The organism is Geodermatophilus sp. DSM 45219, from assembly GCF_900104025.1.
Lineage (GTDB): Bacteria > Actinomycetota > Actinomycetes > Mycobacteriales > Geodermatophilaceae > Geodermatophilus.
In genome coordinates this window covers 56214-280676 of sequence record NZ_FNIQ01000001.1, presented here as the reverse complement: position 1 = coordinate 280676, position 224463 = coordinate 56214, and the positions used below count along the sequence as shown (strand labels likewise).

Annotated in this window: 228 protein-coding genes and 1 pseudogene (2 of these 229 running past the window's edge); 107 read left to right on the top strand and 122 right to left on the bottom strand. The window is 73.8% G+C overall.

Translation table 11 applies throughout. The features are described from left to right. From BLR12_RS01400 to BLR12_RS01260, 29 genes are all read right to left on the bottom strand, one after another. On the bottom strand, positions 1-369 hold the 5' portion of the coding sequence (locus BLR12_RS01400) for a hypothetical protein (RefSeq protein WP_091372479.1). It extends 1734 nt beyond the left edge of the window; only the first 369 of its 2103 coding nucleotides appear in the window; its start codon is at positions 367-369; its stop codon lies off the left edge, out of view. After that, entirely contained in the window at positions 350-2392 is a 2043-nt protein-coding gene (gene flhA / locus BLR12_RS01395; protein WP_091372476.1) for a flagellar biosynthesis protein FlhA, read from the bottom strand. Before flhA ends, BLR12_RS01400 begins: the two co-directional genes overlap by 20 nt. 79 nt (positions 2393-2471) lie before the next feature. Beyond that, positions 2472-3605, bottom strand: coding sequence for an EscU/YscU/HrcU family type III secretion system export apparatus switch protein (locus BLR12_RS01390; protein WP_091372474.1), 1134 nt, complete (start codon positions 3603-3605; stop codon positions 2472-2474). Between the two features lie 3 nt (positions 3606-3608). Next, entirely contained in the window at positions 3609-4373 is a 765-nt protein-coding gene (fliR, locus tag BLR12_RS01385; protein ID WP_091372471.1) for a flagellar biosynthetic protein FliR, read from the bottom strand. Between the two features lie 5 nt (positions 4374-4378). Further along, entirely contained in the window at positions 4379-4654 is a 276-nt protein-coding gene (fliQ, locus tag BLR12_RS01380) for a flagellar biosynthesis protein FliQ (protein ID WP_091372469.1), read from the bottom strand. 79 nt (positions 4655-4733) lie between these two features. Further along, on the bottom strand, positions 4734-5570 hold the full coding sequence (gene fliP / locus BLR12_RS01375; protein WP_091372466.1) for a flagellar type III secretion system pore protein FliP: 837 nt from the start codon (positions 5568-5570) through the stop codon (positions 4734-4736). Further along, positions 5570-5956, bottom strand: a complete 387-nt coding sequence (fliO, locus tag BLR12_RS01370; RefSeq protein WP_091372463.1) for a flagellar biosynthetic protein FliO — start codon at positions 5954-5956, stop codon at positions 5570-5572. The genes fliP and fliO overlap by 1 nt, the downstream gene beginning before the upstream one ends. Further along, entirely contained in the window at positions 5953-6702 is a 750-nt protein-coding gene (gene fliN / locus BLR12_RS01365) for a flagellar motor switch protein FliN (protein WP_091372461.1), read from the bottom strand. Before fliN ends, fliO begins: the two co-directional genes overlap by 4 nt. Then, positions 6699-7652, bottom strand: coding sequence for a flagellar motor switch protein FliM (locus tag BLR12_RS01360; RefSeq protein WP_091372459.1), 954 nt, complete (start codon positions 7650-7652; stop codon positions 6699-6701). Before BLR12_RS01360 ends, fliN begins: the two co-directional genes overlap by 4 nt. A 120-nt stretch (positions 7653-7772) precedes the next feature. Beyond that, positions 7773-8246 (bottom strand): flagellar basal body-associated FliL family protein, encoded by a 474-nt coding sequence (fliL, locus tag BLR12_RS01355; protein ID WP_091372456.1) that lies wholly within the window; start codon positions 8244-8246, stop codon positions 7773-7775. Further along, a complete protein-coding gene (locus BLR12_RS01350) occupies positions 8239-9147 on the bottom strand; it encodes an OmpA/MotB family protein (RefSeq protein WP_091372455.1) in 909 nt (302 codons plus the stop codon). Before BLR12_RS01350 ends, fliL begins: the two co-directional genes overlap by 8 nt. Then, positions 9144-9914, bottom strand: a complete 771-nt coding sequence (locus tag BLR12_RS01345) for a motility protein A (RefSeq protein WP_091372452.1) — start codon at positions 9912-9914, stop codon at positions 9144-9146. Before BLR12_RS01345 ends, BLR12_RS01350 begins: the two co-directional genes overlap by 4 nt. Before the next feature lie 3 nt (positions 9915-9917). Next, complete coding sequence (locus BLR12_RS01340; RefSeq protein WP_091372450.1) at positions 9918-10214, bottom strand: flagellar FlbD family protein; 297 nt, start codon at positions 10212-10214, stop codon at positions 9918-9920. A gap of 282 nt (positions 10215-10496) precedes the next feature. Then, on the bottom strand, positions 10497-11711 hold the full coding sequence (locus BLR12_RS01335) for a flagellar hook protein FlgE (protein WP_091372446.1): 1215 nt from the start codon (positions 11709-11711) through the stop codon (positions 10497-10499). A gap of 92 nt (positions 11712-11803) precedes the next feature. After that, positions 11804-12226, bottom strand: coding sequence for a flagellar hook capping FlgD N-terminal domain-containing protein (locus tag BLR12_RS01330; protein ID WP_091372444.1), 423 nt, complete (start codon positions 12224-12226; stop codon positions 11804-11806). Between the two features lie 15 nt (positions 12227-12241). Then, positions 12242-13558, bottom strand: a complete 1317-nt coding sequence (locus tag BLR12_RS01325; RefSeq protein ID WP_091372441.1) for a flagellar hook-length control protein FliK — start codon at positions 13556-13558, stop codon at positions 12242-12244. Continuing rightward, complete coding sequence (locus BLR12_RS01320) at positions 13555-14517, bottom strand: transglycosylase SLT domain-containing protein (RefSeq protein ID WP_091372438.1); 963 nt, start codon at positions 14515-14517, stop codon at positions 13555-13557. The genes BLR12_RS01325 and BLR12_RS01320 overlap by 4 nt, the downstream gene beginning before the upstream one ends. Beyond that, entirely contained in the window at positions 14505-14960 is a 456-nt protein-coding gene (locus BLR12_RS01315) for a flagellar export protein FliJ (RefSeq protein ID WP_091372436.1), read from the bottom strand. The genes BLR12_RS01320 and BLR12_RS01315 overlap by 13 nt, the downstream gene beginning before the upstream one ends. Next, a complete protein-coding gene (locus BLR12_RS01310; protein ID WP_091372433.1) occupies positions 14957-16261 on the bottom strand; it encodes a FliI/YscN family ATPase in 1305 nt (434 codons plus the stop codon). Before BLR12_RS01310 ends, BLR12_RS01315 begins: the two co-directional genes overlap by 4 nt. Before the next feature lie 61 nt (positions 16262-16322). Next, on the bottom strand, positions 16323-16988 hold the full coding sequence (locus BLR12_RS01305; RefSeq protein ID WP_091372432.1) for a FliH/SctL family protein: 666 nt from the start codon (positions 16986-16988) through the stop codon (positions 16323-16325). Positions 16989-17187: 199 nt separating this feature from the next. After that, positions 17188-18273, bottom strand: a complete 1086-nt coding sequence (gene fliG / locus BLR12_RS01300; protein ID WP_091372428.1) for a flagellar motor switch protein FliG — start codon at positions 18271-18273, stop codon at positions 17188-17190. 73 nt (positions 18274-18346) lie between these two features. Then, complete coding sequence (gene fliF, locus BLR12_RS01295; protein ID WP_091372425.1) at positions 18347-19939, bottom strand: flagellar basal-body MS-ring/collar protein FliF; 1593 nt, start codon at positions 19937-19939, stop codon at positions 18347-18349. Continuing rightward, positions 19939-20268: a flagellar hook-basal body complex protein FliE gene (fliE, locus tag BLR12_RS01290; RefSeq protein WP_091372422.1), complete on the bottom strand. Its 330-nt coding sequence runs from the start codon at positions 20266-20268 to the stop codon at positions 19939-19941. Before fliE ends, fliF begins: the two co-directional genes overlap by 1 nt. A gap of 80 nt (positions 20269-20348) precedes the next feature. Beyond that, on the bottom strand, positions 20349-20753 hold the full coding sequence (locus BLR12_RS01285; RefSeq protein WP_091372420.1) for a flagellar basal body rod protein FlgC: 405 nt from the start codon (positions 20751-20753) through the stop codon (positions 20349-20351). Next, the gene (locus BLR12_RS01280; protein ID WP_091372416.1) at positions 20753-21100 is read right to left on the bottom strand and encodes a flagellar basal body rod protein FlgB; all 348 of its coding nucleotides are present in this window, start codon (positions 21098-21100) and stop codon (positions 20753-20755) included. Before BLR12_RS01280 ends, BLR12_RS01285 begins: the two co-directional genes overlap by 1 nt. Before the next feature lie 347 nt (positions 21101-21447). Next, a complete protein-coding gene (locus BLR12_RS01275) occupies positions 21448-21804 on the bottom strand; it encodes a hypothetical protein (protein WP_091372413.1) in 357 nt (118 codons plus the stop codon). Continuing rightward, positions 21801-22184 carry a flagellar export chaperone FliS gene (fliS, locus tag BLR12_RS01270; protein ID WP_091372412.1) on the bottom strand — a complete coding sequence of 128 codons (384 nt, stop codon included), beginning with the start codon at positions 22182-22184 and terminating at the stop codon, positions 21801-21803. Before fliS ends, BLR12_RS01275 begins: the two co-directional genes overlap by 4 nt. Positions 22185-22237: 53 nt before the next feature. Next, complete coding sequence (fliD, locus tag BLR12_RS01265) at positions 22238-23623, bottom strand: flagellar filament capping protein FliD (protein WP_091372409.1); 1386 nt, start codon at positions 23621-23623, stop codon at positions 22238-22240. A gap of 112 nt (positions 23624-23735) precedes the next feature. Then, positions 23736-24554, bottom strand: a complete 819-nt coding sequence (locus tag BLR12_RS01260; protein ID WP_091372407.1) for a flagellin N-terminal helical domain-containing protein — start codon at positions 24552-24554, stop codon at positions 23736-23738. Between the two features lie 364 nt (positions 24555-24918). Between BLR12_RS01260 and BLR12_RS01255 the strand changes: the two genes are divergently transcribed. The 5 genes from BLR12_RS01255 to BLR12_RS25470 are packed head-to-tail and all read left to right on the top strand — an operon-like array spanning position 24919 to position 29453. Further along, the gene (locus tag BLR12_RS01255; RefSeq protein ID WP_091372406.1) at positions 24919-25998 is read left to right on the top strand and encodes a glycosyltransferase family protein; all 1080 of its coding nucleotides are present in this window, start codon (positions 24919-24921) and stop codon (positions 25996-25998) included. Continuing rightward, positions 25995-26531 (top strand): sugar 3,4-ketoisomerase, encoded by a 537-nt coding sequence (locus BLR12_RS01250; protein WP_255363232.1) that lies wholly within the window; start codon positions 25995-25997, stop codon positions 26529-26531. Before BLR12_RS01255 ends, BLR12_RS01250 begins: the two co-directional genes overlap by 4 nt. A 26-nt stretch (positions 26532-26557) precedes the next feature. Continuing rightward, entirely contained in the window at positions 26558-27643 is a 1086-nt protein-coding gene (locus tag BLR12_RS01245) for a DegT/DnrJ/EryC1/StrS family aminotransferase (protein WP_304440637.1), read from the top strand. Beyond that, positions 27640-28971, top strand: a complete 1332-nt coding sequence (locus tag BLR12_RS01240; RefSeq protein WP_176832298.1) for a glycosyltransferase family 2 protein — start codon at positions 27640-27642, stop codon at positions 28969-28971. Before BLR12_RS01245 ends, BLR12_RS01240 begins: the two co-directional genes overlap by 4 nt. After that, positions 28968-29453 carry an acyltransferase gene (locus tag BLR12_RS25470; RefSeq protein ID WP_091372399.1) on the top strand — a complete coding sequence of 162 codons (486 nt, stop codon included), beginning with the start codon at positions 28968-28970 and terminating at the stop codon, positions 29451-29453. Before BLR12_RS01240 ends, BLR12_RS25470 begins: the two co-directional genes overlap by 4 nt. An 89-nt stretch (positions 29454-29542) precedes the next feature. On the opposite strand, the gene BLR12_RS01230 is transcribed toward BLR12_RS25470, so the two are convergent. Further along, positions 29543-30436: a sigma-70 family RNA polymerase sigma factor gene (locus BLR12_RS01230; protein WP_255363231.1), complete on the bottom strand. Its 894-nt coding sequence runs from the start codon at positions 30434-30436 to the stop codon at positions 29543-29545. 250 nt (positions 30437-30686) lie between these two features. Here BLR12_RS01230 and BLR12_RS01225 point away from each other — a divergent pair, with 250 nt between their 5' ends. The 9 genes and pseudogenes from BLR12_RS01225 to BLR12_RS01185 all read left to right on the top strand — a co-directional run bounded on the left by BLR12_RS01225 (position 30687) and on the right by BLR12_RS01185 (position 38676). Further along, the gene (locus BLR12_RS01225; RefSeq protein WP_176832297.1) at positions 30687-31172 is read left to right on the top strand and encodes a flagellar protein FlgN; all 486 of its coding nucleotides are present in this window, start codon (positions 30687-30689) and stop codon (positions 31170-31172) included. Further along, positions 31169-32599, top strand: coding sequence for a flagellar hook-associated protein FlgK (flgK, locus tag BLR12_RS01220; protein WP_091372390.1), 1431 nt, complete (start codon positions 31169-31171; stop codon positions 32597-32599). The genes BLR12_RS01225 and flgK overlap by 4 nt, the downstream gene beginning before the upstream one ends. A gap of 4 nt (positions 32600-32603) precedes the next feature. Then, positions 32604-33506, top strand: coding sequence for a flagellar hook-associated protein FlgL (gene flgL, locus BLR12_RS01215; protein WP_091372387.1), 903 nt, complete (start codon positions 32604-32606; stop codon positions 33504-33506). A gap of 11 nt (positions 33507-33517) precedes the next feature. Next, entirely contained in the window at positions 33518-33907 is a 390-nt protein-coding gene (fliW, locus tag BLR12_RS01210) for a flagellar assembly protein FliW (protein ID WP_255363230.1), read from the top strand. A 135-nt stretch (positions 33908-34042) separates the two neighbouring features. Beyond that, positions 34043-34216, top strand: a pseudogene (gene csrA, locus BLR12_RS25610) (carbon storage regulator CsrA); the annotation flags it as partial. A gap of 402 nt (positions 34217-34618) precedes the next feature. After that, a complete protein-coding gene (locus BLR12_RS01200; RefSeq protein ID WP_091372382.1) occupies positions 34619-35065 on the top strand; it encodes a hypothetical protein in 447 nt (148 codons plus the stop codon). Positions 35066-35133: 68 nt separating this feature from the next. Beyond that, positions 35134-36237, top strand: a complete 1104-nt coding sequence (locus BLR12_RS01195) for a sigma-70 family RNA polymerase sigma factor (protein WP_091372379.1) — start codon at positions 35134-35136, stop codon at positions 36235-36237. A 943-nt stretch (positions 36238-37180) separates the two neighbouring features. Further along, positions 37181-37642: an NAD(+)--rifampin ADP-ribosyltransferase gene (arr, locus tag BLR12_RS01190; RefSeq protein ID WP_091372376.1), complete on the top strand. Its 462-nt coding sequence runs from the start codon at positions 37181-37183 to the stop codon at positions 37640-37642. A gap of 692 nt (positions 37643-38334) precedes the next feature. Then, positions 38335-38676: a hypothetical protein gene (locus BLR12_RS01185; RefSeq protein ID WP_091372375.1), complete on the top strand. Its 342-nt coding sequence runs from the start codon at positions 38335-38337 to the stop codon at positions 38674-38676. A 109-nt stretch (positions 38677-38785) separates the two neighbouring features. Here the strand turns inward: BLR12_RS01185 and BLR12_RS01180 are convergent, their stop codons facing one another. Next, the gene (locus tag BLR12_RS01180; RefSeq protein WP_091372372.1) at positions 38786-39073 is read right to left on the bottom strand and encodes a hypothetical protein; all 288 of its coding nucleotides are present in this window, start codon (positions 39071-39073) and stop codon (positions 38786-38788) included. 267 nt (positions 39074-39340) lie between these two features. Between BLR12_RS01180 and BLR12_RS01175 the strand changes: the two genes are divergently transcribed. Both BLR12_RS01175 and BLR12_RS01170 read left to right on the top strand, forming a co-directional pair. Further along, positions 39341-39685, top strand: a complete 345-nt coding sequence (locus BLR12_RS01175; RefSeq protein WP_091372369.1) for a hypothetical protein — start codon at positions 39341-39343, stop codon at positions 39683-39685. After that, positions 39682-40440, top strand: a complete 759-nt coding sequence (locus tag BLR12_RS01170; RefSeq protein ID WP_091372367.1) for a hypothetical protein — start codon at positions 39682-39684, stop codon at positions 40438-40440. The genes BLR12_RS01175 and BLR12_RS01170 overlap by 4 nt, the downstream gene beginning before the upstream one ends. Before the next feature lie 88 nt (positions 40441-40528). Here BLR12_RS01170 and BLR12_RS01165 read toward each other — a convergent pair whose 3' ends face one another. From BLR12_RS01165 to BLR12_RS01150, 4 genes are all read right to left on the bottom strand, one after another. Then, complete coding sequence (locus tag BLR12_RS01165; protein WP_091372365.1) at positions 40529-42550, bottom strand: NlpC/P60 family protein; 2022 nt, start codon at positions 42548-42550, stop codon at positions 40529-40531. Between the two features lie 115 nt (positions 42551-42665). Continuing rightward, complete coding sequence (locus BLR12_RS01160) at positions 42666-42923, bottom strand: hypothetical protein (protein ID WP_091372361.1); 258 nt, start codon at positions 42921-42923, stop codon at positions 42666-42668. 226 nt (positions 42924-43149) lie between these two features. After that, positions 43150-44466 (bottom strand): citrate synthase, encoded by a 1317-nt coding sequence (locus BLR12_RS01155; protein ID WP_091372358.1) that lies wholly within the window; start codon positions 44464-44466, stop codon positions 43150-43152. Positions 44467-44558: 92 nt separating this feature from the next. Further along, entirely contained in the window at positions 44559-45968 is a 1410-nt protein-coding gene (locus BLR12_RS01150) for a class II fumarate hydratase (RefSeq protein WP_091372355.1), read from the bottom strand. A 152-nt stretch (positions 45969-46120) separates the two neighbouring features. On the opposite strand from BLR12_RS01150, the gene BLR12_RS01145 reads away from it, so the two are divergent. Further along, on the top strand, positions 46121-46618 hold the full coding sequence (locus BLR12_RS01145; protein ID WP_091372353.1) for a hypothetical protein: 498 nt from the start codon (positions 46121-46123) through the stop codon (positions 46616-46618). 88 nt (positions 46619-46706) lie between these two features. Next, complete coding sequence (locus BLR12_RS01140; RefSeq protein WP_091372350.1) at positions 46707-47360, top strand: DUF1707 SHOCT-like domain-containing protein; 654 nt, start codon at positions 46707-46709, stop codon at positions 47358-47360. 68 nt (positions 47361-47428) lie between these two features. Here the strand turns inward: BLR12_RS01140 and glpX are convergent, their stop codons facing one another. Continuing rightward, positions 47429-48481: a class II fructose-bisphosphatase gene (gene glpX, locus BLR12_RS01135; protein ID WP_255363227.1), complete on the bottom strand. Its 1053-nt coding sequence runs from the start codon at positions 48479-48481 to the stop codon at positions 47429-47431. Between the two features lie 70 nt (positions 48482-48551). On the opposite strand from glpX, the gene BLR12_RS01130 reads away from it, so the two are divergent. Further along, positions 48552-49145 carry a DUF4245 domain-containing protein gene (locus BLR12_RS01130; protein ID WP_091372347.1) on the top strand — a complete coding sequence of 198 codons (594 nt, stop codon included), beginning with the start codon at positions 48552-48554 and terminating at the stop codon, positions 49143-49145. Here the strand turns inward: BLR12_RS01130 and BLR12_RS01125 are convergent. From BLR12_RS01125 to BLR12_RS01115, 3 genes are all read right to left on the bottom strand, one after another. Beyond that, positions 49133-49351, bottom strand: coding sequence for an exodeoxyribonuclease VII small subunit (locus BLR12_RS01125; RefSeq protein WP_091372345.1), 219 nt, complete (start codon positions 49349-49351; stop codon positions 49133-49135). The two genes, BLR12_RS01130 and BLR12_RS01125, sit on opposite strands and share 13 nt — an antisense overlap. A 65-nt stretch (positions 49352-49416) precedes the next feature. Then, a complete protein-coding gene (xseA, locus tag BLR12_RS01120) occupies positions 49417-50637 on the bottom strand; it encodes an exodeoxyribonuclease VII large subunit (protein WP_091372342.1) in 1221 nt (406 codons plus the stop codon). Positions 50638-50731: 94 nt separating this feature from the next. Next, the gene (locus BLR12_RS01115; protein WP_091372340.1) at positions 50732-52228 is read right to left on the bottom strand and encodes a hypothetical protein; all 1497 of its coding nucleotides are present in this window, start codon (positions 52226-52228) and stop codon (positions 50732-50734) included. Positions 52229-52446: 218 nt separating this feature from the next. On the opposite strand from BLR12_RS01115, the gene BLR12_RS01110 reads away from it, so the two are divergent. Then, positions 52447-53409, top strand: a complete 963-nt coding sequence (locus BLR12_RS01110; protein WP_091372337.1) for a 4-hydroxy-3-methylbut-2-enyl diphosphate reductase — start codon at positions 52447-52449, stop codon at positions 53407-53409. 76 nt (positions 53410-53485) lie between these two features. On the opposite strand, the gene BLR12_RS01105 is transcribed toward BLR12_RS01110, so the two are convergent. The 15 genes from BLR12_RS01105 to BLR12_RS01035 form a co-directional block, all read right to left on the bottom strand. Further along, positions 53486-54292, bottom strand: coding sequence for a DUF6542 domain-containing protein (locus BLR12_RS01105; protein ID WP_143018666.1), 807 nt, complete (start codon positions 54290-54292; stop codon positions 53486-53488). A gap of 234 nt (positions 54293-54526) precedes the next feature. After that, the gene (locus BLR12_RS01100; protein WP_255363226.1) at positions 54527-55645 is read right to left on the bottom strand and encodes a DNA recombination protein RmuC; all 1119 of its coding nucleotides are present in this window, start codon (positions 55643-55645) and stop codon (positions 54527-54529) included. A gap of 96 nt (positions 55646-55741) precedes the next feature. Continuing rightward, entirely contained in the window at positions 55742-56263 is a 522-nt protein-coding gene (locus BLR12_RS01095; protein ID WP_091372331.1) for a methylated-DNA--[protein]-cysteine S-methyltransferase, read from the bottom strand. Continuing rightward, on the bottom strand, positions 56260-57747 hold the full coding sequence (locus BLR12_RS01090) for an AlkA N-terminal domain-containing protein (RefSeq protein WP_304440636.1): 1488 nt from the start codon (positions 57745-57747) through the stop codon (positions 56260-56262). Before BLR12_RS01090 ends, BLR12_RS01095 begins: the two co-directional genes overlap by 4 nt. 65 nt (positions 57748-57812) lie before the next feature. Further along, positions 57813-58112, bottom strand: a complete 300-nt coding sequence (locus BLR12_RS01085) for a hypothetical protein (protein ID WP_091372328.1) — start codon at positions 58110-58112, stop codon at positions 57813-57815. 82 nt (positions 58113-58194) lie between these two features. Continuing rightward, positions 58195-58974, bottom strand: coding sequence for a TetR/AcrR family transcriptional regulator (locus BLR12_RS01080; protein ID WP_091372325.1), 780 nt, complete (start codon positions 58972-58974; stop codon positions 58195-58197). A gap of 48 nt (positions 58975-59022) precedes the next feature. Continuing rightward, entirely contained in the window at positions 59023-59742 is a 720-nt protein-coding gene (locus tag BLR12_RS01075) for a PIG-L deacetylase family protein (RefSeq protein WP_255363225.1), read from the bottom strand. A 70-nt stretch (positions 59743-59812) separates the two neighbouring features. Then, the gene (locus tag BLR12_RS01070; protein ID WP_091372318.1) at positions 59813-61021 is read right to left on the bottom strand and encodes a glycosyltransferase family 4 protein; all 1209 of its coding nucleotides are present in this window, start codon (positions 61019-61021) and stop codon (positions 59813-59815) included. Beyond that, positions 61018-61845 carry a sugar phosphate isomerase/epimerase family protein gene (locus BLR12_RS01065; protein WP_091372315.1) on the bottom strand — a complete coding sequence of 276 codons (828 nt, stop codon included), beginning with the start codon at positions 61843-61845 and terminating at the stop codon, positions 61018-61020. Before BLR12_RS01065 ends, BLR12_RS01070 begins: the two co-directional genes overlap by 4 nt. Beyond that, positions 61842-63305 (bottom strand): YcaO-like family protein, encoded by a 1464-nt coding sequence (locus BLR12_RS01060; protein WP_218120493.1) that lies wholly within the window; start codon positions 63303-63305, stop codon positions 61842-61844. Before BLR12_RS01060 ends, BLR12_RS01065 begins: the two co-directional genes overlap by 4 nt. Beyond that, positions 63302-64174 carry an MBL fold metallo-hydrolase gene (locus BLR12_RS01055; protein WP_091372313.1) on the bottom strand — a complete coding sequence of 291 codons (873 nt, stop codon included), beginning with the start codon at positions 64172-64174 and terminating at the stop codon, positions 63302-63304. Before BLR12_RS01055 ends, BLR12_RS01060 begins: the two co-directional genes overlap by 4 nt. Continuing rightward, complete coding sequence (locus tag BLR12_RS01050; RefSeq protein ID WP_091372311.1) at positions 64171-65154, bottom strand: Gfo/Idh/MocA family protein; 984 nt, start codon at positions 65152-65154, stop codon at positions 64171-64173. The genes BLR12_RS01055 and BLR12_RS01050 overlap by 4 nt, the downstream gene beginning before the upstream one ends. 17 nt (positions 65155-65171) lie before the next feature. Beyond that, positions 65172-66197 carry a class I SAM-dependent methyltransferase gene (locus tag BLR12_RS01045; RefSeq protein WP_091372308.1) on the bottom strand — a complete coding sequence of 342 codons (1026 nt, stop codon included), beginning with the start codon at positions 66195-66197 and terminating at the stop codon, positions 65172-65174. Continuing rightward, complete coding sequence (locus BLR12_RS01040; protein ID WP_091372304.1) at positions 66194-67093, bottom strand: hypothetical protein; 900 nt, start codon at positions 67091-67093, stop codon at positions 66194-66196. Before BLR12_RS01040 ends, BLR12_RS01045 begins: the two co-directional genes overlap by 4 nt. Continuing rightward, a complete protein-coding gene (locus BLR12_RS01035) occupies positions 67090-68310 on the bottom strand; it encodes an inositol-3-phosphate synthase (protein ID WP_255363224.1) in 1221 nt (406 codons plus the stop codon). The genes BLR12_RS01040 and BLR12_RS01035 overlap by 4 nt, the downstream gene beginning before the upstream one ends. 211 nt (positions 68311-68521) lie before the next feature. Here BLR12_RS01035 and BLR12_RS01030 point away from each other — a divergent pair, with 211 nt between their 5' ends. From BLR12_RS01030 to BLR12_RS01015, 4 genes are read left to right on the top strand one after another with little or no spacing between them, the layout of a single operon-like run. Next, positions 68522-69427 carry an ABC transporter ATP-binding protein gene (locus BLR12_RS01030; protein ID WP_255363223.1) on the top strand — a complete coding sequence of 302 codons (906 nt, stop codon included), beginning with the start codon at positions 68522-68524 and terminating at the stop codon, positions 69425-69427. Continuing rightward, positions 69424-70245: an ABC transporter permease gene (locus BLR12_RS01025; protein ID WP_091372298.1), complete on the top strand. Its 822-nt coding sequence runs from the start codon at positions 69424-69426 to the stop codon at positions 70243-70245. The genes BLR12_RS01030 and BLR12_RS01025 overlap by 4 nt, the downstream gene beginning before the upstream one ends. Then, complete coding sequence (locus tag BLR12_RS01020) at positions 70242-71477, top strand: sensor histidine kinase (RefSeq protein WP_091374156.1); 1236 nt, start codon at positions 70242-70244, stop codon at positions 71475-71477. The genes BLR12_RS01025 and BLR12_RS01020 overlap by 4 nt, the downstream gene beginning before the upstream one ends. Beyond that, a complete protein-coding gene (locus tag BLR12_RS01015) occupies positions 71474-72106 on the top strand; it encodes a response regulator (RefSeq protein ID WP_091372296.1) in 633 nt (210 codons plus the stop codon). Before BLR12_RS01020 ends, BLR12_RS01015 begins: the two co-directional genes overlap by 4 nt. 46 nt (positions 72107-72152) lie before the next feature. Here BLR12_RS01015 and BLR12_RS01010 read toward each other — a convergent pair whose 3' ends face one another. From BLR12_RS01010 to BLR12_RS24210, 4 genes are all read right to left on the bottom strand, one after another. Then, on the bottom strand, positions 72153-72545 hold the full coding sequence (locus tag BLR12_RS01010) for a type II toxin-antitoxin system VapC family toxin (RefSeq protein WP_091372292.1): 393 nt from the start codon (positions 72543-72545) through the stop codon (positions 72153-72155). Continuing rightward, positions 72530-72778, bottom strand: coding sequence for a type II toxin-antitoxin system Phd/YefM family antitoxin (locus BLR12_RS01005; protein ID WP_091372289.1), 249 nt, complete (start codon positions 72776-72778; stop codon positions 72530-72532). Before BLR12_RS01005 ends, BLR12_RS01010 begins: the two co-directional genes overlap by 16 nt. 85 nt (positions 72779-72863) lie before the next feature. Next, on the bottom strand, positions 72864-74462 hold the full coding sequence (locus BLR12_RS01000; protein ID WP_176832296.1) for a flavin-containing monooxygenase: 1599 nt from the start codon (positions 74460-74462) through the stop codon (positions 72864-72866). Further along, a complete protein-coding gene (locus BLR12_RS24210) occupies positions 74453-75298 on the bottom strand; it encodes a helix-turn-helix domain-containing protein (protein ID WP_176832295.1) in 846 nt (281 codons plus the stop codon). The genes BLR12_RS01000 and BLR12_RS24210 overlap by 10 nt, the downstream gene beginning before the upstream one ends. Before the next feature lie 297 nt (positions 75299-75595). On the opposite strand from BLR12_RS24210, the gene ychF reads away from it, so the two are divergent. Continuing rightward, positions 75596-76669, top strand: coding sequence for a redox-regulated ATPase YchF (gene ychF / locus BLR12_RS00990; RefSeq protein ID WP_091372278.1), 1074 nt, complete (start codon positions 75596-75598; stop codon positions 76667-76669). A 19-nt stretch (positions 76670-76688) separates the two neighbouring features. On the opposite strand, the gene BLR12_RS00985 is transcribed toward ychF, so the two are convergent. Next, the gene (locus BLR12_RS00985) at positions 76689-77843 is read right to left on the bottom strand and encodes a tyrosine-type recombinase/integrase (protein WP_091372276.1); all 1155 of its coding nucleotides are present in this window, start codon (positions 77841-77843) and stop codon (positions 76689-76691) included. Between the two features lie 466 nt (positions 77844-78309). Between BLR12_RS00985 and BLR12_RS00980 the strand changes: the two genes are divergently transcribed. Next, positions 78310-79221: an IS5 family transposase gene (locus tag BLR12_RS00980; protein WP_091372273.1), complete on the top strand. Its 912-nt coding sequence runs from the start codon at positions 78310-78312 to the stop codon at positions 79219-79221. A gap of 29 nt (positions 79222-79250) precedes the next feature. Beyond that, positions 79251-79502, top strand: coding sequence for a hypothetical protein (locus tag BLR12_RS00975; protein ID WP_091372270.1), 252 nt, complete (start codon positions 79251-79253; stop codon positions 79500-79502). A gap of 84 nt (positions 79503-79586) precedes the next feature. Here BLR12_RS00975 and BLR12_RS00970 read toward each other — a convergent pair whose 3' ends face one another. Beyond that, the gene (locus BLR12_RS00970; RefSeq protein WP_255363222.1) at positions 79587-80141 is read right to left on the bottom strand and encodes a phosphoribosyltransferase family protein; all 555 of its coding nucleotides are present in this window, start codon (positions 80139-80141) and stop codon (positions 79587-79589) included. 1344 nt (positions 80142-81485) lie between these two features. On the opposite strand from BLR12_RS00970, the gene BLR12_RS23835 reads away from it, so the two are divergent. From BLR12_RS23835 to BLR12_RS00945, 6 genes are all read left to right on the top strand, one after another. Continuing rightward, entirely contained in the window at positions 81486-82259 is a 774-nt protein-coding gene (locus BLR12_RS23835; RefSeq protein ID WP_143018665.1) for a hypothetical protein, read from the top strand. 305 nt (positions 82260-82564) lie between these two features. Continuing rightward, positions 82565-82762: a hypothetical protein gene (locus BLR12_RS00965; protein ID WP_143018664.1), complete on the top strand. Its 198-nt coding sequence runs from the start codon at positions 82565-82567 to the stop codon at positions 82760-82762. Between the two features lie 101 nt (positions 82763-82863). Next, positions 82864-83724: a helix-turn-helix domain-containing protein gene (locus BLR12_RS00960; RefSeq protein ID WP_143018663.1), complete on the top strand. Its 861-nt coding sequence runs from the start codon at positions 82864-82866 to the stop codon at positions 83722-83724. Beyond that, positions 83721-84878, top strand: coding sequence for a hypothetical protein (locus BLR12_RS00955; RefSeq protein ID WP_091372259.1), 1158 nt, complete (start codon positions 83721-83723; stop codon positions 84876-84878). The genes BLR12_RS00960 and BLR12_RS00955 overlap by 4 nt, the downstream gene beginning before the upstream one ends. Positions 84879-86016: 1138 nt before the next feature. Next, positions 86017-86709, top strand: a complete 693-nt coding sequence (locus BLR12_RS00950) for a DUF433 domain-containing protein (protein WP_091372256.1) — start codon at positions 86017-86019, stop codon at positions 86707-86709. Further along, positions 86693-87133, top strand: a complete 441-nt coding sequence (locus BLR12_RS00945; RefSeq protein ID WP_255363221.1) for a PIN-like domain-containing protein — start codon at positions 86693-86695, stop codon at positions 87131-87133. The genes BLR12_RS00950 and BLR12_RS00945 overlap by 17 nt, the downstream gene beginning before the upstream one ends. Before the next feature lie 31 nt (positions 87134-87164). Here the strand turns inward: BLR12_RS00945 and BLR12_RS00940 are convergent, their stop codons facing one another. Genes BLR12_RS00940 through BLR12_RS00930 form a run of 3 tightly spaced genes read right to left on the bottom strand, consistent with a single transcriptional unit; the run spans position 87165 to position 89913 of the window. Further along, complete coding sequence (locus BLR12_RS00940) at positions 87165-88109, bottom strand: PIN domain-containing protein (protein WP_143018662.1); 945 nt, start codon at positions 88107-88109, stop codon at positions 87165-87167. Between the two features lie 37 nt (positions 88110-88146). After that, positions 88147-88932, bottom strand: a complete 786-nt coding sequence (locus BLR12_RS00935) for a hypothetical protein (protein WP_091372249.1) — start codon at positions 88930-88932, stop codon at positions 88147-88149. Positions 88933-88935: 3 nt separating this feature from the next. Next, positions 88936-89913, bottom strand: coding sequence for a tyrosine-type recombinase/integrase (locus tag BLR12_RS00930; protein WP_176832294.1), 978 nt, complete (start codon positions 89911-89913; stop codon positions 88936-88938). A 289-nt stretch (positions 89914-90202) separates the two neighbouring features. Here BLR12_RS00930 and BLR12_RS00925 point away from each other — a divergent pair, with 289 nt between their 5' ends. Further along, positions 90203-90922 (top strand): pPIWI-associating nuclease domain-containing protein, encoded by a 720-nt coding sequence (locus BLR12_RS00925; protein ID WP_218120492.1) that lies wholly within the window; start codon positions 90203-90205, stop codon positions 90920-90922. A 183-nt stretch (positions 90923-91105) separates the two neighbouring features. On the opposite strand, the gene BLR12_RS24205 is transcribed toward BLR12_RS00925, so the two are convergent. The 4 genes from BLR12_RS24205 to BLR12_RS00910 form a co-directional block, all read right to left on the bottom strand. Next, positions 91106-91249 carry a hypothetical protein gene (locus BLR12_RS24205; protein ID WP_176832293.1) on the bottom strand — a complete coding sequence of 48 codons (144 nt, stop codon included), beginning with the start codon at positions 91247-91249 and terminating at the stop codon, positions 91106-91108. Positions 91250-92184: 935 nt separating this feature from the next. Further along, on the bottom strand, positions 92185-92691 hold the full coding sequence (locus tag BLR12_RS24960; RefSeq protein ID WP_255363292.1) for a class F sortase: 507 nt from the start codon (positions 92689-92691) through the stop codon (positions 92185-92187). 367 nt (positions 92692-93058) lie between these two features. Continuing rightward, positions 93059-93502 carry a hypothetical protein gene (locus tag BLR12_RS00915; RefSeq protein ID WP_091372237.1) on the bottom strand — a complete coding sequence of 148 codons (444 nt, stop codon included), beginning with the start codon at positions 93500-93502 and terminating at the stop codon, positions 93059-93061. Between the two features lie 419 nt (positions 93503-93921). Next, positions 93922-95040 (bottom strand): DUF4236 domain-containing protein, encoded by a 1119-nt coding sequence (locus BLR12_RS00910; RefSeq protein WP_143018661.1) that lies wholly within the window; start codon positions 95038-95040, stop codon positions 93922-93924. 147 nt (positions 95041-95187) lie between these two features. Between BLR12_RS00910 and BLR12_RS00905 the strand changes: the two genes are divergently transcribed. The 3 genes from BLR12_RS00905 (at position 95188) to BLR12_RS00895 (ending at position 99273) form a co-directional block, all read left to right on the top strand. After that, positions 95188-96423, top strand: a complete 1236-nt coding sequence (locus tag BLR12_RS00905; RefSeq protein WP_091372232.1) for a transposase — start codon at positions 95188-95190, stop codon at positions 96421-96423. A gap of 367 nt (positions 96424-96790) precedes the next feature. Beyond that, positions 96791-98743: a GmrSD restriction endonuclease domain-containing protein gene (locus BLR12_RS24955; protein ID WP_255363220.1), complete on the top strand. Its 1953-nt coding sequence runs from the start codon at positions 96791-96793 to the stop codon at positions 98741-98743. Between the two features lie 53 nt (positions 98744-98796). Further along, entirely contained in the window at positions 98797-99273 is a 477-nt protein-coding gene (locus tag BLR12_RS00895; protein ID WP_143018660.1) for a hypothetical protein, read from the top strand. Between the two features lie 98 nt (positions 99274-99371). Here the strand turns inward: BLR12_RS00895 and BLR12_RS00890 are convergent, their stop codons facing one another. Together BLR12_RS00890 and BLR12_RS24200 are read right to left on the bottom strand one after the other, a co-directional pair. Next, the gene (locus BLR12_RS00890; protein WP_091372223.1) at positions 99372-99704 is read right to left on the bottom strand and encodes a histone-like nucleoid-structuring protein Lsr2; all 333 of its coding nucleotides are present in this window, start codon (positions 99702-99704) and stop codon (positions 99372-99374) included. A 50-nt stretch (positions 99705-99754) separates the two neighbouring features. Next, a complete protein-coding gene (locus BLR12_RS24200) occupies positions 99755-100048 on the bottom strand; it encodes a hypothetical protein (protein ID WP_176832292.1) in 294 nt (97 codons plus the stop codon). Positions 100049-100475: 427 nt separating this feature from the next. On the opposite strand from BLR12_RS24200, the gene BLR12_RS00880 reads away from it, so the two are divergent. Next, positions 100476-101030: a hypothetical protein gene (locus BLR12_RS00880; RefSeq protein WP_091372219.1), complete on the top strand. Its 555-nt coding sequence runs from the start codon at positions 100476-100478 to the stop codon at positions 101028-101030. 471 nt (positions 101031-101501) lie between these two features. On the opposite strand, the gene BLR12_RS23830 is transcribed toward BLR12_RS00880, so the two are convergent. Both BLR12_RS23830 and BLR12_RS00870 read right to left on the bottom strand, forming a co-directional pair. After that, the gene (locus BLR12_RS23830) at positions 101502-102239 is read right to left on the bottom strand and encodes a hypothetical protein (RefSeq protein ID WP_143018659.1); all 738 of its coding nucleotides are present in this window, start codon (positions 102237-102239) and stop codon (positions 101502-101504) included. Between the two features lie 54 nt (positions 102240-102293). Continuing rightward, a complete protein-coding gene (locus tag BLR12_RS00870) occupies positions 102294-106466 on the bottom strand; it encodes a DNRLRE domain-containing protein (RefSeq protein ID WP_143018658.1) in 4173 nt (1390 codons plus the stop codon). A gap of 801 nt (positions 106467-107267) precedes the next feature. Here BLR12_RS00870 and mobF point away from each other — a divergent pair. Both mobF and BLR12_RS00860 read left to right on the top strand, forming a co-directional pair. Further along, positions 107268-110906, top strand: a complete 3639-nt coding sequence (mobF, locus tag BLR12_RS00865) for a MobF family relaxase (protein ID WP_091372212.1) — start codon at positions 107268-107270, stop codon at positions 110904-110906. A gap of 198 nt (positions 110907-111104) precedes the next feature. Then, entirely contained in the window at positions 111105-111314 is a 210-nt protein-coding gene (locus BLR12_RS00860; RefSeq protein WP_091372209.1) for a helix-turn-helix domain-containing protein, read from the top strand. A gap of 476 nt (positions 111315-111790) precedes the next feature. Here the strand turns inward: BLR12_RS00860 and BLR12_RS00855 are convergent, their stop codons facing one another. Further along, complete coding sequence (locus BLR12_RS00855) at positions 111791-112051, bottom strand: hypothetical protein (RefSeq protein ID WP_091372206.1); 261 nt, start codon at positions 112049-112051, stop codon at positions 111791-111793. 458 nt (positions 112052-112509) lie between these two features. Then, positions 112510-112701: a hypothetical protein gene (locus tag BLR12_RS24195; protein WP_176832291.1), complete on the bottom strand. Its 192-nt coding sequence runs from the start codon at positions 112699-112701 to the stop codon at positions 112510-112512. A gap of 796 nt (positions 112702-113497) precedes the next feature. Here BLR12_RS24195 and BLR12_RS24785 point away from each other — a divergent pair. The 10 genes from BLR12_RS24785 (at position 113498) to BLR12_RS00805 (ending at position 124207) form a co-directional block, all read left to right on the top strand. Continuing rightward, complete coding sequence (locus tag BLR12_RS24785; protein WP_218120491.1) at positions 113498-113872, top strand: helix-turn-helix domain-containing protein; 375 nt, start codon at positions 113498-113500, stop codon at positions 113870-113872. A 65-nt stretch (positions 113873-113937) separates the two neighbouring features. Then, entirely contained in the window at positions 113938-114909 is a 972-nt protein-coding gene (locus tag BLR12_RS00845) for a hypothetical protein (RefSeq protein WP_091372204.1), read from the top strand. Positions 114910-114931: 22 nt separating this feature from the next. Then, on the top strand, positions 114932-115546 hold the full coding sequence (locus tag BLR12_RS00840) for a hypothetical protein (protein WP_091372201.1): 615 nt from the start codon (positions 114932-114934) through the stop codon (positions 115544-115546). 36 nt (positions 115547-115582) lie between these two features. Then, entirely contained in the window at positions 115583-116905 is a 1323-nt protein-coding gene (locus tag BLR12_RS00835) for a hypothetical protein (protein WP_143018657.1), read from the top strand. A gap of 5 nt (positions 116906-116910) precedes the next feature. After that, entirely contained in the window at positions 116911-117411 is a 501-nt protein-coding gene (locus tag BLR12_RS00830) for a hypothetical protein (RefSeq protein WP_091372195.1), read from the top strand. After that, the gene (locus tag BLR12_RS00825) at positions 117408-118886 is read left to right on the top strand and encodes a hypothetical protein (RefSeq protein WP_091372192.1); all 1479 of its coding nucleotides are present in this window, start codon (positions 117408-117410) and stop codon (positions 118884-118886) included. The genes BLR12_RS00830 and BLR12_RS00825 overlap by 4 nt, the downstream gene beginning before the upstream one ends. Then, positions 118886-120034, top strand: a complete 1149-nt coding sequence (locus BLR12_RS00820) for a hypothetical protein (RefSeq protein WP_091372188.1) — start codon at positions 118886-118888, stop codon at positions 120032-120034. The genes BLR12_RS00825 and BLR12_RS00820 overlap by 1 nt, the downstream gene beginning before the upstream one ends. Before the next feature lie 402 nt (positions 120035-120436). Beyond that, on the top strand, positions 120437-121306 hold the full coding sequence (locus BLR12_RS25465) for a M15 family metallopeptidase (RefSeq protein WP_176832290.1): 870 nt from the start codon (positions 120437-120439) through the stop codon (positions 121304-121306). A 281-nt stretch (positions 121307-121587) separates the two neighbouring features. After that, positions 121588-122421, top strand: coding sequence for an alpha/beta fold hydrolase (locus BLR12_RS00810; protein ID WP_091372181.1), 834 nt, complete (start codon positions 121588-121590; stop codon positions 122419-122421). 268 nt (positions 122422-122689) lie between these two features. After that, on the top strand, positions 122690-124207 hold the full coding sequence (locus tag BLR12_RS00805; protein WP_091372178.1) for a flavin-containing monooxygenase: 1518 nt from the start codon (positions 122690-122692) through the stop codon (positions 124205-124207). 130 nt (positions 124208-124337) lie between these two features. Here BLR12_RS00805 and BLR12_RS00800 read toward each other — a convergent pair whose 3' ends face one another. From BLR12_RS00800 to BLR12_RS00785, 4 genes are all read right to left on the bottom strand, one after another. Next, on the bottom strand, positions 124338-125789 hold the full coding sequence (locus tag BLR12_RS00800) for a hypothetical protein (protein WP_091372176.1): 1452 nt from the start codon (positions 125787-125789) through the stop codon (positions 124338-124340). Positions 125790-126113: 324 nt separating this feature from the next. Next, positions 126114-126410: a hypothetical protein gene (locus BLR12_RS00795; protein WP_091372173.1), complete on the bottom strand. Its 297-nt coding sequence runs from the start codon at positions 126408-126410 to the stop codon at positions 126114-126116. A 112-nt stretch (positions 126411-126522) separates the two neighbouring features. Further along, on the bottom strand, positions 126523-127071 hold the full coding sequence (locus tag BLR12_RS00790; protein WP_091372171.1) for a Pycsar system effector family protein: 549 nt from the start codon (positions 127069-127071) through the stop codon (positions 126523-126525). A gap of 211 nt (positions 127072-127282) precedes the next feature. Further along, positions 127283-128275 carry a helix-turn-helix transcriptional regulator gene (locus tag BLR12_RS00785; RefSeq protein WP_091372168.1) on the bottom strand — a complete coding sequence of 331 codons (993 nt, stop codon included), beginning with the start codon at positions 128273-128275 and terminating at the stop codon, positions 127283-127285. Positions 128276-128337: 62 nt separating this feature from the next. On the opposite strand from BLR12_RS00785, the gene BLR12_RS00780 reads away from it, so the two are divergent. The 4 genes from BLR12_RS00780 to BLR12_RS00770 all read left to right on the top strand — a co-directional run bounded on the left by BLR12_RS00780 (position 128338) and on the right by BLR12_RS00770 (position 131123). Then, positions 128338-128757 carry a VOC family protein gene (locus BLR12_RS00780; protein ID WP_091374151.1) on the top strand — a complete coding sequence of 140 codons (420 nt, stop codon included), beginning with the start codon at positions 128338-128340 and terminating at the stop codon, positions 128755-128757. A 162-nt stretch (positions 128758-128919) separates the two neighbouring features. Further along, complete coding sequence (locus BLR12_RS00775; protein ID WP_091372165.1) at positions 128920-129750, top strand: SRPBCC family protein; 831 nt, start codon at positions 128920-128922, stop codon at positions 129748-129750. Between the two features lie 202 nt (positions 129751-129952). Next, entirely contained in the window at positions 129953-130051 is a 99-nt protein-coding gene (locus BLR12_RS25460) for an MYXO-CTERM sorting domain-containing protein (RefSeq protein ID WP_304440635.1), read from the top strand. A gap of 103 nt (positions 130052-130154) precedes the next feature. Beyond that, positions 130155-131123 (top strand): patatin-like phospholipase family protein, encoded by a 969-nt coding sequence (locus BLR12_RS00770; protein ID WP_091372162.1) that lies wholly within the window; start codon positions 130155-130157, stop codon positions 131121-131123. A gap of 8 nt (positions 131124-131131) precedes the next feature. Here BLR12_RS00770 and BLR12_RS24190 read toward each other — a convergent pair whose 3' ends face one another. Beyond that, positions 131132-131530: a DUF1761 domain-containing protein gene (locus tag BLR12_RS24190; RefSeq protein WP_176832289.1), complete on the bottom strand. Its 399-nt coding sequence runs from the start codon at positions 131528-131530 to the stop codon at positions 131132-131134. Positions 131531-131657: 127 nt separating this feature from the next. On the opposite strand from BLR12_RS24190, the gene BLR12_RS00760 reads away from it, so the two are divergent. After that, entirely contained in the window at positions 131658-132683 is a 1026-nt protein-coding gene (locus tag BLR12_RS00760; protein WP_091372160.1) for an aldo/keto reductase, read from the top strand. Positions 132684-132707: 24 nt separating this feature from the next. On the opposite strand, the gene BLR12_RS00755 is transcribed toward BLR12_RS00760, so the two are convergent. Then, on the bottom strand, positions 132708-133124 hold the full coding sequence (locus tag BLR12_RS00755) for a hypothetical protein (protein ID WP_143018655.1): 417 nt from the start codon (positions 133122-133124) through the stop codon (positions 132708-132710). A gap of 188 nt (positions 133125-133312) precedes the next feature. Here BLR12_RS00755 and BLR12_RS00750 point away from each other — a divergent pair, with 188 nt between their 5' ends. The 3 genes from BLR12_RS00750 (at position 133313) to BLR12_RS00740 (ending at position 136736) form a co-directional block, all read left to right on the top strand. Next, on the top strand, positions 133313-133624 hold the full coding sequence (locus tag BLR12_RS00750; protein WP_091372154.1) for a PspC domain-containing protein: 312 nt from the start codon (positions 133313-133315) through the stop codon (positions 133622-133624). 92 nt (positions 133625-133716) lie between these two features. Next, positions 133717-134337 carry an LURP-one-related family protein gene (locus tag BLR12_RS00745; protein ID WP_091372150.1) on the top strand — a complete coding sequence of 207 codons (621 nt, stop codon included), beginning with the start codon at positions 133717-133719 and terminating at the stop codon, positions 134335-134337. A gap of 113 nt (positions 134338-134450) precedes the next feature. After that, positions 134451-136736 (top strand): putative bifunctional diguanylate cyclase/phosphodiesterase, encoded by a 2286-nt coding sequence (locus BLR12_RS00740; RefSeq protein ID WP_091372147.1) that lies wholly within the window; start codon positions 134451-134453, stop codon positions 136734-136736. 110 nt (positions 136737-136846) lie between these two features. Here the strand turns inward: BLR12_RS00740 and BLR12_RS00735 are convergent, their stop codons facing one another. The 3 genes from BLR12_RS00735 to BLR12_RS00725 all read right to left on the bottom strand — a co-directional run bounded on the left by BLR12_RS00735 (position 136847) and on the right by BLR12_RS00725 (position 140332). Then, positions 136847-137614, bottom strand: a complete 768-nt coding sequence (locus BLR12_RS00735; RefSeq protein WP_091374145.1) for a succinate dehydrogenase/fumarate reductase iron-sulfur subunit — start codon at positions 137612-137614, stop codon at positions 136847-136849. A gap of 94 nt (positions 137615-137708) precedes the next feature. Next, a complete protein-coding gene (locus BLR12_RS00730; protein WP_091372144.1) occupies positions 137709-139655 on the bottom strand; it encodes a fumarate reductase/succinate dehydrogenase flavoprotein subunit in 1947 nt (648 codons plus the stop codon). A 14-nt stretch (positions 139656-139669) separates the two neighbouring features. Further along, positions 139670-140332, bottom strand: coding sequence for a succinate dehydrogenase cytochrome b subunit (locus tag BLR12_RS00725; protein WP_255363218.1), 663 nt, complete (start codon positions 140330-140332; stop codon positions 139670-139672). A 209-nt stretch (positions 140333-140541) separates the two neighbouring features. Between BLR12_RS00725 and BLR12_RS00720 the strand changes: the two genes are divergently transcribed. Continuing rightward, positions 140542-141150 carry a sulfite oxidase-like oxidoreductase gene (locus tag BLR12_RS00720; protein WP_091372141.1) on the top strand — a complete coding sequence of 203 codons (609 nt, stop codon included), beginning with the start codon at positions 140542-140544 and terminating at the stop codon, positions 141148-141150. A gap of 160 nt (positions 141151-141310) precedes the next feature. Beyond that, complete coding sequence (locus BLR12_RS00715) at positions 141311-141961, top strand: FAD-binding oxidoreductase (RefSeq protein ID WP_255363217.1); 651 nt, start codon at positions 141311-141313, stop codon at positions 141959-141961. Positions 141962-142041: 80 nt separating this feature from the next. Here the strand turns inward: BLR12_RS00715 and BLR12_RS00710 are convergent, their stop codons facing one another. Next, complete coding sequence (locus BLR12_RS00710) at positions 142042-143508, bottom strand: M1 family metallopeptidase (RefSeq protein WP_091372133.1); 1467 nt, start codon at positions 143506-143508, stop codon at positions 142042-142044. A 240-nt stretch (positions 143509-143748) separates the two neighbouring features. Here BLR12_RS00710 and BLR12_RS00705 point away from each other — a divergent pair, with 240 nt between their 5' ends. Continuing rightward, on the top strand, positions 143749-144243 hold the full coding sequence (locus BLR12_RS00705; protein ID WP_255363216.1) for a GNAT family N-acetyltransferase: 495 nt from the start codon (positions 143749-143751) through the stop codon (positions 144241-144243). 3 nt (positions 144244-144246) lie between these two features. Here BLR12_RS00705 and BLR12_RS00700 read toward each other — a convergent pair whose 3' ends face one another. After that, a complete protein-coding gene (locus tag BLR12_RS00700; protein WP_091372130.1) occupies positions 144247-144945 on the bottom strand; it encodes a monooxygenase in 699 nt (232 codons plus the stop codon). Positions 144946-145067: 122 nt separating this feature from the next. On the opposite strand from BLR12_RS00700, the gene BLR12_RS00695 reads away from it, so the two are divergent. The 3 genes from BLR12_RS00695 (at position 145068) to BLR12_RS00685 (ending at position 147235) form a co-directional block, all read left to right on the top strand. Further along, positions 145068-145538, top strand: coding sequence for a hypothetical protein (locus BLR12_RS00695; protein WP_091372126.1), 471 nt, complete (start codon positions 145068-145070; stop codon positions 145536-145538). Between the two features lie 147 nt (positions 145539-145685). After that, positions 145686-146498, top strand: coding sequence for a formate/nitrite transporter family protein (locus BLR12_RS00690; RefSeq protein ID WP_091372124.1), 813 nt, complete (start codon positions 145686-145688; stop codon positions 146496-146498). Between the two features lie 311 nt (positions 146499-146809). Then, positions 146810-147235, top strand: coding sequence for an anthrone oxygenase family protein (locus BLR12_RS00685; protein WP_176832288.1), 426 nt, complete (start codon positions 146810-146812; stop codon positions 147233-147235). Positions 147236-147268: 33 nt separating this feature from the next. Here BLR12_RS00685 and BLR12_RS00680 read toward each other — a convergent pair whose 3' ends face one another. Next, positions 147269-147814 (bottom strand): DUF1990 family protein, encoded by a 546-nt coding sequence (locus BLR12_RS00680; protein WP_091372118.1) that lies wholly within the window; start codon positions 147812-147814, stop codon positions 147269-147271. Positions 147815-147859: 45 nt separating this feature from the next. Between BLR12_RS00680 and BLR12_RS00675 the strand changes: the two genes are divergently transcribed. The 3 genes from BLR12_RS00675 (at position 147860) to BLR12_RS00665 (ending at position 151545) form a co-directional block, all read left to right on the top strand. Continuing rightward, on the top strand, positions 147860-148762 hold the full coding sequence (locus BLR12_RS00675) for a HipA family kinase (protein WP_091372116.1): 903 nt from the start codon (positions 147860-147862) through the stop codon (positions 148760-148762). Further along, a complete protein-coding gene (locus BLR12_RS00670; RefSeq protein WP_091372113.1) occupies positions 148759-149151 on the top strand; it encodes a DUF3037 domain-containing protein in 393 nt (130 codons plus the stop codon). The genes BLR12_RS00675 and BLR12_RS00670 overlap by 4 nt, the downstream gene beginning before the upstream one ends. A 117-nt stretch (positions 149152-149268) precedes the next feature. After that, entirely contained in the window at positions 149269-151545 is a 2277-nt protein-coding gene (locus BLR12_RS00665) for a PhoX family protein (protein WP_091372110.1), read from the top strand. Positions 151546-151681: 136 nt separating this feature from the next. On the opposite strand, the gene BLR12_RS00660 is transcribed toward BLR12_RS00665, so the two are convergent. The 6 genes from BLR12_RS00660 to BLR12_RS00635 all read right to left on the bottom strand — a co-directional run bounded on the left by BLR12_RS00660 (position 151682) and on the right by BLR12_RS00635 (position 155950). Continuing rightward, positions 151682-151984, bottom strand: a complete 303-nt coding sequence (locus BLR12_RS00660; protein WP_091372107.1) for a 4a-hydroxytetrahydrobiopterin dehydratase — start codon at positions 151982-151984, stop codon at positions 151682-151684. A 75-nt stretch (positions 151985-152059) separates the two neighbouring features. Further along, entirely contained in the window at positions 152060-152773 is a 714-nt protein-coding gene (locus BLR12_RS00655; RefSeq protein WP_091372105.1) for a phosphoadenylyl-sulfate reductase, read from the bottom strand. Further along, complete coding sequence (locus BLR12_RS00650; protein ID WP_091372102.1) at positions 152770-152952, bottom strand: hypothetical protein; 183 nt, start codon at positions 152950-152952, stop codon at positions 152770-152772. The genes BLR12_RS00655 and BLR12_RS00650 overlap by 4 nt, the downstream gene beginning before the upstream one ends. Position 152953: 1 nt before the next feature. Continuing rightward, positions 152954-154624: a nitrite/sulfite reductase gene (locus tag BLR12_RS00645; protein ID WP_091372101.1), complete on the bottom strand. Its 1671-nt coding sequence runs from the start codon at positions 154622-154624 to the stop codon at positions 152954-152956. 230 nt (positions 154625-154854) lie between these two features. Next, positions 154855-155415 (bottom strand): adenylyl-sulfate kinase, encoded by a 561-nt coding sequence (cysC, locus tag BLR12_RS00640; RefSeq protein WP_091372098.1) that lies wholly within the window; start codon positions 155413-155415, stop codon positions 154855-154857. Positions 155416-155464: 49 nt separating this feature from the next. Continuing rightward, positions 155465-155950: an RrF2 family transcriptional regulator gene (locus BLR12_RS00635; protein WP_091372095.1), complete on the bottom strand. Its 486-nt coding sequence runs from the start codon at positions 155948-155950 to the stop codon at positions 155465-155467. 35 nt (positions 155951-155985) lie between these two features. Between BLR12_RS00635 and BLR12_RS24780 the strand changes: the two genes are divergently transcribed. Further along, positions 155986-156747 carry a (deoxy)nucleoside triphosphate pyrophosphohydrolase gene (locus BLR12_RS24780; protein WP_218120489.1) on the top strand — a complete coding sequence of 254 codons (762 nt, stop codon included), beginning with the start codon at positions 155986-155988 and terminating at the stop codon, positions 156745-156747. 123 nt (positions 156748-156870) lie between these two features. Here the strand turns inward: BLR12_RS24780 and BLR12_RS00625 are convergent, their stop codons facing one another. After that, positions 156871-157041, bottom strand: a complete 171-nt coding sequence (locus BLR12_RS00625; RefSeq protein WP_218120488.1) for a CsbD family protein — start codon at positions 157039-157041, stop codon at positions 156871-156873. Positions 157042-157390: 349 nt separating this feature from the next. Between BLR12_RS00625 and BLR12_RS00620 the strand changes: the two genes are divergently transcribed. The 7 genes from BLR12_RS00620 (at position 157391) to BLR12_RS00590 (ending at position 164746) form a co-directional block, all read left to right on the top strand. After that, complete coding sequence (locus BLR12_RS00620; protein WP_218120487.1) at positions 157391-159046, top strand: peptide ABC transporter substrate-binding protein; 1656 nt, start codon at positions 157391-157393, stop codon at positions 159044-159046. A gap of 137 nt (positions 159047-159183) precedes the next feature. Then, a complete protein-coding gene (locus tag BLR12_RS00615) occupies positions 159184-160107 on the top strand; it encodes an ABC transporter permease (protein WP_091372089.1) in 924 nt (307 codons plus the stop codon). After that, complete coding sequence (locus tag BLR12_RS00610; protein WP_091372086.1) at positions 160100-161050, top strand: ABC transporter permease; 951 nt, start codon at positions 160100-160102, stop codon at positions 161048-161050. The genes BLR12_RS00615 and BLR12_RS00610 overlap by 8 nt, the downstream gene beginning before the upstream one ends. Then, on the top strand, positions 161047-162096 hold the full coding sequence (locus BLR12_RS00605; protein ID WP_091372083.1) for an ABC transporter ATP-binding protein: 1050 nt from the start codon (positions 161047-161049) through the stop codon (positions 162094-162096). The genes BLR12_RS00610 and BLR12_RS00605 overlap by 4 nt, the downstream gene beginning before the upstream one ends. 133 nt (positions 162097-162229) lie before the next feature. Further along, a complete protein-coding gene (locus BLR12_RS00600) occupies positions 162230-163222 on the top strand; it encodes an ABC transporter ATP-binding protein (RefSeq protein ID WP_369803434.1) in 993 nt (330 codons plus the stop codon). A gap of 214 nt (positions 163223-163436) precedes the next feature. Then, positions 163437-164330 carry an N-acetyl-1-D-myo-inositol-2-amino-2-deoxy-alpha-D-glucopyranoside deacetylase gene (gene mshB / locus BLR12_RS00595; RefSeq protein WP_091372078.1) on the top strand — a complete coding sequence of 298 codons (894 nt, stop codon included), beginning with the start codon at positions 163437-163439 and terminating at the stop codon, positions 164328-164330. Beyond that, entirely contained in the window at positions 164327-164746 is a 420-nt protein-coding gene (locus tag BLR12_RS00590; protein ID WP_091372075.1) for a hypothetical protein, read from the top strand. Before mshB ends, BLR12_RS00590 begins: the two co-directional genes overlap by 4 nt. On the opposite strand, the gene BLR12_RS00585 is transcribed toward BLR12_RS00590, so the two are convergent. Beyond that, the gene (locus tag BLR12_RS00585) at positions 164703-165455 is read right to left on the bottom strand and encodes a GNAT family N-acetyltransferase (protein ID WP_091372071.1); all 753 of its coding nucleotides are present in this window, start codon (positions 165453-165455) and stop codon (positions 164703-164705) included. The genes BLR12_RS00590 and BLR12_RS00585 overlap by 44 nt on opposite strands. Before the next feature lie 158 nt (positions 165456-165613). On the opposite strand from BLR12_RS00585, the gene fdxA reads away from it, so the two are divergent. Next, entirely contained in the window at positions 165614-165940 is a 327-nt protein-coding gene (fdxA, locus tag BLR12_RS00580; protein ID WP_089404596.1) for a ferredoxin, read from the top strand. Beyond that, positions 165937-167058, top strand: a complete 1122-nt coding sequence (gene dapC / locus BLR12_RS00575; protein WP_091374132.1) for a succinyldiaminopimelate transaminase — start codon at positions 165937-165939, stop codon at positions 167056-167058. The genes fdxA and dapC overlap by 4 nt, the downstream gene beginning before the upstream one ends. Positions 167059-167065: 7 nt before the next feature. On the opposite strand, the gene BLR12_RS00570 is transcribed toward dapC, so the two are convergent. After that, entirely contained in the window at positions 167066-167995 is a 930-nt protein-coding gene (locus tag BLR12_RS00570) for a hypothetical protein (RefSeq protein ID WP_091372069.1), read from the bottom strand. A gap of 63 nt (positions 167996-168058) precedes the next feature. Beyond that, positions 168059-169033: a 2,3,4,5-tetrahydropyridine-2,6-dicarboxylate N-succinyltransferase gene (gene dapD / locus BLR12_RS00565; protein WP_091374130.1), complete on the bottom strand. Its 975-nt coding sequence runs from the start codon at positions 169031-169033 to the stop codon at positions 168059-168061. Positions 169034-169160: 127 nt separating this feature from the next. On the opposite strand from dapD, the gene dapE reads away from it, so the two are divergent. From dapE to BLR12_RS23820, 5 genes are all read left to right on the top strand, one after another. Continuing rightward, positions 169161-170285: a succinyl-diaminopimelate desuccinylase gene (gene dapE, locus BLR12_RS00560; protein WP_091372066.1), complete on the top strand. Its 1125-nt coding sequence runs from the start codon at positions 169161-169163 to the stop codon at positions 170283-170285. Between the two features lie 62 nt (positions 170286-170347). Continuing rightward, positions 170348-171121, top strand: coding sequence for an LOG family protein (locus BLR12_RS00555; RefSeq protein WP_369803433.1), 774 nt, complete (start codon positions 170348-170350; stop codon positions 171119-171121). Positions 171122-171161: 40 nt separating this feature from the next. Next, on the top strand, positions 171162-171524 hold the full coding sequence (locus BLR12_RS00550; protein ID WP_091372059.1) for a DivIVA domain-containing protein: 363 nt from the start codon (positions 171162-171164) through the stop codon (positions 171522-171524). After that, the gene (locus BLR12_RS00545; protein WP_091372056.1) at positions 171517-171975 is read left to right on the top strand and encodes an SRPBCC family protein; all 459 of its coding nucleotides are present in this window, start codon (positions 171517-171519) and stop codon (positions 171973-171975) included. Before BLR12_RS00550 ends, BLR12_RS00545 begins: the two co-directional genes overlap by 8 nt. 39 nt (positions 171976-172014) lie before the next feature. After that, the gene (locus BLR12_RS23820; RefSeq protein WP_143018653.1) at positions 172015-172473 is read left to right on the top strand and encodes a GyrI-like domain-containing protein; all 459 of its coding nucleotides are present in this window, start codon (positions 172015-172017) and stop codon (positions 172471-172473) included. Here BLR12_RS23820 and BLR12_RS00540 read toward each other — a convergent pair. Genes BLR12_RS00540 through BLR12_RS00530 form a run of 3 tightly spaced genes read right to left on the bottom strand, consistent with a single transcriptional unit; the run spans position 172368 to position 173912 of the window. Continuing rightward, positions 172368-172718: a hypothetical protein gene (locus BLR12_RS00540; protein WP_091372053.1), complete on the bottom strand. Its 351-nt coding sequence runs from the start codon at positions 172716-172718 to the stop codon at positions 172368-172370. The genes BLR12_RS23820 and BLR12_RS00540 overlap by 106 nt on opposite strands. Before the next feature lie 4 nt (positions 172719-172722). Further along, positions 172723-173460, bottom strand: coding sequence for a cytochrome c oxidase assembly protein (locus BLR12_RS00535; protein ID WP_091372050.1), 738 nt, complete (start codon positions 173458-173460; stop codon positions 172723-172725). Then, complete coding sequence (locus tag BLR12_RS00530) at positions 173457-173912, bottom strand: DUF2243 domain-containing protein (RefSeq protein WP_091372048.1); 456 nt, start codon at positions 173910-173912, stop codon at positions 173457-173459. The genes BLR12_RS00535 and BLR12_RS00530 overlap by 4 nt, the downstream gene beginning before the upstream one ends. 76 nt (positions 173913-173988) lie before the next feature. Between BLR12_RS00530 and BLR12_RS00525 the strand changes: the two genes are divergently transcribed. The 6 genes from BLR12_RS00525 (at position 173989) to BLR12_RS00500 (ending at position 183166) form a co-directional block, all read left to right on the top strand. Then, positions 173989-174894, top strand: a complete 906-nt coding sequence (locus tag BLR12_RS00525; protein ID WP_091372045.1) for a DMT family transporter — start codon at positions 173989-173991, stop codon at positions 174892-174894. Positions 174895-175008: 114 nt separating this feature from the next. Further along, on the top strand, positions 175009-179091 hold the full coding sequence (locus BLR12_RS00520; RefSeq protein WP_091372042.1) for a fibronectin type III domain-containing protein: 4083 nt from the start codon (positions 175009-175011) through the stop codon (positions 179089-179091). A gap of 37 nt (positions 179092-179128) precedes the next feature. Further along, positions 179129-179677, top strand: a complete 549-nt coding sequence (locus BLR12_RS00515; protein WP_218120486.1) for a DNA-3-methyladenine glycosylase I — start codon at positions 179129-179131, stop codon at positions 179675-179677. A 275-nt stretch (positions 179678-179952) separates the two neighbouring features. Next, positions 179953-180120, top strand: a complete 168-nt coding sequence (locus BLR12_RS00510) for a DUF3117 domain-containing protein (protein WP_012947303.1) — start codon at positions 179953-179955, stop codon at positions 180118-180120. A gap of 86 nt (positions 180121-180206) precedes the next feature. Continuing rightward, the gene (locus BLR12_RS00505; RefSeq protein ID WP_091372035.1) at positions 180207-181721 is read left to right on the top strand and encodes a leucyl aminopeptidase family protein; all 1515 of its coding nucleotides are present in this window, start codon (positions 180207-180209) and stop codon (positions 181719-181721) included. Next, a complete protein-coding gene (locus BLR12_RS00500) occupies positions 181718-183166 on the top strand; it encodes a hypothetical protein (protein WP_091372032.1) in 1449 nt (482 codons plus the stop codon). The genes BLR12_RS00505 and BLR12_RS00500 overlap by 4 nt, the downstream gene beginning before the upstream one ends. Before the next feature lie 9 nt (positions 183167-183175). Here BLR12_RS00500 and BLR12_RS00495 read toward each other — a convergent pair whose 3' ends face one another. Then, the gene (locus BLR12_RS00495) at positions 183176-183553 is read right to left on the bottom strand and encodes a GntR family transcriptional regulator (protein ID WP_091372029.1); all 378 of its coding nucleotides are present in this window, start codon (positions 183551-183553) and stop codon (positions 183176-183178) included. After that, positions 183547-184272: a hypothetical protein gene (locus tag BLR12_RS00490; RefSeq protein ID WP_091372026.1), complete on the bottom strand. Its 726-nt coding sequence runs from the start codon at positions 184270-184272 to the stop codon at positions 183547-183549. Before BLR12_RS00490 ends, BLR12_RS00495 begins: the two co-directional genes overlap by 7 nt. 327 nt (positions 184273-184599) lie before the next feature. Here BLR12_RS00490 and BLR12_RS00485 point away from each other — a divergent pair, with 327 nt between their 5' ends. Next, complete coding sequence (locus BLR12_RS00485) at positions 184600-185619, top strand: SAM-dependent methyltransferase (RefSeq protein ID WP_091372023.1); 1020 nt, start codon at positions 184600-184602, stop codon at positions 185617-185619. 151 nt (positions 185620-185770) lie between these two features. After that, entirely contained in the window at positions 185771-187285 is a 1515-nt protein-coding gene (locus BLR12_RS00480; protein ID WP_255363214.1) for an HNH endonuclease signature motif containing protein, read from the top strand. A 107-nt stretch (positions 187286-187392) separates the two neighbouring features. Here the strand turns inward: BLR12_RS00480 and BLR12_RS00475 are convergent, their stop codons facing one another. Continuing rightward, positions 187393-188895 carry a phytoene desaturase family protein gene (locus BLR12_RS00475; RefSeq protein ID WP_091372020.1) on the bottom strand — a complete coding sequence of 501 codons (1503 nt, stop codon included), beginning with the start codon at positions 188893-188895 and terminating at the stop codon, positions 187393-187395. A gap of 148 nt (positions 188896-189043) precedes the next feature. Between BLR12_RS00475 and BLR12_RS00470 the strand changes: the two genes are divergently transcribed. Beyond that, positions 189044-189442: a hypothetical protein gene (locus BLR12_RS00470; protein WP_218120485.1), complete on the top strand. Its 399-nt coding sequence runs from the start codon at positions 189044-189046 to the stop codon at positions 189440-189442. 85 nt (positions 189443-189527) lie between these two features. Continuing rightward, complete coding sequence (locus tag BLR12_RS00465) at positions 189528-190214, top strand: DUF6766 family protein (protein WP_091372014.1); 687 nt, start codon at positions 189528-189530, stop codon at positions 190212-190214. 4 nt (positions 190215-190218) lie between these two features. Here the strand turns inward: BLR12_RS00465 and BLR12_RS00460 are convergent, their stop codons facing one another. The 14 genes from BLR12_RS00460 to glgA all read right to left on the bottom strand — a co-directional run bounded on the left by BLR12_RS00460 (position 190219) and on the right by glgA (position 205513). Further along, on the bottom strand, positions 190219-191892 hold the full coding sequence (locus BLR12_RS00460) for a SpoIIE family protein phosphatase (RefSeq protein WP_091372011.1): 1674 nt from the start codon (positions 191890-191892) through the stop codon (positions 190219-190221). An 89-nt stretch (positions 191893-191981) separates the two neighbouring features. After that, positions 191982-193157, bottom strand: a complete 1176-nt coding sequence (locus tag BLR12_RS00455) for a spore photoproduct lyase family protein (RefSeq protein ID WP_255363213.1) — start codon at positions 193155-193157, stop codon at positions 191982-191984. Continuing rightward, the gene (gene lepB / locus BLR12_RS00450; protein WP_218120484.1) at positions 193151-193735 is read right to left on the bottom strand and encodes a signal peptidase I; all 585 of its coding nucleotides are present in this window, start codon (positions 193733-193735) and stop codon (positions 193151-193153) included. The genes BLR12_RS00455 and lepB overlap by 7 nt, the downstream gene beginning before the upstream one ends. Then, a complete protein-coding gene (locus tag BLR12_RS00445) occupies positions 193732-194388 on the bottom strand; it encodes a hypothetical protein (protein ID WP_091372004.1) in 657 nt (218 codons plus the stop codon). The genes lepB and BLR12_RS00445 overlap by 4 nt, the downstream gene beginning before the upstream one ends. Continuing rightward, positions 194385-196361 (bottom strand): multicopper oxidase domain-containing protein, encoded by a 1977-nt coding sequence (locus BLR12_RS00440; RefSeq protein ID WP_091372002.1) that lies wholly within the window; start codon positions 196359-196361, stop codon positions 194385-194387. The genes BLR12_RS00445 and BLR12_RS00440 overlap by 4 nt, the downstream gene beginning before the upstream one ends. Positions 196362-196499: 138 nt before the next feature. Next, on the bottom strand, positions 196500-197840 hold the full coding sequence (locus tag BLR12_RS00435) for a sensor histidine kinase (protein ID WP_091371999.1): 1341 nt from the start codon (positions 197838-197840) through the stop codon (positions 196500-196502). Beyond that, positions 197830-198504, bottom strand: a complete 675-nt coding sequence (locus tag BLR12_RS00430; RefSeq protein WP_091371996.1) for a response regulator transcription factor — start codon at positions 198502-198504, stop codon at positions 197830-197832. The genes BLR12_RS00435 and BLR12_RS00430 overlap by 11 nt, the downstream gene beginning before the upstream one ends. 281 nt (positions 198505-198785) lie before the next feature. Then, positions 198786-199190: a response regulator gene (locus BLR12_RS00425; RefSeq protein ID WP_176832287.1), complete on the bottom strand. Its 405-nt coding sequence runs from the start codon at positions 199188-199190 to the stop codon at positions 198786-198788. Positions 199191-199351: 161 nt separating this feature from the next. Then, positions 199352-200098 (bottom strand): GAF domain-containing protein, encoded by a 747-nt coding sequence (locus BLR12_RS00420; RefSeq protein ID WP_255363212.1) that lies wholly within the window; start codon positions 200096-200098, stop codon positions 199352-199354. A 54-nt stretch (positions 200099-200152) separates the two neighbouring features. Then, entirely contained in the window at positions 200153-201217 is a 1065-nt protein-coding gene (locus BLR12_RS00415; protein WP_091371983.1) for a hypothetical protein, read from the bottom strand. A gap of 49 nt (positions 201218-201266) precedes the next feature. Then, positions 201267-202061: an ABC transporter ATP-binding protein gene (locus tag BLR12_RS00410; protein ID WP_091371977.1), complete on the bottom strand. Its 795-nt coding sequence runs from the start codon at positions 202059-202061 to the stop codon at positions 201267-201269. Positions 202062-202068: 7 nt separating this feature from the next. After that, the gene (locus tag BLR12_RS00405; RefSeq protein WP_255363211.1) at positions 202069-203151 is read right to left on the bottom strand and encodes a FecCD family ABC transporter permease; all 1083 of its coding nucleotides are present in this window, start codon (positions 203149-203151) and stop codon (positions 202069-202071) included. A 12-nt stretch (positions 203152-203163) separates the two neighbouring features. After that, positions 203164-204105, bottom strand: a complete 942-nt coding sequence (locus BLR12_RS00400) for an ABC transporter substrate-binding protein (RefSeq protein ID WP_091371973.1) — start codon at positions 204103-204105, stop codon at positions 203164-203166. A gap of 223 nt (positions 204106-204328) precedes the next feature. Beyond that, entirely contained in the window at positions 204329-205513 is a 1185-nt protein-coding gene (glgA, locus tag BLR12_RS00395) for a glycogen synthase (protein ID WP_091371971.1), read from the bottom strand. Between the two features lie 74 nt (positions 205514-205587). Here glgA and glgC point away from each other — a divergent pair, with 74 nt between their 5' ends. Beyond that, positions 205588-206808, top strand: coding sequence for a glucose-1-phosphate adenylyltransferase (gene glgC, locus BLR12_RS00390; protein WP_091371968.1), 1221 nt, complete (start codon positions 205588-205590; stop codon positions 206806-206808). Positions 206809-206818: 10 nt separating this feature from the next. Further along, positions 206819-207301: a 2'-5' RNA ligase family protein gene (locus BLR12_RS00385; protein ID WP_255363210.1), complete on the top strand. Its 483-nt coding sequence runs from the start codon at positions 206819-206821 to the stop codon at positions 207299-207301. A gap of 79 nt (positions 207302-207380) precedes the next feature. On the opposite strand, the gene BLR12_RS00380 is transcribed toward BLR12_RS00385, so the two are convergent. Next, entirely contained in the window at positions 207381-207650 is a 270-nt protein-coding gene (locus BLR12_RS00380) for an O-methyltransferase (RefSeq protein WP_369803423.1), read from the bottom strand. A gap of 187 nt (positions 207651-207837) precedes the next feature. Between BLR12_RS00380 and sigE the strand changes: the two genes are divergently transcribed. The 4 genes from sigE to BLR12_RS00360 all read left to right on the top strand — a co-directional run bounded on the left by sigE (position 207838) and on the right by BLR12_RS00360 (position 211092). Beyond that, positions 207838-208422 carry an RNA polymerase sigma factor SigE gene (gene sigE / locus BLR12_RS00375; protein ID WP_091371961.1) on the top strand — a complete coding sequence of 195 codons (585 nt, stop codon included), beginning with the start codon at positions 207838-207840 and terminating at the stop codon, positions 208420-208422. Further along, entirely contained in the window at positions 208419-209003 is a 585-nt protein-coding gene (locus tag BLR12_RS25455) for an anti-sigma factor family protein (protein WP_091371958.1), read from the top strand. The genes sigE and BLR12_RS25455 overlap by 4 nt, the downstream gene beginning before the upstream one ends. A 32-nt stretch (positions 209004-209035) precedes the next feature. Beyond that, complete coding sequence (locus BLR12_RS00365) at positions 209036-210580, top strand: S1C family serine protease (protein WP_255363209.1); 1545 nt, start codon at positions 209036-209038, stop codon at positions 210578-210580. A 149-nt stretch (positions 210581-210729) separates the two neighbouring features. Then, on the top strand, positions 210730-211092 hold the full coding sequence (locus BLR12_RS00360) for a twin-arginine translocase TatA/TatE family subunit (protein WP_091371955.1): 363 nt from the start codon (positions 210730-210732) through the stop codon (positions 211090-211092). 126 nt (positions 211093-211218) lie between these two features. Here the strand turns inward: BLR12_RS00360 and BLR12_RS00355 are convergent, their stop codons facing one another. Both BLR12_RS00355 and BLR12_RS00350 read right to left on the bottom strand, forming a co-directional pair. Beyond that, complete coding sequence (locus BLR12_RS00355; RefSeq protein WP_091371953.1) at positions 211219-212370, bottom strand: Mrp/NBP35 family ATP-binding protein; 1152 nt, start codon at positions 212368-212370, stop codon at positions 211219-211221. Between the two features lie 147 nt (positions 212371-212517). Further along, the gene (locus BLR12_RS00350; protein ID WP_091371948.1) at positions 212518-213657 is read right to left on the bottom strand and encodes a GGDEF domain-containing protein; all 1140 of its coding nucleotides are present in this window, start codon (positions 213655-213657) and stop codon (positions 212518-212520) included. 106 nt (positions 213658-213763) lie between these two features. On the opposite strand from BLR12_RS00350, the gene BLR12_RS00345 reads away from it, so the two are divergent. From BLR12_RS00345 to BLR12_RS00335, 3 genes are read left to right on the top strand one after another with little or no spacing between them, the layout of a single operon-like run. Next, positions 213764-214453 carry an AzlC family ABC transporter permease gene (locus BLR12_RS00345; RefSeq protein WP_091371945.1) on the top strand — a complete coding sequence of 230 codons (690 nt, stop codon included), beginning with the start codon at positions 213764-213766 and terminating at the stop codon, positions 214451-214453. Further along, positions 214450-214767 carry an AzlD domain-containing protein gene (locus tag BLR12_RS00340; protein WP_091371942.1) on the top strand — a complete coding sequence of 106 codons (318 nt, stop codon included), beginning with the start codon at positions 214450-214452 and terminating at the stop codon, positions 214765-214767. Before BLR12_RS00345 ends, BLR12_RS00340 begins: the two co-directional genes overlap by 4 nt. A gap of 50 nt (positions 214768-214817) precedes the next feature. Further along, a complete protein-coding gene (locus BLR12_RS00335) occupies positions 214818-215420 on the top strand; it encodes a DUF6518 family protein (protein WP_091371939.1) in 603 nt (200 codons plus the stop codon). A 4-nt stretch (positions 215421-215424) separates the two neighbouring features. Here the strand turns inward: BLR12_RS00335 and BLR12_RS00330 are convergent, their stop codons facing one another. Further along, a complete protein-coding gene (locus tag BLR12_RS00330; RefSeq protein WP_091371937.1) occupies positions 215425-216039 on the bottom strand; it encodes a MerR family transcriptional regulator in 615 nt (204 codons plus the stop codon). Positions 216040-216111: 72 nt separating this feature from the next. Between BLR12_RS00330 and BLR12_RS00325 the strand changes: the two genes are divergently transcribed. Further along, positions 216112-216582, top strand: coding sequence for a DUF4188 domain-containing protein (locus BLR12_RS00325; RefSeq protein ID WP_091371934.1), 471 nt, complete (start codon positions 216112-216114; stop codon positions 216580-216582). 4 nt (positions 216583-216586) lie between these two features. On the opposite strand, the gene BLR12_RS00320 is transcribed toward BLR12_RS00325, so the two are convergent. Further along, the gene (locus BLR12_RS00320; protein WP_091371931.1) at positions 216587-217120 is read right to left on the bottom strand and encodes a DUF1003 domain-containing protein; all 534 of its coding nucleotides are present in this window, start codon (positions 217118-217120) and stop codon (positions 216587-216589) included. Then, on the bottom strand, positions 217113-218351 hold the full coding sequence (locus tag BLR12_RS00315; RefSeq protein WP_091371929.1) for a magnesium transporter MgtE N-terminal domain-containing protein: 1239 nt from the start codon (positions 218349-218351) through the stop codon (positions 217113-217115). Before BLR12_RS00315 ends, BLR12_RS00320 begins: the two co-directional genes overlap by 8 nt. A gap of 101 nt (positions 218352-218452) precedes the next feature. Between BLR12_RS00315 and BLR12_RS00310 the strand changes: the two genes are divergently transcribed. From BLR12_RS00310 to BLR12_RS00300, 3 genes are all read left to right on the top strand, one after another. Beyond that, positions 218453-219325, top strand: coding sequence for a PhzF family phenazine biosynthesis protein (locus BLR12_RS00310; RefSeq protein WP_091371926.1), 873 nt, complete (start codon positions 218453-218455; stop codon positions 219323-219325). Positions 219326-219438: 113 nt separating this feature from the next. Beyond that, the gene (locus BLR12_RS00305; protein ID WP_091374119.1) at positions 219439-220299 is read left to right on the top strand and encodes a DMT family transporter; all 861 of its coding nucleotides are present in this window, start codon (positions 219439-219441) and stop codon (positions 220297-220299) included. Positions 220300-220349: 50 nt separating this feature from the next. Next, positions 220350-221303, top strand: a complete 954-nt coding sequence (locus tag BLR12_RS00300; protein ID WP_091371924.1) for an HpcH/HpaI aldolase/citrate lyase family protein — start codon at positions 220350-220352, stop codon at positions 221301-221303. Between the two features lie 70 nt (positions 221304-221373). On the opposite strand, the gene BLR12_RS25450 is transcribed toward BLR12_RS00300, so the two are convergent. Next, positions 221374-221937, bottom strand: coding sequence for a DUF4190 domain-containing protein (locus tag BLR12_RS25450; RefSeq protein ID WP_091371922.1), 564 nt, complete (start codon positions 221935-221937; stop codon positions 221374-221376). Positions 221938-222086: 149 nt separating this feature from the next. Here BLR12_RS25450 and BLR12_RS00290 point away from each other — a divergent pair, with 149 nt between their 5' ends. After that, on the top strand, positions 222087-223286 hold the full coding sequence (locus tag BLR12_RS00290) for an acyl-CoA dehydrogenase family protein (RefSeq protein WP_091371919.1): 1200 nt from the start codon (positions 222087-222089) through the stop codon (positions 223284-223286). A 260-nt stretch (positions 223287-223546) separates the two neighbouring features. Continuing rightward, a protein-coding gene (locus BLR12_RS00285) for an IS110 family RNA-guided transposase (protein WP_091371917.1) crosses the window boundary here: on the top strand, positions 223547-224463 show its 5' portion. The gene runs 136 nt beyond the window's last position; 917 of the gene's 1053 nt are visible here — the first part of the coding sequence; the start codon lies at positions 223547-223549; the stop codon falls past the right edge of the window.

Genomic DNA, 224463 nt, shown 5'->3' with positions numbered 1-224463 from the left:
CGCCGCGGCCGGGCGGGCGGTGCGCGGCGCGGACGTGCGGGAGTACAGCCCGACGGCGGGCTGGTCGGCTCGGCCACCGAGCAGGTCGGCCACCTCGTCGACCGGGTCGGGCAGCACCGGGTCCCGGCGCAGCGCGGCCTCGATGCGGGCCATCGACTCGGCCTTCGACGCGGGGCGCCGCTCGACCGCCGGCGCGGGCGCCGGGGGCTCCTCGACCTCGGCCACGAAGCGCTCGGTGGTGAAGAAGCCCATCACCCCGCCGGTGCGGACCCGGCGGATCCCCACGATGCGGACGGACGAGCCGTACTGCTCCCGCGCGGCGGCGATGGCGCCCTCGCGGCTGGCGGCCTCAACGGACGGCAACGGCACCGTTCACCACTCCCAGTGACTCGATCTGGGCCGTCCGGGAGACCTCGGTGTAGGAGATCACCGGCAGGCGGGGGAGGATCTGACGCATCAGGCGGGACAGCGCGGCCCGGACCTGCGGGGAACACACCAGCACCGGGGCCAGGCCCAGCCGCTCGGCGTCGGTCAGCAGGCCGCTGCAGCCGTTGACCAGCGCGTCGACCGTGCCGGCGTCCAGCGCGAGGACCTGACCGCCCTCGCTCTGCCGCACGGCCTCGAGCAGGCGCTGCTCGAACGCCGGGTCGAGGGTCATGACGTGCAGCCGCTCGTCGGGCGTGACGTAGGGCTGGCTGATCGCCGACCCCAGTGCCGCCCGGGCGGCCTCGATCAGGCCGTCGACGTCGGTGGAGGTCTTCGCCCGCACCGAGAGCGCCTCGAAGATGCGCACCAGGTCGCGGATGGAGACGTTCTCGGCCAGCAGCCCGTGCAGCACCCGCTGGATCTCGCCGAGCGTGAGCAGCGTCGGGGTGAGCTCCTCGACGACGATCGGGTGGGTCCGCTTGACCATCTCGACCAGCAGCCGCACGTCCTCCCGGCCGAGCAGGTCCGCGGCGTTCTGCCGGACGACCTCGGCCAGGTGCGTGGTGATGACCGAGGAGCGGTCGACGACGGTGGCGCCGGCCATCTCGGCCTGCCGCTGCAGCTCCATCGGCACCCACTTGGCGGGCAGCCCGAACACCGGCTCGCGGGTGGCCCGGCCGGGCAGCCCGTCGAGCATGTCGCCGATCGCCAGCACGGTGCCGGCCGGCGAGGTGCCCTTGGCCGCGGGGACGCCGTTGAGCCAGATGACGTACTGCGAGGCCGGCAGGTCGAGGTTGTCGCGGGTGCGCACCAGGGGGATCACCAGGCCGGTCTCCATCGCGACCTTCCGGCGCAGCGCCTTGACCCGGTCCAGCAGGTCACCGCCGCGGGAGGCGTCGACCAGGTCGACCAGGTCGTAGGCCACCTCGAGCTCGAGCGGGTCGACCCGCATCTTCTCGGCGATCGCCTCGGGGGAGTCGGGCTTGGGCTCGTCGTCCACGGCGGCCTGCGGGTCGGCGTCCTCGTCGACGTCCGTGGTCTCCTGCATGCGGGAGGCCATGAGCATGAACAGCCCCCCGATGACCAGGAACGGCAGCTTGGGCAGGCCGGGGATCAGGCACAGCGCCAGCGAGGCGCCGCCGGCGATCCGCACCGGCTGCTTGAAGCGGCCGAGCTGGGCGATCAGGTCCGTGCCCATGTCCCCGTCGGAGGCCGAGCGGGTGACGATGATGCCGGTCGCGGTCGACAGCAGCAGCGCGGGGATCTGGGAGACCAGGCCGTCGCCGACGGTCAGCAGCGAGTAGGTGGAGACGGCGTCGCCGGGGGCCATGCCCAGCTGCATGACGCCGATCGCCATGCCGCCGATCAGGTTGATCAGCGTGATGATGATGGCCGCGATGGCGTCGCCCTTGACGAACTTCGAGGCGCCGTCCATCGAGCCGTAGAAGTCGGCCTCGGCGGTGACCTCGGTGCGCCGCTTGCGCGCCTGCTTCTCGTTGATCAGGCCGGCGTTGAGGTCGGCGTCGATCGCCATCTGCTTGCCGGGCATCGCGTCGAGGGTGAAGCGGGCGCCGACCTCGGCGACCCGGCCGGCACCGTTCGTGATCACGACGAACTGGATGATCGTCAGGATCACGAAGATCACCAGACCGACGATCAGCGAGCCGCCGATCACGAAGTGCCCGAAGGCCTCGATGACCTTCCCGGCGTAGCCGTCGGTGAGGACCAGCCGCGTCGAGGAGACGTTGAGCGCCAGCCGGAACAGCGTCGCGATGAGGATCAGCGACGGGAAGACGGCGAAGTCCAGCGGCCGCCGGATCTGCATGGCCACCAGCAGGATCAGCAGCGACGCGGTGATGTTCAGGCCGAGCAGCAGGTCCAGCACCGCGGCCGGCAGCGGCACGACGAGCATCAGGACGATGGCCACCACGCCGATCGGGACGGCGGCCTTCGTCAGCTTCTGCACGGGACCCTCATCGGCAGAGCGGGCACCCAGGGGCACCGCCGTCCGCCCCAGCCGTCACGCCCGCCCCAGCCGCCCCGCGTCAGCGGCGTGCGCCCGCCCGGGGGAGGTCCCCGACGTCCGGCGCGGCGAAGCCGGGCCGGTGGAAACCGCCCTGCACCCCGCGGGCGGACAGCTGCATGACGAAGGCCAGCACCCGGGCCACGGCGGTGAACAGCTGCGCGGGCACCTCCTGGCCGATCTCGCAGGAGGCGTGCAGCGCCCGGGCCAGCGGGACGTCCTGCACCAGCGGCACCCGGGCCTCGGCCGCGCGCTCGCGGAGCTTGGCGGCGACCTCGTCGGCGCCCTTGGCGACCACGCGCGGGGCGCCGCGGTCGGGCTGGTACTTGAGCGCGACGGCGACGTGGGTGGGGTTGACCAGCAGGACGTCGGCGTCGGCGACCTCGGCCATCATCCGGTTGCGCGACATCGCCATCTGGGTCGCCCGTCGCTGCGCCTTGACGTGCGGGTCGCCCTCGGAGTTCTTGTGCTCCTGCTGGATCTCGTACTTGCTCATCTTGAGCTGCTTCATGATCTGCTTGCGGACGACGACGTAGTCGGCGATCGCGATGCCGAGGCCGGTGACCGCGACGACGCGGAACATCAGGACGGCGGAGTCGGCGAAGGTGGCCGTGACCGCCGACAGCGGCAGCGCGCCGGCCGAGGACACCAGCTCCTGCGCCCGGTCGCTGGTGACGACGACGACCGTGCCCAGCGCCGCGGTCTTGATGACCGCCTTGGTCGCCTCCCACAGTCCGTGGCCGCCGAACATCCGCTTGATGCCCGGGAAGGGGTTGAGCTTCTTCAGCGTCGGCTTCATCGGCTTGCTGGTCACGGTGACCCCGCCCTGCGCGGCCGAGGCGACGACGCCCACGACCATCAGGGCCACCGCCGTCGGCAGCGCGACGGTGACGAAGGTGCTCAGCGCCTGGCCGAGCAGCGCCGTCACCGCCTCGACCTCGGGCTCGGCGACCACCACGCCGACCTGCACGAACATCCGGCCGACCTCGTCGAAGGCCGTGCGGGCCAGCATCGGCAGCAGGAAGCTCGCCACCGCGACGCCGGCCCAGGTGCCCAGCTCCTGGGTCCGCGGGATCTGGCCGTCCTTGCGCGCCTTCTTCAGGCGCTGCGGAGTCGGGTCCTCTGTCTTCTCACCGCCGGGACCGTCCTTGGCCACGGCTCACCCGCTCCGCAGGGAGACCATCGCCCGGGCCGCGTGCTCCAGCAGCGAGTCCAGGGCCGGGGGCAGCAGCGGGAAGGTCAGGCCCAGCAGCGCCAGCGTCAGCATGATCTTCACCGGGAAGCCGAAGGAGAAGATGTTGAGCGCGGGTGCGGCCCGGGACAGCAGCGCCAGCGCGACGTCGGCGAGCAGCAGCACCGCGACCATCGGGCCGGCGATCTGCAGCGCCGCCAGGAACATCAGCGACAGCGCGGTGATGAGCACCTGGGCCAGCTGCTCGGTGGGCACCGTCCCGCCGACCGGCAGCCCCTCGTAGGAGGTGGCGAAGCCGCGCACGATCAGCAGGTGCCCGCCGCTGGTGAACAGCAGGGTCACGGCGAGGAGGTGGTGGAGCCGGCCGACCGAGGAGCTGGTCGTCATGGACAGCGGGTCGTAGGCCGGCTGCAGCGAGAAGCCGCCGGTGAGGTCGATGAGGTCGCCGGCGTACTGGATGGCGGCGAACAGCACCTGGACGACGAAGCCCAGCGCCGCACCGATGGCGACCTCGGTGACCGCCCCGACCACGAGGAACCCGGTGGTCGGCTCGGGCAGGTCCGGGGCGATGCGGGTCATCAGCGCGACCGACAGGGCCAGCGCCAGCGCCCCCTTCACCGGGGCCGGGATGCTCCGGGAGTTGAACGGCGGGGCGAGCAGGACGAAGCCGGTGGCCCGGGCGGTGCCGAGCAGCAGTGCCACCAGCGAGCCGGCCGGGACCTCGAGGTCCACGGTCGCTACGTCCGGTCGAGCAGCCGCGGCAGCGAGTCGAACAGGTTCTGGGTGAACGTGACCAGCTCGGAGAGCACCCAGTTGCCCGTGACCAGCAGCGCGATCGCCACCGCGATGACCTTCGGGACGAAGGACAGCGTCGGTTCCTGGATCTGCGTGGCCGCCTGGAACAGCGAGATGAGGAAGCCGACCAGCAGGGCGGTCAGCAGCACCGGGGCGGCGACCTTGGCCGCGACCAGCATCGTCTGGACGGCGATCTCGGTGACGTCGGCGTCGCTCATGACTCGACTCCGCGCTCGTTCCGCTCCTCGGTCGCTGGCGCTCCCTGCGATGCTCGCTCGCGCGTCGTCTTCGTGGCACTCACCCGTAGCTCCCCACCAGCGCCGTCGTGATCAGCGCCCAGCCGTCGACCACCACGAACAGCAGCAGCTTGAACGGCAGGGAGACGATCACCGGCGGCACCATCATCATGCCCATCGACATGAGCGCGGCGCTGACCAGCATGTCCAGCACCAGGAACGGGATGAACACGACCAGCCCGATGATGAACGCGCTCTTGAGCTCCGAGAGCACGAACGCGGGCACCAGCGTCGTCATGCTCACCGCGGCGGCGTCGGCCGGGGCCTCCTCGCCGGAGAGCCCGACCATCAGCGACAGCTCGTCCTCGCGGGTGTTGTCGAGCAGGAACTCCCGCAGCGGCACGACGCCGGTGTCGTAGGCCTGCGTCACCGTCATGGCCCCGTTGAGGTAGGGCTGGACGGCGATCTCGTTCATCTCGGAGAACACCGGGCCCATGACGAACAGCGTCAGGAACAGCGCGATGCCGGTGAGCACGGTGTTCGGCGGCGACATCTGCATGCCCAGCGCGTTCCGGGTCAGCGACAGCACCACGATGATCTTGGTGAACGAGGTGGCCAGCAGCATCACCGCCGGCGCCACCGAGAGCACGGTGATCGCGAGGATCAGGGTGATCGAGGTGCTGGGGCTGCCGCCGCCGATGGAGATGTCCACGCCGCCCTCGACGGCGGGCACCACGGGGGCGGTCGGGGCCGTCGGCGCGGTCGGCGCCTCGGGGGCCGCGGACGCCGGGCCGGCCAGCAGCGCGAGCACGACGCCGAGCAGCGCCGCGAGCAGCAGGACCAGCCCCACGCGCCGCGCGACCGGGACGCCCCGGACCGGGGCGGGGGAGGTGGTCATCAGCGGCGGACCGTCCGCTCCCGCAGCTGCGCGACGAACGTCGTCCAGCCGTTGCGGTCGAACACCGAGCCGGCGAGCGCGGGCACCCCGGCCGCGGCCGGCGCGGCGGTGGCCGGCCGCCGCTCGGCCATGGCCTCGGCGACGAGGTCGCCGTCCACCTCGGCGAGCAGCGTGACCTGCTCCTCGGTGGAGCCGACGACCAGCACACGGTCGGCGATGCGGACGACGCTGACGCTGCTGGCCCGGCCCATGCGCTGCCGGGCGACCACCTCGATGAGGCCGTTGCCCTGGCCGACACCGCGCTTCTGCGCGACCCGGGCGGCGAACCAGAGGACGGCGCCGATGAAGGCCAGCGAGAGCACCAGCCGGACGACCATCCAGGTCATGGCTGCTGGCCCCCGAGCTCGGAGGCAGCGGCGTCGGTGACGATCTCGCTGATCCGCAGGCCGAAGTCCTCGTCGACGACGACGACCTCGCCGCGGGCGATCAGCGTGCCGTTGACCAGCAGGTCGGCCGGGGCGCTGGCGGCGCGGTCGAGCTCGACGACCTCGCCGGGGTGCAGCGAGAGCAGCTCGCCGACGGTCATCCGGGTGCGGCCGATCTCGACGGTGACCTCCATGGCCACGTGCCGCAGCAGGTCCAGGCTGCCGCGCTGGGTGCGTGCCTGGGGCAGTGTGACCTGCAGCGCGAAGACCGCCTCGACCGTGCCGCCGCCGGCCAGCAGCGGGACGGCGACGAACATGCCCTTGTCCCGCAGGCCGTCCATCGCGGCGTCGGGCTCCTCGGTGCGCTCGGCCTCCACGCGCACGCGGCCCAGCGTCGCGGCGGCGGCCTCGAGGGCGGGGCGCAGCGCGGTGGCGACGTCCATCGGGCCGACGGGGGAGTTGGCGAGGGCGTCGACGATCTCGGCCGAGACGACCAGGACGACGTCCCCGCTGACCTCGCCGGAGAGGCGGGCGGCGACCGCGGTCGCGGCCGTGGCCGGCGCGAGGACGGCGTCGGGGTCGCTCACCGGCGCGCCGGGGACGAGCTCGGTCGTCGCCGGCACCAGCGCGGCGGCCGCCCGGGCGGCCGACGCCACCACGGCGATCACGGTCTCGGAGGCCTGCGAGTGCTCCACGGTGGCGCTCATGCGGTGTCCTTCTGGGATCGGTGCGAGGAGGTGGCCGGGGTCGGCACGATGGCCGCGGCGAGCCGGCGGCGGTGGTTGCTGGCGATCGCGTAGGCGAACGTCACGTCGTTGGTGGTGACCTCCAGCGGCGCGTCCTGCGGGTGGCGCAGCAGCAGCACGTCACCGACGGCGAGGGACAGCAGGTCCTCGGAGGAGACCTCGAGCGAGGCGAACCGCACGCCCACGTCGACGGGCACCTCGGTGAGCCGCTCGCTGAGCGCCTCGAAGGCGCGCCGCCGCTTGGCCTGGGCGGACTCCGACAGGGTCGGGGAGGCGGCATTGCTCAGCGCCCCCTGGAACGACGAGAAGGGGAGCACGAGGGTGGCCTCGCCGGTGCGGGGGCCGATCCCGATGTCGAACGAGGCGACCATCACGGTGTCCGAGCCGGACGCGGCCTGGGCCAGCTGCGGGTTGTACTCCACGTCGCTGAGCTCGGGCTGCAGCTCGACGATGTGCGCGAAGGAGGCGGTGAACTCCGACAGCAGCCGGGTCAGCAGGTGGTTGGTGATCGCCGTCTCCATGACCGTCATCGGCCGGTCCGGCTGGTCGGCGGCGCCGGAGCCGCCCAGCATGTGGTCGACGGCGGCCATCGCGATGTCCAGCGGGTAGGCCAGCACGCCCTTGCCGGCCAGCGGCTCGAGGGTGAAGGTCGCGATGAAGCACGGGTCGGGCAGCGAGGTGACGTAGTCGTCGTAGGAGTGCTGCTCGATCCCGAGCAGCTCCAGCCGCGCGCCGGCCCGCAGCATCGTCGTCAGGACGGTGGTGGCCTGGCGGGCGAAGGCCTCCTGCGCGATCTGCAGCACGCGGACGTGCTCGCGGGAGAGCTTCGTCGGCCGGCGGAAGTCGTACGTGCGGGGTTCGCCGCGGCGGCTGCGCCCGGAGGGGGCGGGTCCGTTCTCGGGGCGGGTCACGTGGAGGTCATCGGCGGGGAACGAGTCCGCCCTGACCGGCGGCGGGAGGCGCTGCCGGTCAGGGCGGACGGGTGTGACGGGTGGTGCGGGGGAGACGCGTGGCCGCGGTCTCCCCGGCGGTCACTGGGTGACGTACTCGGTGAGGTAGATGCCCATGACCAGCGGGACGCCGTCCTCCGTGTAGGCCTCGATGATCTTCTGCTCGAGGGACTCCTTGAGGGCGTCCCGGGCACCGACCACGTCGGCCGGCTGGGCCTGGGAGTAGGTGGCGATCACCAGGTCGAGGGCCTTGGCGCCGTCGACGCCGCCGCCCCCGTGCCCGTCGCCGGCGGCGGCGACGGTGTAGTCCAGGGTGATGCCGATCTTGAGGTAGCCGCCGCCGGCGAGGTTGACCGCGATCGGCTCCAGGGCGACGTACCCGCCGTGCTCGGGGGCCGGGGCCGCCTCGGCCTCGCCGCTGCCGGCGAAGAGGAAGAAGTACGCGGCGCCGGCGACGGCGAGCGCCACCACGAGGCCGATGACCAGCAGCTTCTTCTTGCCGCCGCCCTTGGCCTCGTCGTCCTCGGGGGTCTCTGCCTTCTTCTTGTCAGCCATCGGTGCCTTCCTGGGGTGTGCCGGCGTCCAGGCCGGGGAGCAGATCGTTGGCCTCGGCAGAGGCGGTGGACATGACGACGACGTCGACGCGGCGGTTGACGCCGATCGCCTCGGGGTCGGTGGTCGCGACGAGCGGCCGGGTGTCGGAGTAGCCGTTGGCGACCAGCCGGTCCTGCGGGACACCGCCGTCGGCCAGGTAGCGGACGACGGTCGTGGCCCGGTAGGCCGACAGCTCCCAGTTCGACGGCCACATCCCGCCGAGGGTGACCGGCAGGTGGTTGGCGTGCCCCTCGACGTTGAGGTCGTTGGGCAGCCCGCTCAGCGTGGGGGCGACCGCGTCGAGGATGGCCCGACCCTCGGGCCGCAGCACGGCCTCCTCCGCGTCGAAGAGCACCTGGTCGGCCACGATGTGCACGACCAGCCCGCGCTCGTCGATCTCGTAGCGGGCGGCACCGGCGTACCCGGCGGCGGTCAGGGCCGCGTCGAGCTGGTCCCGGATCTCGGACAGGTCCTCGTACTGGGCCTGCGCCTCGGCGGCGACCTGCTGGGCCTCGGCGAGCGCGGCGGCCGCGGCGGCGGCGTCGACCTCGGCCTGCTCGACGGTCTGCTCCGGGGCGATGGCCGAGGCGATGTCGATGGCGCCGGGGAGCCCGTCGAGCGGCTCGCCGTCCGGCGTGGGCGCCGGGATCACCGAGACCGGCGTGCCGAAGGCGTCGGAGAGGCCACTGGCGAGCTGGGCGAACTTCTGCTTGTCCACCTGGCTCATCGCGTACAGCACCACGAAGAGGACGAGGAGCAGCGTCATCATGTCCGCGTAGGACACCAGCCACCGCTCGTGGTTCTCGTGCTCCTCCTCCTCGTGCTTCTTGCCCCGGCGCCGGCCGTGGCCGCCGGAGCTCACGCGGCCTCCTTGGCCAGTTCACTCGGCGGGATGAGGGAGGTCAGCTTGAGCCGGACGGCGCGCGGGCTGGTGCCGGCCTGGATCTCGGCGATGCCCTCGACCAGCAGCTCCATCTGCGCGGCCTGCAGCTCGCTGACCCGCACGATCTTGGCGCCCATCGGCAGGAACCAGAAGTTCGCGGCCATGACGCCCCACAGCGTGGCGACGAACGCCGCGGCGATCATGGGGCCCAGCGCCTCGGGGTTGCTGAGGTTCCCCATCACGTTCATCAGGCCGACGATGCAGCCGACGATGCCGATGGTGGGGGCGTAGCCGCCCATCGTCGTCATGAACTTGGCGGCGACCTTGTCCTCGGCCTTCTTGGCGCCGATCTCGCTCTCCAGGACGGCGCGCAGCTCCTCGGGGTCGGTGCCGTCGATGCCCATCTGCAGGCCGCGCTTGAGGAACGGGTCCTCGATGGCCTTGACCTGCGCCTCGAGGGCGAGCAGGCCCTCCTTGCGGGCCTTCTCGGCGAGGCTGACCAGCGTCTGGATCTGCTCGGTGGCCGCCGGCACCTTCGCCGGCATGAGGGCCAGCTTGAACCAGCCGGGCATCTTCTTGAGGTCGTCCATCGTCTGGCCGGACATCGCCGCGCCGAAGGTGGCGACGATGACCAGGATGATCGCGGGCAGGAAGAGCAGCGACATCGGGTCGGCGCCCTCCATGACCATGAAGATCAGCAGGGCGACCATCGAGATGACGAACCCGATCAGGGTGGCCGGGTCCATGGGTCAGCGCTCCTCGCGGGCCGGGAAGGGGACGACCGAGGCGCGGGTGCCCAGCGGGGCGTCGTCCTCCGTCGAACGGGACGGCGAGCGGTAGGTGCCGCGGTCCATCTCGTAGGCCGTGGCCAGGATGCTGGCGCGGTACTCGCGGATCTCCACGAGCACCTCGTCGACGCTCTCCGAGACGACGTACTTGGTGCCGTCGACCAGGAACACGACGGTGTCGGGGTGGCCCTCGACCCGTTCGACGAGGTCGGGGTTGAGCGCGAACCGCTCTCCGTTCAGGCGCGTCACACGGATCACGGGGAGTCCTCATGGTCGATAGGGAGGGGGTGGCGGCGTCCGCTCGCGGGGCCGCCGGTCTGCAGGAGTCATCGGCGTCGCGCGGGCACGGCTTGAGCCGAACAGGGCGCCTCACCCTCCGGGGTGAGACCGGTGTGACCTGCGCGGACACCGGGGCGTACCGACGACGGCGGCCCGGCACCTCGGACGAGGTACCGGGCCGCATGGCACCCGTGGAGGGCGGCCCTCCTGCAGGGGCCCGCCGCGAGCCTGCGAGCGGTGGGGGGCAGGAGGGTCCTTCACTTACCGCTTCAGGTTGACCAGGTCCTGGAGCACCTCGTCGGAGCTGGAGATGACGCGGCTGTTGGCCTGGAAGCCGCGCTGGGCGACGATCAGCCCGGTGAACTCCTCGGCCAGGTCGACGTTGGACATCTCCAGCGCGCCGGCGATCAGGCTGCCGCGACCGCCGGACCCGGCCTCGCCGATGGCGGGCTGGCCGGAGTTGTCGCCGACGCGGTAGGAGCTGTTGCCGGCCTTGGCCAGGCCGCCGGGGTTGGCGAAGGTGGCCAGCGCGATCTTGCCGATCGGCTCGCGCAGGTTGTTGGAGTAGACGCCCATGACCGTGCCGTCGCCGCTGAGCGAGATCGACTGCAGCGAGCCCATGGCGTTGCCGTCGACCCGGGCCGGGGCGAGCGAGGACGGACCGCCGAACTGGCGCAGCTCCGCCAGGTCGATCTGGATGCCGTCGGGCCAGACGCCGTCGGTGGGGGTGAACTCGTAGGTCGCACCGGTCGCCGGCTCGCCCTCCGTGCCGACGGCGGTGCTGAAGGTGACCTGCGTGTTCAGCGTGCTGGTCCCGTCACTGGTCCGCACGTCCCAGGTGTTGGCTGCGGCGTTCTTGCTGAACGCGATGGTGACCTGCTTGGCGGTGCCCAGGGCGTCGTAGACGGTGATCTGGGTCTGCACGCCGGTGCCGCTGGCCGCCGCGCTGGAGAGGTTGCCCACAACGGCGCCGGTGGTGGTGCGCTCGGGCTGCATGACCCCGCCGAAGGGGACGGTGAGGGTCTCGATCGCGCCGTTGGTGTCGACCACGCCGCCCTCGGCCATCCAGCCCTGCAGCAGGGCGCCGTCCGGGGTGACCAGGTTGCCCGCGGCGTCGTAGTTGAACGACCCGGCGCGGGTGTAGACCTGCTCGTTGCCGGCGCGGGTCACGAAGAAGCCGTCGCCACTGATCATGAAGTCGGTCGACCGGCCGGTGTTCTGGGCCGCGCCCTGCTCGAAGTTGGTGGTGATGCCGGCGACCTTGACGCCCAGGCCGACCTGGGCCGGGTTGGTGCCACCGGCCTGCGCCGACGGCGCCGAGCCGTTGCGCACGACCTGGGACAGGGTGTCCTCGAAGACGGTCTGCGAGCTCTTGTAGCCGACGGTGTTGACGTTGGCGATGTTGTTGCCGGTGACGTCGAGCTTGGTCTGGTGGGCGCGCAGACCGGAGATCGCGGAGTTCATGGAACGCAGCACGGGGTGCTCCTCTCAATAGGGTGATCAGGGGTGGCCCCCGTGCAGGGCCCCGCCGTGAGCGTGCGAACGGTGGGGGGCACGGGGGTCCTTGCTCAGCGCGTGCCGGGCAGCGAGACCTCGGTCAGCCGGCCGATCGGGACGTCGACGCCGTCGACGACGGCACTGGGCTCCTCACCGGAGATCCGCACCGAGCCGACCGTGCCGGTCACGGTCGCGCCCTTCTCGTCGGTGTAGCTGACGCTGTGGCCGACCAGGGCGCCGGCGCTGAGCGACCGCTGCAGGGCCACCAGCGAGGCGTTCTGCGCGGCGATCTCCTCCAGCTTCTCCACCTGGGTGAACGTCGCGGTCTGCGACATGAACTCGGTGGTGCTGGTCGGGCTGTTCGGGTCCTGGTAGCGCATCTGGGCCACCAGGAGCTGCAGGAACACGTCCTTGCCCATCTGGTCGCTGCGGGTGACGGTGCTGGTGGCGGTCGTGGTGGCGGTGCCGCCCACCCCGCCGACGGGGCTGGTCATCGGTCGGTGCTCCTCTCAGACCCGGACGTCCAGGCCGGACGACGGGACGGCGGTGGTGGCGACGGGGGCGCTGCGGCCCGCGTCGAGGTCGGTGCCCCGCAGCCACGGGCGGCCGCGGCCGTCGGGCTGCCCCTGCCGGCCGGCGCGGTCGCCGGCGGCGTGCTGCTGGGCCGAGGCCCAGGAGCCGCCGGGATCGCGGTCGACCGAGGCCTCGGTGAGGCTGAGGCCGGCGCCGGCCAGGTCGCGGCGCAGCTCGGGCAGGGCCTCCAGCAGGGCCGCGCGGCCGGCCTCGGTGGCGCTCTTCAGCGCCAGCTCGACCGTGCCCTGGGTGAGCGTCACCTGGACCTCGACCGGGCCGAGCGTCTCCGGGGTGAGCACCACGGTCATGGTGTGGGTGCCGTCCGGGGCGCTGCGCAGGACGGCGACCTGCTGCGCGACCTGGCCGGCGACCGGCGGTGCCGGCGCCGCCGGTTCCGCGGCCGCGGCGGGTGGCACCGCGACGGGAGCCGGGACGGCGGGAGCTCCCGCGGGGGGTGCCGGCGCGGCGGCCGGCGCCGGCAGCGGGGTGTCCTGGTCGGGGGCCGGGCCGGTGTCGCCGCCCGCGCCGTCGGCCGTCGCCGACGGGGCGGCCGGCTGGGGGAGCGGGACGACGCCGTCCGGGGCCACGGGTGCCGGCGCGGTCGGGGCGGGGGTGACCGGCGCGTCCGCGCCGGCGAGCACGACCGTGATCCCCGGGAGCGGGTCGGTGGCCGCGCCGGCCGCCGGGGCCGGTACGGCGGTCCCGGGCAGCACGCTGCCGGCCGCCGGGGTGTCCGCGACGGGGACCGCACCGGCCGGGAGCCCGGTCGTCCCGGGTGCGGGGACGCCGGCGGGGGGCGTCGCGGCGGGCGGTACCGCGGCGGGGACGCCGTCCGGGACGACGGGTGGCGTGACCACGCTGCCGGCCGCTACAGCGTCGGCGACCGCGGCGACCGCGGCGACCGCGGCGACCGCGGAGCCGGCGGCCGCGTGGGCGACGGCGTTCGCCGGCCCGGGCGCGCCCGGGCCGATGCCCGTGAGCAGTGCCCACAAGCCGGGCGGCATGCCGGCGCCGGAGACGGCGGGCTGCTCGGTGACGGGCTGCTCGCCGTCCGGCGCCTCGGGAGCCGGCTCCACGGGGGTGCCCTCGTCCTCGGCGGCGCGCTCCCGGCCGCGGGGGCCGTCCTGCCCGCGCGACACCGCGTCGTCGAGTGCGGAGGCGAAGCGCTCGCCGCCGTCGGGCGATCCGGTCGCGGCGGGGCCCGCGGCGGTGGGCGCAGGCGCCGGTGCGGCGGCCGCCAGGGGAGCTGTCATCGGAGGGCCTCTGCCTTGCTCATCACGGAGCGGACGTAGTCCTGGGTCTCGGCGTAGGGCGGGATGCCGCCGTACCGGCGCACGGTGCCGGGCCCGGCGTTGTAGGCGGCCAGGCCCAGCTCGGTGGAGCCGAACTGCCCGGTCAGCTCGGCCAGGTAGCGGGCCGCGCCGTCGACGGCCGAGGCCGGGTCGAACGGGTCGACACCCAGGCCCCGGGCGGTGGCGGGCATGAACTGCATGAGGCCCTGCGCGCCGGCGGGGGAGACCGCGCCGGCGTCGAAGGAGGACTCCTGCTGCGCGACGGCCGCGAGCAGCGCGGGGTCGACGCCGTGCCGGGCGCCGGCGCGGGTGAACAGGTCGGCGTAGGGGACGCCGGACAGCGACGCGGTGGACGACGCGGTCCGGGCGGACGCCGGCTCCGCGGGCAGCACCCGGCGGATGACCGACGGGTTCCCCACGTCCTGCACCTTGACCACCTCGCCGGCCTGCGGGGCGGCGATCATCTTGCCGTCGCCGACGTAGATGCCGACGTGGTCGATCCCGGGGCGCTCCGGTGAGTAGTCGAAGAACACCAGGTCGCCCGGGCGGGCGTCGGCCAGCGAGGCCACCGCGGTGCCGGCCGTCGCCTGCTGCGAGGAGGTGCGCGGCAGGTCGATGCCGAGGTTGCCGTAGACCAGCTTCGTGAAGCCGGAGCAGTCCAGCCCCTTGGCCGGATCGGTCCCGCCCCACAGGTAGGGGACGCCGAGGTACTTCCGCGCCTCGGTGACGACGGCGCCCTCGGAGGCGCTGCCCGCCGTCCCCGCGGTGGTCGCGGGGGTGGCGCCGGCGCCGGCGCCGGTCAGCCCGGCGGCCGCGGCGGCCGCCGTCCAGTCGGCGTTCGCCACCGCCGGGCGCGGCGCGGTCAGGAAGCGGGTCTGGATCTCGCTGATCCGGGAGTGCACCGCGGTCAGTCCGTCCACGCCGACTCCCCGTCGGTGCGGGTGCGGCGGCCGGAGCGGCCGGTGACGAGGTCGTCCACGGTCCTCTCCTCGGCAGCCTGCTCGGCCAGTCGCACCGCCTGGACGTGACGTTCGCGCAACCGCTCCAGGCCCTTGGTCCGCTGGGCGGCCGAGGTCCACGCCGCCCGGACCAGCTCGGCCTGCTCGGCCGACGCGGTCGCCAGCGACCGGGCCGCGGCGGCGTCCTCCGCGGCCAGCCGCGCCGTCGCCAATATCGCGACAAAGGCGAGGGAGTCGGTGGGACCGGTCGGCACGGTCGCGATGGCGGCGGCCTCGGCCGAGGCAGCCCGGCGGTCGGCGTCGGCGGCCGCCCGGGCGGCGTCGGCGGCCGCCAGCGCGGCGGCCCGCTCCTCGGTGCGGCGCAGCTCGAGGACCGGCTGCAGCCGGAAGGTCGCCCGTCTCACGAGCGCACGATGCGGTTCAGCCACGCCCAGGAGTCACGGGCCGGGGTGAGCTCGCCGGTGGGCTGCTGGAGGAACGCCTCGATCGCCGGCGCCAGCTGGCGGGCCCGGTCGACCAGCGGGTCGGTGCCGGCCTGGTAGGCGCCGATCTCGATGAGCTCCTTGACGTCGCGCAGCGCCCCCATGAGCCGGCGGACCTCCCGCGCGTCGGCCATCTGCGGCGGCGCGACGACCGCGGTGGCCACCCGGGAGATCGACTCGAGCACGTCGATCGCGGGGAAGTGCCCGGCGGTGGCGAGCTTGCGGGTGAGCACGACGTGGCCGTCGAGGATGGAGCGGGCGGTGTCGGCGATCGGCTCGTTGTGGTCGTCGCCGTCCACCAGCACGGTGTAGAGCCCGGTGATCGAGCCGACCGCGGCGGTGCCGGCCTTCTCCAGCAGCCGGGGCATCATCGCGAAGACGCTCGGCGGGTAGCCGCGGGTCGCCGGGGGCTCGCCCGCGGACAGGCCGACCTCGCGCTGGGCCATCGCCGTGCGGGTGATCGAGTCCATCATCAGCAGCACGTCGCGGCCCTGGTCGCGGAAACCCTCGGCGATCCGGGTCGCCACGAACGCTGCCTTCAGCCGCACCAGCGGTGGCTCGTCGGAGGTGGCGACGACGACGACGGTGCGCGCCATCCCCTCCGCGCCGAGGTTCTCCTCGAGGAACTCGCGCACCTCGCGGCCACGCTCGCCGATCAGCCCGATGACCCGCACGTCGGCGTCGGTGCCACGGGTGATCTGGGCCAGCAGGGTCGACTTGCCCACGCCGGAGCCGGCGAAGATGCCCAGCCGCTGGCCCTTGCCGAGCGGGACCATCGTGTCGAGCACCCGGACGCCGGAGGTCAGCGGCTCCTCGACGCGGGTGCGGGTGAGCGCGTGCGGCGTCTCGCTGGCCAGGTCGACGAATTCCAGCGACGGGTCCAGCGGGCCGCGGCCGTCCACGGGGCGGCCGAGCCCGTCGAGCACCCGGCCGAGCAGCGCCTCGCCCACCGGCACCTGCAGCGGCATGCCGGTCGCCCGCACCCGGGCGCCGGCGTGCACGCCGGAGAGCTCACCGAGCGGCATGCAGGTGAGCCGCTCGCGGGACACGGCCACGACCTCGGCGAGCAGGCCGCCGCGCGGTGAGGGGTTGACCTCCACCAGGTCGCCGACGGCGGCCACGACGCCCTCGACCGACAGGGTCAGGCCCATCGCGCCGACGACCGAGCCGGTGACCTGCGGGCGGGCGGCGGCCCGGGCGCGCTCGAGCAGCCCGAGCGTCACGACTCCTCCTCGCTGGCGCTCGGCGGCGTCGTGCCGCAGCGTGCTGCGTCTCCGCGTGAGCTCACGACGCCAGCACCGCCCGGACGCGCTCCAGCGCCGCGCCCAGCTGGGCGTCGACGCGGACGGGGCCGGTCTCGACGACCGCGCCGGCGCGCTCCACGGCGAGGTCGCCGACGACGCGCACCGTGCCGGGCAGCTCGGCCAGCGCCTCGGCGGGCAGCTCGGCCAGGTCGTCGGGGTGCAGCCGGACGACGGCCGGCTCGTCGGTCGGGCACAGCGTCAGCGCCCGGCGGACGGCGTCCATCACCGGGTCCTCCGCCAGGGCGAGCTCGCGGCAGAGCAGGTCCTCGACGAGGGTCGTGACGATGGTGATCACCGAGTCGCGGACGTCCTCGGCGACCGGGACGGCGGCCTCCTCCAGCTGGGTCACCGCGGCGCCGAGGGCGGCGGTGGCCGAGACCATCCGCCGCTCCCAGCGGGCCTGCACCTCGGCCAGGCGGGCCTGCGCGGCGCGCTCGGCCTCGGCGACGACGGCGTCGGCGGCCTGGACCCCCTCGGCGTGGCCGGCGGCGTAGCCCTCCTGGCGGGCGTGCTCGCGCAGCCGGGCCAGCTCCTCGGCGTAGACGTCGCCGAGCCGCAGCGCGGTCCGGCCGCCGGGCACCGGGACGTCGGCCGCGCGGCGCACCGTCGTCCGCCGCTCGGTGGTCTGCTGCGGCGGCACGGGCACTGCGCGCGTGTACGGCGCCCGGGGTGCCGCCTGCGCCGCGGTGCCGCCGCGCAGCAGCGGCGACTCCCGTGGTGGGCGGACGTCAGCCGGCGAGTGGCGGGGCGCAGGGGGTCCTCCATCAGGCGACGTCCACTGGCGCGACTCCGCGCGCCGGTCCGCTCCTCGCTCGTTCCTCGCAGCGATGCTCCCGGCGCTGTCGTCACGCGACGAAATCGTCCTCACCGCCCCGCGAGATGGTCAGCACGCCCTGCTCCTCGAGGGTGCGGATGACGCCGACGACCTTGGCCTGCGCCTCCTCGACCGTGCGGGTGCGGACCGGGCCGAGCAGCTCGATCTCCTCGGCGAGGTTCTCCGCGGCACGCTCGGAGAGGTTCCGGACGACCTTGTCGCGGACGTCGGGGCGCACGCCCTTGAGCGCGGTCGCCAGGTCGTTGGCCTCGACCTCGCGCAGCACCAGCTGCAGGGAGCGGTCGTCGATGGTGACGATGTCCTCGAACACGAACATCTGCGCGCGGACCTGGTCGGCCAGCTCCGGGTCGGTGGTGTCCAGCCACTCCAGGATCGAGCGCTCGGTCGGCCGCGGCGAGCGGTTGATGATCTCGACCAGGGTCTCGACGCCGCCGACGGTGCTCATGTCCTGGTGGGCCAGCAGCGAGCCCATCCGGCGGCCCAGCTCCTCCTCGACCAGCCGGACCATCTCCGGGGAGGTGCGGTCCATGGTCGCGATGCGGTGCGCGACGGCGGCCTGCTGCTCGGGAGCGAAGCCGGAGAGCACCTCGGCCGACTGGGCCGCGGTCAGGTGGGCGAGCACCAGGGCGATGACCTGCGGGTGCTCGTCCTTGAGGAAGGTGACCAGCTGGCGGACGTCGGCGTTGCGCAGCGAGGCGAACGGCACCTCGGTGTAGACGACGTTGAGCCGGGACAGGATGCCGTCGGCCTTGTCCTCGCCCAGGCCCGCCGCGAGGATCTCGCGCGCGAACTCCACACCGCCGCGTCCCACGAACCGCTGGGCGGTCATGAGGTGGTGGAACTCCTCGAGGACCCCGTCGACGTCGTCGGGCTCGACCGCCCCGAGCTTCATCAGCTCGCGGGTCAGCAGCTCGACCTCGCGCGGCCGCATCTTGGCCAGCAGCGCGCCGGCCTCCTCCTTGGACAGCTGCGCGATGAACACCGCGGCCTTGCGCAGGCCCGGCATCGCCGCGGGCTGCCGCACGGCCGGGAGGACGGCGGTCTCCTGGGCGGCCGGGGTGATCCCGACCATCTGCTCCACTGACGCAAGGGTCACAGCCCCTCCTCGCTGACGCTCGTCGGAGCCGTGCCCCGGGGTGCTCTGTCTCCCTGTGACCTCGCGAGCTCGGTCACTTCACACCGCTCTCGCTCAGCCAGCCGCGCAGCATGGCGGCGACCTCGTCGGGCTTCTCGTTGACCATGGCGGCGATCTCGCCGCGGACCCGGGCCCGCTCGGCGGCCTCGAGCTCCAGGGCCTCGTTGTCGACGACCGGCACCGCCCGCGTGCTCTCGATGCGGATGCGGTCCAGCTCGGCCATCACGTCGTCGGTGAGCTCCAGGGCCTCGTAGTCCTCCTCCTCGTCGTCCTGCCGGCGCCGGGAGCGCAGCCAGACGACCAGCACGAGCAGGGCGATGCCGAGGGCGATGCCGCCGGTCTTCACCATCGACCACAGCTGGGCCTGCCGCTCGGCCTCCTCGGCCGCCGCGAGCTCCTCGGCGGCCCGGTCGGCGGCGCTGGTGTCGAAGGCCATCGAGGCCACGGTGATGTCGTCGCCGCGGGCGACGTCCAGACCGACGGCGTTGCCGATGAGGTCCTGGATCTGCGCCTGGTTGGCGTTGCCGGCCACGGCCTCGTCCATCACGACCGAGACGGTCAGCCGGTTGACCGCACCGGGTGCGGCCTCGACCGTCTCCACCGTCGTCCCGACGGCGTTGTTCGCGGTCGTGGACTCCTTGTTGTACGTGGAGTCCCCGGTGCCGGCCCCGGCGTCGGCCTGGTTCTCCGGGCCGAGGATGCCGCCGACCGCGGCGCCGTTGCCGGTGTAGTCCTCGGTGGTCGTGCTCTCCGAGATGGGCGGGGTGCCCTCCTCGTAGGTGTGCGTCTCCGAGGTGGTGCTGCGCTGGTCCAGGTCGAGGTCGGCGCGGACCGACACCTGCGCGCGGCCGGGACCGAAGACCCGGTCGAGGATCACCTGGGCGTTGTCGGCCAGCCGGGCCTCGTAGTCCTGCTCCATCTGGGAGCGGGCGTCGCCGGCGGCGCTGGTCACGCCCTGGCCCGGTGCGGAGAGCACCGCGCCGGTGGCGTCGGCGACGGTGACCTGCTCGGGGTCCATCCCCTCGATGCTCGAGGAGACCAGGTTGGTCACCGCCTGCACCTGGCCGCTGTCCAGCGCGGTGCCCGGGGCCAGGTCCAGCAGCACCGAGGCGGTGGGCTCGGCCTCGTCGGAGGCGAACACCTCCTCCTCGGGCAGGGCCAGGTGGACGACGGCGGTGCGCACGCCCTCCAGCGACTGCAGGGTGCGGGCCAGCTCGTCCTGCAGGGCGCGCTGGTAGGTGACCTGCTGCTGGAACTCGCTGGTGGTGATGCCCTGCTCGTCCAGCAGCGCGTACCCGGTGTCGTTGCCGGCGGGCAGCCCCTTGCCGCTCATCGACAGCCGCAGGTCGTAGACCTGCTCGTTCGGCACCATGATCGTGCCGCCGCCGTCGGCGAGCTCGTAGCCGACCCCGGCCGCGTTGAGCTCCTCGACGATCGCCGAGGCGTCGGCCGAGGCCAGGTTGGAGAACAGCGGCGCGTAGGTCGGCGCGGTGATCCACCGGTAGAACACGAAGCCGCCGAGGAGCAACCCGGCAGCGAGCAGGCCGATGACGACCTTCTGGCCGAGGCTGATCGTGGCGAGCCCGGAGCGGATGCGCTCCAGCGGCCCGGCGAGGGCGGCAGGCATCAGACCGGCATCCTCAGGATCTCGTTGAAGGCCTCGACGGCCTTGTTCTTGATGGTCACGGCCATCTCGGTGGCCAGGCGGGCCTCGTTGGACGCGATCATGTAGTCGTGCACGTCGCGCAGGTCGCCGCTGGCGGCCTGGACGGCGAGGCCGTCGGACGTCGACTGCTTGGCCTGCAGCTCCTCCAGCGAGGACACGAGCACCGACGCGAACCCGTTGTCGCCGGCCGCCGGCGTCCGGGCGACGGCGTCCGTGGCGTCCGTGCCGGTGACCCCGGCCAGGCCGGTGACCGCGGACGGGAAGGAGATGCCACCGATCGGCGAGGTCATGCCCCCTCCTCGCTGGCGCTCGTCGGGCGCATGCCCTGGGGTGCTCTGTTCATCCGTGTCCTCGCGAGCTCGGCCACCGATCAGCCCTTCCCGAGTTGCAGTGCGGCCTGGTAGGCGGTGGTGGCGCGCTCGACGACGGCGAGGTTCGCCTGGTAGCCGCGCTGGGCCATGATCAGCTGGGTCATCTGGTCGCCCAGGTCGATGTCCGGGTAGCGCACGTAGCCGTTGGCGTCGGCCAGCGGGTGGTCCGGCTCGTGGACCAGCCGGCCCTCGGCGCTGCCGTACTCGGCGCGGGCCACGCGGACGCCGCCCTCGCCGGAGCCGTAGTCGACCGCCTGCGCCACGATCAGCCGCTCCTGGAACGCGTCCTGGTCGGTCGAGGTGACGTTGTTGATGTTGGCGATGTTGTCCGAGACGGCGTCCAGCCACTTGCGGTGGACCAGCAGCCCGGAGCCCGAGATGCCGAGCGAGTCGAACGTGCTCATCAGTTGGTCCTCAGGGCCGTGCGCATGACGTTGTACTTCCCGTCGAGGGCGTTGAGGGCCAGCTGGTAGCGCAGCCCGGTCTCGGTGGCGATCACGGTCTCCGCGTCGAGGTTGACGTTGTTGCCGTCCATGCGGGTCGGCTCCATCGACCGGCGGACCGTGCCGCCCGCGGCGGTCTGGGTCGAGCCGCTGGCCAGGGCGCCGCGCAGGCCGGTCTCGAAGTCGACGCGGCCGGCGAGGAAGCCGGGGGTCTGCAGGTTCGCGATGTTGTCGGCGGTCACCCGCTGCCGCTGGGCGAGCCCGTTGAGCGCGGAGTGCAGGGCCGTGGAGGTGACGTCCCCGATCACAGGGACGTCCCTCGGGCAGGGCAACGGGACACGATCGGCCTCCGGGGTACGCAAGGAGGCACTCGCGAGCGAGTGCGGGGTCCGCCGATCCGTGGCGAGAGGTGCGCTTTCCGTGCTCTGGGGTCATCGGCACGCGCGCCGGGCCCCCTGACCGGCAACCCCCCACGGGAGTGGCCGGAGTACGCCGGTGGGATGGACGTGTCGACTGTGACTCGCGGTGCGTCACCGGCCGGGGAGGTGCCTCTCGCGCGCGGAAGGCAGCTGGGGACGACGGGCCCGGGAACGCCGCCGCCCCCCGGACGCCGGGGGCGTCACGGGGGGCGGGGGAGGGGCTGCGAGTGGGCCGCTCAGAGGGCCCGGTCGACGTAGGAGGCCTCGGGGCGGGCCGGGCCGTAGGACATCCGGGCGGCGACGTCGCGCTGCCGGCGGGACTGGATGATCCGCTCGACGAGCTCCTCGGCGACGGCGAGCTGGTGCTGCAGCAGGCGGGCGGCGCGCTCGCGGAGGTCCGCGGGCACCGGGCCGAGGGACGACGACGGGGCGACCCAGTCCTCGGCGCGGCGGCCCCAGGCGGCGATCTCGTCGTGCCGGTCGGACCGGAGGGTCGCCTCGGCGGCGAGCACCTCGCCCTCGAGCTCGTCGAGGACGGTGGCCCAGTCGCGGGACGCCTCGCCGCCGGCCGCCGGGGAGCGGCCGGTGGTCATGCGGTGGTGGTGAGCGTGGCGGCGGCCTGCCGCCACGCGTCGCGCAGCGGCTCGGCGATCTGCCGGCAGGCGGACACGCGGTTGCGGTCGCGCTTGACGCCGGCCTGGACCAGCTCGGTGATCATCCAGCTGTAGAGGGAGGCCAGCCGCGGCCCGCCCTCCCACGCCTCGACCCGCAGGCTCTCGCGGAGCTCGAAGACGATGTCCTGCGCGTGCTGGATCTGCGCGGCCGCCTCGGCGCGGTCGCCGGCGTCCAGGGCCAGCTCGGCACGCTCGAGGTCGAGCACCAGCCGGTCGTAGAGCATGACGAGGATCCGCTGCGGGGACGCCGTCGCGACCGAGTCGCCGAGGTAGCGGGAACGGAGAGAGGCGGTGCTCATCAGGCGGTCTCCTGGGGGAAGCGGTGGTACAGAGAGGTTCGGCGGGGCAGGCGTCAGCTTGAGCTGGGCAGCGCGTTGAGCTGACCGGCGAGCCAGGTGGACTGGTTGCGCAGCGAGCTGAGCGCGGTCTCCATGGCGGTGAACTGGCGGGTCAGGGTCTCCTTGCGCGTGGCCAGCCGCAGGTCCCAGTCGGCGATCCGGTCCTTGAAGTCCTCGGCGAGGGCGTCGCGGCCCTTGGCCAGCAGCGTCAGGGTGCCGGTGGTCGAGTCCGCGAACCGCTCCGTCAGCTTCTGCAGGCGCTGGCTCAGGCCGTCGACGGCCGTCACCGGCGGCGCGGCCGTGGGGTCGGCCGGCGCGCCGGCGAGCATCCGCTCGACGAGGTCGGGGTCCGACGCCAGCGCGGCCAGGAAGGTGGTCTCGTCGAACACGACCGTGCCGTCACGGGTCAGCTCGATGCCGATGGCGCCGGGGGAGCCGGCGCCGCTCACGGCGCTGGAGACGTTCTGCAGCAGCTCGCTGGTCAGCGTGCGCAGCTCGAAGTCGCCCTTGAGGACAGCCTTGCTGTCGGTCTCGCTGTTGCTGTGGGTCTTGATGGAGTCGAGCGCGGAGTTGACCGCGTCGACGAGGGTCTTCACCTTGGCGGAGACGCTCTTGGGGTCCTCGGCCACCTCGACGACCGCAGCGGCACCCCGCTCGGTGACCGTGACCGAGACGCCGGTCATCAGCTCGGCGAAGGTGTTGGTCGACGACGTGGCCTTGATGCCGCCGCCGAGGTCGAGGGTGGCGTCGGTCGCGAAGGAGAGCTGCGTGAACTGGGCACCGGCCGCCGTGGCGACCGTGAAGTCGCCGTCCGCACCGGAGGTCGCGCTGCTCAGCTGCAGGTGGTAGCCGTCGCTGCCCTTGACCGCGGTGGCTCGGATGCCGAGGTCCTCCAGGCCGTTGATGTGGGCGACCGTCTGCGCCAGGGTCGCGCCGGCCGGCGGCTCGATGGTCACCGGGGCCTGGCCCTCGCGGCTGATCGTCAGCGGCCAGGGTGACGGGGCGGCGGTGCCGTCCGGGTTCGAGGGGCTGCGGACCGGGGTGGTGGGCGAGGCCCAGGTGCTGGCGCTCAGGTAGCTGGCGGCCGAGGCGAGGGACTCGACGGTGAAGCTGAGCCGGCTGCCGGTGACCGCGGTCGACGTGGCGCTCGCGCTCACCGAGGTGGCGCTGCTCTTCGCCGTCCGGGCGGCAGCGAGGCCGTCGGCGGTGAGCGCTTCTGCGGCGGTGCGCACGGCGTCGACCTTGGAGTTGACCGCCCGGTAGGCGGTCGCCGCGGCCTGCGTGGTGGTCAGCTGCGTCTTGAGCCGGGTCTGCGGCAGGGCCTCGGCCGCGACGAGCTGGGAGACCAGCGAGGTGGTGTCCAGCCCGGAGACCAGGCCGTCGACGCTCAGGCTGACCATGGGGTTCCTCCAGGCGGGTCGGGGAGCGGGGGCGGTACGCCGGTGAGGGGGGAGGCCGGAACCTCCCCCCTCACCGGGTGGTGCTGTGCGGTCAGGCGCTCAGCGCCCCAGGTCAGCCGAGGAGCTGCAGGACGCCCTGCGAGCCCTGGTTGGCCTGGGCCAGCATCGCCGTACCGGCCTGCGACAAGATCTGCGACCTGGTGAAGGACACCATCTCCAGGGCCATGTCGGTGTCGCGGATGCGGCTCTCCGACGCGGCCAGGTTCTCGACGGTGGCGTTCAGGTTGTTGATCTTGTGCTCGAGCCGGTTCTGCACCGCACCCAGCTTGGCGCGCTCGGTGGACACGTCACCGATGGCGTCGCTGATGGACGAGATCGCCGCGGAGGCCGTGGCCGCCGAGGAGATGTTGCCCGAGGCGCCCAGCGCCGAGGCGCTCATGTCGCCGACGGTGACCGCGAGCGTCTCGCCGGCGTTCGAACCGACCTGGAAGGACTTCGACGAGTAGCTGCCGTCGAGCAGCTTGGTGCCGTTGAACGTGGTCTTGCCGGCGATGTCGTCGAGCTCCTTGGCCAGGGCCTGGAACTCCTCGTCGGCCTTGGCCTTGTCCGTGTCGCTCAGGGCACCGTCGTTGGACGCCTGCACCGCGAGGTCACGCATGCGCTGCAGGATCGAGTGCGTCTCGGTGAGAGCGCCCTCAGCGGTCTGGACGACCGAGATGCCGTCCTGCGCGTTGCGGACGGCGACCTTGAGGCCACCGATCTGCGAGCGCAGGCCCTCGGAGATGGCCAGACCGGCCGCGTCGTCGGCGGCACGGTTGATGCGCAGACCGCTGGACAGCTTCTCCAGCGACTTGCTCATCGCGCCATCGGTCACGTTCAGGTTCCGGTAGGCGTTGAACGCGGCGATGTTGTTGTTGACGCGCAGACCCATGGTGTTCCTCCTTGGAATCGGGTCGTTCCTGGTAACCGCTGCATCCGTGCTGCGGCCTTGCAGGTGTCATTACGGCCGCGGGCGAGCTGACCTTGAGGCGAACGGCGAGAAATCTCCGGCGGCGTCTCACCCGACGGGGCGACCCCTGCCGTGGGACGGGGCGGGCGCCTGTGACGTGCGGTGCGCGGGGCGGCGTGTCCGCCACCCAGGGACGACCGGCCGGCACACCGGGCCGGGAAGGTGGGCCCGCGGGGTCGAGCGTCCGGTGGACGCACCCCGGTTCCCCGATCCCTGCCGCGCGGCCACGCCGCGCGGCCCGCGAACCCGCGCCCGGCACCCGGGCGCCGTGAGGACGCCTTCGACCATGAACGTGCTGCTGTGCACCACCGTCTTCCTCGGCTCCCTCTACCACCGCATGTCCGAGCCGGCGCGGGCCGTCGAGGAGGCCGACCTGGGCATCCAGGTCACCGTCCAGCGCGGTCTGAAGACCACGATGGCCCCCGACCCGGAGAACCCCGGGGGGCCGATGGTGGTCCGCGAGGTCGACGCCCAGGGCGCCGACGTCGTCGTCCTCCAGCTGCCGAAGACCAAGGAGATGCTCGACTGCCTGCGGCTGCTGCAGGCCCAGGGCGTCGCTGTGGTCGTCGAGCTCGACGACCACCTCACCGCGCTGCCGCCCGGGCACCAGGGCCACGACGTGCTGATCCGCAGGGGCGTGGGGCGGATCGCCGAGGCATGCGCCCGCGAGGCCGACTTCGTCACCGTGTCCACCCCCAACCTGCTCGAGGAGTACGGCCCCCGTGGGCACGGCGCGGTGGTGCCCAACGCCATCCCGCGGCGGATCGCCGAGCTGCCGCCGGCCTACGAGCGCGAGCCCGACGTCGTGACGGTCGGCTGGACCGGCACGGTGGGCACGCACCCCTACGACCTGCAGGAGATGGGGTCGGGGCTGCAGCAGGCGCTGGACCGGACCCGCGGCCGGAGCCGGTTCGCCATCATGGGCGGGGCGGCCGACGCCAAGCACCGGCTGCGGCTGGCCGAGGAGCCGGAGCACATCCCGTGGGTCGAGGACGTCGACGCCTTCACCGCTGCGGTCGGTGAGCGGTTCGACGTCGGCGTCGCGCCGCTGCGCATCGACTCCTTCAACAACTGCAAGAGCTGGCTGAAGGTCATGGAGTACTCCGCGCGCGGGGTCTTCGCCGTCCGCTCGCCGAGTGCGGAGTACGAGCGGCTCGCCCTCGGCTACCGCGCCAAGCGCCCCCGCGACTGGGCCACGGCGATCTCGCGTGCCGTGGAGGACGCCGGCTGGCGGCGCGAGCAGGCGGCGGCCGCCCGCGAGCAGGTCCTGGCGCAGCACCTGACCGAGCACACGGCCGAGCTGTGGGCCGGCGCCTGGCGTCAGGCGCGGGAGGTCCGCACCCGCGCAGACCGGATCGGGGCATGACCGGACTGCGGCCGGCCCGTCCGGACGGCGCCGGCGTCCGCGCCGCCGAGATGATGCTCACCGGGTCGCCGGGGCATCGCGGGGCCGACATGGACTCGTCCCGGGTCGCCGGGGCGTCCGGCTGTCGGATCGTCGACCTGCCGCGGATCACCGACCCCCGCGGCAACCTGACCTTCATCGAGGGCTCGGGGCACGTGCCCTTCGACATCGCCCGCGTCTACTACCTCTACGACGTGCCCGGCGGTGAGTCCCGGGGTGGCCACGCGCACCGGCAGCTGGAGCAGCTGGTCATCGCCGCGGCCGGCAGCTTCGACGTCCTGGTCGACGACGGCGTGCACACCGAGCGCTTCTTCCTCAACCGCTCCTACTACGGCCTCTACGTGCCACGGATGGTGTGGCGCGAGCTGGCCAACTTCTCGAGCGGGAGCGTCTGCCTGGTGCTGGCGTCGAGGCCGTACGAGGAGGCCGACTACTACCGCGATCACGACGAGTTCGCGGTGGCGGCCGGGCGGGCCCGGGAGGTGGGTTCGTGACCGCGGTGTGCTCGACGGTCCCCTTCTTGGACCTCCCCGCCCTCCACGCCGAGCTGCGGCCCGAACTCTCGGCGGCTCTGCTCGGGGTGCTGGACGGCGAGCGCGTCCTGCTGGGCCCGCGGCTGGCGACCTTCGAGCGGGACTGGGCCGCCGCGGTAGGCGCCCGGAGTGCCGTGGGCGTGGGTAGTGGGCTGGACGCCCTGTCGTTGGGTCTCCGGGCGTTGGGCGTGGCACCGGGCGAGGAGGTCCTCGTCCCCTCGCACACCTTCATCGCCACCTGGCTGGCCGTCATCCAGGTGGGAGCGGTTCCCGTTCCCGTGGACGTCTCCCCGGTGACCGGGCGGTGGGAGGTCGACGCGGTGACGGCAGCCGTCGGCCCGCGCACACGGGCGATCCTGCCGGTCCACCTCTACGGGCACCCCGTGGACCTCGGCCCGCTGATGGCGCTGGCCGCGCGGCACGGCCTGGCCGTGCTGGACGACGCCGCGCAGGCCCACGGCGCCACCCTCCGCGGCCGTCCGGTCGGGGGCCTCGCGCACGCGACGGCGTGGAGCTTCTACCCCGGTAAGAACCTCGGCGCCCTCGGGGACGGGGGCGCGGTGACGACTTCGGACCCGGAGGTGGCCGACCGGGTGCGGTCGTTGCGCAACTACGGGTCGACGGAGAAGTACAGGCACGACGAGGTCGGGTACAACAGCCGGCTCGACGAGCTCCAGGCCGCCGTGCTGTCGGTGAAGCTCTCCCGGCTTGGGGAGTTCAACGACCGCCGGGCGCAGATCGCCCGCCGGTACGAGGAAGCCCTGGCCGGCCTCGACCTGCGGTTGCCCACGATCGCCGATTGGGCCACACCGGTCTGGCACCTCTACGTCGTGCGCACCCCGCACCGCGATGCCCTCCGATCCCATCTCGCAGCCCGCGGGGTCGAGACCGGGATCCACTACCCCGTGCCGCCGCACCGGCAGCCGGCATTCGCGGGCACCCCGCTCGCGGACGCCGCCCTCCCGGTCGCCGACGCACTCGCTCGAGAGGTGCTCAGCTTGCCGATCGGTCCCCACCTGCCCGAATCCGCGCAGGAGCGGGTCGTCGATGCGATCCGGACGTTCCGGCCGTGAACGCGGCGCTGGTCAGCGTCCTGGTCCCCACATACAACGGGGAGCGCTTCCTCGGGGAAACGCTGCGCTCGGCGCTGGCGCAGACGCATCAGGCGATCGAGGTCCTCGTCGGGGACGACTCGTCCACCGACGGCACGGCGGGCCTCCTGCGTGAGCTCGCGGCAACGGACTCCCGGATCCGAGTGCTCCGCCACGCGCCGGCGCGGGGGGCCTGGGGCAACTCGCTGAGCCTGCTGACGGAGGCACGTGGCGAGTACGTCAAGTTCCTCTACCACGACGACCTCCTGGAACCGGACTGCGTCGCAACCCTCGTCGGCGGCCTCGAACACTCCCGCGCGGTGACGCTGGCGTTCTCGCACCGGTCGATCATCGACGAGGAGGGGCACGCCATCGAGGGCGCCAGTCCCCTCCTGCTCACCACCGAGGGCCTGCTCGACGGGCGTCAGCTGGGTGACACTGTTCTCAGCTCGTGCCGGAACATCATCGGCGAGCCGTCCACCTGCTTGTTCCGCCGTTCCGACGTCGATCCGGCCGATCTGGTGGAGCTCGACGGCCGGCCCCTCGTCGCCAACGAGGACGTCGCCCTGTGGCTGCGGCTGCTGAGCAGAGGCAAGGCCTACTACACACCCAGGACGCTGAGCTCCTTCCGCAGGCATGGCCTGCAGCAGACCGCCAACCCCCGGGTTCTCGCGGGCGGGGCCCTCGACTGGCCGCGCATCATCGACTGGGGACGGCGGCAGGGGTTCCTTGCCGCCGCGGACGAGGAGCGGCAGGCCCACGTAGAGGCCCTGGCGATGGCCGCCGGCACCCTCTCCGCGCTGCCGGCCTCCGAGTACACCGGGGAGGTCCTCGAGGCCGCCTTCCTGTCGACCTCCCGGCTGCTGGAACTGCACACGGGCGACGCTGCGCACGGTGGCCGTCCCCTCTCGGAGCGGGCGCACGCTCCCGTCGCCCTGAGCCGCCTCAGCCAGCAGCTCGACGTGTGGTCGCGGCCGCACGCCGTCGCCCTGGCGGCGCCCGCACCGGACCCGATCGAGGTGGCTGCGACGATCGACGCGCTGCGGCAGGTCCGGGCGTCCGGCGCCGCGCCGCACCTGGTGCTGGCCGTGGCCCCGAGGCTGGTCGCGACGGTGGTTCCGCTGGCCGAGGCGGCCCTCGCGGCTGGGCCGGACATCGACGTCGACCTGGTGCCGACCGACGACCCCGCAGCGCTGCTCGAGGACAGCTGGCTCGCTGTCGCCCCCCGGGCCGGGACGTGGCACCGCGGGCGGGTCCCCGTGTGGATCGTGGACCTCGCCGCCGCCCGGACGCAGCCGGTCGCGCGATGACCGGCCACTTCGTCCACGACCGGGGGCTCTGCGAATCCTCCGACGTCGGTCCCGGGACGCGGATCTGGGCGTTCACCCACGTCCTACCGGGCGCGCGGATCGGCGCGGACTGCAACATCTGCGACCACGTCTTCGTGGAGAACGACGTCGTCGTCGGGGACCGGGTCACGGTCAAGTGCGGCGTGCAGCTGTGGGACGGCACCCGGCTCGCCGACGACGTCTTCGTCGGGCCGAACGTCACGTTCACCAACGACCCCTTTCCGCGGAGCCGGATCCACCCACCGTTCTTCCCGTCCACGGTGGTGGAGCGGGGAGCATCAATCGGCGCCAACGCCACGATCCTCCCGGGCCTGACCATCGGGCGGGAAGCGATGATCGGTGCTGGCGCCGTGGTCACCCGTGACGTTCCGCCGCGCGCCGTCGTCATCGGGAACCCGGCGCGGATCGTCGGGTCGGTCGACGGCCGGCCGGCCGGCGGCTGAGCCCGTCACGGTCGGCCGTCCGGACAGCAGAGCGCCCCGGGTCCTCGACGAGGACCCGGGGCGCTCTCGCGTCCAACCGTGTTCCGGGCTCAGGCGCTCCGGCCGGTCGCCGTCACCCACGGGTTGCGGTGCGGGGGGACGGCCGACGTCCGCGGGGAGGGCAGCGGCGGGGCCGCCGCCGGCGGCGCGTTGCGGCCGGCCACGCGGTCGACGTAGGAGCGCTGCTGGTTGCGGGCGCGCACGCCCCCGTCGGCCGGCACCGCCCGGCCCTCCCAGACCTCGCTCATCGCCGCGTGCAGCAGGGTCAGGGCACGGGCGCGCATCTGGGAGACGCGCGACAGCGTGACGCCGAGGTCGGCGGCGATGTCGGTGAGCGACTCGCCCCCGAAGAAGTTGCGCTCCACGACCTCGTCGAGCCGGTCCGGCAGCTGGCGGATCGCCTCCTGCAGGTACCGGGAGCGCTCGCTGCGCAGCAGTGCCCGCTCCGGCGACTCGCCCGTGTCGGGCAGGTCGAGCGAGCCGCCGTCGGGGCCGGTCTCGGCGTCGATGCTCACCATGACCGCGCGGTGGACGTCGACCTGCAGCGTGTCCAGGTCGCTCATGGCCATGCCGAGGCTGGCGGCCAGCTCCTCCCGCGTCGGGGGCCGGCCCAGCTGGATGGCGAGGGCGTCGGCGGCGGCGTCGGTGCGCCGGGCGGCGGCGCGCACCGAGCGGCTGGCCCAGTCGCCGGAGCGCAGCTCGTCGAGCACGGCGCCCTGCAGCCGGGCCAGGGCGTAGGTGGCGAAGGAGGCCCCGGCCGACGGGTCGAACCGCCGCGCCACCTCGACCAGCGCCACCCGCGCGCAGGACAGCAGGTCCTCGCGGCTGACGTGGGCGGGCAGGGAGATGCGCGAGGCCACCGCGTTGACCGCGAACGCGGCGAGCGGCAGGTGCTCGGTCACGAGGGCGTCGACGTCCCGCGGCACGTCCCGCCGGACGGGCACGCCGGCGGTCGCAGCGGAGGGGAGGCGCGCGGCGGTGGCACTGGACCGCAGGGGCGCCTGGGCACGCGATGGGCTCACGTCCCTTCTCTCGGCAGCCTCGGGCCCCGACGGCACCCCCTCCTCGGCACGACCCCGCCCGGACTTGAGCACCTCGGCTCAAGGCCCTCCCGGGGATGCCGAAGCTGCTCTTCGAGAACCCGCAGGCAGCACGGATGCCTGCCCCGGGGAGTAGGGAAGGGCGGTGGGGCGCGTGGACTACCAGCACCTGTCGACGTTGCTGTGGCGTGAGCAGGAGCTGCTGGACCTGCTGCTGTTCAAGGCGGAGGAGAAGCAGTACCTGATCGTCACGGGCAAGAGCCGCTGGCTGTCGCGGATCGCGCACGAGATCGAGGTCGTGCTCGACCAGCTGCGCACCGTCGAGGTGGAGCGCGCGGCGGCCACCGAGGTGCTCGCCGAGCGGCTCGGCGTGGGGGTGAACCCGTCGCTGCGCAAGCTCGCGGAGGCCGCACCGGCCCCGTGGGGCGACCTGTACGCCAAGCACCACGAGACGCTGCTGGTCCTGGTGACCGAGCTGCGCGGCCTGTCCGACGCCAACCGCGAGCTGATCGAGGGTGGGCTGACCGCCATCGGCGACGCGCTGCTGTCGGTCAAGGCCCCCGCGGCCGGCACCTACGGGTCGACCGGGCGCAGCGACGAGCGCGGCCACCGCGCGGTCACCCTGGACGGTGCCCTGTGAGTTCCACCTTCGGCGGTCTGAACACCGCCCGGACGGCGCTGTGGGCGGCGCAGCGCGGGCTCGACGTCACCGGCCAGAACATCGCCAACGTCAACACCGACGGCTACTCGCGCCAGCGGGTCGAGCTGCGTGCCATGGGCGGGACCGCCGTCCCGGCGATCCACTCGGTGAGCAGCCCGGTCGGCAACGGCGTCGACGCCGACCAGGTCATCCGCATCCGCGACGTGTTCCTGGAGCGACGCGGGCAGGTCGAGTCCGCGCGCACCGCGGAGCTGACCGCCGGCAGCGAGGCGCTGGCGCAGGTGGAGGCGGCCTTCCGGGAGCCGGGCGACACCGGCATCCGCAGCATGCTCGACGACGTCTGGACCGGCTTCAGCGCGCTGGCCAACGCGCAGAAGCCGCAGGAGGTCGGCGCGCGGACCCAGGTGCTGCAGCGGCTGGACACGCTCGCGGCCGGCATCCGGACGACCGCGGCCAGCCTGGACGAGCAGTGGCACCAGACCCAGGACACCGTGGTGGCGCTGGCCGCCGAGGTGAACTCGACGTCGGCGTCCATCGCCGACCTCAACACCCAGATCCGCCAGGCCGTGCGGTCCGGACTGCCCAGCAACGAGCTCTCCGACCGCCGCGACCTGCTGGTCATGCAACTGGCCGGGAAGGTGGGCGCGACCACGGTGCCGGCCTCCGACGGCATGGTCGACGTCATCGTCGGCGGCACGACGCTCGTCGCCAGCGGTTCGGTGCTCAACCTGCGGGTGGCCGGCGCCGACTCGCCGGGCGGCGTGGGCGGCGCCCCGCGGCTGGTGACCGACCCGGGCGACACGACCCTGCCGGTCGGCGGCACCGCCGGCGGTCAGCTGGCCGCCCTGTCGACGACGCTGCCGTCCTACCGCCAGTCGCTCGACGCGCTGGCCCGCGACCTGGTGCAGAAGCTGAACGCCGTCCAGGCACAGGGCTGGGACGCCAACGGCGACCCCGGTGCCGCGCAGCTGCTCATGGACGACGGCGCCGGGGACCCCGCCAACGTCGACGCCTCGAACATCAGCCTGCGGATCTCCGACCCGCTGCTGCTCGCCGCGGCCGCCACGGACCCGGCCGACATCGGCGGGCAGGCGTCGGCCGACGGCGCCAACGCCGAGGCGTTCTTCGACCTGAGCCTCGAGGAGGGCGGCGTCGACGCCACCTACCGCGCGCTGATCGTCTCGCTCGGTGTCGAGGCCTCCGTCGCCGCCCGCGACGTGCAGGTCCAGAAGGTGATCTCCACCCAGGTGGACGCTGCCCGCGAGTCCGTGTCCGGCGTCAACCTCGACGAGGAGATGATCACCATGATGTCGTTCCAGCACGCCTACAGCGCGGCCGCCCGGATGGTGACTGCCATCGACGAGGCGCTGACCACCCTCATGCGCACCGGCCTCGTGGGGCGGTGACCTGATGCGCATCACGAACCGCGCCGTCACCCAGACCGCGCTGCTCGGCCTGAACGCCCAGCAATCGGCTGTGATGAAACTGCAGCAGCAGCTGACCTCGGGCAAGCAGATCAGCACGGCGTCGGACTCGCCGACCGGGACCAACAAGGCGCTGCAGCTGCGGCAGGACCAGAGCGCCGTGCAGCAGTACGCCAAGAACATCTCCGACGGGCAGAGCTGGCTCGACGCGACCGACACCGCGCTGACGACCGCGATCAACCAGGTGCAGCGGATCCGCGACCTGACCGTCAAGGCGATGAACACCGGCAGTGCGTCGACCAGCTCGCAGCAGGCCATCAGCGTCGAGGTCGCCGCCCTGCGCGAGAGCCTCATCGGCGTGGCCAACTCCAGCATCAACGGCCGCCCGCTGTTCGGCGGCCCGACCCAGAACGGCACCGCCTACGACCCGGGCACCGGCACCTACGTCGGCGTGCCGGCCAAGCCCGACGGTGAGGTGGTCGGGATGACCCGGCGGGTGTCCGACGCCGACTCGGTCCGCATCGACATCACCGGCCCGGAGGCCTTCGGCGCCTCCCCGGACGACCTGTTCGCGATCGTCGGGAGGATCGCCGCCGACGTGGTGGGGGACACCGGTGCGCTCGCGGGCGACCTGGACGCGCTCGACGGCGCGCTGCAGGACCTGCTCGGTGCCGCGGCATCGGTCGGCGCCCGGTCGGCGCGGATGGAGGCGGCCGGCCAGGTTAACACCGACCTGCAGCTGACCCTGGCCTCGCAGCTGGTCGACGTCGAGGACATCGACCTGGCCAGGACGATCATGGAGCTCAACCAGACCGAGGTCGGGTACAAGGCGGCCCTGCAGGCCACGGCCCAGGTGATCCAGCCGACGCTCCTGGACTTCCTCCGGTGACGCTCTCCGCCGTGGCGACGCTGCCCCTGCTGACGATGACCGAGGCGCTGCCGGGGTTCCCCGACCACCGCGACTACGTCCTGGTCACCGCCGACGGCGACGGGCGGCTGTTCTGGCTGCAGTCGATGGCGCCGGAGGGCCCACGGTTCATCGCGGTCGATCCGGGCACCTACTTCCCGGACTACGCGCCGGTCCTGCCGGCCGCCGTGTGCCTGGACCTGGAGCTCGTCGACCCCGCGGAGGCGCGCCTGTACTGCCTGGTGACCGTGCCGGCCGAGGGCCCGGCCGCGGCCACGGCCAACCTGCGCGCCCCGCTGGTGGTCAACCCGGCCAACTGGCGTTCCGCCCAGGTCGTGCTGCTCGACGGATCTCATCCCATCCGGCGTCCCCTGCGCCGATAACCCAGGAGGCGGACCGCTGGTCCGCCGCCACCGGGCCCGCACGGGCCACCCACTGGGCCATCACCCGCCCACCCACTGGGCCATCACCCGCCCACCCGCCAAGGACGGCCACACCACACCCACGGAGGGGTACACGTGCTCACTCTCACCCGCAGCGTCGGCGAGACCATCCGCATCGGCGACGACATCGAGGTCCACGTCGTCGAGGTCCGCGGCGGCACCGTCCGCCTCGGCTTCAAGGCCCCGCGCGAGGTCACGATCCACCGCGAGGAGGTCTACCGGCAGATCGCCGAGGCCAACCTCCTCGCCGCCCAGGTCACCGCCGACACGCTCGGCGCGCTCGCCTCCTTCGCGCCCACGGCGGCCGAGCAGGCATCGGCCGCGCCGGCCGAGCAGGCACCGGCCGCCGCGACCGTGCCCGAGCCGGCCGGGGACGCCGCGCCGGCCCCCGCTGCCGCCGCGACCGTGCCCGCCGGTCGCGAGCCGGCCCCGGAGGCACCCCGAGGCTGACAGAACTGGCCGGGGCACCACCCCCGGCTCTTGTGGGATTCTGCTGAGCACCGCACCGGCGTGCTCCTGCGGCTGATCGACACAGGCAAGACCTGCCGAAGAGATGCCCTGACATTGCGTATGGCACAGCGAGAGTTGTGGGCGTCCCCGGGTCGCTGATGCGCGAGAGTTGCCCCAAGCACGTCACAGGGGGCGATCACGATGCAACACAGCGCTATCACCGAGTCCGGCGGCCAGCTCGCCACGGTCGTCGGTTCCGCCGCGGGATCCGACACCGTCGTGGTGCACGTGCAGCTGCGCCCGCGCCGCGGGTCGACCCGGCGCTGCCTGGCTGCCCTCGCCGAGCTGGCCGGCGCGCACCCGGCGGTGTCCTTCACGCTGACCGGTCTGAGCAAGGACGACCGGGTCGTGCGGGTCACCGTCGGCGTCGAGCTCGGCCCGCGGGCCGCCGTCGCCCGCTTCTCGCCGCAGGCGCAGGCCGCCTACGCCTTCGTCAGCTCGGTGTTCACGACGCTGTACGACCACATGCCGGTCTACACCGTCGAGCCGGGCGACGCCGAGCGCGCCGCGGCCGCCGACCTCATGGTCCGGCTCGCCGCCGGCCCGGCGGCCGAGGCCGCCGTCCCGGCCGAGCAGATCCCCGCCTGATCCACTCCCGGGCGTCCTCCGCGGCGCCCGACGCGGCCACGTCTTCCCCACAGCGCCGAGGAGTCCCGGTGAACCACCCGACTGCCACCCCCGTCGACGACACCCCCGCTGCCGCACGCGGCCGCGCCCCGCTGGTCTTCGGCGGCGTCCCCGAGGCCGAGGGCTGGGCCCTCGCGCCGATCACGCCGCGCGACCGGGTGCACTTCCGGACCGACCGCGAGCTGCCGCTCGAGCAGTTCCGCGCCGCGCTGCCGGAGGGCGTCACCGTCAGCTACGACCAGGGCGACGGCCTCTACCGCGTCGACGGCGCCTGCGGCACGGCCTCGGTGCTGGCCGAGTGGGTCAGGGCGTGGTGCGCCGGGCAGGAGACGGTGACCGTGGGGCTGCGCGCGGAGACCGACGTCCGCCGCCGCGCGCCGCGCGACCTGCCGCCGGCCTTCCTCGACGAGCTCTGCCGGCACTACCTGCCGGTCAGCCTGAAGCGGCTGCAGCGGAACATGAGCACCATCCGGCTGCACCTGCCGGACCCCGACGACCTCACCCAGCAGGTGAGCGAGTGGATCCTCAAGGCCGTCGGGCAGTTCGACGAGGGCAAGGGCGTCCCGTTCGGGGCGTTCCTGGCCACCCAGCTGTCGAAGTGGGTGCACGACCTGGGCCGCAACGCCCACGGCCGCACCGCCGCCGACACCGAGCACAAGCAGCAGAAGGCGGTCGCGGCCTTCCTGGCCGAGCACCAGCGGCGGCCCAGCGAGAAGGAGCTCGCCGCCTACATGGGGCAGAGCGTGGCGACCCTGCGGCGCAACTCGCAGACGGTGGCGACGCTCAACGGGCTGCGCAACCTGCAGTCCCTGGACGGCGTCGGGCCGGACGCCACCGAGATCATGCTGCCGGACACCCACGAGGCGCCCGACGAGATCATGGGCGAGGCCGAGCAGACGCTGCTGTCGCACGCGCTGACCGCGGCCTGCGCGCCGGACCCCGACGCGCGGCCGGACCAGCGGGCGGGCCAACCCAACGTCCTCGGCTGGGCCACGTGGTACCTGACCACCTGGGGCGGCCAGACCAAGACGCAGCTGTCCGCGGACCTGGGCACCTCGGTGCGCAACATGAACGTGCACGCCGACCGGGTGGAGCGGGCGCTCAAGCAGCGGCTGGCCGAGCTCGCGGACTGACAGCGCGGCCGCCGACCACCACCCTGGCCGGTGCAGCGCGGGCAGCGGGTCGCGTGTCCCGAGCGGCCCACCACGGGGCTCCTGGAGGCGGACGTGCGACGCGTGCACCCGCCGTCCTGCTCGCTGCGCCGCGACGTCCAGTCCTGGATCGCCGCGATCACACGGTCGGTGTTGCGCCGCCCGCGTCCGTGGTCGAAGGACAACAGCCGGCTCCGCGGACGGCTGGAGATCCGGGCCTCGGGATGCGCGGGGTCTCCGCGCAGCTCGACGGTGACGTGCTCACCGGAACTGCCCCAGCTCCAGCCGGTGTCGGCCGCGAACCGACCAGCGTCCCCATCGGCGTGCCGGATCTCGGCAGGCAGGCTGAGGAAGGCGACCTCGACGCGGAAGGGCAGGTCGGGGCCGCCGCGCACCACGACCGTCGAGGACTGGCGGGGCCCGAGTCCGTACCCTGCTCCCGTCCGGCGCTCGCTGAGGAGACTCAACGTGCCCACCAACGTGACGGCGAGGGCGGCCGCGATCCCACCCGAGGCCACGAGGGCCGGCAGTCCCGCGGACCCGTCCTCCGCCCGGAAGCCGGCGACGTTCCAGACGAGGATCCCGATGGGGAGTCCGGGCACGAGGAGGGCCGCACCGTAGACCCGCAGGACGTGCACGGTTGCACACCTGGACGGGCCGCCGGTGTCCGGCGTCTCCTGGCAGGGACTGGTCACGGGGTCGGAGGGACCTCGACGACCCCAGCGCGAGGTCGGCCGCTGTCCTCGAGCACCGACTCCGTGACACCCACGGGCTCCCGTGCGGTGACGGTGTGATGCAGGCTGTCGCCCCGAGCGCGTCCACTGCCACCCGGCACTGCCGGCCTCGTCGCCGTTGCGGTGACGATGGATGAGCCGTGCCCGTCCAGCGGCGGCGGCTGACCGTGGTGTGGGAGGAGGAGTCGGGAATGGGCGAGGACACCAGCACCCACGTCCCCGTGACCTACGGACGCTGCGAGCACATCAGGGGACCCTTCTACCACGGGACGAGGTCCGCGCTCGAGGCCGGCGATGTGCTGGTCCCCGGCTACGGCTCCAACTTCCAGCAGGGCCGGGTCTCGAACCACGTCTACTTCACCGCGCTCGTGGACACAGCCGCCTGGGGAGCAGAGCTGGCGACCGCGCTGGCCGGGATCGCGGAGCGGGGACGCATCTACGTCGTCGAGCCCCTGGGCCCCTTCGAGGACGACCCGAACGTGACCGACAAGAGATTCCCCGGCAACCCCACGCAGTCCTACCGCACCCGCCATCCGCTGCGCGTCGTCGGCGAGGTGGACAGCTGGCAGGGCCATGACCCGCAGGTCGTGAAGGGGATGCTGGATCACCTGGCGCTGCTGCGGGAGCAGGGACTCGACGTCATCGAGGACTAGGAGGACACAGCAAGAGCATGAGGACGCTTCCGACGCTGGCCGTGGGCGTGCTCTTCATGCTGTCCGGCTGCGTCGGAGCCATTCACTGCAGCGAATCGAGCGCCTCCTGTGGTCAGCCGATGTCCAGGTGCTCCTTTGCTACGGGCCTGACAAACCGAGCCGCGTCCCACTGGCCGAGCGGAGGCCGCTTCAGGAGCAGGCGTTGCCCTATCTCGAAGGGCGGCCACGGCCTCACGGTGACTACTCTGACTTCGCCGTGGCAGAGTTCCGTAACGGCCAGCGCTCCATGGTCATCTTTGAGCGGAGCTGCTGACTCTTACGGAAGGGATAAGACGGACAAAAAGCTCGACTCCGACGTCCTCCACCCACCAGAGAATGAGCCTGGCTACCAGCCCTACTGCGAACGCCGTGAGCAAGCGAGCCTTGGCACGTCGCCAATAAAAGCGCTCTCGCTGCATGACGCGGAATGGAGTGTTGGTGGTGTCGGCGTGCGGGTCTGACTGTCTCTGCAGCCCTCACGGCGAGCCGGCCGAATGTCCCAAAGCGGCCACTCTGGGACAGGTCGTTCGCCGCGTCCCGTGTACGTGCAGCGGCGGGGCAACCGTTCAGGCGACCTGACTGGTGCTGCGGTCCGCCCTAGGTGATCATGACGACGTGCCGCCACCGACGCCCGTCCGCCGGATGACAGGGCCATGACGACGTCGGGTCGGAAGGCTGGTGTCGCGCTCACGGTCGTGGCCGACGCCCTGTGGTTGGTCGTCGTCATCGCCATCCTGGCGACCCCGCCGGAGGACGGCGCGAACATCGGCGCGGGCGTCCTCGGCCTACTCGCCCTGCCGCTGTCCATCGTGGCGGCGGCCGTGCTGATCACCACGGCGGACTCGACCGCACCTCGTGTGGCGAGTGCCGCCTCCATAGCACTGTGGGCGGTCTGCGTGGCCCTTTCCTGGACCTACGTCGGACTGGCGGCGATCCTGGCCCTCAGCACGAGCGCCGTCCTCGTCGGCACGGCTCGCCGACGCCAACGGCGCTAGCGGGCTCTTGACCAAAGGCTGTCCACGCATTCGCGGGTGCCTCTAAAGCCGCCTTGTGCCCATAGCGGCCCACTCAAGGACACGTGGCCGGTCGATGTCAGAGGTGTGTCTACCAGCGGCGTTGCCAGCGCGAGAGCGCCAGCCGCCCTCGTGCCAACAAGATCGCCAGGGGGTTCCCGTCCTGCTGCGCCTGTCGCAATGCTCGCTTGCCTTGTCGGACTGACCCAGAGTCGGACAAGTGCCAGGCGGCAGGTACGACATGCCCGTACATGACGTAGGCGCAGAAACCCCCGAGGAGAAGGGCCGGGATCCAGCCGTCACCGGCCCAGAAGCCCAATGCTGTCGCACCGATCACCCAGAGGGTGGCCAGTAGCGAAACGGTGACCCCGATCAGCACGACCGGAAGGCTAGCGACTGCCAAGCTCCTAGGGCTTCGTTGTCCATGACACGCATGGCCGCTGAGATGCGACAGACGACTCCTGTCGCTGAAGCCGCCTCCTGGGCACACGGGTCGGACGCGGCGCCAGCCGGCGTCGACCGCGGGAATGTGGCGCGATCCGGGTCCACCGCCGCTCCCGCCTGCCGATGTAGACGACGTGAGACAGCGCAGGGGAGCCCGCCGCGACCGCGGTGCCGAGCTCCTCCAGGCCGGGGGAGGTGCGCGGTGAGCGCGCTCGCCGAGGGCGGGGCCGTGCCCGACGTCCTGGTCCCGCACTGGCTGACCGCCGCCGAGCGGGAGGAGCTGCGGACCGTCGTCCGCCGTGCGCTGGACGCCGGCGCGGTGCACCCGCTGGCCGCCTTCCACCTCGCCGACGTGCTCACCGAGCTGCACGTGGCCACAGCCCGGGACGTCGTGTGGCCCTCGTCGGCCGCACGCGTGCGCCGGGTGACCGGCTGGGGCGCCGACGTCCTGCCGGTGCGGCTGTCGGCCCGGGAACTGGCCAGCGTGCTGGAGCTCTCCGCGCTGGCCCCCGCCCTGCGCACCGCGCTCTGCCAGGACCGCGTGTGAGCGCCGGCCTGTTCGGCGGCTCCGGGCTGGTCCTGCGCCTGCGCGCCGCGCCGGTCACGACGGCCGACGTCGTGCGGGCCGCCGAGGAGGTGCTGCCGGTCCTGGCGACCGGGGGGCTGCTGCTCTCGGTGGTCGCCGACCGTGCCGACGGTCCGGTGCTCGTGGTCGAGGAGGACGAACGGTCCGCGCGCGTGCCGCTGCGCGACCTGGCCGAGGACATGACCGACGCCCGCGTCGACCCGTCGCCCGAGGGTGTCGCCGCCGCGCTGACCGGCTGGGTGCTCGACCGGCCGGTCCCCGACGCGGTGGCGGCCGAGGCCGGCGTCGCGGTGCTGGACTGGACCGACCGGACCGAGACCAGCGTCGGCTGGCGGGTCGTCGTCCTCCGGGGCGACCGCGCGCTGCCCTGGGCGCCCTCGGCCGGGCTGGACCGGCGTGCCGTCGAGCGCGTCCGGGTGGCGGCGGGAGAGCGTGCCGCCACCGTCGAGGGAGACCTGCGGATCGAGGGCCCGGTGGCCCTGTGGTCGCACCCGGAGGTGCCGCTGCTGGCCTCCTCGGTGCTGGCGGCCCCGGAGCTGCTGCTCACCCGCATCGCGGCCGCGGGGGTCGACCTGCAGGACCCGCACGTCGTCGTCACGCCGCACGCGCCGCTGGCCTGCGCCGGTGCCGGGGTGGCCGCGCGGCTCGCCGGGGAGACCGGTGAGGCCTGCCAGCGGCTGCCCTGGCGGCAGCTCGCCCGCCTCCGCTGGATCTAGGAAGCCCCCCGCCTCCCACCGTTCGCAGGCTCGCGGTGGGACCCCGCCGGGCAGCCATCTCACGCTCGGCGCGCCGTGGCGTCCCCCGTCACGCCAGGTGGCCGTACTCCCAGTGCCACGGCTCGGGCTTCTCGCCGCCCTGCCGCGCCCAGTCCGGCTGCACGAACCCGAACTGCCCGGCGTTGGCGGCCATCCACGCGGACTGCGCGGTGCCGGCGATGTTGATGCCGCCGCAGAGGTCGACCGCCAGCGCCCACCCGTGGTTCGACGTGCCGGGCACCGCGGCCAGTGCCGGCTTGGCGCGGAACGCGGCGACCTGTGCACCGAAGGACCGGTAGGAGTCGGTGATGCACAGCGGGCCGCCGAAGGCCGCACGGTACGCCTCCGCCAGCGCGGTGTAGCCGGCCGCGGCGTCGCAGCGCAGCGCGTGGCCGCGGGCGATCGAGCACAGCGCGGTCGAGGGGATGGTGCCGTTCGACCAGCCGCCCCAGGCGGGGCTGACCAGGCCGGCGGGCGCGGGCGGCGCACCGCACGGGCCCCGGCCGGCGGTGCCCGCCGGCAGGGCGGCGTTCGGCTGCGCGGGTGCGGGCAGGGTGACCCGCACGGCGCCGGCGCCGTCCCCGACGGGGCGGACACCGACCTGGTACCCGGCGGCCGAGGCGGCCACGACCTGGCCCTCGCCCACGTAGAGGCCCACGTCGCTCCCGCCGTCGGTGAACACCAGGTCACCGATCTGCAGCTGGGACAGCGGGACGGCGGCACCGGAGGTCCACTGGTCGCCCGCGGCGGCCGGGACCGCGTGGCCGGCGAGCAGCCAGGCGGTGGAGGTCAGCCCGCCGCAGTCGAAGGCGTCCGGGCCGGTCCCGCCGGGGACGTAGGGCCGGCCGACCTGGGCCAGTGCGGAGCTGACCGCGGCCACGGTCTCGGCCGGGAGCACGGTGACCGGGCGGTTGCCGGCCGCGGCCCAGGCGACGCCGGGCACCGGCTGGCCGGCGCCGTCGAGGGCGGGGGACAGGCCCGCCGGCAGCGCGGCCGGGTCGGCCAGGGCCGCCGCGGGGGGCGACTCGATGCCGGCGCCGGCCAGCACGGCGAGGTGGTCCTGCCAGCGGCGCAGCGCCTGCTGGTTGGTCTCCTGCTGAGCGGCGGCGGCCTGCCCGGTGCCCATCGACGCCAGGTGGGCGGCGACGTCGGTGCGCAGTCCACCCACCTCGGCGCGCACCTCGTCGAGGATCGCGTCGGCACGCTCCTGCACGGCCGCGAGCGCGGCCTCGGCCACCGCCACGCGACGGCCGGCGAGCGCGAGCTCCACCGCGGCGCGGTCGGCGCGGACGACGTCGGCGTCGAGGTCCTGGGCGGCGCGCTCGGCGACCGCGGCCGCGGAGAGGACGCCCGGGGTGGCCGAGGCGTCCCGGACGTCGAGGGCGAGCAGCGGGGTGCGCGCGTCGACCGACGACCGGTAGAGCGCCGCGGCGCCCGCCCCGACCGTCTCGCGTGCGGCGGCCACCTGCTGCCCGGCGGCCTGCTCGGCCGCGCGGGCGGCCGCCAGCTCGGCCCGCAGCTCGGCGAGGTCGGGCTGCAGGGCGCGGTAGCGGGCGGCGCCGTCGAGCAGGGACCCCTGCGCGGCGAGTGCCAGGGAGGGGGTGTCGGTCGGCTGCGCGGCGGTCCCGGTCGGCTGGACGCCGGGGCCCACCAGGCCGGCGACGACCGGCAGGACGAGACCGAGGGCGGCGAGGGACAGCCGGGCCCGCCAGCGGCGGGCGTCGACGGCGAGCCAGCCGCGGAGCGGGCCGCGGCCCGCGGCCGTCGTCCGGCGCGTCCGGGTCTTCGTCCGGCCCCGGGCGGGGGCAGGACGGCGCCCGGGTGCGGGCCGGCGGCCGGGCGTGGCGGGGGTGCTGCCGGTGGTCGCGGCGGCCCGGGCGGCCAGCACCGCACGCAGCGCCCGCGCCTCGTCGGCGGTCAGCGTCGGTCGGGCGGCGGCAGTGCGGGTCGTGGCGGTGCGGGTCGAGGCGGTGCGGGTCGTGGAGGTGCGCGCGGCGGCGGTACGGGCGGCAGCGGTGCGCCTGGCGGCCGTGGTCCGGGCGGCGGGGGCCGGCGTGCGGGGTGCGGGCACTGCGGATCCCCCGGGCGGTCTCGTCGTACGTGTCCGGCGCCGCGGCGTTCCGCGGTGCGCTCAGACCTCGTATCGACGGACGGGAGGAGTCCCCGGAGGGAGGGGGGAGGTGCTCTCACCCCTCCGGGTGAGGGTGATCCGCAGGTGGCACCCGTTCGGCGTACACGCCGGGCGGCCGTGCGGTGCGGTCGGCCGGTGGCCACCAGCCGCCGTGGTGGTGCTCCAGCGGGATGCGCAGCTCCTCGCCGTCCTCGGTGGAGACGACGAGCTCCACCCGGGCCACCCGGCGGTCGGCGCCGCCGACGCGGACCGCCCCGCCGGTGGCCAGCGGCAGGGGCGGCAGCACCAGGTCGTCGTCGGAGGGCTCGGCCATGGGACTCCCTCCCGGGGCATCGGTGCGGACGGACGTGGGCCCATGCTGCCCGAGACGCCGAGGTCCCGTCGTCCGGGGCGGACGACGGGACCTCGTAGACGGTGACGTGCTGGAAGGGCCCCCTCCCAGGGGCCCTTCTACGGAGCGTGGGGTGCAGGGGGAGGACGGACCCCGCTGCACCCCGCCGCTCGCGAGCTCGCGGCGGGCCCCTGCAGCGGGGCCGGGGTCAGCGGTCGCCGACCGGCACGAACCGGCGCTCGGTGGCGCCGGTGTAGACCTGCCGCGGGCGGCCGATCTTGGTGGCCGGGTCGTTGATCATCTCGCGCCACTGGGCGATCCAGCCGGGCAGCCGGCCGAGGGCGAACAGCACGGTGAACATCCGCGTCGGGAAGCCCATCGCCCGGTAGATCAGCCCGGTGTAGAAGTCGACGTTCGGGTAGAGCTTGCGCTCGACGAAGAAGTCGTCGGACAGCGCGATCTCCTCCAGCCGGCGGGCGAGGTCGAGCAGCTCGTTGTCCCCGCCGAGCTTGTCGAGCACGGTGTCGGCGGTCTGCTTGACGATCGCCGCGCGCGGGTCGTAGTTCTTGTAGACCCGGTGACCGAAGCCCATGAGCTTGACGCCGGGCTCCTTCTTCTTCACCCGCTCGACGAACCGGTCGATGTCGCCGCCCTCGCGCTGGATGGACTCCAGCATCTCCAGCACCGACTGGTTGGCCCCGCCGTGCAGCGGGCCGAACAGCGCGTTGATGCCGGCCGAGATCGACGCGAACAGGTTGGCCTGCGAGGAGCCGACCAGCCGCACCGTCGACGTCGAGCAGTTCTGCTCGTGGTCGGCGTGCAGCACGAACAGCATGTCCAGCGCCGCGGCCAGGTCCGGGTCGACCTCGTAGGGCTCGGCGGGGAAGCCGAACGTCATCCGCAGGAAGTTCTCGGTCAGCCCGAGGGAGTTGTCCGGGTAGAGGAACGGCTGCCCGACCGACTTCTTGTACGCGTACGCCGCGATCGTCGGCAGCTTCGCCAGCAGGCGCAGCGTCGAGATCTCGACCTGGTGGGAGTCGAAGGGGTCCAGGGAGTCCTGGTAGAAGGTCGACAGGGCGCTCACCGCCGACGACAGCACCGGCATGGGGTGCGCGTCGCGGGGGAAGCCCTTGAAGAACTGCTTGAGGTCCTCGTGCAGCAACGTGTGCCGCCGCAGCCGGGAGTCGAACTCGGCCAGCTGGTCGGCGGTGGGCAGCTCGCCGTAGATCAGCAGGTAGCTGACCTCGACGAAGCTGGCCTTCCCGGCGAGCTGGTCGATCGGGTAGCCGCGGTAGCGCAGGATCCCGGCGTCACCGTCGATGTAGGTGATCGCCGAGGTGCACGCGGCGGTGTTGACGAAGCCGATGTCCAGCGCGACCTGTCCGGTCGTCGCCAGCAGCTTGCTCGTGTCCAGGCCGTCGGACCCCTCCGTGGCCGGGACCACGCGCAGGGGCAGTTCTCCACCGGGATAGCGCAGGGACACGTCGGGGTTGCCGGCCGTGGGTGCGCTCGCTGTCTCGCTCATCAGCCGGGACGCTACTCATGTTCCGGGGGGTACCACCACGCCCCGCCGGATGGGCGGGGCGGATCCGGTGCCGGAACCGCCCCGCCGCGGCCTCACGGGTGGGTCATCGAGAGGACGTCGAGGGCCTCGTCGAGCTGCTGTTCGGTGAGCTTCCCCTGCTCCACGTAGCCGCGCTCCACGACCACCTGGCGGATCGTCTTCTGCTCGGCCAGCGCCTGCTTGGCGACCTTGGCCGCCTCCTCGTAGCCGATGTACTTGTTCAGCGGCGTCACGATGGACGGCGAGGACTCGGCGTAGGTCCGGCACTGGTCGACGTTGGCGACGATCCCGTCGACGCAGCGGTCGGCCAGGATGCGGCTGACGTTGGCCAGCAGCCGGATCGACTCGAGCACGTTGCGGGCCATCAGCGGCAGCGTCACGTTGAGCTCGAAGTTGCCGGTGGTGCCGGCGAAGGTCACCGCGGCGTCGTTGCCGATCACCTGGGCGGCGACCTGGATGGTCGCCTCCGGGATCACCGGGTTCACCTTGCCCGGCATGATCGAGCTGCCCGGCTGCAGGTCGGGCAGCTGGACCTCGCCCAGGCCGGTGCGCGGGCCCGAGCCCATCCAGCGCAGGTCGTTGGCGATCTTCACCAGGCCGACGGCGATGGTCTTGAGCTGGCCGGAGGCCTCGACCAGGCCGTCGCGCGAGCTCTGCGCCTCGAAGTGGTCGCGTGCCTCCGACAGCGGCAGGTCCAGCTCGGCGGCCAGCCGCTCGATGATCGCGGCGGCGAAACCGGGCGGGGTGTTGATGCCGGTGCCGACCGCGGTGCCACCCAGCGGGAGCTCGCCGATGCGCGGCAGCGAGGCCTGCAGCCGCTCGACCCCGTAGCGCACGGCCGCGGCGTACCCGCCGAACTCCTGCCCGAGGGTGACCGGGGTGGCGTCCATGAGGTGGGTGCGCCCGCTCTTCACCACCTCGGCGAACTCCCCGGCCTTGCGGGAGAGCGAGGCCTCGAGGTGCCGCAGGGCCGGGATCAGGTCGCGGACGATCGCCCGTGTCGCGGCCACGTGGATGGCCGAGGGGAAGACGTCGTTGGACGACTGCGAGGCGTTGACGTGGTCGTTCGGGTGCACCGGCGAGCCGAGCGCCTCGGTGGCGAGGGTCGCGAGCACCTCGTTGGTGTTCATGTTGCTCGACGTGCCGGAGCCGGTCTGGAAGACGTCGATGGGGAAGTGGTCGTCCCACTCCCCGCGGGCCACGGCTTCGGCGGCGGTGCCGATCGCGTCGGCGGTCTCCTGCGGGAGGACGCCGAGGGAGGCGTTCACCGCGGCCGCCGCGCCCTTGATCGCGGCCAGCGCGGCGATCAGCTCGCGTTCGATGGGCGTGCCCGAGATGGGGAAGTTCTCGACGGCGCGCTGGGTCTGCGCGCGCCACTTCGCCCAAGCGGGGACCCGCACCTCGCCCATCGAGTCGTGCTCGACGCGGTAGTCCGCTTCGGTGGCCGTGTCCTGAGGGGGCATGCCGCAGCTCCCGTGGTGTGTGTGGTGACAGTGCTCCGACAGCGACCCTAGAGGCCGCGGAGGTCACGCCCGGGACGGCTCCGACGTGGGGAGCCGCCCGCGCGGCCCGGGAGCCCTATCGTGCGGCGTCCACCGTGGTCAGAGGAGCGCCCGTGTCCCAGCCGTACGACGCCGTCCCGCCGCCCGCTCCCGACTGGGTGGCGCAGACGCCGGCGTGGCCCGCCCCGCCGGCCCACCCCGCGCCAGTGCCCGTGGCGGATCCGCGGCGCGGCACCGGCAGCCTCGTCGCGGCCGCCGCCGTGGGGGCCGCGGTGCTCTCCGTCGGCGTCCTCGTCGCGGCGCTGCTGTCCTCGCTGCTGCTCTCCTCCGCCCTGACCCGAGCCATGGAGGCGCAGACCGAGGCGGTGTTCGGTGGCGGCTCCTCCGCGAGCGGGACGGTGGTCGAGCAGGGCGACCCGGTGGAGCCGGGCGTGCTGGGCGACGACCCGGAGTTGGACGGCTACGCCGCGGACTGCTTCGCCGGCACCCTGGACGCCTGCGACCAGCTGTTCTACGAGTCCACGCCGTTCTCGGAGTACGAGCGCTACGGCAGCACCTGCGGCGGCCGGGTCAAGCCCTACACGGTCGCCTACTGCGCCGACCTGGACTGAGAAGGACCCCGTCCTCCCGACCCTCCGCACGCTCAGGGCGGGTCCCGGGACGGGGCCTGAGGACCGCGGCTCCACTACGGTCGGTCGGGTGGAGCCCGGCGCCGTCCCCGAGAAGCCGGTCGTGCGCGCCTCGGACGCCGACCGCGAGGCCACCGTGACCCGACTGCAGCGCGCGGTGGGCGAGGGGCGCATCGACCTGTCCGAGTTCGGTGAGCGGGTCGAGGCCGCCTACGCCGCCGGCACGCTGGCCGACCTGGCGGCGCTGGTCGCCGACCTGCCCCCCGACGGGCCGCCTCCGGTGGAGATCGTCGGCACGCGGACGCCGGAGGAGCTGTCCAACGTCTTCGGCGACATCCGGCTCGCCGGGGTGGCCGAGGCGCCGCGGCGCCTGTCCACCGTCTTCGGCGACGTCCGGCTGGACCTGCGGGGCTTGCGCACCGACCGGGACCGGGTGGAGGTGCACCTGCAGACCTGGTTCGGCGACGTCGACGTGGTCGTCCCCGAGGGGGTGGACGCCGAGCTGCACGGCCGGACGGTCTTCGGCGACCGCAGGACCGACCTGGCGCCGGTGCCGCGGCTGGCCGGCACGCCGCGGATCGTCGTCCACGCGCGCAGCGTGTTCGGCGACCTGCGGCTGCGCAGCCTGGCGCCCGGGGAGTCGGCGAGCCGGTGGCGGGCGATGGTCGACCGCCTCGCCCAGCGGCACCTCCCCCCGGGACCTCCGCCGCCCCGGCTCAGCTGACCGGTCCGGGCCGGCCGGAGGGCCCGTGCCGAGCCCGCGAGGCGTGGCGTGGGGGAGGGGCGGTCCTCCTACGGTTCGGACGGTTCGAAGGGGATCGCGGAGTAGGCGCGCAGCTTCTCCAGGGAGTGCAGGCTCTCGATCGAGCGGATGGTGCCCGACTTCGACCGCATGACCAGCGACTGCGTGGTGCAGCCGCCGGACCGGTACTGCACGCCGCGCAGCAGCTCGCCGTCGGTGATGCCGGTGGCCACGAAGAAGACGTCGCCGCGCACGAGGTCGTCGATGTGCAGCACCCGGTCGAGGTCGTGGCCGGCGTCGATCGCCTTCTGCCGCTCGTCGTCGTCCTTGGGCCAGAGCCGGCCCTGGAGCGCACCACCCATGCACTTGAGCGCGCAGGCGGTGATGATCCCCTCCGGCGTGCCGCCGATGCCCATGAGCAGGTCGACGCCGGTGCCCTCGCGCGCGGCGGCGATCGCGCCGGCCACGTCGCCGTCGGTGATGAACTTGATCCGGGCGCCGGCCTCGCGCACCTCGTGGACCAGCTGCTCGTGGCGGGGGCGGTCGAGGATGCAGACGGTGACCCCGGCGACGGAGCTCTTCTTGGCCTTGGCGACCCGGCGGATGTTCTCCGCGACCGGGGCGGTGATGTCGATGACGTCGGCCGCGGCCGGGCCGGTGGCGATCTTGTCCATGTAGAAGACCGCGGACGGGTCGTACATGGCGCCCCGGTTGGCGACCGCCATCACCGCGATCGCGTTGGGCATGCCCTTGGCCATCAGCGTGGTGCCGTCGACCGGGTCCACGGCGACGTCGCACTCCGGTCCCGTCCCGTCGCCGACCTCCTCGCCGTTGAACAGCATCGGGGCCTCGTCCTTCTCGCCCTCCCCGATGACGACGACGCCCCGCATGCTCACCGTGCCGATCAGCGAGCGCATCGCGTCGACGGCTGCGCCGTCGCCACCGTTCTTGTCGCCCCGGCCGACCCAGAGACCGGCGGCCATGGCGCCGGCCTCGGTGACCCGCACCAGCTCCATGGCGAGGTTGCGGTCGGGTGCCGGGCGGTCGGGGCGGAAGCTGTCCCCGGCGTGGGTCGCGGGGCCGTCGGGCAGGGGCAGGGACACGCAGACCTCCTGTGGCCGCCGCTCGACGCTGAACGGCGGGGTGGGGCGACAGTCCTGTCATCCTAGGGGGGTGAGCTCCGCCGGTCCGACCAGTCAGCCTCCCGCGCAGGCCCCCTCGCCCGCGATCGAGCGGGCCAACCGGATGAGCGCGGCCAACATGCTGCGGTCGCTGGCCCCGCTGGTGGTCATCTGCCTGGCGCTGGCCGGCTGGATGGCCTTCCAGCAGTCCGAGGCCGACACCCTCCCGGAGGTCGACCCCGCGAGCACCCTGCAGCTGGCCGCCGCCCGCGCCGGCTACCCGGTGGTCGCGCCGACCGGCCTGCCGGAGGGGTACACCGTCACCTACGCCCGCACCGACGCCGGCGAGGCGGAGGCCGGCGACCCGGTGACCCTGGAGATCGGCCACCTGACGCCGTCGGGGGAGTTCGCCGGTTTCGTGGTCAGCGACGACGCGCGGGCGGCCGCGGTGGACGACGTCCTGTCCGGCGCGCAGGAGCAGGGCACCGTCGAGCTCGGCGGCCAGGACTGGACCCGGGGGACGACGCAGCGCGGGGAGACCGTGCTCTCCCGCACCGCCGACGACACCACCCTGCTGGTCACCGGCTCGGCGACCGACGCGGAGCTGGAGACCGTCGCCGCGGCGGTGCGGCCCTACTCCGGCTGACCGCCCGGGGTGGCCTGGGCCAGACGCTCCCGGGCCCGGTCCAGCCAGTGCTGGCACAGCTCGGCCAGCTGCTCGCCGCGCTCCCACAGGCCGAGTGACTCCTCGAGGGTCAGCCCGCCGGCCTCCAGCCGCCGGACGACGTCGGCCAGCTCCTCGCGCGCCTGCTCGTAGGTGGTCGTCGGCTGCTCGTCCGGCTCCTCGCTCACCACGTCCTCGGTTCGCTCCCGCAGAGCGCTCCGTTCCTCGCTGCGATGCTCGCGCTCCTGTCCGCTCACGGCTCCCCATCCTCCCTGGCGACCCGCACCGGCAGCCGGCCGCCCGCCACCCGCACCGACAGCCGCTCGTCGTCGGCCACCTCGGCGGGCTCGCGGACCAGCGACCCGTCGGCCCGCTGGACGACGGCGTAGCCGCGCTGCAGCGTCGCGGCCGGGGAGAGCGCGGCGACCCGGGCGCGGGCGTGCTCCAGGTCGCGCTCGGCGCCCTCCAGCCGGTGGACCAGGGTGCGCCGCGCGCGCGTGCGCAGCTGCTCCACGTCGTCCCCCCGGCCGTGCAGCAGCCGCTGCGGGTCGGCCAGGGCCGGGCGGCTGCGGACGCTGTCCAGCCACCGCTCCTGCTGCTCCAGGCGGGTACCGAGCAGGTGCCGCGCCCGCGCCCGCAGCCCGTCCACCAGCCGGCGCTGCTCGCCGATCTCGGGCACCACCCTGTGCGCGGCGTCGGTGGGGGTCGCGGCCCGGACGTCGGCGGCGTGGTCGACCAGCGTCGTGTCGGTCTCGTGGCCGACGGCGGTGACCACCGGGGTGCGGCAGGCGGCGATCGCGCGCACCAGGCCCTCGTCGGAGAAGGGCAGCAGGTCCTCCACCGAGCCGCCACCGCGGGCGACGACGATCACCTCGACCTCGGGGTCGCGGTCCAGCCGCTGGAGGCCCTCGATGACGGACGCGGCCGCCATGGGCCCCTGCACCAGGCTGTGGTGGACGGCGAACCGGACGGCCGGCCAGCGGCGGCGGGCGGTGACCAGCACGTCCCGCTCGGCGGCGCTGTCGCGGCCGGTGACCACCCCGACGACGGCCGGGGCGAACGGCAGCGGGCGTTTGCGGGCGGCGTCGAAGAGCCCCTCGGCGGCCAGCAGCCGGCGGATCCGCTCGATGCGGGCCAGCAGCTCACCCAGGCCGACGGCGCGGATCTCGGTGGCGCGCAGCGAGAACGACCCGCGGGCGATGTAGTAGTCCGGCCGCGCCCGCACGACCACCCGCGCGCCCTCGGCCAGCTCCAGGCCCGGGCGGTCGACGACGTCCCGGCTGCAGGTCACCGGCACCGACAGGTCGGCGGCCGGGTCGCGCAGGGTGAGGAAGACCGTCGCCGCCCCGCGCCGTGACAGCTGGGCCACCTGCCCCTCGACCCAGACCTCGCCCAGCCGGCCGATCCACTCGGCGACCTTGCGGGCCACCGTGCGGACCGGCCAGGGGGCTTCCGGCGTGGAGGGGGACGTCACGTCCCGAGCGTGTCAGACCGGTCCGACGCCCCACGGGCTCGGGCCCGGCCCCCCTGCAGGGGCCCGCCGCGAGCCTGCGAGTGAGAGTCCTTCTTCACGCGCCCCGCGGGGCGAGCGGGCTGTCCTCGACGGCCTGGCGCTCCAGCTTCTCCAGCCGGTTGCGCAGCATCCGCAGGTAGGGCTCGCGGCCCCGGGTGGCCTCCTCGTAGGCGACCAGGTCCTGCACGGTGGACAGCTGGTAGCCGCGCAGCCGTCCCCGCAGCTGGGCGATGGTGAAGCCGTCGTAGCCCTGGACGGGTGCGGCCCCGGCGGCCCCGGCGCCGGTCGTGTCCGCGGCTTCGTCGGCGGTCGGGCTCTCGTCGACGTCCGTGCGGACGCCGGTCGCCGCGGCCACGTCGGTGCCGTTCCCGTCGGCGGTGCTGGTGTCGTCGGCCGTGACGGGCGCCGACGTGTCCTCACCGGCGCCGAGCGCGTCGTCGACCGCGGCGCCCGCGGCGGTGACCACCTCGTCGCCGGTCCCCGTGGCGTCCGTGTCGTCGGCCGCAGGTGCGGTGGACGGCTGCTCACCGGTCGCGGCGGCGACCTCGGTGCCGCCCTCGTCGGTGGCGACCGCGTCGTCGGTCGCGGTGGGCGCCGAGGTGTCCTCACCGGTGCCGAGGGCGTCGTCGACCGCGGCGCCCGCGGCGGTGACCACCTCGTCACCGCTCCCCGTGGCGTCCGTGTCGTCGGCCGCGGGTGCCCCGGACGGTTCCTCGGTAGCTGCCTCGGGCGCGGCCACGCCCTCGTCGGTCACCGTGCCCTCGACGGTCGCGACGCCGCCGTCCGGGGTGAGGACGTCGACCTCGGTGGTCACGTCGGGAGCGCCGGCCTCCTCGCCGACCGGGGACCCCCCGGGGTCGCTCGGCACCGGCGCCGACGGGTGCACGTCGAACTCGGTCGCCTCGGCGTCCAGCAGGGACGGCGGCGGGGTCGTGGGGCTCTCGGCGATCTCGTCGGTGTCGACGGTGCCGGTGTCGCCGGTGCCGCCGTCGACCAGCGCGCTGTCGGGGGCGCCGTCGGCCTCCAGCAGCGCGGTCTCCAGCGCGTCCTCGGTGCTGAGCCCGGGCTCGGCGCGGTCCAGGTCGAGACCGGCCGCGGCGACCTCGTCGGAGATGTCCGCGAGCGCCTCGACGACCTCCTCGGGCGCCGGGTCGGCGGGCAGTCCGGAGACCTCGTCGTCGATGAGGGCGGCGGCCTCCTCGTCGATCTCCTCGTCGTCGACCGCCACGGTGGCGCGGTCGAAGGGCGTCTCCCGGTCGAACCCGGGGGCGCGGTCGAACGCGGAGGTGCGGCCGGCGCCGGGCTCGGGCAGGTCCTCGTCGAAGGTCGCCAGCCCCGGCTCGGCTTCGCCGCGCAGCCCGGTGAACACCTCGTCGCCGCGGGCGACCAGGCCGGAGTAGTGCTGCTGCACCTTCATCGTGGCCTGCATGGCCAGGCCGATCACCCGGACCGGCAGGGCGACCAGCGTGTGCGGCAGCTGGCGGGCGTCGTCGATGACGGTGGCGGCCAGACCGACGGCGGCGCGGACGGCCTGGGGGATCTCACGCGACATGGCCCCACCCTGCCCCGAAACGCCGCGACCGACACCCGCGTGTCGGCGCAGAACACACGGATGGTGGTACGTGTCTCGTCCCAGGTGCCCGCCGGAGGCGGCCCCCTGCAGGGCCCTGGTGTGAGCTGGCCGACACCGCGGGCGGGCGGCCCCTGCAGCGGGCCGGTGTGAGCCTGCGAACACCGGGGGGCAGGGGGTCCTTCTCCTACCATGGGGTCATGGCTGATCAGCGCGGACGGGTCCTGCTGGCCGATCCCCGGGGCTACTGCGCCGGCGTCGACCGGGCGGTGGTCGCGGTCGAGCGCGCCCTGGAGATCCACGGCGCCCCGGTCTACGTCCGCAAGCAGATCGTCCACAACAAGCACGTGGTGGCGACGCTCGAGCGGCGCGGGGCGGTCTTCGTCGACGAGACCGACGAGGTGCCCGAGGGCTCGGTCGTCGTCTTCAGCGCGCACGGCGTCTCGCCGGCCGTGCACGAGGAGGCCGCGGCCCGGCAGCTCAGGACGATCGACGCCACCTGCCCGCTGGTGACCAAGGTGCACCAGGAGGCCAAGCGGTTCGCCCGCGACGACTACGACATCCTGCTCATCGGCCACCGCGGGCACGAGGAGGTCGAGGGCACCGCCGGTGAGGCGCCGTCCCACATCCAGCTCGTCGACGGCGCCGACGACGTCGCCACCGTGCAGGTGCGCGACCCCGAGAAGGTCGTGTGGCTGTCCCAGACCACGCTGTCGGTCGACGAGACGCTGGCCACCGTCGACCAGCTGAAGACCCGTTTCCCCGGTCTGCAGTCCCCGCCGAGCGACGACATCTGCTACGCCACGCAGAACCGGCAGCAGGCCGTCAAGCAGATGGCCGCCGAGTGCGACCTGGTGATCGTCGTCGGCTCGACCAACTCGTCGAACTCGGTGCGGCTGGTCGAGGTGGCGCTGGAGGCCGGCGCCCGTGCCTCGTACCTGGTCGACTTCGCCGCCGAGATCGACCCGGCCTGGCTGGAGGGCGTGGGCACCGTCGGTGTCACCAGCGGCGCCTCGGTGCCCGAGGTGCTGGTGTCGGAGGTGCTCGACTGGCTGGCCGAGCGTGACTACGCCGACGTGTCGACGGTCAAGGCCGCCGAGGAGCGCCTGGTCTTCGCGCTGCCCCACGAGCTGCGCCCGAAGCGCGCGGAGAACCCCGCCTGACGCCGCAGCCGACCGGGTGGCCCCGTCCCGGGCCCCGCCCCGAGCGTGCGCAGGGTGGGGAGGGAGGGGTCCTCCATCAGCGGCGGGCGGCCCAGCGGATCAGCCCGACGACCACGGCGGCGGCGGTGGCGATCGCCATCGCGGGGAAGCCGCGGATCAGCAGGGTGGCCACCGACGCCGCGTTCAGCGAGGCCGACGGCGCCAGCGCGGTGTTCAGCACGGCGACCAGGACGTAGACCAGCGGCGGGGCGACCAGCGCGGTGGACAGGTCGCGGCGGCGGACGACCAGGGCCGCCACGGTGCTGGCCGCGGTGAGGGCCACGACGGTCACCAGGCCGAGGCCGGCGGCGAGCCAGGACTCCAGGGCCGCCGCGCCCAGGGTGACGAGGAAGACCAGCAGGACGGCGACCAGGCCGCGCACCCTGCCGCTCTCGGGCGCCGGGGCGCTCGCGACGCGGCGGGCCGGCCGGGGGTTCGCGGGCCGGGGCTCCGGCGGCCGTGGACCGCGGCTGCGCGCGTCACGGTCATCGCGGGGCCGGTCATCGCGGGGCCGGTCCTCGCGGAGCCGGTCCTCCCGCAGGCGGTCCTCCCGGCCGCGGGAGCGCGGGTCGGCGTCCGCGTGGACGGGGACGTCCCGGACCGGGCGGGCGACCCGCTCGCCCGGCACGCGCGGGCGGGCCGGAGCCGGGCGCTCGTCGCGGCCGCGGGCGGAACGCGCCATGTCCTCGGGGAACGGGGGCAGCTCGGTCGACCGCATCCGCGGGGGCGGCGGCGGGACCGGCGGGCGGCCGATGCGCGACACGTACTCGGCCGCCTCGGGACGGGCCGGCAGGCGCCGGCCGGCGCGCGACCCGGACTCGCGCCAGGTGTCGGCTGTGCTCACCGAGGTCATGGCGGCCTCCCGTCCCCCTCGTTCGCGGACCACCTCGCGGCGGTCCCTGTCGAGGGCAACGGTAACGACGGCCGGAGGGCCGCCGCGGGAGGACGGCACCGACGCGCACTGTGCAGAAGTGCCAAAACGGCAGGCCCAGGGCGTCACCTGGGGTGGCCGGCGGGACGGGTGTGACGGCACGCTACGGGCGCGACGCCGGGGGCATCCCGGGTTGCCCCGGGATGGTCAGCCGGTGGTGCCGTCGCGCTCCACGGGCGCCGGCGGGACATGCGGGCGGGACAGCTCGGCCGCCAGCGGCTGACCGGGGGGTGCCGGCGGCTCCGCCGGGCGCAGGGTGCGCACCGTCGCCTCCACCACCGCCGGGGTGGGGACGGCCGTCTCGGCGACCCCGAGGTCGTCGAAGCGGCGGGCGGCGACCAGCACCGAGCTCTCGTAGGAGCCGACCGTCTCGTTGTAGCGGGTGAGCGTCGAGGACAGCGCCGAGCCCAGCCGGGTGAGGTGGCCGGACAGCGTGCTGAGGCGAGCGTGCAGCCGGCGGCCGACCTCGAGCACCTGGTCGGCGTCGCGTGCCAGCCGCTCCTGCCGCCACGAGTAGGCGACGGTGCGCAGCAGCGCCAGCAACGTGCTGGGGGTGGCCAGCACGATGTCACGCGCGAAGCCGTACTCCAGCAGGCCCGGTTCGGCCTCCAGCGCGGTGGTCAGGAACCCGTCGGAGGGGACGAAGAGCACCGTGAACGGGGCCGCGGGCCGGAACGCGGTCGGGTAGCGCCGGGCGGAGAGGGCGTCGACGTGGGTGCGCAGCTGGCGGGCGTGCGCGACCACCCGCTCGGCGCGGACCGCGACGTCCTCGGCCTGCACCGCCTCGATGTAGCCGGTGAACGGCACCTTGGCGTCGACCACCACCTGGCGACCGTCGGCGAGGGTCACCACGAGGTCCGGCCGCACGCCCGCGCCGGCGTCGTTGGTGCCCGACGGCTGCTCGACGAAGTCGCAGTGCTCCAGCAGCCCGGCGACCTCCACCACCCGGCGCAGCTGCACCTCGCCCCAGCGGCCGCGGACGTGCGGGGTGCGCAGCGCGGTGACCAGCGCGGCGGTCTCCTGCCGGAGCATCGCCGAGGTCTGCCCCACGGTGCCCATCTGCTCGCGCAGCTCGCCGTGGGCGGTGGCGCGGTCGCGCTCGATGCCGGCCAGCAGCCGGTGCAGGTGGTCCAGCGACTCGTGCACCGGCTCCAGGCCGTCGTCCGCGGGCCGGCGGCGCGACACCAGCGCGACCACCCCCAGGGTGACCGCGGTGGCCAGCAGCGCGCCGAGGACCAGACCGGTGAGCAGCGAGGCGGCGTCCACGGTCGGGAGCCTGCCCGACCGGACCGACACTTCCCGGGAGCCCCGCCCGTGCCCCGGCCAGCAGGTGCCTTTCGCGCGCGGAAGGCACCTGCGGGCCTAAGCCGGGACGGGGGTGTGCGCCGCCTCGTGGTCGAGCAGCCAGCGCTTGACCGGCGTCCCCCAGCGGAAGCCGCCGAGCCCGCCGTCGGAGCCCAGCACCCGGTGGCAGGGCACGAACAGCGCCGCGGCGTTGCGGGCGCACGCGTTGGCGGCCGCGCGGACCGCGGCCGGGCGGCCGCAGCGCGCCGCGAAGGCCGCGTAGCTGTCCGGCGCGCCGGCCGGGACGGTGCGCAGCACCTCCCAGGCGTCCTCCAGGAAGGGCCCCGACCGCTGGCGCACCGGGACGTCGTCGATCGCGGTGACGTCACCGGCGACGAAGGCGGCCACGGCGTCGAGCACGGGCAGGTGCTCGACCGGCTCGACCCAGGCCGGCCGCAGCGCGCGGTGCACCACGGGCAGCAGGTCGGCGACGTCGTCGGTCCAGCCGCTGGCGAGGACGGCGCCGTCGGGACCCACCACGACGGTGAACGGCCCCGGTGGGGTGTCGATGCAGGCGGAGCGGGCGGGTCGCGGGGTCATGAGGCGCTCCGATCGGGCTGGACTGGGCGGGTGGACAGGGAGGGCACGGCGAGTGCCCACAGGTGCATCACGGCGTAGGAACGCCACGGCCGCCAGCGGGTGGCGGCGTCGGCGTCGGAGCTGCCGAGGGTGGCCAGGGAGCGGCGCAACGCCAGGTCGCCGGGCAACCACACGTCGGGGTCGCCCAGGCCGCGCAGCGCCACCAGCGCGGTGGTCCACGGGCCGATCCCGGGGACGGCGCGCAGCGCGCGGCCGGCCTCCTCGCGGTCGGCGCCGGGGTCCAGGGTCACCGCGCCCGACGCCAGCGCCTCGGCGAGCGCGTGCACGGTGCGCCGGCGCGCCCCGGTCAGACCCACGGCGGTCAGGTCGGCGTCGGCCAGCGCGGCCGGGCGCGGGAAGGCGTGGGTCAGCGTGCCGACCGGCTCCGGCAGCGGGGCGCCGGCGGCGCGCAGCACGCGGGCGGTGAGCGTGCGGGCGCCGGCCAGGGAGACCTGCTGCCCGAGGACCGCCCGGACGGCGAGCTCGTCGGCGTCGGGGGAGGCCGGCACCCGGCGGCCGGGCGCGGCGGCCACCAGGGCGGCCAGGGCGGGGTCGGCACCGAGGACGCCGTCCACCGCGACCGGGTCGGCGTCCAGGTCCAGCACCCGGCGGCAGCGGGCCACCGCCGTCCCCAGGTCGCGCAGGGCGGCGAGCTGCAGCCGGGCGGTCACCGCGGGGCCGCCGTCGGGGGCGGGGGAGAGGTGCACGACGCCGGGGCCGTGCGGCAGGTCGAGCACCCGGGAGAAGGTCGTCCCGTCCCACTCCTCCAGCCCGGGGACGGCGTGCACGCCCAGGAACAGCAGCACCTCGGCCGCCTCGTACGGGGCGCGGGCGGCCAGCCGCAGCGTCAGCCGGCCCGGTGTGCCCGGCGGGCCGGCCGGTGCGCCGCGGCGCAGCTCGGTGGGGGTCGCGGCGAACACCTCGCGGACGGTGTCGTTGAACTGCCGGATGCTGGCGAACCCCGCGGCGAAGGCGACGTCGGCCATCGGCAGGGCGGTGGTCTCGATCAGCAGCCGGGCGGTCTGCGCGCGCTGCGCCCGGGCCAGCGCGAGCGGCCCCACGCCGAGCTCGGCGACCAGCAGCCGGTGCAGCTGGCGCTCGGAGTAGCCCAGCCGCGCGGCCAGCCCGGGGACGCCGGAGCGCTCGACCTCGCCGTCCCCGATGAGCCGGACCGCGCGGGCGACGACGTCGGCGCGGACGTCCCACTCCGGTGAGCCGGGGACCGCGTCGGGCCGGCAGCGGCGGCAGGCCCGGTAGCCGGCGCCCTGGGCGGCGGCCGCGGTGGAGAAGAACGAGACGTTGTGCGGCAGCGGCGTGCGGGCCGGGCAGGAGGGGCGGCAGTAGATGCCGGTGGTGGCGACCGCGGTGACGAACCAGCCGTCGAACCGGGCGTCCCGGCCGGCGACCGCGCGGTAGCAGCGCTCGGTGTCCATCAGCGGTGTCACGCCGTCGAGCATGACAGCGTCAGAGGCCGGGGACTGGCGGTTTCCGGACACCGCCGTGGAGGGGGCTAGGCGAGGCGGCCGTCGTCCCGGACCACCCGCAGGTGCGGGCCGGTGCAGATGTCGGCGCGGGGGTCCTCGAGCAGTGGCAGGCCGGCCACCCGGCGGACCCGGTTCTCCGGGACGTCGAGGGCGCGGGCCAGCGCCGCCGCCAGGCGCTCGCTCACCATGCCGGAGTGCCGGCCGGCCGCGATGTGGGCGATGGTCTCGGGCGCGACCGCCCACTGCGCCCTCCGCGACGCGGCCTGGGTGCTCGAGGACAGCTCGAGCAGGCGCCGTTGCACCAGCTGCTGCAGGTCGTTCCCCACCCGCCACAGGCTAGGCCGACGCCGCGGTCCGAGGCAGCCCGCAGCGCGGGGCCGAGCTGTCCGGCCGGCGCCCGCGACGGCGTCACCCGGGTCCGCGCCGGCCCTCGACCAGGACCCCGATCCCGTCCAGCAGCCGGGCCAGGCCGAACTCGAAGGTGCGCTCCGGGGCGTACGCCGCCTGCAGCTGCTCGCCGGCGACCGGACCGACCCGCGCCGCGGTGGGGTACCGCTGGGCGTCGAACACCCGGGCCAGGTGGGGCTCGGTGGCCGCCCACCACTGCTGCTCCGTGACGCCGGTGACCCGCTCGGCGTCCGACCGCTCCTGCACCCCGCCGACCGCGCCGCGCACGAACCCGTCGAGCAGGCTGACCAGCAGGTCCATCTCCACCTCGGTGAGCCCCAGCCCGTCGACCGCGCGCAGCTCCAGCTCGTACTTGCGCATCAGCCCGGGCCCCAGCGGCGGGCGGCCGGTGGCCACGTGCACCGCCCACGGGTGGCGCAGGAACAGCCGCCAGTTCGCGCGCGCGACGGCCTCCAGCCGGTCCCGCCAGCCCCCGGCGGGCGCCTCGCCGTCGGGGTAGAGCTCGCCGAGGACGCCGTCGAGCATCAGGTCGACCAGCTCGCCCTTGCCCGGGACGTGCGTGTAGAGGGTCATCGTCCCGACGCCGAGCTCGGCGGCCACGCGGCGCATCGACAGGGCGGCCAGCCCCTCGGCGTCGGCCAGCCGGACGGCGGCGGCCACCACCCGGTCGACGTCCAGGCCGGCGCGCGGGCCGGGCCGCGGACCGCTCTCGGTGCCGGTCCGCCACAGCAGCGCCATGCTGCGTGCCGGGTCGCCGGTTCCGGTGAACTCCGTCGCCATGCCGCCAGCGTCCCGCACGCTCCTCCGGGGGGAGGCCACCCGGCCGGCTCAGCCGAGCGCCGAGACGACCTCCCGCGCCCGCTCCCCGGCCATCAGCACCTCGGGCAGGCCGGCCAGCGCCGCGCGCATCGCGTCCGGGCCGCCGAACTGGAAGCCGAGCTGGGTGGTGTAGCAGGCGCAGGCGTCGGCCCGCCGGTGGAGGTCCTGCGGCAGGGCCACCTCGGCCAGCCCGCTGGGGAGGTCGGGCCCGGGCACGGCGCCCGGGTCGCGCAGCACGTACGGGCTGTCCCGCCACCAGAGCACCGGCCGCTCGACCGCGGCCACGGCGCGCAGCACCTGCAGGTGGTCGACGTGGCCGCCGAGCGCCTGGGGGGCGAGCCACAGGTCGGCGTCGTACCCGTCCAGGGCAGCGACGAGGGAGCGCCAGACGTCGTCCCCCTCGTGGACGCCGGCGAACAGGTCGGCCGCGCTGGTGTAGCCGCGGTGCGGCGCCTCGGGCAGCCCCAGGTACACCCGGGTGGCGCCCAGCTCGGCCATCGCGGCGGTGTCCTCCGCGCGGCGCAGGGCCAGGTAGTCGACGTCGGCGGGCAGCCCCTTGTCCAGCTGGCAGGCCAGCGCGAAACCGGCCGGGTCGGGGACGCTCGCCGTGAAGCAGGTGGCCACGGTGACCTGGTGCCCGGCCGCCGCCAGCGAGGCGAGGGTGCCGCCCACGGAGAACGCGGCGTCGTCGAGGTGCGGGCTGACCGCGAGCACCTTCACAGCGCCCACCGTTCGACTCCGCACTCAGTCCGCTCCTCGGTCGCTGGCGCTCCCTGCGATGCTCCCTCGCGCGTCGTTCTCACAGCAGGTGCGCCGCCGACCGGAACCGGCAGGACGGGTCCACGCCCGACGGCATCGACCAGCCGGCGGACGGCGTCGTGCCGGCCACCTCGCGGTAGACGCCGTCGATCGAGGCGGCCAGCACCGGCCAGGAGTACAGCCGCCGCACCTCCTCCAGCGCGGTGGTCGCCAGCCGCTCCCGCAGCGCGGCGTCGTCCAGCAGCCGCTCCAGCGCCGTCCGCAGCCCGGCGACGTCGCCCGGGGTGTGCAGCAGCCCGTTCTCCTCGTGCCGCAGGCAGTCCACGACGCCGACGCTGTCGGTGCTCACCGTCGGCAGCCCGCTGGCCATCGCCTCCAGCAGGGTGTTGCTGAACCCCTCGCTGTAGGTGGGGCTGACGAACACGTCGGCCGAGCGGTAGACCTCGGGTGCCCGGTCGGGCGGGACGTAGCCGAGGAACGTCGTCCGCTCGTCGGCGCGGGCCCTCGCCTCGTCGAGGTCCGGGCCGATGCCGGAGACGACCAGCCGGACGCCGTCGGGCAGCGCCTCGAGCAGGTCGAGCACGCCCTTGCGGCGGTCGACCCGGCCGTGGAACAGCAGCACCGGCGGCTCGCGCAGCGCGCCCAGCGGCCGCTCCGCCGGTGTGAAGCGCCGGGTGTCGGTGGCGCCGGGGACGATCGTGAAGCGCGCCGGGTCGCTGCCGAGGTTGCCGACCACCTCGTCGCGGAAGCTGGCGCTGCCGATCAGCACCGCGGACGACGTGTCGACGACCGCCCGCATCGCCTCGGCGTGCGTGCTGCAGCAGGTGCCCACCCAGTGCCCGTCGCCGCCCTGGATGCTCACCACGGCCGGCAGCCCGGTCTGCCGCGCCGCGGCCAGCACCGCCAGGCCCGGCGGGTAGCCGTACTGGGCGTGCAGCACGTCGAAGGGCCGCTCGGCGTGCAGGCCGACGACGGTGCGCACGATCTCGTCGATGTCGCCCTCCCAGTCCGCGGGGACGACGGTCTCGCCGCGGCTGGGCAGCGCCACGACCTCGACGCCGGCGGGCACCCGGTCGGGCGGGGGCGGGCCGCCGCCGTAGACGCGGGTGCCGGCCTCGTCGTCGCGGTACTGGCTGACCAGCGTGACCTCGTGGCCCAGGGCGACCAGCTCGCGCAGCAGGTTCTCCGCGTAGACGCTCATCCCGCTGACCGCGGGCCAGTAGCGCCGGCTGACGAAGCAGGTCCTCACGAGTCCTCGGCCTCCCTCAGCGTCGCCATCGCCCGCGGCACCATCTCGTGCGCCCGGTGCCCGTCCCGGGAGAGCTCGAGGGTGACCAGCCGGTCGTAGCCGACGTCCCGCAGCGCCCGCAGCACGGCGGGCAGGTCGACGTCCCCCTCGTCGAGGGGCAGGTGGTCGTGCACGCCGCGCCGCATGCCCTCGACGGCGACCGTGCCCAGGTGCGGGGCGAAGGCCCTCACCGCCTCCTCGGGCTCGTACGCCCCGGCGACGACGCAGTGGCCGGTGTCCAGCGCGAGGGTGGTGCCGGGGACGTCGGCGGCCAGCCGGGCCCAGCCGTCGCAGTCCTCGACGAGCATCCCGGGCTCGGGCTCGACGGCCAGGGCGCAGGACCGCCCGCCGTGGCTGTCGACCAGCGCGCGCACGCCGTCGACCACCCAGCCCCACGCTTCCTCGCGGTCCACCCCCGGCCGGGGCACGCCGGCCCAGAAGCTGACCGCCTCCGCGCCCAGCACCTCGGCCAGGTCGCAGGCCAGCCGCAGGTAGGCCAGCCGCCGCGCCCGGCCCTCGGCGTCCGGGGTGACGAGGGTCGGCTCGTGCTTGACCCGCGGGTCGAGCAGGTAGCGGGCGCCGGTCTCGACGACGACGCCGAGGCCCAGCTCGTCGCAGCGCGCCCGCGTCTTCTCGGCCTGGGCGAACGCGTCGGGCGCGAACGGGTCGAGGTGGACGACGTCCAGCGTCAGCGCGACGCCGGCGTACCCGGTGTCGGCGAGGAGGGGCAGCGCGTCGGACAGCCGGTGCGAGGTCAGCCCGTTGGTGTTGTACGCGTACCTCATCGGGAGAGCACCTCCGCCACCGTGTGCCGGCCGGGCTCGCGGTAGAGGGCGTAGAGCGCGCCCACCCGCCGGTCGGCGCCGGCGCGGTCGAACCAGCCCGGCCCGCCGAGGCGCTCCACGGCGTCCGCGGTCAGGTGCACCCGCGACCAGCCGCCCGGGTCGGCGCCGACGGCGACCAGCGGGTCGCCGCGATCGAGGAGCCGCCGCACCCCGCGCTCGCCGATCCGCCCGTAGGACATCGTCTCGACCTCCAGCCCCGGCACCAGCACCTTGGCCGCCACGGCGTCGCCGGCGGAGGGCTGCAGCTCCACCAGCACGTCGTGCCCGGCCGCGTGCAGCGCGCCGGTGACCGTGCCGTGCAGGTCGTCGCCGGACCACGCCGGCAGGTCGGTCAGCGCGACGGTCTCCCGGCGCGAGAGGACGGTGCCCTGCAGCAGGTCGACCAGCGCGCCGGTGCCCATCCGGGTCCAGGCCAGCATCGCCTCCAGCGCGCGGTCCTCCTCGACCAGCCGCTCGGGCGGGTGCCCGCCGCGCCAGGAGTCCAGGTAGCCCGGGGGCGTGGCCGGCAGGACGACCTCGAACGGGCCGTGCATGAACGCCTTGCGGCTGCGCGCCGAGGCGAACTCGTGCAGGGCCTTGCGGACGGCGGTGTCGCGGTCGGGGTGCGCCGCCTCGCCGCACGCGGTCGCCATCACCGGCACCGGCTCGGACAGGTCGCGGGAGCAGCCGACGGCGTAGACGTCGACGACGCCGAACTCGGTGGCGGCCAGCTTGACCACGACGTCGATGCCCGCGGTGTCGAGCCGGTCGAGCAGCGCCAGGGCGTCGGGGTCCCGCAGGCCGGCGAGGTCGACCACGACGCCGCGGTCCATCGCCCGGAAGGAGGTGGCGTTGCCGTCGCGCTGCAGCACCTCCAGCAGCGCGTGCGCGACGGCGCGCTCGGCGTCGAAGTCCGCGCCCTGCCCGTTGGTGACCACCGTGGTCAGCCAGCCCCCGGGCGGCGGGGTCCCGGGCAGGTCGTCGGGCGCCGAGGCCACCAGCTCGGCCGGGACCAGCACCGTCTCGCCGTCCCGCAGCCGGGCCATGGGGAGCCACTGCAGCGGCCGGTCGTCGTCGTACGCGCTGCCCGCCTCCAGGCAGAGGGTGCGCGGGTCGGCGACCCGGTCGCGGCCGTGCCGCCGGGCCATCTCCGCGTAGGAGCCCTGCTCACGCCGGACCCCCTGGTGCGCGCGCAGCGACAGCGCCATCTCGGCCATCTCGCCGAGCGCCCCGGTGCGCGCCTCCTCGCGGGTGGCGCCGTAGCCCAGGCCGCTGCCGCCGGGGTGCTCCGGCGAGGAGGGGAGGACGGCGCTGTGCAGCGGCACGTCGAGCACGTCGAGGCCCTCGATCGCGAACTCGTCGACGGGCGTGGGGAACGAGTCCAGGTAGCGCTGCGAGGCGGTCGTGGCCGGGGCGTTCACAGCTCCTCCAGCGCGACGGGGGCGGCGTCGGGCGGGCCCGACAGCAGCCGCTGCACCAGGTGGACGACGTGGTCGGTGGTCACCCCGCGGACCAGCTCGAACGGCGTCGCCACGGCGTCGAACTCCAGCGCGCCGACGACCGTGAGGTACTCGCGCAGCTCGCCGTGCGAGAGCGGGATCTGCGCGTGGAAGGCCTTGTGCGCGCTCAGCGCCACCGGCTCGCCGGCGTCGTCCAGGTCGACCTTGAGCGAGTCGCCGCAGAACAGCACGCCGCGGCGGCGGTCGTGCAGCACCGAGTGCCCGGGGAAGTGCCCGCCGGTGCGGTGCAGGGTGAGGTCGGGGGCCAGCTCCAGCTCGTCGTCCGCGGGCCAGGTGACCCGGAAGGCCTTGGTCCACTCCAGGTCCCGGACGCCGACGCAGACCGTCCGCGGCTGGAGCTCCTGCTGCAGCTGCCACAGCGCGCCGTAGCCGTGCACGTGGCTGGAGGCCAGGATCTCGAACCCGCCCTTCGCCTCGGCCATCCGGCGCAGCTGGGCCAGCATGTCGGCGGTGTACCAGGGGGCGCACTCGAAGCCGACCAGCCCGGCGTCGGACTCGATCACCCACCCCCGGCTGTCCAGCCCGAAGCGCGGCTCGGTGCCGAACTCGGTCACGCCCGCGACGGCGGTCGGCCGGCAGAAGCCGGTCACCATCGCGTCGGCCTGCGCAGGAGTGACGAACTCGAAGCCGTCCTCGGGCAGGGCGTTGCGGACGTCGGCGCACACCGGGCACACCTGCGGCCCGGGCGCCGGCCAGCGCTGCCAGTGCCCGCAGTTGGTGCAGGCGAACGCGGGCAGGTCCGGCAGCAGCCCGCGGTAGGGGTTGGTCATCTCGCGTCTCCCAGGGCGGTGAGGAGCAGGCGGTGCAGCGCCAGGTCGCGGGCGGCGTCGTACGGCCAGGACGACGTCCCCGCCACGGCGGCGGTGAAGGCGGCGAACTGCGCGGCGAAGGGGGAGTCCCCGGCGAAGCGGACGTCGACCGGGTCGGGCCGGAACAGCGTGAGCGAGCCGCCCGCCGTCTGGCCCATCGTGTCGACGGCGACGGCCATCCCGCGGGTGCCGACGACCTCGAGCCGGCGGCGGGCAAGCGCGTCGGGGGTGTTGAACGCGACGTGCAGGTCGACCAGCACGCCGCCCGCGGTGCGCCCGGACAGCAGCGCGCCGTCGTCCACCGGGTAGTCCTGCACCCGGCGCTGCAGCAGGGCGCGCAGCTCGACGACGTCCTCGCCGAGCAGCACGCCGGCCAGGTCCAGCCCGTGCGGGGCCAGGTCGATCGCGGCGCCGCCGCCGGCCCGGGCCCGGTCGACCCGCCAGTTGTCGTGCGGCCGGCCGTCCGGCGTCCAGTCGGCGGGCAGCCAGCAGCAGTAGACGATCCGCAGCGCGGTGATCGTGCCGAACTCGGGCACCAGCTCGCGCAGCCGCACGTGGGCGGGGTGCCAGCGCTGGTCGTACGCCGTCCCGAGCAGGACGCCGGCGTCGCGGGCGGCGGTCACCATGGCGCGGGCGTCGGCGACGTCGGCCGCCAGCGGCTTCTCGCACAGCACCGCCTTGCCCGCGGCCGCGGCCGCCTCGACCACCTCCCGGTGCGCGGCGTTGGGGACGGCGACGTAGACCGCGTCCAGGCCCGGCGTGGCGAGGAAGGCACCGAGGTCGGTGTGCGCGGGCGCGCCGACGTCCACCCGGGCCGTGGCGGCGGGGTCCCGGTCGTGCAGCGCGACCACCCGGGCGCCCGGCGTCGTGGCGAGCGCGGGCAGCGCGTGGTCGCGGGCGACCCAGCCGCAGCCGGCCACGCCCCAGCCCACCGGGGTCACCGGGGCACCTCGCGCGCTCACCACGCCTCCGGCAGGTCGACGAGGAGCCGGCGGCGGGCGGCGTCGGCCGGCAGCGGGTCCGGCCACCGCGGGGGCAGGTACCCCGAGCGGGGGCCGTACTCGGTCGCGTAGCGCTCGCTGGGCCAGCGCAGCGCGCCGTCGGTGTACAGCGGGTTCGGCCGCAGCGGCGGCAGCGGCTCGCCGAGGTCGGCCGGTGCCGGCGGGCACGGGTCGCCCGCGACGAGCCCGACCGCCTCGCTGTCGTGCAGCTCCCCGGCCGGGGCCGGCCGGGGCGGGCGGCCGGCGAGCAGCGACGCGGTGAGCTCGGCGTCGTCGTAGAGCAGGTCGGTGCCGAGCACCGCGGCGTAGCCCTCCGGGGTCAGCGGCTCGCCGTGCGGGTCGGCGACGTGCGCGTGCCCGACGACGACGGTGCCGCCGTCCCCAGCCAGCGCGCGCATCGCCGCGGCCGCGGCCGGCTTGTCGCGCAGGAAGTAGAAGGCGTCGTGGCACAGCACGTAGGCCGGCTGCCGAACTGCGGGACCGGGGACGGCGGTCACGTCGGCGCACACGTAGCGGGCCGCGGAGCAGACGAAGCGGCGGGCCAGCCACAGCTTGGCCCAGACGACGTCGACGCCGACCAGGTCGGTGCAGCCGCGGCGGGCCAGCTCGCGCAGGTGGGTGCCGATCCCGCAGGCGACGTCCACCACGGGCCTGCTCCCCGGCCAGTGCTGCTGCAGCAGCGCCAGCCCGGCCAGGTGGGTGGGGTCGGACCACCGGTGCGCGAAGTAGTCGGCCACCCGGCCCATGCCGAGCAGCCCCATCGCCTCGCGCAGCGTCTCCGCCGCCGGCACGCGGGCCAGCTGCTCGGGCGGCGGCGGCGGCTCGGTCCACCAGTCGTCGGCGTCGGCCAGCAGCAGCACCCGGGCGCGGTCGACCTCGTCGTGCGCCAGCAGGCCGGCCACCTCCGCGCGCAGCCCGTCGCGGCCGGCCCGGGCGAACGGGATGCCGTCCACCACCGGGACGGCCGGTGCCACCACGCTCACAGCCCCGCCGCCGCCAGGACGTCGAGGTGGAACGCCTGCACCGGCCCGGCGTGCACCAGCTCCAGGTCGTCCAGCGCCTGCGCGGCGGTGAACGCGGCGGCCCGCGCGTGGTGGTGCACCTGCAGCACCCGGTCGAGGACGTCGGCGGCGTGGAAGGCCTGCGACTCCGGCGCCCCGGCGTCCGCCCGCAGCCGCAGCACCGTGCGCAACCGCTCCGCCAGCTCGCCCGGCAGGGCGGCCAGCTCGCGCTCCTCCAGCGTCGTCAGCACCCGGTCGAGGGCCGCGCCGAGCAGCACCTCCCCGGCGAACCCGGCGTCGGGCAGCACCACGTTGTGCAGGTGGTGGGCCAGCCCGACGAGGAACGGTGCGACCGGGTCGGCGCCGAACACCGGCGCGACCAGCACCCCGTACACGGCCACGGTGAGGCAGTGGTCGCCGTGGCTCTCCGGCGGCTCCACGATGACCCGCGCCACGCCCGGTGCGGTGGCCCCGGCGCGCGGCTGGGCGTTGAGCCGGGCGGCCAGCGCCGGCGGCTCGGACGCGAGGACGGCGAGCGGCAGCGCCTCGCGCAGCCGCGGCCGCAGGCCGGCGTCGAGCGGGCCGGCGACCTCGTCGAACCCGCGCCGCAGCACGCCCCGCGCCTCGTCGTCGCCGAGACCCGCAGTTCGCAGGACCGCACCGTCGATGCCGGCCAGCCGGGCCCGGGCCACGGCGGCCGCCGTCTCCGACAGCGCCACCGCGGTCGCGTCCTCGCCGGCGACCAGCCGCCCCCAGGCGCGGGCGAAGGACTGCTCGGCCAGCGACCCGGCGCGGCCGGCGACGCGGACCCGCTTGGCGTCGCCGACCTCGGTCAGCAGCGGGCGGAGCGCGGCGAGGGCGGGGGACCCGCCCGTCACCGGCCGGCCGCGCCCGCGGCGACCCAGTCGAGCAGCACCCGCTCCTGCCGGTGCAGGGCGTGCTCGGGAGTGGCGCCGTCGGGGGACATCGGCGCCTTGAAGAACCAGCCGAGCTGGGTCTGCACGCCGCCCTCCCCGCGCTGCTGGGCCAGGTCGGTCAGCCGGGCCAGCTCGATGGCCAGCGGCGCGGCCAGGATCGAGTCGCGGCACTGGAAGTCGACCTTGACCTGCATCCGCTGGCCGAGGAAGCCGACCAGGTCGATGGCGTCCCAGGCCTCCTTCTGGTCCCCGCGCGGGCGGTAGTAGTCGATCCGCACGACGTGGTCCTCGACCGGGTAGCCGAGGATCGAGTCCAGCACGCTGCCCTTGGTCTGCAGCTTGCTCGACAGCGAGTCCGGGTCCTCGAGGGCCAGGCCGTCGCGGTTGCCCAGGATGTTGGTGGAGTACCAGCCCTCCACGGTCAGCGCGCGGCTGCGGAAGGCCGGCGCGAGCACCGTCTTCATCATCGTCTGGCCGGTCTTGCCGTCCTTGCCGGCGACCGGGACGCCGCGGCTCTCCGCGAAGGCGACCAGCGCCGGGACGTCGGCGGCCAGCGAGGGCGTGAAGTTGACGTAGCCGACACCCTCGGCGATCGCGGCGTAGGCGTAGACCATCGAGGGGGTGATCGAGCGGTCGTCGGCGTCCAGCCCGGCCTCGAACGCCTCGATCGTCTGCAGCACGGGCGCTCCGGGGTCCGGCCAGCGCTCGGTCGAGGCCAGGTTGACCAGGACGAGCCCGTCGAGCTGCTGCTCTTCGCGGAAGCGGACGAGGTCGGCACGGACGGCATCGACCTGGGCGCGGCGGGTCTCGGCCAGCGCCACGTTGCCGCCGGTCACGTTGCGGCAGAAGTCGGCGTCGCCGGCTGCCGCCCACGGGGTCACCGAGGACAGATATGGCCCGGCCTGCTCCAGCTGGTGGTGGTCGAGGACGCCGTGCTGCTCCGCGGCCTTGCGCAGGTCGGAGCCGTCGAGGTCCCAGCCGCCGACCACCAGGTCGGTGTACTCGGCCAGGCCGGTCGCCTCCTCGGCGGGGCGGCCGCCGACCTCCAGTCCTGCCAGCGGCAGCCCTGCCGTGTCACCCCCGGCCCGGAGCATCTCCAGCCCCGCCACCGCGGTCGTGGCGACCGCTCCACCCAGGCCGACCACGGCCATCCCGACCCGACGCGGTCCCTCGGACACCATGGATCCCCCTCGCACTCGACAGCATGACGCGCGACCCACCGTGGCACGCGGCACCGGGCGCTGCAGGGTGAAAATGGAATCAGTCCAGTCTTGGAGTCGATCATGAAGGACGGGGGCGGTCGGGAGTCCCGTCGTCCACCGGTCGGTGGACGGCAGGACCCGTGTTCCGGCGGTCCCGCCGGGCGGCGCCAGGGAGGAGGGTCGCGGCATGCAGATGATCCAGCCGGTCCCGGCCCCCAGCAGGCCGGCGCCCGACGACCTCCCGGCGGTCCGCGTGCGCGGGCTGGTCAAGCGTTATGGCGGACGCGCCGTCGTCGACGGGGTCGACCTCGACGTCCGCCGTGGGGAGGTCTTCGCCCTGCTCGGGCCCAACGGTGCGGGCAAGACGACGACCGTGGAGGTGCTCGCGGGCGTGCGCCGCCGCGACGCCGGCGAGGTGCGGGTACTCGGTGTCGACCCGGTGTCCGGCGACCGGGCCTGGCGGGACCGGGTCGGCGTCGTCGCGCAGACCACCGGCGCCGGCAACGCCCTGACCGTGCGCGAGACGGTCGACCACTTCGCCCACTACCACGCGACGCCGGTCCCGAGCACCGAACTGCTCGACCTGGTGGGCCTGCGCGACACCGCCCGAACTCGGGTCGAGAAGCTCTCCGGAGGGCAGCGCCGGCGGCTGGAGGTGGCGCTCGGCGTCCAGGGGCGACCGGAGCTGCTGTTCCTCGACGAGCCGACCACCGGGCTCGACCCGGCCGCGCGACGGCAGTTCTGGGCACTGGTCCGCTCCCTGCGGCACGCCGGGACGACGGTCCTGCTCACCACGCACTACCTGGACGAGGCCGCCCAGCTGGCCGACCGGGTCGGCGTCATCACGGCCGGCCGGCTGGTGGAGGTGGCGCCGCCGGCCGAGCTCGGCGGGCACCTGCGCGCCGGGGCGACCGTCCGCTGGACCGAGGACGGCGTCCCCCGCGAGGTGCACACCGCCACCCCGGCCGCGCTGCTGCGCGACCTGCTCGCTGCCGTCCCGCACGGCGAGGTGCCCGACCTGACCGTCACCCGCCCCGACCTGGAGGACGTCTACCTCCGCATGGTCGCCGCCGCGGAGGAGGACCCGCGATGACCGCTGCGCCCCTGACCCGACCGGCCCCGCCGTCGTGGGCGTCCATCGCCCTGGCGCGGGTCGTGCTCGAGCTGCGGCTGTTCGTCCGCGAACCGGAGCAGGTGATCTTCTCCTTCGCCTACCCGGTGCTGATGCTGTCGATCTTCGACGCGGTGTTCGGCGACCAGGTGGTCCCCGGCGGGGTCACCTTCAGCCAGTACTTCCTCGCCGGGATCGCGGCCACCGGGATCATGCTGACCAGCTTCCAGGCGCTGGGCACGGCCATCCCCGAGGAGCGCGACCGCGGAGACCTCGCCCGGCTGCAGACTCTCGGCACCCCGGCGGCGGCCTACTTCGCCGGCAAGGCCGGGCAGGTGCTGGTGACGACGGTGGCCCAGTTGGCCCTGCTGCTGGCCGTGGCGTCGCTGGCCTACGACATCCCCTTGCCCGACGACCCGGCGCGCTGGCTGACCTTCGCCTGGGTGGCCCTGCTCGGGGCACTGGCCGGCACGGTCCTCGGCGTCACGGCCGCCGCCTTCGTCAGCAGTGCCCGCTCGGCCGGGGCCGTGATCCCGGCGATCGCGATCGTGCTGCAGTTCGCTTCCGGCGTGTTCTTCATCTTCTCCGAGCTGCCGACGTGGATGCAGCAGCTGGCCGCCTTCTTCCCGCTCAAGTGGCTGACCCAGGGGATGCGCTCGGTCTTCCTCCCCGAGCAGGCCGCCGCGGCCGAGGTCGGCGGTGGATGGGAGCACGGGATGACCGCCGTGGTGCTGGTGGCGTGGGTGATCGTCGGGGTCGTGGTGTGCGTCCGGACGTTCCGCTGGCGGCGTGGCGGGTGAACCTCCGCCACGGGCTGGCCGCCGCCTTCCTCCCGCCGCAGGTGGGGGAGGGCGGCGGCGAGCCGCTGACCGAACGCGGGTGGCAGGCGACGCTGGCCGGGCTGCACGTGGTGGCCGCAGCGCTGTGGACCCTCGCCCTGGTCGCCACCGCCACCGGCTCCGACGGCGGACGGCGGGTCGCGGCGCTCGCCGTCCTCGCCGTGCTCGCGCTGGCCTACGCGGGGATCGGCGCGCCGGCGATCTCGCGCGGGCATCCGTGGCGGGCAGCGCTGTACCTGTCCGTCCTCGTCGTGGCCTTCGGCGTGCTCGGCTTCGTGACCCCCGAGCTGTTCTTCCTGCTCTTCCTGGCTTATCCGCAGGTGTGGTTCGTGGTCCAGGGCACGACGACCGGAGTCGCCTGGACCGTGCTGCTGGCCGTGGCCACGGCGATCGGCCCGGTGGTGCGGGCCGCCAACGGAGAAGCCGCTCGGGACGTCCTGCTCGACACCGGGGTCAGCCTCTTCTTCAGCCTGTTGCTCGGCCTGTGGGTGAGCCGTGTGCTCTACCAGAGCGCACACCGGGCAGAGCTCATCGAACAGCTGGAGCGGACCCGGGCCGAGCTGGCGACGGCCGAGCGGGAGCGCGGGGTGCTCGCCGAGCGGGAGCGGCTGGCCCGCGAGGTGCACGACACCCTGGCGCAGGGCTACACGAGCATCGTGGTCCTCGCGCAGACCGCGGCCGCGCAGCTGGCCGCCGACCCCGCCGCCGCGCGTGACCGGCTGGGGCTCATCGAGGAGGTCGCGCGGGACAACCTGGCCGAGGCGCGCGCGGTGGTGGCGGCGTTCCAGCCGGTCGCGCTCGACGACGCCACGCTGGTGGAGGCGCTGGAGCAGCTGGCGTCCCGGTTCGCCCGGGAGACCGGCCTGCCGGTGCGGGTGGACACCGCGGCGCTGGGGGAGGGGCCGGCGCTGCGGCGGGACGAGGAGATCGTGCTGCTGCGCGGGGCCCAGGAGGCGCTGACCAACGTCCGCCGGCACGCGGGGGCCTCGGCGGTGGTCGTCCGGCTGGCGCGGGTGGCCGGCCACGTGTCGGTGCACGTCGAGGACGACGGCGTCGGCTTCGACGTCGCCGAGGCGCAGGGGTCCGGGCTGGACGGGCTGCGCGGGCGGGTGGAGCAGGTGGGCGGGTCGGTAGACGTGAGCTCGGCGCCGGGTGCGGGGACGTCGGTGACGGTGCGGGTGCCGGCGTCGTGATCAAGGTCCTCGTGGTCGACGACCACCCGGTGGTGCGCGGCGGGCTGGTCGGCTGGCTGGACGCGCAGCCGGACCTGACGGTGGTCGCCGAGGCCGCCGACGGGCTGGAGGCGCTCGCGTTGGTGGCCGCGGCCGAGCCGGACGTCGTCCTCATGGACCTGCGCATGCCGCGCATGGACGGCGTGACCGCGACCGGGCGCATCGGCGCCGCGCATCCCGCCGTCCGGGTGCTGGTGCTGACCACCTACGACACCGACGCCGACATCGTGCGGGCCGTCGCCGCCGGTGCGACCGGTTACCTGCTCAAGGACGCGCCGCTGCCCCAACTGGCCGAGGCCGTGCGCGCCGCGGCCCGCGGGGAGACGGTGCTCGCCCCGCCGGTGGCCGCGCGGCTGGTGTCGCACCTGCGGGCGCCGGCGGCCGAGGCGCCGACCGCCCGCGAGTTGGAGGTGCTGGCCGGCGTGGCGCGCGGGCTGACCAACGCCGACATCGGCCGTGAGCTGTTCATCGGCGAGGCGACGGTGAAGACCCACCTGCTGCGGGTCTTCGCCAAGCTCGGCGTCGACGACCGCACGCGGGCCGTCATGGTCGCCGTGGAGCGCGGCCTGCTGCCCCGCCCGGGTGGCTGATCAGCCGAGCGTCTCCCGTGGACGACCGGGAGGGCGCCCGGTCCGGTCAGACCGGGACCACGTCGAGCAACGTGCCGACGCCGGTCAGGTCGTCGGCGTTGCGGGTGTACAGGCGGGCGCCATGGGCGTGTGCTGTTGCAGCGATCAGCAGGTCCATGGCGCGGGCGCGTGGCCGCCGACCGGCGGATACCACTGCTGCGGCGAGCCGGCCGTAGCTGACGGCCACCGCCTCGTCCACGGGCAGCGCGTCGAACCTCCGGTGCAGGACGGACAGGCGACGCAGCCGTTCGGCCCGCACGTCCTCTTCCTTCGCGACCAGGACGCCGAAGTGGAGCTCCGCGAGAGTGACGGCGGAGATCGCCAACTCGCCGGGGAGCGGACCGACGTCCGTGGCGACGACGACGCTCGTGTCCAGAACGGCTCTCACCGCCGATCCCATGGGTCGCCCACGTGCTGGTCGACGGCTGCCTGGTCGCTCTCCCACAGGGGGTCGGCGGCGCCCTGGAACAACTCGGCGACGTCGTTCCACGGGCGCCACGCCCGTGGAGAGACCGGCACCAGCCGGACGCTCGGCCGCCCGGCCACCGTGACGACCACCTCCTCCCCGGCCTCGACCCGACGGATGAGCTCGGACGCCTGTTGACGCAGTTCCCGGACACCGACGACGGTCACGGCAAGGACGGTAGCACTTGTGCTACCGATCGGTGGTCGTCAGCGTGCGGGGTCGTCCGAGACCACGCGGCGCTCTGCGGTCAGATCACTCGGGATGCCGCTCCTGTCGTCGATCGAGCCGGCCGTCGGCGCCGTGCTCGGCCCCGGGCCGGTGCGGCGCGCCCAACGGGACCGCGTCCAGCTGGCCGGGCGTGACATCGTCGGGGGCGGTGCGCAGGGCGTAGGCCTCGGCGTCGAAGCGGCGCATCTGCCGGATGAACGTCGAGGTGTGCGTCGGCCACAGCGTGAAGTTGCGGCCGTGCTCGTCGCGGTACCAGGAGCGGCAGCCGCCGGCGTTCCACACCGTGTCGGTGAGCGCGGCCTGCAGCTGCGCGTCGTAGGCCTCCTGCGCCTCCCGGCGCACCTCGACCGCCCGGGCACCGCTGCGCTCCAGGGCCGTGAGCGCGGCGAGGACGTAGCGGATCTGCGCCTCGATCATGATCACGACCGACGTGTGGCCGAGGACGGTGTTGGGCCCCAGCAGCAGGAAGAGGTTCGGGAAGCCGGCGACCGTGGTGCCGCGGTGCGCCCGGACGCCGCCGTCGGCCCACTCCTCGTGCAGCGTGCGGCCCTCCCGGCCGGTGAGCCGGTGGGCCAGCGGGAGGTCCATCACGCGGAAGCCGGTGCCGTAGACGATCGCGTCGACCGGGTGCTCGGAGCCGTCGGCGGCGACCACCGAGTGCGCCCGCACCTCGACCACCGGCGAGGCGACGACCTCGACGTTGGGCCGGGCCAGCGCGGGCAGGTAGTCGTCGCTGACGATCACCCGCTTGCAGCCGATGGCGTAGTCCGGCGTGAGCCGCGCGCGCAGCTCCGGGTCGGGCACCTGCCGCTCCAGGTTGCTCAGCGACTGCCGCTCGAAGAGGGCGCGCAGCCAGCCGTTGCCGATGAGCGCGCGCAGCCGCGCCTCGCGGTCGAGGTACTGCACGCTGCGGGACAGCCGCTGCAGCACCGGCAGCCGCCGGAACCGGCGCCGCTCCCGGTCGGTGTAGGCGCGGTCGGCCCGCGGGATGACCCACGGCGGGGTGCGCTGGAAGACGACGACCTGGTCGGCGATCTCCTGCAGCTCGGGGACGAACTGGGCGGCCGAGGCGCCGGTGCCCACGACGGCGACGCGCTTGCCGGCGAGGTCGGCCGTGTGGTCCCACCGGGCGGAGTGGAACGACGGGCCCCGGAACCCGGCGGTCCCGGGGACCTCGGGCAGGTGCGGCTCGACCAGGCCGCCGCAGCCGCTGACGACGACGTCGGCGGTGAGCGGCCCGCGGCTGGTCTCCAGGCGCCAGACCAGCGCCTCGTCGTCCCACCACCCGGCGAGGACGTCGGTGTCGCAGTGCAGGTGCGGCAGCACGCCGTGCTCGGCCGCGACGCGCTCGAGGTAGCGGCGGATCTCCGGCTGGCGCGCGTAGACGTGCGACCAGTCCGGGTCCGGAGCGAACGAGAACGAGTAGAGGTGGCTGGGGACGTCGCAGGCCGCGCCCGGGTAGGTGTTGTCCCGCCAGGTGCCGCCGAGGCTGCTCGCCCGCTCGAGGACCACGAAGTCGGCGATGCCGTGCCGGCGCAGGGCGACCGCGGTGCCGATGCCGGAGAAGCCGCTGCCGACGACGGCCACCCGCGTGTGCGCGGGCAGCGGGGTGGTCACGGGCACCGGGGGAGGCCGAGGCCGCCGCGGTCGATCGGGCTGAGCCAGATCTCCGACAGGTAGCCGATCGAGCCGTCGTCCAGCCGTGCGCCGTACCAGAGACGGGAGTCCGCGAGCAGCGGGTTGGCGTCGTCGGCGGGGTCGCCGTCGTTGCCGTTCGTCGTCCGCTCGCCGGTGGTCTGGCAGACCACCTGCAGCCGGTCGCCGGTGTTCACGTCGGTGCCGGGGACGGCGCAGCCCCGCGGCCGGCAGGCGTTCTGCGGCACGGTGGAGAGGTAGGCGGGGGTGTCCTCGCGCGAGCCCAGGGCGCCGGCGGTGACCAGGTTCTGCACCGTGACGCCGACCGCCGTCTCGTCGGCCCCGCGCTGCCCGAGGACGATCGCGACGACGGCCGCGAGGACGACCGCCGCGGCACCGGCCAGCAGCAGGGCGCGCCGGGACCGGCGCGGCGGGGCCGGGGGGACGTCGGGCTGCGGGGCCGGTGCGGGCGGGGCCACCAGCACCGCCGCCGGCGCCTCTTCGGTGGCCGCATCCGTGTCCGTGTCCACGGGCACGGCGGCCGGGGCCGGGGTGCCCGCGGCGCCGGGGAGCGCGCGCCAGCGGGACTCCCACGCGTCGCCGTCCCCGCCGAGTGCGGTCACCAGGGCGAGCGTGACGTCGAGCGAGGGGCGGCACCGGCCGCTCATCGCCGACGAGAGCGTCGTGTCGCTGTACCCGGTGCGCCGCGCCAGGACGCCGAGGGTGGGGTTGCCCGCGCCCTCGCGCAACCGGCGCAGCTCCCGGGCGAACTCGGCCTCGGGGGAGACGTCGTCGTCCGGGATCGGTCGCTGCGGTCGCCCCACTGCCGTCTCCCCGCTGCCCGTGCCGGGTCCTGATTCCCGGCGTTGTTTTTCCGGAACCCGTCGGGCCGTCCGGAAAACGCAGGCAGACCGTATGAAAGAGGAGCAGCGGCGGCAACGCCCCGACGGGGGTGCGACCCCCCTGAGTCACAGGCGACCGGCGTGTCTCCCTGGTCGCCGCTCCCGGTCCACCGCTCGCCGCGCGTCTCGGGGGAACGCGGCGAGCGGTGCTCCCGCCGGTCTCCCCGCCTCGTGGACACGGGGCGGGGAGGCTGCGCGGCGCACGTAGGCTGGATCTCCGTGAGTCTCACCATCGGCATCGTCGGGCTGCCCAACGTCGGCAAGTCGACGCTGTTCAACGCGTTGACCAAGAACGACGTCCTGGCGGCGAACTACCCGTTCGCCACGATCGAGCCCAACGTCGGGGTGGTCGGCGTGCCCGACCCGCGGCTGGACACGCTCGCCACGCTGTTCTCCTCGCAGAAGACGATCCCGGCGACGGTGTCCTTCGTCGACATCGCCGGCATCGTGCGCGGTGCCAGCGAGGGGCAGGGGCTGGGCAACAAGTTCCTGGCCAACATCCGCGAGAGCGACGCGATCTGCCAGGTGATCCGGGTGTTCACCGACCCCGACGTGGTGCACGTCGAGGGCAAGGTCAGCCCGGCCGACGACATCGAGACGATCAACACGGAGCTCGTGCTGGCCGACATGCAGACGCTGGAGAAGGCGATCCCGCGCCTGGAGAAGGAGTCGCGCAAGGACAAGGAGCGCGCCGCGCTGCTGGCCGTCGCCCTCGACGCGCAGAAGGTGCTGGACGAGGGGAGGACGCTCTTCTCGGCCGGCGTCGACCCGGAACCGCTGCGCGAGCTCACCCTGCTGACCACCAAGCCGTTCCTCTACGTCTTCAACGTCGACGAGGAGGAGCTGGCGAACGAGGAGCTGATCGCCTCGCTGCGGGCGCTCGTGGCGCCGGCCGAGGCGATCCTCCTCGACGCCAAGATCGAGTCCGAGCTCATCGAGCTGCCGGCCGAGGAGGCCGCCGAGCTGCTGGCCGCGGTCGGGCAGGACGAGCCGGGCCTCGACCAGCTGGCGCGCGTCGGGTTCCGCACCCTGGGCCTGCAGACCTACCTGACCGCCGGCCCCAAGGAGGCCCGCGCCTGGACCATCCCGGTCGGGGCGACCGCCCCGCAGGCCGCCGGCGTCATTCACACCGACTTCCAGCGCGGCTTCATCAAGGCCGAGATCGTCTCCTTCGACCAGCTGGTCGAGGCCGGTTCGATGCAGGAGGCCAAGGCCCGCGGCTGGGTGCGCATGGAGGGCAAGGACTACGTCATGCAGGACGGCGACGTCGTGGAGTTCCGCTTCAACGTGTAGAGACGCGTAAACCCCCAGCTCAGCGGCCTACTGACCCCCGCCAGTCCACGTCCAGTCCACACGATTCTGCGAGCAAGGTCTGCGCGGCCGCCCGCGTGCGGTCCTCGGCGCTCGGCCAAAGGTGCGAGTAGGTCGACAGGGTGGTCGTCGCCGACGCGTGCCCGAGGGCCCGCTGCACGGTGACGACGTCGCAGCCAGAGGCGATCAGGCCCGAGGCGTAGAAGTGCCGGAGGTCGTGGAGTCGCAGCCCGGTGACCCCGGCAGCGGCAGTGGCGGTGCGCCACCGGTGGCCGACGGTGTTCTGGTGTGGCGGGTCCTGGCCGGCTCCGGTGAACAGCCAGCCACCGTCCGGGCAGTACGTGGCGACGTGCGCCGCCAGCATCTCGACCAGTCCGGACGCGAGGAAGACGACCCGCTCGCTGCCGTACTTGGGCAACCGGACCTCGACCGCACCGCGGCCGGCACGCTGCACCTGGCGTGCCACGGTCAGGGTGCGGCGCAGGAAGTCGACGTCTTCGACCCGGAGGCCGGCGGCCTCACCAAGCCGGAGGCCGGCGAATGCGCAGAGCGCGACGAAGGGGCGGAAAGCGTCCTCGGCGGCCTCGAGGACGGAGCCGACCTGGGCCGCGGTGGGCAGCGTCATGGCGGCGCTGGCCCGCCGGCGCCGGGGGAGTGCGACACCGACGCTGGGATCGCTCGAGATCAGCTTGTCCGCAACGGCGCCGCGGATGACGGCGCGCACGTTGTTGACCCGGGTGTGCACGGTCCCGGGCGCCAGTCCGCGGCTCACCATGCCCTTCACCCAGCCCTCGACGTGGGATCGGCGTAGCGACCGCAGCGGCACGTCGGCGAAGGGCACGGAGTCCGAGGCGAGCTTCATGGCCAGGACCGTGCCCGGGGCCCAGACCTGCCGGTTGGACCAGTCGGCGTAGAACTCCGCGAAGGTGAGACGGCCGGCGCCGGGGTCGACGTACGTGCCCCGCGCGATATGCGCGGTCTGATCGTCCAGCCAGCGCTGCGCGTCCCGCTTGAGCGCGAAGGCCTTCATCACCTGACGGCCCGACGGGTCACGGAACTGGGGCCGGTAGCGCAGACCCTTGCCGTCCAGCTTCGTGGGCACCAGACGGCCGGTGACCGGGTCCTTGCGACGCCATCGGTCCTGGATGCTGGCCATCGTCCTGTCCTCCACGCTCGGATGTCTGCACGCCGCGGCACTGCGTGGCCAACGTAGTGCTGCGATCTGACGTCGTGCGGCGTTGACTTGGACCTCAGTCGGCTCAGGCGTAGCACTGCCGGCTGTGTCGTGCGCCGACGGCGAGAGCGCCTGCCGCACGGGACGTGACCCCTTCCACCGGCGCAGTGGGGACCGAGGACCTGCCGCTCGATCGTTGCCGGCAGTCTCCAGTTCTCCTCCAGTCAGCCGGCAGCTCGAGCGAGACGGGAACTGGAAAAGGACTGCAGAAGCGTCGGCACCTGGCGGGTAGGGCGGGCGGCCAGCTCTTCGCTCGCCCATAGCGGCCCACCTAGGCCGTGTTTGAGAAGTCGGCGGAAGCGCTGAGCGGGCGTGTTCGTGCCGGGAAGTAGGCGAGGTCTCCGGTAGAGGGATCAACGACCAAGAAGACCCTCACCACGGAGACCTCGTGGACGGCACCCTACCGGCCGGTGCCCGCCACGACCTGACCGACGAGCAGTGGCTGATCCTGGCGGCACTGCTCCCGGTCAGGCCACGGACGGGCCGCCCTCGCCGCTGGACGTTGCGGCAGCTGATCAACGGCATCCGATTCCGCACCCGCACCGGCTGTCCCTGGCGGGACGTGCCCGAGCGCTACGGCACCTGGCAATGCGTCTACGGCCTGTTCCGCGCCTGGCAGCTGGCCGGACGGTGGACCGCCATCGAAACCGCGCTGCAGACGGTGGCCGACGAGCTCGGGTTGATCGACTGGACGGTGTCGGTGGACTCCACCGTCAACCGGGCGCACCAGCACGCCGCTGGCGCCCGCCGCCATCCCGACCAGCAGGTCCAGCCACCGGCCGGCGAGCCGGTCGATCACGCGTTGGGTCGCTCCCGCGGCGGGTGGACGACCAAAGTGCACCTGGCCGTCGAGGCCGGCCGCAAGCCGCTGGCCACGGTGCTCACGGCCGGCCAGGCCGCCGACAGCCCGCAGTTCACGGTGGTGCTGGGCCGCATCCGGGTACCGCGCCGATCCGGGCCCGGACGGCCCCGGACCCGACCGGACCGGGTGCTGGCCGATCGGGCCTACGCCAGCCGCGGCAACCGCGCCTACCTGCGCCGACGCGGCATCCCGGCGACCATCCCGACCAAGGTCGACCAGCTGGCCCACCGCCGCGCGAAGGGCTCGGCCGGCGGCCGACCACCCTCCTTCGACCGGGATCACTACAAGCAACGGCACGCCGTCGAGTGCGGGATCAACCGGCACAAGCAGAACCGCGCCTTCGCCACCCGGTACGACAAGCTCGCCGTCCGCTACGACGCCACCATCGAGATCACCAACATCAACATCTGGCTGCGGGACTTATCAAACAGGGCCTAGGGACAGCGCACCGCCCTACGCTTCCACCCGTGGCGTCCGGCGAATACAAGATCAAGCTGTCTCGTGACGTTGGGCTGGTCCTGTTCGAGTGGCTGGTGCAGCACCACGAGGAGGACTGGGCAGGCGTGCCCTTTACGCACCCAGGTGAACTCGGCGCTCTGGCTCTTCTCACGGGCGCGCTAGAGAAGACCATGGTCGAGAGCTTCGATCCTCGTTACAACGAGTTGCTTTCCGCTGCCCGCGACCGCCTGGCCCCAGAGATAGAGCCAGGACAGGAGTAGCTCGGCCCCGTCGCGAGGAGCGGTTCATTTGTTTCTCTGAAACTGCCTTCTGTCCCAGAGCGGCCCACCAGGGGACAGTGCGTTCTACTGCAGTTCGCGGACGTGCAGGAGCGACCGGAGCTGTAGCTGTCGGCGGATGCGGCTGTCCGTTAGGCCGTCGACGATCACGACCGCACCGCACCAGGTCGCCCCCGCCGCCTCGACCAGGGCGCGACTCGCCAGCGCTTGGCCGCCCGTCTCGATCCAGTCGTCGACGAGAGCGACCCGGTCGCCCGCCTGGAGCAGGACACGTCGAAAACCGAGAGGAAGATTCCGGTCGCGGTAGTCCGGCGGCGTTGTGCGAATGAGCCACGCATCGCTGTCCACCAGCGGTTTCGGGTCCTTCCGCACTTCGACCAAGCCGATCCCCAGCTCCAAGGCCACGAGGGCACCCAGCATGGCACCCCTCGACTGCGGGCCTAGGACAACGGTCGGTTGCGAGGGGGAGATGAGTGCGGCCAGCGCAGGGCCAAGTTCAGCCAGCAGGGTGGCATCTCGCCACCATCCCGTGATGTCCGCCAGGAACCGATCGTCCGTGCGGTCCCCCCGCCAGGCGAACCCGGCCCTGAGACGTTCGCGGACATCCTCGACATCGGTCACCTTGGCATCCTGACTGGTCCCGATGGGTTGGACCGGATGCCACTCCAAGCACGGTGGGCAGCGGGGGGAGGGGTGTCCCATAGGCCGCCTTCAGGGCGAACCTCGGTCCTGATTAGGGCCGGGACGTCCGCGGCTCGAGGACCCAGAACTGACCCGGGATGCACGGCTGCTTGCGGTAATCGATGAAACCTGGACTTGAGCTGCGGTTTCGGCGTTGGGCGCTGCTGGTCAGCGACGACCAAAGCTGGCTGAGTTGCGGACTTGCTGCGGACTCTGCGGACTGAGGGGCGTGCTCCTCGGACCCACCCCAGGCGCCCTCAGGAAGGCCAGGCAGCCGCTCCACAGCCGGCCGAGGATGCCGGCTGCGGCGGGTCGCCGGAAGGGCGCTGCGCGTCCCTGCGGGATGGGCCTCCGGCCCACCCTTCCCTCGGCCCGCAACAGCCGGATCGAAGCCGGTTATCAGGAGCGGCGAGGAGTATGTGGACGGGCATCGGGACATGGGCGGTTGACCAGCCTCCCCGGCAACCACAGCTAGCGCTGCACGCGCCAGAGACTCACGCTCGCCGGTGCTCCCCCGTTCATGACTCCCCGCCCTCCCGACCGGCCTCGCCGCCGGCTCAAGCATCGTCTTTTAAGCGGTCAGCCGCTGCGACCTCCGGCGTGTCCCTAAAGGCGGCCTCAGGGACACGACTGGCGCACTCAGCATCCAGGAGGGACGCCATCCGTTGCAGCGCAGCTTGTAGAGGGTCGGGTGCGCCCCTCGCTCGCGCCATGGCTGACCTGCTAGGTCATGGAGACATCGGCGCCAAACGACCCCTAGTGGGCGCTCTCGCCACATGCGCCACTTGAGTCAGCACACGCAGCAAGATGAAGGGAACTGCCTCGTCGTGCCCTAGATGGAGATCTAGAGTCGTGTCCGTGTTTGGTGAGACAGTAGTCGCTGCAGGTGACGGGGCGTGCACGGTTGTACGGTGCGGTTGCTGGTCCTCGCTAGGCGTCGGCCCGTGTGAGATTGCAATTCTGGATTGCGGCGCTTACCGCGCTTCGTCCGCTGGAGTAGCGAAGCGTCTGTTGGGCGTGCTTGGCTCCAACCTGCCTCGAGTCGGCGCGGTCATCGTGTCCCACTTCGACGTCGATCACTGGGCCGGATTCATCAGCCTGGCACCTAGATTGGGGCACAGGTCGCAGGGGCAACCTCTTCGGCTCTATTACCCTGGCCTTCCAGAGCGCAGCCGCGCACTTCCAACGGTTCTTCTGGCATTGACTCTCACAGCGACTGGCACACATGTAGCTGCCCTGGATCTGCGCCGCGTCTTGAGTGCGGCGGGTCGCGATGTCATTGGTATGCCGTTGTTCGCGGGCGAGCAACAGGTCGTCGTCGGCCACCGCTCCTTCGATGTCTTTTGGCCACCACGCCAGCTTGACATCAGGACCGCGCGACGCCTTCAGCGAGCCGTCGACGCGGTCCACACTCTCGCGGACGGTATGGACCGTGACGGATATCCGGACCTGCGCCGCAACCTCGACGAGGCCTACCGGGCGGACGTCTTTAAGACTGGGGGTGCAGGAGATTCAATTGACGCCGCCGAGCCAAGAGCCCGCGCCGAGCAGCCTGGGGAGTTCGAGGAGCAGTTCGTCTTACTGGAAGACGACTCGGAGATCGCGTTAGACGTGGTTCATGATACAGAGCTGGATTCCGGCTCCAATCCGGATCCTGAGGAGCGCAGTGGGGACTGTCCAGCACACGGAGACCCCAGGAACTTCGAGGTCCCACCCGAATGGGAGTCTGAGTACCGAGCCGCTTTGCTCTCGGGGCGACGAGCGAGCAACGACGTCTCACTCATCTTGGGCGAGGATGATGGGCGCTTTGCTGCATTCGGAGACGCGCGTTGGGGCATCCAGAAGTTCGCATCGGTCTACATGAAGTCCTCATACGAAGTACTGCTCGCGCCACATCATGGGACCTACCGTGTGCCTCTTGAACTGCCGCGTGCGCATATCTGTGTATCTCAAGCAGGGCGAGGGCACGTCGAGAACTGGTCTCGGCATAGAAGCACGCACGGGCAGTGGGAGCGTTGCATTAACACACAACATGTCGGGACGGTCAGTATCAGGTAAGCGACCCGGTTGCCCCTCGATGTGGCCGTAGAGCTGTCTCCAGCCAGGGCCGGCCCTTGCGTGTCCCATAGTCGGCCGCTTAGAGACATGGAGCCCGCGTCAGGACCCCTGTCGGCGTTGGTGCCGGCCGGCGTCCGGTCACACGCCGATGCGGACGCCGGCCGGCCTGCCGCGACGCTAGCCACGACCTGAGCCGGTCGCGACACGGCGCGACTCACCATCTCGGGTAGTCGCTAATCAGCAACCCCCTAGGTAGGTTCTTACTTGTCCGGCAAAGAGCCGCACAGGAAGGGGAAGGGGTGAACATGGACAAGGTCGTGAAGCAGATCATGAAGGCCCTGGGCAACCAGGGTTCCGAGGTCGTCGAGGCCAAGAGCGGGCGCCTGATGGTGAACCGCGAGGGTCAGTACGTCGGCACCCTCGCCGCCCGCTACAAGAGCGGACGCGGTCTCGCCACCGGCCTGGCGCCGCCGAGGCAGGCCGGGTTCACCTGGCCGCCGTAGCCAGGTGAGGTGGGGCCGGGGGCACACGAATTGCCCCCGGTCCCGTCCCGGCCTCCATGTTCCCCCTCCCCGGACCTCCGCACAGACCCGAGGACACCCGCATGGATTACAACGCCCGAGTCGAGCTCGACTCGCGCGACTTCGACGAGAGCGCCGTCGACGTCCTCATGGACGTCCTGGAGCCCTACGACGGCACCGTCGCCCGCGCCATCCACGGCGGCCGCATCGAGCTGATCTTCACCCTGCCCGCCGGAAGCCTCCGCCAGGCCGCCGGCAGCGCGCTGGCGATCGCCGCGACCGCCGGACACAAGCCCTACGCCGTCGAGGTGCTGCCCACCGACGAGTTCCACCGCCGCGTCAACGCCGCCCCAGTGCCCGAGCTGATGTCGGTCACCCAGGCCGCCGACGCCCTCGGAGTCTCCCGGCAGCGAGTGCTGCAGCTGGCCCGCAACGGCCAGCTCGACGCCGTCAAGGTCGGCGATACCTGGGTCATCCCGCGGACCGCGGCCGCCACCCGCGGGGAGCAGACCGGCCTGCGGTTCACCGGCCTCGTCCTCCCGGTCGGCGTCGCCTCCAACCTCAACCAGGTCATCGACGACGACGCGATCGACGTGCACGGCCCACTGCTGGTGCATGACGACCGCGGCCGCCTGATCGGCCAGGCCAACACCGTCCGCCGCGAGGCCGCTGGCTGGACCGTCGTCGGCGTCGTCCGCGGCCTCACCCCCGGCGAGTACTCGATCATCCCCCAGGTCGAGGGCCGCGTCTGGAACGACAGCAGCGACGTCCGCCGCCTCGTCCGCGGCCAGCTACACAGCCTCACCGTCGTTACCGGTCCTGGCCGGGAGTCGGGCTTCCCGCAGGCCCGGGTCACGATCGAGGTGAGCGACAGGCGTGCGACGCTCACCCTGCCGACCGACCAGCCGGTCCAGGGTCAGGTCGAGATGGTGAGCTTTCCGTGAGCGACGACTCCTCGAGCAACCAGGGCGCCAGTCCGCGCATCCCCCACGCCTACGGGCGCGGCACCTTCGGGTGGCGCGGCAGCGCCACGGCCGTTGCCGGGGTGACAGCCACAGCCACAGCCACCGTGGGCACGGTCTGGGCGGGCGCCGCATCCCCCGTCGACTCGGCGTCCCTCATCGCCTCCGCGCGACGGCATGCCGCGCGCGGCATGCGAGCGCGCGGCGCAGGCGCAGGCGAGCACGACGACGCGTCGCTGCAGCTCGGCATCATGCTCGAGCACCTCGCCAAGGCCTACCTCGCGAGCCTCCATCCCACGCTGCTCCTCGAGAGGAACTTCGACTTCTTCTCCCTCGTGCGGCTGGCCGGCCAGGGGCAGGGTGTCAAGCCGGGACATGTCCTCAGGACCGTCGGGATGCACGAGGCGCTGGTGCGGGTCGGCACGGTGCGGGCGACCGGCAACGAGGACGCCGGCAGGGCGTTCGCCAAGCGCTTCGGCGTCGTGCTTCAGGCGCGCAACGGGGTTGCCCACATCGGCGAAGAGGGCGGCGTCGCGGACCAGGTGGCGCAGCTGGCCGTGCAGGGCGCAGATGAGATCCTGACGATGATGGGTCAGTCGCTCAGCGACCTGTTCGGCGACTACACGGACGCGGCCGAGGCTCTGCGGAACGAGCACGCCACGAAGGTGCACCAATTCGTGACGCTGCTCGTGGCCCGTGCGAAGGACGCTTTCCGCGAGCGGTTTGCCGACCTCGGTGAGGAGCAGAACGCGGAGCTCGCGAGGCTGGACAGGCAGCTCGTCGCGCAACTTGCGACGACCCGAGACAGGATCGCCGTCAGGTGCCCGGCCTGCCACCGGCAGGGCATCCTCAGCGGGTCTCCTGACTTGATCTTCGAGGATGTCGACGCCTACGTCGACGAGCACGGCGTGCGCCACCGGGACGTCGTGGGCGCCACCGCCGTGCTGTTCGCCGACACGTTCCGGTGCCCGGTCTGCGGACTGCGCTTGCGCGGGCAGGAGGAGCTCGAGGAGGCGGACCTGTCGACTGCCCTCGAGATTGGCCCAGCAGTGCTGGAGGACTTCGAGGACTACGAGGACTACGACGCCGACGAGGAGGAGTACGTCCCCGATGGTGGGCCGGACGATCTCCTGTGACCGGGGCCGGTGTCGACGATGCGGAGTGGGCGCTGGGGCGAGACGTCGTCCGCATCCGGCGCCGCGGCGGCTGGACGACGGCCGACGAAGTGTCGGACCCGCCTGCCGCGATTGGGAGTCGAGACCTCGGCGACCGACCGCTGAGCGACCCGGGGTTCTCGCTGTCCAGGGCCGGCACCGCCCCGAGAGCACCCACGCCCCGGGGGCGCGCAGCGCCGACCCGATGCCGCAGGCATCCCTACCCACACCGTTGCTGCTGAGCCGGTGTCGCCTGCGCACCCCCGGGGCCCTACACCTGGACTCCGCGCTGCTGACCGCGGAAAGCGCTAAGACGGATGAAGCCGCAGCCGCCGGTCGGGGCGACGACTGAACAGCGCGCTACTCCTGGCCGACCTAGGGCCTGGCCAGGGGCAGCGCGGCACCTCACGCCCCGGGGGAAGCAACCCCGCTGCTGACTGTCCCTTGGTGGGCCGCTTGGGGACAGAAACGCCACAGAGGCGTTGCTGTAGTCGCCCCGGGCCGCGTTCCCCGCCGCCGCCATGCAACCGACCGCCCGACCTGCGCGGCGTAGTCCGCCCCGTCGCGCGGAGGCCTCTGAGGTCGACATCGTCTTGTCGGGCTGGCCTGAGCACTCTGGGCCACGCTGCGCGTGCCGCCGGCTGCGCCGGCGTCACAGCCGCCTGCGGCGGGCTGTGCTCGTTGGCCCCCCACCCGTCCGGCAGCTCAGCGTAGGGGCCGTCCGCGCCGTCTCCTCAGCGGACGAAGATCCTTCCGCCCTTTGGGCGCTTCACTGCGGAAGCAGTCTTGGTCCACTCGTTCCCTGCTGCCGCTGCCGACTCCTGAGCAGAGCTCTTTGCCGGACGGGCCGGGGAAATGGGTGGCAAGGACGTCCCATCCGTGCTTCCTTCCGGTCCGGCGTCGGGCTTCGGTTCCGGGGAGAGCGTGAGATGACCAGCAAGGTCGCACGATTGACGCTGCAACCGAGGTGGGCGGCGGAGGAGCCGTTCGGCTCAAGGACGCTCTGACCAGCGCCGATCAGGGATGCAACGTCCAGCTTGCGCCTTGATGCAAGACTGCGCCACGGTCATAGACGTCCAGATGTTCCGGACGTCCGGTACGACGAGGGAAGGAGGAACTGATGGCCACGTTCCATGACCGGCGCTTCACGGTGCCGCTCTACTCGATCACCGAGGCTGCCCAGTACCTCGGTGTCCCTCGCGCGACGCTGAAGACCTGGGTCGACGGCTACGTGCGTCACCCCGAAGGTCGCACTGTCATCGGCAAGCCGCTGGTCACCGCGGCGGCTCAGACCCTCCCCGGCTACCCGCGTCTTCCCTTCGTCGGCTTCGCAGAGGCCTACGTCCTCAACGCCTTCCGCTCTGCTGGCGTCCCGCTCCAGCGCATCCGTGCGTCACTCGATGCCCTGATCCGTGAGGTTGGTCCCTACGCACTGGCGAGCGAGAAGCTCAGCACTGACGGCGCCGAGGTCCTGTGGGACGCAGCCAAGCACATGGGTGAAGACGGCAGCGTGCGTCGCCTGGTTGTCCCGCGCTCAGGCCAGATCGTCTTCACTGAGGTCGTCGAGAGCTTCCTTCGTGAGATCAGCTTCGATGCTGGCTACGCGGGCCTCATCCACCTGCGCCAGTACAAGGGCGCAGACGTCGTGATGGACCCGGACCGCAGCTACGGGCATCCGATCTTCGATCGCGCTGGTGTCGAGGTCGAGAACGTGCTTGGTCGCATCCGGGCCGGTGAACCCCTCGAGGTGACGGCCAAGGACTTCGGCCTCCGCGTCACCGAGCTGCGCGCGGCCCTTGCCGTCAGCGCGTAAGCGGCCGCCGGAGGACCAGCTCCTACCGATCCACCGCGAGACGATCTTCGTCGACCGAAGCCTCGGTGCCTCCATCGTGCCCGAGGCACTGCGCGCGGCGGGCCTGACGGTCGTCACCATGCGGGAGCACTACGGCGAAGCCGCCGGAGCGCGCACCGCCGACGTCGACTGGATCGCCGACGTGGGGCACCGCGGCTGGGTCGCGTTCCACAAGGACGACAACATCCGGCGCAAGGCCGAGGAGATCGCAGCTGTCGAGGCGCACAGCTTGCGCATGTTCGTCATCACCAACGCGAACCTCACCGGCGCTGCCATGGCTCAGCGCTACGTCGTCAACCTGGCGCGCATCTCGCGAGCAGCACGCAAGGCAGGGCCGTTCATTTACGGCGTCTACGACGACGAGCTGAAGCGCCTGCACCCGTAGCGCGGTCGACTCCCCGGGCACTTCAGAATGCTCAGGTGTCGAGGAAGTCCCACTCGGACCCGAGGACCCATCGCAACGTCGACAGCTTTCCGTTGAGCATGCCCCACCCGAAGTCGTCGTAGGGCGGAAGCTCGCCGGCCTCGTACTGCTGCTCGATGCGCCGGCGGGCGCTCTCGCCCACTGGCTCCATGTAGTTGATCGACCGCTGGTACCAGATCAGATCGAAGAAGCGCTGCTCCGCGGCCAAGATCTCGTCCAAGGAGCGAGGTTCCTCGCGGAGGTCGAACTCCTCGAGCAGCTCGTCGAACTCGTCAGGAAAGTGCAACGTCAGCGCGGCGCTCAGGCTCGTCAGGTAGTGCGACCGCAAGCCGTCGAAGTACGGAGCGAAGTCGGGATGGGGCAACCGTGTGTCGCCATCGACGGTGGAGAAGTCCTTGGTGTTGTGGGTGACGAAGCAGTAGCGATCGGCTGGGTCGGTGGTCTCTGCCTTCACGACAGAGGCGTACATCTCCATGAGCAGGGCATCGGCGACACTATTTTTGTCTCGGTGGAACGGTGCGCGCTTCGTGATCGCTCGCTCGACAGTGCGAGCCTGGTCGTCCGGCGACGGTTCGATGCGCTGGCCTTGCTGTAGCAGCGCCTCGATCTGGTCGAAGTTGCGTGTCGCCATCTGCAAGATCATCGGCTCTCGCAGGACCACGTTGTCGAGCTCGTCGAGGGCAGCCTGGCGTCCCGCTCCGCGTCCGTGGTCCTCGATTGCTCGGCGTGCTCGCCGAAGCTGCGCCGCAGTGCTGCGGGTCATGTCGGTTGCTACGCGGGTCCGGTTGCGCTGGAACTCGTCGAGCACGAGTTGGGGAACGAGCAGTTCGATGCGCTGCTCGTGTTCGAGCACTCCAAGCGTCGTGATCAACGCCTCGCCCTGCAGGTCCTTAGCCAGGTCCAGCCAAGCCGAGGTGTCAACCAGAAGTCTGAGCATCACGTTGGACGGTAGTGCTCTGTCGGTCGATCCTCCGTCAGGACTTGACTGAGGTGGGCAGCTCGACTGCCGCACGTTCGGAACGCGAGAAGTGGGCAGCCAGGCGAGTCATCTTGGCGAGGTACGCCGCCGCCATCTGCAGGTGTGTGTAGGCGGTGTCGTGGTCGACTTGGGCGCCGGTTGGGTGCCCTGCAGCGTTGCGGGTGATCCGCAGCAGGTCGGTTACGGCGTCGAGGGTGAGCGGGTCCGCCAAGCCTTCGGGGACTTGGTGGCGGTGGGACTCCAGCAGCTTGCGCAGCTCCTCAAAGCGGGCGTTCTGTGACGCCCGTGGGTTCCCGATGGCCTTGCGGAGCTTCTCGGCGGTGGGCCCGAAGAAGGCCGCCGCAGTGGCCGTGAGCTCGTTAACGACCTGCTCGGACGCGACGCCGAGCATGACCGAAGACGCGAGGAAGCACTGAGCGTTGAAGGCTCGAAGGGCTTCCTCGAGGTAGACCAGCGCGCGCGGGTCGATGCCCGGTTCGGTGCGGCGAAGCCGGCGGAGGTAACCGTCGGGGTCGTGCGGCTCCCAGCGTCCCTGCGTTGCTACCTGGATGCCTCGCTGGCTTGGGCGCCAACGCCAGTTGTCCGTACTCGAGCTCTGGCCGGCCTTGTCGAGGTAGATCAGTCCGTCGCCCACGAGTCCCCAGAGGGCCTCGAAGACCTCGGTCCGGGGGCTTCGGGTTGCAGTCGTGACCTGCTGCACCAGGTACGCGTCACCGAAGCGGTTCTCGGCTTGTGACGTCACGAGGTGCTGAAGGATGTGCTCACGCAGGTTGACTGTCACGGGTCAGCTGCCCTCGGCGAGCGCCGCGGCGATCGCGTAGTTGGGCGAGCGGTCGTTCTGGTTGCGCTTGGCGATGTAGCGCCGGGTGGTGCGCGGGTCCGCGTGGCCCAGGCCGTCTTGGATGTCCTGCAGCGGCACGCGCAGCCGGTCGGCCTCGGTCGCCCATGCGTGGCGCAGGCTGTGCGGTGTCACGCCGGCGGGGAGCTTCGCTGCCTTGGTGAGTCGCTCGAGCTGCTCGTAGGCGCTCTTGTACGGGTAGCGGCTCGTGCCGTCGGACGCGAGGAAGATCGGGCCCGAGGAACGCTGGTCGATGTAAGCCTCGAGCGCGCGGACTGCCTGGGGCGGGACCACAGCGCGGGCGGTTCTGCCGCCCTTGCGCGTCACCTTGATGACGCGATGGCCATGGTCATGACCGAAGTCGCGCACGTCGGTGCCGAGTGCTTCGGAGATGCGAAGACCCACTGACGTGAGCAGCAGCACCAGCGCCGCCGAGCGGGGCGAGTGGTTGGTGGCCGCCGTGATCAGGGCGCGTACCTGGTCGGTGGTCAGCCCGACGGCCTGGGACTCCTCAGAGACTCGCGGTCGGCGCATGGACGCGACGGGGGAGTGGGTGAGGACTTCGGCGGCGATGCCGTGGTCGTAGAAGCTGGACAGCGCCGAGAGGCGCCGGGCGACCGATGCAGCCGCTGCTGGTCGACCAGTGCGCGGCTGAGGGGTGGTCGTCAGGTGTCGGACCCAGGCGTCGACGTGATGACGTTCGGCGGCGAACGGGTGGACGCCGAGGCCGGCGCACCACGCCGCCCACGCCTCGAGGTCGCGGCGGTAGACCGTTGCGGTGCGGGTTGGGTAGGAGACGAGCCACGCTGCCGCCAGGCGCGTGAGCGGGTCGTCGGCCGCGGTGCCCGGCAGCCGGTCGAGAGGCTCGGCGCGCACGGTGGGGACCGGAGCGGCGATGTCGACGGCAAGAGGCACCAAGGTCACGCCGGCGACGCTAGCGAGGGGCTGTGACAGCAAGCTCCCTCACAGCAAGCATGCGGCTCGTCGCAAACTGTCACACCCCCGATCTACCCTCGCTGGCGGGAGGTAACGATCATGGTTCGCAGACTGACGCCCGCGCAGGCCAGAAGCCAGCTTCGCCAGGCCCAAGCCAAGCAGCGCCAGGCAATCAGCAAGGTCAACACGGCGATCAACAACTACAACGCCGGGGTGCGCAAGGTCCAGCGTGCCGTCGACAATTTACAACCGCGAGGCTCGAGCTCACGACGCTCGCGTGCGGCAGAACCGGTCCCGGCTGCGCGCTGAGATCGCTCGCCTGCAGAGCCAGTCCTCACGGGTGCGGTACCAGGAGGTTCGGACCTCGGCGGTCGCGTTGCACGAGACCTACCTCCGTGCCGACGCTGACTTCGACGCCGGCTTCCTCGGCGGGCACAGCGCGAGCCTGCTGGACCTCGCTGAGGGGGAGGCGGCCAACAGTGCACGGGTCGCCAATGCGCTGCTCGGCGAAGGCGACGCCACCGTCGAGGTGGACAGCACCTCCATCACCGACGAGCTGAGCTCTCTGTCAGGTGATCTTGACAGTCGTTGGCGCGGTGCGCTCTACGCCCTGAACCCGCAGAACCCCGACGCCGCCCGGCACTTCTGCACCAGCTCGCGGGAGGTGCTGGTGCAGATGCTCGAGATCAAGGCGCCCGACGCCGCAGTGCTGCAGGCCAACCCGCAGTGCCAGAGGACTCCGCAGGGGCAGCCCCTGCGACGCGAGAAGATCAATTACCTCCTTGCCCTCAACGGCGAGAGCTCGGCGAGTCTTGGAGAATTCATCGACGAGGACGTGAACGACGTCATGAACCTCTTCCGCGTGTTCAACGACGGGACCCACGGTGACGCAGGCACCTTCGACCTGCCGGCGCTGCGCGCCATCAAGGGCCGTGTCGAAGGCGCGATCGGGTTCCTGTCCCAGGTGATCAGGGGAGCCGCGCCACAGCCCGCATAGGACCCGGGCGCAGACCGGTTGCCGCGGTGCTCCGTGGTCACAGCGACAGATGGGCGGCTGAACACACCGTGCAAGAAGTCCCGCAGGAGATCGAGCAGGACGGGCCGGACGACGGCCAGGGCTTGGTCGAGCGGGGCGCCTGCTATGGGCATGTTCAAGGGCGGTCGTCCGTTGCTATGGACGTCACCTCGGTCCACGGTGTCGCAGCAGGTCGACGACGAGCGCCGCCAGCACGGCAGTGGTGATGGCGATCGTGGTCTCGGTAGGAACGAGAACCGCCATTGCTACGGCTCCGAGGACGACGACGAGGGTGAGGACAGCCTGCACGGGGACTCCCTGTGTGGGTGACGGGTCATGACACCGCTCTCTTGGTTGGCAGCCGGTGGGAGCGGTGTCGTGGCTTCCCTCTCCTCAACGACCGTGCTGTGCCACCGTGTTACATCTGTCGGCTCCCAGGATGAATCGGTGCCGCCGGGGGTTCCATGGGCGCCGGTGCTCCGCCGTCGCCCGGTTCGCCGAGCTGCGAGCGCAGGCCAAGCACAGCGCGTCGTCGCTGCCGCCTGGCGAACACGCCCCTGCAGCCCCTTCAGGGATACCCCCGCGCCCCGGCCGCACAGACCCGCAGAAAATGTCCTCTATCTGCGGGGCTGGGAGGACGGACCTCGCTGCTCTCAGCCGGCAAGTAAGGTCGGTCCTCGTAACCATTAGGTGAGAGGCGCTGACCATCAACGCGCGGGAGCCGGTGTCTCTCGCGCGGTGGTGTGTGCAGACCCTCGGCTGGAACTTGGTGAACCCTGCTCCGGCCGGCGTCGGAGTCCGGTCGCCCGACGGGCAGTCGCCGTCTCTACTTCGTTCGCGTAGACGACCCAGAACTGACCCGGGGTCCACGGCTATGTGTGGTGAACGACGGGACTTGGGCCTGAGCTGCGATTTCATGGTTGAGCGCCGTTGGCCGGCGATGACCGATGTTGGCTGAGTTGCGGACTTTCTGCGGACCTCTGCGGACTATCTGCGGACTGAGACGGCGTGATTCGCGGGCCCCACCCCAGTCGTCCTGAGGAGCCAGGCAACCGCTCCACAGCCGGCCGAAGGTGCCGGCTGCAGGAAGCGGCCAGGAGTGTGTGGATGGGCGTCGGAGGCCTACGTCTGCGCGGAAGGGGGTGTTGGACTCCCGCTCATCAACCGACCGCGGCCGCCGTGCTGGCCTGTGGAGGGCTACGACGCCGACGACCGATGCGACACGGTTAGCAGGCGCGCTGTGTCTAGCCGACCGTTGCCAGGCTGGCGAACACGATGATGTTGCTCTGGTAGTCCCCCGTGTCTTCGTCGAACGCTCCGCCGCAGGTGATCAAGCGGAGACCGGCGTGGTCGATGTCGCCGTAGACCTCCTCGGTCGGGAAGTCGTCCTTGGGGTGCTTCTCGACGCGGTCGACGCGGAAGGTCGCGACGGTGCCATCGGCGCGGTCGACGACGACGGTGTCCCCGGGACGCAGCTCCCGTAGCCCGTAGAAGGCGCCCGGTTCGCCCTCCCAGTCGACGTGGCCGGCGAGGACAGCGGGCCCGAGCTCACCGGGTGTGGGGCTGCCGTCATACCAGCCGACGGGATAGGCGCCCTGCGGAACCTCCATGGAGCCGTCCCGCTCCAGGCCGAGCTCCATGATGCGAGAAGTGACTCCGAGGGCCGGTATGTGGACCCGACCGGGCGTACTGGCCGACAGCTGCCGCGCAGTGGCCGCCAGACTCGCCGATCCAGCAAGAGGCGCGGGCATGTCTGGCGTCGCGGTGACCGGCGGGGCGACCACGGCGAGAGGAACGTCGAGTCGGACGGGGTCGCTCGTGTCCTGAGGCAGGACGACGACCGCAGCGATCCCCGCGGCGGCGAGTACCGCGGAGGTGGCCGCCCAGACACGGGCGGCGCGGGGCCGGGCCGTCCGGACAGCGGGGCGACCGGGCTGTCCGTAGCGGGTGACCCGGGGCGGCCGGGCGAGCAGGGCCTCGAGCTCGGCGTCGGCGTCCGAAGTCAGTGCTGGAGGTATTGGCGGGGGGTATGCCCCGACGATGCGCACCGCACCACCCGCCCCGGCCACTGAGGGACCGGGGTGGGTGGTGCGTGCGCGATGGTGCACGTCCCGACGGTCAGACGGTCGCGCGGGAGCTGCGCCGCGCAGCGAACGCGGCCCCACCGGCCGCGGTCAGCGCGACGCCGCCCAGGACGTAGGGAAGCGCGCTGGCCTCGCCACCGGAGGAGCTGCCGTCGCCGGCGGCCACGGCCCCCGCCGGACGGCTGGTCACCTGGCTCGTGGTACCGGGGGTCACCTGGCTCGTGGTGCCGAGGGCCATGGCGCTGGTGACGGTCCCCGGGCTGGCGATGTAGTCGTGGTCCTCGCAGGCCTGGGCGTCGTTGTCGCGGTCCAGCTGGTTCGGGTCGCTCGGGTTGGCGTTGTAGACAGCCTGGGCGTCCGCCTGCGAGACGAAGTCCGGGCAGTTGTAGGTGTCGGCGGCGTGGGCCGTGCCAGAGACGCCGAGGGACAGAGCAGCGGTGAAGAGGACACCGGCAGCAGCAGTGGTACGACAACGCATGATTGGCTCCAGAGTCTGCGGGGCGAGGCGACTGTCGCCCTCACAGGTAAGGTTTCACAGCGTTACCGATACTCCACGTTCCGCTCATGCCTAGGTTCGGCCCCCGGGTTAGCGCTTCTCGCCAGGTCAGCTCGCATAGACCCCACGGGTCCCACCTGTTGCCCGTCTGCGTGAATGACTGAAGACCGCGCCCCCACATTGCGGCACAGGTACCTCGGCCAGCGGTGCGACCGCGGGCACAGGTCCCGGTGGGTGCTGTGTCCCTGCGTGGGCCGCTCAGGTGACCACGGCACTGCCATGCCCCCGAAGGACAACGCTCGAGGAGGCTCCACTGCCCTGGTCGACGGGCGTCGGGCGGCCCTGCCCAAAGCCGCGGTACGGCATCTGCGCGTCCTTGGCGAAGCCCGGTCACAACTCAATCAATCGGAGACGAGATCCTCGATGTCGACGACCTCCAGCAGCTGCTGGATCTCCGGTTGCGAGTCCAGGTTCAGCGGTGCCAGTTCCTTGCCGCCGCGCAGCTTGACGAGGAGCTCGGTGGCGGTGTCCTGCGCGACCGTGGCGGCGTCGGCGGTGGCCCAGGCGACACCTTGTAGGGCTTGTCGGGTCCACGTGCCGGCCAGCAGGCATTCGAGCTTGGGTTGGCCGTAGGCGTCGGCGCCGGCGTGACGCAGGAAGATGAGCCGCACCCGCTGGATACCCGGAGCGACCGCGAGGACTTCCTTGATGGTCACCAGGGCGTGCCCCATCACGGCCTGGGTGTAGAGGGCGGCGCGTTCGCCCTTGGGGACCTTGCGGAGGCTCAGGTTGCCGCTGGCGGTCGTGCCCGGCATCCGCTCCGGGACGATGTCCTCGCTGGGCGCCAGGACGACGAGAGACAGCTCGTCGCCGTCGACGCCGAGGGGTGCGGCGGCGGCCTCGTTGTCCTCGAACGCCTCGGCAAGTGTGCCGATGACGGCGTCCGGTTCGTTGCGCAGCAGCGCCGCCCACCAGGCGTCCAGCTGGGCCTGGTAGTCGGCTTGCATGCGCTGCACCTCGGCCCAGCGGGCCTGCAGCTCCGCCTCCGCCGCGCGGTCGGCCCGTTCCTGGGCGGCGGCACGCTCCCGCCGCCGCAGCAGCCCGATGCCGGCGAGGGCGGCCTTGCGGTGGTGAGCACGGATCGCGTCCGCGTCGGGTGCCGGGGCTGGCGGTGCCACAGGTGGCTGAGCCGGCTGAAAAGCCTCGCGATGGATGTCCAGCAGGCCCTGGAACAGCCCGGCGAGCCGTTGCGCCTCCTCCGCCTTCGCCGCGGCGGCCGAGCTCGCGGCCAGCTGGCGCTGGTAGGAGCCCGCCGAGGGACGGCGCGTCGTGGTGGACCGTCGTCCGCGGTTCCCGCCGCCCAGGGTCGTGTAGTAGCCCACGGGGCCGACGCCGGTGGAGAACCCGGTGCGCCCACCGCCCACGTGCAACCGAGCGGCCCGCGGGCCGATGCTCGTGCGGACGCCACGGCTGGACGCACGCACCCGGACACCTGGCGCGATTTTGATCGAGAAGCCCATGTCTTGCACCCCCGTGACTCCTGAGCAGAATGCACGACACTCAGTCGCAGGGCCATCAGCCAAATGCGAGAGCGACAGCTGATAGCCGTTGACCCGCCCTCTGCGGAAGCGTCGTCCTGACGTTGCTGTGGAGGGCGGGAGGCCGTTGTGGGACTGCTGCATGAGGCGTTGCCGGCGTCGACGCTGGTGATCGCAATCGATCCGGGCAAGGTCAGCAACCGGGTGTGGCTGAGCTCCAGTGCGGCCGGAATGGTCGTTGAGCCGCTGTCTTTGCCGGTGCTTCGTCCCGGCCTGGAAGCACTGCAGCGGCTGGTTCTCGAGCATTCGGATGGAAGCAACCCGGTGTTCGCCATCGAGGCGACCGGAGGTCTGCATCAGGTCTGGGTCCGCGAGCTTGACCAGCGGTTTCCTGGGTCGGTGCGGCTGTTCGCGCCGTCGGAGACCACCGCCGCCCGCGCGCAGCTGGGCTCTCGCCGGTTCAAGACCGACGACCGGGACTGCGCCGCGCTGACCTACCTGGCCCGCCAGGGGCAAGGGCGGGTCGTCACCGATCGGGTCGATGACGCTCTGGCCGCCGCGGTGCGTCACCGCCGGGGCCTGGTCGCCGAACGCAAGGTCGCTCAGCAGCGGCTGCACGACCAGCTGCATGCCCTGTGCCCGGGACTGTCCGCGCCGGTCGGGCACGGCCGGGCGCTGAAGCTGGAGGGCGTCATCGGGCAGGCGGTGTTGGACTGCGCGGTCGCCTTCGTCGGTCGACCACCCTCGGTCCGGTCGCTGCGCTCGCGGGCGCCTGGCCGGGTCCTCGACTCGGAGGCGCAGTTTTGGGTCGACCGGTGGCGGAGCTGCCTGCGGCCGCCGGCCGACGCGCCGGCCAGGGCCGCCCGGCTGGGCCGCGGCCTGGCCCGCTGGCGGGCGCTGGCCGCCGACATCACCGCCGTCGACGGCGACCTCACCGGCCTGCTGGCCGGCACCGACGGGCAGATCCTGACCACGCTGCCCGGCGTGGCCACCAGCCGGGCAGCCGCGTTTGCCGCGTTCAGCCTGCCCATCGCCCGCTTTCCCAGCGCCGAGCATCGCTACTCGGCCACCGGCCTGGCCCCGGCCAGCTACCAGTCGGCCAGCCTTCATCGACGCGGCCGCATCTCCCGCCAGGGGCTGCCCGAACACCGCGACGCCCTGATGAACCTGGCCTGGGGCCTCTCCCAGCACTGCGGTGTCTTCATCGAGCGCCACGACGAGCTGCGCGCCCGAGGCATGCGCCCGATCCAGGCCCGGGTCGCCCTCGCCCGCCACGCCTGCCGGCTGGCCTACACGCTGCTGCGGACCCAACAACCCTTCGACGAACAGCGCTACCGTCGAGCCCGGCACCAGAGCGAGCGGTGACGGCTGCGACAGCTATGCCGCACCACGGCGCAACCTAGCTTGCCGCCCGCTCGCCCTGGGGCCGCCTACGGCGCACACGAAAGCCAGCCGCTCGATGGCGTCTGATCAGCCTGCCGAACCTGGCCCCACCGCCGGACCCGACCACCGCGCTGCACCCTACGGCCGGACGCAGAGGCGCCCGGCCCGATGGCTCCTGCCCGCTACCGGGCTTGACTGCTGAGGCGAAAGCTAGGACGCGCGAGGACAAGAGCGCCGAGCACGGGCTTCCACGCGACGGCATCGTCGGTCACACTTCCATGGCCTGGCTGGGAATCTCTGGACCGAACGGGGCGGGCCGCCCAGCCATGGGTGAACGGGGCGTACCTAAGTGTTCGAGCCGGCTGTTGCCGCGATCTTTGCGCACCACGAGAGCAAGACCGGCGACACCCTCATGCGCCAGACCGCCGAACGGGCGCAGCAGCTGGGATACCGGCTCATCCCGCCCGGCGGCAGCGGTCAGGCCAAATACCTCCGGCTGGTCCTCGACGCGCAGCCGCCCGGCATCCCGGTGACCCTCTACCTCGAGGGCAACCGGCTCATCGCCAACGGCAAACAGGTGCGCCCGTTCGCCGCGTCCCTGCCGGGGGCTGTGGTGACCAACCGGGACGCTCAGTTTCCCCTCGGCAGCGTCGGGAACAAGGTCCTCGACGCGGTCGCCGGCTGGGCCGCAACGGGCGGGCAGGACCCCGCCGAGACCCCCCGTGCTGAGGCCCGGCGGCTCGACATCGTCCCTCCCGACAGCCCCAAAACGTCTGTGAAGGCACAGGCGTCGACGCCAAGGGGAAGACCGCGGCCACCCTGGGAAACGCAGCCGGCGGCCGACCACCTCCCGTCCCCCTCGCCGGCTGGAGCACCCGTGGCCGGCTCGTCGACATGGCGCGCTCCGGCTGCAGCACCGGAGCCATCCCCCCGGCGACGCAAGCTGGTCATCGCCGCGATCGGAGCGGCACTCCTCCTGGTCGTGGTCACGGCCGCAGGAGCGCTCGGCCCCGTGCTCGGCCTGGCCGGGCTCGCCGCCCTGGCCGTGGGTGTCGTCGCCCTCATCCGCGGACGCGCCCGCTGGGCCCGCATCGCCTCGCGCGGTGTCGGCACCGCCGTCGCCGCCGGTGGCCTGGCGCTCATGGTCGTCGGCGGTGCGCTGGCCCCGACGACCACAGTTCCCTCCGCTCAGCAGGGCGCAGCACCGCAGCCGACGCAGGCGGCCGGTCCCTCCACGCCGTCGGAGGCGGCCATCGCCGCCGCCGAGGCGTCCCTCGCCCAGGCCGAGACCAGCGAGCGCCCCAACACCGGCGTCGACCCGGCCACCGGTCTGCTCTCCAACGACGCCGCGCAGGCCGCGGTGGAGTCGGCCGAGCCGACGACCGCCCTGGCCGCCCTCGCCGCGGTCGAGGTCCAAGGCCGGGCGCCGCGGACCGGCTACGACCGCGACCTGTTCGGCGACGGCTGGGTCGACGTCGACCGCAACGGCTGCGACACCCGCAACGACATCCTCGCCCGCGACCTCACCGGCGAGACCTTCAAGCCCGGCACCCGCAACTGCGTCGTGCTCACCGGCACCCTGGCCGACCCCTACTCCGGGCGCAGCATCGCCTTCACCCGTGGCCAGGACACCAGCGACGACGTGCAGATCGACCACGTCGTCGCGCTGTCGGACGCCTGGCAGAAAGGCGCCCAGGGCTGGGACACCGCCAAGCGCACCCGATTCGGCAACGACCCGCTCAACCTGCTTGCCGTCGACGGCCCGCTCAACAGTCAGAAGGGCGACGGGGACGCCGCCACCTGGCTGCCCCCCAACCGCTCTTACCGCTGCCCCTACGTCGCCCGGCAGGTCGCGGTGAAGGCCACCTACGACCTGTGGATGACCCAAGCCGAGAAGAACGCCATCGCCACCGTGCTCGCCAGCTGCCCCAACGAGCCGCTGCCGGCTGGTGTGGTCGTCGACCTGCCCGAGGAGGAGCCCACGCCCTCACCGACGCCGGATCCCGGGCCCGTACTGGTGCCCGTGCCGGTCGATCCGCCGGACCCCGACCCACGGCGGGTGCCTATCCCCGCCCCCGCCCCCGCTCCAGCCCCTGCACCCGCACCGGCACCGGCACCGGCACCGGCACCGGCACCGGCACCGGCACCGGCACCGGAGCCTGCTCCCGTGCCGGAGTCGAGCGTCTACTACGCCAACTGCGACGCCGCCCGCGCCGCCGGGGCCGCCCCACTCCGGATCGGGGAACCCGGATACCGCTCCGCCCTCGACCGCGACAAGGACGGAACCGCCTGTGACGCATGACGTCGCACCAACGACTGCCATGCTCATAGCTACTGGCCCCAGGAAGGACTGAGATGAGCAATAGACCACACCGCGTGGGCCTGGGCGCTGTCTTCGGGCTTCTGCTGATTCTCGGCGTGGTGATCCAGGTCGTGAAGTTGCTCGTCGTCCCCTTGACCATCCTTGCCATCGGCGCCGTCGTGACCGTCCCCATCTACCTGATCACAAAGAACCGCCGAAACGACGCAACGGTGTCGCTTCCCGCGGCGCCGCGCACACCGCCTATCCCTGAGGACGACGGCATCATCTCGCACAACGAGGTGCTGCAGCTGCTCCCTCGCGACATCGCATCGGCGCTCACCGAAGAGCAGCCCGATGAAGCGATGCACGCCGAGTCCCCAGCCAGGGCTGTGACCGACTACGCGGATCGGCCAGCACCCTCCCAGCCACCGAGTCGACCAGCAGGGGCCCCGGCATCGGGACATCGGCACGGCTCCTGCCCAATCCAGCATCGCAGTTTCGAGGCAGCGGTGAGGTGCCGCAACTACTGATTCCGCCCGCGCGTCACGACGGTGACCGCGCAACCCGGACTCAGCATCGCGGCTCCACTGATGCTCTCGTGACGCTCCTACTACTCAGTCATGAGCAGTCAGTTGCCGGCGGCGCGGTACTTCTCGATCACGTCCTTGCTGATGCGTCCACGGGACGAGACAGCTACGCCCTGCGCAGCGGCCCACGCCCGGACTGCAGCAGGGTCCACCTCGGCGAATGTCGGCTTGGAAGCGCGACCACCGCGACGACCCCCGCCAGCCACCTTTCGGGCCGCGATGACGTACTTCGCGAACGTCTCACGCATCTCGCCGGCGTTCTTGTCGGATAGGTCCAGTTCGTAGTCCGTGCCGTCGAGGGCGAACTTTACGGTCGTGTCGGCGGCTTCGCCGGTCAGGTCGTCGATCAGCCGGACCTCGGTTTTGGTAGCCATGCCTGCAAGGGTTCAAGCGGCTTTTCCGCTTGTCAACGTGACAACCGTGATCAATGACTCACTTTAGGTAATTGCGAGGAGTCTGGCACTTCCGAGATCGTGGAGCGGATCCGATCTCGCTCCACGATCTGGGAAGCAGCAGAGCCGCTCAGTCCACCAACTGCGGGCGGCGGCCAGTCCGCGGCTGGCGTCGGCTTCCTGCGCCCGGTGCGGGAGCCGCGAATCTGGCTCCAGTACTCGACGCGCACGTCCTTATCGACGTACACCGGTATCCGCTCACCGTACAGACGGTCCTTGCCGTCAGTCATCGGCCCCGAGACCCAGTATTCCTCGCCGGTGGCCACGTCATAGTGATTGGCCTTGTACCGCCTGTAGGTGGGCGACGCAGCTGCTGATCGCCGTAGTACAGAGTCCGCCGACTCTTGGAGAAGCGCTCCCGCCCGATGCGCGCCAGCCCGGACTGCCCACCGGCCCTGGACTCGATGTACATGATCCCGGACATCATCTCGGCACGTTCCGCTGACCTGCTAGGACGGCCCTGGGTGTGGCTGTGACCTGCGTTTATCGGTGTCGAAGGCGGTGGGCTGACGATGGCTCGTTGTGGCCGTTCTGTGGACAATCTGCGGACTCTGTGCGGACTGGCCCGCCGGGTTATCGCCCCCGAGCAGTAGCCCGGCGGCCCTAGTTGTCGCTCCCCACCCGGTCAGCGAGCCGGCTGCGCCGATCGCCCGTGCCTACTCGTAACGGCTGCTTGACTGGCAACATCCAGCCATGGCTTGTCCGACGTGTCATGGCACGACGAGGACCGAGATCTCACCCGGCTACTGGCGCTGCGACTCGAAGATCACCATCGAGCGAGAGGGACCCGGGTTCCAGCGCCCCGGCTCCGGCCCGCCGGTCCTATACGACACTCGGGTCTGCGGCCAGCGCTACGTCGAGGCGTCAACCACACCGGCGAACCTGGGCCTGTGCCGGTGCAACACAGGGGCGATCGGCTACTGCTCTGAGTGCCAGCGGCCCGTCTGCGGCAGCCACAGCGGTCTCTGGGACGCACAAAGGCTCTGCGACGAGCACTACGAGGTGAAGTTCGAGGCGAAGGTAGCCGCCGACGCCCGAGCCGAGTGGGAGAGGCAGCGGGCGTTCTACGCCCACTGGAACGCCGAGCGGAAAGCCGCAGAAGAGAAGGAGGCGGCTGAAATCGCTGTCGAGACGCAGGCCCGTCGCCAGGTGCGGGAGGTGCTCGACGAGCTGTGCCGCCGGGGCAATCGAGGCTCGACGCGGTACAAGATCTACAAAGCTGGCTCTCGCCACTTGATCGACCACTAGCGACGTCGCGGCTGGATGCTCTTCAAGGAAGGCATGACGGAGTACTGGGTCACGAACCAAGGTGAGTACGTCCAGGGCGGGCGGATGTCCGTTGCGAGCCTGGACATGCTGAAGTGCCTGAGCGAACACCAGGACAAGCTGGGGCCATTCGTTGGCGGTCACACGCCTGAGCTCCGCTGGACCGGAATCCTCAAGACGTTGAAGAGCCATCTGTAGCCGTACCCCGGCTGCGACCAGCGACGCCATCAATTAGCCCAAGGCTTTCACTGCGCATGATACATTGAGTTGCTTCTGCAATACGAAGGTCTCCTGACCTGTAAGGCAGCACTCGTACTAACCCACCGTCGAGCAATCGAACCGTAGAGAAAACCTCAGTGGGTGTTCATCGACCCCTGAACGTCCATCCGCCGCCCCATAGGTTCAGCGCACTAGATCGCGCATCCGCCAGAGCGACCTTAGTGCCATAACAATTCAGCAGTTGACAGTATCGCCATCAAATGCCAAAGAGTCTCCACCTGCGACCGGCCACGTTTCGAGATCGGGATGAGCGAGCAATGCATCCGCCAATCTACTACTGCATCCGACGATCGTTGAGTCAAAGTCAATCTCGCTCGATACGAGCCACTTCTTATCAGTGGGAAATATAAGGTTCGGTGACTCGGCAATGAACCAGTCGGCCGACTCGCTGTGTCCAATATGCATCAATTCCCCCAGCGGCGCCTGCACTAGGTAGAATTTGCGACTAGGAATAAGTTCCACACTCGGCCCCGCGAGAGGGATGCGCTTAATGGCCGAACGACCCTTCGTGACGCTACTTAAGTCCAGAGCTGGAGGTCGACCGAGCCACGCATATCCGTCCCAGTATGCAGCAAGAACCTGACAGTCCGTGTCTACTGATTCAGTTTGCAAAACCTCGATGAGCGCGGCCAATGTGGAGGCTGGCATACCGCCCAGTTGCGGTGGTCCGAGCGTCGTCTCGTGAGCGCTTGACGAGATCGCGTGCCATTGCATCAGTGCGTGTGGGACGGCACCTGAGCGCCGAGCCACCGCCTCCCACGTTTCCAATGCACCTTCGGGCGTCTCCGGCGGATGCAATACCCGTACGTAAGCGTCATAACCGCCGGGGATGATGCTGAAGACCGACCCAAACTCAGCTGACGAATCGGTTAGCGGTACCAGGCCAAGTTCATCTGCATTAGCCGCGCTCACGGATGACCCCATCGACCCCATTGATTCGCCTAACTCTCCGCCCAACATAGCGACCTAGCGTACTCCACAGTGGATCCACGCCGTCGTGCTTTTCACCGATGTTTGCAGACGATCAGGCTTGTAACCGGGCGGGAAGGTGACGACGACCTGACCTCGGATGTAATAGCTGTCCGTTACACATGGCCCATTCGCGAACCATGACGACTGCTTCCGCCCGTACACAGTGCTCGCATCGCCAGCGCGGTAGAAGGAGCCGTTTCCCCTATAGAGACTCGTAGCAGCAAACATCCGCGCCACGGGCTTGGTGCATGTGATCCTGACCTCGGCATTGACCCGAGCGCCGCGGGCATGCGTTGAGGGATGGGGGTTATGCGCCTTGACCGTACAGTTGATGACGTCCGCCGCCGCCGCGACTCCGCTCGATGAAGCAGGAGCGCCCCCAGCGGTGATTGCGTAGCGCGTATACGTTCCAAGGTGGGGATCTGCGATCACTGGGTAGATAACCCCAGGCGCTGTGTGATCAACGACTTGAGTCAGGGTAGTACCGTCCAACTCGTAGTGCGTCGGCACGTCGAAACCATCGGCGCTTTTCGCCCACGGCTGAGCCAAGCCGCCCACGAATGTGCCATCTGCCGCGAACATCACAACCTCCCCGTCCGAGTCGAATCGGACGATGGCGCCCGGCGGCAGGGCGACGGGATACTCATAACGAGTGGGAGCAGCTGCGGATGAAATAACCGTCGCAAGACGAAGACTTCCTCCAATGGCTTGCACGGCAACATCGAAAAGGCCTTGGTCATGCGCATAAACGGCTGTACCTCCGGCGGCTACACGGGCGTCGTCAAGCGACTCCGCGTGTGGCAGGCCGAGGCCGATTTCAACCGTCGCCTCGGTGCCGGTGGCGGAGGGCGTGACGAGGCGAGCGCCTCCTTCGGGCACGATGTTTGTCGTCACGGTCGCGCTGGCGCTGTCGGCCACGAGCTCGCTTCCGCTAATCACGAGGATATCGGTTGCCATCCGAACAGGCGCGGCCTCCGTGACATAGCTTGCCGTGGTGTCCACAGCAGTATTCGTATGCACGTCCTCGCAAGCCAGCAGGTGGGTGCGAGCATCGGCCATGATGCAAGCATCGGATCCGTCGGCGCCATCAACACTGTCCCCCGTCGGACCGCCGTCCAGCCGGTCGTCTCCGGAACCGCCGGTTAGCGCGTCCTGGCCGAGACCTCCGAAGAGTTCATCGCTGTCATCCCCACCCTGCAAATCGTCGTCGCCATCGTGGCCTGCTAGGACGTCGGTGCCAGCATCACCGGTCAGTCCGTCCGCACCCCGACCACCAAGAATGGTGTCCGCGCCGGCACCGCCTGCAAGAATGTCGGCGCCGTCACCGCCGTCGGCGGAGTCGTCTCCGTCACCGGCCGAGACAGTGTCAGCTTCCGCCTCGCCGAGAAGTGTGTCGGCGCCGTCACCGCCCGTGAGTTCGTCAGCGCCAGCTCCACCCCTCAGTTGGTCATCGGCAAGTCCGCCAGTCAGTCGGTCATCGCCACCTTCGCCCTCCAAGACGTCGGAATCGGCATCGCCCAGCAGAAAGTCATGCCCTGAACCACCCCGAAGGCTGTCGGCGCCGAGACCTCCAGCCAAAGTGTCGTTGCCGGCCTCTCCAAGGATGACGTCTGCACCTTCCAGGCCATCAACAATGTCATCGCCATCAAGCGCACAGATGATGTCGTCATCAGCAGTGCCAATAAGTTGATCTGCGTTTGAGGAGCCGGTGATGGTGCAATCACGCGGCCCGCCACTGTCGGCAGTCAAGATGATCTGACCGCCCGGAAAATCTTGGCGGGACCCGTAGTCAGTGGCATACTGGTCACTTGCGGGAAACCCGAGCGTGCTGGCGGTGGCACCCAACGCGTTCCAGTAATCTCGGAATTGACCGTGGAGCGCATGCGCGCCGCTATCAACGGACGAGTATATGGAACCACCGCTGAAGTCGTTGTAGGCACCGCCGGACACAGCGGTTTCGTCGATGATGGGATAGCCGAGGTAGGAGCGCTCCCAACCTAGCTGCGCCCACTTATCACGGATCCACCCTCGAATGGTGTGAGCTCCAGTGGGATCGGACCAGTAGATGGAGCCGCCCTGGAAGTGGTTGAACGCCCCGCCGGTGAGGGCCGTGTCGTCGGTAGTGGGGTAGCCCAGGGTGGAGTTCTCCCAGCCGAGGGAGGCCCACTTGTCCCGGATCGCGCCAGCGACGGTGTGGGCCCCACTCGACGCCGACCAGTAGATGGAGCCGCTCTGGAAGTGGTTGAACGCTCCGCCGGTGAGGGCCGTGTGGTCGGTGGTGGGGTAGCCCAGGGTGGAGTTCTCCCAGCCGAGGGAGGCCCACTTGTCGCGGATGGCGCCGCGGATGGTGTGCACGCCGGAGGCCGGGGAGCCGTAGATGGAGCCGCCCTGGAAGTGGTTGAAGCAGCCGTTGTTCCGCAGTCCGCAGATTTCGTCGGTGGTGGGGAAGCCGAGGTAGGAGTTCTCCCAGCCGAGCGACGCCCACTTGTCCCGGGTGCCGCCCTTGATCAGGTGGGCTCCGGTGGCCGGGGAGAAGTAGATCGATCCGTGCTGGAAGTGGTTAAAGCTGCCGCTGTCCCGCAGCGGGGCCGTGCTGTTGGTGGGCAGGCCGAGGGTGCCGCCGGGGCCGCCGAGGGCGTAGTACTTGTCGCGGACGGCGCCGCAGACGGTGTTGCCGTTGTACTGATCGCAGCTGCCGTCGTAGGTGACGGTCAGCAGCGGCACGTTGCTGCCGGCGTTGCCGGAGGCGAACTTCTTCCACGAGGGGGTGTCGGTCTCGCTGCTGGCGGTGACGGCCAGGGCCATGACGTTGCCGGCGTTGGTGCGGGTGTCGGCGAAGTGGGCGGTCCAGCCGGTGAGGTTGAAGTCGACCCAGCGGGCCGGGCAGGCCGAGCTGTAACCGAAGGCGGCATTGGCGTTGCCGACGAGGTCGGCCACGGCCCAGCCGATCCAGGGCTGGTTGTTCCAGGTGACGGTGTTGGGGTCGAAGTCGCCGGCCTTGCGGATGTCGACCCAGCGGGGGCTGCAGGAGCCGGAGTAGGTCTCGAATAGCGCCAGGTTGGCCGATTGCACCACCCTGTTCTTCACCCCGCCGACGTCGAACCGCAGCAGTCCGCGGGCCCGGGTCGCCCCGCCGTCGTAGGTGCCGCTGCGCAGCTCGGTGGATCCGCCCTGGGGGGTGGTGGCGATGTTGCTCTGCACGAAGGTGTCCCCGAGCGCGCCGAGGGCCTGGGTGGGGTCGATGACGACCGGGTAGACGGTGGCCGGGTCGGTGAGGAACTCGGCCGGCGGGCTGAGCACCAGTGTCGCGTCGTCGGCCGGGTCACTGGGCGCGGCCAGGTCCAGCTCGATCGGTTCGAGGGCGGCCGGCTCGCCGCTGCGCGCGTCGTTGCGCGCGTCCCACATCAGCGGCGCGGCGGCGGTGCCGACCACCGCGCCGGCCCCGTCGAGCACCTGCAGCTGCCCGCCGGCGCCCTCGGCGACGGTGGCGCCTTCGGTAGACAGGTCGAACTCCAACGCGCTCAGCGCTTCGATCACCGCCGGGTCGGTGGGCCGCTCGTTGACGACCAGGTGCTGGGTGAAGCCCTGCCGGGTGGCAGTCAGTACCAGGTCCACGCCGGGCAGCACGTCGGGGTAGGTGGCGGTGTCGCCGGACAGCTCGGGCTCGGGCAGCTCGCCGGGCCACCGCAGGCTGATCGAGGTGCCCTCGCCGTCGCCGAGGACGGCCATCGGCTGCGCGCCGCCGGCGGAGAAGGTGATGTCCCCGGTGACCGCCAGCGGCTGCACCCCCGCCTCGGTCAGCTGGAGCGTGGTGTCCACCTCCACCCACTCGCCACCGACCTGGGTACGCACCGGGCCAGCTGCGCTCTCGATCTGCACCGTGCCGTCTGGCTGGGCGTAGCTGATGGAGGTCTCGGTCGTCTGCGAGGCGATTTCGACCCGCTCACCGGTGGCACCCGCCTCGGTCAGCGCCGCGCCAAGCTCATCGTCGGGCAGCGGGTCCGACAGGTCCGCCAGGGTCCCGACCTCCGGCGGACGGGAGTCGTCACCGAGGTCGCCGAGCCGTGGCGCCTGTTCGTGTGCAGCTTCGCGCGCCTCCTGCTCCGTCGCAGGAGTCTCGGACGGAGCGGCAACCGCCGGCACCGGGGCGGACGTCAGACCGGCCACTACAGCGGCCGCTAGGACCAGGCTGCGCCGGGAACGCACAGGTCGAACCTCACGGCGACGAACGGGGTGCTGAGCGCGCATGTGCAAGACCTCGCAAGGCAACGGCCGGCTGTACTGACACCCGATGGGGACCGGAAGCAGCCTGGCTTGTTAGCTAGGCCACACAGCTGGTGACTACGCCGCGTTATAAGATCGTTACAGCTCTAAGTGCTCATCGGCTGACGTTGCGCTACCACGGGTGAAGGCCAGCAGGTCTTCGGCGACCTCCGGCAGCATGGTTTCGACGTGGAGGTCCTGCTCCACTGGTGCCACCTCGGACAAGACGATGCGCTGCTCGTAGCCCGCCGACCGAGGGCTTAAGCCGCCTTCTGGGAGACCGTGCTCTACAGAGCAAGACCCCCTCTGCGGCTGGCTCGGTTCCGTTGAGCGCGGTACGTCGACCCGTGGGCCGAAGCTTCTGAGCCGGGGAGTGCGCGGCTGCGGTCATGCCCGGCGGGGGCCTGGTCCGAAGCTTGAGCCCTCGTGTGCTCCTGCTTCCGTGGACCTTCGAGGCGCCATCCTTGTGCTGATGCCCGTCAAGCTCTTTCGGAGCCACCAATAGCCATCGCTCATCCAATTTCACAATCGCTCTAGTCGACAACTCGCACCTGTCGACGTCGACAATCGACACTCACTCATTTACTAGAGAACGGTACGCATGCTACCCATAGGGGTAGTCCGGGCCCGCTTCGCGGGGCCCACTGCCGTTTCTGGGGGTGGCGTGTTGGTCATTGTTGGGTGGCGTTGAGAATGCATGGCGGAATGAAGATCTACGCCGGGGCTGCTTCGGCGGCCCGCCACTACGTGGAGGCCGGCCGGGGTCGAGCCGATGACTACTACCTCGCCGAGGGCACCGGTATCGCGCGGCGTTACACCGCCTCCGGCGGGAGGGTGGCTGAGCTCGCCGCGTTGGCCGGCGACGCCTATGAGGCGTGGGTGGCCGGCGTGGACCCCGACACCGAAACAGCCCGCGGGTGGCTGCGCACCGATGACCGCGCCGTGCGGTTCGTCGAGGTGGTGGTCAATGGGCCCAAGTCCTGGTCGCTGGCCGCCGCGCTGCACCCCGACGTCGCCGCGGCCTACGACGCCGCGCAGGACCGGGCCGCCACCCAGATCGTCGGCTGGCTGGCGGAGCACGCCACCACCCGCGTTGGGCCCCGCGGTGGGCAGCTGCAGGTGCCCGTCGAGGTGCTGGAGGCCGTGACGGTGCGGCACTACACCTCCCGCGCTGGGGATCCGCACCGGCACCTGCACCTGCAGGTCAACGCCCGAGTGTTCGCCGCCGGGAGGTGGCGGGGGCTGCACACCGTGGGCGTGCGGGACTCGCTGGGGGCGATCAACGGGATCGGGCACGCCGCGGTGGTCACCAACCCGCAGTTTCGGGCTGCACTGGCCGCGCACGGCTACACCCTGGACGGCACCGGAGAAGTACAGGAGTTGGCCGAGTACGTGGGTGCCTTCAGCGCCCGGGCGGCGCAGATCAGCCGCAACCTGGACCGCTACGAACGAGAATGGACCGCCGCGCACCCTGGCCAGACACCAGGGCCGGTCCTGCGGCAGACCTGGGACAGGCGAGCCTGGGCGGAGGGCCGCCCGGACAAGGTCACCCCGCAACCGGGCGAGGACCTCACCGCCCGCTGGGTGGGCGAGCTGACCGCCTCGGGCTATCGCGACCCCGACGTCCCCGTCGACCTGACGCCAGCCTCGATCGGCGGGCTGGACCGCGACGCTGTCGTCGTCACCGTGTTGTCCCGGCTGGCCGCCGGCCGGTCGGCGTGGAACTTGGGCGACGTCCGCGGGGAGGTCGAGCAGCTGATCGCCGCCGAGGGCATCGTCGTCGACGCAGCGGTCCGGGTGGAGCTGGCCGAGGACCTCACCGCGCGGGCGATGGCGCGGTGTGTGCCACTGCTCGACCGCGACGGAACCGATGTCCCTGAGCACGTCCGGGCGTGGACCTCTCAGTCGGTGCTCGACGTCGAGGCCGACCTGGTCGACCGGCTCGCCGCCCGACGCGCTCATCCTGCGGCCGATCGTCGGCACGAGCCGGAGTTGCCGCTGTCCGCGCTCGCGCGGCTGGACGCCGGTCAGGCGGCGGCGGCCGCCTCGCTGGCCGGTGGCGCGCAGCTGGTCGTGGTGGAGGGTGCGGCTGGGGCGGGCAAGACCACCCTGCTGGCCGCCACCCGCACCCTGCTGGAGGCGCGAGACCGCCGGTTGATGGTGGTGACCCCGACGCTGAAGGCGGCCAAGGTCGCCGCCGCCGAGGTCGGCACCGCCGCGGGGTCGGCGGCGTGGCTGGCCCACCAGCACGGCTGGCGGTGGACTGACGACGGGGCCTGGACCCGGCTGGGCGCCGGCGACGCCGACCCGCTCACCGGCGGCGTCTACGTCGGCCCGGCGCAGAGTGCCCGGCTGCGGCCGAAGGACCTGCTGGTGGTGGACGAGGCCGGGATGCTCGACCAGGACACCGCCCGGGCGCTGCTCACCGTCGCCGACGAGTGCGCGGTGCGGGTGGCGCTGGTCGGCGACCGGCACCAGTTGGCCGCGGTCGGCCGTGGCGGCGTGCTGGACCTGGCCGCCGGGCAGGTCGACCCGGCCGCTCACCTGACCCTGGACGTGGTGCACCGGTTCACCCGCATCGATCAGGCCGGGCATCGGGTGCCCGATGCCGCCTACGCCGAGCTGAGCTTGGCCATGCGCTCCGGTGCCGACCCCGCCGGCGTGTTCGACGCGCTGGTCGCCCGCGGCCAGATCCGGCTGCATCCCGATGCCGCCGCGCTGCAGCAGGCGCTGGCCACGGCTACCGCCGCCCATCACCGCGAGAGCCAGCGGGTGGCGGTGGTGGTCGACACCCGCGAGCAGGCCGCCGAGGCGGGTGCCGCCATCCGCGACTGGCTGGTCGCCGACGGCTGCGTCGACGACGCCCAGGTCGCGGTCACGGGGGCAGGGCAGCGGATCGGCGCCGGCGACCGGATCGCCACCCGCCGCAACGACCGCACCCTTGGCGTGGCCAACCGTGACACCTGGACCGTCGCCGCCGTCCACGACGACGGCCGGCTCACTGTCACCCCCACCGCCGGGGACGTCACCCCAGCCGCCAACGTCACCCCGGCCGGTGTCACCCCGCCCATGCGAGGGCGAGTGTTGCCCGCGGACTACGTCAACTCCCATACGGAGCTGGCCTACGCCAGCACCGCGCACGGGGTGCAGGGCGACACCGTCCAGGCGGCGCATCTCGTGATCGGTGAGCACACCGGGGCCGCCGCTGCCTACGTCGGGATGACCCGCGGCCGGGCCGCCAACACCGCTCACCTGGTCGCCGCCGACCTCGTTGAGGCGCGGCAGCAGTGGATCGCCGCCTTCGGCCGCGACCGGGCCGACCACGGCCCTGCGCACGCCGCGCGACTGGCCGCCGCCGAGGTCGCCTGCTACGCCGCACCCCGCCCGCTCGAGCAGGTCCTCACCGAGCTGCACCAGGCGTGGACAGCCGAGCACGACTGCCAGACCCGGCTGGCCCTGCTGCAGCCAACGCGTGACCGGCTGGCCGAGGTCGTCCCGCTGGCCGCCGGCCACGCCGACCGGATCACAGCCCTCGAGGTCCAGTGCCGGACGGCGGCCCTTATCGCTGAACGGGCCACCCAGCAGGTCGAGGTCAGTGGCCGAGCGGTGACGGCGGAGACCGACCGGGTCCGCGAAGACCTGCTCGGCCGCTGGGACGACGACCGCGACGCAGCCCGCGCCGCGGCCCGGGCCGTGCTCGACGGTCCGGGGCGGCTGTGGCTGCGGCGGGCCGCCGTCACCCACGCCAGCGGACAGCTCGGCGACTGGGCCGACCGATGGCGCCCCTACCTGCCGCAGCTACCCGCCGACCCCGGCCGGCTCGCCCAGTACGCCGACCGGTCCGATGACCGGCCGGCGCTGTGGCGGGCCTTCGACGCCGCCGCCCGCCGCACCGCCGAGGCCGCCCACCCCGAGCACGGGGTCCTGCGCGCGGCCGCCGATGCCACCCGCCACGAGCACGAGCGGGCGCGACGCGCGCTGGCCGACGCCGCCCGCCGGCGCGATGACGAGCTGAGCTCGTTCGGCGCCCTGGGCCGCAACCCGGACCCCGCGGGCAGACTGGCCGACCTCGGCCGCCACATCGCCGCCGACCAGCACGGGCTAGCCGCCGCACGGACGCGCATCACCGAACTGCAGGCCGAACCCGCTCTGGCCGCCCAGCCGGCCGGCCGGCTCGCCACAGAGCGCGACGCCTGGCGCGCCGCCCGAGCCGCCGACCGCCGGCAGTCCCGGTCGAGCCCCCGTCGGCCGGCGCCTGCCGCGGCCTGGATCGGCGGCCCGAGGCCAGGGCACCACGACCTTCCCGCCAGCGGTCGTGAGGTCGGCCCCTCGTTCGGGTGCTGACCGCGCGCAGCATCTCCGGTGAGCGGCCGCAGGATCGGCAGGAGGAACACAGGAGAAGTACCGGAGGACCGGGAGGAGTACCGGAGGACAACGGAAGGAACCTGAAAAACATGGCTGTGAGCTGTCACCAAACGGCCGAAAACCACGCCTTCTACAGGCGTACGGCCCCTCACCAGCCGACCAGATCCGGAGTCCGCCATGACCCAGCCCACCGGCAGCCAGCCCGACCTGCTCACCATCACCGAAGCCGCCGACCTCCTGCGCGCACCGGTCGCCACCCTCCGGTACTGGCGACACCAAGGCACCGGCCCGCACAGCTTCCGCCTCGGCCGCCGCGTCCTCTACCGCCGCGAGGACCTCCACGCCTGGATCGAGCACCAGCGCGCCGAAGCGGCCGGACACCGGTGACCAACGGGTAGAGCCCGCAGGTCAGCAGGACGTATGGATGAGCAGCTCCACTCGCAAGTGCGTGAAGGCCGGACGCGAACGCTGGCGCCGCCAGCCCTTCTGTGAGGTGGCAGTGTTCTGGTCAGTGGGAGAGCTCAGGCTGCGGCGGCGGAAGGTCCGGCTCGACGACTTCCGCTTGAAGTGCCGGGCGTGCTCCTTGCCGAGGCCGGCGTAACGCTCGGGGAGGTCGGCCATACGAACGGCATTAGTGTCGGTCAGTTCGGTCAAACCGTAGGCGGCCGAGCCGGAAGTCCCCGTGGGAACTGGACCTCGGCGTCCGGGCCACCCCACTCGCCGAGGAGGTAGCAGCATTCGGCGACCACGGTGGGCGTGACCGGTGGCGGTTCGATCATGGTGTTGAGCAGCTGCACCGCGAGGTGGTGGTCGACGTCTCCGGTCCGGGCAGCAGCGACGAGGAAGTTGGTGTCGGAAGAGGATCACTCGCGGCCGAAGCCGCGCCGGAGGCACTCTTCGGTCCGGATGGACAGGTCGTCAGGACCGCCGTGGACCGATCTAATGAAGTCCAGCTCGCGGCGCTCCGGCGGTGCAGGGGCGCTGTCCGGTAGCTGGGTCGGGGCGTCCGCAGCCTGCACCACGTGCAGGCGCTGACCGGGCCGCACGCCGTGGCGGCGCAGCTCGGCGAGGAGCTCGGCTGCGTCCTCCGGGACGGTCAGGTCCCATCCGTCGGCGGAGCTCATGATCAGCAGGATATCGAGAACCTCGGGTGATGGGTCCAGCGTCGGTGGACCGCTACCCGTCCGGGTCAGCGTGCCGGCTGCGTCGGTTGCCGAGAGGTGCGGTTGGGGCCGCTCCGGGCGGAGCCCCGCCGAGCCGCGATCGGTGCACCTCAGCCGGAGCCATGAAGCCCTTTACGTCGGCGCAGTTCGTCGGCTGCGACACGCCCGAGCTCGTGGACGTCAGTCCACACTCAGTCCACAAGACTGTCAATTCAGTCCGTCGACGACCACTACCGCCCAACCACATACATGCAGGTCAGCCGGGCTTTCCAGTCATGTCCAAGATCGCTCAATCACGCCGGGGACGTTCCGCTTCAACGTCTGAACACCGATCGCGCCGATCCGGAGTCGAACGGGGACGTGCTCCTGTACGTCGACGGCTGAGGCCGTTCCACGCGCTGCCCGACGTCGACCGCCCGTCAGATGAGGGTGGCCACCGGGAGTATCTGCACGGCAGGCGCCTTCGTGATCGGGTCTTCGACCTCCACGTCGAAGCCTTCGGTGCCATCCATCTGATCCATCAGGTCGCCGACGAGCTCGTCCCCGGCGACGCCGAGCACATTCCGCCGAGCGGGGGTCGATCGTCCTTCCAAGCCGAGAACGCGGGTCACTCTTCCTGAAGAGCGGTGAACCGTCCTACCCCCGGGTGTCCGCCGGTCCGGTCGCCACAGGAGTCAGATGACACGGTCGGCACCACTGGTGGTCGTCCACTGACGCGGACGACCACGATGACGGGCGAGCCCTGTTCCCGCCGATCATGGATGACCTGTCGGCCGTACGGGCCCACCCCGTCTTCTCCTGCACGGAGGGAGCCGACGACGTCGGCGGTCGGCGGGATCGTGGCGCTCAGGTCCTCGAGGAGGGCAGCCGTCAGCGGTGAGGCTCGCCGTCCTGGTGGACCAACCGGTGCTGATCCCTGTCGCCGTCCTCTGGTGGTCGTGGCTCGGAGCGGGACGGCGACCGCCCGCGCGCTCGCGGCACACGGGAGCCGTGACGTGGTGGTGACGTACCGGTGACGGCTGGCGTGCATCCTCTCCGAGCGGGCGGTCGCGCCGGCCGGGATCGAGCCGGGTGATCCGGTGGGTGTGGGGCGCAGGGGGCTGCGTCCACGGTCTTCCTGGGAACTGCGCTGCACCTCATTCCGCGTGTCTCGAGGAATGCAGCCGGAATGGTCGCCGGAGATCAGGACCCTCGCGGGTCCCGAATACGTGTGACGCGAGGTCGCATTACACGCGGGATACCGTCGGCGCCGTTCGACCGGACCCAGGGGGAGCGGAGGCCGGGGTGCGAGCGACCGCAGGAGCCAGCCGGACAGCGGAGTCCCGGATCGCCCAGGGTGCGGTCGAGACGGACGCGGCAGAGGCGCCGGGAGGGCATCCCGGGGCAGAGGACCCGACGGCCGCGGCCGTGCCGGAGCTGCGCCGCGTCGTCCGCGCGCTGCTGCACCTCCGGTCCGGCGCGGACGGCGAGGTCCTCGTCCGGTTCGACGTCGACGGGCTGAGCTGCCAGGTCGTCGTGCTGGACGAACCCGCGCAGCCCGCGGGGGTCTCGCTCAGCCCGCGCGAGGAGGAGATCGTCCGCATGGTCGCCCGCGGGTGCACGAACCGGATGATCGCGTCGGTCCTCGACATCAGCGAGTGGACGGTCGGGACCCATCTCCGTCGCGTCTTCCAGAAGTTGGAGGTGAACTCCCGGGCTGCCATGGTCGCCCGGCTCTTCGCCGACGGCGGCCGGCGTCCCGCATCCGAGCGACGTGGGAACGCGCGACCCAGGAACGTGTGAATGGGCCGGAATCCGGGCTCTCCCTAGTCTCGGGCAGCCAGGAATGCACGATGAGGGAGGGCCTCATGAGCGTTTCGCAGGACGGCGCGGTCGGGTTCGAGGCACTCGATCCGGAACTGGCGGGCGAGCCCGAGGACGAGTTCGAGGACGAGTTGTTCGGCGAGCCGTCGACGGAGAGCCCGCTCGGCGAGTACGAGGACGAGTTCGAGGACGAAGGCGAGGACTTCCTCGGAGGACTGCTCAAGGGCCTCGGCGGTGCGCTCGGCCTCGGCGAAGGTGAGTTCGAGGACGAGTTCGAGCTCGAGGACGAGTTCGAGGACGAGGTCCTCGGCGCGACCCCCGCGGGTCAGGGCGAGTACGAGGACGAGCAGTTCCTGCCGCTGCTCGCCGCGGCGGCGCCGCTCGCGGCCAAGGCGTTGCCCCTGGCAGCCAAGTTCCTGCCAGGCGCCATGAGCGCCATCAGCGGCCTGTTCGGCCGCCGCCGCAGGCGGGTCCGTCGCCGCGAGGGCGAGTACGAGGGGGAGTACGAGGACGAGCTCGAGTACGAGCTGGAGTACGAGGACGAGTCCCCGGCCGCACCCATCACGAAGAACGAGGCGATCGCCCAGACGATGGCCGCGGCGGCCGCCCGGACGCCCTCGACCCACGAGGCGGAGGCGCTGATCGGGGCGGCGACGGTCATGATGATCACCCCGCGCGAGCAGGCCGTGCTGCAGCGTCTGGTCCCCGACATCGTGCCCAAACTGGTGCAGGTCAACAGCATCCTCACCCGCATGGCGCGGCGCCGGCAGGGGACCCAGCCGATCGTCACGATCCTGCCCACGGCGGTGACCCGCGCGACCGTCCGGCCGCTGGTGCGCCGCGCGCGTCGCGGGCAGCCGGTGACCAGGAGCACCGTCGGCCGCGTCGTCCAGACGCAGACCCGCCGTGCCCTGACCCAGCCGACGGTGGCCGCCCGCGCCGCACAGCGCAACCAGCGGGCCGTCCGCCGCGTGACCCAGCTCCCGCGCGCCCGCCGCGGCGCGCTGACCGGCTGACACCCTCCGAGGAGGCGCAGCGATGTCGATCATGATGGAGGACCTCCTCCCGGCCGACCAGGAGCTCGAGCTCTACGGCGACCCGGAGGACGAGTACTTCGGCGACCCCGAGTTCGAGTCCGCGTCGTCCCCGGCGGCCGAGATCCGGCTCATGGAGCACCTGGCGGCCATGGCCGCGCAGACGGAGTCCGAGTCGGAGGCGGAGGCATTCCTCGGTGCACTGCCCGCACTGGCGGCCCGGCTCGCCCCCGCGGCGGCCCGGTGGGTCCCCGAGCTGACGAAGCGTGCGGTGCAGGTCGGCCGGCAGCTGTGGAACAGCCCGGCGGCCAGGCCGTACGTCCAGGCGCTCCCGCACGTCGTGCGCCGCACGACGGCCGACGTGGCGGGGCGGTACTCGCGAGGGGCCCCGGTCTCCCTGGACCTCGTGACGCGTCGCTTCGCACACCACGCCTCCCGGGCGCTGCGCGATCCGCGCCGGCGCCGCCGGGTGGTCCAGCGGTCCCGGCAAGCCGACCGGGCGTGGATCGCGGAGGCGCGGCGGCGGGCCCAGCAGGCCAACCGCGTGGGGCCGGGTCGTCCGGCCGCCGTCCCGGGCCGGTCGATCGTCGTCAACGGACAGCGCTGGTGCCGGTGCTGAGGAGCACCCCACCGGGTCCAGTCAGGGAGCGTGGTCATGAGCGCGCCAGCCGCAGCGGTGACGCAGCGCGGGCGGAGCAGCGACCCCCGCCCGTCGCCGCCGCGGTCCCCGGCGGTCCTCGGGCGGTGGACCAGCGCGCAGACCCGCAACCTCGAACGCCACGCCCTGGCCCTGCGCCCCTTCACCCGTGAGGAGTTCGGCACCGGGCACGCCGCACCCACGCAGGGACACGTGGAGGCGGTCAACGCGCTCATCACCCGGCTGCGCGAGCCGCTGCTGACGCTCAACCGGCGGGTCGCCGCCATCGCCGCCCGGGCGCAGGCCGACCCGAGTCCCGAGCGGCTGCGGCAGCTGGTCACGGCCGGGGAGGTCGCGCACGAGCACGTGCGGGCCGTGGAGCGGATCTGGGACTTCTACATGGGCTTCTTCGGTCAGCGGCAGGGGAGGTTCGGCGAGTGGCTCCTCGGCTGCGACCGGATCGCCCTCGACTGCTACCAGGACGCTTTCCTGGGGCTCGGCACCGCCAAGTCGGTCCCCCAGCCGGCGCCCATGAGCTGCATGGAGGCCGGCCCCACCCCGGCCACGTTCCGGAGGGACGTCCGGCTGCGGCGGCTGGGTTTCCAGCGCAACCCCTTCCCGCAGATCCAGCTGCCCTACCACCGGCTGGTGAACCCCTGGACGCTCGGGGCGGTGCTCCACGAGGTCAGCCACAACTTGCAGAACGAGCTCGGCCTCGCCCGCGTCGTCCCGGAGACGCTCGAGCGGAGGCTGGCGGAGGCGGGGCACCCGCCGGAGGTCGCCCGGGTGTGGCGCCGGTGGAACAGGGAGACCTTCGCCGACCTGTGCGGCCTGCTCCTGGGCGGCCCCGCCGTCGTCGCCTCGCTGATGGACATCCTGGCCCGCGCGCCGGCGAGTGTGTGGACGTACAACCCGACCGCGGTGCACCCGACGCCGTGGCTGCGGCTGTTCGTCAGTGCCGAGCTGCTGTCGCGGATGGGGTTCCCCGAGGACGCCGACGGCTCCCGCAAGGCGTGGCGGCGCACGTACGGCCGGCGCGCGGCCCCCTATCCGAAGGCGATGCTGGAGTCGGCGGACGACGCCGTGCGCCTCGTCGTCGACACCATGTGCTTCCGGCCGTACGAGACGCTCGGACGTCGGTCGCTGGCCCAGGTGATCCGCTTCGCTCCGAAGGAGCAGCAGATGATCGAGGAGGCGGCCAGACGCCTGGCTCGCGGGATCGACCCCGGCATCCTGCCGGAGCGGTTCCTCATCGGGGCCGCCCGGCTGGCCTTCGACCGCCGGCTCGCCCCGCCCGAGGTCATCACCCGCCACTTCTACCGCGACCTCGCCCGACGGTGAGCGCGATGAGTGTCCCCACCGCGGTCGCCGAGCTCACCGAGGGCTGCCGGCAGCTCCGGGCCGAGATCCGCTCGCTGGGCCTGACGCTGAGCGAGGACGCACCGGCAGACCTGTCGGTCGTCGACCGGCTCGGGAGGGCCGTGGACGACCTGGACGGGCGTGCCGAGGAGGCTCACCACAGCGCACTGCTCGCTGCAGAGGCCGCGCAGCGGCTCGACCTGGTCGGTGCCCAACGCCAGTTGGCGGCGGCGCAGATGGCGCTGACCGTGCTCGCCGACCGCTACCGGGACGACGTCGTCTCCTACGAGGCACTGGAACCGGTCGCGGCGCTGCGGCAACGCGGCGGCGAGTGGCCGGCCTGGGTGCGGGTGGTCCGGCAGGGCATCGACCGCTGTCGGCCGCGGGTCGCCGCGGTCCAGGAGGCGCAGTGCCGGTGCTGGCAGGAGCTCGCTGACCGCGCCCCCATCGGGCCGGTCTACGTACAGACGCCGGGGAGGGCGGGATGAACCAGCCACTGAGGAACGGCCGGAACCAGAACGACGACCTCCTCCAGGCGGTGCGCCAGTTCCTGACCTATCCGGTGAGGACCACGGCGGCCACCGCCACCCGGGAGCGGGAGGAGCGCGGCACCGGCGACCTCAAGGACGCCGTGGAGGGTGCCATCGGTGACGTGCTGGGCTGGCGCCGGAAGCCGGCCCGGATCGACGGCGTCCTCACCGCGCTGGAGCACGCGTTCGAGCCCTACGAGCAGCACGGACGGGTGCTCTACCGCCACAAGCCGGGCATCGCCAGCTTCCACAGCGAGCTCGACGGCGGTGTGGTCGGTGCCCAGGCCAGCCTGCACGTGCGGGCCACCGAAGCGCTCAACCGCTCGCTCCCGCTGCTGGAGGGGCTCGAACCGCTGATCGAGGACGCGGACGAGGAGATCGCGGCGGCCACGAGGAGCGTGATCGCGACGGAGTTCCGTGAGCTGGTCGTGGAGCTCGGTCGACTGGGTGGGCCACGGGTCTCACGGGTCGACCAGCTGTGGGAGGTGCTCCTGGGCGAGAGCCCGTTGGTGACCGACCCCGACCTGGTCGATGGCGAGCTGGGCCGACTGCGTTCGGTCCTCGGCCTCGAGGGGAACGCTCCGGCCGGGCGGGTCAACGTCGCCGGGGAGGAGCAACAGCTCACCAACTTCCGCATCATCACCGACGACCTGGCCTCGCTGCGCACCAACTGGGAGCGCGACAAGGGATCGTTCGACCAGGCCGGCGCCTCGGCGTTCCTCGGCATCCAGCTGGTCCAGCTCGAACGCAGGTTGGCCGTCGTGGCCGGCTCTGTCGGAGAGCTTCGCGCCGCCCTCGATGCCGTGCTCATCGACGCCGACGAACGACGTACGCGGTCGATCCGGGTCTCCGAGACCGAGCGCATCCTGCTGGAGGACCTGCTCGAGTGGACCGAGGACTTCGCGACTCAGGAGGGCCCGCGGCTGGTGAAGGACGGGGGCCGCCTCGCGATCACCGGGGCATTGGAGTCGGGGGCGCGCCGACTTCGCCGCCTGGTCGAGGGAGCCATCGTCTTCAACGAGCCGGACGACGGACTGGGGCTCGGCGCGTTGTCGGTGCAAGAGGCCCTGCGCGCGCTCGAGCGGCACCTGCTCGCCCTGGCCGAGGGGGCCAGCGACTGTCGCCCCTGCGGGCGGTTCTTCGTGACGTGGAACTCGGACGCCAACGAGAGGTGGTCCGAGGAGATCGACATGGCGAGGTGCGACGAGCACCTGTACCGCATGGGGCCCCTGTACCTGCCCCCCGGGACCGGGACGGTGCAGTTCACCGTGTTCGAGGGCCGGGGTGACGGGCGGCTGGACTATCCCCGGGGATTCCCCCACAACTACTCCGGCGTCGCCCGTGATGACCGGCGGTACGTGCTGATCTTCGACTGCAAGCTGGCCCAGGCCGACCCGAATGGCAGGCATGCAGGCCGGGTGGAGGTGTTCTGATGGCGACCGAGGCGCAGTACCAGGCACTCCTGGACCGGTTTGCCCAGCTGCGGCAGGAGGCGATCGACCAGCTCGGGGTGGACCTGCTGGAGACCCCCCGACTGGCCGATGCCCTCGTGGGCCAGATCGACGACTACATGCGTCAGGCGGCGGACGCCGACAGCGCCGCTCCGGCCCCGCCAGACAGCGGCCTGGCCCAACTCGTCGGGATCGGCCCGGAGGCGGCGCGGCAGTTCGGGCAGACGCGCATCCCCCAGGGGGTCGAGGGCTACGACGAGACGGTCACGTCCGAACGCATCATCGCGATCGGCGACCTCTACTACATCTACCAGCACGAACGCGTCGGGGTCTTCCGCGTCGTGCGCAAGCTGCGGGAGCTCTTCCGCAACGGCGCCGTCCGGCTGTCGTCGGGACCGGGTGCGTACGGGCTCTACCAGTTCGACCGTCGCGAGGTCCTGCGGGGGACCCGGCACGAGCGGGCGGCCGCCTACCGGCGCGCGTTCGGCTACGGGGCCAAGGCGCCGCTGGGCGACGCTCGTCCCAACCGCGAGTTCCACCCGCTGTTCACGCTGTTCAACCGGCACGTCGCGCAGTACTGGCGGGACAAGCGCATCTCGGACGTGATCCGCGACCGCGCCAACGACCCGACCTTCGGCAGCATCGCGGTGGTGCGGCGGGCCGGCCTCGACCTGCGCAACAACCTGAAGTTCGTGTCCTACGGCAACATCAACGTCCTCCGGGTCGAGGTCATGCAGCTGCTCGAGGAGGCCTTCCGCATCCTCGACTCCGACGACGTGAAGCGGGTCTTCGGGGCCGACAACGCGTGGGACGTGATCGAGGAGGTCCTCACGCGCTACTTCCACGAGCCGCTGATGACCTCGCCACGACAGCGCATGGCCGTCACCGGCCGGGAGATCCTCCGCTGGCTCGCCCAGGCGCACGTCCTGCAGACCGGCAGGACCGAGTTCGAGGCGCTGCTGCTCCAGGTCGCCGAGCACTCCGAGGAGTGGCTGACCAGCGCTCAGGCCATCGGCGTGGTCGCCGACCGGCGGGCTCCGCAGGTCGCGGCCCTGCCGGCCCACGACCGGCGGCCGCGCCCGGTGGCGGCGGTGCGGTCCGACCGGCGGCGCGACCTGGCGCTCGGATAGCCGACAGGCAAGCGCGGACACCGGGGAGGAGTCGCCATGCGCCAGCCGTCCCTGACGGGAGAGGGACCCGCCCTGCACGGCGGAGGGAGAGCCGGGATGGCAGGCGTGCCCGGCCGGGAAGACCACTGGTACGCCGCGGAGTCCCAGGCGCGGGCCTGGGCGGTGCGCCGGGCCCGGGCCCTCGGACCGGGATGGACCGTCGTGCACGACCCTCGGCCGCGCCCGCACTACCACCTCGCGCGGCTGACCCGTCATCGGGACGGTCGGCCGGCACGGCGTCGGATCGGTGCCCGCTACTTCTACGGCGGGGCCCGTCCGGACCCTCTGCGCTCGGGGGAGGGCAGCCGCAGGCCAGGCTTCGCCGGGAGGGGCGCTGCTGCACCCCTGCCCGCGACCACGGCCGTGCCACCGGAGGCGGACGCGGCCTGGGAGGCGGCCCAGGAGGAGCGGGAGCGCCGGGGCCCCGCCCCGGGCCTGGACCAGCAGGTGCGCACCGCCCTGGCCCAGCGGCGCTGGCCGCAGGCGATCGCGGGGGCGATCGCTCTCGGGACCCGCGACGAGAACGCCCTGACCGACCTGGTCTTCTCCGCGGCGCATCCCGAGCGGCGGGGGAGGCCGATCGCCCCGCACGAGAGGTCCCTGGCGCAGGAGTGGAAGCGCATCCGGGACGGCCTCGTGCGCCCGGCGCTGCAAGCGGCGTACTCACCCGGGCCGGTCGGGCCGCCGGCCGCCGTCCCCGTCGTCCGCTCCACGACGTGGCTGCGCCGGGCCTGGGCCGAGCACCTCGGTGGCAAGACCGTCCCGATGGTCCCACTGCGGCTGTTCGGCCTGCCCGCCACGCCAGTACACCCGTACACCGTCGACGCATGGCGCGCGCTGGAGCGGGCGCTCACCGCCACCGGGTACCGGCCGCGCAGCGTGTGGAACTTCAACAACCGGTCGATCACCGGCGGGTCCGCGCCCTCGCTGCACGCCTACGGCATCGCCACTGACATCGACCCGCCCTGCAACCCCTATCGCGTGACCCCTGACCAGCCCCTCGTCCGCTTCTCGACGCAGCCGACCCAGGAACAGCGGTGTGCTGAGGTGCGGGCGCGTCTCGCCGACACGGCGTTCATCCCCCGGCAGGTCGCCGTGGTCGAGGCCATCACGACGGTGGACGGCCTGCAGGCCATCACCTGGGGCGGGCGGTGGAGGTCGGTCAAGGACGCGATGCACTTCCAGATCAACGTCAGCCCGGAGGAGTTGCGTCGGGGGCTGCGCCTGCGCTGACGGGCACGCCCGTCAGCGCACCGGTCGACCCGGACCGACCTGTGTGCGGATGCGCAGTCCTCCTCGCGAGGACTGCGCATCCGCACACACCGTTCCGGTGGCGGCGGCAGACGGGGCCTTCCCGCGGGAACGTGGACGGAGGCCCAGGTCGTGTCGCCGGCAGCCGGTTCCCGACACGCTGTGGCCCGCTGCCCGGTCGCGCCGGCGCCCTTCCGGGACGGCTTGTCCCTGTGGTGTGCTCACGCCCCGTTTCCCCTCCCACGAACAGCGATGGAGACGCCGTGACCACTCCCACCACGCACCCGCAACGGACCGTCCAGGTCGGCGACATCTCCGTCGCCGTCCAGGAGTACGGCGAGGGCGAACCGCTGCTGATCATCAACGGGACGACCCAGTCGCTGGGCTTCTGGGCCGAACTCGCGCCGGTCCTGGCGAGCCGCCACCGCGTGGTCACCTACGACCTGCGCGGCATGGGCGGGTCGGAGCGAGGGGCGGGGAAGATCAGCGTCGCCTCGCTGGCGGCGGACGCCCGGGCGCTGCTCGAGGCGCTCGAGATCGAGCGGGCGCACGTCCTCGGTTACTCCCTGGGCAGCGCCATCGCGCAGGAGCTCGCCCTGGCCGCTCCGGAGCGGGTCGCCTCGCTCGTCCTCTACTGCACCTGGGGCCGCACCGACGGCTTCCAGCGTGCGGTCATCACGGGTCTGGCGCACCCGTGGCGCACCGGCGACATGGAGGCCGCGCTCGGGGCCCTGGGCATCGCCTTCTCGCCGCAGCTGCTCGACAGCCCGGAGTTCGGCGAGCTGGTCGAGCAGCTGCTGCCGCTGTTCCCGAGCACCGAGCAGCAGATCCGGACCACCGCCGAGCAGTGGGACGCCGACCTGGCCCACGACACCCTCGACCGGCTCGGCGACATCACCGCGCCCACCCTCGTCATCGCCGGCGAGCAGGACCTGCTCACCCCGCCGTGGCAGGGCCGGAAGGTGGCCGACTCGATCCCCGGCGCGCAGTGGCACCTGTTCACCGGCCCGGGCTCCAGCCACGCCCTCGGCGTCGAGCGCGCCGAGGAGTTCCTGCCCCTGGTGCAGGACTTCCTCTCCGGGCACCCGCTCTCCTGACGAGCTGTGGAGGGACCGGTCGGTCAACGGCCGGCCCCTCCACGGCTGTGGGCCCACCGTGAGGACAGCGAGGACGCGGACGTGCCGGCACGCCGTCCTCCGGCCTGCTCGGTGACGGGGTCGGGCATGGACACGGCCGTCCTGGATCGCCGCACCTCCGCCGTCCGTCCGGCGCACCCCGGCGGTCCTTTCTGGTCGCTCCGGTTCCGTGGCAACCTCCACCGGGCGCTAGTGTGACTTAGGTCACTTCCCGCACTGGAGGTCCGGCATGACGACGATCACCGAATCGACAACCGTCCAGGAGTCACGCGGCGGGGGGTCCGGGACCCAGCACGTCGACGTCCTCATCGTCGGGGCGGGAGTCTCCGGGATCGGCGCCGCGCACCACCTGCAGGAGCAGTTCCCCGACCGGTCCTTCGTCCTCCTGGACGCGCAGGACAACCGCGGCGGCACCTGGTGGACCCACCGGTACCCGGGTGTGCGCTCCGACAGCGACCTGTTCACCTACGGCTACCGCTTCAAGCCCTGGCGCGGCCCGTCGATCGCCGCGGGGGAGGAGATCCTCAACTACCTCGACGAGGTCATCGAGGAGGACGATCTCGCCCAGCACATCCGCTACCACCACCGGGTCACCGCGGCCGGCTGGTCCACCGAGGACCGCCGGTGGACCGTGGAGGTCACCCGCGGCGACACCGACGAGCAGCTGCGCTTCACCACCGACTTCCTGTGGATGTGCCAGGGCTACTACAACCACACCAAGCCCTACCAGCCGCGGTGGGAGGGCATGGACCGGTTCCAGGGCCAGGTCATCCACCCCCAGCAGTGGCCCCAGGACCTCGACCTCGCCGGCAAGCGCGTCGTCGTCATCGGGTCGGGGTCCACGGCCGCGACGCTGATCCCGGCGATCGCGCAGGAGGCGGAGCACGTGACGATGCTGCAGCGCTCGCCTTCCTACTTCCTCGCCCCGCCCCTGACGCACGAGCTCGCGGTGACGCTGCGCCAGCTGGACATCCCCGAGGACTGGACGCACGAGATCCTCCGGCGCGCCTACGCAGGCGAGTTCAACGAGCTGGCGCGCATGTCGCACGAGGCGCCCGACGAGCTGCACACGTACCTCATGGAGTCCATGAAGCCGCTGCTGCCCGAGGGCTTCGACGTCGAGAAGCACTTCACCCCCCGCTACCGCCCGTGGCAGCAGCGCATCGCGATCGTCCCGGAGGGCGACCTGTTCGCGGCACTGCGCGAGGGGAAGGCCTCGATCGTCACCGACACCATCGAGACGTTCACCGAGGCGGGGATCCGGGTCAGCTCCGGCGAGGAGGTCCCGGCCGACGTCGTCGTCACCGCCACCGGGTTCAACCTGTCGGCCTTCGGCGACATCCCGTTCGCCGTGGACGGCGAGCCGGTCGACTTCGCCGAACGCATCACCTGGCGGGGCATCATGATCAGCGGGATCCCGAACATGGCATACGTCTTCGGCTACTTCCGGCACAGCTGGACACTGCGCGCCGACCTCGTCAGCGACCTGGTCTGCCGGCTGTTCGAGAGCATGGAGACGAAGGGCGCGACCATGGTCGTCCCGACCCTCCGGCCGGAGGACGCCGACATGCAGATCCGGCCGTGGTCGGACCCGGAGAACTTCAACGCCGGGTACGTCCTGCGCTCGCAGCACGCCCTCTTCAAGCAGGGCGACCGGGAGCCGTGGACCCACATGCTGGAGCACGCGCAGGAGATGGAACTGCTCCCTAAGGCCGACCTCGACGACGGCACACTCGTCTACCGCTGAGCCCGGGCGCGCCCCGGCGCGAGCCCTCAGGGTGACGACCACACGCCGGTGCCGGTGAGCGCACAGCTCACCGGCACCGGTGTGTGGACGGAGGTCGGGACCCGCAGTGGCCGCTCCGGCTACGCCGTCGTCACGGCCGTCCGGGGGAGTCGGTGCCCGACGACTTGGTGGGCGGGATCAACGGGTCCGGCAGCGGGGCGTCCGTCCCGACCGGCCCACCCGTCCCGGCCACCGGCGGGGGCGGCGCCACGACGACGTCGACCCCGTCGATGTCGACCGTCTCGGCGCTGTGCCGCCCCGACCCACCCCCGGTCAGCTTGTCGATGCTGCTCTGCAGGGGACCGGGAGCGGCGGCCCGGGCCTGCTCCAGCGCCTGCTGCACCTCCGGCCGCTCCATCAACCCGGCCGCGGCCTGCTTGATCTGCTCGTACCGGTCCCGGCCGGCGCGCGCACCCAGCACGTACCCCACACCGAACCCGAGCCCCAGCGACAACCTGCCCATGACTCTCCTCCAGCCCTTCTCCAGTCGTTCACCGGTCTCGGCGACCACCTCGGGCACCGCCTCGGCTGCCGCGCCCACGGTGAGCACGGCACGCAGGCCCGTCCGTCCGGCACCGACGATGCCCGCGGCCACCCGCGGCACGGCTCCCGCGACGGCCAGGGTGGCCGCATCGCTGGCCCGCAGGGCCGTGTCCGTCCCGGTGCGGACGGCACGCCAGGCCGCCTGCCCGGTCGTGGACACCACCGGCAGGAGGCGAGCCGCGGCCTCGTCGGTGTAGCTCCTCGCCGCCGTCGACGCCGCGCGACCCCGCCGGGCGACGTCCACGGCCGTGCGGCGGGCCGACTCCACACCTGCGCTCGCTCCCCGCCGTGCCAGGCGGGTCGAGGCCTCCGCCACCGGCCCGGCCGCCGCGGCGGCCTGGACGGCTCGAGCGCGGGCGGCAGCCGCGCCGGCGAGGGCGCGCTGCGCGACCGTCGGCGGCGGGGGAGCCCCGCGTCGCAGCAGGCGCGCCCACCCGAGGCTCGACCCCCGTCGCAGGCGCACGCCCGCGACGGCAGCCGCGAGAGCCGCGAGCACCGCCACGGCGGCCGCCACCCCGCGACCGCGCTGCGCGGCGCCGCCCGTCGCGCGCTCGTCGGCGGTCGCACCCGGTGTCGGCGCGGGCTCGGTGGTCACCGCGACGGGCGACCCGGCCGCAGCGGGCTCGGGCTCCGTCGGTGCGGCGACGGCCGGCTCGGCGGCCGGCAGGAGGCTGTCGGAGGTGGCCTTCGAGTACTCGATCCCGTAGTGCCGGTAGAGCTCCGCCTCCTGGTCCTGGGTCAGCTCGCGGGATGAACCGAACCGCGGCGCGCCGTCTGCGTCGGCCCGGGTGACCGTGACCTGCACCCGGTCACCGCTCCCGGTGGCGTCGAGCAGCGGGACCACCACGGTCTCCTCGCCGCGCTCGGCGTACATCCACTCCGGCAGCCCGGTGGCCTCGTCGGCCAGCAGGGCGGCGCAGACCCCGATCTCGGCGCCGTCGCGGTCGACCACCGCCCGGCCGATCCAGTCCCTCGCCGCGTCCCGATCGGGCAGTGTCATGGCTGCTTCCTGTCGTGGGTGACCGGGCCGCCGTGTCGACGGCCGTCGCCCGCAGCTACCCACCAGGTGGCGCGCCAACCCGCACCGTCGGTCGGATACGACACCGGCACGGGCTGGGTCGGGGACGTGTGGCACGGTCCCGGGCCACGGCGATCCGGCCCGCACCCGCGCTACTGCTCCCGCTGACCAGGCGACAGCGTGCGCGGATGCGCAGGGTTCGCGCCGATCACTGCGCATCCGCGCACACTGTCGCCACGGCTCCAGCCGCCCGGTCCGACGGTCGTCGCAGGTCCGCCCCGGTGGGGACGTCCCCGCGGGGAGGTCTCAGGCGGCCAGCGGGTGGTGGTGGCACCGGCCACCGGCAGTGGCCCGGGCACCGCACGGCGCGCCCGCCTTGGTCAGGCCGCCGCTGTCGCCGCAGCGGGCCGGAGCGGCAGCAGCCGGCTGCTCGGCCACGGGTCGCGGGAAGGGCAGGACGACGGCGTCCTGCTCGTCGACCGGCGCGGCGGGGAGTGGGGTGGCGGTCGGGGCCGGGCGGGCGGCGCGGCGGTGCAGGGCCGTGGCGGCGGACGACCCGGCGAGGAAGGCGGCGAGGGCGGTGGCGACGTGGCTGGCGCGCATGCCCGCTCCATCGGCGGACCACGGGCCCGGCGGGAACCCGGGCATCGCACGCGTCCCAGTCGCCACACCGTCAGTCGTCGGGGAGCCTTGGACGAGTCGGACCCCGTGTCGGCTAGGGCGTGGGGACGACGAGCAGCCAGCCGACGAAGGCCGCTCCGGAGACGATGCTCGCCTGCAGCGCTCTGCTGAAGTGCCGGTACTTCGCCCGCACGATGACCGAGATGGACTGCGCCTGGATCCACGCCTCCCGCCGTGCCTGCGCCGGTGAGGCAGCGACCAGCTCGTCGAGATCGGCGTCGGCCAGGTGGGGGAAGGCGAACCGGCTGGGCTGCCCGCTGGTGAGCCGGGGCCTCAGCGCCCGGAAGAGCCACAGGCCGGCTGCGACCAGGGCGGTCGCGCAGACGGTCAGCAGCCCCAGGGCCACCACCTCGCGCACGCCGAGGTCGCCGAGCCAGAGGGCTGCCACCTTCGTCCGCTGCCGGACGGCCCCGCCGGCCAGGATGGCGAGCGCAGCCGCCAGCAGCCCGATCTTGGTGTCGGCGTTGTTCGCGAGCGGAGCGATCGTCTGGAGCGCCAGGTACGCGTCGTCCGTGTACGGCGCCGGCGGCCGGGACGGGGGCTGAGGGTCGGGCGCTGGTGCCTGCGCTCTGCAACGGAACACGGGGTGGGTGTCCTCCGGTGACGGGGGCTCTCGGTGGAGCGCGGCTGCGGTGGCGACCGCCGGCCCGCGTGGCACGGCGTCCCCCGGGTTCTCGACACGTCCGGTCCCGCCTCCAGCCGAACGGCCAGGGGGTGGGCCGAGGAGGCGGTGTGTCCGGTCGGGGCGGAGTCGAGGACGGCCCTCCGGGAGGCGTTCCCGCGGTGACGCCTCGTCACCTGCTCGCCCGCGCGTAGCGGTCGGCGATCGTCCGGCAGGCGTCCCTCAGCTCGGCGGGTCGGACGTCGCTGATGTCGGCGTCGAAGGTGGCGAGCAGCCCGGCGATCCCGGCCCAGGACCAGGCGCCGAGGGTGAGCCGGCTCCGGGTGGTGTCGACGAACTCGACGACGGAGCCGCCGGGAGCCCAGCGGGCCACGACGTCGGCGGGCAGGTCCATCACCACGGTGCCGGTGCACTGCCACCGGGCCGGGGTGTCCCCGCGGTCGTACGTGGCCATGACGTAGCTCGTCACGTCGGGGGCGGGGAGCGGGCGCGGCTCGAAGCCGACCCCCGTGGGGGCGTGCGGGTGGATCCGCTCGACGCGGTAGACGCGCCAGGCCTCCTCCCCGGGCACGTAGGCGACGAGGTACCAGCGCCCCGCCCACACCACCAGGTGGTGGGCCTCGGCCCGCACCGGAGGCGCGAAGTCGGGGTCGCCGGGGTCGGGGCGGCGCCCGTCGGGGGTGAGCTGGTCGAACCGCAGGAGATGCCGGTTCCGGACGGCGTGACCGACCGTCCTCAGGGTGGCCGACGGGATCGGTGGCGCCGGGAACTCCCAGTAGTTGCGGATGGTGGTCAGGTGGAGGGCGTCGGCCTCGGCGCGCAGCCGGGCGGGCATCACCTGCTTGAGGCTCGTCAGGGCCCGGGCCACCGCATCGTCGATGCCGGACACGCTCGTGGGGGTGGTCTGGAGGGCGACGGCCACCGCGACCGCCTGCTCGTCGTCGAGCAGGAGCGGCGGGAGCCGGCCGCCCGTGCCGAGCCGGTAGCCCCCGTTCGGCCCCTTGAGGACCGAGATCGGGTAGCCCAGTCCGCGCAGGTCCTCGACGTCCCGGCGCAGGGTGCGGGTGCTGATGCCGAGCCGGTCGGACAGCTCCGCACCCGCCCACCTCGGACGCGCACCCAGCAGGGACAGCAGCGTGAGCAGGCGCGCGGACGTCGAGGACACGGCTCCAGGTTGCGGCACGAGGCGGACACCCGGTGGCCGCTTCCGCGGTCACCGTGACGCCCATGACCGATCGCTCCGGCTCCCGCATCGACCACCTGAACATCGCCGTCCCCGACCTGGCGGCGGCCGTGCGGTTCTACGAACCCACGCTGGCCTCCATCGGCATCACGAAGATGCTCGAGATCCCGCCGGACCCCGTCACCGGCCGGCCGGCCATGACCGGCTTCGGCCTGGCCCGGGTCAAGCCGTACTTCTGGCTCGTCGACCGCGGGACGGTCGGCACGAACACGCACCTGGCCTTCACCGTCGACACGCGCGAGGAGGTGCACGTCTTCTACGACGCGGCCCTGGCCGCGGGCGCGACCGTCCGCGAGGCACCCGCGGTGCGCCGCGAGTACCACACCGACTACTACGGCGGGTTCGTGGACGACCCGCACGGGATCAACCTCGAAGCCGTGTGCCACCACCCGGTTCCCCACTGAGCCCCGGCGGCGGGCGCTCCCGCGAGGACGCCCGCCGCCGACCCGGGGCCCCAGGCCACAGCCGGGTCCTGCAGACCTCGGCAGTGGCGTGCATCACCCGTTGCACCGACGGGTAGCGCGAGGCATCCGATGTGAGCACGTCAGCGACGAGAGAGGCCAGCGATGACCACCAAGGTCGAGAAGTCGGTCCAGGTCGACGTCCCGGTGAACCAGGCCTACAACCAGTGGACCCAGTTCGAGGACTTCCCGCACTTCATGGGCGGGGTGAAGGAGGTCCGCCAGCTCGACGACACGCACCTGCACTGGGTGGCCGAGATCGCCGGTGTCCGGCGCGAGTGGGACGCCGCGATCCTGGAGCAGGAGCCGGACCGCAAGGTCGCCTGGGCCGCCACCAGCGGGGCCACGAACGCGGGTGCGGTCCGCTTCGAGGCCGCCGGGCCGAGCTCGACGATCGTGTACCTGGCCCTCGAGTACGAGCCCGAGGGTGCCGTGGAGCAGGTCGGCGACAAGCTCGGGATCGTCGAGCGGCAGGTCACCTCCGACCTGGGGCGGTTCAAGGAGCTGATCGAGGACGAGGGCTACGCCACCGGTGCCTGGCGCGGGTCGGTGAACGAGCACCTCGACGTCGGCACCCCCGGGGTCGAGGACGCCGTCGGCTCGCACGGGGACCAGGGCAAGGCGGGCGTGTCCGGGAAGGCCGTCGCCGCCGGCGTCGCGGCCGTGGCCGGTGTCGCGGCGGCGGCCGGTGCCGCCGTGGCGGCGTCCAAGGGGAGCGAGCAGACGGCGCCGCAGCCGCAGCAGCCGGAGGGCATCCGCCAGCCCCAGGAGGTCACCGTCGTCGAGCAGCCGCCCGCCGACGTGGTGCGCGACGACGCGCTGACCGAGGAGACGAACCCGGCGGGCTACACCGCTCCGTCCTCCACGGAAGGCGTCGAGCAGGGCGTGCGGGACGACGGCGACGACCCGATGATCGGGGGCGGCAGCCGCCGCTGAGCCGCAGCGGCCGGTGGAGGCGGGCCCGGCGTGGCCTCCACCGGCCGACGGCGGCCCCGCGGGCAAGGAGCAGACCATGGACGTGCAAGCAGACGGTCAACGCTCCGACGAACCGGCCCCGCACGGCGCGACCCTCCCTAGCGTCCCGGCCACCAGCGCTGCGGCAGGACCTGGCCGCGCGCGTTCCACGGGAGGCCGGCCGATGCTCGTCACCACGACAGACCTGATCGTCATCGGGACCATCACGGTGGTGGTCCTGGTCCTCGGGCTCCTCGTGTGGCTGCTCGGCAGGAACCGCTGACCGACCGCGGACGACGGCGCCCGGTGGTGACCACCGGAGCGCAGCGCCCGGGCCCTGCGGGCCCTGGTAGGGGGCCGGGCCGGCTGGCAGGCTCCCCGGCGTGATGCGCGTCGGCGTGGTGCTGGGCGGTGGCGGCGTCGTGGGCCAGGCGTACCACTCCGCCGTCCTGGCGGTGCTCGAGCACGACTTCGGCTTCGACGCGCGCACCGTCGACGTGATCGTCGGGACCTCGGCCGGCTCCATCACCGGCACGCTGCTGCGGCTGGGCGTCTCGGCGGAGGACCTCGCCGCCTGGACGGTGAAGGCCCCGCTGTCGGACGACGGCGACGTCCTCCGCCACGTGGCCGGCACCCCCGTCCCCGAGCTCGCGCCGTTCAACCCGCTGCACGCCCTGCGCCGGCCGCTGCGGTTCCCGGATCGGCACATGGTGCAGCGCGCGCTGGTCCGGCCGTGGCGATTCCGGCCGCTGGCGGCCGGCATGGCCCTGATCGCGCCCGGCCGGCACGACGTCGCCGAGCAGCTGGCCGCCCTGCGTGAGCTGGAGGGACCGGGCTGGCCGGAGGCCGACCTGTGGATCTGTGCCGTCCGCCGGCGCGACGGGCGGCGGGTCGTGTTCGGCCGCCCGGGCGCGCCCGAGGTCCCGGTGCACCAGGCGGTCGCGGCGTCCTGTGCGGTGCCCGGGTACTTCGCCCCCGTCCAGATCGGTCTGCACAGCTACGTCGACGGCGGGGTGCACTCGCCGACCAACGCCGCCGTCCTCCGCGGTCGCGGACTGGACCTCGTCGTCGTCATCTCACCGATGAGCGGCCCCGCGGGATGGCTGCCCGACTTCTACGCGGCATCCCGCCGGCACGCCGCACGCCTGCTGCGGTACGAGGTCAGGGCGCTGCAGCGTGCGGGGACCCGGACGGTCGTCTTCGCGCCCGGTGCGGCCGAGCAGCGGGCCATGGGCAACGACATGATGTCGCGGCAGGACCTGGGCGGGGTCATCCAGCAGTCCTTCCTGGCGGCCGGCGCGCACGCCGCCACCCCGGAGGTGTCCGACCTCCTCAGGGCGGCCGCCGGGCGCTGACCCCGGCGTCAGCGCCCGCGGACCCCGGTGACCACGGACACCAGGAGCAGCTTGACCAGCCAGTCGCCCGCGTGGATCGCGGCCAGCCGCCAGGGGACCTTCTCGTGCACCACGGACCCGGAGAGCAGGACGACGGGGAACGCGCCCCACAGCGTCAGGCCCAGCCGCGCCCGTTCCCACGGACCGGTCGCCCCGGTACCGGCGGCGAGCGCGGAGACGGCGACCGCCACGGTGCCGCTCCGGACCAGCTCGACGGGCACGACCCAGCCGGCCGCTGCGGTGTCCTCCGCGTAGGCGTCGTCCAGCTCCGCCAGCCGGCGGCCGAACGCCGCGTACCACGTCCCGCTCGCGGCGACGGCTGCTGCGGTGGCGAGAACGGTCGCCGGCAGGTCCTCGACGGTGCGCACGGTTCCTCCTCGATCGGACACGCCGCGGTGCGGTCCACCGCAGTAGACCAGGCAGCGCGGCCTCCGGTGGTGATCACCGGAGCGCTGCGGCAACGTCCTGCGGGATCCCCGAGGACAGGAGCCCGTCGTGGAGTACCGCACGCTCGGCCGCAGCGGCTGCTCGGTCTCGGCCCTCGCGCTGGGCACGATGACCTTCGGCGCCGAGACCGACGAGGCCGGCGCGCACGAGCAGCTCGACCTCTTCGCCGAGGCCGGCGGCACGTTGGTCGACCTCGCCGACGTGTACTCCGCGGGCGCGGCCGAGGAGATCGTCGGGCGCTGGCTCGCCAGCCGGCCGGCCGACGTCCGCGACCGCGTCGTCCTCGCCACCAAGGGGCGCTTCCCGATGGGGGCGGAGCCCAACGCGCTCGGCAACTCCCGCCGCCACCTGCGCCGCGCCCTCGACGCCTCGCTGCGCCGGCTCGGCGTCGACCACGTCGACCTCTACCAGCTGCACGCCTGGGACCCGCTCACCCCGCTCGAGGAGTCGCTGCGCTTCCTCGACGACGCCGTCTCCGCGGGCAAGGTCGGCTACCCGGGCCTGTCCAACTTCACCGCCTGGCAGGTGCAGCAGGCCGTCGACCTCGCCGAGCACCGGCACCTCGCCGTCCCGGTCACCCTGCAACCCTCCTACAGCCTGCTGGTGCGGGACGTCGAGTTCGAGATCGTCCCCGCCTGCCTGCACAACGGGCTGGGCCTGCTGCCGTGGGGCCCGCTCGGCGGCGGCTGGCTGTCCGGCAAGTACACCCGCGACCAGCGGCCCGAGGGCGCGACCCGGCTGGGGGAGGACCCGGGCCGGGGCATGGAGGCCTACGACCGGGTCGGCTCCCGGCAGCGCACCTGGGACGTGCTGGAGGTCGTGCAGGACGTCGCCGAGGCCCACGGGGCGTCGATGCCGCAGGTCGCGCTCGCCTGGCTGGCCGCCCGGCCCGCCGTCACGTCGGTCATCCTCGGCGCCCGCACGACCGACCAGCTGCGCGACAACCTGGGGACGGTGCAGCTGACCGCCGATGACGTCGCACGACTGGACGCCGTGAGCGACCCCGGCCGCGCCGACTACCCGTACGGCGACGTCGGGGCCGAGCAGCGCAGCCGCGAGCCCGCCGGGCCCTGAGCGCCGGCCCGTGCCGTGGGCGGCTCAGCCGCTGGCGTCGGGTGCGATGAGGAACTGCCGGGCCAGCGCGGTCCCGGCCGTCACGGTGACGACGGCGAGGCCGGCGAGCACCAGCAGCCTCGGTCCGGTCGCCAGCGGCGGGAGCGCCGACTCCGACAGCGCGAGGGTGGCGACGGTGCCCACGAGCGTGAACGCGCCACGCTGGAGCGGGAGCCGTCGTCCCCCCTGCCGGACGACGGCGGCTGCGGCGCAGGCGAGCAGGGAGGCGACGGCGCCGATGAGAGCGCCGGTCACCAGCCCGCCCAGCCCCCCGTAGAACAGCCGCGCGGGCAGGGCGAAGCCGTCGGTCAGCAGGACCGGACCGAGCACCGCGCCGACAGCTGCGGCCGTCGCGGTGCCTGCCGCGACCAGGGGGCCGGACACGGTGGAGCGGGACGTCATCGGGGCCTCGCACACGGGGTCGCACGACACGGGGGCCCACGAGACCACACCGGGAGACGTGGTCGTGCACGACACGGCGCCGTCCGCTCCGTCGGGGGTCGCCCGGGAGCACCCCGAGCGCCGGAACGGGGGACCGATCCGGGTGTTCCCCGGTTCCCGCGGCCCCGCGCCGGCGCCAGGCTCGTGCCATGACCAGCGCACTCCCGTCCCCGTCCCCCCAGCCCGTCCGGCCCGAGCTCCGCCGCAGCGGCACCGACCGCATGCTCGGCGGGGTCTGCGGTGGCCTGGCCGAGTACAGCGGCATCGACGCCGTCCTCTGGCGGGTCGGCGCCGTCGGGCTCACCGTCGCCGGCGGCGCCGGCGTCGTCGTCTACCTGCTGCTGTGGGTGCTGCTGCCCTCGGCCCCGCTCCCCGCGGGACGCCGTCCCGGCGTGCTCGACCCGTTCGTCGACCGGCTGCACGCGGCGCTCACGACCGCACGGCCCGGGGAGCGGGCATGAGCGACCGGGGGACGACGGGCAGCGGCGTGACCCCCGGATGGGCCACGATGGCGCCCCAGCACACGCCCCCCGACCAGCACGGGAGACCCGACGTGACCCTTCCGACCGGACCGCAGCCGCCCGCCCCGATGGTGGTCCCGGCGTTCTTCGTCAAGCAGCGGATCACCGTGATGGTGAACCGCTACGAGGTCATCGGGATGAACCCCGACGGCTCGGAGGGCCCGCTGCTGGCCTTCGCCGAGCAGAAGCGGATGAAGCTCAGGGAGGAGGTCGTCTTCTACGCCGACGCCTCGAAGAACCGCGCGGTGTTCAGCTTCAAGGCGCGGCAGCGGCTCGACGTCGCCGCCCAGCACGACGTCTTCGACGAGTACGGGACGCCGCTGGGCTACTTCCGGAAGCAGTTCGGCGCCAGCCTGCTGCGCTCCACCTGGGACCTGTCGGCACCGGGCATCGAGGCCGTGGGCCGGGAGCGCCGGCAGTCCATCGCGATCCTGCGCCGGGTCTGGGACCTCATCCCCTACGTCGGCGACGTGTGGGTGCCGTTCGTCTTCCACTTCGACTTCGTCGACACCGCGACCGGGGCCACGGTCCTGGTCAGCGAGCGGCAGAAGGCCGTCCGGGACCGCTACACCGTGACGGTCCCGGACCCGCGGCTGGACTTCCGCGTCGCGGCGTCCATGGCCGTCGCGCTGGACGCGCTGCAGAGCCGCTGATCGCTGCCGCGCGGGCGACCGGTGCGTGTGCGGTCCCCTCCGGGGGGTGAGGCCGCTCCGTTCGGCGTCCCGCCGGGGTGAAGGTCCGCGGACCAGCGACCGATGCTTGCACCGTGGTCCAGCAGCTCACCGGCCGGCGTGCGCGGACCCGCGAGACCGCCGACCGGTCGCTGCGGGTCGTCCGCGTGCCGGCGGCCGTCCTCGTGGCGGTCTACCTGCTGTCGCTGCTGGCGGTCGCGGTGGGGGACAGCGGCGTGCTCGCGACCCTGGCGGCCGGCGGGAAGTGGTCGTTCGTCGTCGGGCTCACCGGGCTGCTGGTCCTGCGGGCGGTCGTCGTCCCGGCCGACCGGGGTGTCTGGTTGCTGTTCGCCGCGGCGGTCGGGTCCTACGCGGTCGGCTCGCTCGGCTACGCGGTGGCCGACGCCGCACCGGGGCCGATCACCCGGCCCGCCTGGTTCGACATCGCCTTCGTGGGCTTCCACCCGCTGGCCTGCGCCGCGCTGTTCCGCCTGCTCCGCACGCGGGTCCGGCGGCTGACGTCGAGCATGTGGCTGGACGCCGTCGTGACCGGGCTGACCGCGGCGGCCATGGCGACGGCGCTCGCCATCGGCGACTTCCTGCACACCGCGCTCGACGGCGCCCTGCTGATCGCCGTCTACCCCATCGCCGACCTGCTGCTGCTGGTGTTCATCGCCGGAGCGCTCGTCGTCATCGGCCGCGGCGCCGGCGCGGTCTGGTGGTGGCTCACCGCCGGCACCACGCTGTTCGTGCTGACCGACACCCTGTACGCCTACCAGGTCGCGAACGGGACCTACGTCGTCGGCGGCCTGCTGGACGTCGGCTGGGGGATGGCCTTCCTGTGCTACGGCCTGGCCGCCTGCCAGGCCCCCGCGCCACGGGCCGGCGACCAGGTGCCGCGCGTCGGGGCGCTGGTCGTCCCGGCCCTGTGCGCGATCGCCGCGCTCGCCCTGCTGCTGCAGGGCTACCTGCGCATCGGGGACCCGCTGGCCGGCGTCCTGGCGTTCGGCGCCGTCGTCGCCGCCCTCGCCCGTACCGCGCTGACCTTCCGCGAGGTCCGGGCGCTGGCCGACAGCCGGCACCAGGCGCGCACCGACGAGCTCACCGGCCTGGCCAACCGCAGGCGGGTCTTCGAGGCCCTGGCCGCCGCCGACGCGCGGATGGCCCGCGGCGGGACCACCGCCGTCCTCGTCCTGGACCTCGACCGCTTCAAGGAGATCAACGACTCGCTCGGCCACGCCGTCGGTGACGCGCTGCTGCGTGAGGTGGGCCCGCGGCTGTCCCGCCACCTGCGCAGCGGGGACCTGCTCGCCCGGCTGGGGGGCGACGAGTTCGTGGTGCTGGCCGACGGCCTCGACGACGACGGTGCGCGGGCGCTGGCCGAGCGGCTGTGCGCGACGCTGCAGCGGCCGTTCCGGCTCGGTGGTACCGCGCTCACCGTGGACGCCAGCGTCGGCATCGCGCTCGGGCCGCGGGACTCCACGCACGCCGAGGAGCTGCTGCAGCTGGCCGACCTGGCCATGTACTCGGCGAAGGCCGGGCGCGGCGGCCCGGTCGTGTACGACGAGGAGCACCACGGCTCCGGCCGGCACCGGCTGGAGGCGGTCGCCCGGCTCCGCCGGGGGATCGAGGCCGGCGAGCTGGTCCTGCACCACCAGCCCAAGCTGACCCTGGCGACCGGCCGGATCGAGGGGGTGGAGGCCCTCGTGCGGTGGCAGCACCCCGAGCGCGGGCTGCTGGCCCCCGACGCCTTCATCGACCTGGCCGAGTCCGCCGGCCTCATGGGTCCGCTGACCAGCGCGGTGCTGGACGCCGCCCTCGCGCAGCGGCGCGTCTGGGCCGACCGGGGCCACGAGCTCACCGTCGCGGTCAACGTCAGCCCGTCGAACCTGGTCGACGAGCACTTCCCCGAGGAGGTGGCCGCGCTGCTCGTGCGGCACGGCGTCCCGGCCACAGCGCTGGTCCTCGAGGTCACCGAGAGCCTGCTGGTGGCCGACCGGGAGCGCGCCATCCGGGTCCTGGTGGCGCTGCGGGACGCCGGCATCGGGATCGCCATCGACGACTACGGCACCGGCTACTCCAGCCTCGCCTACCTGGCGACGCTGCCGGTGACCGAGCTGAAGCTCGACCGCACGTTCGTCGGCGCGATGACCGGCAGCCCGCGGGCGGCGTCGATCGTGACCTCGACGCTGCAGCTGGCGCACGCGCTGGACCTGGTGCTCGTCGCCGAGGGCGCCGAGGACCAGGCGACCGTCGACGCGCTCGCCGCGCTGGGCTGCGACGTCGTCCAGGGATACCACCTGAGCCGCCCGCTGCCGGCCGCTGCGCTGGAGCAGTGGCTCACCGAGCGCGAGCCGGCAGCCGTGGCGGTCGTGCCCTGAGTCCGAGGAGGCGGGCCGGAGGCCTCCCCGACGAGGGCTCGTGGGGGCTCAGCCCTCGTCGGGGACGGCTCCTGGCGGCGGTGTCATCCGGAGGATGACGATGTGATCGCTCAGCTCTTCGGCCGGGCGCCGGCGCGCAGGGCACCGAGCAGGTCGTGGTTGAGCCGGGAGATGTTCTCCATCGAGATGCCCTTGGGGCAGGCCGCCGAGCACTCGCCGATGTTGGTGCAGCCGCCGAAGCCCTCGCGGTCCTGCTGGGCGACCATGTTGACCACCCGGTCGTTGCGCTCGGGCTGGCCCTGCGGCACGAGGCCCAGGTGGCTGACCTTGGCCGCGGTGAACAGCATCGAGGAGGCGTTCGGGCAGGCCGCCACGCAGGCGCCGCAGCCGATGCAGGTCGCCGCGTCGAACGCCGCGTCGGAGTCCTTCTTCGGCACCAGGATCGAGTGCGCCTCGGGCGCGGTCCCGGTCGGCGCGCTGATGTAGCCGCCGGACTGGATGATCCGGTCCAGGGCGCTGCGGTCGACCGAGAGGTCCTTGATCACCGGGAACGCCGTCGCGCGCCACGGCTCGATGTCGATCGTGTCGCCGTCCTTGAACTTGCGCATGTGCAGCTGGCAGGTGGTCGTGGGACCACCCGAGGTGCCGCGGCCGTGCGCCGTACCGTTGATCATCAGGCCGCAGCTGCCGCAGATGCCCTCGCGGCAGTCGTGGTCGAAGACCACCGGGTCGTCACCGGCGAGGATCAGCTTCTCGTTCAGGACGTCGAGCATCTCGAGGAACGACATGTCCGGGGAGATGTCCTCGACCTGGTAGGTCACCATCCGGCCCTTGTCCCGCGGGCCCTTCTGCCGCCAGATCCGCAGGGTCAGCGTCATGTCGTGCTTGGCCATGGCCGGGTCGGACGCGGTGCCGGACGCGAAGGTCGTGCCCTCGGCTGTCGCTGTCACTGGTGTCTCCGCTGGGTAGTCGTCACTTGTAACTGCGCTGGGCGAGGTGGACGTACTCGTACTCGAGGGCCTCGCGGTGCAGGACGGGGGGAGCGCCTTCCGGCGTCCACTCCCACGCGGCGACGTAGGCGTAGTTCTCGTCGTCGCGCAGCGCCTCGCCCTCGGGGGTCTGGCTCTCGGCGCGGAAGTGGCCGCCGCAGCTCTCGTTGCGGTGCAGCGCGTCGACGCACATCAGCTCGGCGAGCTCGATGAAGTCGGCCACCCGGCCGGCGTGCTCCAGCGTCGGGTTGATCGTGTCCTGGTCGCCGGAGACCTTGAGGTTGGTCCAGAACTCGTGGCGGATCTCGGGGATCCGGTCCAGGGCCTTGCGCAGGCCCTCGTCGGAACGCTCCATGCCGCACAGGTCCCACATCAGCCGGCCGAGCTCGCGGTGGAAGGACGCCGGGGTGCGGTTGCCGTTGATCGACAGCAGCTTCTGCACCCGGCCCTGCACCGCCTGCAGCGCCTCGACCGCGGCCGGGTGGCTGTCGTCGACCTTCTCGAACGGCCCGTCGGCGAGGTAGTCGTTGATCGTGTTCGGCAGCACGAAGTAGCCGTCGGCCAGGCCCTGCATGAGCGCGCTGGCCCCGAGCCGGTTGGCGCCGTGGTCGGAGAAGTTGGCCTCGCCGATCACGAACATGCCGGGGATCGTCGACTGCAGGTCGTAGTCGACCCACAGCCCGCCCATCGTGTAGTGGACCGCCGGGTAGATCCGCATCGGCGTCTCGTAGGGGTCCTCGCCCGTGATCTGGGCGTACATGTCGAAGAGGTTGCCGTACTTGGCCTCGATGGCCGGCCGGCCCAGCCGCTGCATGGCGTCGCCGAAGTCCAGGTAGACGCCCAGCCCGCCCGGGCCCACGCCGCGTCCCTCGTCGCAGACGTTCTTCGCCTGGCGCGAGGCGATGTCGCGGGGCACCAGGTTGCCGAACGCCGGATAGATCCGCTCGAGGTAGTAGTCGCGCTCGGACTCGGGGATCTCGCGCGGGTCGCGGGTGTCGCCGCGCTCCTTGGGCACCCACACGCGGCCGTCGTTGCGCAGCGACTCGCTCATCAGCGTGAGCTTGGACTGGTAGTCGCCCTTGACCGGGATGCAGGTGGGGTGGATCTGCGTGTAGCAGGGGTTGGCGAAGTACGCGCCCCGCTTGTGCGCCCGCCAGATCGCGGTGGCGTTGGAGCCCTTGGCGTTCGTGGACAGGTAGAAGACGTTGCTGTACCCGCCCGTGGCCAGGACGACGGCGTCCGCGAAGTGGGTGCTGACCTCGCCGGTGATGAGGTCGCGCGCCACGATGCCCCGGGCCCGGCCGTCGACGATGACCAGGTCGAGCATCTCGTGCCGCGCGAACTGCTCGACGGTGCCGGCGGCCATCTGCCGCTCGAGCGCCTGGTAGGCGCCGTAGAGCAGCTGCTGACCGGTCTGCCCGCGGGCGTAGAAGGTGCGGGACACCTGCGCACCACCGAAGGAGCGGTTGTCCAGCAGGCCGCCGTACTCGCGGGCGAAGGGCACGCCCTGCGCGACGCACTGGTCGATGATGCTGACGCTGACCTCGGCGAGGCGGTGGACGTTGTCCTCGCGGGACCGGAAGTCACCGCCCTTGACGGTGTCGTAGAACAGCCGGTGCACGCTGTCGCCGTCGTTGCGGTAGTTCTTCGCGGCGTTGATGCCGCCCTGTGCGGCGACGCTGTGCGCCCGGCGCGGGCTGTCGTGGAACCAGAAGTTCTTGACCTTGTAGCCGGCCTCGCCCAGCGTCGCGGCGGCCGAGCCACCGGCCAGGCCGGTGCCGACGACGATGACGGTCAGCTTGCGGCGGTTGGCCGGGTTGACCAGGCGGGCCCGGAACCGGCGGGTGCTCCAGCGCTCGCCGATCGGCACGTCCCTGGGCGCCTTGGTGTCGGCGATCGGGTCGCCGACGGAGAAGAGGTCGAGAGGCATCGCGATGGGCTCCTTTAGCCGACGAGGCCGAAGAGAACGCTGAAGGGGACGATCAGGAAGCCGCCGATGAGGACCACGGAGAAGACCAGGGCGAAGAGGTTGACCGTCTTCTCCCGGCGCTTGTTGCTCTGCCCGAGGGTCTGGGTGGCGCTCCAGATGCCGTGCCGCAGGTGCATGCCGAGCAGGACCAGCGCGAGCACGTAGACCGCGGTGATGAACGGGTTGGAGAAGCCGGCGACCAGGCGGTCGTACGGCGTGCCGTCGGGGCCCTCGGGGTTCGCCACGCCCATCGTGAGGTCGAGGATGTGGTAGATGATGAAGAGGCCGACGATCACGCCGCCCCAGCGCATGGTCCGCGAGGCGTAGCTCTGGGCCACGGCCTTCTTGGTGACGTAGCCGTTCGGCCGGGCGCGCTTGGCCTGTCGCCACAGCGAGATCACGGCCCAGAAGTGCGCGATGACCACGGTGAGCAGGACGATGCGGATGATCGTCAGCGTCGTCTGCGCGGGGACGGCCGGCTCGCCGATCGTCCGGATCCACTCCGAGTACCCGTTGAAGGACTCGCGGCCGGCGAAGACCTTGAGGTTCCCGATCATGTGCGCGATCAAGTACAGGATCATGATGATGCCGGTGACCGCCACGACGGCCTTCTTGGCCACCGAGTTGGTCTTGGCCACCTTGGGGGTCCTGCGCTGACCCGGTTGCGTCACCGTCACCACAGAGGCAAAGGTAGGCCCCTACCAGGGTTGCGACCACGTCAACACGAGGTGACTCAGCTCTCGTAAGGGTGCCCTTACCGGCCCGAGCGGTTACAGTTCGCGCCCGCGAGGGGCGCACCACACCCGCGGAGCGGTTGGCCAACACCCCGGCGGGGGAGGAGCACGGCATGGCTGGACCCACGCGAGGCTTCCTCGGCAGGCGCCGTGAGCGCGACCCCCGGCTGCCCCCGGGACAGTACGACACCGGCCGTGACTGGCCGGTGCTCACCGCGGAGCCGACGCCGCGGATCTCCCCCGAGACCTGGAGCATCACCGTCGACGGCCGGGTGGAGCACCCGACGACGTGGACCTGGGACGAGGCGCACCGGCTGCCGCGCGCGGAGTACCGCGGGGACATCCACTGCGTCACCACGTGGTCGAAGTTCGACACCTGGTTCGCCGGGGTCAGCGTCGACACCCTGCTCGAGGCGGCCCGCCCGACGGCCGACGCGCACTTCGTCGTCGCGACGTCCAAGACCGGCTACACCACCAACCTGCCGATCGAGGACGTCACCGGCGGCAAGGCCTGGATCGTCTGGGAGTACGACGGCGGCCCGCTGCCGGTCGAGCACGGCGGCCCGGTGCGCCTGCTCGTCCCGCACCTGTACTTCTGGAAGAGCGCCAAGTGGGTCACCCGGCTCACGCTGCTGCAGCGCGACCAGCCCGGGTTCTGGGAGCAGAACGGCTACCACGACCGCGGCGACCCCTGGCGCGAGCAGCGGTACCAGGGTGACTGATGAAGGCCCCCCGGAAGGACCTCGCTGCCCCCCATCGCTCGCGAGCTCGCGCCGGGACCCTGCACCGAGGCCGTCAGACCCCTCGCAGGCTCGGGGCGAGCCTCGGGACGGGGCCGCCCGGGCGCCGAGCGGCGGGTGGCGCACCGCGACCGTCGCGGGCGTGCGGCGGCCGGTACCACGCGCGGTGGAGCTGCGGCTCGACGTCCCCGGCCGGGTGCAGCACCTGGCCGGGCAGCACTACGTCGTCCGGCTGACCGCCGAGGACGGCTACACCGCCCAGCGGTCCTACTCGGTGGCGTCGCCGCCGGGCGACCCGCTGGTCGAGCTGTTCGTCGAGCGGCTGGACGACGGCGAGGTGTCCACGTTCCTGGCCGACGTCGTCGAGCCCGGTGACCGGCTGGAGGTCCGCGGGCCGATCGGCGGCTGGTTCGTCTGGGACGGCGAGCGCCCTGCGTTGCTGGTCGGCGGGGGCACCGGCGTCGTCCCGCTGGTGGCCATGCTGCGCACCGCCCGCGAGCTCGGCCGCACCGACCTGCTGCGCATCGCCGTCTCCACCCGCACCCTCGCCGAGCTGCCGTACGCCGACGAGCTGCTCGACTCCGGCGCCCTGGTGGTCACCACCCGCGAGCCGCGCGGCGTGCGGCCGGCCGGGCGGCTGACCCCGGCCGACCTCGTGCCGCTGTGGGAGCCCGGCCGGACCGCCTACGTGTGCGGGTCGACCGGCTTCGCCGAGGCGGCCAGCCAGCTGCTCCTCGAGCTCGGCACCCCGGCCGCGGACGTCCGGGTCGAGCGCTTCGGCGCCAGCGGCTGAAAGAGGACCCCCTCGCCCCCCACCCCTCGCAGGCTCGCGGCGGGACCCTGCGAGGGGGCCGGGGGCAGGAGGGTCCTTCTTCAGCCGAGCGCGGGCCGCTCGGGGGTGTACAGCCAGGCCTGGAAGAGGTCCTCGAGGTCGCGTCCGGCGACCTCCTCGGCCAGTGCCACGAACTCCTCGGTGGTCACCGCCTCGCCGGCCCGGGTGTCGGCCCACTCCCGCAGCACCTGGAAGAAGGCGGTGTCGCCGACGACCTGCCGCAGCGCGTGCAGCGTCATCGCTCCGCGGTTGTAGACGGCCGGGTGGAACAGCAGCGAGGTCTCCGCGCCGGGGTCGCCGGGCAGGACCGTCCAGAACGGCGGCCCGCCGTCGGCGAACACCGTCTCGGCGTTGGCGTAGAGGTCGTCGAACTGCTGCTGGACCGTGGCGATCCCCTCGCGCTCGAGCCACAGCCACTCGGCGTAGGTCGCGAAGCCCTCGTTGAGCCAGATGTCGCGCCACGCGGCCAGCCGCACCGAGTCGCCGTACCACTGGTGCGCCAGCTCGTGGACCACGACGATCTCGGCGAGCACCGGGTCGGTGAAGAACACCGGCGAGTACACCGGCCGGGTCTGTGTCTCCAGGGCGAAGCCGAGGTCCGGGGTGTCGTCCACGATCGCGCCGGCCGCGCTGAACGGGTACGGGCCGAAGGTGTCGGCGAGGAACGCCAGGACCTCCGGCTGCCGGGCCAGGGCCGCGTCGACGTACTCGCCGACCAGCGGCCCCTCGGCCGGGTCCAGGTCGAGGGTGGCCACGCCCGGGTCGACGGCGTCCCACCAGCGGACCCCGTCGGCCTCGTAGGCGCGCAGGTCGAACTCGCCGACGGCGAGGGTCACCAGGTAGGTGGCCATGGGCTCCTCGGCGTCCCACTCCCAGGTCGTCCACCCGTCGTGGGTCCAGGACTCCTCGAGCACCCCGTTGGAGACGCCCTCCAGGCCCTCGGGCACGGCGATCGAGACGTGCACCGAGGCCGCGTCGAGCGGGTGGTCGTTCGCGGGGAACCAGGTGGCGGCGCCCTCGGGCTGCCCGGCGACGACCGCGCCGTCGTCGGTGTGGAAGAACCCCGACCCGCCGAGCGCGTCCTGCACCGTCTGCGGCACGCCGTCGTAGGTGACGGCGACCTCGAACGACCGGCCCTCCCGGAGGGGACGCCGCGGCTCGACGGTCAGCTCCTGGCCCTCGCGGGTCCAGGACGCCGACCGGCCGTCCACCGTGATCTCTCGGACCTCCAGCCCGCTGAGGTCCAGGTTGAACGCCGACAGGTGCTGGGTGGCCCGCGCCTCGACGGTGGCGGTGCCGGCGATGGTGTCGTTGGCCGGGTCGTAGGACAGGTCCAGGTCGTAGTGCTCGACGTCGTACCCGCCGTTGCCGTCCAGCGGGTAGTAGGCGTCGCCGATCCCCGGCGCGCCCGGTGTGGGCTCCCCGTGCCCCCCGCCCGCGAGCGCCGGGGCGGGGAGCAGCCCCACCACGACCGTCGTCGTCACCAGTACCGCGGCGCTGCGGGCCATGGCCCCTCCCGGGTGTCGGGTCGTCGTCCCGCCACCGGGACGGCCGGACGCTAGCGGCGCCACCACCGGTTGCGACCCGATCCGGACCGGCTCCCTCCGCGCTCCGACGCGTTTCCTGACCCACTGCACCTGGGACTCTCCTGTGAGCCACGTCATGGCGGCGGGTGCGGTCGGGCGCCCGTGTCCGGGGGTCCGCGGCCGCACCCGGAAGATGGGGCCGTGCGTACCGAGGTCAGCCCCGTGACGGCCGTCGACGACGGGCTCCGGGCGCAGCTGCTGGCCTGCTGGACCGACGTGAGCAACGCCGGCGGGTCGGTCGGCTTCGTGCCCCCGGTGACGCCGGCCGAGGTGGCGCCGTACCTCGACGCGGTGGTCGAGCGGGTGCACCTGGGCCGCGAGGTGCTGGCCCTGCTCCGGGTGGACGGCGAGGTCGCGGGGTTCGCCGTCCTGTCGCTGTCGGTGAGCCCGCTGCGCCGGCACTGGGCCACCGTGCTGCGGGTTCAGGTGCGCCCGGAGCGGCAGGGCGGCGGCCTCGGGCGGGTGCTGATGACCGGCGTGCACCGCATCGCGCGCGACCGGGGGCTGGAGTTCCTGCACCTCACCGTGCGTGGTGGCACCGGCCTCGAGGCGTTCTACGCCGGCTTCGGCTACCGCGAGTTCGGCCGGATGCCCGGGGCGATCCGGGTGGCTCCCGGGGACGACCGCGACGAGCTGCACCTGACCTGCCCGCTGTAGCGCTCAGCCCAGTGGGTCGCGGCCGCCGAGCGTCCCCTCGGCCGAGAGCAGTGCCAGGCGGGCGAACAGCTCCTCGGCGTACCAGCCCTCCTGCGCGGTCCGGGTGACGACGGCGGCGTGCGGGGCGCGGTCGTAGGCGAAGGCGTTCAGCGCCGCCGCGGAGTCCCAGACGCTGAAGGTGCCCTGCAGCCCCAGCGGCGCCTCGCCGATGCCCAGTGCCAGCCGCAGGCCCGGGCTCTCGTGCAGGTCGGCCGACACCGGTGGCACGGCGCGCCAGAAGGTCGCCGCCTTGACGGCGGTCAGCCGGGCGCGGGTGACCGCGGCGACCGGGCCGTCCCAGCGCTGCGGCCAGGGCTTCCCGAACGGCTCCTCTCCCGACCACCGGCCGCGGGCGGCCAGCGGGCGCATCCGGGCACGCCACTGCTCGTGGGCGATCCGCTGCCACCGGCCGACGACGTCCCCGTGCTCGAACGCGTCGGCCGACCGCTCGTCGTCCCACACCGCCAGCAGCGCCCAGCGGCGGGGGTCGGCGTCGCGCACGGTGAACGTCCGCCCGCTGCCGGTGCCCATCAGCTTGGCGAACCGCAGCCCCGGGCTGCTGCGCAGCGGACGCCGGTCGGTCGCCATCCGCAGCAGCGCGGCGGGCACCGACCGGCCGGGCACGCCCCACACGTGCAGGGTCGCCAGTCGTCGCGTGGTCACGGGTCCGATCCTCCCCGTCACGGGCGGGCCGTGCCGCGGCCGGGCCGTCGCCGCGGGCCCCTCCCGGCCGTGACCGCCACTACGCTCCGTCCTGCCCGTGACACGGAGACGGGGGGACCGGCATGGCCGACCAGACTGACCTCCGACAGGACCTGCTGCGGCGCATCGCGGCCCGTCGCGTGGGGATCGACGCGTACCTGCGCCGGCGGCGGCCGCGCGTGCGGCGCTGGTCCACCGTGGTGCTGACGCTGACCTCGGCCTCGGCCGTCTTCACCGCCGGGCCCGCGCTCGGCGGCGTGCCCTTCGCCGAGGCGGTGCGGAACGCCCTGGGCGTGGAGACCACCTCGTTCGTGTGGCAGACCCTCTGCTTCCTGTCACTGCTGGTCTCCGTCGGCGCGGCGATCCTGACCAACGTGGCCAAGCCGCAGGAGGCCGCCGCCCAGCTGGGCGCGGTGGAGGCGGCCGGTGCCGAGCTGGAGGGCCTGTCCACGCTGCTGGAGTTCGGTCACCTCTCGGTCGAGGACGGCGTCAAGCTCTACCAGCAGTACGTCACCAAGATCCCGTTCGTGCCCGAGGAGCGCGTCCCGGCCTGAGCCCCCCCAGGTGCCTCCCGCGCGCGAAAGGCACCTGGGCCGACGTCCCCGGACGTGTGCGGACGCCACGGCGCGGGGTAGGTCGCCCCGCGGACACGCCGGCCGCCGGAGCACCCGGACAGCGGGCCCGACCGGAGGAGACCTGCCGTGGCGCAGTCCGCACGCGAGCAACTGGGGCAGTCCGACGCCCCGGTCGAGGACGAGGTCGTCGAGGCCTTCGACCGGATCGTCGACGAGGGTGCCCAGCGCCTGCACCGCAGCTGGCGGGAGGTGCTGACCACCGGCCTGGCCGGCGGGCTCGAGGTCGCCACCGGCGTGGTCGCGCTGCTCGCCGTCTACGCCGCGACGGGCAGCCACCTGCTGGCCGGCCTGGCGTTCGGGATCGGGTTCATCGCGCTCATGCTGGCCAAGAGCGAGCTGTTCACCGAGGGGTTCCTCGTGCCGGTGACCGCGGTGGTCGCGGGCCGGGCGAGCGCGGCGCAGCTGGCCAAGCTGTGGGCCGGGACCCTCGTGGCGAACCTGGTCGGCGGCTGGCTGGTGATGTGGCTGGTCGTGCACGCCCTGCCCGACCTCGGCGCCACCGCGGTCGAGTCCGGCCGGACCTTCGTCGAGGCGCCGCTGGACCTGCGGTCGGTCTGCCTGGCGCTGCTGGCCGGTGCGTTCATCACGCTGATGACCCGCATGCAGCACGGCGCCGACTCCGAGACCGGCAAGCTGGCCGCCGCGCTGGCCGGCGGTTTCCTGCTCGCCGGCCTGGTGCTGTTCCACTCGATCCTCGACTCGCTGATCCTGTTCGGCGCCATCCACCACGGCGCCCCGTACGGCTACGGCGACTGGCTGGCCTGGTTCTGGTGGACGACGCTGCTCAACGTCGTCGGCGGGCTGGGCGTGGTCACCCTGCTGCGGCTGGTGCGCAGCAAGGAGCTCATCGAGCGGGAGCGGGACGCCGCCGGAGCCTGAGCGCGCCGCCAGGTGCCTCTCGCGCGCGGGAGGCACCTGGGCGTGGAGCCTCCCGCGCGGAGGGCGGCGTGCTCACCGTGCTGGGCGGTGGGGCTGGTCGTCTGGGCGACCGGCGCGGTGCTGCGGGAGCGCCGGGACGTCCAGGGCGCCTCCCGCCGGACCCCGGTGTCCCGATCCGCTCCCGGGGACGGCGTTCCTGGCTACGCTGCCGTCGACCTCCCCTGGCAACCCGTCCGGAGGGACCGTCCATGCGATCAGGACAGCGCCGTCGGGCCGGCGCATCCGCACGGCCGCTCGAAATCCTCTCGGCGGTGCTCGTGGGCCTCCTCGCGGGGGGCATGGTCCTCATCGAGGTGGTGCTCCTGCCGTTCTGGCGCAGCGTGCCGCCCGCCGAGTTCCGCCGCTGGTTCACCGCGAACGCCCCTCGCATCCGCACGCTGATGGTGCCGCTGGGTGCCGGTGCCGCGATCGCCAGCGTCGCCTCGGCGGTCACCGACGCGTTCCTCGCCCGCCGCAGCCCGGCATCGCTGACCGCCGCGGCAGCCACCGTGGGCGTCGTGGCCGTCACCGTCACGGTGAGCGAGCCGGCCAACCACCGGTTCACGGGAGGCTCCCTGACCGACACCGAGACCACGGAGCTGCTGGGCAGGTGGGCGCGCTGGCACCACCTCCGCGTGGTGCTCGGCGTGGTCGCCACCGCGGCCGCGGCATCGGCCATCGGCCGGCGCAGGCCCTGAGACCACCACGGCGTCGGCCGGGAGCGGCGGCCCTCAGCCGCGCGCGGCCCGCCGGACCACCGTGAGGTACCGCTCGGTGGCCAGCCGCTGGACGACGGTGCTGACCGGACCGCCGAGCCGGGCCAGCGGCGAGGCCAGCCGGGCGAACACCCGCAGCGTGAAGACGACGTCACCGCCGGGCTCGAGCCGGACGAGGAACGCCTCCTCGCCGCTCTCCGGGTGGCCGGGCAGCGTGCCGTAGGCGAAGCCGCGCTCGTCGCCGGTCGTCCGTGCCCACACCACCCGGCAGGGGATGTCGTAGCCCAGCCGCGGCAGCCCGGCGGTGAGGACGACGACGGTGCCCGGCTCGCCCGCCGGCCCGCTCGCCCGCACCCGCAGCCCGACCCCGCGCTGCACGCGCCAGTCGAAGACCGCGGCGGCGGCCCGCTCGAAGTCCGCCGTCCCCGTGCCGACGACGACGGAGCGCTCCACGTGGTCGTAGCCGGCCGGCAGCGCGGCGTCCCGCGTCGCGCCCACCTCGGGGTAGGTGAGCGGGACGCCGTCGAGGTCGGCGGGGTCGAGGGAGCGCAGGATGCCCATCCTGCGAGTGTCCCCGGCCCGGCCGCCGGTAGATTGCGGCCCACTGTGCTGCCCGCCGTCACCGCCACCCGCTACGTCACCCCGCTGCGCGAGGGTGGCTCGCTGCCCGGGCTGATGGAGGCCGACGACCTCGGCACCTACGTGGTCAAGTGGCGGGCCGCGGGGCAGGGCGTCACGGTGCTCGTCGCCGAGGTGGTGTGCGCCGAGCTGGCCCGCGCGCTGTCGCTGCCGGTGCCGGCGCTGGTCACCGTGGACGTCGCCCCGGAGCTCGCCGTGGGGGAGCCCGACGTCGAGGTGCAGGAGCTGCTGCAGCGCTCGGCCGGGGTCAACCTGGGCCTGGACTACCTGCCCGGCGCGCTGGACTTCGAGGCCGGCGCCGACGGCGTCGACCCGGAGCTGGCCGGCCGGGTGCTGTGGTTCGACGCGCTGGTCGGCAACGTCGACCGCTCCTGGCGCAACCCCAACATGCTGTTCTGGCACGGCCGGCTGCAGCTGATCGACCACGGGGCCACGCTGACCTTCCACCACCACTGGCCCGGCGCGCCCGCCGCCGTGGCCCGCCCCTACGACGCGACCCAGCACGCGCTGGTGGACTGCTCGCCCGACGTCCGCGCCGCCGACGCCGCGCTCGCGCCCCGGGTCACCCGGCCGCTGCTGGAGGCGGTGCTGGCGCAGGTCCCGGACGACTGGCTCGTCGAGGCGGCACTCGGGTGGCCCCGTCCAGGGCACCGCCCCGAGCTCGCGAGGGGTGGGGAGGCCGGGGTCCTCCCGGAGGTGCGGACCCGCTACGTCGACCAGCTGCTCGCCCGGCTCGGCGCCCGCGACGCCTGGCTGCCGCCGCTGGTGGCCGCCGCGGCCGCCGGCGGGTCGCGCCGCCGGGCCCCGCGCGGGGAGAACCGGCCGTCGTGGCTGGGCCCGCCGCCGCCTGCGGGGATGAGCCAGCGGTGAGCCGGGACACCTTCGAGTACGCCGTCCTGCGGGTGGTGCCGCGGGTGGAGCGCGGGGAGTCGCTCAACGCCGGCGTCCTGGTCTACTGCCGCCAGCGGGACTACCTCGGCTCGCGGGTCCACCTGGACACCGACCGGCTGCGCGCGCTGGACCCCACCGCCGACCCCGCGGCCATCCGCCGCGCGCTGCAGGCCGCCGCGGACGTCTGCGCCGCCGACCCCGCCTCGGGAGCGGCCGGGCGGGAGGCGCTGGGCTCCCGGTTCCGCTGGCTCACCGCGCCGCGCAGCACCGTCGTCCAGGCCGGGCCGGTGCACACCGGGCTGACCGACGACCCCGACGCCGAGGCCGACCGGTTGCTGCAGCTGCTGGTGCTGCCTGTCATCGGCTGAGTGCGCGACGTCACGACGGTCCCACAGGTCACGGGAGCTTCACCTCGCGGCCACCCGCTCTCGGGCGTGCGCTGCCTAGCGTGCGGGGGCCCTGTGTCACCCGATCAGAGGACCCTGATGACGGACATCCGCGATCCCCGGCGTCGCCTCCTGCCGCTGCTGGGCGGCAACACCCTCCGGCACGGCAGCCGGAGCCACGCCACCTGCTTCTACAAGTGCGGCAACGCCTGTGACCGCCCGGTGCCCAACCGGACCGACAACCCGACCTTCCGCTCGGTCGTGGAGTCCGCGGTGAGCCGTCGCAACGTGCTCAAGGCCGCCGGGGTGGGCGCCCTGATGGTGGCGGCCGGGCCGGCCCTGCCGGCGGCCGCCTCCGACCGCCCCCGGCACGGCGGGCGCCCCGGGAGCGGACCGGACGGCGCGCTGACCTTCGAGCCGGTCGAGCAGAACCTGCTCGACGAGCTGGTCGTCCCCGGCGGGTACGGCTGGTCCGTCGTGCTGCGCTGGGGCGACCCGGTCGAGGAGGGCGCGCCCGAGTTCGACATCGACCGCCAGTCGCCGGAGGCGCAGGCCCGGCAGTTCGGCTACAACTGCGACTTCATCGGCTTCCTGCCCCTCGGCGACGACGCCGCCCTGCTCGTGGTCAACCACGAGTACACCGACGAGCAGCTGATGTTCCCCGGCGTCGCCGACGAGGACGCCGCGGGCACCATCAGCGACGTCCAGAAGCGGATCGCGATGATGGCGCACGGCATCTCGGTCGTGCAGATCGAGCGGGACGGCGACTCCGGCGTCTGGAAGCCGAGCGAGAAGCGCCGGCGCAACCGCCGGATCACCCCGGAGACCCCCTTCCGGCTCACCGGTCCCGCCGCGGGCTCGGCGTACCTGAGGACGCGCGAGGACCCGTCGGGGACGACCGTCCGGGGCACGCTGAACAACTGCGCCGGCGGCATCACGCCCTGGGGCACCACGCTGCACGGCGAGGAGAACTTCAACCAGTACTTCGGGGCCTCCGCGCCGATCACCGACGCCGAGCAGCTGGCCGTCCTGGAGCGCTACGGCATCGACGGCGCCGACGCCGCCACCCGCGCGTGGCAGACCGTCGACGAGCGGTTCGACCTGGCGAAGGAGCCCAACGAGGTCAACCGCTTCGGCTGGGTCGTCGAGGTCGACCCCTACGACCGGCACTCCGTGCCCCGCAAGCACACCGCCCTCGGGCGCCTCAAGCACGAGGGCGCCAACATCCAGATCGCCCAGGACGGTCACGTCGTGGCCTACACCGGCGACGACGAGCGCTTCGACTACATCTACAAGTTCGTGTCGAAGCGGAAGTACGAGGAGGGCTGGGACCGGCACACCAAGGCGCACAACATGCGGCTGCTGGAGGAGGGCGACCTCTACGTCGCCCACTTCGACGGGGACTCCCCGGCGTCGGAGATCGACGGCAGCGGTGCGCTCCCCGGGGACGGCGAGTTCGACGGCACCGGCCGCTGGGTGCCGCTGGTCCGGAACGGCAAGTCGGCGATCAAGGGCAAGGACGTCGCCTGGGTGCTCACCTACACCCGGCTGGCCGCCGACCGGCTCGGCAAGCGCCTGGACGACGCCGGCGACCCGGTGCTCGACGCCGCCGGCAACGAGATCGTGGACGACCCGTCGTCGGTGGCCACCAAGATGGACCGGCCCGAGGACATCCAGGTCAACCCGGTCAACGGCCGGGTGTACGCCGCGCTGACCAACAACTCCAACCGGACCGGCGTGGACGGGCGGCCCGGCGCCGACGAGGCCAACCCGCTCACCCGCTCGTTCGCCTTCGAGCCCGCGGACGAGGAGGCCGGCACCGCCGCGACCTTCGAGGAGCAGCCGGGCAACCGCAACGGGCACGTCATCGAGTGGGAGGAGAAGGGGTCGGCCAGCGGCACCGAGTTCAGCTGGCGGGTCTTCATCCTGGCCGGTGACCCGGAGTCACCCGGTACCTACTTCGCCGGGTACGACAAGTCCCAGGTCAGCGCCATCTCCTGCCCGGACAACCTGGAGTTCGACCCGGCCGGCAACCTGTGGATCTCCACCGACGGGACCGTGCTCTCCACCCGCAACCAGGAGGCCGGCACGTTCGGGGGCACCAACGACGGGCTCTTCGCCGTCCCGACCGAGGGTCCCGAGCGCGGGCACCTCAAGGCCTTCCTCACCGTCCCCGTCGGCGCGGAGTGCAGCGGCCCGCTGATCCCGGAGGACGGCCGCTCGGTGTTCGTGTCGGTGCAGCACCCCGGTGAGACGACGGGGTCGACGCTGCAGACCCCGTCGAGCACCTGGCCCGACCGGCTGCCCAGCGGCGGCTACCCGCGGCCGAGCGTCGCGGTCGTCTACCGCGAGGACGGCGGCCGCGTCGGCAGCTGAGGGCTCGCGCCCCCATCCCGACGATCACGGGGTCCGGGTGGCGGCGCGTCGTCGGTGGACGGCGTGCCGCCCCCACGGCTCCGTGATCGTCGGGCGCTGGGCGCCGAGGCCCGCACGGGGTCCGGCGCCCCGGGCTTCAGCCCGGGAACAGCCCGTCGACGCGGCGGGCCAGCTCCAGGTCCAGCTCGGTCACCCCACCCGCGGAGTGCGTGACCAGCGTCAGGTGCAGGGTGCGCCAGCGCAGGTCGACGTCGGGGTGGTGGTCCATCGCCTCGGCGACGAACGCGATGCGCACCAGCGCGGCGATCGCCTCGGGGAAGCCGGGCAGCTGGACGCTGCGGCGGATGCCCCCGCCGTCCCCGGACCACAGCGGCAGCGCGGTCAGGGCGGCGGTGAGCTCGTCGGGGGACAGGCGCGGCGGTCGGGGCACGTCGGTCATCCTGCCGCGCCCGACGGCCTCGTCCCAGGGTCCCGCTGCGAGCCTGCGAGCCGCGGGGGGCAGGGAGGTCCTCCCTCAGAGGTGCAGGCCGCACTCCGTCTTGCCGCGCCCGGCCCAGCGGCCGGCGCGCGGGTCCTCGCCCGGGGCCACCGGGCGGGTGCACGGCGCGCAGCCGATCGAGGCGTAGCCGATCTCCTGCAGCGGGTTGACCGGCACCTGGTGCTCGGCGACGTAGGCGTCGACGTCGTCCTGGGTCCACGCCGCCAGCGGGTTGACCTTCACCATGCCGCGCTTGGCGTCCCAGTCGACGACCCTCGTGCCGGCGCGCGTGGGCGACTCGTCGCGGCGCACGCCCGAGCCCCACGCCGCGTAGCCGGCCAGCGCCTGCGCCAGCGGCTTCACCTTGCGCAGCGAGCAGCACAGGTCGGGGTCGCGCTGGTGCAGCTCGGGGCCGTGCTCGGCGTCCTGCTCGGCGACCGTCTGGGCGGGCTGCACGTTGACCAGCGTGATCGGCATGACCCCGGTGATCCAGTCGCGGGTGCCGATCGTCTCGGCGAAGTGGTAGCCGGTGTCCAGGAAGACCACGTTGACGCCGGGCACGGCGCGCGAGGCCAGGTGGGACAGCAGCCCGTCGGCCATGGACGACGTCACCGCGAAGTCGTCGCCGAAGGTCTCCCCGGCCCAGCGGAGGACGGCGAGCGCCTGCTCGACCGGGTCGGCGATCCCCTCGAACCGGGCATCGGCCTCGGCCGCGAGCTCGGGTGTGGGTGCCACGACAGCTGTCGTCATGGTCGCTGGACCCCCGTTCCGGTCAGGTGCACGGTCCAGGTCCGCAGGCAGGCACCGCAGTGCCAGCCGTCGGGGTCCTCGCCGTGCGGCGTCAGTTCCTCGTCACCGCAGTACGGGCAGTAGAACACCGGCAGCTGCCGGGTCCTTCCCCGACGCGGCGACTCGGGGGACTCGCTCACCTCAGACCAGCCACTCCTCGTCGGCGCGGGCGACGTACGAGGCGAAGGCCTCGCCGTCCTCGCGCCGGTCGAGGTAGCCGCGGAGGACCCGCTCGCAGTAGTCGGCGGTCTCGGCCTTGGTCACCTTGTGGCCGCGGAACTTGCGGCCGAAGGTGGCCTCCACGCCGAGGTGCCCGCCCAGGTGCACCTGGAAGCCCTCGACCATCTCGCCGTTCTCGTCGCGGACCATCGAGCCCTTGAACCCGATGTCGGCGGTCTGGAACCGGGCGCAGCTGTTCGGGCAGCCGTTGACGTTGATGCCGATCGGGGTGTCGAACTCCGGCAGCCGCTTCTCCAGCTCCGCGTAGAGGTCCTGGGCGTGCTGCTTGGTCTCGACGATCGCGAGCTTGCAGAACTCCAGGCCGGTGCAGGCCATGGTGCCGCGGCGGAAGGCGCTGGGTCGCACCTGCAGGTCGTGCGCGGCGAGCGCCTCGACCAGCGCCTCGACCTCCTCGTCCGGCACGTCGAGGATGACCAGCTTCTGCTGGGTCGTCGTGCGGATGCGCCCGGCGCCGTACTCGTCGGCCAGGTCCGCGATCGTCGTGAGCAGCGAGCCGCTGATCCGGCCGGTGCGCAGCGCGAAGCCGACGGCGTTGAGGCCGTCCTTCTGCCGGCTGACGCCGACGTGGTCGCGCTGGTCGTGCTTCGCCGGGGCGGGAGCGGGGCCGTCGGGCAGCGCCTCACCCAGGTACTCGTCCTGCAGCACCTGGCGGAACTTCTCCGGGCCCCAGTCGGCCATGAGGAACTTGATGCGGGCGCGGTTGCGCTGCCGGCGGTACCCGTAGTCGCGGAAGACGGCGGTGCAGCCGGCCCAGACGTCGGTCACCTGGTCGGGGCGGACGAAGACGCCGATCCGCTGGGCGAACATCGGGTTGGTGGACAGGCCGCCGCCGACCCACAGGTCGTAGCCGGCCTCACCGGCCTCGTTCACCACGCCGACGAAGGAGACGTCGTCGATCTCCGGCTCGGTGCAGTGGTCCACGCACCCGGACATCGACGTCTTCCACTTGCGCGGCAGGTTGCTGAACTCAGGGCTGCCCACGTACTTCGCCACGGTCTCGGCGATGACGTCGGTGGCGTCGATGACCTCGTCCTCGAGGATCCCGGCCAGCGGGCAGCCGAGCATCACGCGCGGGACGTCCCCGCAGGCCTCCATCGTGCTCAGGCCCACCGACTCGAGCCGACGCCAGATCTCCGGCACGTCCTCGATGCGGATCCAGTGGTACTGCACGTTCTGCCGGTCGGTCACGTCGGCGACGTCCCGGCCGAACTCGGTGCTGATGCCGCCGAGGACCCGGAGTGCGTCGCTGGTCAGCTGCCCGCCGTCGATGCGGGCCCGCATCATGAAGTAGGAGTCCTCGAGCTCCTCGGGCTCCAGCACGGCGGTCTTCCCGCCGGGGATGCCCTGGGCGCGCTGGGTGTAGAGCCCCATCCAGCGCATGCGGCCACGGAGGTCACCCGGGTCGATCGAGTCGAAGCCGGCCTTGGAGTAGATGTCGAGGATCCGCTGACGGACCTCGAGCCCGTCGGAGTCCTTCTTCATCCGCTCGTTCGGGTTCAGGGGCTCGCGGTAGCCCAGCGCCCACTGGCCCTGCCCACGCTGGGGTCGGGTGCTCGTACGGGGAGTGGTCACGGGGGCACTTCCTCCTGCGCCGTCCGTCGCGGCGCCGGACCGGACGGGGTTGGGCGCTGCCGGATCGGGGGCGCAGCGACTGCTGCAGGGGACCGGGATGTCAGCGCGCGAGGCGACAGACCGCGCTGCTCACCAGCGCCAGGTCGATGTGACGGCGCGCGACGAGGTGCAGGCCGCGGGAGGTCACGTCCCCCATGGTCCCACATCCGCCGGAGCGGCCGCGGGGTGACTCATCCCACCGGAGCGGCGGGCCGGGGTCCTCCCGCCATGGCCGCGCGGATCAGCGCGACCGACTCCGCCAGCGGGGTGACCGAGGTGTCGACGACCACCTCGGCGCGCGCGGGCGGCTCGTACGGGTCGTCGATGCCGGTGAAGCCGGTGATGTGGCCGGCGCGGGCCCGGGCGTAGAGGCCCTTGACGTCGCGGCCCTCGCAGACCTCCAGCGGCGTGGACAGGTGCACCAGCACGAACCGGCCGTGCTGCTCCACGAGCGCGCGGGCCTCCTCGCGGGCGGCCTCGTAGGGGGCGATGGCCGCGACCACGACCGTGCCGCCGTGCTTGACCACCTCGCCGGCGACGAAGCCGATCCGCCGGATGTTGAGGTCCCGGTCCGCGCGGGAGAACGACAGCTCGCTGGACAGGTGGGTGCGGACGACGTCGCCGTCCAGGACCGTCACCGGCCGACCCTCGGCCGCCAGGTCGGCGACGAGGGCGTCGGCGATCGTGGACTTGCCCGCCCCGGACAGGCCGGTCAGGAACACGGTGACACCCGGGCGCGACGGAGCTGGCATGCCCGCCAGTCTCGCCCAGCCCGGCTGCCCGGCGGCGGGGCGCCCCCGGCTACCGGCGCTCGGCGGGGTTCGCGACGTCCCCGAAGGAGCGCCACGCCTCCTCGAGGGAGACCAGCTCGGCGACCGGCGCGGGCAGCTCGCCGGCCACGACGTCGGCGAGGGTGACCTGCTCGAGCACCCGCCGGTAGGCCTCGCGCGCGGCCACCCACACCGGGGCCAGCGGGGTGGCGGTGCCCGAGTACTCGACGTCCTCCGGCCGCTGGCCGTGCACCTCGGCGAGGAACCCCTGTTCCACCCGCATGACCCGGGCGATGGAGACCTCCGACGGCGGCAGCGCCAGGCGGTAGCCGCCCTCCCGGCCGCGCTGGCTGGTGACCAGCCGGGCGTGCTGGAGGTCGCCGAGGATCGACTGGAGGAAGCGGGAGGGGATGCCCTGGGCCGCGGCGATGCGGTCGCACGTCAGCGCCCCCGGTGCCGCCGCGGCCAGCTCCACGGCGGCCCGGACGGCGTAGTCGACGCGGGCGGTGATGCGCACGGGGACCAGTCTGCCCTGTCTGCGAGGGTGGCACCGTGCCCCGGCTGCGTCTCACCTCCCTGGTGGAGGCGCCGCTGACCGTGGCCTTCGACGTCGGCCGCGCCCTCGGCCGCCCCTGGCCGGTGCCGCTGGTGGAGGTCGTGTCGGTCCGCCCGGTGCGCCAGGTCCACGCCGTCGGGCCCGGTCGCGGCTGGCGCCGGCTGACCCACTCGCGCCGCTACACCGCCACCGGCGCCGGCACGCTCGTCGAGGAGCAGGTCGACTGGGCGACGGCGCTGCCCGGCGTCCTCGGCCGGGTCGTGGACCTGCTGCTCCGCCGGCGGGTGCTGCGGGCGGTGCAGGCGCACCTGGACCTCCACGCCGCCGCGGCGGCCCGCCGCGCGCTCGACGTCGTGCAGGTGGTCGGCGCGGCGGTGGTGGACGGCGACCGGGTGCTCGTGGCCCGGCGGTCGGGCGGCCCCTTCGACGGCCGCTGGGAGTTCCCCGGCGGCAAGGTCGAGCCGGGGGAGGAGGAGCTCGCCGCGCTGGTCCGCGAGATCGGCGAGGAGCTCGGCGCGGTCGTCGTCCCCCAGGCGTTCCTCGGGGAGGTCGTGCTGGACGGCGCCGTCGGCGGCGGGCCACCCGGGGCGTCGACCCTGCGGGTCTGGTGGGCGCGGGCCGAGCCGGGCGGTCAGCTGACCGCGCACGAGCACAGCGAGCTGCGCTGGGTGGCCGCCGAGGAGCTGGAGGCGCTGGACTGGATCCCCGCCGACCGCCCCCTGCTGCCCGCCGTCCGGGCGCTGCTGGCCCGGCTCTGAGAGGGCGGGCCGTGGCCGGGCGGGGATCCGAGCGCTGGTGGCGTGGGGACCGGCGGGCCCCGGGTGCCGGCACGCCGACGGGCGGGCTCCCGTGGGGAACCCGCCCGTCGGCGTGCCGGTGGCCTACTTGAAGACGTCCTTGACCTTCTCGCCGGCCTGCTTGAGGTTGCCCTTGGCCTGGTCGGCCTGGCCCTCGGCCTGCAGGTCCCGGTCGCCGGTCGCCTCGCCGAGGTTCTCCTTGCCCCTGCCGGAGAGCTCCTCGGCCTTGTTCTTCATCTTGTCGATGCCGCTCACGTCGACTCCTCTCATCGGGTCCGGTGTCTGGTACCCCCGTCAGTGGACTTGACACGCCGACCAGGGAAGACCCGCAAGACGTCCGGCGTCGGCGCCATCCGGCCGGAGGTCTTGGAGGCGGGAGCCGACCGGGGCGACCCGAGCGGCGTTCCACCCTGTGAGATCCTGAGCCGAGGTCACAAGTCGGTGACGGTCGTGGACCCCCCTCCCGGAACGCGCCTAGGGTCCCCGCTCGTACCGGGATGGCCCGGTACCAGTCAGCAGGACCCCGGCACGCCGTGCGACGACGTCAGGCTGCCGGCGAACCAGTCCGTTCCCCCCGCTGTGCGGGACGAGGGAGGCATTGCACGTGAGGTTGAGCAAGCGCACTGCTGCGCTCATCGCGACCGGCCTGTCCGGCGCGATGGTGCTGTCCGCCTGTGGTGGCGGCGACGACAGCGGGTCCGGCGGCGGCGGTGGCGGCGAGGGTGGCGGCACCTTCAGCATCGCTCTGTACAGCGACCCCGAGAACCCGCTGGTGCCCGGCAACACCACCGAGAGCGAGGGCGCGCAGGTCGTCCGCTCGCTGTGGACCGGCCTGGTCGAGTACGCGGCGGACGGTTCGGTCGAGTACACCGGCGTCGCGGAGTCGATCGATTCCGAGGACAACACCACGTGGACCGTCACGCTCAAGGACGGCTGGACCTTCCACGACGGCACCCCCGTCACCGCCCGGTCCTTCGTGGACGCGTGGAACTACACCGCCTACAGCCCCAACGCCCAGGGCGGGTCCTACTTCTTCTCCAACATCCAGGGCTACGACGAGCTGCAGGCGCCGACCGACGACGCCGGGACCATCACCGGTGACCCGGTCGCCCAGGAGATGAGCGGCCTGCAGGTCGTGGACGACCAGACCTTCACGGTCACCCTCGCCAGTCCGTTCGCGCAGTTCCCGGTGACCGTCGGCTACAGCGCCTTCTACCCGCTGCCCGAGTCGTTCTTCGAGGACCCGGACGGTTTCGGGGCCCAGCCGGTCGGCAACGGTCCGCTGCAGGCCACCGAGGAGTTCGTGCAGGGTCAGGGCTTCACCGTCACGCGGTACGACGACTACGCAGGGGAGCAGCCTGCGCAGGCCGAGTCGGTCGAGTTCCGCGTCTACACCGACATCAACACCGCCTACACCGACGTGCAGGCCGGCAACCTCGACGTCGCTCCCGACCTGCCGCCGGACGCCATCACGTCGGTGGAGGCGGAGTTCGGTGACCGGTACCTGGAGGCGCCGTCGTCCGGCTTCACCTACCTGGGTTACCCGACCTACGACGAGCGCTTCGCCGACCCGCGGGTGCGTCAGGCCCTGTCCATGGCCATCGACCGCCAGGCGATCTCCGACGCCATCTTCGCGGGGAGCAACGAGCCGGCCGACTCCTTCATCGCGCCGGTGGTCGACGGCTACCGCGACGGTGCCTGCACCTACTGCGTCCTCGACGTCGAGCGGGCCAACCAGCTCCTGGACGAGGCCGGCTTCGACCGGAGCCAGCCGGTCGAGCTGTGGTTCAACGCCGGCGCCGGCCACGACGCGTGGGTGGAGGCCGTGGGCAACCAGCTGCGCGAGAACGTGGGCATCGAGTACTCGCTCCGGGGCGACCTGGACTTCGCCCAGTACCTCCCGCTGCTCGATGAGCGGGGCGTGACCGGCCCCTTCCGGCTCGGTTGGTCCATGGACTACCCCAGCCCGCAGAACTACCTGGAGCCGTTGTACTCCGCCGCGGCACTGCCGCCGGCGGGCTCGAACACGACCTTCTACACGAACCCCGAGTTCGACGCACTCATCCAGCAGGGCAACTCGGCGGCCAGCAACGAGGAGGCCATCGGCTTCTACCAGCAGGCCGAGGACCTGCTGCTGGAGGACATGCCGAGCATCCCGATGTTCTTCGACCTCGAGCAGGCAGTGCACTCCGAGGCCGTCAGCGACGTGGTGATCGACGTCTTCGGTGACATAGACGCTGCGGCGGTCACCATCAACTGACACCGCACCGCCGGCCGGCCGCCGGGGAACCCGCCCAGACTGGACGGTGTCCCCGGCGGCCGGCCGCGTGCGACCCCAGAATGGACGACGCGACGAGACGCTCCGCCGGCGTCCGCGTGTCCTGACCGAGGAGCGACATGGGCCGCTACATCGCGCGCCGCCTCCTGCTGACCATCCCCGTCCTCATCGGGGCGTCCTTCCTCATCTTCGCCCTCGTCTACGCCCTCCCCGGCGACCCCATCCGCGCACTGGGCGGTGAGCGGCCGCTGTCCCCGGCGGTGGTCGCCCAGCTCCGCGAGGAGTTCAACCTCGACGACCCGCTGGTGGTCCAGTACGCCAAGTACGTCGGCGACCTGCTGCAGGGAGACCTCGGCACCGACTTCCGCGGCCGCGAGGTGAGCGAGACCATCACCCAGCGGCTTCCGGTCACGCTGCGTCTCACCGTCGTCGCCATTGCGATCGAGACCGTCATCGGCATCATCGCCGGAGTGCTCGCCGGCATCCGGCGCAACGGCTTCCTGGACAACCTCGTGCTCGTCTCGAGCACGCTCATCGTCTCCGTGCCGATCCTGGTGCTGGCCTTCGTCGCCCAGTTCGTCCTCGGGCTCCAGTTCGGCTGGTTCCCGATCGCCGGGATCAACGAGGGCTGGCTCAGCTACGTGCTGCCGGGCCTGGTGCTCGCGTCCGGCTCGCTGGCCTACGTCGCCCGTCTCACCCGGACCAGCATCGCGGAGAACCTGCGCGCCGACTACGTGCGGACCGCGCGGGCCAAGGGCCTGCCCAACCGGACGGTCATCGGCCGGCACACCCTGCGCAACAGCCTGATCCCGGTGGTCACCTTCATCGGCGCGGACATCGGCACGCTCATGGGCGGGGCGATCGTGACCGAGACGGTGTTCAACCTGCCGGGCATCGGGCGGGCGGTGTTCGACAGCGTCCAGGCCCAGGAGGGTGCCGTGGTCGTCGGCATCGTGACCCTGATGGTCTTCTTCTTCATCTTCTTCAACCTGGTGGTGGACGTGCTCTACGCCGTCCTCGACCCGAGGATCCGCTATGACTGAGCAGCAGCAGATGGACCTGCGCAGGGACGAGGTCGAGGCCGGCGCGCAGACCGGTCTGGCCAGCCCGTCGGTCGACGTCACCAGCGGTCGGCAGAACAGCCTCTGGGGTGATGCCTGGCGTGACCTCCGGCGCAACCCGCTCTTCTGGATCGGCGCCGTGCTGGGGCTGTCGTTCCTGCTGATGGCGCTGGTCCCGCAGCTGTTCGCCCGCGGGGCCGACCCGCGGGACTGCGACTTGAGCAACAGCAACCAGAAGCCGTCGGCCGAGCACTGGTTCGGCTTCGACCAGCAGGGCTGCGACTACCTCGCCAACGTCGTCCACGGCGCCCGCAACTCGCTGATCATCGGGCTGCTCGCCGTCGCCGTCGTCCTCGTGCTGGGCGTCGTCGTCGGGGCCATCGCCGGCTTCTACGGCCGGTGGCTGGACGGCCTGCTCAGCCGGCTGACCGACATCTTCTACGCGTTGCCGCTCATCCTGGGCGCGCTGGTCGTCCTGCGCAGCGGCATCCTGGGCCGCGGTGTCGTGGCCGTGGCCATCGCCCTGGCGGCCTTCGGGTGGATGACCGCCATGCGCCTGGTCCGGTCCCAGGTGATCGCGGTCAAGAGCTCGGACTACGTCGCCGCCGCGCGCGCGATGGGCGCGTCGAACAGGCGCATCCTGGTGCGGCACATCCTGCCCAACGCCGTCGCGCCGGTCCTCGTGTACACCACGATCACCATCGGCGTGCTGATCGCGGCGGAGGCGACGCTGACCTTCCTGGGCGTGGGCCTGCAGCGCCCGGCCATCTCCTGGGGTCTGCAGATCGAGAACGGTCAGTCGCTCCTGCGCACCGCCCCGCACCTGGTGCTGTTCCCGAGCCTCGTCCTGACCCTGACCGTGATGGCCTTCATCATGATGGGCGACGCCCTGCGCGACGCCCTCGACCCGAGGCAGCGCGCATGACCCGGCCCGACCCCACCACCTCGGTGCTGACCGGTTCCGCCGGGACGCCGGTCCTCGAGGTCGACGACCTGCACGTGGAGTTCCGGACCCGCTCCGGCGTGGTCAACGCCGTCAACGGCATCAGCTACAGCCTCGCCGAGGGCCAGACCCTGGCCATCCTCGGTGAGTCCGGCTCGGGCAAGTCGGTCTCCGCGCAGGCCATCATGGGCATCCTCGACAGCCCACCGGCGGTCATCACCGGCGGCGGCATCCTGTTCGAGGGCCGCGACCTGCTCACCCAGTCGCCGGAGGAGCAGCGCAAGGTCCGCGGCCCGGGGATCTCGATGATCTTCCAGGACGCGCTGTCCTCGCTGAACCCCGTCTACAGCGTCGGCTACCAGATCGGCGAGATGTTCCGCGCGCACCGCGGCACGTCCAAGCGGGACGCCAAGAAGCACGCGGTCGAGCTGATGGACCGGGTGCGCATCCCGGGGGCGGCGTCGCGGGTGGACGACTTCCCGCACCAGTTCTCCGGCGGCATGCGCCAGCGGGTCATGATCGCCATGGCGATCGCGCTCGACCCGCGGGTGCTCATCGCCGACGAGCCCACCACCGCCCTGGACGTCACCGTGCAGGCGCAGGTCATGGACCTGCTCAAGGACCTGCAGCGCGACACCGGGATGGGCCTGGTCCTCATCACCCACGACCTGGGCGTGGTCAACGAGGTCGCCGACGACGTCGCGGTCATGTACGCCGGGCGGATCGTCGAGCGGGGCACGGTCGACGACGTCTTCGGCAACCCCGCGCACCCCTACACCGAGGGGCTGATGAACTCGGTGCCCCAGGTGGAGGCCAAGGGCGGGCGGCTGCAGCCGATCGTCGGCCAGCCGCCGAACCTGGCGGCCATCCCCAGCGGCTGCCCGTTCCACCCGCGGTGCGCGCGCCGCCGGCTCGGGGCCGACGCCGCCCCCGGCCGCGAGTGCGCCACCGACGTCCCGCCGCTTCGCCTGGTCGTCCCCGGCCGCGAGGCGGCCTGCCACTACAGCGAGGAGGTCCTCGGTGTCTGACGCCACCTCCGGCAGCACCGCGGCGAGCAGCGCGCGGGGGACCGACCGGGGCGCCGGGTGGGCCCGGACGGAGCCGTCCGGGGCCGCCGGCGCCGCGTCGCAGGCGCCGCCGCGGGCTGCGGCCGGCGAGACCCTGCTGGAGATCCGCGGCCTGGAGAAGCACTTCCCGCTGACCCAGGGGGTCGTCTTCAGGAGGACCGTCGGCCACGTCCGGGCGGTGGACGGCGTCGACCTCACCATGCGCCGCGGGGAGACCGTCGGCCTCGTCGGCGAGTCCGGCTGCGGCAAGTCGACGGTGTCGAAGCTGCTCGTGGCGCTGGAGAAGCCGACCGCCGGCGAGATCCTCTACAAGGGCCGCGACGTCGCGCGGATGAACCGCCGCGCCCTCAAGGCCTACCGGCGCGAGGTCCAGATCATCTTCCAGGACCCCTACGCGTCGCTGAACCCGCGGATGACCGTCGGCGACATCGTCTCCGAGGGCTGGGCGGTGCACACCGACGTCGCGCCGAAGAAGGGCCGGCTGCAGCGCACCCAGGAGCTCCTCGACCGCGTCGGGCTCAACCCCGACTACGTCAACCGCTACCCGCACCAGTTCTCCGGTGGCCAGCGGCAGCGCATCGGCATCGCCCGGGCACTGGCGCTGCGGCCCGAGGTCATCGTCTGCGACGAGCCGGTGTCGGCGCTCGACGTCTCCGTGCAGGCCCAGGTGGTGAACCTGCTGGAGGACCTGCAGGACGAGTTCGGCCTGTCCTACCTGTTCATCGCGCACGACCTCTCGGTGGTCCGGCACATCTCCGACCGCGTCGCCGTGATGTACCTCGGCCGCGTCGTGGAGGAGGGCACCGACGAGCAGGTCTACGGCTCGCCGTCGCACCCCTACACGCAGGCGCTGCTGTCCTCGGTGCCGCTGCACGAGCCGCACCTGCGGGGGCAGAAGGACCGGATCCTGCTGGAGGGCGACGTGCCGAGCCCGGCCGACCCGCCGTCGGGCTGCCGGTTCCGCACCCGCTGCTGGAAGGCCCAGGACATCTGCGCCCAGGAGCCCCCGGCGCTGGTCGACCGCGGCCAGGGCCACCCCTCGGCCTGCCACTTCGCCGAGGCCCGCACCGTCGTCCCGACCGAGTGATCGGTCGGCCTACCGGCCGACACGGCGGCCACGTGCCCGGACGGACCTCGGTGCCCCCCACCCCTCGCACGCTCGGCGCGGGTCCCTGCACCGAGGCCGATCGATGCGCTGAGCCCTGCCGTCGCACCCTTCGCGGACCCCTCCGGGGCCCACTCGGGCACGACACCGCAGGTGCGCGTCCCCGGCTCGGGACGCCCGGGGAGAATGGCTCCTCGTGACCGCTGACCGCCGCATGCTGCTGGTGCACGCCCACCCGGACGACGAGACGATCAACAACGGCGCCACCATGGCCCGCTACGTCGCCGAGGGGGCCCGGGTCACGCTGCTCACCTGCACGCTGGGTGAGGAGGGCGAGGTCCTGGTGCCCGAGCTGGAGCTGCTGGCCCCCGAGCACGCCGACCAGCTGGGCGGGTACCGCATCGGCGAGCTGCGGGCGGCCATGGAGGCCCTCGGCGTGACCGACTGGCGCTTCCTCGGCGGCCCGGGCCGGTACCGCGACTCCGGGATGATGGGCACCGCGGCCAACGGGACGCCGCGGGCCTTCTGGAACGCCGACCTCGACGAGGCGGTCGCGCACGCGGTCGCCGTCGTCCGCGAGGTGCGCCCGCAGGTGCTGGTCACCTACGACGAGAACGGCGGCTACGGCCACCCCGACCACATCCAGGCCCACCGGGTGGCGATGGGCGCGGTCGACGCCGCCGCCGACCCGGCCTACCGCCCCGACCTCGGCGAGGCGTGGCAGGTCGCCAAGGTCTACTGGTGCTGCGTGCCGCGCTCGGTCATGCGCCGGGGCATCGAGGCACTGGCCGCGCTGGGGGAGACCTCGCCGTTCGCGTCGCTGGGCGAGGTGGACGACGTCCCGTTCGCCGTGCCCGACGAGCTGGTTGCCGCGGCGGTCGACGGGCGGGCGCACGCCGGGCGCAAGGACGCCGCGATGCGCGCGCACGCCACCCAGATCACCGTCGACGGCCCGTTCTTCGCGCTGTCGAACAACCTGGGCCAGGAGGTCATGGGCACCGAGTACTACCGGCTGGTGCGCGGCGAGCGGGGGCCGGCGGCGACCCCCGAGGGCTGGGAGGACGACCTGTTCGCGGGCCTGCCCGGATGAGGCTCGCCACCCGGGTTGGGGGTGGCCTGCTCGTCGTCGCCCTGGCCGCGTGGCTGGCGCTGGTGGAGGTCTTCTGGCTGCCGCTGCGGGTGGCCGGCGTCCCGGTGCCGGTGTCGGTCCTCGCCGCGGTCGCCGGCAACCTGCTGCTGGTCGGTCTGGCCGCGCGGCTGACCGGCTCCCGGCTGGCCGCGGTGCTGCCCGCCGTGGTGTGGCTGGGCGTCGCGGTGGCGGCGGCGATCCCGCGGCCGGAAGGCGACCTGCTGCTCACCGGGAGCGGGCTCCTCGGCGTGCTGACGCTGGCCTTCCTGCTGGCCGGCGTGGTGGCCGCGTCCTTCGCCGTCGGCCAGGTGCTCGCGGTGCCGCGGGACGGCGTCAGGCCGGCGCGTACCGGTAGTGGTAGCGGTGGTGCTCGATGAGGCCGGCCCGCCGGTAGAGCGCCCGCGCCGGGGCGTTGGACGCGGACACCTGCAGGTACACCCAGGCCGCGCCGCACCCGGCGCCCCAGCGCTGCAGCGCGGCCATGACGGCGGTCGCCAGCCCCTGCCGGCGGTACCGCTCCTCGACGGTGACCGCGGCGACCCCCAGCCAGCCGTCGGTGACCACCCCGCGGCCGACGGCGGCCAGCGGGGCCGGCGGCGGGTCACGGCGCACCGAGGCGAAGACGACGTCCCCGGCGTTCGTGAGCACGGCGCGGGCCGACGGCGGCAGCGGCCGGCCGCGGTACCGGTAGCCGGCCAGCCAGGCGTCGTCCGGCTCCGGGGAGAGGTCGACCGCGACGCCGTCGGCCGTGGGCGCGGTCAGCGGGGCGGTGAGGACCAGCACGTCCTCGTCGCGCTCCCACCCGGCCGCGGCGAAGGCCGCGTCGGCGGCGCGGGACTGGCGGCCGGGCAGCATCGCGCACGGCCGCAGGCCGCGGCCGGCGTACCAGCGGGCGACGGCGTCCACGGCGCCGGGCAGCGGGAGCCCGGGGTCGCCGGTGACCAGGACGGAGTTGGCGCGGCCGGTGAAGCCGCCGGCGGCGCGCAGCAGCCAGTCGCCGAGGGCCGCCTCCTCGGCGGCGCGCCACCCGCGCGCGGCGAGCCGTTCGAGGTCGGCGACGTCCAGGGGTGACCGGCTCTGTCCCACGGGCCGATCCTGCGCAGGGAGCGTCGTGTCTCACCCGGCGGGGGTCGATCGGGCCACCCGTGACGTTTCCGCGCACCGCCACGGGCCATACTTGGAGTCGGAACGACCGGCCGCTGAGCCGGCGGAGCAACCCCGCACGTCCCCGGGAGGGAACCACCGTGACCTACGTCATCACCCAGGCCTGCGTCGACGTCCTCGACAAGGCGTGCATCGACGAGTGCCCGGTGGACTGCATCTACGAGGGCGACCGGATGCTGTACATCCACCCCGACGAGTGCGTCGACTGCGGCGCCTGCGAGCCGGTGTGCCCGGTGGAGGCCATCTACTACGAGGACGACGTCCCGGACAAGTGGAAGGACTTCTACAACGCCAACGTGGAGTTCTTCTCCGACCTGGGCAGCCCCGGCGGTGCGGCCAAGACCGGCCGGGTCGGCAAGGACCACCCGCTGGTGGCCGCCCTGCCGCCGCAGGGCGAAGGCCACTGACGACCCAGCTCCCGGGGACGGCGGCCGGCCGGCTGCCCGACTTCCCCTGGGACTCGCTCGCCGCGGCGCGCGCCGAGGCCGCCCGGCACCCCGGCGGCGTCGTCGACCTCTCCATCGGGACGCCGGTCGACGACACCCCTGAGCTGCTGGCCAGCGCCCTGGCCGGTGCCGGCAACGCCCCGGGCTACCCGACGGCACTGGGCACCGCCGAGCTGCGCACTGCCGCGGCCGGGTGGCTGCAGCGCCGGCTCGGGGTGCGGCTGGCCGACCCGCTGGGCGCCGTCCCCTCGGTCGTCCCGACCGTCGGCTCCAAGGAGCTCGTCGCGCTGCTGCCCACGCTGCTGGGCCTGCGCGGCGCGGGCACGGTGCTGATACCGGAGGTCGCCTACCCGACCTACGAGGTCGGTGCGGTGCTGGCCGGGCTGGCGGTGCGGCGCACCGACACCCCGCCGGCGGACGCCGCCGACGTCGTCCTGGTGTGGCTGAACTCCCCGGGCAACCCGCACGGCCGGGTGCTCACCGACGACGAGCTCCGCGCCTGGGTCGCGTGGGGCCGGGCGCACGGCGTGCCGGTGGTCTCCGACGAGTGCTACGCGACCCTCGGCTGGGACGTCGAGCCGCGCTCGCTCCTGCACCCGGAGGTCGCCGGGGAGGACCACACCGGCCTGCTCGCGGTGCACTCGCTGTCCAAGCAGTCCACCGCGGCCGGGTACCGCGCCGGGCTGCTGTCGGGCGACCCCGCGCTGGTCCGCCAGGTGTGGGAGGTGCGCCGGCACCTGGGGCTGCTGGTGCCCACGCCGGTGCAGGCCGCGATGGCCGCCGCGCTGGCCGACGACGCGCACGTCGACGAGCAGCGGGAGCGCTACCGCGCCCGCCGCGACCGGCTGGCCGCCGCCGTCCGGGCCTCCGGCGCCCGCATCGACCACTCCGAGGCCGGGCTGTACCTGTGGGTCACCCGTGACGAGGACTGCTGGACGACGATCGATCGGCTGGCCGGGCTGGGCATCGTCGCCGCCCCGGGCGCCTTCTACGGCCCCGCGGGCGCGCGGCACGTGCGGATGGCGCTCACCGCACTCGACGAGCGGATCGACGCCGCCGTCGCACGCCTCACCGGCTGACCGCGCCTCAGCGGGTGAGCTCGAGGCGCAGCGTGTCGGCGCCGGTGTCCGAAGGTGCCCAGCCCCCGGTGGGCGTCCACTGCCACCCGGCGTGGGACACCGACCGCAGCTGCAGCCGCTCGGCCTGCGCGACCGCCCAGGTCACCGCGGGCCAGCCGGCCGCCGGGTCGACCTCCACCGCGCCGAAGCGCTCGGTGGTGCCCGTGCCGAGCTCCCGCTCCACCACCGCCGCGGCGGCGGTGACCCGCTGGCTGAGCCGCCCACCGGGAGCCACGGGCTCGTAGCTGCAGGTCAGCCGGCCCGGCTCGGCGGCGCCGAACGCCGCGGTGAGCTGCTGGGCGAGCGGCTCGTGCTTCTGGTACGCCTCCGGGAAGCCGCTGCGCTGCACGCGCTGGGCGGCGTCGGTCAGCCGGAGGGCCTCCCAGTTCCGCACCTCGACCAGGCCGTCGTAGAACTTCCCCGCCGCGTAGACCGGGTCGGTCACCTCCTCCGGCGTCCCCCAGCCCTGCGACGGGCGCTGCTGGAACAGGCCGAGGGAGTCGCGGTCGCCGTAGTCGAGGTTGCGCATCGTCGACTCCTGCTGTGCCGTCGCCAGCGCGACGACCACGGCCCGCTCCGGCAGCCCGCGAGCCCGGCCGACCGCGGCGATCGTCGCGGCCGAGGAGGCCTGCTCGCTGGTCAGCGCGAGGTCGGTGCCGGGCACCGTGCAGGAGCCGGTGAGCGCCACCGGGTCCGGGCCCTCGATGTTCCGCACCAGCGCGACCACCCCCAGGACGACGAGCCCGACGATCCCCAGCGGCAGCCAGGACCGCCACGAGCCGGCCGGCGCGCTCCGCTTGGCCGGTGACCGGCGCTTCGCGGCCGGGCGCCGCGCCGGGGGACGCCGCGCGGGCGTCGTCCGGCGGACCGGGCCGGCCGCGCTGCGTGTGCTGCTCATCGCCCGCGACTGTAGGTGCGGACCCTGGGCGGATCCTGGACGCGCGGCGGCGGTGTCGGTCGCCTAGTTGCTGTGCAGCGCCGCGTTGAGCTCGCCCCAGGTGCCGGTGCGGGGCAGCGCCTCCAGCGCGCCGGAGACCGAGTTCCGGCGGAACAGCAGGCCGTCGCGGCCGGAGAGCTCGGCGGCCTTGACGACCGAGCCGTCGGGCAGGGTCACCCGCGCGCCGGCCGTCACGTAGCAGCCGGCCTCCACCACGCAGTTGTCACCGAGGGAGATGCCGATGCCGGCGTTGGCGCCCAGCAGGCAGCCCCTGCCGATCGACACGACCTGCTTCCCGCCGCCGGAGAGGGTGCCCATGATCGAGGCGCCGCCGCCGACGTCGCTGTCGGCGCCGACCACCACGCCGGCGCTGATCCGGCCCTCGACCATCGACGGGCCCAGGGTGCCGGCGTTGTAGTTGACGAAGCCCTCGTGCATGACCGTCGTCCCCTCGGCGAGGTGGGCGCCCAGCCGCACGCGGTCGCCGTCGGCCACGCGGACGCCGGAGGGGATGACGTAGTCGACCATCCGCGGGAACTTGTCGACGCCGAACACGGTCACGTGCCCCAGTGCGGCCCGCAGCCGGTGGACGTTGAACGTCGCGGCCTCGACCGGGCCGGCGCTGGTCCACGCCACGTTGGTCAGCAGGCCGAAGACGCCGTCCATGTTGATCGAGCGCGGCGTCACCAGCCGGGAGGACAGCAGGTGCAGTCGCAGCCAGACGTCGTGGGTGTCGACCGGGGGCGCGGCCAGGTCGGCGATGACGGTGCGGACGGCGATCACCTCGACACCGCGGGCCTCGTCGCTGCGCACCAGGCCGCCGTAGTCGGGGCCGAGCTCACCGGAGATCTCCAGCGCACCCAGCCGGGTGGTGCCGGCCGCGGCGCCCTCGGGCGCACCGAGGCGCGGCTCGGGGTACCAGGTGTCGAGCACCGTGCCCGCGGGGGTCACGGTGGCCAGGCCGGCGGCGACGGCGGAGTGCGGGGCGGGAGCGGTCACGGCGACGACGCTACCCAGCAGCGGGTGCACCCGGTCGCTGCCGGTCCCGTCGGCCCGGGTGAACGGCGGGTGACCGACCGCGTGCTGCGGCGGCCCGCCCCGGGGCCCGCCCGTAGGCTCGGCGGTCGTGAGCGACCTGCCCCCGCTGGACCCCGCAGCCGACGTCCTGACGCTCACCCGCGCGCTGGTCGACGCCCCGTCGGTGTCCGGGAGCGAGGCGGCCCTCGCCGATGCGGTCGAGGCGGCGCTGCGGGCGCTCGGCGGGCTGGAGGTGGAGCGGGTGGGGGACGCCGTCCTCGCCCGGACGAACCTGGGGCTGCCCACCCGGGTCGTCCTCGCCGGCCACCTGGACACCGTGCCGATCGCCGACAACGTGCCCAGCCGCCTCGACGAGACCACCGGCCGGTTGTACGGCTGCGGCACCAGCGACATGAAGGCCGGGGACGCGGTGGTGCTCCGGCTGGCCGGGCGCTTCGGCGTCCCGGGTGCACGGCCCGCGCACGACCTCACGTTCGTCTTCTACGACAACGAGGAGGTCGAGGCGGTCAAGAACGGCCTCGGCCGGGTGGCGCGGGAACGGCGCGGCTGGCTCTACGGCGACCTCGCGATCCTGCTCGAGCCCACCGACGGGGAGATCGAGGCCGGCTGCCAGGGCACCCTGCGCGCCCGGCTGGAGACGACGGGCAGGCGGGCGCACAGCGCACGGAGCTGGCTCGGCGTCAACGCCGTCCACGGCCTGGCCGGGGCGCTGGCCACGCTGGCCGCCTACCGGCCCCGGGAGGTGGAGATCGACGGCTGCCGCTACCGCGAGGGGCTCAACGCCGTCGGCATCTCCGGGGGCGTCGCCGGCAACGTGATCCCGGACGAGGCCGCGCTGACGGTGAACTTCCGCTACGCGCCCGACCGGGACGAGGACGCCGCGGAGGCGCACGTCCGCGAGGTCTTCGCCGACGCGGTCGCCGCCGGTGCCACGCTGACCGTCACCGACAACGCCGGCGGCGCGCTGCCGGGTCTGTCCGAGCCCGCGGCCGCGGCCTTCGTCGCCGCCGTCGGCCGCCCGGCGCGGGCCAAGCTCGGCTGGACCGACGTCGCCCGGTTCGCCGCCTTCGGCATCCCCGCCGTCAACTACGGCCCCGGCGACCCGCAGCTCGCCCACACCCGCGAGGAGCACGTGCTGGTCGAGCGCCTGCAGCCGGCCGAGGACGCCCTCGTCGCCTACCTGACGACGCCCACCAGCCAGGAGCCCGCGTGACGACCACCCCCGAGCCCGCCAACGCCCGCAAGCCGCGGCCCACCCGCCACCGCGGCCCGGTCATGCTGCGCGGCGGCGAGCCCGACCCCCGCCTGCAGGGGACGACGACCGACGCCCGGCTGCTCGACCGCCGCGGCCCCACGGACTGGGTGCACACCGACCCCTGGCGGGTCCTGCGGATCCAGAGCGAGTTCGTCGAGGGCTTCGGGCTGCTGGCCGAGCTGCCCAAGGCCGTCAGCGTCTTCGGCAGCGCCCGCACCCCGCAGGACTCGCCGCACTACGCGGCCGGCGTGGCGATCGGCGCGGCGCTGGCCGACGCCGGCTACGCCGTCATCACCGGCGGTGGCCCCGGCGCGATGGAGGCGGCCAACCGCGGCGCCTCGGAGGCCGGCGGGCTCTCGGTCGGCCTCGGCATCGAGCTGCCGTTCGAGCAGGAGCTCAACGAGTGGGTCGACGTCGGCATCGCGTTCCGCTACTTCTTCGTCCGCAAGACGATGTTCGTGAAGTACGCGCAGGCCTTCGTCATCCTGCCCGGCGGATTCGGCACCCTCGACGAGCTGTTCGAGGCGCTGACCCTGGTGCAGACCCGCAAGGTGACCCGCTTCCCGGTGGTGCTGTTCGGGTCGGAGTACTGGTCGGGGCTGGTCGACTGGCTGCGGACGACGATGGTGCCCGCGGCGACGATCAAGGACACCGACCTGGACCTGTTCACGGTCACCGACGACGTCGACGAGGTCGTGCGGATCGTCCAGGAGGCGGAGAAGGCGCGGCAGGCCGGTGACAACGGCGGCGGCATGCGCGCGTTCCCGGTGGACGACGACCCCAGCGACGCGTGATGGCACGGGACCGCGCCGAGGGAGAGCTTGGGGTCCTCCGGTGCTGACCGCGGTCGTCGTCGTCCTCACCACCGTGGTGGTCGCGGCGCTGCTGTTCCTCGGCGGTGCGGTGCTGATGGGGCGGGGCGAGACGCAGCCGCCGGCCGATCCCGAGCGCTCCCCGCTGGAGCTGCCGCAGGACCGGCCGGTCACCGCGGACGACGTCCGCGGGGTGCGCATGACGGTGACCGTGCGCGGCTACCGGATGACCGAGGTCGACTGGCTGCTGGAGCAGCTGGCCCGGGCGCTCGAGGAGCGTGACGGACAGGTCGCGGCGCTGCGCGCCCGGCTGGAGGGCACCGGGCGGACGCCCGGTGCGGACGAGGCGCCCGCGGGCGGGAACGGAGCGCACGCCGATGCGTGAACTGGTGGAGACCGTGCACGTGGACGCGCCGCCGCGGCAGGTGTGGGCGGCGCTGACCGACTGGACCCGTCAGGGGGAGTGGATGCTCCTCACCGACGTGGAGGTCACCGGCGGCGACCCGGAGGCCGTCGGCGGCCGGCTCGCCGCGCGCACCGGCCTCCCGCGGCCCGGTGGCCGGCACCTCGGCGTGCTGGACACGATGGTGATCACCCAGTGGGACCCGCCGCGGCGTGCGGTCGTGCAGCACACCGGCCGGATCGTGCGCGGTCCGGGCACCTTCGAGGTCGTCCCGCGCTTCGCGGGCTCCACCGTCACCTGGACCGAGCAGCTGTGGCTGCCCTTCGGCGTGGTCGGCCGGCTGGGCTGGCCGCTGGCCAAGCCGGCCGTCGTGCTCGGCGTCCGCCTCTCGCTGCGCCGGTTCGCCGACTTCGCGATGCGGTACGGCGGCTGAGCGCTCGACCCGGCCCCGGGGCCGGCTCGAGGGGGACCGGTGTGGACGAGCACCTGCCGCGCGTCGGGTGCGACCCGTTCCGGCGCGCTGCGGGTCGCCTACCTCGGCATGGTCACCGAGGACGGCGACGGCCCGGTGGAGGTCGCCGTCCCGTTCCGCGGTGCGGTGCGGACGGCGGGGGAGCTGCGCGTGCGGGGGCAGCCGGCCGGGCGCGAGGCGGTCACCGTGCTGACCCGCGCCGAGGCGGGCTTCCCGCGCGTCCTCGACGCCTACGACGCCGTCGCCCGCTGGTGCGAGGCCGCCGGGCTGGAGCGCAGCGGCAGCCCGGCCGAGGTACCTGACCGGCCGGGACGTCGGCCCCGACGAGCCGCACCCGGAGGTGGTCTGGCCGGTCAGGTGACGGCGTCGCGCCGGGCGCGGGCGAAGGCGAGCGCCTCGCGCGCCAGCGGCAGGTCGGTGCCCGGCTCGCCGTCGGCCAGCGCCACCCGCTCGCGGTAGGGCCGCCCCCGGCCGCCGAACGCCCCGCCCCGCCCGTCGGCGAGCAGCCCGGCCACCCGGTCCCCGGGCAGCTCCAGCACGAGCGCGCCCCGCACGACCATCGCGAACGCCGCGCCGTCGACCTGCAGCGCCCGCGAGCCGAACCGGCGGGGCCCGGTGGCGTCGGGCGGGGTCACGTCCGGCTCGCCGGCGAGGGCGTCGACGAGGGCGGCGACGAGGGCGGCGAGGCGGGCGGCGGCGTCCACCGGCTCATGCTGGCCCGACGGCGGCCGCGGTGGGCGCTCCCGCGGCGCGGACGGCGGCCCGGCTGACGTACCAGCGCCGCCACAGCACCGCGGCGACCACCACGGTGACCACGGTGCCGCCGTCCCACATCAGCCGGGCGCCCTCCTCGGCGGCCCGGACGCCGGGCAGCGGGGCGGCGTAGAGCCACTTCGCCAGGACGTCGTGCGCGGCCGCCCCGGCGGCCAGCGCCGCGGCGCGCACGCCGACCGGGCGGCGGTGCGGCGCCGGGTCGACGGCCAGCACCGCGGCGGTGGCGAGGTACCCGCTGACCAGGACGTGCAGCGCGACCAGCGCGGCGGCGACCGGCCGGTGCGCGACCGCCGCGTGCAGGCCGGTGCCGTACAGCAGCCACAGCCCCGCGGCGTTGGCCGGGACGGCGACCAGCGGGTCGGTCGCCCAGCGCAGCGGCGGAGTCCGCAGCAGCCGGGCCAGCCGCCGGGCGGCCGCGACCGGCAGCGCGCGCAGCGCCAGGGTGACCGGGGCGGCGAGCACCAGCAGCAGCGGCGCTCCCATGCCCAGCAGCAGGTGCCCGGCCATGTGCGTGCGCAGGTCGCCGTGCGCGGCGGACAGCACGGCGCCGGCACCGGCCGCGACCAGCCCGGCCACCCAGGACGCCGTCCGCAGCAGCGGCCACGGCGTGCGCCGGCCGGCCGCGACGTAGACCGCGCCGGCGGCCAGCAGCGCGCCGAGCAGCACGGTCACCGCGCGGGCCGCCGCCGGGCCCGGAGGAGCAGCACCGCCCCGGCGGCGAGCAGGACGACGGCGGACGCGTTCCAGGCCAGGTCGTAGCCGGTGAGGTCGACGCCGTAGCGGACCTGGTGCACCCGGAGCAGCTTGTGGTCGACCACGCCGTCCCACAGCTGGAAGGCGCCGGCGCCCAGCAGGACGAACGCCCACCACCGGCCGGCGTCGAACCCGCCGCGGCGGCGCAGGTCGGCCAGCAGCGCCAGCCCGGCGACCACGGCCGACAGCGTCGCCGCGTGCAGCAGGCCGTCCGACACCAGCGCGGCCGTCCCGCCGGCGCGGTCGTAGAAGGAGTGCCAGGCCAGCAGCTGGTGGAAGACGATCTCGTCGACCGAGCCCATCAGCCCGGCGCCGAGCAGCAGCCCGGAGACCGCGAGCCGCCGGCCGGACGCGGGAGGGGTGCCGCTCACCGTCGGGCGGTGCCCGTGACCGGAGTGCGGTAACCCCCCGGGCCACCGGGCAGGATGGCGCCGTGCGGGGACAGCGGTGAGCCGGCGGGGCTGGGCGCTGTTCCTGGCGATGTCGCTGATCTGGGGCGTGCCGTACCTGCTCATCAAGGTGGCGGTCGAGGACCTCTCGCCCGTGGTCGTCGTCTTCGGCCGGTGTCTGCTGGGCGCGGCGCTGCTGCTGCCGTGGACGGTGGCGCGCGGCCAGCTGCGGCCGGCGCTGCGGCACTGGCGGCCGCTGCTCGCCTTCACCGTGCTGGAGATGACCGGGCCCTGGCTGCTGCTGGCCTACGCCGAGCAGACGCTGTCCAGCTCGCTCACCGGCCTGCTCGTCGCCGGGGTGCCGTTCGTGGCCGCGCTGGCCGGCCGGCTGAGCGGCGACGGGGAGCGGCTGGGCCCGGTCCGGCTGCTCGGCATGGGCCTGGGTGTGGCCGGCATCGCGGTGCTGCTCGGCCTGGACGTCGAGGCGATCGCGCCGCTGCCGCTGCTGGCCGTCGGGCTGGTGGTCGTCGGGTACGCCACCGCGCCGCTGATCGTCAGCCGGTCACTGCCCGAGGTGCCCGGCGTGGCGGCCAGCGCGGTCGCGCTCACCGTCACCGCGGTGTTCTACGCGCCGTTCGCCGTCCCCCGGATGGACGAGGCGGCCCGGGCGCCGGGCGACGCGCTGCTGGCCGTGCTCGTCCTCGGCGTGGTGTGCACGGCGCTGGCGCTGGCGCTGTTCTTCGCGCTGATCCGCGAGGTGGGCCCGCAGCGCGCGCTCGTCATCACCTTCCTCAACCCCGCGGTGGCGGTCCTGCTCGGCGTCCTGCTGCTCGACGAGCCGTTCACCCTCGGGCTCGCCGTCGGCCTGCCGGTCGTCGTCCTGGGCTGCGTGCTGGCCACCCGCCGCAGCCCGGTGCGCCGCCGGCGCGCCGAGCTGGGGGACGTGGACGCCGCCGTCCCCTGACCCACCCCTCCGGGTGGTCCGGCGTCGGGTTCGGCTCAAGGCACCCCCGGGTTCCCGCCGAGGACGCACCCGGCACCCGCCGGTCCGCGGGCGCCTCCGGGAGGGGGACGCGAGATGCGGCTGCTGCGCCTGCTGGCCGTCGTCCTCGCGGTGCTCACCGTGGCGCTGTGCGGACAGCCCACCCCCTCGCCGCGGCTGCAGACGGCGAGCACCCAGGACCCCGCACCTCCGGCGAGCGTCGTGGCGACCGGTGCCGACCGGGCGCTGGTCGTCACCTGGAGCGCGTCGCCCGAGACGACCACCAGCGGCTACCAGGTGTTCCTGGGCACCGAGACGACGCCCCGGGCCACCACGAACGCCACCACCCGGAGCGCCACCCTGACCGGGCTGGTGAACGGCCAGGAGTACACCGTCACCGTGCGGACCCAGACGACCGAGGTCGTCTTCCTGTTCCCCACCAACTACGTGGGCCAGCCGAGCGCCCCGGCCCGCGGCACCCCGCGGGACACCGTCGCGCCGGCCGCCCCCACCGGTGTGGCCGCCACCCGCGGGGACGGCCGGGTCGACCTGTCCTGGACGGCGAACACGGCCGACTACGACGCCGACGCCTACCGCGTGCTCCGCGACGGCGTGGACGTCAGCGGCGTGCTCGCCGGCCGCGGCACCACGACCTGGCGGGACACCGCGGTGGTCAACGACCGCACCTACGGCTACACCGTGCAGACCCGCGACACCTCGGGGAACTGGTCGGCCTCCTCGGCACCCGCGGCCGGCGCGACCCCGACCGACCTGACCCCGCCCGCGGCGCCCACCGGGCTGACCGGCGGCCGGGGCGACGGGCGCGCCGGACTGTCCTGGACGGCGAGCACCGAGCCCGACCTCGCCGGCTACGCGCTGCTGCGGGACGGCCAGCAGGTGGTGTTCCTGGCCGGCACCTCGCACGTCGACCAGCCGCTGGTCAACGACCGCACCTACCGCTACACGCTGGTCGCCGTGGACACCCACGGGAACCGGTCGGCGCCCTCGGCCGCGGTCGACGTCACGCCCACCGACCTCACCCCGCCGGCCGCTCCGACGGGCCTGGCCGCGCAGCGCGGCGACGGGCGGGTCACGCTGACCTGGACGGCCAACGCCGAGCCCGACCTGGCTTCCTACCGGGTGCTCCGCGGCGGCACCGAGGTCGCCACCGTGACCGGCGCGACCACGTACACCGACGCCCCGCTGGTCAACGACACCACCTACCGCTACACGCTCGTCGCGGTGGACGCCCACGGCAACCGGTCGGTCTCCTCGGCCGCGGTCAGCGCCACGCCGCACGAGCTGGAGGCCCCGGCGCCGCCCACCGGCCTGACCGCCACCGCCGGCGACCGCCGGGTGGACCTGACCTGGAACGCCAACACCGAGCCCGACCTCGCCGGCTACCGGGTGCTGCGCGACGGCGTGCAGGTCGCCACCGTGACCGCCCCGGCGTACACCGACACCACCGTCGCCGACGGCACGACCTACGCCTACGCGGTCGTCGCCGTCGACACGCACGACAACCCGTCGCCCCCCTCGGGGACCGTGACCGTGACGACCCCCGACCTCCGGGCGCCGGCCCGCCCGGCCGGCTTCAGCGCCACCGCCGGCGAGGGCGAGGTGGTGCTGCGCTGGACGCCGAACACCGAGCCCGACCTCGCGGGTTACCGGGTGCTGCGCGACGGCGTGCAGGTCGCCACCGTGACCGGGACGAGCCACACCGACGCCGACGTGGTCGACGGCACGACCTACGAGTACGCGCTGGTCGCCGTCGACCGGGCGGGCAACGCCTCGGAGCCCGCGACGGCCTCGGCGACGCCGACCGACCGGACCGCGCCGGCCGCCCCCACGGGCGTGAGCGCGGTGCGCGGCGACGGTCTGGTCAGCCTCTCCTGGGCGGCCGGCACCGAGCCCGACCTGGCCGGCTACGTGGTGCTGCGCGACGGCGTCGAGCTCGCCCGGGTCCCCGGCACCACGCACGTCGACGCCGGCCTGCCCGCCGACGCCGCCCACGCGTACTCCGTGGCCGCGGTCGACACCCACGGCAACACGTCGGCCGCCACGCCCGCGGCCGTGGAGACCCCCGCCGACCGCAGGGCACCCGGCGGGCCCGCGGGGCTGACCGCGGTCGCCGGTGACGGGCAGGTCACGCTCACCTGGACGGCGAACGACGAGCCCGACCTGGCCGGCTACGTGCTGCTGCGCGACGGCGTCGAGGTCGCCACGCCGACCGGGACCACGTACACCGACAGCGGGCTGGTCAACGACCGCGTCTACAGCTACGCGCTGGTCGCCGTCGACACCTCCGCGAACGCCTCGAGGGCGACGAAGGCTGAGACCGCGCGGCCGACCGATCTCACCCCGCCGGCGGTGCCGGCCGGCTTCACCGGGACGCCGGGCGACGGGCGGGTCGACCTCGCGTGGGCGGCGAACACCGAGCCCGACCTCGCCCGCTACGTGCTCCGGCGCGACGGCGTGCGGGTGACCATCCCGCCGGGGACGGCGTACAGCGACACCGGGCTGGTCAACGGCCGCAGCTACACCTACACGCTGGTCGCCGTCGACGGCCACGGCAACGCCTCGGCCGCGGCGACCGTCGTCGTCACCCCCGCCGACCGCACCCCGCCGCCGGCCCCCACCGGGGTGACCGTCGTGACCGGCGACGGGCAGGCCGAGCTGAGCTGGGCGCCCGCTCCGGCCGACGTCACCGAGCACCGGGTGCTGGCCGCCGACGGGAGCACCGTCGCGACCGCGCCGGCGCCGGCCACCTCGGTTGTGGTGACCGGCCTGACCAACGGCACGACGTACCGGTTCACGGTGGTGGCGGTCGACGCGAGCGGCAACGTGTCGGCGCCGTCCGCCGAGGTGACGGTGACCCCGCTGGCCGCGACCGTCCCGGCGGAGGGGGCGGGGGAGAGCGGCGGCCTGGCCGCCGGCGGCGACGGCCGGTTCGTCGTCGTCGGCACCCGCGCCCGCCTCGATCCGGCCGACACCAACAGCGCCTACGAGCTCCACCTCGTCGACCGCACCCTCGGCACCCGCACGCGGATCGCCCCGCTCGCGGCCGGCGCAACCGGCGCGACCGACCCGACCAACACCAGCGTGCCGGCGGTCAGCGACGACGGCCGCTCCGTCGCCCTGGCCACCCGAGCCGCGCTCGACCCCCGCGACACCAACGGGCAGGCCGACGTGTACCGGTTCGACGTCGCGACCCGGACCTGGACCCTGGTCAGCGTCCCGCAGGGCGGCACGGCCCACGCGACGGTGGCCGGCACGCTGCTGCAGACGGCGGCGTCGGTCTACGCCACCGGCCCCGCGGTCGCGATCTCCGCCGACGGCGACCTGGTGCTCTTCCACTCCGCCCGCGCCGACCTCGTCCCCGGGGACACCAACGGCCGCGTCGACGTCTTCGCCAAGCGGCTGTCCACCGGTGCGGTCACCCGTGTCTCGACGACCACGGCGGGCGGCGAGCTGCCGGGCCCGGCCACCGGGCCGGCGCTCGCGCTGACCCCCGACGGGCGGTTCGCCGTCTTCGGCGTCGACACCGCCATCGGGGTGCAGGCCTACCGCAAGACGCTGTCCGGGGCCGGCGCCGGGGAGGCCCGGGTGGTCTCCCAGGTCACCACCGCCCTCGGCCGGACGCTGCCGTTCGCGGTCTACCGCGACACCGGTGACCTGGCGGTCAGCGACGACGGCCGCTACGTCGCCCTGGTGACCACCAACAAGGTGACCACCGGCTCGCCCGCCCAGACCAACGGGACGGGGCTGGCCTACCGCGTCGACCTGGCCACCGGCGCGGTCGTCGCGCTGGGCACCGGGCAGACCTCGGCGTGGGAGCACCAGGTCGAGCTGGACCCCACCGGCCGGTACGCCTTCTTCGCCACCACCGCGGCGGCCCTGCCCTCGGACGGCAACGGCCACACCGACCACTACCGCCGCGACCTCGACGGCGGGGTCGCCGGGCCGCTCGTGCTGGTCACCGCGGACGCCGCCGGGCGGGCCACGGTCGGCCCGACCGGCGCGGTGACCCCCGCCGAGTACGGCCGGCTGCTGGCGGTCACCGGCGACCGGGTGCTGGTGACGACCTCGCAGCCGCTGTCGGCGACCGACGTCAACCTGCGGCGCGACCTCTACACCAAGGACCTGGCCAGCGGCGCCGTGGGCTCGGTCCTGGGCTGAGCCGGGACCGTCGGCGGCCGGGGCTACGGTGCCGGCCGTGGACCGGATCCGGTGTGCGTGGGGCGACAGCGCCCCCGAGTACGTCGCCTACCACGACGAGGAGTGGGGGACGCCGCTGCACGGGGACGACGCCCTGTTCGAGCGGCTCTGCCTCGAGGCGTTCCAGTCGGGGCTGTCCTGGCTCACCATCCTGCGCAAGCGCCCCGCGTTCCGGGCCGCCTTCGCCGGCTTCTCGATCGACGCGGTGGCGGCGTTCGGCCCCGACGACGAGGCCCGGCTGCTCGCCGACGCCGGCATCGTCCGCAACCGGGCCAAGGTGGCCGCCGCGATCGGCAACGCCCGCGCCGCGCAGCGGGTCCCCGAGGGGCTGTCCGCGCTGCTGTGGTCCTTCGCCCCGCCCGGCCCGCGGCCCCGCCCGGCCACCCTCGCCGACGTCCCGGCGACCAGCCCGGAGTCGACGGCGATGGCCCGCGAGCTCAAGCGCCGCGGCTTCGTCTTCGTCGGCCCCACCACCGCCTACGCCCTCATGCAGGCCACGGGGATGGTGGACGACCACGTGGCGTCCTGCTGCCGCGCCACCCCGTGAAGCTGCCCCCTGCAGGGTCCCGCCGCGAGCCCGGTGAGGGGCTGGAACGGCCCTCCTGCAGGGTGGAGGACCCCGTCCGCCTCGCCACTCGCACGCTCGCGGCGAGCCTCTGGACGGGGCCTGGCGCGAGCCTGCGAGGGGTGGGGGGCAAGGGGGTCCTCCACCTCGGGTTGGACCTCCGAGCGGGATACGGGATCATGGAGGCCGGAGCTCACAGCATCGACGACGCCGGGACGCGGCTCACGGGGCGCGCACGGCCGACGAAGGAGGCACGCATGGCGGCCATGAAGCCGCGCACGGGTGAAGGTCCCCTCGAGGTCACCAAGGAGGGGCGGGGCCTGGTCATGCGCGTCCCGCTCGAAGGCGGCGGTCGCCTGGTCGTCGAGCTGTCGCCCGACGAGGCCGCGGCGCTCTCCGAGGCACTGAAGGGCGCGACCAGCTGAACACCCCCGCGAGCCTGCCCTCGGGCAGCCCCGCGCTGGACACGGCCCCGGCCGCCGGCAGCACGCCGGCGACCGGGGCCGCGCCGTTGCCGCGGGTCGAGGTCCTCACCGAACTCCCGGCGCTCGGCGAGGACGACGTCCTGGCCGTACCCGTCGGCAGCGGGTCCGCGCTGCCCGCCTGGGTGACCGGGCCGGACGCGCCGGTCGACGCCGGACTGCTCGCCGGCGCGCTGGCCGACACCGGCAACACCGGCGGGCCGGGGAACGTCACCAACCTGCCGGTGCCCGGCCGCCGGCCGCGCAGCGTGGTGGCCGTCGGGGTCGGTGACGCCACGCTGCCCGACCTGCGCGGCTACGTGGCCACCGCCGTCCGCCGCGCGCAGACCCTGGCCGAGCACGGCGCGCGCCGGCTGGTGCTGCCGCTGGACGACGCCGCCGCCCCGGCGGGCGCCGAGGAGGTGCGCCTGGCCGTCGAGGCCGCGCTGCTGGCCGGCTACCGCTTCCGGGAGACGTCCACGCCCCACCCGCCGAGGCTGCAGACCGTCACGGTCGTGGCCGCCGACGGTGCGGACCCGGCGGTCACCGCCGCGGCGCGGGCCGGCGAGGTCACCGGGCAGGCCGTCGCCTGGGCCCGCGACCTGGTGAACACCCCCAGCAACACCAAGGACCCGGCCTGGCTCGCCGCGCAGGCGGTCGAGCGGCTGGCCGGGCTGCCGCACGTCGAGGTCACCGTGCTCGGCCCCGAGGAGCTGCGGGCCGGCGGATTCGGCGGCGTGCTGGCCGTCGGCGGCGGCTCGGCCAGCCCGCCGCGGGTGGTCGTCGCGAGCCACCGGCCTCCGGGTGCCGGCCCGGGCCACGTCGTGCTGGTCGGCAAGGGCATCACCTTCGACACCGGCGGCATCTCGATCAAGCCCACCGCCGGCATGCGCGAGATGAAGACCGACATGGCCGGCGGCGCCGCCGTCCTCGCCGCGGTGGACGCCGCCGCCCGGCTGGGCCTGCCGGTCGCGGTCACCGCCGTCGTCCCCGCCGCGGAGAACGCGGTCTCCGGCTCCGCCTACCGCCCGGCCGACGTGGTGCGGCACGTCGGCGGCCGGACGACCGAGGTGCTCAACACCGACGCCGAGGGCCGCATGGTGCTCGCCGACGGGCTGGCGTGGGGGCGGCTGGAGCTCGGCGCCACGGTGCTCGTGGACGTCGCCACGCTGACCGGCGCGATGAAGGTCGCGCTCGGCACCCGCACCGCGGGGCTGTACGCGACCACCGACGGGCTGGCCGACGCGCTGCGCACCGCCGCCGGGCACGCCGGCGAGCCGGTGTGGCGGATGCCGCTGGCCGAGGAGCACGCCGACCTGCTCGAGAGCACCGTCGCCGACGCGAACAACGCACCGGGCAACCCCGGGGGGACGACGGCGGCGCTGTTCCTGCGGCCCTTCGCCGGTGACCTGCCGTGGGCGCACCTGGACGTCGCCGGCCCGGCCCGCGCCGGGTCCGACGACGCCGAGGTGGTCAAGGGCGGCACCGGCTTCGGCGCGCGGATCCTGCTCCGCTGGCTGGAGGCCGGCGCTCCCGTCGACTCGTCGTCGGTGCTCGACCGGTGAGCGAGTCGGGGGTCGTCTTCCCGTCCGGTCCCGACGGCCGGCGCAGCACCGCGGCGCTCGGCCGGGCGGTCGTCGCCGACGCGCTGCGCCCGGTGGACCCCACCGGTGCCGGCGCGGCCGAGCGGGAGACCAACTGGCGGACCGGGTACCTGTCGCACTTCCGCCGGCTGGTGGAGGCCGGGCTGCCCTCGCGGGACGCCGCGCTCGCCATCGCCGATGCCGGGTTGATCGCGCTGCACGCGCGGATGCGGGTGGCCGGCCCGGACGGTGCGGAGACCGGCCTGGCGGAGCTCGCCACCGCGCCCGCCGGCCGCACCCTCGGCACGGCGGAGGTCGCCGGGAACGCCGAGCCCGAGCGCGAGCTGTCGCTGCCCTTCCGCGGCGAGCGGCTGCGCGGTGACGCCCTGCTGCGCCGGCTCGACACCTGGGTCGAGGGCGGGGTCGTGGAGCCCTCCGCGGCCGAGGCGGTGCGCACCGTCGTGGCCCACCCCGAGTGGCTCGCGCTGCCCGGCACGACGGTCGTCGTGCTCGGCGCGGGCGCGGAGATGGGTCCGCTCACCGCGCTGCTGCGCTGGGGCGCCCGGGTGGCCGGCGTCGACCTGCCCCGGCCGCAGCTGTGGGAGCGGGTGCTCGACACCGCCCGCCGGGGCGCCGGCACGCTGCTGTACCCGGTGGCCGGGGACGCCGGCGCCCCGGGCGCGGACCTGATCAGCGAGGTGCCCGCCGTCGCCGAGTGGGTGACCGGGCTGCCCGGGCGCCCGGTGCTCGGCGACTACGTCTACGCAGACGGCGCGACCAACGTGCGGGTGTCGACCGCGGTCGACGCGCTGACCGTGCGGCTGGCCGCGACCCGCGACGACCTCGCGCTGGCCTTCCTCGCCACGCCCACCGACGTCTTCGCCGTCCCGCCGGACGCCGTGGCCCAGTCGGTGCGCGCCTATGCCGGGCGCTCGCGCGCGGCGAAGCTGCTGGGCCGCCCGCTGCGGACGCTCAGCGCCGGCCGGCTGCTGCAACGGGCGTACGTGCCGGGCAGCGACCCGGGCGTCTCCGACAGCCTGGTGCCCCAGCAGGGCCCCAACTACGCGCTGGCCAAGCGGCTGCAGCGGTGGCGGGCGACCGTCGCGCGGGCCGCGGGGACGACGGTGTCGATGAACGTCGCCCCACCGACCCGCACCCGCTCGGTGCTGAAGAACCGCGCGCTTGCGGCGGCCTACGCGGGGGCGCACCGGTTCGGCGTCGAGGTCTTCGACCCGGCGACGTCCAACGTGCTCATGGCCGCGCTGCTGGTGCACGACCTGCACACGGGCGGCGGGCCGGCGCACGAGCAGCCGTGGCAGGACGAGGCGTACGCCGCGGTGCACGGCGGGCTGTGGCGGACCGCCTACGCCCCGCGCAGCGCGCTGGGCCTGGCCGCCCTGCTCGGCTACGGCGCCGCGCGCAGCTGAGGACGGAGTTCAGGCTCGCGGGTCGGCCGCGGGGCGGCGCAGCGCCTGCCGGACCGCGTCGAGGACGTCGTCCTCGGCCAGGCCGAGCCGGCGGGCGGCGGCGGCCAGCCGTCCCGCGGCCTCGGCGAGCTCGGCGCCCTCGGCCGTCGCGGCCGCGCTGACGACCGCACCGCGGCCGCGGCGCAGCTCGACCAGCCCCTCGTCGCGCAGCTGCTGGTAGCCGCGCAGCACGGTGTGCACGTTCACGCCGAGCGACGTGGCGAGGTCGCGGGCGGCCGGCAGCCGGTGGCCCGGTCCGACGGTCCCGTCCTCGATGCCCCGGCGCACCGCGGCGGCGACCTGGTCGCCCAGCGGGACGGGCGAGGCCGGGTCGATCGCGATCAGCACTGACGGGCCCGCTCGGCGAGGGTGTTGACCAGGGCGGCGGCGGTCGCCGCGTCGTCCACCGTGACGAGGAAGCGGGAGCCGTCGCCGAGGTCGAGCTCGAGCGCCTCCCCGCCGCGGAGCAGCAGGGCGGTGCGCTCGCCGCGCATCCGCACCCCCCACCCGCCCATCTCCGTGGCGCGGACGTCGGTCCGCCGGGCGCTCGCCACGCGGTCCAGCGGCACGTGCAGCCGGGGACGCCGGACGAGCCCGGGGTGCGCGGTCAGCCCCGTGGCGTCGACGGTGACCCGGGCGGAGGTCCCCACGGCCAGCGCCGCGGCCACGAGCAGGGCCGGTGCCCCGGCCGCCGCACCGGCGGTGACGGTCAGCGCGGCCCCCAGCCCGGCCGCCCCGAGGGCGCCGACCGCGATGGGGGCCGCGACGACGACGCGGGTCCACACGGCGCGGCCGCCCGCCGGGAGGTCGATCCGCGGCGCCTCGGCGGGCGGCGGCTGCGGGGTCCGGACCGGCGCGGGGGACCGGCCGAGGAGCCACCCCAGGGCGCTGCCGCCGGCCAGTGCGGCGAGGGCCAGTAGGAACACCCACCCCGGCACGGGCCGCCCCAACAGGTCCGTGCGGTCGAGGCTGGTGGCGAGCAGCGACACCGCACCCGCGGCGACCACGGCGGCCGACCCGGACGAGGCGGCGGACAGCAACCGCAGTGCGGCGGGGTTGCGGCGCACACGGCGACCCCGGTCGCGGCGAACAGCCCGGTCGTGGACACGCCGTCGATCCGGCCGTCCGCGCCGATGTGGGACGCCACCCCTGCCGGGAACCGGTCGGCCCAGCCCAAGGCGGCGGCGAGCGCCGCCCCGGCCAGCAGGGGTGCGGAGACGGCGACTACCCGGGAACGCTGCACATCGACCTCCTGGCGACTTGTTATAGCTCAACTATAACACACCTCTCCTGCGACGGTGCCGTCGACCGCCTCGGGTGCCAGGTCGGCGCGACCCTGGCAGTCGCCGGCCGGCTGCACAAGAGTGGGTCCCCGCCGACCCGGAGGAGCGCCCATGGCCCGGCTGTCCCGTGCACGCACCCTGCTCGCGCTGCTGCGGGCAGGGAACCTCCGCGCCCGGCTCCGGGTCACCCGCGACGGGCAGGCCGCCATCCGGCTGGGCCTCGGTGCGGCGGCCCTGGACACCGGCGTGCTCGACGCCCTGGCCGGCGGTCCGGTCACGACCGCGGAGCTGGCCCGCCGCGTCGGCGCGGTCGAGGAGGAGCTGCTGGCGGCGTTCCTGCGGGTCCTCGCGGCCGCCGGGCTGGTGCACGACGACGGGGTCCGGTGGTCCCTGGCGGCGGGCGGGCGGGCCGTGGTCGGCGACGACCTGGTGCGCGCCTCGTACGAGGCGTTCGCCGGGTTCCACACCGGGCTGTACCGGGACCTCGGGACGGTGCTGGCCGGCTGGTCCCGCCGGCGGGACGTCGTCGAGCGGGGTGGCGTCATCGCCCGGGTCTCGGCGGCGTTCGAGCCGTTCGTCGACGCCGTCCTCCGCGAGACGGTGACCGCCGGAGCGCCGCGCCGAGTGCTCGACGTCGGCTGCGGGGCGGGGCTCCAGCTGGCCACGATGCTGGCGGCCGCGCCCGGGGCCGAGGGCGTGGGCGTCGACACGGACGAGGACGCCGTGGCGCTGGCCCGGCGCACCCTGGCCGACCGCGGGCTGGCGGGGCGGGCGCGGGTCCTGCGGGCCGACCTCCGGGACCTGGTCGCCGAGGAGACCCCGTTCGACCTGGTGCTGCTCGCCAACATCGTCTACTACGTGCCGGTCGGTGAGCGGGTCGCCCTCCTGCGCAGCCTCGCCGAGCTGCTCGTCCCCGGCGGCACGCTGCTGGTCGTGACGACGGCGGCCACGCCGCAGCTGGTCAGCCGGCACTTCGACCTGCTGCTCCGTGCGCAGGAGGGGGCCATGGAGCTCCCGGACGCCGACGTGCTCGTCGGTCAGCTGCGCGAGGCGGGCCTCGATCCGGCTGAGCCGCGGCGGATGGCACCGGGCACGCCGCTGGTCGCGGTGTCCGCCGTCCGCCCGGGGTGAGACCGTCGGCGTCCGCTCGGGTCGGGACTCGACCCGCGCCGATCCCTGACGGGGTGGAGTGGTGCTCCGCCGCCACGGCCAGTGAGGATCTCGTCCGCGGAGTTCCTGCTCAGCTGCCAGAATCGTCGTACCCCGAACGTATGTTCGGTCCATGACGTCGATCCGGGGGCAGCAGTCGGTAGAAGGGCTGCTGGTCGACTGGTCGGTCGCGCAGCCGCTGCCCGACCGCCGGCTGCCGGTGTCGATGCTGACCCGGGCGCAGAAGGCCGCGGAGTTGCAGCGGGTGGTCTCCGCCCGGGCGATGGCGGCGGCGTACGAGGCAGAGTTGGTGCTGGGGCTGGCCGACGACAGCCCCGACACGTTGGATCCGCCGCCCGGGCATCCGGGTGCGCGGAAGGGGTCGTGGGCTGCGGACACCGAGCTGCCCGGGGTGAGTGAGTTCTTCCCGGCCGAGCTGGCGGTGGTGCTCAACTGCGGGCGCGGAACTGCCGCGCACCTGGCGCACCGGGCGTGGGTGTACCGGGAGAGCCTGCCGGCCACCTGGGCAGCGCTGTCCGAGGGTGTGCTGGACGAGGCGCGGGCCAAGGTGCTGGTCGACGTGCTTGCGCACACCGCTCCGGCGATCGCCCGGGTGATCGAGTCCCGGCTGCTGCCCGAGGCGGCCGGCCTGTCGATCGGCCGGCTGCGGGCCCGCGCGCTGGCGCTGCTGCTCGAGCGGGACGCGGCCGCCATCGACGGGCGGCGCAAGGCCGCGCAGCGGCAGGCCGATGTGCGCGTCTACCCCGCCTCCCGGGAGGGGATGGCGACGCTGGCCGCGGAGCTACCGGCCGAGGAGGCCGCGGAGGGCTTCGACCTGATCGACCAGCTGGCCCGGATGGTCAAGGCCGACGGCGATCCCCGCCCGATCGGGCAGCTGCGCGCCGAGGTGTTCTCCCGGCTGATCCGCCGCCCCGCCGACCCCGGCCTGCCCGCGGCCACCGCGCACGTCACGGTCACCGCGGCGCTGGACGCCCTGGAGGGCAGCTCGAACACCCCCGGATCGGTGGCCGGGCTGCCGATCACCGCTACGCACGTCCGCGACCTCCTGCAACGCATCGGTGCGCTGGGGCTGCGCGCACCCGAGGGCGGGTCGCTGGGCTTCGCGCTCACCGACCCCGACGGGCGGCTGCTGGCCACCGCCACGCCGGCGCAGCTGGAACGGCTGGCCCGCCGCGGCTGCCGGGACCACCCCGGCCGCGAGTGCGCGTGTGCGGTCCTCGACCGGCCACCGCCGACCGGCGCGTACGAGCCCACCGCCGCCCAGCACGCGTTCGTCACCACCCGCGACCGCGCCTGCCGCTTCCCCACCTGCGGCCAGCGGGTCGGCTGGACCGACCGCGACCACGTCCTCCCGCACGCCGACGGCGGCGAGACCGACTGCGCCAACCTGTGCTGCCTGTGCCGCTCCCACCACCGGCTCAAGACCCACGCCCGCGGCTGGCGGTTCACCATGGACGACGACGGCACCCTGACCGTGACCACCCCCTCCGAGGTCACCCGCACCACCCGACCACCCGGCATGCGCCCACCGTCCGGGACGCGGCCACCGCCGGACACGGACCCACCGGACACGGACGCACCGATCTCGGCTGGGCTGCCTCCGGACGACGATCCGCCTCCGTTCTGACGCGGAGCCGATGACGCCGACCTGTCCCGGTGCCGGCATGGTCACCGCGCCGTCCCGCACGCACGTGACCGGGGAGTGGTGCCCGCAGAAACGCGCCCTGCGTGCGGTCAGGCCGGGCCGACGAGGCCCGCGACGATCTCCGCCGACAGCGCGACCAGCGGCAGCCCGCCGCCCGGGTGGGAGGAACCCCCGACGAGGAACAGGCCCGGCACGGGGGAGGCGTTGCCCGGCCGCAGGAAGGCCGCGCGGGCGCCGTTGCTCGACGTCCCGTAGATCGAGCCGCCGACGCTGCGGGTGTCGCGCTCGAGATCGGCCGGGGTGCGGGGAACGCACCAGCGCACCCGGTCGCGGACGTCCAGGCCGCGGCGGGCCATCACGTCGAGCACCTGCCGCGCGTACCGGTCGGCCAGCCCGGGGGCGTCCCAGTCCACGCCGCCGGCCGGGTCGTGGCGCGGGGCGTTGACCAGCACGAACCACGACTCGCTGTCGTCGTCCGGTCGCGTGGCCGGGTCGTCGGGGGCGCTGACGTACACGGTCGGGTCGCCGACCGGCTGCGGCGCGCCTCGGTGCCGGCCGACGCCGAAAACCGCGTCGAACTCGGCGTCGTAGTCGCCGGGGAACAGCACGGTGTGGTGCGCGAGCCCCGGCGTCCGCCCGCGCAGCGCGAGCAGCAGCACGAACCCCGACAGCGACGGCGTGCTGCGGGCCAGGTCGCGCCGGACGCCGCGGGTCGACCGGGAGGAGGGGAGCAGGTCCGCGTACAGCGCCGCGGCGTCCGCGCCGGAGACGACGACGTCGGTCCGCAGCACCTCCCCGCCGGTCAGCCGCACCCCGGCTGCCCGGCCGCCCTCCACCAGCACCCGCTCGACGGCCGTCCCGGTGCGGACCACCGCGCCGCGCTCGACGGCCCGCTGCGCCACCGCCTCGGCCAGCCGGCGCAGTCCGCCGCGCACGTACCAGGAGCCGAAGGCCTGCTCGACGTACGGCACGGTCGCCAGCACCGCGGGCGCCCGCCGTGGGTCGGAGCCGGAGTAGGTGGCGTAGCGGTCGAGCAGCGTGCGCAGCCGGGGGTCGTGCAGGTGGGCCGTCCCCAGGCCGCGCAGCGTCTGCCAGGGAGCGACCGTCGCGACGTCGGAGGCACTGCGGGCCAGCCGGGCGAGCGTGGCCGCGCCGGCCAGCGGCGAGCGCAGGAACGGCTGCTCGGTGACCCGCCACATCTCCGCGGCCCGCGCCGTGAGCGCCGCCCACTGCGCGCCGGCGCCGGCGCCGAGGGCGGCGTCCAGCGCGTCCGGGACGGCGGCGGCCTCCCCGGGCACCGCCAGCGGCGTCCCGTCGGCGAAGCGGTACGCGACGGCCGGGTCCAGGCGGACCAGGTCGACGGCGTCCTCCAGCGGTCCGCCGGTGGCCGCGAACAGGTCGCGGTAGAGCTGGGGGAGGGTGACCAGGCTCGGGCCGGTGTCGAACCCGTGCCCGTCGCGGGCGTACCAGCCGAGCTTGCCGCCGACCTGCGGCGCCTGCTCCAGCACGGTGACCGCGTGCCCGAGCGCGGCCAGCCGGGCCGCCGCCGCGAGGCCGCCGAGGCCGGCGCCGACCACCGCCACCCGCGCCACGCCGCCACGGTAACCGTGCGGCGCGATGCCCGTGGGCAACCCCCGTTACCCGCTCGGGTGACGATCGTTTGCCGCGCGAGGGGACGGGGGTACGCGGTCGGCCCGGTCAGCACAGCCGGGAGGCGGAGGGGGAGGACGGGAGGCGCACGTGGCTACCCCGACGACGAGGTGCGCAGCCGCTGCGGTGCTGGCGGCAGCCGCGCTGCTGTCCGGCTGCGCGGGTCTGGAGGAGGACGACGTCGCACAGGTGGCCGGCGCCTTCGAGGACCCGGCGACGGCCCCCGCCGACCGGTGCGCGCTGCTCGCACCGACGACGCGGGACGCCCTGGAGTCCGACGGGTCGGCGCCCTGCGTCCAGGCCATCGAGCAGGTCCCGCTCCCGGGCGGCGCGGTCGAGGCGGTGGAGGTCTGGGGCGGCGAGGCCCAGGTGCGGCTCGGCGGCGACACGGTGTTCCTGACCGAGACCCCGGCCGGGTGGCGGGTGACCGCCGCGGTCTGCCAGCCGCGCGGCGAGCTGCCCTACGACTGCGAGGTGGAGGGGGCGTGAACGGCGTCCGCGGGGTCTTCCTCGCGTTCCTGGTCGTCATCCTGGTCGGGATCGCCTACGTCACCGCGCTGGGGCTGATGGGCCGATGAGCGCACCCCGCTACGGCTTCCTCCGCGCCAACGCACTGAGCCTCGTCTTCGGCGCGCTCTTCCTCGTGACCCTCGCCGGCCAGGCGATCGCCGGGACGGCGGACTTCAACGCCCGGCAGGTGGCCGAGGGGCTGCCCACGGTCTCGCTGCTCGACTACGTCACCTCCTCGTCATTCGGGGTCGACGTCATGGAGAACTGGCAGTCGGAGTACCTGCAGTTCTTCCTCTACGTCTTCGCCACCGTGTGGCTGGTGCAGCGCGGCTCCTCGGAGTCGAAGGAGCCGGGCAAGGAGGGCACCGAGTCCGACCGGGAGCAGCAGGTCGGCCCGCACTCCGACGACGAGTCACCCGCCTGGGCCCGCACCGGCGGCTGGCGGACGGCGGTGTTCTCCCGCTCCCTCGGTCTGCTCATGGGCGCGCTCTTCCTCCTGACCTGGGCCGCCTCCTCGGTGGCCGGCTGGGCCGCCTACAACGCCGAGCAGCTGGGCCAGCGGCAGGACCCGGTCAGCTGGGTCGGCTACCTCGGGGAGGCCGACTTCTGGAACCGGTCCTTCCAGAACTGGCAGTCGGAGATGCTCGCCGTCGGCTCGATGGCGATCTTCGCCGTCTACCTGCGCCAGCGCGGCTCGCCGGAGTCCAAGCCAGTGGGCGCCGCGCACGCCGACACCGGCCAGACCGGCTGAGGGATCACGGCACGGCGAGGGCGAGGACGGCGAGGTCGTCGGCTTGGTACCGCGAGGTGCGCAGCCGCTCCTCGACCGCGGCGGTGATCGCCTCGACGGCTGCCTCAGCCCCCGGGGGAGCCGTGCGCAGCACCCGCAGCAGCCCCTCCTCGCCGAACTGCGCGCCGGTGTCGTCGCGGGCCTCGGTGACCCCGTCGGTGTAGAGCACCAGCGTCGTCCCCGGCGGCAGCTCGACCTCCACGACCGGCACGTCGAGGTCCTCGGTGATGCCGAGCGGGCGGCCGGCCACGCCGATCTCGTGCGGGCCGTCCGGGCCGCTGAGCACCGGCCGCGGGTGCCCGGCCACGCCCACGGTCGCGCACACGCAGCCCGGGCCGGGGGAGAGCACGAGGCAGCACGCGGTGACGAAGCGCAACGGGCCGTCGGTCTGGGCCCGCAGCAGCGCGGTGTTCACCGCTCGCAGCACGTCGGCGGGGCCGGCCGAGGTCTCGGCGGCGGGGCTGGCCGCCGCCCGCGCCGTGTGCCGGGTGAGCGCGGTGACCGCGGCGGCCTCGGCGCCGGTGCCGCACACGTCGGCGATGAGCACCATCCACCGGCCGTCGGGCAGCGGCATGACGTCGTAGGTGTCGCCGCCGACGATCCCGGTCTCCCCGCCGGGCCGGTAGCGGGCGGCGAGCTCCACGCCGCGGATCGCCGGCAGGTGCGAGGGCAGCAGGCTGCGCTGCAGGGTGTCGGCGAGCTGGCGGACCTCGGACTCGGCGCGCAGCCGGCCGAGGAACTGCCCGATCTGGCGGCCGGCGTGGGCGAGCACGTCGGACAGCTCGGCCGGCACCGGGCGCTCCTCGCGGGAGAACAGCTCGCAGACCGCCAGCAGGTGGTCCCCGCGGACGACGGGGAAGGCCACGCCGGTGCGGATGCCGTCGGCGCGGGCGGCGTCGGTGCGGACGAACCGCGGGTCGTTCCACAGGTCCGTGACGACCACCGGCGCCCGGTGCGCCCAGGTCAGGCCGGGCAGCCCCTCCCCGCGGGCGAAGCGGTGCCGGCGGGAGGCCTCGTCCAGGGCCCCGGGCTGCTCGCCGGGGGCGGTCCAGGTGCCGGCGTGCACCAGCCGCCCGGTGTGCTCGTCGGGCTGCCAGAGCGTCGCGGTGTCCCAGTCCAGCTCGGTGCACAGCGTCGGCAGCAGGTCCCGGAAGGCGACGTCGGCGTCGGGCGCCTCGGTGAGCGCCGCGGTGACCCGCAGGGTGGCCCCCAGGTAGCGGCTGACCATCAGCTGCCGCTCCAGCAGGATCGTGGTGCTCGCGTCGCGGAGGACGGCCACCACCCCGGCCTCCTCGGGCCCCGCTCCCGGGGGCGGCGGCACCATCGCCAGCGTCACGTCGACGGTCACCTCGTGGCCGTCGGCGTGCAGCGCCGGCAGCTGGGTGGTGCGCCCGGCCAGCTCGCCCTCGCCGGTGGAGAGGAAGCGCGAGTAGTCGGCGTCGTGGCCGCGGCGGAAACGCGCGGGCATGAGCACCTCGAGGGGCTGGCCGACGACGGCGGCGGGCTCGTAGCCCAGCAGCACCCGCACGTGCGGGTTGACGTAGGCGATGCGGCCCCTGGCGTCGGCGACGACCACGGTGTCCGGCAGCGCGGTCAGCAGGGACGGCGCCGTCACCGCGGCCTGGTGGTCCACCGCCATCTCCTCACCTCCCCGGAGTGCAACCCAGGGTCCCACACGTTGCGTCAGCGACCCGGCACGGGCCGTCGACATGTCGACACCCGCGAGTCTCAGAACGCGTACCGGATGCCCAGCCAGGGTGCGTGCGCCGCGACCAGCTCCCGGACCCGTTCCACCCCGGCCCGCTTCACGTCGTTGCGGTAGCGCACGTTCCAGCTGCCGTTCTGGCTGCGCTTGGGCTGCTGCAGGTCCGGCCGCCACAGCAGCTCCTCGGCCTTCGGGTGCCAGCCGAGGTTGACCTGGTGCAGGTCCCGGTTGTGGGTCAGCAGGATGACCTCGGCGGCCGCCTGCGCCTTGGCGGCGGGGGAGAGCTCGTCGTCCAGCCGCTGCAGCAGCTGTGCCCAGTCCGCCTCCCACCCCTCGCGCAGCACGACCGGGGAGAGGTTGAGGTGCACCTCGTAGCCGGCCCCGACGAAGTCGTCGACCGCGGCGATCCGCTCGGCCACCCGGCTGGTGCGGACGTCGAGCACCTTCGCGTCGTCCTCGGGCATGACCGAGAACCGCACGCGGGTGCGGCCGCGCGGGTCCAGCTCGAGCAGCTGCCGGTTGACGTACTTGGTCGCGAAGGACGCCTTGGCCGTCGGCAGCTCGGCGAAGGTCGCGACCAGGTCGGCGACGTTGTCGCTCACGAGCGCGTCGACCGAGCAGTCGCTGTTCTCGCCCAGGTCGTAGACCCACGCCGCCGGGTCGCACTGGTCGGGCTCGGTCTTCGGGCCCTGCCGGGCGACGTGCCGGCGCAGGTAGCCGGTGACCTGCTCGATGTTGGTGAAGACGGTGATCGGGTTGGCGTAGCCCTTCTGCCGCGGCACGTAGCAGTAGGCGCACGCCATCGCGCAGCCGTTGGCCGTCGACGGGGCGATCCAGTTCGCCGAGCGGCCGTTGGGCCGGGCGGTCAGCGACTTCTTGACCCCGAGCACGAGCGTCTCGGACTTGACCCGCACCCAGCGCTCGACGTTGCCCTCGTTGCCGTGCAGCTCGGGGATCTTCCAGTGCGAGGGGACCTCGACCACCTCGGCACCGGGGAAGCGGGCCAGCACCTGCCGGCCGCGGGGTGACTGCAGGGCGGCGGGCTCGGCGTAGACCTGGCGCACCCGGAGGAGGCGGGAGAGGTCGGGGGAGGAGGCGACGGGGGACGACGGAGCGGCGGGGCTTCCCACGCCGGGTGCAGCAGCCCCCGCGTCCGGGGTGTTCCCCCAGGTCGGCGCGCCGGAGAGGGTCCTCAGCACCCTGCGGACGGTGAGGGGAGCGGACCGGGGTCGGGCCACAGCCGGGCGGCGACGGTGCCGACGAGCGAGGACTCCGGCACCGGGCCGAAGGAGCGCGAGTCGACCGACCCGTCGCGGGCGTCGCTGAGCAGGAACAGGTGCCCCTCCGGCACGGCCACCGGTCCGAACCAGACGCCGTCGAGGTGCGCCGGGTCGATCGCCGGCTCGCAGACGGCCACGCCGTCGACCACCAGGACGCCGTCCTCGACGGCCACCTCGTCGCCACCCACCGCCACCGCCCGCTTGACCAGGAGCCCGTCGTCGAGCGGGGAGGTCACCGCGACGACGTCGCCGCGCTGCACCGGGCCCTGCCCGTGCCGGACGAGCAGCAGGTCGCCGGCCGCGACGGTCGGCGCCATGCTGCCGGAGTCGACCCGCATCGGCTGCACGGGCAGCAGGCCGGAGGTGGCGGCGACCAGGAGCAGTGCCGCACCGGTCGCGAGCCAGAGGACGGCCCCGCGGAGCCGGGAGGTGCCGCCGCGGTCCCCGGTGCGGGGGTCACCGGGGACCACGGCGGCGGTTCGTGGGGCGGTTCTCACCCGAGGACGCCGGTGAGCCACAGGGCCCAGGCGACCCCGGCGAGGACCACCAGGGCGTCGAGCGCGCGCCGGCGCCCGGGTGCGGGGAGGAGCGCGGCCAGGGCGGCCAGGGTCAGCAGCTCGGCGGCGACCACCGCGGTGCCGACCGCCTCGGGGCCGTGCCCGGCCGAGGACGCCGGCAGCCCGTCCATCGCGACCGGCCCGGCGGAGCCGACCGGCATGCCGTCGGCGAACCGGACGCCGGTCACCGGGTCCACCGCCACGGTCTCCCGGCCCGGGACGTCGTGCGCGTGCCCGGTCGCCGCCTCGTGCACCGCGAACGCGTCCAGCAACCCCGTGGTGTGCGCGAGGACGTAGAGGGTCAGCAGGCCGGCGGTGCCGAGCAGCGCCAGACCGACCGGTCCGGCACCTGCCCGGGTACCCGCCCAGGCGCCGAGCACCAACCACGCGGCGAACCCGGCCTGGGCGAGCGCGGTGAGCAGGAAGAAGCCGACGGCCAGCTCACCCGCGGAGAGGTGGTCGACCGCGGCCGCCACGTGCAGCCCGCCGGCCGTGGCCAGACCGAGCGCCGCCACCAGCTGCCACCCGGCGGTGCTCCGGCGCGCCCGCGTCCCGGCCGGGGCGGGCGCGGGTGGGCGCAGGACGGCGGTCACCGCGACCGTCGCCGCGTGGGCGTCGTCGCCGCCGGGGTCGGAGCCGGCGTGGTCGGAGCCGGCGTGGCCGGAGCCGGCGTGGCCGAGCGGCGGGGCGCGGGGGCCGACGTCGTGGGTGCCGCGGGCGCCGGGGCGGTCGTCGTCGGGGCGGGCGGGGTCGTGGCAGTGGCGCCCGACCCGGTCCCCGTCGTCCCCGTGCCCGCCGGCGGGACGGTGTCGGCGGCGACGTCCGCCGTCTCGTCCGCGACCTCCTCGGCCTCCTCGGCGGCCTCCTCCAGGGCGTCCTGCATGTCGTCGGGGTCCCCGGTCCTGGGCGGTGCGGTGTTGATCGAGTCGCAGTCGATGTCGTGGTGACCCACCTGGTACTGGGTCATCATGTCGTGGTCCTCGTGGGAGAGGTTGTGGCAGTGGATCATGTACCGCCCCTCCTCGTGGTCGAAGCGCATGAGCAGCCGGACGGTCTCGCCCTCGCCCACGTAGACGACGTCCTTGGGGCCCCGCTCCTCCGGCCGCGGCGGCTGCCCGTTGCGGCTGAGCACCTGGAAGTCCACGAGGTGGACGTGCAGCGGGTGGAACCAGCCGCCGGAGGAGTTCTCGACCTCCCAGATCTCGGTGCTGTTCGGCTCGACCTGCGCGAAGACGTGCTCGTACTTCGACCGCACGACGTCGTCCCAGGTCTCGCCGTTGATGACCCACAGGCCGTTGGTCCGCTCCAGCCGCATGCGCCGGGTCGCGACCGACGCGGCGGGGTCCAGCGCCATGGTCGGGTGCACCGGGCCGAGCGTGCTGGGGACGCTGTTGCCGTCGGTGCTGGTGACCGTCGTCCCGACCTCGAACTGCATGACCTTGCCGGTGTGGTCGTAGTCCCGGGCGTTCTTCACGCCGCCGTTGAGCAGCTGGACCCTCGTGCCCTTGAGGTCGGCGAAGTCGATGACGATCTCGTAGCGCTCGGCCATGCCGACGGTCAGCGTGGTGACCGTCTGCGGCCTGGGCATGAAGCCGCCGTCGGTGGCGATGACGGTGAACGGCTTGCCGTTGCTCAGCTTGAGCGTGTAGCCGCGGGCCAGTGAGCCGTTGAGCACCCGGAAGCGGTACTTGCGGGGCTCGACCTTCATGGTCGGCCACGGCACGCCGTTGACCAGGATGACGTCGCCGTAGACGCCGGACTCCCCGTCGTCGTCCCACATCAGCTGGCCGTTCCGGGCGAACATGACGTCGCTGATGATCAGCGGGAACTCGTACTGGGGACGGGCGGTGCCGACCTTGGCCCGGTCGTAGCGGGGGATGCCCAGCTCCCGCTCGAGCCCCTCGTCGACGCAGTGGTACTGCGCGGCCAGGCCCATGTAGACGTTCTCGGCGGTGTGGTGCACGCCGTGGTCGTGGTACCAGAGCGTCCGCGGCGAGCAGTTGTTCGGGTACATGTAGTTCTTCCACTCGCCCGGGTTCGTCAGGTCCCCGGCGTAGCCGTCGAACTGCGGCTTGGACGGCGAGCCGTGCAGGTGGGTGGAGGTCCAGGGGACGTAGCCCAGCGTCGGGTGCTTGGCCGGCAGCTTGTTGACCTGCTGCATGACGACCCGGCGGGTCTGCGTGCCGTTCTGGTAGACGCGGATCGTGGGGCCGGGGACCAGGCCGTTGTAGCCCCACACCGTCGTCTTGATGCCCTTGACGAACTCGACCTGCGCCGGCCGCTGCTCGATCTTGTAGTAGTCGCTGCCCACGTACGCGCCGCCGGTGACCGGGGTCGTCGTCCCCGGGACGGTGCCGTAGGTGGTGCCCGGGCGGTCGTCGCTGCGGTACGGCGCCAGCACCGGCGGGGCGGTGAAGGCCGCGGCGTAGGGCCGGGGCATCTTCCGCTCGTCGAGCTCCGATGCGCTCTTGGCCGACAGGACAGCCTGGTACGGCAGCGCCATGGCCGCGGTGCCGGCCAGCGACACCTTGAGGACGTCGCGGCGGTTCAGGCTGGGCGTCTCCATCGGGGGGGTGCTCCTCACTACCGCTGGTGATCTCGGTGGAGGAAGACTCCCGCGTCCGCCCGCCCCGTCACAGCCGCGCGGAGGGGGGCGGGCCGCCCCCGCAGTTGGGGGGTCCGTGCAGGTCAGCGGCTCGTGGCGTCACTGTCCGTGGTGCAGTGGCACCACAGCGGTCAACAGCGCACCGCCGCCGAGGCGATCACCCAGCGTCACGGTGCCACCCAGGTCGAGGACCCGGTCGCGGAGCAGGGACAGCCCCAGGTGCCCCTCGGCCCGCCTGTCGGTGGACGCCGGGAAGCCCACGCCGTCGTCGGCGATCTCCAGCCGCACCGCCGGGGCGCCGTGCAGGACGGTCTCCTCCAGGGTGATCCAGGCGGTCTTGGCCTGGGCGTGGTGCGCGACGTTGGCCAGCGCCTCCTTGGCGGTGCGGTAGAGCACCGCCGCGGCGTCCGGCGTCATGTCCGGCAGGGGCGCGGCGTCCATGAGCACCTCGACGCCGGCGGTGCGCAGCGGCTCGGCGGCGTCGGCGATCGCCACCCCGAGCCCCGGCCCGCTGAGGTCGGGCGGGTAGATGTCGACCATCAGCCGGCGCAGCTGCTGCACGGCGCTGCGGACGGCGCCGACCAGCTTGTCGACCGTCGGCTGCCGCTCCTCGGGCAGGCTGCCCCGCAGCGCGGAGAGCGCGTAGCTCACCCCGGCGAGGTCCTGCACCGGGCCGTCGTGCACGTCGGCGGCGATCGCCCGCCGTTCCCGGTCGGAGGCCTCGACGTTGCGCTGCACCAGCGCCGTCCGCTCGGCCTCCTGGCGCCGCACGCGGCGGGCCAGCGACGTCGCGATCGGGACCTGCACGAGCTGCAGGACGACCAGGGCGCCGATGGCCATCGGGATGATCTCGCCGCGCAGCCGGGCCGCCTCGCGGTCGATGCGGTCGTAGGCGAAGTAGGCCTCGAAGGCCAGCTGCTCGCCGGGGACCTCCAGCGGCGTGTAGACCTCCATCAACGCCTGCGGCGCGCCCCCGGCCGTGGTCTCCGGCTGCTCGTCGACGTCGGAGACCGTCGCGCCGCCGATCGCGGCCAGCAGGCCGTCCGACGGCGGGAGGGTCTCGCCCTGCTGGCCGGGCTCGGTGGAGTACACGATCTCGCCGGTCGCCCGCCAGACGACCATGCGGGTCACCGACCCGTCGCGCATCCGGTTCCGCGCGTCCCGGTCGAGCTCCTCCCACCGCCCGGGGATCCCGGCCAGTGCGTCGGCGAGGACCGGGGCGACGAGGTACTCGGCCAGCCGTCCGGCGTTGCCCTCGGCCTCCTCCAGCGCGTTGGTCCGCGCGATCCGCTCGCTCAGCCACACCGTGCCCGCCGAGACGGCGAGCAGCACCAGCAGCGCGATGGCGCAGAAGGCGGCGAGCTCACGGCCCCAGACCGTGCGGCGCGGTGCGGCGGTCAGCGGCGGGGAAGAGGAGGGACCGGGACGCTCAGCGCTCATCCGCGGCGGCCAGCAGACCCAGCTGCTGGGCCTTGACGACGGCCTCCAGCTGGGAACGGACACCCAGCTTGGCGTGCAGTGACTTCACGTAGCCGCGGCAGGTCTCCAGCGTGATGCCGAGGACCCGGGCGATCGCCTTGACCTGCATCCCGCGGCCGAGGCAGTCGAGCACCTCCTGCTCGCGCCGGGTCAGCTGCGGCACCGCGCCCCGCGTGCCGGCCGGGGAGGAGCGGGGCGCGCCACCGGCGAAGGTGGAGGGCGCGACGAGCATCTGCCCGGGCTGGACCCGGGACAGGACGTCGATCATCTCGGCCAGCGAGCCGTCCTTGGGGATGAACGCCGACGCGCCGGCCTGGGCGGCGCGGACCACCCAGTCGGGGTCGCGGTGCGCGGTGACCACGGCGACGACGGCGTCCGGCGCGACCTCGCGGATCCGGCGGGTGGCCGCGAGCCCGTCCTGGCGGGGCATCTCGATGTCCATGACGACGATGTCCGGCTGCAGGTCCTGGGCCATCGCGACGGCCTGCGCCGCGGAGTGCGCCGTGCCGACGGCGTCCATCCCCGCGGAGGCCAGCGCCCCGGACAGCAGTTCGGCGAAGGTGCGGTGGTCGTCGACCACCAGCACCCGGGCCAGGTCGGTCGGCCGCAGCTGGGCCAGCGTCATGGGAACCCCCGTGTTTCCATCCCGTGCCCCGGTCCGCCGATGCGGGGGAGCGCGCTCATGGGACCCGACCGCCGGGCGCTTGACCAGGGCCGATACACCCCCACGGGACGAAGGTCCCGGGTGCCGTGAGCCACACCCATGCGCGTCACGACTCTCCGTACAGGGGCCGGTGCCGTTCCGTACCGCCCCGTTCACCCCTCCGGGTGACGGCCCCGCGGCCGTGCTCTGCCACAGGTGCCTGACCAGTGCCTTTCGCGCGCGAAAGGCACCCAGGGGGCGGGTCAGCGGTCGGCGGAGGTGGCGGCGGCGCTCCAGGCGGTGCCGCCCGCGGCCACCGTGCGCACGTGACCGGGGAGCGCGCCGGGGTCGTCGTCCTTCAGCAGGTACCCCCGGACGCCGATCGCGCGCGCCTCGCGGACCAGCGCCGGGCTCAGCGACCCGGTGAGGACGACGACGCGCGACTCCGGGCAGGCCGCGAGCAGCTCGCGGGCGGCCTCCAGCCCGGTGACCCGCGGCATCGCGACGTCGAGCAGGACGACGTCGGGGTGGGTGCGCCGCGCGGCGTCGAGGACCTCCGCGCCGTCCTCGCACTCGGCCACCACGGTGAGGTCGCCGCTGGCGGTGAACAGCTCGACCAGGGAGGTGCGGACGAACGCGTGGTCGTCCGCGACCAGGACCGTGATCACGCCGCGCCCCCCCTCTCCGGTGCTCGCGCCGCCGTCCGGCGGCACCGGGCCAGTCTGCCGACCGCTCCCCGGAGCGGACAGCCCGAGCCCGGGGGTGCCCGACCCCCAACCTCGGGGGCCGACCGGAACCGGGCGGTGACGCAACGTGATGCTCCGGCCGGTCACGCGGCGCCGTGGGGGTCCTCCGGCAGCCACAGGTCCGCGGGGTCCAGCCGGCCGGCGACGATCTCACCGGCGAGGTCGTCGACGGTGCTGCCGGCTCCCCGCGCGGCGGCGCGCAGGACCTCCAGGGCCTCCGGCGTGGTCCGGTCCAGCACCATGGCGACCCGGCCGATCGCCGTCCAGACCAGCCCGCGCCGCTGCGCGGCGGGACCGTGCAGCCAGGCCGGTCCGCCGCGCGGCGACCACGGTGCCCACACCGCGGCGTCACCGAGCGCGGCGCAGGTCAGGTGACCCACGGACAGGGCCTCGAAGACGTCGAGGTCGGAGACGGTGCTCTCGTCGGTGAAGAACAGGTCCAGCGCGCCCGGGCCGGCCAGCGTCTCGCCGATCGGCAGCGCGACCACCGCCCGGTAGGGGGTGCGTCCGGTCAGCAGCCGGGCGAACGCCGGCCAGCGGCGCTGCAGGTCGGGGACGGCGGCGAACACCGGCTCCTGCTGCCGCTGGGCGGCCTCGCAGGGGCCGTCCCCGGCGGTGAACTGCAGCCGCTCGGCGAGCGCGGCGACGGCCGAGCTCGCCCCGAGCGGCATCCGGTCCTGACCCGGGGCCGCCACGCTCAGCCCGGCGCCGTCCACGCCGAGCGTCTGCGCGCAGGCGCGCGCCAGCCGTACGGGGAGCAGCTCGGGACCGGCGAGCACGGGCTCGCCGACGTCCTCGAGCGCGGTACGGAAGCGCGTGGCGATCGACACGGGCCGATCATCCGCCATGCCGGGACGTCGGGTTCGGGCGGATCCCGTTCCGGATCAGTGCGCGGGCTGGTCGGACCGGTAGGTGTAGGCGGCCTCCCGCACCGCCTCGTCGGACTCCAGCCCGGCACCGAGCGCACCGCCCACCGTCGCCAGCGAGCAGGTCAGCCAGGCCAGCTCCAGGTAGTCCGACAGGTGGACCGGGTGCCCCAGCCCCTCGGCGAACAGCGACCCCACCACCAGCAGCAGCGCGCCGGCCAGGGCGAGCACGAACAGCACCGCGTACAGCGTCAGGACGCCGATGACGACGGTGGCGGTGGTCGCCACGTTGAACAGCAGCACCTGCTTGCGCACCCGGCGGGAGCGCGGCCGCTCCCACAGCTCCGCGCCGACGACGAGGGTGACCACGACGGCCACCACCGAGCCGACCGCGATGACCGTCAGCCGCGGCCAGCCGGAGTTGTCGGCCAGCGCCCAGATGTCCGGGGTGATGAGGGCGAAGACGCCGGCCGCGATCGCCGCGGTGAGCGCGCGGGACAGCTGCACGGCCAGCCGCCACGGCCGGTTGGCCCGCACCATGCCGAGCAGCAGCCGCAGGTTGCCGGTCACCACGCGGGCGGTGAAGGCCACCCCGGCGGTGCCGTCGGCCGGGTCGGTGGCCAGCTCGCGCAGCCGCCGTCCCATGGCCGCACGGTCGTCGGCGTCGGCGTCCTCGGCGGTGCCCAGCAGCGTGTGCACCAGCCCGAGCGCGTTCTGCAGCGCCCGCTTGCGCAGCCCGACCGCGCCCAGCGCCGGCAGCGACAGCAGCGCGACGCCGTGCACGGGGCTGGCCGAGCCGACCACCGGCCGCCGGTCCACCTCCAGCGGGACGTCGGTGAGGGCCAGCGCGAGGTCCCAGTCCTCGGCGAGCAGCCGCCGTCGCGTGGCCGTGACGATCTCGTCGTCGTCCGCGGGGGGCCGCACCAGCCCGTCCTCGACCGCCCGGACCTCCCAGCGCACCTGCGGGTGGGCCGCGGCCAGCTCCCTGCCGAGCTCCCCGGCCAGCCAGCCGGCCAGCTCGGCCGGGGTCCCCGGGGCGGCGACCAGCCCCAGCTGCACGACGGGTGCAGCAGCCTGCGACACCGGTCCCCCTCCCGTCGGCCGGCGCCCCCAGCGGGCTGCCGGCCGTCGATCATCCCCGGTCGTGTCCCGGCGCCCGGAGGGGCAGCACCGCGGGGCCGTGCGGGCCGGTGACCACCTGTGCCCGCGCGCCGTAGTGGCCGGCCAGCGCCTCGGCGGTGAGCACCTGCGCCGGCGTCCCCTCGGCGACCACCCGGCCGCCCGAGAGGAGCGCGAGCCGGTCGGCGTACTGGCCGGCCAGGGTGAGGTCGTGCAGCGTGCTGAGCACGGTCAGCCCGTCCTGGCGGCGCAGCCGGTCGACCAGGTCGAGGACCTGCTGGGCGTGGCCGAGGTCCAGGGCGGACGTCGGCTCGTCGAGCAGCAGCACCCGCGGCTGCTGGGCCAGCGCCCGGGCGAGCACCGCGCGCTGCTGCTCGCCCCCGGAGAGGGTGGCCACCGCGCGGTCGGCGAGGCCGGTCAGCTCGAGGCGGGCCATGACGTCGGCCACCACCTGCCGGTCCGCGGGACGCGGGGCGGCCAGCAGCGCCCGGTGCGGGGTGCGGCCCAGGCCCACGTACTCGGCGGTGCTCACGCCCTCGGGCACGACCGGCCGCTGCGGGGCGTAGGCCAGCGTGCGGGCCCGCTCCCGGCGAGGCACCGCGGTGGTCGGGACGCCGTCGACGCGGACCTGCCCCCCGTGCGGGTGCGCGCCGAGCACCGCCCGCAGCAGGGTGGTCTTGCCCGAGCCGTTCGGGCCGATGACCGCCGTCCACCCGCCGGGTCCGACGTCGAGGCGGACGTCGTCGAGCACGCGGGACCGGCCGTGCGCGGCCGACAGGCCCACGACCTCCACCCGGGCGCCGCTCACCGCCGCCTCACCGCCGCCTGGCCCCGGCCCACAGCAGCCCGGCGAAGAACGGGGCGCCGACGAACGCGGTGACCACGCCGATCGGCAGCTCCGCCGGCGCGAGCGCCACCCGGGCGACCAGGTCGGCGAGCACGAGGAAGGCCCCGCCGGCGAGCAGCGACACCGGCAGCACGCGGGCGTGCGAGCCGCCCACCAGTCGCCGGACGACGTGCGGCACGACCAGCCCGACGAAGCCGATGAGCCCGCTCACCGCGACCGCCGAGGCGGTGGCCAGCGACGCGGCGACGACCACCAGCAGCCGCAGCCGGCCGGGGTGCACACCCAGCGAGCGGGCCTCGTCGTCCCCGACGGCCAGCACGTCCAGGGCCCGGCCGCACAGCAGCAGCACCAGGCAGGCCGCGCCCAGGTAGGGCAGCACCAGGACGACGTCGGACCACTGCGCGCGGCCCAGCTGGCCGAGCAGCCAGCCGTACACCGCGCGCAGGTCGTCGGTGTTCTGCTGCTGCACCAGCGTCTGCGCGGCGGCCAGGAACGAGGCGACGGCGACCCCGGCGAGCAGCAGCGTGGCGCTGTGCGACCCGCCGGCCGCGGTGCCCAGCAGCAGGGCCGCGCCCACGCCGAGCAGCGCCCCGGCGAACGCGGCCAGCGGGACCAGGCCGACCGGGCCGAGCGGCGTCGCGGGGACGTGGGCGATGACGAGCGTGGCGCCCAGGCCCGCGCCGGCCGCGGCCCCGAGCAGGTACGGGTCGGCGAGCGGGTTGCGGAACACGCCCTGGTAGGCCGCCCCCGAGACGGCCAGCCCCGCACCGACCAGGGCCGCGAGCGCCACCCGGGGGAGCCGCAGCTGCAGCAGCACGGCCGCGCCGGTGCCCTCCAGCCCGCCGGGGACGTCGACCCCCAGGGGCGACAGCGCCCGGTCGGCCAGGGTGGCCAGCACCGCGCCCGGCGGCAGCGGCAGGGCGCCCACCCACACGCCGGCCAGCGCCGAGAGCACCAGCGCGACCGCGGCGCCGGACAGCACGAGCGCCGTCCGCCGCCGGGGCCGCGCCGGCGCGGCGGCCAGCAGGCGCGGAGCCGGGGCAGCCGTCACGAGATGCTCCGCTCAGCCCCGCAGCTCGGCGGCGAGCGCCTCGGCGAAGTCGGCGGTGCGCGGGCCCCAGCGGGAGGCGACGGCGTCGTCGGCCTCGAGCACGCGCCCCTCCTGCACGGCGGGGACGGTGTCGAAGGCCGGCCGCTGGGCGAGCGTCTCCGCGGACTCGCCGCAGCAGACCGTGTCGGCGAGCACGACCAGGTCCGGCGCCTGGCCGACGACGTACTCGGCGGACAGCTGCGGGTAGCCGCCCGCGGGGTCGGCCGCGCCGTCGGCGACGTTCTCCAGCCCGAACAGGTCGTAGACCGCGCCGATGAAGGTGTCGCTGGTCGCGGAGTAGAAGCCGGGGTCCAGCTCGTGGTAGACGCGCATGCCCTGCGCAGAGTCCGGCACCGACGCGACCGCGGCGGTGATCCGGTCCTGCACGCCGGCCACCACGTCGGCGGCCTCCTCGGCGTGCCCGGTGGCCCCGCCGAGCACCTCGATCTGCGCGTAGCTCTCGTCGAGGGTGTCCGCGGCGCCGAGCAGCAGGGTGGGCACGGCCAGCGCGTCGAGGGCGTCGACGACGCCGTTCACGTCGTCGCTGAGCACGACCAGGTCGGGGGAGTACCCGGCGATCGCCTCGGCGTTCGGGGTGAAGGCCGAGAGGTCCGTGGTGGGGGCATCGGCGGGGAAGTCCGAGGTGCTGTCGACCGCCTCGACCTGCTCGCCGGCGCCGATGGCGAACAGCATCTCGGTCGCCGAGGCCGACATCGACACGATCGTCTCCGGGCGCGCGTCGAGGGTCAGCTCGCCGTCGTCCCCCGTGACGGTGACCGGGAACGCGCCACCGGCGGTCCCCGTGCCCGGGTCCTCGGGGGCTGCGGGGTCCGAGCCGCAGGCGGGCAGGGCCAGGACGAGGGGGAGCAGCAGCGCGACCGGGGTCAGCCGGCGGGCGGAGCGGGAGCGGGGCAACGGGGGCCTTCCGGGGCGGCGGCACGCGCCGCCCACGCAGGCGCCCGGCGCCCGGTGCGCGACCCCTGCCGCGGGGGTCGGGACACGGCGCGCGGCAGGCGATCTGGCTCGGGCCCCGGAGCGGGACCACCACAGTTGCGGGACAGCGCCGGGTTCCCACCGGACTTCGCTGCACGGGCGCCGCCGGCACCAGCCGGCGCGCCGACGGTACCAGCGGGTCCGGTCAGCGCTGTGCCGTCGCCCGCCCACCCAGGACGGCGGCGTAGACCTCCACGGTCTGCTTCGCGATCGCCGGCCAGCCGAACTCGGCGAGCACCCGCTCCCGGCCCGCGGCGCCCATGCGGGCGGCCCGCCCGGGGTCGTGCAGCAGCTCGGTCACCCGCGCGGCCAGGCCCGCCTCGAAGGTGGCGACGTCGTCGGGGTCGTAGGGGACCAGCAGCCCGGTGCGCCCGTCGGCCACCACCTCGGGGATGCCGCCCACGGCGCTGGCGACGACGGCGGTGCCGCAGGCCGCCGCCTCCAGGTTCACGATGCCGAGCGGCTCGTACACCGAGGGGACGACGAACACCGTCGCGCCGGTGATCAGCGGCACCAGCTGCTCGCGCGGCAGCATCGCCTCGATCCAGACCACGCCGTCGCGCCGGGACTGCAGCTCGGCCACCGCGTCGGCGACCTGCTGCCGCTCGGCCGGGGTGTCCGCGGCGCCGGCGCACAGCACCAGCCCCGCGTCGGCGGGCAGCTGCTCGGCGGCCCGCAGCAGGTGGACGACGCCCTTCTGCCGGGTGATCCGGCCGACGAACAGCGCGTAGGGCCGGTCGGGGTCCACGCCGAGCGAGCGGACGACGTCGGGGTCGTGCACGGGCCGGTAGGCCTCGGCGTCCACCCCGTTGCCCACGACGTGCACCCGGGCCGGGTCCAGGTCGGGGTAGGCGTCGAGCACGTCGTCCCGCATGCCGTGGCTGACCGCGATGACGCCGTCGGCGGCGAGGTAGGCGGTGCGCTCCACCCAGGACGACAGCCGGTAGCCGCCGCCGAGCTGGTCGGCCTTCCACGGCCGCCGCGGCTCCAGCGAGTGCGCGGTCACCACGTGAGGGGTGCCGTGCACCAGCGAGGCGAACAGGCCCGCGCCGTTGGCGTACCAGGTGTGGCTGTGCACCAGGTCGGCCCCGGCGAGCGCCCCGGCGATCTCCACGTCGACGCCGAGGGCCTGCAGCGCGCCGTTGGCGTCCGTGAGCCCGGCCGGCACCGCGTGCCCGGTGGCGTCGTCGCGGGGCCCGCCGAAGCAGTGCACCTCCAGCTCGGGCCCGTCGGGCAGCGCCCGCAGCGCCGCCGCGAGGTGCTCCACGTGCACTCCTGCGCCGCCGTAGACGTCCGGCGGCCACTCCCGGGTCACCATGCCGATGCGCACGCGGGTCACCCTAGGGGGCCGGGCCGTGCAGCGCGGTGGAGCGCCCGCGCCGGACAGCGGATACGTTGCGACCCATGCGTGGCGGTCCTCGGGTTCTCGGCATCGTCCTGGCCGGCGGTGAGGGCAAGCGGCTGGCCCCACTGACGCAGGACCGGGCCAAGCCGGCGGTGCCCTTCGGGGGCAACTACCGGCTCATCGACTTCGTCCTGTCCAACCTGGTGAACGCCGACATCCGGCAGATCGCGGTGCTGACCCAGTACAAGAGCCACAGCCTCGACCGGCACATCACCACGACGTGGCGGCTGTCGCAGATGCTCGGGAACTACATCACCCCGGTACCGGCGCAGCAGCGGCTCGGCCCGCGCTGGTACACCGGCAGCGCCGACGCGATCCTGCAGAGCCTCAACCTGATCTACGACGCGCGGCCGGACATCGTCGTCGTCTTCGGCGCCGACCACGTGTACCGGATGGACCCGGCGCAGATGATCGACCAGCACCTGAGGACCGGCGCGGGGGTGACCATCGCCGGGCTGCGGGTGCCCCGTCACGAGGCCACCGAGTTCGGCGTCATCGACGCCGACGCCGAGGGCCGGGTGCGCGGCTTCCTGGAGAAGCCGGCCGACCCGCCGGGGTTGCCCGACTCGCCCGAGGAGAGCTTCGCCTCCATGGGCAACTACGTGTTCAGCACCGACGCCCTGCTCGAGGCGCTGCGCGAGGACGGCGAGAACGAGGAGTCGGCGCACGACATGGGCGGCTCGATCATGCCGATGTTCGCCGAGGCCGGGGACGCCTGGGTCTACGACTTCTCCACCAACGTCGTCCCCGGGGCCACCGAGCGCGACCAGGGCTACTGGCGCGACGTCGGGACGATCGACTCCTACTTCGACGCGCACATGGACCTGGTGTCGGTCACCCCGGTGTTCAACCTCTACAACGACCGCTGGCCGATCCTCACGCTGCCGCCGCAGCAGCCGCCGGCGAAGTTCGTGCTGGGCGGGCGGGCCGAGGAGTCGATGGTCAGCGCCGGCGCGATCATCGGCGGCGGCTCGGTGCACAACTCGGTCGTCTCGCCGGGGGTGCGCGTCGAGCGCGGTGCCCGGGTCGAGGACAGCGTGCTGATGGACGGCGTGTACGTGGGCGAGGGCGCCTACGTCCGGCGGGCGATCCTGGACAAGAACGTCGTCGTCCCGGACTGGGCCCGCATCGGCGTCGACCTCGCCGCCGACCGCGAGCGGTACCACGTGAGCTCGGGCGGGGTCACCGTGCTCGGCAAGGGCGCCCGAGCCCATCGGTGAGCCGCTGGTCGTGACGCTGCTCCTGGAGCCCACGGCCCAGGAGCGGTTCGACCGGCTGCGCGCGGCGCACTTCCCGGCCGGGCGCAACCACCTCGCTGCGCACGTCACGCTGTTCCACGCGCTGCCGGGCGAGGAGGTGGACGCCGTCTCCGCCGACCTCGCCTCCGCGGCGGACCGGCCGGCGTTCGACGTGGCCGTCACCGGCGTCCGGTCGCTGGGCCGGGGCGTGGCCTACACGCTCGACGCCCCCGCGCTGGCGGAGCTGCGCGCGGACCTGGTCCGGAGGTGGGCCCCGTGGCTGACCCCGCAGGACCGCCAGCGCCACGCCCCGCACGTCACCGTGCAGAACACGGTGGAGCCGGCGGTCGCCCGGGCGCTGCGGGACCGGCTGGCCGCGGAGTTCGTCTCGCACCGGGTCGGCGGCCGCGGGCTGGGGCTGTGGCGCTACCTCGGCGGCCCGTGGGCACCGGTCGCGGCGTTCCCGTTCCGCTGAAGGAGGACCCCGTCCCAGGCTGGCCTCGTCCAGAGGCTCGCCGCGAGCGTGCGAGCGGTGAGGAGGACGGGGTCCTCTTTCAGCGGCGGCGGATGGCGACGAGCAGGCCCGCACCGATCGGCAGGACGGCGCTGGTGAGGTCCTCGTGCTCGCGGACGGCGCGGGCCACCTCCCGCCAGGCGACCGTCTGCTCGTCGCGGGCCCGCGGGTCGGCGATCCGGTCCCCGTCCAGCGGCGGCCCGGTCAGCCCGGCCGCGGAGGACCGCGCCGACACCAGCGCCGGGGTCTCGGCGGCGAAGCGGTCGGCGTAGGCCGTGCCGTCCCCGCCCGCCGCCCCACCCCTCATCACCGGCCGAGGGCAGGCGCCCCGTTCCCTCGGTCTCCGGCTCCGCGCCGTGGCTGTGAGTCCGCTGTGAACGGGAACACCGCCCGGTCCGCGGCCCGTTGACCTGATCGTGCGCCCCGAGAGAGCCGCCCCTGCCCGACCCGCCGACGTCGGCAGGTCGGCGGTGGCCGCGGTCTGCGATCCTGGACCCGTGTCCGACCCCGTCGACCCCGCCCCCGCCGCGACCGAGGCCTGGGTGGCGCCGACCTGGGAGCAGGTCGTGCGCGACCACTCCGCGCGCGTCTACCGGCTGGCCTACCGGCTGTCGGGCAACCCGCAGGACGCCGAGGACCTGACCCAGGAGACCTTCGTCCGGGTCTTCCGTTCCCTCGCCGACTTCTCGCCCGGCACCTTCGAGGGCTGGCTGCACCGCATCACCACCAACCTCTTCCTCGACATGGTGCGCCGCCGGCAGCGGATCCGGTTCGACGCCCTGCCCGAGGACACCGAGCGCCTGCCCGGGACCGCACCCAGCCCCGAGCAGGTCTACTCCGACACCCACCTCGACCCGCAGGTGCAGGCCGCGCTCGACGCGCTCTCCCCGGAGTTCCGCGTCGCCGTCGTCCTCTGCGACATCGAGGGGCTGACCTACGAGGAGATCGCGGCGACCCTGGGCATCAAGCTCGGCACGGTGCGCAGCCGCATCCACCGCGGCCGCGTCCAGCTGCGCGAGGCGCTCGCGCACCTGGCCCCGCGCCGGCCGGTGACGGGCGTCGCGGAGGGGAGCGCGGGGTGAACATCCCGGAGAGCCACCTGGCCCAGGAGGCCATCGCCGCCCTCGTCGACGGCGAGCTCGGCGGCGGTCCCGCCACCCGGGCGGCCCGCCACCTCACCGGCTGTGCCCAGTGCCGCATGGCGGTGCAGGCCCAGCGGGAGGCCAAGGAGGCCTTGCACGCCTCCTGCGACGTCGCCGTCCCCGGCGACCTGCTGTCCCGGCTGCGTGCCATCCCGTTCACGACGGACGTCCCGGGCACCGGGGGCGGGCTCGGCTCGCTCGCGGCCGGTCCCGGCCAGCTCACCGTCAGCGGCGCCACGGGCTCGTGGTCGGTGCCGCTGGACGCCCCCGAGGCCGCTGCCGACCGGCCCGGCCACGCCCGCTGGCTGCGTCGCGGCTTCATCGGCGCCCTGGGCGTCCTCGGCGTGGGCGTCACCGCGCTGGCGCTGAACCTGCCCACCGGCAGCAGCGACGGCGTCCCCCCGGCACCGGCACCCGTGGCCGGGGGGACCGTCGAGGAGCGCACCGAGATCGTGCCCCCGGTCGTGCGCGCGACGACCGCCGGCGTCCAGTCCGTCGCCACCCCGGGCGGGACGCCCTGACCACCCCCGCCGGCACCCCGTCGGGGGACCCGGTGGACCCGGCTCCGCAGTCGCCCGGCACCTCGCGCTCCGACGAGGTGTTCGCCCGCCCGCGGGACGACGTCGGCGCCTTCGACCCGCCGGCGCGCCCGCGGTCCGCGCCGCCGTCCGCGCCCGAGCCGAGCCCCGCGCAGCAGGCCGCGTTCGGCCGGCCCGCCACCGTGCAGGGCGGCTTCGCCGGGAACCGACCGGTCCCCCCGGCCCGCCCGCTGCCGCCCCCGCCGCCGGAGGCGGTGCTGCGCGCCTTCGCGCCCGGCACCGGCCAGCGCGGCCTGCAGGATCCGCCCGGCGGCCGCCCCGGCCGGCGGCGCACCGCCACCGGCCCGTGGTGGAAGTCCGACGCCCGCGCCGACCCCTGGCGCGACCCGCACGCCCCGGCCGGGCTCACCGGCCCGGCGGTGTTCGAGGAGCCCGAGCAGCAGACCGGCCCGGTCGTCGTCGACGCGAAGGGGCGCCGCCGGCTGCGGCTGGCCGACGTGTCGATCCGCCTCGCGGTGCTGGCGCTGCTCGCCGTCCTGCTGACCGGGCTGGTCGGCGGGGGAGCCGGCTACTGGCTGACCCGCACCGCCGACGAGTCCCCGCTGCTCGCCCCCGGCACCCAGCTCAACCAGACCCAGGAGGGCGTCGCGCGAGAGCCCGGCTCGGTGTCCGACATCGCCCAGCGGGTCACCCCGGCGGTCGTCTCGGTCGAGGTGCGCATCGGCGAGGCCGGCGCGACGGGGTCCGGGGTCGTCATCGACGGCGACAACGGCTACATCGTGACCAACAACCACGTCATCTCCGGCGCCGACGGGGTCGAGGGCGCCGAGATCCGCGCGGTGTTCTCCGACGGCAGCGGGTCGGCGGCGCGCATCGTCGGCCGCGACCCGGCCAGCGACCTCGCCGTGCTCAAGGTGGAGAAGCCGGGCCTGCTCACCGCCGCGCTGGGCACCTCCGAGGACGTCGTCGTCGGCGACCCGGTGGTCGCGATCGGCTCGCCGCTCGGGCTGGCGAGCACGGTCACCAGCGGCATCGTCAGCGCGCTGGAGCGTCCGGTCCGGCTGGCCGGCGAGGGCAGCGACACCAACGCGGTGATCAGCGCCGTGCAGACCGACGCCCCGATCAACCCGGGCAACTCCGGCGGCGCGCTGGTCAACGGCGCCGGGGAGGTCATCGGCATCAACACCGCGATCGCCTCGCTCGGCGGCGGCAGCGTCGGTCTCGGGTTCGCCATCCCGGTCGACACGGTGCGCGACATCTCCGAGCAGCTCATCGCCACCGGCCGCGCGGTGCACGCCTCGCTCGGGGTCAACGCCCGCTCGGTCACCGACGGCACCCGAGACGGTGCGCTGGTGGTCAACGTGGAGCCGAACAGCCCCGCCGCCGCCGCCGGCATCCGCGAGCAGGACGTCGTCATCGCCGTCGACGGGGAGCCGGTCGGCAGCTCCGAGGAGCTCGTGGTGGCCGTGGACTCCCACGAGCCCGGCGAGACGATCACCCTCGAGCTGGTGCGCGGCGGCTCGTCGACGACGGTCGAGGCCACCCTCGGCGAGGCCTGAGCGGGGATCCCGTCCTCCCCACCCCTCGCACGCTCGGGACGGGGGCCCTGGAGGCGGCCCCCAGATCGGGGCAGAGACGGCGGCCGCCGGGCCGCCTACGCTGGACTCGCGCGACGGCCGGACCGGGCGCGGACGACGGGAGCAGGTGCGTGTTCGACTCGATCGGCTGGGGCGAGATCGTCGTCCTCGCGCTCGCCGCGCTGTTCATCTTCGGTCCCGACCGGCTGCCCGACCTGGCCAAGGAAGCCGCCACGGGGCTGAAGAAGGTGCGCACGGCGATCACCGGCGTCCGGACCCAGGTGGACGACTCGCTGGGCGACGACCTCGCGAAGCTGCGCGACCTGGACCTGCGCCAGTACCACCCGCGGACCTTCATCCGGAACAACCTGCTGGCCGACGACGACGCCCGCCCGCGGGCCAACGGCGCCACGGCGGCGACCACGGTGGCGGCCGCCGCGGCCCGCACCCGCGACCACTCCGCCCCGCCGCCGTTCGACCCCGACGCGACCTAGCGCCCACGCTCGCGCCGTCCTCGTCCCCTCCGCGCCGTCGCACCGGCGCGGGAGTGCCAGGAACAGCGCGGGAGACGCCGAGAGGCCGGCTCCCGCGGACGGGAACCGGCCTCTCGGCGGGTCGGCTCAGTGGCGGACGGGGGTGAGCCCCAGCGACATGCCCGACAGCCCGCGCTGGCGGGTGGCCAGGCCGTCGGCGATCCGCGCCAGCGCCTGCGCCGCGGAGGACTCCGGGTCGGCCAGCACGACCGGCGCACCGGCGTCCCCGGCCTCGCGGACCCGGGTGTCCAGCGGGATCTGGCCCAGCAGCGGCACCCGGGCGCCGAGGGTCCGGGTCAGCGCGTCGGAGACCGCCTCACCGCCACCGGAACCGAAGACCTCCATGCGGCCGCCGTCGGGCAGGTCCAGCCAGGACATGTTCTCGATGACGCCGACCACCTGCTGGTGGGTCTGGGTGGCGATCGCGCCGGCCCGCTCGGCGACCTCGGCGGCGGCCAGCTGCGGCGTGGTCACCACCAGGATCTCGGCGTTGGGCAGCAGCTGGGCGATCGAGATCGCGACGTCGCCGGTGCCGGGCGGCAGGTCCAGCAGCAGGACGTCGAGGTCGCCCCACCACACGTCGGCGAGGAACTGCTGCAGCGCGCGGTGCAGCATCGGCCCGCGCCACACCACGGGGGTGTTGCCGGGGGTGAACATGCCGATCGAGATGACCTTCACGCCGTAGGCCTGCGGCGGCATGATCATGTTGTCGACCTGGGTCGGCTTGTCGTCGACCCCGAGCATGCGCGGCACCGAGTGGCCGTAGATGTCGGCGTCCACGACCCCGACCGAGAGGCCGCGCTTGGACAGCGCCGCCGCCAGGTTGACCGTGACCGACGACTTGCCCACGCCGCCCTTGCCGGAGGCGACGGCGTAGACACGGGTCAGCGAGCCGGGCTGGGCGAAGGGGATCACCGGCTCAGGGGCGTCGGTGCCGCGCACCGTCTTGCGCAGCTCGGCGCGCTGCTCGTCGTTCATCACGTCCAGGCCGACCTGCACGGAGGTGACACCGGGGACGGCGGAGACGGCCTGGGTCACGCGGTTGGTGATCGTCTCGCGCATCGGGCACCCGGAGACGGTCAGGTAGACCTCGACGCGGACGGTGCCGTCGGCACCGATCTGCACGTCCTTGACCATGCCGAGCTCGGGGAGCGGGCGGTTGATCTCCGGGTCCTGGACGGTGGCCAGGGCGGCGTTCACGGCGTCGAGCGCCGGCGCGCCGGTCATCGGGGCGGACATCGTTGCGGCTGTCTCCTTCGACGGGGGACCCGGTCGGCGTCCGCCGAGGAGCGGCGGTGACCTGCGTTCACGGGCCTGTGACCACTGTACGGCGACCGCGCCGTCCGGCCGCCGTCCGGAGGGTGATCTGCTGCGCAGCCGCGCCGGTCAGCCCACCGGCACGGGCGTCCAGGGGCCGGCGCACACGGCGTTGCGGGTGGCCTTGGCGCGGTAGAGGTGGGCGTCGGCCTCGACGGTCAGCAGCTCGGGCACCGCGTCCCGCCCGGTGGCGACCGCGACCCCGAGGGACAGCGTCAGCGATCCCGGCCCGGCGTCGGGTAGGCCCAGCTCCAGGGCGGCGACGCGCAGCTGCTCGGCCAGCGCGACCGCCCGGCCGAGGTCGGTGCCGGGGAGCAGGACGGCGAGCTCGTCACCGCCGAGGCGGGCGACGACGTCCCCGGCCCGGACCCGCCCGGTCAGCGCGCCGGCGATCCGCCGCAGTGCCTCGTCCCCGCCGCTGTGGCCGTACCGGTCGTTGACCTGCTTGAACCGGTCCACGTCGGCCAGGACGACGGCCAGCGACGTCCCGGTCCGGCGCGCCTCGGCGCAGGCCTCGGCCAGCTCGGCGTCCCAGCGCCGGCGGTTGGCCAGGCCGGTGAGCGGGTCCTCGTGGCTCAGCCGGTCGAGGCGGGCGAGCAGCGCCCGCGTGCGCTCCCGCTCCTGCTCCAGGCGGACCCGGGCGGTGACCATGCGGGTCGTCAGCCGGAAGCGCTGGTAGTGGGCGAGCACGCCGACGACGGACGCGGTGGCCAGGTAGAAGGTGGAGGCGAGCACGTCCTGCACCGGCATGGCGGTCGGCGCGGTGAGGACGGCGACGCCGAACGACGTCCAGGAGACGACGACCAGGGCGCCGGTCCAGACCGGCCGGGCCACCATCAGGCAGCCGCTCGCGAAGAGCGGCAGGGTGAACCCCAGCAGGTAGAACTCGGTGTGCTCCGCCCGCGGGACCATCCACGCGATCTCCGCCTGGACCGTCGCCAGCACCGCGCAGGCCAGCAGTTCCGGCTGCCGGCGCCCGAGGGGGAGGCGCCACAGCGCCCAGAGGGCCGCCAGCATGGGGAGCAGGCAGGCCAGGCGGAGGACCAGGAAGTCCCGCGCGACCTGCGGCTCCAGCAGCCAGTCGAAGCCGGACCAGGCCGGGACGACGACCGTCGCCAGCCCGGAGGTCCAGAGCGCCGACTCCCGCGCGCGGGCCAGCCGGTCCTGCTCGACGGCGGGCCGGTACGGCGGCGACGGGTCGGTGGTCACACCCCCTGATCGGAACCGCTGGGTTCCACCTACAGTCCACCGGGCCCGCGGCGTCCCCCCTCCGAGGGGTCCGGGGGCGGCGCGGCGGCCCGGCTAGCCTCGCGGCGTGTCCGCCGCCCGCACCGCCACCCTGCGCGACGCCGTCGGGCTGGGGCTGGCAGTGGGCCTCTACGGGGTCGCCTTCGGCGCCGCCGCCGACGCGGCCGGCCTCGACGTCTGGCAGGCCCTCGCGCTGTCCGCGCTCATGTTCACCGGGGCCTCGCAGTTCGCCCTGGTCGGCGTCCTCGGTGCGGGCGGCAGCGGGCTGGCGGCGATCGGCAGCGCGTTGCTGCTCGGCACCCGCAACACCGTCTACGGCGTCCGGCTGGCCCCCCTGCTGGCCCCTCGCGGCCCGCTCCGGCGGGCCGGCGCCGCGCACTGGGTGATCGACGAGACCACCGCGATGGCCGTGGCCGCACCGGACCGCGAGCTGGGCCGGCTGGCGTTCTGGGTCACCGGGGCGACGATCTACCTGGGCTGGAACCTGACCACGGTGATCGGCGCGCTCGGTGCCTCCGGGCTCGGGGGGACGGCCCAGGCGGCGCTGGACGCCGTCGTCCCCGCGGCCTTCCTGGCGCTGCTGTGGCCGCGGCTGCACCGGGGCTGGCCGGAGGCGGCGGTGCAGCGGCGGGTCGCCGTCGGCGGGGCGCTCGTGGCGCTGCTGCTCACCCCGGTGGTGCCCGCGGGCGTGCAGGTGGTGGCCGCCGTCGTCGCCGTGGCGCTGGCCGGCCGGCCGCGCCGGGAGGGCGCCCGGTGAGCAGCGGCACCCTGTGGGCGGTCGTGCTGGTCGCGGCCCTGGGCTGCTACGCGCTCAAGCTGGCCGGGCTCTCGGTGCCGGCCGCGTGGGTCGAGCGGCCGTGGGTGACCCGGGTCGTGGAGTTCGTGCCCGCGGCGCTGCTGGCCGCGCTGATCGCCGTGCAGGTGGCCACCACCGGGCCGGAGCTGGTGGTCGACGGGCGGCTGGCCGGGCTGGCGGTCGCGGCGCTGGCCCTGGCGCTGCGGGCGCCGTTCATCGTCGTCCTGGTGCTGGCCGGGGCCACCGGGGCGCTGGTGCACGTCCTCACCGGCTGAACCGGCGCGGCGGGCCGCCCGCCTCCCGATCGGCCCGCAGGATCGCCGGCGTGCAGCCCACCCGTGAGCGCGTGTCCGCCCCGGTCCTGCTGGTCTGCGCGGGCCTCGGCCTGGTGGCCGGCGCGCTCGCCAAGGCCGCCGACGAGTCCGGGCTGCGCTGGGCCGCCGACCTCGGCAGCTACCCGGCCGTCTGGGTGCTGGCCGTCGCGCTGCTCGGCCGGCCGGCCCCCACCGTGCGGGCCGCGGCGACCCGCGCGGCGGTGTTCTTCGCCGCGATGAGCCTCGCGTACTACGGATGGGCGGCGCTGGTCCTCGGCTTCGGCTGGAACCGGTTGCTGGTCGCCTGGCTGCTGCTGTCGGCCACCGCGGTGCCGGCCGTGTCCGCGGCCGCGCAGTGGGCGACCCGGCGGCCCGGCCCGCGGCCCGGTGCGCTGCTGGCCGGGACGGCGGGCATCGTGCTGGCCGGGGGAGCGGTCCTCGGCGACGCCGGGGCCCACCCGGTGCAGGCGGTCGCCGACGTCGCCGTGGCCGGGGTGCTGGCCGCCGTCCTGCCCCGGCACGGCCGCACCCGGCTGTGGGCGCTGGTGCTGCTCGTGCCCGCGACCTGGCTGGCCGGCCGGGGCCTCGACGTCCTGGCCGCGCTGCTCGGCTGATCCCTCAGCGGTCGCCGGGGAACCGGCGGCGGGAGGCGTCCTCCTGGGCCAGCCGGCGCAGCGCCAGCAGCACCGGCTCCAGCAGCACGGTGTTGACCACCACGAAGCGGACCGCGTCGGCCAGGGAGCCGGTCGGGACCGCGGCGACGTCCTGCTCGCCGATCCGGCCGGCCGCCTCGGCGTAGCGGTCCAGCAGCTCCTCGGACGGGGGCGAGCCGGCCGCGCGCAGCGCCTCCAGCGCCCCGGCCAGCGCGCGCAGCGCGGGGGAGTCCTCGGCCACCTGCCACCCCTGGCGCCGCAGCAGGGCACGGGCCTGGTCCAGGTCGGCCGGGGCGTCGGGGCCGACGCCGGGCAGCGCGCGGTGGGCGGCACCGAGGGCCTGGTGCACCGAGGTCGCCGGGGTGTCCACGGCGTCCAGCACGGCGCGGGCCGTGGCCACGGACAGCCCGCCCGGGCCGAGGAGCGCCCGGACCAGGCCCAGCCGCGACAGGTGCTCCTCGCCGTACCGCGCGCGGGTGGCCCCGGTCAGCTCGCCGGGTGGGAGCAGGCCCTCCCGCAGGTAGTACTTGACGGTCGCCACCGGCACGCCGGCCCGGCGGGCCAGCTCGGAGATCTGCACGCGCTCCCCTTGACATTGGACACTGCCACTACCCAACATTGGGTAGCAACACTATCCAACCAGGAGGACGTCATGGCCCGCATCGCCCGGGGGCGCTGGACCCACACGCACGAGGGGGACCTGACCGTCTTCCTGATCGGCATGCGCATCAACCGGCCGTGGCGCCCGGACGCCTGGCTGCCGGTCTTCCTCGCCATGCCGCGGATGCTGCGCGAGCTGGCGGCCGACCCGGCGTCGGGGTTCCTGGGGCACCGGCTGGCGGTGGGTGCCGGCGGTCCGCTGGTCGTGCAGTACTGGCGCCGTCCCGAGGACCTCTACCGCTACGCCGCGGACACCGGCGCCCTGCACCGGCCCGCGTGGACCGCGTTCAACCGGCGCGCCCGCCGGGTGCCGGGCGCGGTCGGCATCTGGCACGAGACCCACCAGGTGGCGCGGGCCGAGAGCGTCTACGTCGACCTGCCGGTGCAGGGCCTCGCCGCCGCGACCGGCGCCCGCCCGGTCACCGGCCGGCTGGACCGCGCCGCGGCCCGCCTGGCCGGCTGAGCCGTCAGGCCGATGCGTCGCGGGTCGAGGCCTCGCGCTTCTTGCGGGCCTTCCGCTCGCGCCGCTCGGCCTCCTCCTGGGTCTCCTCGCCCAGCCGGTTGAGCTCGCTGCGGATGAAGTCCCGGGTCGCCAGCTCACCGATCGCGACCCGCAGCGCCGCCAGCTCGCGCGCCAGGTACTCGGTGTCGGCGCGGGTCTGCGCCGCTCGGGCGCGGTCCTCCTCGGCCTGCACCCGGTCGCGGTCGGCCTGCCGGTTCTGCGCCAGCAGGATCAGCGGGGCGGCGTACGCGGCCTGGGTGGAGAAGGCCAGGTTGAGCAGGATGAACGGGTAGGGGTCCCACTGCAGCCGGACGGCGAAGACGTTGAGGACGATCCAGACGATCACGATCACCGTCTGGACGGCGAGGAACCGCCCGGTGCCCAGGAAGCGGGCGATCCCCTCGGCGAACCGGCCGACCGCGTCGGGGTCCAGCCGCAGGTAGCTGCCGAGGCCGCGTGCCGAGCCGCGCGGGACGTCCAGCCGCCGGCTGTCAGCCACGGCGGGCCCGCTCCCGCCAGTCCTCGGGCAGCAGGTGGTCCAGGACGTCGTCCACGCTGACCGCGCCGACCAGCCGGCCCTGCGCGTCGACGACCGGCGCGGCCACCAGGTTGTAGGTGGCGAAGTAGCGGGTCACCTCGGCCAGCGGGGCCTCCGGCCGCAGCGGCTCGAGGTCGTCGAGCACGCCGCTGACCAGGGTGGACGGCGGTTCGCGCAGCAGCCGCTGGATGTGCGCCAGACCCAGGTAGCGCCCGGTCGGGGTGGCCGACGGCGGCCGGCAGACGTACACCTGGCTGGCCAGCGCCGGGCTCAGCTCGGGCTCGCGCACGCGGGCCAGCGCCTCGGCGATCGTGGCGTCCGGGGTGAGGATCACCGGCTCGCTGGTCATGATCCCGCCGGCGGTGTCCTCGGTGTACTGCAGCAGCTGGCGGACCGGCTCGGCCTCGTCGGGCTCCATGAGCTCCAGCAGCCGGTTGCGGTCGACGTTGGACAGCTCGGCCAGCAGGTCCGCGGCGTCGTCGGGGTCCATCACCTCCAGGACGTCGGCCGCCCGCCGCTCCTCCAGGGTGCCGAGGATGGTGATCTGGTCGGCCTCGGGCAGCTCGCCCAGCACGTCGGCCAGCCGCTCGTCGTCGAGCGCCTCGGCGACCTCGTGCCGCCGCTTGATCGGCAGGTCCTGCAGCGCGTGGGCGACGTCGGCGGCGTTGAGGTCGCGGTAGGTGGCGATGAGCGTCTCGGCGCCCTGGCCGGTCTGCGGCAGGGCCAGCCCGGTCACCTCGTCCCAGGACAGCTGGTGCAGCTGGCCCCGCCGGCCCAGCCGGCCCGGCTCCTGGACGGCGAGCCGGGACAGCACCCAGTCGCCGGTGCGGGTCTGCTCGATGCCGGCGTCGACGACCACGGCCGGCCGCCCGGTCTCCGCGACCTGGACCCGGCGGTCGAGCAGCTCGCCGAGCACCAGGGTCTCGCCGCGGCGCTGCTCGAAGCGCTTGAGGTTCAGCGTGCCGGTGGAGAGGACGACGGCGCCCGGGTCGAGCGTGGTCACCCGGCCGATCGGGACGAAGATGCGCCGGCGGGCGACCACCTCGACGACCAGGCCCAGGACGCGGGGCGCCGCCGTCCCCACGCGCAGCGCCACCACGACGTCGCGGACCTTGCCGACGCGGTCGCCGTTGGGGTCGAAGACGGGCAGCCCGGCGAGCCGGGAGACGTACGCCCTGGTCGCCGTGGTCACGGTCCTCCTCGCTGGCGCTCGTCGGGCCCGTGCCCGGGGTGCTGTGTCCGTGCGTGACCTCGCTGGCTCGGTCACGGAGCGATGAGGCTACCGTCGCCGACGTGCCGCCCTCGGGAGCAGAGCTGGACTACGAGGTCGTCGACGTCTTCGCGCCGCGCGCCTTCGCCGGCAACCCGCTCGCCGTGGTCCTCGACGCCGACGGCCTGACGACCGGGCAGTGCCAGGCGCTGGCGAACGAGTTCCACCTGTCGGAGACGTCCTTCCTGTCCGCGCCGACCGAGCCGGGCGCCGACTACCGGGTGCGGATCTTCACCCCGTACGCCGAGCTGCCGTTCGCCGGGCACCCCAGCGTGGGTGCCGCGCACGTGCTGGTGCGGACCGGCCGGCTGCCCGCCGGCCAGCTGCGCCAGGAGTGCGGCGCCGGCGTCCTGGACGTGGTGGTGGACGACGACGGCGCGACGCTGTCCGGCGGCCGGCCCACCCTCGAGGACGGCCCCGACCCGGCCGTGCTGGCGCGGGCGGTGGGGCTCGCGGGCGCCGATGTGGTCGGGCCGCCCGCGCACGTCGCCGGCTGCGGCCTGCCGTTCGCGATCCTGGCCGTGCGCCCCGAGGTGGTCGACGACGCCGCGCCGGTGCCCGCGCTGCTGGGCGGGCACGGCCTGGGGGAGGGGGTCTCGGTGCTGTCCTGGGACGCCGCGACCTCGACCGCCCGGGCCCGCGTGTTCGCCGCCGACCTGGCCTGGGGCGAGGACCCGGCGACCGGCTCGGCCGCGCTCGGCACCGGCGTCTGGCTGGTCGCCACCGGCCTGCTCGCACCGGACGGGACGTCGTCCTACGTCGTGCACCAGGGCGAGGCGATGGGGCGGCCGTCGGTGCTGTCCTGCACGGTCACCGCCGCGGCCGGCCGGGCGGTCGCGGCGACGGTCCGCGGCGCGGTGGTGCCGGTGGCGCGCGGCCGCATCCGGGTGCCTTGAAGTCGAAGGACCCCGTTCCCCTCACGCCTCGCTCCGCTCGGCGCGAGCCTCTGAACGGGGCCGGGGCCGCCGCGTGGGCGGTGCACCGGCCGGGCGGGCGGGACGTCGGGCTCATGGCGGTCGCCGTCGTCGGTGTCTCGCTGTCCGCGCCGCTGACCACGATGCTGGCCGCGCCGATGCTCGCCCTGGCCTTCTGGCGCAACCTCGGCGGGGCGGCGGTCCTGCTGCCGGTGCTCCTGCTGCGGGAGCGCCGCACCCTCGCCGGCCTGCGGCCGCGCGACCTGACCAGCTCCGTCGTCGCGGGGCTGTTCCTCGCCGCGCACTTCGCCGCCTGGCTGCCGAGCCTGTCGATGACGACGGTCGCGGCCTCCACCGCCCTGGTGACCACCACCCCGATCTGGACGGCGCTGGTCGCTCGCGCTGGGGGCGTGCGGCTGTCCGCGTCGACGTGGTGGGGCCTGGTGCTGGCCGTGGCCGGTGCGGCGCTGATCGCCGGGGTGGACGTCACCGTCAGCCTGCGCGCGCTGGCCGGCGACGGGCTGGCGCTGCTCGGCGCGATCTGCGCCGGCGGCTACGTGCTGGCCGGGGCCCGGGCTCGCCAGCGGCTGTCCACCGCGGCGTACGCGGTGGTCTGCTACTCGGTGTGCGCGGCGGTGATCGCCGCCGCCGCCGCCCTGGTCGACGACCCGCTGACCGGCTTCGCGGCGCGGGACTGGCTGCTCATCGCCGCCATCACCGGCTGCGCCCAGCTGCTCGGGCACACGCTGTTCAACCTGGTGCTGTCCTCGGTGGGCCCGACGATGGTGAGTCTGGTGATCCTGCTCGAGGTGCCCGGCGCGCTGCTGTTCGCGCTGGTGCTGCTGCGGCAGCTGCCGCCGCTGCTGGCGCTGCCGGGGGTCGTGCTGGTCGTCGTCGGCGTCGGCCTGGTCGTGCGGGCCAGCCGTCCCGGGGGGCTGGCCGAGCCGGGCACCTGAACGCCCGTCGCTACTCTCCGGTGGACCTGACCCCCAGTAGCGGAGGCACCGTGGCCGAGCTCCGATCCCGCCGTTCCAACCTCGCCGTCCCCGGCAGCAACCCGCGCTTCCTGGACAAGGCCAAGGGGCTGGGCGCCGACCAGGTCTTCCTCGACCTCGAGGACGCGTGCGCGCCGCTGGCCAAGCCCGGTGCCCGCAAGAACATCGTCGCGGCGCTCAACGAGGGCGGCTGGGGTCAGAAGATCCGCACCGTCCGGGTCAACGACTGGACCACGGAGTGGACGTTCACCGACGTCATCGAGGTGGTCGGCGGGGCCGGGGCGAACCTCGACTGCATCATGCTGCCCAAGGTGGCCGACGCCGGTCAGGTGCAGGCGCTGGACATGCTGCTGACCCAGGTCGAGAAGGCCAACGGCCTGGAGGTCGGGCGGATCGGCATCGAGGCCCAGATCGAGACCGCGCAGGGCCTGATCAACGTCAACGACATCGCGTTCGCCAGCCCGCGCATCGAGACGATCATCTTCGGCCCGGCCGACTTCATGGCCAGCATCAACATGAAGTCGCTGGTCGTCGGCGCCCTGCACCCGGACTACCCGGGCGATCCGTTCCACTACATCCTCATGCAGATCCTCATGGCCGCCCGCGCCCGCGGCGTGCAGGCCATCGACGGCCCGTTCCTGCAGGTGCGCGACGTGGACGCCTTCCGCGAGGTCGCCAAGCGCTCCGCCGTCCTCGGCTTCGACGGCAAGTGGGTGCTGCACCCGGGCCAGGTCGACGCGGCCAACGAGATCTACTCGCCGTCCCAGGCCGACTACGACCACGCCGAGCTGATCCTCGACGCCTACGACTGGGCGACCTCGGAGGCCGGCGGCAAGAAGGGCTCGGCGATGCTGGGCGACGAGATGATCGACGAGGCCAGCCGCAAGATGGCGCTGGTCATCGCCGGCAAGGGCCGCGCCGCCGGCATGCAGCGGACGTCGTCCTTCACCCCGCCCGAATCCTGAGCTCCCGGGTGCGGCCCCCTGCAGGGACCCGCCGCGAGCGTGCGAGTGGCGGGGGGCAGGGGGTCCTTCGTCAGGGTGCGAAGCCGGTCGAGCCCACCGAGGCCAGCGCGAGGAAGAAGAACAGGAAGGCGAGCACGGCCAGCGCGGTGCCGATGCCGCCGACGATGATCCCGGCCAGGGCCAGGCCGTCGCCCTGCTCGTGGGTCTCCCGGATCTGCCGGCGGGCGACGACCCCGAGCACCAGCCCGACCGGGCTGAAGACGAACGCCATGACCAGCGCCAGGATCGCCAGGGTGTTGGTCGGCCGCGGGTAGCCGTACCCGGGCGGGGGTCCGTAGCCGGGCGCGCCGTACCCGGGCGGGGCGCCGTAGCCCGGGTACGGGCCGTACGCCGGCTGACCGCCGTAGCCGGGCTGGTCGCCGGGACCGGGCGGCGCGCCGTACGCCGGCTGGCCGTAGCCGGGCTGCGTCGCGTAGCCGGAGGCGGCCCCGGTGCCGCCGGCCTGGCTGCCGGCGGTGGAGCCGTGGGCGCCGTAGGAGGGCGGCGGCGGGTGGCCGGGCTGGCGGTGCGGCTCGCCACCGGGGGACGGCGGCGGGGCGTCCGGGGTGCCGCGGTGGGCGTCGTCCTGCGTCATCGTCGTCCTCCGTCGGTCGTGGTCGTGCCGCGCCGAACGCTAGACGGGCGGCGCCCCCGGGAGTGAGCAGGCGCACACGGAGGTCACCCACGGGTGGCCCATACTCACCGGTAACCCACGGACACCGGAGTCCCCGGAGGAGCGACGCGATGACCCGTCTGGCGCAGACCGCCGACCTGACCGACGTCCAGCAGGAGATCCTCTCGACGGTCAGGACCTTCGTCGACAAGGAGATCATCCCGCACGCGCAGGAGCTCGAGCACGCCGACGCCTACCCGACCGAGATCGTCGACGGGCTCAAGGAGCTGGGCATCTTCGGGCTGGTGATCCCCGAGGAGTACGGCGGCCTCGGGGAGTCGCTGCTGACCTACGCGCTGGTGGTCGAGGAGATCGCCCGCGGCTGGATGAGCGTCTCCGGCGTCATCAACACCCACTTCATCGTCGCCTACATGGTGATGCAGCACGGCACCGCCGAGCAGCGCGAGCGGCTGCTGCCGCGGATGGCCACCGGCGAGGTCCGCGGCGCGTTCTCGATGTCCGAACCGGGCCTGGGCTCCGACGTCGCCGGCATCCGCACCCGGGCGGTGGAGCAGGCCGACGGCGGCTACCTCATCGACGGCCAGAAGATGTGGCTGACCAACGGCGGGTCCTCCACCCTGGTCGCCGCGCTGGTGCGCACCGACCTGGGCGCGGAGAAGGCCCACCAGAACCTGACGACCTTCCTGGTGGAGAAGCCGGCCGGGTTCGGCGAGGTCAAGCCCGGGATCACCATCCCCGGCAAGATCGACAAGATGGGCTACAAGGGCGTGGACACCACCGAGCTGGTGTTCGACGGCTACCGGGCCGAGGCCGCCGACATCCTGGGCGGTGTCCCCGGGCGCGGCTTCGCGCAGATGATGGACGGCGTCGAGGTCGGGCGGGTCAACGTCGCCGCGCGCGCCTGCGGCATCTCCATCCGGGCCTTCGAGCTGGCCATCGCCTACGCCCAGCAGCGGGAGACCTTCGGCAAGCCGATCGCCCAGCACCAGGCGATCGCCTTCCAGCTGGCCGAGATGGCGACCAAGGTCGAGGCCGCGCACGCGCTGATGGTCAAGGCCGCGCGGCTGAAGGACGCCGGTGCGCGCAACGACGTCGAGGCCGGCATGGCCAAGCTGCTGGCCAGCGAGTACTGCGCCGAGGTGACCACCCAGTCGTTCCGCATCCACGGCGGCTACGGCTACTCCAAGGAGTACGAGATCGAGCGGCTGATGCGCGAGGCGCCGTTCCTGCTCATCGGCGAGGGCACCAGCGAGATCCAGAAGACGATCATCAGCCGCGGCCTGCTCAAGGAGTACGCGCTCAAGCGCTGAAGAAGGACTGTGAGGCTGGCCGGGTCGGCCCATCGGTGATGGGCTGACGGCTGGTAGCAGTGGGCGTGACTCGAAGAAGGACTGGCCTCATGCCTTGATTGGGGACTTGTCCGCCTGTTGCTGCCGGCACCGGCCCGGCCGGAGACGTTGGCCTGATCAGGAGCTTGACTGCCAGTGGCTGCTGCGTGTCTCATCACAGTCCTGCCATCTCCGCACCGGACCGGGACCTGCTGCGTCCCCCCGGTCAAGGAGAAGAACGCATGTCCATGCTGGCAGACCTGGTCGAGGTCGTCATCGGCGTCGACACCCACAAAGACACCCACACTGCTGCGGTGCTCGATGCCCGCACCGGTGGGGTGCTGGCCCGGGCCACGGTGACCGCCGATCCCGATGGCTACGCCGCGCTGGTCGAGCTGGCCGAGCAGCGCTCGGGGCTGCGGGCGTGGGCGATGGAGGGTACCGGCGGTTACGGCGCCGGCCTGGCCCGCCACCTGGAACAGGCCAGCGAGCTGGTCATCGAGCTCGATCGGCCCAAGCGCCCGGCGCGGCGGGCCGGGGCGAAGTCCGACCCCATCGACGCCGAACGCGCCGCCCGCGACGCCCTCGCCCGCACCCACCTGGCCCGGCCCAAGACCGGACCACAGCGGGCCGCGCTGCAGATGCGACTGACCGCCCGCCGCGCCGCGGTCGAGGCCGCAGGCGATGCCCAACGACAGCTGCACGCGATGATCATCACCGCTCCCGAAGTGGTGCGGGGGAAGTTCCGCGGCCAGTCCACCCGCGCGATGCTCGCCACCGCCGCCCGACTACGCCTCGCGTCTGGCAGTGCCGACGTTGCCGTCACCACCGCGCTGACGGTGCTGCGCGCTCTGGCCCGCCGCGCCCGTCACCTGGAGGCCGAGGCCGCCGAGCACGAGACCGCGATCCGCACGATCGTGCGGTCCTGGCGCCCGGACCTGCTGACGCTGACCGGCGTCGGACCGATCGTCGCCGCCACCGTGCTGACCGCCTGGTCCCACCCCGGCCGCTGCCGCGACGACGCCGCCTTCGCCATGCTCGGCGGCGCGGCACCCATTCCGGCCTCCTCGGGCAAGACCGTCCGCTACCGCCTCAACCGCGCCGGCGACCGCCAACTCAACCGCGCCCTGCACACCATCGCCTTGACCCGGCTACGACT

What these genes read in the sequence shown, in the direction of transcription:
- BLR12_RS00775 (WP_091372165.1), top strand. Translation starts at nt 128,920, where the DNA reads ATGACCACCAAGGTCGAGAAGTCGGTCCAGGTCGACGTCCCGGTGAAC.
- BLR12_RS01255 (WP_091372406.1), top strand. Translation starts at nt 24,919, where the DNA reads ATGAACGTGCTGCTGTGCACCACCGTCTTCCTCGGCTCCCTCTACCAC.
- BLR12_RS00520 (WP_091372042.1), top strand. Translation starts at nt 175,009, where the DNA reads ATGCGGCTGCTGCGCCTGCTGGCCGTCGTCCTCGCGGTGCTCACCGTG.
- BLR12_RS01345 (WP_091372452.1), bottom strand. Translation starts at nt 9,914, where the DNA reads ATGGACCCGGCCACCCTGATCGGGTTCGTCATCTCGATGGTCGCCCTG.
- BLR12_RS01330 (WP_091372444.1), bottom strand. Translation starts at nt 12,226, where the DNA reads ATGACCAGCCCCGTCGGCGGGGTGGGCGGCACCGCCACCACGACCGCC.
- BLR12_RS00820 (WP_091372188.1), top strand. Translation starts at nt 118,886, where the DNA reads ATGGCGACCGAGGCGCAGTACCAGGCACTCCTGGACCGGTTTGCCCAG.
- BLR12_RS00430 (WP_091371996.1), bottom strand. Translation starts at nt 198,504, where the DNA reads ATGACGCTGGCCCAGCTGCGGCCGACCGACCTGGCCCGGGTGCTGGTG.
- fliE (WP_091372422.1), bottom strand. Translation starts at nt 20,268, where the DNA reads ATGACCTCGCCGATCGGTGGCATCTCCTTCCCGTCCGCGGTCACCGGC.
- cysC (WP_091372098.1), bottom strand. Translation starts at nt 155,415, where the DNA reads ATGCCAGCTCCGTCGCGCCCGGGTGTCACCGTGTTCCTGACCGGCCTG.
- BLR12_RS25470 (WP_091372399.1), top strand. Translation starts at nt 28,968, where the DNA reads ATGACCGGCCACTTCGTCCACGACCGGGGGCTCTGCGAATCCTCCGAC.
- BLR12_RS01160 (WP_091372361.1), bottom strand. Translation starts at nt 42,923, where the DNA reads ATGGCCGAGCCCTCCGACGACGACCTGGTGCTGCCGCCCCTGCCGCTG.
- BLR12_RS01115 (WP_091372340.1), bottom strand. Translation starts at nt 52,228, where the DNA reads ATGTCGCGTGAGATCCCCCAGGCCGTCCGCGCCGCCGTCGGTCTGGCC.
- BLR12_RS00435 (WP_091371999.1), bottom strand. Translation starts at nt 197,840, where the DNA reads ATGAGCGCTGAGCGTCCCGGTCCCTCCTCTTCCCCGCCGCTGACCGCC.
- BLR12_RS00325 (WP_091371934.1), top strand. Translation starts at nt 216,112, where the DNA reads ATGGCCCGCATCGCCCGGGGGCGCTGGACCCACACGCACGAGGGGGAC.
- BLR12_RS00615 (WP_091372089.1), top strand. Translation starts at nt 159,184, where the DNA reads ATGGGCCGCTACATCGCGCGCCGCCTCCTGCTGACCATCCCCGTCCTC.
- BLR12_RS00835 (WP_143018657.1), top strand. Translation starts at nt 115,583, where the DNA reads ATGAGCGCGCCAGCCGCAGCGGTGACGCAGCGCGGGCGGAGCAGCGAC.
- mobF (WP_091372212.1), top strand. Translation starts at nt 107,268, where the DNA reads ATGAAGATCTACGCCGGGGCTGCTTCGGCGGCCCGCCACTACGTGGAG.
- BLR12_RS00755 (WP_143018655.1), bottom strand. Translation starts at nt 133,124, where the DNA reads ATGACGTCCCGCTCCACCGTGTCCGGCCCCCTGGTCGCGGCAGGCACC.
- BLR12_RS00965 (WP_143018664.1), top strand. Translation starts at nt 82,565, where the DNA reads ATGGACAAGGTCGTGAAGCAGATCATGAAGGCCCTGGGCAACCAGGGT.
- BLR12_RS01260 (WP_091372407.1), bottom strand. Translation starts at nt 24,554, where the DNA reads ATGGGTCTGCGCGTCAACAACAACATCGCCGCGTTCAACGCCTACCGG.
- flgL (WP_091372387.1), top strand. Translation starts at nt 32,604, where the DNA reads ATGCGCATCACGAACCGCGCCGTCACCCAGACCGCGCTGCTCGGCCTG.
- glgC (WP_091371968.1), top strand. Translation starts at nt 205,588, where the DNA reads ATGCGTGGCGGTCCTCGGGTTCTCGGCATCGTCCTGGCCGGCGGTGAG.
- BLR12_RS01065 (WP_091372315.1), bottom strand. Translation starts at nt 61,845, where the DNA reads ATGAGGTACGCGTACAACACCAACGGGCTGACCTCGCACCGGCTGTCC.
- BLR12_RS01010 (WP_091372292.1), bottom strand. Translation starts at nt 72,545, where the DNA reads ATGGGATCGGCGGTGAGAGCCGTTCTGGACACGAGCGTCGTCGTCGCC.
- BLR12_RS24960 (WP_255363292.1), bottom strand. Translation starts at nt 92,691, where the DNA reads ATGCCCGCGCCTCTTGCTGGATCGGCGAGTCTGGCGGCCACTGCGCGG.
- BLR12_RS00680 (WP_091372118.1), bottom strand. Translation starts at nt 147,814, where the DNA reads ATGGGCATCCTGCGCTCCCTCGACCCCGCCGACCTCGACGGCGTCCCG.
- BLR12_RS01030 (WP_255363223.1), top strand. Translation starts at nt 68,522, where the DNA reads ATGCAGATGATCCAGCCGGTCCCGGCCCCCAGCAGGCCGGCGCCCGAC.
- BLR12_RS01080 (WP_091372325.1), bottom strand. Translation starts at nt 58,974, where the DNA reads ATGGCGACGGAGTTCACCGGAACCGGCGACCCGGCACGCAGCATGGCG.
- BLR12_RS00985 (WP_091372276.1), bottom strand. Translation starts at nt 77,843, where the DNA reads ATGGCCAGCATCCAGGACCGATGGCGTCGCAAGGACCCGGTCACCGGC.
- arr (WP_091372376.1), top strand. Translation starts at nt 37,181, where the DNA reads ATGGGCGAGGACACCAGCACCCACGTCCCCGTGACCTACGGACGCTGC.
- BLR12_RS00660 (WP_091372107.1), bottom strand. Translation starts at nt 151,984, where the DNA reads ATGACCGACGTGCCCCGACCGCCGCGCCTGTCCCCCGACGAGCTCACC.
- BLR12_RS00440 (WP_091372002.1), bottom strand. Translation starts at nt 196,361, where the DNA reads ATGGAGACGCCCAGCCTGAACCGCCGCGACGTCCTCAAGGTGTCGCTG.
- BLR12_RS01285 (WP_091372420.1), bottom strand. Translation starts at nt 20,753, where the DNA reads ATGAGCACGTTCGACTCGCTCGGCATCTCGGGCTCCGGGCTGCTGGTC.
- BLR12_RS00545 (WP_091372056.1), top strand. Translation starts at nt 171,517, where the DNA reads ATGCGTGAACTGGTGGAGACCGTGCACGTGGACGCGCCGCCGCGGCAG.
- BLR12_RS01055 (WP_091372313.1), bottom strand. Translation starts at nt 64,174, where the DNA reads ATGACCAACCCCTACCGCGGGCTGCTGCCGGACCTGCCCGCGTTCGCC.
- BLR12_RS00510 (WP_012947303.1), top strand. Translation starts at nt 179,953, where the DNA reads ATGGCGGCCATGAAGCCGCGCACGGGTGAAGGTCCCCTCGAGGTCACC.
- BLR12_RS01110 (WP_091372337.1), top strand. Translation starts at nt 52,447, where the DNA reads ATGGCTGATCAGCGCGGACGGGTCCTGCTGGCCGATCCCCGGGGCTAC.
- BLR12_RS00465 (WP_091372014.1), top strand. Translation starts at nt 189,528, where the DNA reads ATGAGCGCACCCCGCTACGGCTTCCTCCGCGCCAACGCACTGAGCCTC.
- BLR12_RS00605 (WP_091372083.1), top strand. Translation starts at nt 161,047, where the DNA reads ATGACCCGGCCCGACCCCACCACCTCGGTGCTGACCGGTTCCGCCGGG.
- BLR12_RS01250 (WP_255363232.1), top strand. Translation starts at nt 25,995, where the DNA reads ATGACCGGACTGCGGCCGGCCCGTCCGGACGGCGCCGGCGTCCGCGCC.
- BLR12_RS00355 (WP_091371953.1), bottom strand. Translation starts at nt 212,370, where the DNA reads ATGTCCGCCCCGATGACCGGCGCGCCGGCGCTCGACGCCGTGAACGCC.
- BLR12_RS00915 (WP_091372237.1), bottom strand. Translation starts at nt 93,502, where the DNA reads ATGCGTTGTCGTACCACTGCTGCTGCCGGTGTCCTCTTCACCGCTGCT.
- BLR12_RS00305 (WP_091374119.1), top strand. Translation starts at nt 219,439, where the DNA reads ATGGCGGTCGCCGTCGTCGGTGTCTCGCTGTCCGCGCCGCTGACCACG.
- BLR12_RS00710 (WP_091372133.1), bottom strand. Translation starts at nt 143,508, where the DNA reads ATGGCCCGCAGCGCCGCGGTACTGGTGACGACGACGGTCGTGGTGGGG.
- BLR12_RS00290 (WP_091371919.1), top strand. Translation starts at nt 222,087, where the DNA reads ATGACCCGTCTGGCGCAGACCGCCGACCTGACCGACGTCCAGCAGGAG.
- fliS (WP_091372412.1), bottom strand. Translation starts at nt 22,184, where the DNA reads ATGAGCACCGCCTCTCTCCGTTCCCGCTACCTCGGCGACTCGGTCGCG.
- fliQ (WP_091372469.1), bottom strand. Translation starts at nt 4,654, where the DNA reads ATGAGCGACGCCGACGTCACCGAGATCGCCGTCCAGACGATGCTGGTC.
- BLR12_RS00890 (WP_091372223.1), bottom strand. Translation starts at nt 99,704, where the DNA reads ATGGCTACCAAAACCGAGGTCCGGCTGATCGACGACCTGACCGGCGAA.
- fliN (WP_091372461.1), bottom strand. Translation starts at nt 6,702, where the DNA reads ATGAGCGCCACCGTGGAGCACTCGCAGGCCTCCGAGACCGTGATCGCC.
- BLR12_RS00940 (WP_143018662.1), bottom strand. Translation starts at nt 88,109, where the DNA reads ATGCTCAGACTTCTGGTTGACACCTCGGCTTGGCTGGACCTGGCTAAG.
- BLR12_RS00950 (WP_091372256.1), top strand. Translation starts at nt 86,017, where the DNA reads ATGGCCACGTTCCATGACCGGCGCTTCACGGTGCCGCTCTACTCGATC.
- BLR12_RS00825 (WP_091372192.1), top strand. Translation starts at nt 117,408, where the DNA reads ATGAACCAGCCACTGAGGAACGGCCGGAACCAGAACGACGACCTCCTC.
- fliO (WP_091372463.1), bottom strand. Translation starts at nt 5,956, where the DNA reads ATGACCTGGATGGTCGTCCGGCTGGTGCTCTCGCTGGCCTTCATCGGC.
- BLR12_RS00960 (WP_143018663.1), top strand. Translation starts at nt 82,864, where the DNA reads ATGGATTACAACGCCCGAGTCGAGCTCGACTCGCGCGACTTCGACGAG.
- BLR12_RS00555 (WP_369803433.1), top strand. Translation starts at nt 170,348, where the DNA reads ATGCTGCGCGGCGGCGAGCCCGACCCCCGCCTGCAGGGGACGACGACC.
- BLR12_RS01150 (WP_091372355.1), bottom strand. Translation starts at nt 45,968, where the DNA reads ATGCCCCCTCAGGACACGGCCACCGAAGCGGACTACCGCGTCGAGCAC.
- BLR12_RS00840 (WP_091372201.1), top strand. Translation starts at nt 114,932, where the DNA reads ATGTCGATCATGATGGAGGACCTCCTCCCGGCCGACCAGGAGCTCGAG.
- BLR12_RS00795 (WP_091372173.1), bottom strand. Translation starts at nt 126,410, where the DNA reads ATGCGCGCCAGCCACGTCGCCACCGCCCTCGCCGCCTTCCTCGCCGGG.
- BLR12_RS01275 (WP_091372413.1), bottom strand. Translation starts at nt 21,804, where the DNA reads ATGACCACCGGCCGCTCCCCGGCGGCCGGCGGCGAGGCGTCCCGCGAC.
- BLR12_RS01325 (WP_091372441.1), bottom strand. Translation starts at nt 13,558, where the DNA reads ATGACAGCTCCCCTGGCGGCCGCCGCACCGGCGCCTGCGCCCACCGCC.
- BLR12_RS00895 (WP_143018660.1), top strand. Translation starts at nt 98,797, where the DNA reads ATGAGCAATAGACCACACCGCGTGGGCCTGGGCGCTGTCTTCGGGCTT.
- BLR12_RS00845 (WP_091372204.1), top strand. Translation starts at nt 113,938, where the DNA reads ATGAGCGTTTCGCAGGACGGCGCGGTCGGGTTCGAGGCACTCGATCCG.
- BLR12_RS01095 (WP_091372331.1), bottom strand. Translation starts at nt 56,263, where the DNA reads ATGACCCCGCGACCCGCCCGCTCCGCCTGCATCGACACCCCACCGGGG.
- BLR12_RS00665 (WP_091372110.1), top strand. Translation starts at nt 149,269, where the DNA reads ATGACGGACATCCGCGATCCCCGGCGTCGCCTCCTGCCGCTGCTGGGC.
- BLR12_RS00830 (WP_091372195.1), top strand. Translation starts at nt 116,911, where the DNA reads ATGAGTGTCCCCACCGCGGTCGCCGAGCTCACCGAGGGCTGCCGGCAG.
- fliD (WP_091372409.1), bottom strand. Translation starts at nt 23,623, where the DNA reads ATGGTCAGCCTGAGCGTCGACGGCCTGGTCTCCGGGCTGGACACCACC.
- BLR12_RS00770 (WP_091372162.1), top strand. Translation starts at nt 130,155, where the DNA reads ATGCGCGTCGGCGTGGTGCTGGGCGGTGGCGGCGTCGTGGGCCAGGCG.
- BLR12_RS00855 (WP_091372206.1), bottom strand. Translation starts at nt 112,051, where the DNA reads ATGAGCTCCGCCGACGGATGGGACCTGACCGTCCCGGAGGACGCAGCC.
- BLR12_RS00880 (WP_091372219.1), top strand. Translation starts at nt 100,476, where the DNA reads ATGGCTTGTCCGACGTGTCATGGCACGACGAGGACCGAGATCTCACCC.
- fliL (WP_091372456.1), bottom strand. Translation starts at nt 8,246, where the DNA reads ATGGCTGACAAGAAGAAGGCAGAGACCCCCGAGGACGACGAGGCCAAG.
- BLR12_RS23835 (WP_143018665.1), top strand. Translation starts at nt 81,486, where the DNA reads ATGCCGTTGTTCGCGGGCGAGCAACAGGTCGTCGTCGGCCACCGCTCC.
- BLR12_RS00695 (WP_091372126.1), top strand. Translation starts at nt 145,068, where the DNA reads ATGGCCGACCAGACTGACCTCCGACAGGACCTGCTGCGGCGCATCGCG.
- BLR12_RS00780 (WP_091374151.1), top strand. Translation starts at nt 128,338, where the DNA reads ATGACCGATCGCTCCGGCTCCCGCATCGACCACCTGAACATCGCCGTC.
- BLR12_RS01025 (WP_091372298.1), top strand. Translation starts at nt 69,424, where the DNA reads ATGACCGCTGCGCCCCTGACCCGACCGGCCCCGCCGTCGTGGGCGTCC.
- BLR12_RS25460 (WP_304440635.1), top strand. Translation starts at nt 129,953, where the DNA reads ATGCTCGTCACCACGACAGACCTGATCGTCATCGGGACCATCACGGTG.
- BLR12_RS00910 (WP_143018661.1), bottom strand. Translation starts at nt 95,040, where the DNA reads ATGGGCTTCTCGATCAAAATCGCGCCAGGTGTCCGGGTGCGTGCGTCC.
- BLR12_RS00655 (WP_091372105.1), bottom strand. Translation starts at nt 152,773, where the DNA reads ATGACGACAGCTGTCGTGGCACCCACACCCGAGCTCGCGGCCGAGGCC.
- BLR12_RS00460 (WP_091372011.1), bottom strand. Translation starts at nt 191,892, where the DNA reads ATGGCGGTGGACCACCAGGCCGCGGTGACGGCGCCGTCCCTGCTGACC.
- BLR12_RS00735 (WP_091374145.1), bottom strand. Translation starts at nt 137,614, where the DNA reads ATGACGCTGACCCTGCGGATCTGGCGGCAGAAGGGCCCGCGGGACAAG.
- BLR12_RS00860 (WP_091372209.1), top strand. Translation starts at nt 111,105, where the DNA reads ATGACCCAGCCCACCGGCAGCCAGCCCGACCTGCTCACCATCACCGAA.
- BLR12_RS00730 (WP_091372144.1), bottom strand. Translation starts at nt 139,655, where the DNA reads ATGCCTCTCGACCTCTTCTCCGTCGGCGACCCGATCGCCGACACCAAG.
- BLR12_RS00610 (WP_091372086.1), top strand. Translation starts at nt 160,100, where the DNA reads ATGACTGAGCAGCAGCAGATGGACCTGCGCAGGGACGAGGTCGAGGCC.
- BLR12_RS00485 (WP_091372023.1), top strand. Translation starts at nt 184,600, where the DNA reads ATGGCCCGGCTGTCCCGTGCACGCACCCTGCTCGCGCTGCTGCGGGCA.
- BLR12_RS00590 (WP_091372075.1), top strand. Translation starts at nt 164,327, where the DNA reads ATGAGGCTCGCCACCCGGGTTGGGGGTGGCCTGCTCGTCGTCGCCCTG.
- BLR12_RS00720 (WP_091372141.1), top strand. Translation starts at nt 140,542, where the DNA reads ATGGCTGGACCCACGCGAGGCTTCCTCGGCAGGCGCCGTGAGCGCGAC.
- BLR12_RS00805 (WP_091372178.1), top strand. Translation starts at nt 122,690, where the DNA reads ATGACGACGATCACCGAATCGACAACCGTCCAGGAGTCACGCGGCGGG.
- BLR12_RS00570 (WP_091372069.1), bottom strand. Translation starts at nt 167,995, where the DNA reads ATGAGCAGCACACGCAGCGCGGCCGGCCCGGTCCGCCGGACGACGCCC.
- BLR12_RS00750 (WP_091372154.1), top strand. Translation starts at nt 133,313, where the DNA reads ATGACCAGCGCACTCCCGTCCCCGTCCCCCCAGCCCGTCCGGCCCGAG.
- BLR12_RS00800 (WP_091372176.1), bottom strand. Translation starts at nt 125,789, where the DNA reads ATGACACTGCCCGATCGGGACGCGGCGAGGGACTGGATCGGCCGGGCG.
- BLR12_RS01185 (WP_091372375.1), top strand. Translation starts at nt 38,335, where the DNA reads ATGACGACGTCGGGTCGGAAGGCTGGTGTCGCGCTCACGGTCGTGGCC.
- BLR12_RS00480 (WP_255363214.1), top strand. Translation starts at nt 185,771, where the DNA reads ATGACGTCGATCCGGGGGCAGCAGTCGGTAGAAGGGCTGCTGGTCGAC.
- BLR12_RS25450 (WP_091371922.1), bottom strand. Translation starts at nt 221,937, where the DNA reads ATGACGCAGGACGACGCCCACCGCGGCACCCCGGACGCCCCGCCGCCG.
- BLR12_RS01200 (WP_091372382.1), top strand. Translation starts at nt 34,619, where the DNA reads ATGCAACACAGCGCTATCACCGAGTCCGGCGGCCAGCTCGCCACGGTC.
- fliP (WP_091372466.1), bottom strand. Translation starts at nt 5,570, where the DNA reads ATGACCACCTCCCCCGCCCCGGTCCGGGGCGTCCCGGTCGCGCGGCGC.
- BLR12_RS01155 (WP_091372358.1), bottom strand. Translation starts at nt 44,466, where the DNA reads ATGAGCGAGACAGCGAGCGCACCCACGGCCGGCAACCCCGACGTGTCC.
- fliF (WP_091372425.1), bottom strand. Translation starts at nt 19,939, where the DNA reads ATGCCTGCCGCCCTCGCCGGGCCGCTGGAGCGCATCCGCTCCGGGCTC.